Source organism: Acetobacter sp. AC2005 (genome assembly GCF_037901235.1).
Taxonomy (GTDB): Bacteria; Pseudomonadota; Alphaproteobacteria; order Acetobacterales; family Acetobacteraceae; genus Acetobacter; species Acetobacter oryzoeni.
The window spans coordinates 1,024,615-1,255,300 of record NZ_CP149625.1; the positions used below are offsets into that span (position 1 = coordinate 1,024,615).

Below are 230,686 nucleotides of genomic sequence, written 5' to 3' on the forward strand. Positions count from 1 at the left end.
TTTGGTTCCCCATGAAGGGTCAGACAGATCATGATTCAGGCAGCCAGTGTGTTTTCCTCCCTCCAGCCGCGCGCAGGCGTTAAGTGTTGCCCTGCTGTTTGTCGCTCTCTGGTTGGCACATTGTTGCTTTCTGTCGGCCTTTCCACCGCGCATGCTGCTGATACAGGCAACAGTGCCGCTGCTGGGTCTCAAGCTCCGGGGGAAGCACGCCCACAATGGTATACGGGGTCTCTCGTCTCACCTTCTGGTGCGCTTTCCAAATCTGGGGTGTTCGCGTGGGAACCTTACGTCAGTTACAACCTGCCCGTGGGGTACCTGGATGCTAATGGCAACAGCCACCCGCTCCACCCACGCCAGCAATCCGTTTCCAATTTTACGCTGTATAAATATTCCATCACTGATTCCATCAGTATTCAGGTAACCCCTACAATCAGTTACTTGTGGAAGAAGAAAGCAGGCACCAGCAGCGGGCTCAAATTTGGAGATCTGCCTGTTGATTTAATGTGGCGTTATCTGGACGCAGATCCAGCACGCTATATTCCAGCGCTCAGCGTATTTGCCGGGGTTGGTTTTCCCACCGGCAATTATCAAAGGCTGGGCCGGGCTGAAGATGGTGTTGGCTCTGGTGTTTATACGTTCCGCCTAGCCTTTACGGAACAATCCACTTACACGCTGCCGGGTCAGCATGAACTGCGCTTGCGTATGTGGGGCACTTTCCGCCGGGCACTTACAACTGCACATCTACATAATGTGAGCAGTTATGGCACTGAGGTTGGATTCCGCGGCACAGCGCAACCCGGCATGTACGGAGAAAGCGGGTTTTCTCTAGAATTTGGCATCAACCAGAAATGGGTTTTGGCCATGGATCTGGCGCGAGACTGGGCCGATGGATCTCACGTTAAAGGCCGTACGCCTACAAGCGGTAAAATAGAACGGATAGACCGTATCAACAGTTCTTCAGGGGACTGGCTGATAGCCCCTGCTGTTGAATACAACTGGTCCCCCCGTTTTGGGGTTATTGCTGGTGTTTCAACCTATTTTGCCGGCCACAATACCGGGTTTTCGGTTTCACCGCAGGTGGCATTTAATAGTGTGTTTTAACCGTTGCATATTAAAAATAAAAAAGAGCGGAATTGCCTCCGCTCTTTTTTATAACGCTATATCTGGAATACCTGATTACTCAACCAAATCTGGGTGACGGAACTCCATCACCAATTCCAGATTATAATGTGCAGCCAATGCCTCGGTTGCTGTGCGGGAAGAATTATGCACACGGTAGCGACACAGAATTTCTGGCAGATATCCGGGCTCTAACCCTGCATCAATAAACTTCAGCCAGAAATCATAATCTTCCCAGCCTTCTTCAATATGTGAGAAGCCGCCAACCTTTTCCCACGCGCTTTTACGGATAAGCGCCATCACATCCACATAGTTGTTCTTGCGCATGCGTGCGGCATCCCAGATATCGGCATGGCCAATACCTTTGCGATCTCCAAACTCTTCAATCTGGGTATAAACCGCTGGAAATTTACCCTGCAAAAGCGCTGTGTAGATTTTTTCCAGCGCTGTTGGATAAATGGTATTATCGGCATCAATAATAAACACATACTCTGATTGCGCATGTGCAAACGCCATATTGCGCGAAAATGATGGCCCCTGATTCCGCGGGTTGGTCAAACACTGCAGGCTATAAAAACGCTGCTTGTTTTCTTCCATCCATTCAGCAATCACATCAACGGAATCATCTCGCTGGGAGCAGTCATCAACAACCACAATTTCCAGGTCAGCATGCGTTTGGTCTGCAATGCTATCCAAGCACTCTTCAATAACAGAAGCATAATTAAAGTTGGTAACGCAGACCGTAATCAGGTTCTTGGGCTTCCGGGATTTTTTCTTATAGGAAAAAACAACTTCCGGGCTGGGGTCCCATGGCTTGATAACGCTCATTTCACAGTGCTCCACACAGCAGAAATATAGTTTTTGAGATCGATATTCTTGGAGTTGAATATTTTTTCATCTTGCAGCAAATCAAAGATATTCTGCTGAATTCTGGCTGCCTCTTTTTGCCCATCCTCAGTCTGAATCAACCATTCTACCAGATTGGGCATATGCCGCGGCGTTTCAGACAGAAAGTGCTCACCTGCCTTATACAGCGGATGCGGGAAACATTCTTCTGTAACAACGATAGTACCGGAAGCCAGACCCTGCTTGACAATACGATGCCATTCAAAAAAGCAGTTATCATCACGATGAATATTTAACGCTACCTTGGAGTTTTCTGCAACATAGCGTGGAAGCCGCGAAAGAATATCGTAAACACCGGTAGAGGGGATAGGCCCATCTGCCTTACGGTAATACAAGAAACACTGGTAGTTGGAAAAGAAAGCCGCTGAACGTGAAAAGAATTTTTCGCGCTTGCGGGAGGCATTCCCAAAAAAGCTGACATCAATATCACGCTCGGCAATTGGCCGGAATGGCGTAGAACCTGTTTTGGCCTTTTCTGGCAAAATACGGAATAAGGGATGCTTTTTGTCTGCCTCGGAAAGTTTGCAAGCCTCTATTTTAACCGGCGGATCAAAGTGGAAGACCGGAAGCCCGACATCTGAAAAGGATTTGAGATTTTGATAACACAGATCCATCACCCCGGCTGACATAAGGATGTACAGAATGCCACGTGTAAACCAGAGTGTCTGAGGTTGTTCTGTATTAAACATGATGGATTTTCTAATAATCTCATCACGCTTCCAGATTTCATTACCATCCAGAAAGAAGAACTCATGCGGAGCACAGAAAATGCAGAGTTCAGGTGTTTCTTCCTCTGGCGTTTTTTCGGTCAGGACCTTGGCATTCAAACCGGCATCGCACAGATAGTCGCTTAAACACTCGGCCAGTTCCTGAATGAAGGAATTACCTTCGGAATGGTAGAATACCCCAATTGTTTTAGGAAAATTCTTACCATAAACTTTATCTGTAATTTTATAGTTAACGTCGTGCTTACATTCATTACCCAAAAAGCGCACGATTGAACGCTTGGAAAAAATTTCTCTCCCTTCGCCAATACCATACAGCAAAGCATGGCGGGCGGTTGGCATACTGGCGGATGAAACATCACTGTTCATACGCACATAATCTTCTTCATTAAAGAACGGATATTTCTTTAATCGGTTCAATGCATTCGTAATGGAAACATACGAATATTCCTGCAATAGACCTTTTTCAAAGAAAAACAGATGGTCATTATTTCTTATATAATGCGCAAAGGGATTCTCATTCTTCCCGATCACATTTTTATAAAGATTATAATATATTTCTGTATTGAAATTATCATTAGGATTACGGTTTTCATGCACCCCGTAAAGAACATAATGTATAATTGGATCAAGACCAGATTTTTTTACATCTGGATTTTCTTTTAAATAAAATTCAGTATCGAATTTTCCTGAATCAATTATTGATTTTATGTCTTTTTTATTCCAGGCAGTTAAACTTACCATTGCATCTTCCGTTTGAATGCTATCTCTATTTGCAGGTTCTTATACAGAATATAAATTTTTATGTTAGAAAATACAACAGTTAACTATTTCTCTACATGAAAATTATTCTGTTTATCTATGATTTTCTCATTCCCCTCCCTTAATTCATTGCCTAAAAATACTTTCTTTCATGTTGGCGGGTGACTATAAAGATGTTCATTGTGTTGTATGAATTAATTTTTTATAAACTTCCAATGAGGCCTTACGCTCTTACTCATTTCCCTCACTGAACAAGTAATCTCTTCATTACGAATCTAAATAGAATAAGAGCTATCTTGGCGGAGTTCTTTATGTCGGCAACAACAAAAAATAATTCTTCTCTTGCATCTCCGGATTTTCTATTTCCTACAGATCTTCAAAAAACAGAGCGCAAGATCAATCGCATTCTCTTGGTTGGATCATGCTTAACTTCTTTATATCTGGAAGCCTTTAAGGGGTATTATCCAGATATCAATTTTGATTACATCCCTTATAATTTTGTAAGCATTTTACCTGAAGCCCCACCCGTACCAGCAGATCAGTACGATCTACAATATGTACAAATTCCATTACGTACTGTTTTAAGTGACCGTGTGATAGAAGGGTTTAGGCTTAACGACCCAGCGTTTGCAGAAAATATTCTGCACGATGCCTTAAACACGCTAGATGTCATGCTAGATGCGGCACTGCTTTACAACCGCAAACATGGGTTATTAACATTTGTCTCTAACTTTATAGTTCCGCAAATAAGCACAGCCTCCAGCTTGCTCTCACAAGGTACAGAAGTAGACCTTACCTATATGGTCAGGCGCTTGAACATGCATCTGGCCAAAAAAATTTCCAGTTATAAAAATGCCTATGTACTAGACGTTGATTCCGTCGTGTCTTCTTTAGGCAAACGCTATGTGCTGGATGATGTTATTTACTTCCATACTCATGGCGGTTTGTCTTTTCAGGATTGGGATGATTTCGGTGCAATTGAACGCAATGAACCCATTCCTGCACTAGAAACCATTTATCCTATTCACCGAGAAGAATTTATTAAAACCATTTTCCGCCAGATTGTTGCAGCTCATCGTACTGTACATCAAGTAGATCAGGTTAAGGCCGTTATTTTTGATCTGGACAACACCCTATGGCGCGGCCAGATAGCAGAACATTACCGCCCAGAAGTACAACCTTGGCCACGTACCGATGGTTGGCCTGTAGGTTTGTGGGAAACTATCCATACCTTGCGCGCACGCGGTATTCTGGTGGCGATTTGCTCCAAAAATGATGAAGCCTATGTGCGTGAACGGTGGGATGATATTATCAACCCACAGTTTATTAAATTGGAAGATTTTGCCTCTGTTAAAATTAACTGGACGCCCAAACCAGAAAATATTGCTGCCATTTGCCAGGAATTTAACATCAAACCCAAAAGCGTTGTGTTTGTAGATGATAACCCTGTAGAACGCGCTGCTGTTAACACGGCGTTTCCTGAAATTCGTACAATTGGCGGCAACCCGTATCTCACGCGTCGTATTCTTTTATGGTCCCCCGAAACGCAGGTTGCACGCCTGACACAGGAATCAGTCCAACGGGAAACCATGATCCGAGGACAAATTGCCCGTGAAGAAACACGCACCAACCTGAACCGTGAAGAATTTCTGGCATCGTTGGAATGTACGGTCTGCCTCACCTACATCACAGATGCAGAACAACCAGAACTGGCACGTGCCTTAGAACTTACCAACAAGACCAATCAGTTCAACACATCTGGTAAACGTTGGACATTTGAAGAACTCACACGCTTTCTAGCTGAAGGCGGAGAAATTATTGTTGCAACTGTTCAGGACAAATTCACTAAATATGGGTTGGTAAGCGTAATATACCTGCGCAATAATGAAATTGTACAGTTTGTTATGAGCTGCCGTGTTTTGGGCATGGAAGTAGAAAAGAGTATTATTGCTGATGTTGTCAGCCACGTTAGAGAAAAACATGGAGATGTCCGTGTAACGGCATCTATTCATGATCTTCCAGATAATACGCCATGCCGTAACATTTATAAGGATTGTGATTTCCGGGAAGATTGGGTTTCAGAGAATATTCACTATTATATTCTGGATGAAAATAAAGAAGTAGAGTTTCCGTCTCATATAGAAGTTGTTGAAGAAATATAAAAAATATCTTTTATATAATAATAAAAAAGGGCGTATGGTTTAATAACCATACGCCCTTTTTTTAATTTAGCGCATCCTACCGTAGTGGGCGACCTTCCTGAAAACCATAACAGATGTAATGGATAAAAGGCCCCGGCCCAAACCCAGCTACATCTGGATTTACCCGTAAATAGGAAAGGCTATTGAACAGCGCATTCGGGTTTCTACCTTCCTTAGCACCATAATCCAGAAAGTGTTCCAGCGGATCTACACCCGCCTCACGAATATCTGGATATGCATTAAGGTACCACTGGCTATCAAAAAAGATAGCGGCCCGACGTTCTTTTTCAGCTTCTTGTTCCACAATACCCGCCTGAGACTGAAGTGCTAATGCAATTTGTTCTGCCGCCGGAACCTGTGCAGGCTTGGCTACAGGGTCTGCTGCTACCTGTTCTTCAACTTGAGGCACCACTTCTGGTTCATGTGTTTCTGACGCTGTTGGGGCCACAACTTTTTTACGCGCCACTTTCACACGAGAAGAACGAACCTTACTGACAGGCTTTTTTTCACCGGACATCACAACACCCCCTCGTGATCTTCTGCATAGCAAGCTCTTCGATACATAAATGATTTTCTGATAAATCTAATACAAGCATAATTATTTTTCTGTCCAGAAAATACTGACACCCAATCCACTCGTACTATTTTTAATTTCTAAATACGAGTGGAAAAAGATAATTTACAATGTATCCGTAAAATGCATATGAAAAACCCATTCATAAAATATTTACGAATACATGTCATTATTCACCAAGTAGGCGTAGGACCCTTTACAATAACAGCAAGATCATCTGGTCTGATCCATTTACGGAACGCAGCCTGCACTTCTGCTCCAGTGGCTTTGTAATATACTTTTGCCCCACGATCAGCATTATCAAGCGGCAAGCCCAGATCTTCCAAGTAAAGATACTGCGCAGCAATCCGGCCCAAACTGGCTCTGGCAAGAGGCAGGCTCCGCAACAGTGAGGCTTTGGCCAAAGAAAGTTCCTCTGCTGTAGGTGGTGCAGACTGCATGGCCTTCAGATCTTTCATGACAACACTCTGCGCTTTACCAACTTTATCCGGATCAGCACCGTAGTTGACAGTATAGGCCCCGCGCGTACGCCCCCAATCAAAAGAACTGCTTACAGAATAAACATAGCCTGTCTTCACCCGCATATCTCTATACAGACGTGAAGAGAACAGCCCGCCGCCCAGTACCTCATTGCCCAACTGCAGCAGGAAGTGATCAGGATTTTGTGCTGTCAGCCCTAATGTTTCTGCCAGTACAACATCATTCTGCACGCTACTCTTATCAGGCACGGTTGCGCGGGATGTTTTGCTCAGCGGTACAGTCGGCAGATTAACATCAGGTGCTGGTCCTTCTGCTTTCCAGCTACCAAAAGCTTTTTCTAATACAGCCTGTGCTTTTTCTGGTGAGATATCACCCGTTACAACAATAGTTGTCAGATCTGGGCGCCATGCACTTTGGTAATAATGCAGCACATCATCACGGGTTACGCTCATAATAGATTCAGGTGTAGCATCACGCTGTGTCGGATCTGTTTCCGGCAGAATGGCGGCCTTGATAGCTTTATCAAACAGATGCCCAGGAGATACCAGCTCCCCAGCCTGCGCCTGTGCCAACTGTGTGCGTACAACCGTAAAATCTTTTTCTGGGAATGCCGGGTGCAATTCATTTTCTGCAAGCAGCTCCACACCTTTTTCAAAATCAGGCGTAAGAACTTGCAAAGAAAAATTGCCCCCTGCATCTTCCCATGCAGGCACATCATCTAGTGCTTTCTGAAAAGCCAGACGATCATGCTGCATTGTGCCATAGGAGAACAGAGCCTCTGTTAAGCTATGTACACCTTCCTTGCCCTTGGGTTCCTGCAATTCGGGTGTCTGACGAATTTGGCCAGAAAGCTGAATGGTGTGGCTGACATGAGATGGCCAGACAATCAGCTTGATGCCGTTCGATAAGGTGCTGACTGCAGGCAGTGGTGTAGGTTTTGGTTCTTCCAGTTTGGCCAGAGCTTTTTCTGCCCATTGCGGCAGTTTTACTGGTTTATCTGGAGCTGTTGCAAAAGATTCTGCCCCGCCAAAGCCTTTGCCAGAAACGGCCTTGCCGGATGCTTCTGGGGTAAGAATGGCAGACACAGCATGTGCCGGATCAAGCAGCTTTGCGGCCAGATCATTCACTGCCTTTGGTGTGACGGCCTGATAGGCGGCTACCAGATCTCCCGGGCTATCCAGATTCTGAAATGCCAAGGCGTTGGACCAAATAGATGCCAGACCACTTACAGAGTTGGCGGAAAACTGAAGCTGGGCAATTTCTTTTTGCTTGGCAGCTTCAACAAGTTCTGCTGGTACGCCTTCCTTACGAATTTTTTCCAGCACAGCTTTCATGGCATTCATGGGGCCAGAAGCATCTGCACCTTTGGGGAAAGCCGCAAGCGCCAAACCAAAACCCGCTTCTTTTTTAGGGGCATATTCAAACCCTGCGTATAACGCCTTGCCCTGCGGCACCAGATCATACAGCGCACCACGCTGGCTGGAGAGCACGTCTGACAGAATATCCGCCGTTGCGAAATCTGATGAAGAACTGCCTGCCATAGGGAAGGCAAGCGTTGCAAACCCAACAGGATAATCTGTGGAAAGCGTAAGTGTTTTAGCCGGCGGTGCCACCGGAGTTACCTTGTGGCGCTGCGGTAAATCCTTGCGCGGGATATCGGCAAACGTATCCTGCACCAACTGCAAGGTAGAAACCGGGTTAATGTCACCCACAATAACCAGCACGGCATTGTTGGGGCCATACCACTTCTGGTAAAAATCTCTCAGATCAGCGGCCGTGGTTTTATCAAAGGAAGGCCGTGTGCCCAGTGCATCGTGTTCGTAGGGCGTGCCTGCAAACAGAATGCCCTGCAACTGTTCCAGATACCGATATGCCGGGCTGGAAAGATCACGCGCAACTTCCTGCTCAATCGCGCCACGCTCTTTTTCCCAATCCGCTTCAGACAGGGTTAAGCCGTTCATGCGCAGGGCTTCAATTTTCAGCAAAACAGGCAAATCCTGCGCCTGCGCTGTGTAGAAATACTGCGTTACGTCTTCTGTTGTATCTGCATTATAACTGCCGCCCAAGCGCGTACCGATAGCTGCAAGCTGATCCTTATCCAACCCTTTGCTGCCACGGAACATCATATGTTCCAGCGCATGTGCCGTGCCGGGAAAGCCTTCTGGCACTTCTGCCGAGCCAACAAGATAGTTGATTTCCGTTGTGACAACCGGAGCCAACCGGTTAGGGACGATCACAACCTTGAGGCCATTCGGAAGAGTGGCCCGCACAACCTGCGCACTGCTCAGGCTAGGGGGTACAAGAGCAGACGGCATACCCGGTGCGGCGTCCTGAGCATGAGCCAGTATGGGAGAAAGGGCCGTGCCTCCCAACAGGGCCAGCGTTACGGCCAGCAGTGAAAAGTGTTTACGGGCAGCAGACGGCTTGCGGAAAATCATTCAGGTTTCCTGTTCAATGCAGCAACAGATCAAAAAAGGAAAGTTACTGCCCCAATTGCGGCAAAGGCAACTTTTTAACCAAGGCAGAAAGTTTATGCCGCCGGAGTTCAGACCGGGCACGTGCATCTTCTGTCATGTAATTTAACTGGATGGTATAGCGCTGCCCCACAAACTGCTTATGCCCATGCCATGTGGTTGGACCGTTGGGGAAAATCAGCAAGGTGCCATCTACAGGTGGCACTTCCTTGGCGTAATCTTCAATATCATGCGGGCCACGCAAAAGACGCAAACAGCCTTCCTGCCGCTCCCATGCCTCACCGGCCCCCGATGGGTTCAGGTACAGCAAAATGGTTACGCGTTTGGCCAATGAATCTGTGTGGATGCGCCCATCTTTTTCACGCGTACGCCCACGAATGGTGAGCATGGAAGGCGCATGATCGAGATTGAGATGAAATTTTTCCGCAACAATCGCCTTTAAACGCGGGCCTTCCAGTTCTTCCACCAAATGTTGCATAAGAAAAGAAAGCTGCAAGGACTCTGGCGGGAAAGATCCGCCAGACACAATATGCGGCCGATGCGCAAACAAACGCCCCAGATCTTCTGACCGGATAAAATGCGGCACCACCACATGCGGGAAAGGATCTGGCGCAACAGGCGCTTGCTCCAGTGCTGTATAATCCGGCTGGATAAAAGGATCTGACGTTGTCATGCCGTAATGTCCGCACAAATAAGGGTTTGCTCTGCGGACGGTAGAAGGGATAAGCGGCAGAAACAAGGCCTGCCCGAACGCTTACGGTGTTTCGCTATATTTTTGGCCGATACCTGCCGTCTTTCTTTAGGTTAGCGCTTTTTTCGTCTGGCTGCCGGGTCATACCCACCCCCACCTGGCCCCAATGGCCGTGGCACCTTGTCTTTTTTGGGTTTACGGCCACTTGTCTGGGCTTTTCCTGCGGTTGAAGCCGCTACCGGGGGCGGTTCCAACCCAAGCTGCAAGGCTTCCAGCCGCTGAATTTCATCTCGCAGGCGGGCAGCAGTTTCAAACTCCAACTCTGCTGCAGCGGAGCGCATACGCTTTTCCAACCCGGCAATGGCCGCGCCCAAATCCTGCCCCACAAACTCTGCAACGCCGGTATCTTCATCCGGCGCGATGGTGACGTAATCCTGCTCGAACACAGAAGAGACAATATCACTGATATTCTTGCGCACGCTTTGTGGCGTAATGCCGTGCTCTGTGTTCCACGCCATCTGTTTTTCACGCCTACGGGCTGTTTCCTCTACAGCGTATGTTAGGGAATCCGTCATTTTATCCGCATAAAGCAGAACCCGGCCCTCTACATTTCGGGCCGCACGGCCAATGGTCTGAATAAGAGAGGTGCGCGAACGCAAGAACCCTTCCTTATCTGCATCCAGAATAGCAACCAGCGAACATTCTGGAATATCCAAGCCTTCTCGCAGCAAGTTAATACCAATAAGCACATCAAATGCGCCCATGCGCAGGTCTCGGATAATTTCTATCCGTTCCAGCGTATCTACATCGGAATGCAGATATCTTACCCGAATACCGGCTTCGTTCATATAATCGGTTAAATCTTCCGCCATGCGTTTGGTCAGCGTTGTCACCAACACGCGCCCACCCTTGCCAATAGTGGTGCGACATTCTGCCAACAGATCATCTACCTGATGCTCAACAGGCCGGATAATTGTAATGGGGTCCACCAACCCGGTGGGGCGAATAACCTGTTCAGCAAACACGCCGCCTGTGCGTTCCATTTCCCACGGACCCGGCGTAGCACTTACAAAAATGCTTTGTGGGCGAAACTTATCCCACTCCGCAAAATTCAAAGGCCGGTTATCCAGACAGGAAGGAAGCCGAAACCCAAACTCCGCCAGAACGGATTTGCGCGCATGGTCTCCTCGTTCCATGCCACCAATCTGCGGCACGGTTACGTGGCTTTCATCTACAATCAACAGCGCATCTTCAGGCAGATATTCAAACAGGGTTGGTGGTGGGTCACCCGGTTTGCGGCCTGAAAGATAGCGGGAATAGTTTTCGATCCCCTTACACACACCTGTTGTTTCCAGCATTTCCAGATCAAAGGTGGTGCGTTGGTCCAGCCGTTCTGCTTCCAGCAGCTTGCCAGCCTTTGTAAACACATCAAGCTGTTCGCGCAGTTCCTGCTTGATGCCTTTAATGGCCTGATTCAACGTAGGGCGTGGGGTTACGTAATGGCTGTTTGCGTAAATGGTAATTTCCTGCAGATCAGCCGTTTTTTCACCTGTCAGGGGGTCAAACTCTATCAGCCCGTCAACCTCATCTCCAAATAGCGAAACACGCCAGGCTCTATCCTCATTCTGCACGGGAAAGATATCTATTGTTTCACCACGCACGCGGAAAGTGCCTCGCGCAAATGCAGCATCATTCCGACGGTACTGGAGTTCAACAAGACTTTTTATCAGCTTATCCCGGTCTATCTCTCCGCCCAGTTCCAGCTTCACCACCATGCGGGAATAGGTTTCTACAGATCCGATACCGTAAATACAGGAAACAGAGGCTACAATAATGACATCGTTCCGCTCCAGCAGCGCCTGTGTGGCGGCATGGCGCATACGGTCAATCTGTTCGTTTATCTGGCTGTCTTTTTCAATATACGTATCAGAACGTGGCACATAGGCTTCTGGCTGATAGTAATCGTAATAGCTAACAAAGTATTCAACTGCATTATTGGGGAAAAACTGCTTCATTTCCCCATAAAGCTGAGCTGCCAATGTTTTGTTGGGTGCTAAAATAAGCGTAGGCTTTTGCGTGGCCTCAATAATTTTAGCCATGGAAAAGGTTTTACCAGAACCCGTAACCCCCAGCAGAACCTGATCGCGTTCGCCAGCTTCCACCCCTGCCACCAGTTCACTGATAGCTTGCGGCTGATCCCCCGCCGGTTCGTATTCCGATACCACTTCCATACGCTTGAGGCGTGGACGTGGAGCCTGCTTTTCCGGCTCGAACAGAACTGGGGGAAGGCTAGCGGCGCGCTCGCTTAATGAAGGGCGCTTTTTGCCACGTGCCGCAGAGGAAGAAGTTTTGGAAGCCATTGCCCAAACATGGGCTGCCCCAGCGCCTTGCGCAAGATATGAAAGCGCCCAGACCGCGACAAAACCGCCTTAACGCACCACATGGAACAAAATGCGGGACAACGGGGTATGAGAAAGCACAATCACCACCAGCCCCAGCCCAATACCCACACGCCCGCCAATATAGGTGCATGCCTGAGAAAGCTCATCTCGGCTGGCCATATCCATAAACGGATCCAACCCTTTATAATCAGCCAGTGCGCGCATACTCCGATAACGCGAAAGCGCATCTACCCCTAATCCGGCACGGCTAAACTGCTGGGCACTATAGTTATCCAAGTCTTCTTTACGAAATTGAATGGCCCCTGCCCGCTGAGAAACAGATTTAGGACCACGCCCAAACATTTCAAGAAATCTGAGCCTACGGGTAGGAATACCCAAATATTCCGCAGCCTCTACACGCCCCAACACCTGCTGAAGCGGAAACATACAGACTGTCGCCTGCTCAGGCTCAGCCTGATAAGGAGGATGCGGCTCTTTCATAACTTAATAGAGTGCGAAAAAAGCCGCATCTGAGTCAATGCGTATGGGCCACCGCCAGCCTTGCGGCGAGAACAGGGCTGGAGAAGCCAGCCCTGTGCCTGTTACGCCGAATTAGGCCCGCAGTGGAGGAGCCATAAACTCTGGGCCTACCGGATCTTTGATATCCTTGGCCAAGATAGCATCAATGGCTTTCATGTCTTCTGCATCCAGCTTCCAGCCAAAGGCATCATCCACGCCTGCAATCTGTTCTGGCTTACGCGCGCCCCACAACGCAATAGTTGGACCACGATCCAACACCCAGCGGATAGCCAGAGCCAACATGCTTTTGCCGTACTTGTTGGCAATGGCTTTAAGATCTTCCACCGCCTGCAAATACTGCCCAAAACGCGGCTGCTGGAACTTGGGGTCTGTTTTGCGCAGATCATCTCCTTCAAACTTCCGGTCTGCCGTCATGCGGCCAGAAAGCAGGCCACGGCACAGCGGGCCATACGCCAGCACAACCAGATTGTTCTTTTCTGCATACGGCAGAACATCGCGCTCTATTTCACGCTCAAACAGGTTGTATGGCGGCTGCACGGCAGAAACAGGGGCAAACTTGCGGAATTCATCCATCTGCGCAGGTGAGAAATTGCTCAGCCCCAAGGCTTTAACCTTGCCGCTTTTAACCAGATTTTCCAGAGCACGGGCTGTTTCTTCAAACGGCGTGCGCGTATCGGGCCAATGAACCTGATACAGATCAATATAATCTGTGCGCAAACGGCTTAAAGATTTTTCAACTTCTTCTTCAATCCGTGCTGGCCGACTATCCCTGAAAACCTTGCCGTCCTGCCAGTTCAGGCCAACCTTGGTGGCCAGAATAACGCGGCCACGTCGGCCCTCCAAAGCCTTACCAATAACTTCTTCAGAATGCCCAAATCCATAGACTGGTGCTGTATCAATCATATTGATACCAAGCTCCAGAGCTTCATCTATCGTCTTACTGGCGTTTGCATCATCTGCACCACCCCACATGGAACCACCAATGGCCCATGTACCTAGCGCAATGCGAGAAGCAGGTTTGGCTATACCCGGAATGGCAATTGTATCTGCCGACATAAGATGCGCTCCTTGATAGCTGGTTTATATTTTCCGTGCGCAACATCCACACGGTTGTGGCTGTATTTAACACGCATTTTCTGCATTGGGGCAAAGAGAAAAAACAGCCCAATCCCTTTTACGCAGATAAGGGTTGACCAGCATTCATGACCTTCTACACTTCCCGATCATGAAAACATCATGCCATTCCTGCCTCCCCCGCTCCGGTGTTCTTGCTATTGTACGCAGGCAGAATAATTTTTTGCTTGTTCGGCGCGCCAATGCACCAGATGCCGGGTTATGGGGTTTTCCGGGAGGACGGATTGAACCGGGAGAAACAATTTTCCATGCCGCAGAACGTGAATTATTAGAAGAAACATCCTTACCTGCAAAAGCAACTTCTGTAATAGATGCATTTGACAGCTTGCATTATGACACCGATGGAAAACTGGCGTTCCATTACATCATTCTTGCCGTAAGATGTGAGGAGCACGAACACACCCAGAACCCGGTACAGGCTGGTGATGATGCCTTGGAAGCACGCTGGTTTTCCTATCAGGACATCAGCACATTAGGGGCACGTGCCAGCGCACGGCTGCATAGTCTGGCACGTCAGATTCTGAAGATGGAAGATCCCACTCATCTCATCTGACGTGCAGATACCATTCAGGAAATTTCTAAAATTTCCTTTATCGCTTTTACATAATTCTCTTGCGTGTTCTCTGTAGAAATCCGCTTGAGTTCACGCACATGCACTTTTTCCCACATCTGCTTGTCTTCATACAGTCGGACAATGGCATCTGCAAAACCCTGTGCGTCTGAGATACTGGCGCACAGCATATCTTCACCCGGCACCCATCCAACCTGCTCACACAAGATATCCGTTGCTACAATAGGAATACCATGTGCTGCGGCTTCGTGCAGTTTGTAGGGAATGCCCGCGGCATATCGGGTTGGTGCCACAAATACTCGGTGGCTATTATAAACAGGGGTTACATCCTCTACCCGCCCCGTCACCACAACGCGTGGGTTGTTAAGAAGCGGCGTAAGATCAACACGCGGGTTTACATAGCCACAAACTGTAAACTTAACATCCTCTGGCAAACGGCCATCCAATAATGGCAACACCTCTCCGCTAAACCAGGCAAGAGAATCGACATTAGGTGAATCCTGATCGTGCATAGCCCCCAGAAAAAGAATATTCCGACGCTCTTCCCATCCGGGAGACCATGTTGAAGCATTTTGCAAATGCCCAAGAACATGAACATTCGAAAAACCATGCGCATTAAGGATTTTTGAATCCTTGCTGTTCACTGCAATAATTTTTTCAGCCATGAACAGATGTCTGAATTCGTGCTTCAGAAGATCATCTACTGTGTTTTCTGGCGTTTGCCCCCGTAATTCCATTTTACGGTACTCACGCGGGGCCGATACGGCTTCAGTATCAATAATCACCATTGTGCCTGTTAGAGCATCAGCACAATCCATCAGCACTGGAGCCAGACGGTCTGCATTATGCGTGCGTGCAATCCAGATAGCATCGTAATATCCGGCGCGGGATTTAATAAAATCTTCCAGTTCTGGCAGCTCCCTATCCCAGATCACCTCTGTCTGATCGGGAAAAGCCATGCAGATATCTTCCTGAGATTCTGTGGGTCTAAACACCGGATACACCGTTACCTGGCATCCTGCAGCAATCATGCTGCGCACAATATCATTTGAACGCGTAAAGCCTGACCCCAAAAACCGATAGGGTAATCTGTCTTCAATAAATAAAACGCGTTTCTGATCCTGCCTGCTGAAACGGGCCTTTATCAGCATTCTTGGGTTATTCAGGCTTTTCTGGCGCAAATATGCTGTATGCTTACGGCGAAATACATCCTGATTGCGCGCTATCATGGAAGCACCGCTCATAAAACTGGATGTACCGTATTCATAATGCACCACAACCACCGAAGGGTCGTACACAACATCAAACCCGGCTTCATGAATACGCAGGCACAGATCTGTTTCTTCAAAATACGCTGGGGCATAATCTGTATCAAAGCCACCTAGCTGACGCAGCAAAGATGTACGCACCATCAAAAACGCACCGGCGCAATAATCTACGGATCTTACAAAGTTAGCTTCTGGCACATCTGGCCGCTGGTCACGCAGATAACCGCACACAGAACCATCGCGCCAGACAATACTCCCTGCTTCCTGCAACAAGCCATTGGTGCGTACAAGTTTGCCACCCACGGCCCCTATTTTCATTTTGTAGCGTAGCCGTGCCAAGGCATTGCCAATGCCTTCTGGCATCAACTCTGTATCGTTATTCAGATAAAGCGTGAATGGACCATGCACTTTTTCCAATGCGGCATTGCAACCCAACAAGAAACCAACATTGCCTGGAAAACGTACAACATCCAAACCACGCACATAACGTTCAATATGGCGCACACCATCTGTAGAACCAGAGTCCACTACAATAACCTGCATTTGGCCATTATAGTTGGCTCGTAACGATGCCAATGCGCTCATGGTCATGGCAAACAGGTTATGCGCTACAATAATAACGCTTAAATCTGGCACATCGTATGTGAAATCCAATGTCTGATTCAAAAGAACAGGCAACCGAATTTGACACATTTCATGATAGAGCTTTTTGGAAAGAGCTTCGCTTTCCTTCAGCCCTGCCACATCATCTTCTAACCTGCCGTTATGGGCAATATAGTGCGCGAATGCATCTGGGAAATCACCCCGGGTAACTTCCTTTTGCACAACCGCATTACGGTAGTAGCCTTCCAAATCAACATTGGCGCTTGGTTTACGCAGTTCATGCACGCCATAGCGTAAAAAATGTTCATAAAAATTACGGAAGTTTCCGCTTTCAACCGCACCACTTACATCATGGTTAACGCTGCCATAAAACTCTTCCGAAAAGTACGCATTCGGATTGTAATCTGTTGGTGTAGAATTAGACAGATAATGGTGCAGGGCAGAAAGCCAACGCCCTGAATCCAGTTCCTTCCTGACATGTGGGTAGGTTTCCAGATACCATTCAGGGTCAAAATACCAGGACAGACGGTGCCCATATCCCTGCTCAGGTTCCAGATTACGTACGCATTGTGCAAAAGCACCCAAGCCTTCAATACGTGCATGGCCGCTTTTGAGATACGCTGTTGGGTTAAAAAACCATGACCCCGTCAAAAACTGTTCATCACCCACATTCAGGTAATGATCATAAAGATTTCGAAATCCGGCTTCTTCCAATACCGCAGGTTGAAGAGCTGGCTGCTGTTTGAAATAGAATTCACGATCAAAAAGCCAGTGTGGATTATGGGAAGAAGAACCAGTGCGGCAATAATGGTCAAACCCAGATTGCCATTCACCTTTGCTTACGGCATCAGCAACAGCAGGATAACGCCGCAAATACCAATCTTCATCAAAATACGGATTGGGAGAATGGCGGAGCGCAGGCCCCTTTTCCCTATAAAATGCCTCTAATGCCTCTGCACCTTCAATACCCAGAAATTTCAGAACATCTTCATATTTTTCTGCGTACCATGTTGCGTCAAATACGCTCCAATCGATTTTTTTAATATTACCGCTTAAAGACATAGAGATATCCTGACATTTCATTCAGGCACACAGTATAAGATTTATACGTGGTGCTTCAACCGCTACAATACGGCAACGAAGTGACCACGCCTGCAACAATAAAAACCTAACACTTAAACTGTAATATTTAATGGAAAATACGACGCGTTACACGTTCCAGCTTTTTACGCCAGACCATAAAAATCCATAACACGGCAGCAGCATACAGGCCGCCCATTGCCGCCATGGAAACCGGAACCCCCGGCACCAGATACGTAGCTGCATCACAGGGTTTGGAAGGCAGCAAAGGCATGGAAGCCAGACGTTCCGCCATAGTGTGCCCAGATATATGCGGCGCATGGCATGCAGGCAGTGGGCTTGGCCACCATTGCCACTCCACCCCTACATGGCAGATAGAAAGCCCGATATCTGCCACCATAAAAGGTACTGTTAACCACAAAAGCTGCCGTGTCACTTTATCTGGCAACACAGCAGCCACAATGGCTGTACCAAGCAGCAGGCGCCACGGCCAACGCTCCCACAGGCACAACTCGCAGGGCATAATTTGCAAAACATGTTGGGTGTACCACACCACCCCCAGCGCCAATAATGCTGCACCTGCCAAAAATAGCGCCAGTGGCCGAGATGCGTGGCTCCCCCTCATTCAGACCGCACCTCTGCCAATGCCGTAATAAAAGAACGCGCCCAACTGCCAGCCGTAACACGCCAGACATCTGGCTTCAGCCGTTTCCACCGCACCTGTCTTTCTGAAAGAGACATGCTGAGTGATTTATGCAAGGCATCTGCCACTTCATCTGCATCATGCGGGTTTACCAAAAGCGCATCTTCCATTTCTGGCGCAGCACCAGCAAAACGGGAGAGAATAAGCACGCCGGGATCTTCCTCATCCTGAGCAGCGACATATTCCTTGGCAACCAGATTCATACCATCCCGCAAGGGCGTTACCAACGCTGCGCGAGAAAGGCGGAAAAACGGCGCCAGCAACTCACGCGGAACAGGGTGCGTAAGGTAGCGGATAGGAACCCAGTCAAAATCTCCATACGTGCCGTTAATATGGCCCACCACACCATCCAGTTCTTCACGCAGCATCTTGTATTCTGGCACACTACCGCGAGAAACCGGGGTGATCTGAAGGTAAATAACCTTCCCGCGATATTCTGGGTATTTGCGCAAGAACGTTTCATACGCCCGAAAACGCTCTGGCAGCCCCTTGGAATAATCCATACGATCCACGCCGATAATCAACGGCAGACCGCGCAGGCTTTTTTCAAGCTTCTGCACCTCCGGGTTATCCAAACCAGAAGAAGCCTGCTTCTGAAAACTTTCAGGGTCTATTCCAATAGGGAATACACGTGCCTGCGCAGGCACACCCACAACGGAAAAGCCTTCGTTCACATTCCGGGCATCGTCTTCTGTCTGCACACCCATCACATCATAGGCACGCAAAGACCGCATGAGCTTTTCTGCACCCGGCAAGGCCCGCATCAAACTCCATGGTGGAAACGGAATGTGCAGGAAAAAGCCGATACGGCATTTTATGCCTAATTCACGCAGCGCAAGCCCAAGTGGAAATAGATGGTAATCATGCACCCATATCAAATCATCAGATTTCAATAAGGGAGCAAGTTTCTGCGCAAACATGGTGTTTACGGCATGATATGTATGCCTATCCTGCCGACTATAATTCATTAACCCGGCGCGATAATGGCAAAGTGGCCAGAGGATTCCGTTGGAATACCCTTCGTAAAATCCATTATATTCGGATTGGGTGAGATCTACGGTGGCGTAGGTTACATTCTCCACCGTGTCTATGCTAACGCGCCGATCTTCCCCTTCATCATCTGGGATTTGTTGGCCGGACCACCCAAACCAAAGGCATTCCTGCCCTTGCACGGCATCACGCAAGGCAACAGCCAACCCTCCAGCAGGTTGAGCACGGTCGCGCACAGCCGGAACGCGATTGGAAACAATAACAAGACGCCCCATCCCTTATCGGCTCCCGCCTGTAAGGGAGGCCAGCCAGGCCCGAAAAATAGAAGGTGTTGGAAAATCAGATGGAATACGCAGCCCCACGCCCCCCATTCTACGCACAGCGGCTATGGCATCTTCATCCGTTACGTCATCCCCTACAAACACAGGCTTTCTGCCCGTAAAGGGTGGATTTTCCATTAACAGGGAAACGGCATAGCCCTTATCAATTCCGGCAGGGCGAATTTCCCACGCCATTTTGGCCGGCAAAAGCAAGAATGTGCCTTTAGATTGCTTAACCCATTCATCCGCTGCCTTACGCAATGTTTCTGCAGCTTCTGGTGCGGCACGGTAATGCAGAACAAAACCGCCTTCTTTATGCTCTAAGCGTGTGCCCGGCAGTGTTGCCAGCAGATCTCGCGCTTGAGCCAGCCATTCAGGCGGGAGAGTAGGTAATGCTGCGCGTTCAATAGGGCCACCGGGGCGATGCCGAATGGCCACCCCGTGCTCACCCGCAACGGCAAAAGGTACATCGCCCAGAAAATGATCAATCTGATCAATCGGGCGGCCAGAAACAACGGCCAGGGCATCTCCACATGCTTCACGCAGGCGGCGCAGGCTATCAAGAAGCCCGTTTGGCACCACAACAGATTCTGGTGTGGGAGCAATATCAACCAGAGTACCGTCAAAATCGAGCAGAAAGGCAGTTTCATTCAACGGGGGTAGATGGAAACGGAAATCCTGCGCACCGAGAGAACCTAGCACGTTTGCACCTCAATTCTTGTTGTGATGGCCGGCCCTGATGACAAGACTGCTAGGCACTTGCAGCCAGACCACGATATTTTAACACGTTGCCGAACACCCCCTGCTTCGACAACCACCGATCTTACAGACCTGCCGCGCGGAACCGGCACAAAACTGAAACGGTTCCCTACCCAACGCTAATAAACGCCACCGGTTTCTTGTTTGTCTGGTATGGCATCGGGAATATCCGGGTTGCCTGCATGGTTGGAAGATGAATTATCACCCGTAGGTGCTGGGGCTGTGTCCGAACCAGATGTAGGCGGCGCAGCAGGTGCAACAGGCTTAGGCAATGGGGGTAACATAGGCTCTGTATCTGCCCCTTCGCACCGCACCATCCGCACATCGTAAACTGGGCTTTCAAACACGCCTAATGCAGGCTCTGCTGCCAGCATCCAGCCTTGAAAAGTAGCTCCGTTGGGATGTTTATCCTGCAAAGCCAGCCATGCTGCGGCATCGGGCGAAAGTGTAGGGGGACGTTGCAGACAACGTGAGGGCGTAATGTCCAGACTTTTATAATGCGCCGTTGTGCCGACTGGCACAGAAAGAACTTCCACATGGGCATCCAGCCTGTCTAGCACCCTGACAACAGCTGTATTTTTACCTTGCCACGTATCAGGTGCGTAAACTGCCGGAGGTGCCAGAGCAGTACCGGCAGCCTGCGCCAGCATAGGCATTGCAGCCAGAACAACTCCACAGGCCACGGCTTTAGGTGCTGTGCGCCTCATACTGCCTGCCCTCCGTTTTTAGGAGAAGCAAGGCTATCAACCATATCTTTCAAACGCGCCCGCATAAACTGCTCACTCACCCCCATCAGCATGGCATCCTCAAACGCATCGCGCACGATGTCCTGCACTTCCTGCCAGTTTTCTTCCAGAACACGCAGTTTTTCATGGCAGGTTATGGGGTCTCCATCATCCTGTGGCCAGAAGCGTGGCTTTTCCATGCTGTTTGTTTCCCGGCTTCAATCTTGAATTAATGGATTTTTATGTCTGTTTCAGGGCAGATCATTCCCGCCCGTGCCACCACCATTTGCAGGTGCTGCCTTATTGGCACGTGTGAGGGTATCCGTAACCGAGAAAATAAACTTGCTGAGCAACTGCTCCAGACTGATGGAGCCCTGTGTCTGCCCAACTGTTTCACCGGGTTTGAGGGTTTTGTCATCCCCACCGGGGGAGAGGGCAATATACTTGCCACCCAGCAGACTATCACTGGTGATAATGGCTGCCGTATCATCTGAAAGATGAATATCGGGCCGCACAGTGAAGGTGACATGCGCCTTAAAGGTGTGCGGATCTACAGTTTCACGCACCACCTGCCCGACTGTCACGCCTGCCAGCCGCACGTCAGAGCCAATATCCAGCCCGTCTATGTGCGTAAAATCAGCATTAAGCTGGTAACCGGTTGTGTCTGTCTTGCGGCCTTCGCCCACCACTGCAGCCACCAGCATGCCGCCAATAGCCACCAACACAAAAGTGCCTGTAAGCAGTTCTGTAAGACTACGCCGAGATTTTTCTGCCATTGCTGAAGCCATAAGCCGCATCGCACTCCCTGTATTGCCTGTTCGGTTTAGCAGGAAATGCGCAGCAGATCACGCATCAGGTGTCCATGCTTCGTAATCTCCCGTTGCGGGAGGGTGCTGACCAGTGGAATACAGGCTTCCCGGTGGCCTGTAAGCTTGTGCCGTACCTGTCATATTTGGCTTATGGGGAAGCTGCCACGGCTTGCGTTCTTCTGCCGGAATAGGCGCATCCAGCGTGTGGTGCAGCCACCCCCACCATTCTGGCGGCACAGCAGAAGGATCCTCCCCTTTCAGGTAGATCACCCAACGTTCGGGCCGTTCCACCCCACCACCCTGACGGGCCGGGCCTGTTGATTCGTAATAGCAGCGGCCATCGGCATCCTTGCCAACCAGCCGCCCCTTCCGGCGCGTATGCAGCCATGTTCCAAAGTTTGCCATGTTGTGGATGATAGGACTCCGCGCCATGCCCGGTCCATGAAATATGCACGTGTTTCCGATCAACTGCGCTCGAGCAGCCGGTATTGGGGCGGGAAACGCAACCTCACAAAAAGTTATCCCCCATATCCTCATTATGCAGAGTGTTAACTGCCTTTTGGCAGCACGATTCCGGGTTCCGACGCGATAGGCGGAAACGATAAACTACCCGCATGAACGCAACAGCCAGACGCCACTGGAATGGCGTGCTGATGAGCACGCTAGAGGCCGCAGCAGACCCGGACGCTCCTCTTCGCTCCGTTACGCTGCCCGCAGAATGGGATACAGATGCCGCAACGGCATTGGCCCAGCTTGTACCAGGAGATGAAGCGCTGGATCTACCCAGCCTTGCCTCCCGCTGGATTGATGCGCTGGCACCAGATGATGCCACGGCCCGATCTTTGGTGTGGATGCTGCTTACGCGGCAGGCCGCCCCAACAGAAGCCGTATGGCATTGCCGTTTTGACCGCCCGCCGGGCTTTATTGTTAATCTGGCGGCCTTTGTTTCCCCCGGTGAAGGGTTTGCTGCGCGCACGTTTGTTGCGGCTCTGCGGCTGATCTGTTCCGTATTGCGCCATGCCGCCAGCACACTGGCCAGCCAGCGCAATGGGGAACTGCCGCTGCCAGATTTATTTGCACCAGAACAAGCAGAAGCAGCCCCCACTGCACCTGCCGATACGCTTGCCCCCACCCCTTTGGCTGGTGATATTCTGCTAACCAATCTGGACGCATGCCTTGCAGGCGTTGGGCTGGATTATGATAGCGAAGATGGCCGTGCTGCCGCGTGCGCCATAGCTGCGCTGGCCACACTCACTGCCCATGCTGGCCGTGGGCCGGAATCTCTCCCGCTGCCACCAGTGCGCACCGTTCTGCCCGGATTGGGGGAAACCCTGCGCGCTGTCTGGAACGAAGCAGCCGTGGAAACAGAAACGCCTTTAGCCCCGATTGAAACCGGCTTTTCTGCCTCCAACCCGATAGACGGACTTTTGGGGGTAGAAGCCTGCGGGCTGGCTCCGGCTTTTTCCATGTTGCGGCCAGATGGCAAACTTTCCAGAAGCGCTTTGCTGAGGTTGGAAGCACGCGGCTTTACGGTTGAAACCGCTTTAGCTGCGGCGCTGGCAGGGGAAACTGTTTTACCCCAGCCCGGCCCTAACGCGCATTTGGCCATGTATCGCGCTCTGACTGGGTTTGTAGACCGCATGCCCGCACGGCCAGAAGTGCAGAACCAGCCAATCCGCAACAAGCTGGAGCGTGGCATACGCCGCACTTTGCCACCTCGGCACGGCGGTTTTACGCAAAAAACCACTATTGGTGGCCACCGGCTGTTCCTGCGCACGGGGGAATATGAAGATGGCACGCTGGGTGAACTCGCCCTGACCCCCACGCGGGAAAGCGGCATGGTGCGCGGGCTGATGGAAAGCCTGGGTGAAGCCGTGAGCATTGGCCTGCAATACGGCGCCCCGCTGGAAGCCTTTGTGGAAAACTTTGCCTACACCTGTTTTGGCCCGGCTGGCACGGTGGAGGGAGACCCGGTTGCCTCCTACGCTACATCCATGTTGGATTACGCCTTCCGCGCCTTATCAGACACGTATCTGGGTGTGCGGCTGCCAGATGGCCCGCACCAAGATGCACAATCTGACCCCGACCCGCTTCTGCCGCTGGACCTGCCAGAAGCAGATGATACGCCCCCCACCGGGCGCAAGCGCCGTAATCTGCGGCTTGTCTGCTAAAGGCATACGGTCCATTCTGCTGGGCAAGAGGCAAGTTGCTGCTTCTTGCCCAGCTTTTTAACACAAGGAATACAGCGTGATGAGCACTCCTGAATCCCGTCTGGCTGAACTTGGTATCGAACTGCCTACACCTGCTGCACCTGTTGCCAACTATGTAGCCTGCGTTCAAACAGGTTCTCTTCTGGTGGTTTCCGGCCAGTTGCCCCTTAAAGATGGCAAGCTGTTTGCTACCGGCAAGCTGGGTGATGCCGTTTCTGTTGAAACAGCGGTTGAAGCTGCGCGTTACAGCATGATCAATGTGATCGCACAGGTGCGCGCCGCTGTGGGCGATCTTTCCCGCGTGAAACGCGTGGTGCGTCTGGGTGGCTTTATTGCCTGCACGCCAGAGTTCACCTCACACGCAGCCGCCATGAATGGTGCATCTGATCTGGCTGTTGCCGTATTTGGTGATGCCGGGCGCCATGCGCGCTCCACCGTTGGCGTGCCCTCCCTGCCGCTGGATGCCCCGGTTGAAGTAGAAGGGCTGTTCGAAATCGGCTGAGATTGCAGGAAAGACAGACATGGCTGACTGGTCCGTATCTCTGCACAACAGTATCCACGCCATTCCGGCAACGGAGTGGGATGCCTGTGCGGGGGCGGATAACCCATTTGTCAGCCATGCTTTTCTTTCTGCATTAGAAGACAGCGGTTCCGTACGCAAAGAAACAGGCTGGCTGCCACAGCATGTCAGCCTGCACGCGCCAGATGGGCAACTGGCCGCCACTTGCCCTGCCTATATTAAAGGCCATTCATGGGGTGAGTATGTGTTCGACCAAGGGTGGGCGCGTGCCTTTGAAGCAGCTGGGGGGCGCTATTACCCCAAACTGCAAATTGCCGTCCCCTTTACCCCAGCACCGGGCCCGCGCCTTTTAACGCACCCCGATGCACCGGCAGAAACCCAAAAAGTTATGGCGGATGCTCTACGCCAGATCTGCCATGATACGGGCCTTTCCTCCGCCCATGTAACATTCTGCACCGAGCAGGAAAGCAATGTTCTGGCTGAACGAGGGTGGCTCCCGCGCCTTGGCTTACAGTATCACTGGCACAATCAGAATTACGCCTGTTTTGATGATTTTCTGGAAACACTTTCATCACGCAAGCGCAAAGCCATCCGGCGAGAGCGGCGTGATGCCAATGCCGCTGGCCTGAGCTTTCATACCCTGCGCGGGTCAGACATTACGCCGGAAGACTGGCAAGCCTTTTACACATTTTACCAGAACACGATTGATAAAAAATGGGGCAACGCCTACCTGACGCCAGATTTTTTCCCGCTACTTTCTGAACGCCTACAAGACTGCGTTGTGCTGATGACAGCACGGCATGAAGGCACACCCGTTGCCGCTGCCCTCAACCTTTTGGGAAGCGATACATTGTATGGACGCAACTGGGGCTGTGTTGGCAACTGGCCATTTTTGCATTTTGAGCTGTGCTATTATCGCGCCATAGATTTTGCCATTGCCCACGGCCTCAAACGGGTAGAAGCCGGAGCGCAGGGTGAACATAAAATCCAGCGTGGCTATTTGCCTGCTCTCACACATTCTGCCCATTGGCTGGAAAACCCCTCTCTTCGCAATGGTGTTGGGGCTTTCCTTCAGGCAGAACGCCCCGCCATATTGGCGGAAGCCGAGGCCCTTAACGTGCTTTCTCCCTATCGGCAGGGTGAAACATGACCTGAAATTTCTTGCGCATACCGGGCATATACAGGTGAAAACGTTGTCGTTTGGCGTTTTTTTGCGTATGCCCCGGCTTGAAACCCCACACGCTTCTGCATGATCAACTGGCAGCTCCATGACCAACGCATCTTCATCCTCCCTTCCCTCCGATCATCAGGCTTCCCTGATCGATGGCAAAGGCTTTGCCGCCAAAATGCGTCAGCATATCCGTGAGGATGTTCTGGCGTTTCACGAGAAACATGGCGTAACGCCCGGTCTGGCCGTTATTCTTGTTGGAAATGATCCTGCCAGCGAAGTGTATGTGCGCAACAAGGCTGTGCAGACCCATCATGCCGGCATGCGCTCCTTCATGCATATGTTACCCGAAAACACATCGGAAACCGAACTTCTGGCGCTGATAGACCGCCTGAACAAAGACCCCGAAATTCATGGCATTCTGGTGCAGCTTCCCCTGCCAAACGGGCTGGATGGCCGCCGCGTAACCAATGCCATTCTGCCTGAAAAGGATGTGGATGGTCTGGGTGAAATCAACGCTGGCCGTTTGGCTGTGGGCCTACCCTCGCTCATTCCCTGCACGCCGCTGGGCTGCCTGCTACTGCTGCGTGACCAGTTGGGGGATATGAAAGGCCAGCATGCCGTGGTTATCGGGGCTTCCAACCTTGTGGGCAAACCTATGGCCCTGCTGCTGCTGGCAGAAGGCTGCACGGTTTCTATTGCGCATATTCACACGCGCGATACGGCAGCTCTTGCACGGCAAGCCGATATTCTGGTTGTGGCCACGGGTTGCCGTGAACTGGTGCGTGGAGACTGGATTAAACCCGGCGCCACCGTAATTGACGTTGGTATCACCCGCATCAAAACCGATGATGGCAAAACCCGCCTTGTGGGTGACGTTGCGTTTGATGAAGCTGTTAAAGTAGCAGGCCGCATTACGCCTGTTCCCGGTGGTGTTGGCCCCATGACCATTGCCTGCCTGCTGAAAAACACACTCACCGCAGCCAAATTGCAGCTTGAGGGGAGCGCAGAATGAGCCTTTCCCGCCTTTCGGTTGAGCTAATCCCACGTTCTGCTGAGGCTCTGGCAACAGATGTGGCTACAGTTAAAGCCACATTTTCTGTTGCAGATACGCTGAACATTCCTGACCTGATGCGCTTTCCCCTCCGCAGTTGGGATGCCGCGGCACTTGTACGCCCACAGTTTGGAAATGTTATTCCACACATCCGGGCCATAGATATTGCACCAGATGCCCCCCTACCCGGGGCGGACCAACCGGGGTTGGAAGAGATTCTGGTTGTGCATGGTGACCCTCCGGCAGATCTCAGCCACCGCACATACCCCAACAGCACGGAAAGCATTATCCGCCGCTACCGGCGTGAAGCACCGCATCTGAAGGTTTATGCGGCGTTTGACCCCTACCGCCGCGCGCCGTGGAAAGAGCTGGAAGATGTGGCCCGCAAGAAAGAAGCCGGAGCCATTGGTTTTTTCACACAGCCTGTATTTGACCTAAAACTGTTTGACCTGTGCCGGGAATGGATGCAGGGCGAATGCGTGTTCTGGGGGCTTTCCCCCGTTATTGGCCCCAAATCACGCTCTTATTGGGAAACAACAAACCACATTGTTTTCCCGCGTGATTTTTCTCCTACACTGGATGCCAATATCCAGTTTGCACAAACGGTGCTTAAGGAACTGGCGCAGGAAAAAGGCAAGGCCTACCTGATGCCGGTGCGCATCAAGCTGGAACAGTATCTTCCCCACCTGCTGGATGCCGCGGCATAAAAAGTCGTGCCATTGTTTTACATTATTTCCACCAGCCCGATCGTTTTATAGGATCAGCCCATGCCGTTCTATCTTCTCTCTTGGCATGGTGCTCTGGTGGGTTACTCGGGGCTGCGCCTGCACGCGGTTTCCTTTGCGCAATCCTTTATGCGTGGCACAACTCCAGCCACGCTGGATGCGCAATCTGGGGTATTAAACCCCGGTGGAATATTTACCCAAGCAGAAGCGGTCGAAAACTTTGCTGGCCGCCCGCTTGTGTCTCTCCGGGCTGGTAAAGGTTATCTTTCCAGCCGAGAGCAAAATGTATTCGATGTGGTGCCGCTTTGCGCCACGTGGGAACGTTTTCTGCTTTTGCCGTCAGAGTTGCTTTCCATCCTGCGCGATCTTACAGAACAGGAATGGTATCTGGGCACACGTTTTGTTGGACGCGCCACCTGTGCAGAACATCATCTGCAATTGGGTGGCCACAAATGGCCCGCAGAACAACTGCAAGCCACACGCACAAAAGACACCATAACGCTGTGGAGTGAAGCCGCACCAGAAAAGGTTACCTTTACTGTGTGCCCTTCCCATATTTTGTCTGGGCTGATGGAAGATGTGCTGCATCTTCTGCAAACAAACACATTGCGCCCTGCCACAACACCTTGGGCAACGCTGGATGATCTGCGCGAACAGATTCTGCGCTTAAGTGTTACCCCGCGTGATACAGGTACATGCGTGCAATTGGCGCGTTTATGCGCTCTTTTTGGACAATGGGAACTGGCTGACGGCTTTTTAACCCTTGCCCGCCAGCATGACCCACGGCCCGAACTGCAATGGATGGCCGCCATTCTGGCGCTGCGCACTAAAAATTACGATACTGCCGCCACGCTCATGGAGCAGTCTCTTACCACCCGTTATCCTGATCGAGATATCAGCACACTGCTTGCCCCATTGGTGGCACGGCAAAAAGCTGGAGAAAGTGTACTTTTGCTGGTGCCTGGCGTTTTAAGCTGCGTCGGCCTTCCTGCTTTTGAAACACCGTTTGATACGCTGCTGGTGCCTATGCGCCTTGCAGCCAAAAATGGCCCCGATATTCGACGCGTTTATAGCTCTTTGTTTGAGCAGGCTTTCCAGAAACTGGATACAGAAAACCGCCTACGCCTGTTAACAACAGAAGCGCGGTTAAATGGCCTGAGCTGGTGGGAAGAACTAGGCTTGGGCCATACAAGCTGGCTAGCCGGCCTACAGGCCGAAGCGGATGAGCATTACGCCATTGCCCGCAAACTGGCTGTGCAGGATAACATGGCCCCTGCCCCGTATGATCAAGGGGTATTTTCATGGCTCAGCATGCAGGAATGCGGGCGCTTGGCCAGCCGCGCCATACCGGATGTAACGGGTGTGGCAAACTGGCAATGGCACTTCAGCATGCCAGAAGAACAACCTTCCACCTGCTTGGCTTTTGCCTGCACGGGGCAACATTTTGATCTGGTTCCGGGGCTTGTTCTTTCCCTTCTCCATGCGTGCCGGGAAGATCGTTCTGCTGGCAAAATCCAGCTTTGCCTTGGTGTTGCCAACCCAACGGTGGATCAGCTTACCTTTCTTTCCACTGTTTCAGAGTGGTTAGAAAGTCATGCCACAACATTGCGGCTCAGCTTTGGGCACGGAGAAACCAGATCAGATGCCACCGCGCTGGAACCGGCATTACGCTATCTGATCCTGCCCGATATTGCGGCCCAGTTTAGGGTGCCGGTTTTGATAGGGGATTGCGCAGGTTATTTTCCTGCTAATTTTGTAAGCCTGCTGCGGGATATGAAGGCCCATGCAACATATGGCTTTGATCTGACCCAGTTTGATGACAACGGTCAGCAGCAATATGGCACGCCGTGGAGCATGAATACGGCTTTGGCCTATTTTGGCGAAGCCGAACTTGTACCCGCCATTGCCGCTTTTATGAGTGATTATTTGAATACTGTCTGCTCACCCAGCAACCCGTATCATACAGACATGGACCGCTGCGCATTGGCTCAGGTCTTTCGTCGGTTTGTCCGGTCTCGCTGGGCGCAACTTTCCATCCGGTTCTTAAATGATGGTCCGCCCCTTCTGGTTATGCCGCAGCATGAGCAAACAGGGCTTGTGACACCAGATGATGTTTTAAACGATCTGAAAGCCTACACACGCTAGGGACATTCTCCTGAACCTGATAAAAAGGTTCAGGGGAATGAAAACTTAGTCGCGGGAGCCACTACCATATAGAGCTGTCAGGCTGGCAGAAGCCAACTTGTGGTGGTTGACCATAAAACCAACCAATGCCGGGCTGGAATCTTCCTGCACATCCAACGTAGGCACATCCAGCGCATAAACCGTAAAGACATAACGGTGCACGCGCCCCGGCGGAGGGGCAGCCCCACCATAACCCGGCACGCCAAAATCTGTGCGCACCTGCATGGCACCTTTTGGCAGCTTATCCCCGGCCGAACCGGCACCTTCTGGCAGTGCTGTAATAGTAGCGGGAATATTCACCACCACCCAATGCCACCAGCCCGAACCAGTTGGGGCATCGGGGTCATATACCGTTACCACAAAGCTTTTGGTGCCTGCGGGGGCATCTTTCCATTCCAACGCGGGGGAAAGATTCTGCCCGTGCTGCCCCATACCGTTGTAAACCTGTGCCTGCGGCAGTGTATCACCATTTACAAAGGCCGGGCTTGTAAGAACAAATGCCATAAAAGCGGCTCCCGTGCTGTTACCAGTTACGGCTGATCAGCCAGAATTCTTCAGATGTCAGCGTAACGCCTGCTTTGGATTCTGCTGCTGCTTTAGCCAGAGCTTCAATCCGTTCAATCATAATAACCTTACGCTGATGCGCTTCTGTGGTTTCATCGCTGGTTTTCAGCACACCCAAAGAAACTTCAGCGGCCTTGGCAACACGTGCTGCGTCCAGAAGTGCGTAAGACATAAATTGTCACCCTTTAAAATATCTGTGCACCGGAATACCCTCCGGCGTTACTGAAAGGGGAATCTGGTCCCTAAGTGCCCTCTCTTCAACCCCTACAGGCTGCATGCCACCTGCAGAACTGCGCCTTTGCCTCTGGCCTTGGCCCAGCCTATTGCGTAAACGGTGCCATCATGAGCAGTGACCGCACCGAAGATTTTGATTTTCACCTTCCAGAAAGCCTGATCGCGCAGGAACCCGCCCGCCCGCGAGAAGCCGCGCGCCTTCTGGATGCCACACAGCCCGACATGTTTGCTGACAGGCATATCCGTGATCTGCCCTCGCTTCTGAAGCGGGGAGACTTACTGGTTGCAAACAATACGGCCGTTATTCGTGCCCAGCTTCATGGCCTGCGTGGAGAAGCCAAAATTGGCATTACGCTGAACCAGATTCAGCCAGATGGCAGTTGGCACGTGTTGGTGCGCAATGCGCGCAGGCTCAAGGTGGGCGATACTATTGCGTTCCCCGGTGTGCAGGACACAGCCCGCGTGCAGGCGTTAGAACCCGGCGGGGGGGCGGTCCTTCGGTTCAGTGCGGAAGGGGATGCTTTTGATGCGTTTTTGCAAAAAGCAGGCGCATTGGCATTGCCACCCTATATTCATCGCCCGGAAGGACCAACGGCGCAGGATACCAGTGATTACGCCACTATTTTTGAGCGTAACAAAGGGGCCGTGGCCGCACCTACTGCCGGGCTGCATTTTACGCCTGCGCTGCTGAAGGCCATAGATGCCACAGGCGCCCAGCGCTGCACACTTACCCTGCATGTAGGGGCCGGCACCTTTTTGCCTGTGCGTGAAGCCGAAATTTCTGAACACAAAATGCATTCAGAACGCGGCATCATCACCCCGGAAACAGCAGAACGTATCAACGCCACCCGTAAGGCTGGCGGGCGTATTATTGCCATTGGCACCACCAGCCTGCGTCTGCTGGAAACCGCAACAGATGAAAACGGCATTGTGCATCCGTTTGATGGCACAACCTCCATTTTCATTCGGCCCGGCTATCAATTCCGCGCTGTGGATATGCTGCTCACCAATTTCCACCTGCCGCGCTCTACGCTGTTCATGCTGGTTTCCGCCTTTGCAGGGGTTGAGCGTGCCCGGCAGATTTATGCCCATGCCGTTGCCAGCGGTTACCGCTTTTATTCCTACGGCGATGCCTGCCTGCTGCGCTGCGCCCACTCCATCCATGCCCACCACCTCGGAACAGTAGAATGACCCGCTTTAACTGGACGTGTGAAAGCACAGATGGCGCCGCGCGCGCAGGCATGCTGCACACAGCCCACGGCCCTGTGGCCACCCCAACTTTTATGCCGGTTGGCACCGTTGGCACGGTAAAAGCCATGACCATGGATGCCGTGCGCTCCACCGGTGCTGGCATTGTTCTGGGCAATACCTATCACCTCATGCTGCGGCCGGGGGCAGAGCGCATACGCGCCTTGGGTGGCCTGCATAAGTTTATGGATTGGTCTGGCCCGATTCTGACAGATTCAGGGGGCTTTCAGGTTATGTCCCTTGGCGCGCTGCGACGGTTAGATCAGGACGGCGTCACCTTCCGCTCCCATATTGATGGTTCTGAACATCGGCTTACGCCTGAAAGTTCAACAGATATCCAGCACGCGCTGGATGCCACCATCACCATGTGTTTTGATGAATGCCCAGCCCTACCTGCACCGCCGGAAGCCATTGCGGCTTCCATGCGGCTTTCCATGCGCTGGGCTGCGCGTTCCCGTCAGGCTTATGTGCAGCGCGAAGGGTATGGTCAGTTCGGTATTGTGCAAGGCGGCACGGAACCTGAACTGCGGTCGGAAAGCGTAAAGGCGCTCACCGATATCGGGTTTGAAGGCTACGCCATTGGGGGCCTGGCAGTTGGCGAAGGGCAGGAACTGATGTTCGCCACGCTAGACACCACCACCCCCATCATGCCGCAGGACAAGCCGCGCTACCTGATGGGCGTAGGTACCCCAGATGATCTGCTGGGCAGCGTGCAACGCGGCGTGGATATGTTTGACTGCGTGATGCCCACACGCGCAGGCCGCACCGCCCGCGCCTATACCGAGCGCGGTACGCTCAACCTGCGCAATGCACGCCATGCCACAGATGCACGCCCCATTTCTCCGCATTGTGACTGTCTGGCCTGTTCACGCCATAGCCGCGCCTATCTGCACCATTTGTTCCGCGCCAATGAAATTCTCGGCCCCATGCTGCTGACATGGCATAATATTGCCTATTACCAGCGCCTGATGCGCCAGATTCGACAGGCGATTGTTGAAAAACGGTTAGATGCGTTGGCCACCACTTTGCGTGCAGAATGGGCAGCAGAGGATTGGACGGAAGATGAAATGCCACAACCCGCCATTCCGCCCGTTCCCTGAACAAGTGCTTCCATGATTGCACCCGCGGTAAAACTGGCGGAAAAAATACGCATCAAGGCGCTGGAACTGGGGTTTGATGCCATTGGCTTCTGCCCCGCCCATCTGGGCCCGGAGGTGCGTGCGCGGCTGAAAGACTTTTTGGCTGAAGGATATCATGGTGAAATGGGCTGGCTGGCAGACCGCACAGAGCAGCGCAGTCAACCCACCGCTCTATGGCCAGAAGCCCGCAGTGTTATTGCATTGGGCCTGAACTATGCACCGGCAGAGAATCCATTAAACACACTTCAGAATCGCACATGCGGGAATATTTCCGTTTATGCGCGCCACCGTGATTATCACGATGTTGTTAAGGGCATGCTCAAGCATCTGGCACAGTTTGTTGTGCGTGAAGCCCGCATGGTGCTGGATACACCCCCGGATGTGAAAGTATTTGTTGATACAGCCCCCGTGGCAGAAAAGCCTTTGGCCGCACAGGCCGGGCTAGGCTGGCAGGGCAAACACACCAATCTGGTTTCCCGACAACACGGAAGCTGGCTCTTTCTGGGTGAAATCTACACCACGCTGGAACTGCCAACATCTGCCGATTCTGGGGGCAGTTGCGGCAGCTGTACCCGTTGCCTGAATGCATGCCCCACGCAGGCTTTTCCTGCTCCTTATCAAATGGATGCACGCAAGTGCATTTCCTACCTGACCATTGAACATGCAGGCCCTATTCCTGCCCCACTACGCAAAGCCATTGGCACACATATCTATGGGTGCGATGATTGTCTGGCCGTATGCCCATGGAACCGCTTTGCCCAGGCATCTCGCCACATCAAGCTACAACCGCGGCCAGATTTGATAGCGCCAGAACTGGCAGTGCTCAGCCAGCTTGATGATGCCGCTTTTCGCACCATGTTTTCTGGCTCTCCCATCAAACGCATTGGCCGCAACCGGTTTATACGTAATGTGCTGATAGCCATTGGCAATTCCGGCCACCCGGAACTGCTGCCCTACGCACAGTCCTTGCAGCAAGACCCGGATTCTGTGGTGGCGGAAGCCGCAGATTGGGCCACGCAGTGCCTGATGGGAGAGGCAACTTGAGCCGCCATTTACGCAAACGCAGCCTAATTCTGGCAGGCCATGATACCAGCGTGGCACTGGAACCCAGCTTCTGGAACGCGCTGGAAGATATTGCAAACCAGCAGAAACAAACGTTGCCTCAACTGGTTACAAAGGTGGATGCAGCACGTTCTCCCGAGCAATCACTGGCCTCTGCCTTGCGGGTTTATGCGCTGGAATGGCTGACACAACAGCTTGCCACAAGTGCGACTCCCGGCACCTGAAAACAACGCAGAACTGCTGTGCCCGCTTTAACGCATCAGGTTGTTTGGGCAGGCTGCCAGAACGTGATAAACTGCTTTTATGGCGATCTGGGGTAAAATTTTTGGTGGCGTAGCCGGTTTTGCCGTAGGCGGCCCGGTTGGCGCAGCGGTTGGCACAGCACTGGGCCACGCAGCAGATACAGGTGCGATTCTTCAGCCCCCTACAGGCGGTTGGAGCGATAAATGGGCTGCGCGTGCACGGCCAGACCCTAATGGTGCAGCCACCTTTGTGGCCGCCAAGCTGGCTGCTGCCCTTGGCAAGAAGGAACAGCTTTATGGGCTGTCCTGCGTTATTTTAAGCGCCAAGCTGGCCAAGTGCGATGCACCCGTTAACCGGCGTGAAATCAACGCCTTTAAATCTCGTTTTCGCGTGCCTGATGAAAACATGCGTGAAGTTGGCCGCCTGTTTGATATGGCCCGCCAGCGCACGGATGACTACGAGGCTTTTGCGCGCGAACTGGGGCAGGTTTACGCAACAGACAAACGCCCGTTGGAAGACCTGATGGGGATTCTGTTTACAATTGCACGGGCTGATCTGGCTGCGGATGAACCACTGGCTCCAGAGGAAGAGCGCTTTCTCAAGCGCGTGCATGCTCTGTTTGGCCTGAGCCGTGGCGCTTGGGAACGTGCAGCCCATGGGCGGTCTACCCCAGCAATGGCTGAAGATGATGCCTATGCTGTTATGGGGGCCTCGCCTGATCTTTCAAACGAAGAACTGCGCGCTCTCTGGAAAAAGCTGGTGCGGCAATATCACCCGGATATCCTTCTGGCCCGGAATGCCAGCGCCGTTGAAATTGAAGCCGCATCCGTCAAGATTTCACGCATTAATGCTGCGTGGGATATCATCAAGCGTGATCGTGGTCTTTGATTTCAGGATTCTCTTTTCTTTTTGAAGCAAGATAGAAAGTGCGACTTTCTGGCAACAGGTTGCACAAAAATCTCTCACTCCGCTGTCAAAGGTCGCGCACACAGGTCTATTTTACGCCCCTGTTTGTTATGCAAGTAAGCCCTGCCATTGCGCCGCTGGTTTCTCGTGGTAGAGAAAGCGACAGCAATTGGCCTGCATACAGCATGGGCCAGACAGTCGTCACAGAGCAAAGGTAAAGGTGGCAATGATTTCAGGACGGAACGGCTCAAGGCTCCGCCCTCGCGCGCAGGCAAAAAAAAGTCAAACGCGGGAAGGTTCCTCGGCACAGCGCCGTTTTCGTCTGGGCACATTCTGCCTGGCCGCCACTTTGCTGGGCACGGCAGGATGCAGCGCCATTAAGGCACCTGTGCCCAAGGACCCGGATGCTCTGGCCGAATACAAGGCCGCGAACGATCCCTACGAACCGTTGAACCGCAAGATGTTCAACATGACCATGAAGTTCGATAAGTGGGCCCTTCGCCCCATGGCCAAGGCTTACGTATGGGCCGTACCGCGCCCGGTGCGTAATTCTTTGGGCAACCTTGTCAGAACCATGAACGAGCCCTCCGTGTTCTTTAACGATGTAGGGGCCGGCAAACCACGCCGCGCAGGCGATATGTTTGTACGCTGGTGCGTGAACATGACTGTAGGCTTGGGTGGTTTGATTGACGTGGCTAAAATGGCCGGGTTTCCGCACCATGATAACGATGCCGGCATGACATTGGCCAACTGGGGCATTCCCGCAGGGCCTTATCTGTTCCTGCCCATGGGGCCATCTTCTATCCGTGATGGTATTGGCTACGCCATTGACCAAGGCCTTTCTCCATGGGACTATGTGCCACGCGGATACGGGTTGGTCAGCTTCAACTGGGCGTATAACCTGTTTGGGGTGGTTCATGCCCGTTCTGAGCATCTGGATGAGCTTGATGCGCTGGAACGTGATGCGTTGGATCCTTATGCCACCATCCGTAGTGCCTATCAGCAACAGCGCCGGGCGCAGGCCGAAGCCATCAAGAATGATAACCGTGCGACCGTGCCAGACTGGTACCATTAAAAAAAACAGCCAAAAGGGTACACAGACATGAAATTTCTTTCAAGCCGCCGTGTTGTTCTGGGTGCCTTTGCCCTGCTTTGCGCTGGTGGCCTTTTTTCCGCTCCCGCACGCGCTGCGGAAAACGCAAAACAGTTTATTCAGGTGTTTGGCAACCAGCTTGTTGCCATCGTCAACAGCCCTATTCCGTTGGCTGAAAAGAAAGAAAAAGTGCTGCCTTTGGTGCAGAAGAACGTCGATATTGATGGAATCGGTCGTTACTGTCTGGGCCGTTACTGGAAAACCGCTTCTCCAGATCAGCAGCAGCGTTATCTGGGCCTGTTCCATCAGGTTCTGGTTAACGCCATTACAGACAAGCTGGGTGAATACCGCGGCGTAAACTTTACGCTGGGCAATGTTACCAGCACTGGTGCTGGTGAATACGCCGTAGACAGCACGCTGGTGCGCCCACAGCAGCCTGCCGCTGCCATGCAGTGGATTGTAAGCGATACCTCTGGCAGCCCCAAAGTGGTGGACGTTATTGGTGAAGGTGCAAGCCTGCGCCTGACACAGCGGAATGACTATTCATCCTACATCGCGCGCAATGGCGGTAACGTAGGTGCCCTGCTGGATGCCTTGCAGCGCCAGCTGAGCCACCACAACGCACCAGCTAACTAACGCAAACATATTCCAATTTAAAAAGGGGTGTTCCATATGGAACACCCCTTTTTTATGGCTTGGGCCAAACGCTTTCATAAACCAGCATTGTCTGGCCATCTCTCTGAAACGTTTCTTCCACCCGCATCCCAATGCCGCCCAGAATAGTGCGGGATGCCACATTGCTTTCTGCCGCAACGGCAATCACTTTATTAATCCCGGCGTCATGCGCAAAGTTAAGGGCTGCCCCTGCGGCCTCTCGCGCAATGCCACGGCCACTGGCCCACGGAAAAAGTGCAAAACGCAGGGCAAAGCCGCGCCCATCTGGCCGGTCATGAATACCGGTCATCCCTACAAAGCGGCCTTTTTCATGAATAGTAAAAATACCTACCCGATGACAGGCCCAGAAAGCGATATCATCCGCCATTTCCAGTTCCGCCTGCTGGCGGCTGCGCACACCACCAAGCATGCGGCCAAAGGCACCCCCATCTGCCTTCAGGCGCACCATATCTTCCATATCCCGCCAAGTTACGGGCTGAAGCAGTAAGCGCGGGGTTCTGACCGAACGCGAATCCACAATTCACGCCTTGCAGCAAAGAAAAGGCAGGTGCCCTTCCTTTAATTGCACATGCTGCCGGTAATACATGGTGCCTTCATCAAGATAGGAGCCCAGTAAACTCAGGGCTCCTATTAACCTTACTTAGCGCGCAAGAGGTTTGTACTGGATACGGCCAGGTTCTGTAGCCTCCGGGCCCAGACGACGGCGCTTGTCTTCTTCATATGCCTGGAAGTTCCCTTCAAACCATTCCACGTGGGAATCGCCTTCAAAGGCCAGAATATGCGTTGCCAGACGGTCCAGGAACCAGCGATCATGCGAGATCACCACAGCACAACCAGGAAATTCTGCCAGTGCATCTTCCAACGCACGCAGGGTATCTACGTCCAGATCGTTGGTCGGTTCGTCCAACAGGATCACGTTGCTTTCCTGACGGAGCATCTTGGCCAGATGCACACGGTTGCGCTCACCACCAGAAAGCACGCCTACCTTCTTCTGCTGGTCAGACCCTTTGAAGTTAAAGGCCCCAACATAGGCACGTGAAGGCACAGCCCGTTTGCCAAGATAGATCACATCTGTGCCGCCGGAAATTTCTTCCCACACGGTTTTGTCTGCATCGAGATCATCACGAGACTGGTCTACGTAGCCAAGCTTTACGGTTTCACCAATCTTCAGGTCACCCGCATCTGGCTTTTCCTGCCCAATAATCATTTTGAACAGGGTGGATTTACCAGCACCGTTCGGACCAATAACCCCCACAATGCCACCCGGCGGCAGCTTAAAGTTAAGGTTATCAATCAGCAGGCGCTCACCAAAACCCTTGGTTAGGTTTTCGGCTTCAATAACAGTGCCACCAAGGCGTGGGCCGGGTGGAATAACAATGTCTGCCACGCCGCTAACTTTTTCAGCACTGGCAGCCAGCATTTCCTCATATTTGGTAATACGGGCTTTGCTTTTGGTCTGTCGGGCTTTGGGGCTGGCGTTAATCCATTCCTGTTCCGCAGCCAATGCGCGCTGGCGGGCACTTTCTTCCTTTTCTTCCTGAGCCAGGCGCTTACGCTTCTGTTCCAGCCAGGAGGAATAGTTACCCTCGAACGGAATACCGCGGCCACGCTCGATTTCCAGAATCCAGTTGGTCACGTTGTCCAGGAAGTAACGGTCATGGGTAATGACCATCACGGTGCCATCGTAATCCTTAAGCGTGCGTTCAAGCCACGCAACACTTTCAGCATCCAGATGGTTGGTGGGTTCGTCCAATAGCAGCAGGTCGGGCTTTTCCAGCAGCAGGCGGCACAGGGCCACGCGGCGGCGCTCACCACCGGAAAGCTTATCGACCGGGCTATCTGCCGGTGGGCAGCGCAGGGCGTCCAGCGCAATATCCAGCTTGCGGTCCAGCTCCCAGCCATCACCGGCATCAATCTTTTCCTGCAATTCGGCCTGTTCGGCCAGCAGGGCATTCATTTCCTCATCTTCCATGGGTTCGGCAAAGCGGGCGGAAATCTCGTTAAACCGATCTACGGCCTTTTTGAGATCACCAAAGCCCAGAGCCACGTTCTCACCCACGGTCAGCTTGGGGTCTAGCTGCGGTTCCTGCTCCAGATAGCCAACTCGCACGCCTTCTGCGGCCCATGCCTCACCGCCGAATTCCTTGTCGATGCCGGCCATGATTTTCAGCAGGGTGGACTTACCAGCACCGTTCACACCCAGAATGCCAATTTTGGCACCCGGCATGAAGGACAGCGTGATGCCTTTGAACACTTCACGCCCGCCGGGATAGGACTTTGTCAGATCCTTCATGACATAAACGTATTGATAGGATGCCATGATAATGAACTCCCGTAATGCGGATGGGTAAGATAAAACTGGCGGGTGCGACCACATCGGCGCAGCAAGCTGTTATCGCCTGCGCCCGGCAGGACTTGAACCCGCAACCAAGCCGTTATGAGCGGCCCGCTCTAACCAATTGAGCTACGGGCGCGCAGGCGGGTTCCTGATTACGCAACCTGAGCGATTTGGCAAGGGTTTCTGTGCTGAAAACTGCCAGTTGGCATGAAAAACGCATTACTCTTGGCAAGCGGGCATCTGCCAGATAGGGTTTGCCGCCTTTAATTTTTCAGCTCTGGAGCAGTCTTCAATGGACGTTTCAAAACTTTCCCCCGGCAAAGATGTGCCGTTTGATATTAACGTCGTGATCGAAATTCCGCAGGGTTCTTCAGTCAAATACGAAATTGACAAAGAAAGCGGCGCCCTTGTGGTAGACCGTTTTCTGTTCACGCCCATGGCTTACCCCACGGCTTACGGCTTTATCCCCAACACGCTGGCGGCTGATGGCGACCCGACGGACGCTCTGGTGCTGACCCCGCACAATGTTGTGCCCGGCTGCGTGATTCGCGCCCGCCCGATTGGCGTTCTGAAGATGGAAGACGAATCCGGTCAGGACGAAAAAATCATCTGCGTCCCGCACGACAAAGTGCACCCGCAGTTTACCAAAGTGGAAAGCGTGAGCGATCTGCCGGAAATTACCGTGCAGGCCATTGAACACTTCTTCACCCGCTATAAAGACCTCGAAAAAGGCAAATGGGTGAAAGTAACCGGTTGGGGCACCAAGGAAGAAGCAGGCGAGTTCATTGTAAAAGCTCTGGAAGCTGCAAAAGGCAAATAAGCCGCCTTTGCACTCTGCTTACAAAAAAGCTGCGGCGACTTCTGCCCCGCAGCTTTTTTCTTGCCTCATACCCTGCGCAAAAAGAGTTCTTCCAGAAAACGGCTTATCAAGCATGCCCTTCCCCTCCAATATGACGCACGGATATTGGAGAAAACCAGCATGCCCATCACGGGGTCTTCCCTTCCCTCACGTCAGCCTGTTCTCTTTCTCCCTCATGGTGGTGGCCCCTGCTTTTTTATGGATTGGCCCGATACGTGGGACCGGATGGCGGAATATCTCCGCGGTACGCAAAACACCCTGCCCCGCAAACCCGATGCCATTGTGGTGGTTTCTGGCCATTGGGAAGAAGACATCCCCACCGTTACGGCTGCGCCCAATCCACCGCTCATTTATGATTACTATGGCTTTCCGCCACACACCTATCAGTTGCAATACCCGGCACCGGGTAGCCCTGCGCTGGCCAGCACTGTTTGTAGCCTTTTGCATGAAGTTGGCATGCCATGTGCCACAGACGAAGAACGCGGGTTCGACCACGGCGTTTTCATCCCCTTTATGCTGGCGTTTGAAGACGCCGATATTCCGATTGTGGAGCTATCCCTGCTGAAAAGCATGGATCCCGCAGCCCATATTGCCCTTGGAGCTGCTCTGGAACCTCTGCGTGCCCAGAATGTGCTGATTGTTGGTACGGGCATGACCTACCATAACCTACGCCACTTCATGAACGGCTCTCCTGCTACCAATCAGGCTGCACAAGAATTTGATACATGGCTGGCAAAAGCGGTGACCGCCCCACCAGTTGAACGCAATACACAGCTCATACACTGGGCCTCTGCACCCAGTGCACGCGTCTGCCACCCGCGCGAGGAACATTTACTGCCACTTATGGTGGCAGCAGGTGCTGCCGGGCAGGATGAAGGCGTGCGCACGTATAGCGATATAGTTTTGGGTAAAGCGCTATCTGGATTCCGCTTCGGTTAGAGGCGGAAAAAACTTACCGGAAACTTTCTGTTTGCTCAGGAGCTATGCCTCTAAAAGCTCTCGTTTTTGAAGGAACAGCTTATGAGCACCTCTTTCCCGCGCCCTTTCCTGACACTTGTGGGATTAACCTTTGTTCTCTCCACAGCTCAAGCTGCTCCAGCCTTTTCTGCCGTTGAACAGGGAAACTACGCTGTAGATCCCAACCACACACAAGTGGTGTTTTCTGTGCTCCATCTGGGCTTTACCAATTATGCTGGCTTTTTCTCCAACGCATCGGGCACGCTTGCGCTGGATCCTGCCCAGCCAGCCCAATCCCGCCTGAGCGTTTCCATCCCTGTTGGCAGCATCCTGACACCCAGCACCAAACTGACCGAAGAGCTCAAAACATCTGAGTGGTTTGATGTGGCCCGCTACCCCAAGGCTGAATTTGTTTCCTCCAAAATCACACAAACCGGCACAGACACAGCTGATATTGAGGGACAATTCACGCTACATGGCATTACACAGCCGCTCACCCTGCATGCACGCTTTATAGGTGCTGGGCAAAACCCCATGAACAAAACCTATACTGTGGGCTTTCAGGCTACGGGAGAGCTGAAACGCAGTGCCTATGGCATAAAAACCTATGTGCCTCTGGTGGCAGACAAAGTGGAGCTTTCCATTGCTGGGGCATTTGAAAAGGCAAAATAAGCCATTCCTTTCAAAAGAAATTGCCGCTTTTCTGGGCTTGGCGAGAGAAAAATTTCCTGAAATGAATTTTTTTATAAAAACCCTGTTGCCAAACGCGAAAACATCGCTATAAAGCGCGACATACCAACGCACGAAAGCGCGTTGAAACTGCGGGTGTAGCTCAGTTGGTTAGAGCGCCGGCCTGTCACGCCGGAGGTCGCGGGTTCGAGCCCCGTCACTCGCGCCACTTTATTTCCTTAAAAATTTAATTTCTTTTAGGAACACAAAGTGGTGCGGCCTGCTTTTGTCCGGCTGCCAAGCAGCCGGAAGCAAGGCTTTTCAGCTTCAATCACCTAAAGCGCTGGCACCCTGCAGAATAACTGCAACGGCATGCACTGTGGCAGCAATACGCGCAGCTGTTTGCACGGCAGATGCCCCCAACGCTTCGCGCACAATCTTTTCATGGCTGGTTACGCACAGATCACACCCGTTAATCACGGAAACCGCCAGACACCACAGCTCAAAATCAGCTTTTTCTACGCCGGGCTTGGCAATCACGCTCATGCGCAGCTGTGCAGGCATTTTGGAATATTCACCACCCGCCATGTGCACAAAGCGATAGTAAATATTGTTCATGGCCATGATGGCGTTGGCTGATTTAGCCGCCGTCAGTGCTTCGGGGGAAAGTGTTGAAGCAAACTGCGCCACAATGGCTGATGTCACTTCATCATTCCGGGCTGCCAGTGCAGATGCCACAAATGTGCCCGCAAGCTGCTGCGGTGTCAGCGTAACATCATTGGCCAAGGAGCTGAGATTCAGCCGCAGGTCTTTAGCGTAATCGGGAATACGATCCTTGATTGAATCAATGGACATAGCGTTTTCCAGTTTTCAGGTTATTCGGAAAAATCAGACGCATAGCGTCATTACGGTTTTTGCCGCGTAAGCTGCACCACTGTTTGGCACAGATGGTAACCGCATCAGGGCTACCGCCCTCCCCTTCTGGAAGAAGGCAACGGGTGACAAATGCCACCCGCACCGCCTCATCTGGCCCGTAGGCCAGATGAAATTTTCAGGCTCAGACTTTAATAAAGTCGTCACCCTTCTTCCAGTTACATGGGCACAGTTCGTCGCTCTGCAGACCATCCAGAATACGCAGGATTTCCTGAGGGTTACGACCAACGGACAGATCGTTGACAGACACGTGGCGGATCACGCCATGCGGGTCCACAACAAAGGTCGCGCGCAGGGCAACGCCGGCTTCTTTAGCCAGAACGCCTGTGCCTTCTGTCAGCTCACGCTTGATGTCAGCCAGCATCGGGATCGGCAGATCCTTCAGGTCATCATGATGCAGGCGCCAGTTAAGGTGCACGAACTGGCTGTCAATGGACACACCGTACACAACGGCATCACGATCAGCGAAGTCTTTGGCCAGCTTACCGAAAGCCACGATTTCTGTCGGGCAAACGAACGTGAAGTCCATCGGCCAGAAGAATACGATCTTCCACTTACCGGCATCGCTCTTGTCAGAAATCTGAACGAAGTCGCCCTTCAGGCCTTCCGGGCCACCAGGAACGGCGGTCAGATCAAAGCTTGGAAATTTATCGCCAACTGTCAGCATAATCTTGCTCCTTATAGCTTGGCACACGCCATGCAGCACCAACGTGCCACCGGCTGTGGTATCCTGTATGGCGCGGCTTTTTCATTTAAGCCAATGAATATTTTATATCAAAATCATTGAAGTATTCGATGAAATGCCGAAGATTTGCCTCTCAGATACATTGCATCAGGAAATCATGCCGTGCTGCCGCTGCCTTCTGCCCAGCAATTACGCTATCTGATCACCCTTTCAGAACTGCGCCATTTCGGGCGGGCCGCTGCCGCTTGTGCTGTAACGCAATCCACCCTTTCCGCCGGAATTATGGCACTGGAACGCCAGCTTGATGCCCCTTTGCTGGACCGCACCGTAGGCAAGAAAGTGGTGTTCACCCCTTTGGGGCACGAAATTGCCCTCAAAGCCCGGCAGGCACTGGCCGCGCTGGAAGCCGTGCCACAACTGGCCGCCGCAGCCCGCACACCACTGACAGGGCCACTACGAGTCGGCATTATTCCAACCATCGGGCCGTTTCTGATTCCGCAACTTGTGCGTAACCTGCGAGAGCATTTTCCCCGCCTTTTGCTCTCCATTACGGAAGACACCACCGAACATCTGCTAGAAAAACTCTCCCTCGGCCAGTTGGACATACTGGTGCTGGCCATGCCCTGCCTGTGTGATGGCACGGAAACACACCCATTATGGCAAGATCCTTTCCGGGTGATTATGCGGCCTGATCACCCATTTTCTGCCTTATCTGCCGTGCCCGCTTCTCAGCTATCCGAACACAGTATGATCATGATGGAAGATGGGCACTGCCTGCGTGATCAAACTTTGGCCATTTGCCGCCAGAGCCCAAGCCGTAGCGGATCTGAAGGAGAAAGCGACTCCACTTTTACCGCCATGTCTCTCCACTCCATGGCAGAAATGGTGGAACTGGGGTTGGGCATTGCCATCATGCCCGAACTGGCCATTCATGCCGGCATTCTGCAGGGGCGCAACCTTATTGCACGGCCTCTTACCAGTGATCTGGCACGGCGCACCATTGGGCTGGCATGGCGGCCGAGATCTCCCCGCGCGGCAGATTTTCAGACACTCGCCGCAACCTTTGTGGCATTAGCTCCACCCGTATCTACCTCTCGCAAAACAAATAAAGCCGTTAAATTGTAAGAAAATGCGCCCGAAACTGCGAGAAATATTGACTCTAACGCACGCACCCGGTATGTGCCGAGCCAACTTATTTTGTACGTCCATCAGCATCGGCGGAGAAAACGGGCCATGAAAATCAGAAACAGCCTGAAGTCGGCCAAAGTGCGCGATAAAGACTGCCGTGTAGTGCGTCGTCGCGGCCGGGTTTATGTTATCAACAAGAAGAACCCTCGCATGAAAGCTCGTCAGGGCTAATTTCATGCGTCATCCGGCCCTTTTTGGCTGGCTGAACACGCATGTCATGCGTAAAACCCGTTTTTCCGCTTGCCGGAGAAACGGGTTTTTGTTTGTCGGCCTCTGCGCAATACATCTGGGCCTTCCCGCTACGGGATGGGCACAAGCCAGCACGCCACCAGCTACCTCCGCTCCCTTACAAGCAAATACGGCAGCACAGCATCCCAACAGCGTTGCTGAGCAGATCAAACAGCTCTCCACGGCCTTGGCTCATGCCAAAACGCCAGAAGAGGCTCATGACCTACAAGAAAAGCTGGAAGCCCTCCGCTCTGCCAAACTCTCCCCCACCACGCAGCTTCTGGTACGTCGGGCTGAAAAAGACCTGACAACCGATAAGCCAGATGATGCAGTGGAAGACATAGGCGATGCACTGGCCCTGCAACCCGACCAAGCCATTCTGTGGCGCACACGCGCCCAGATGCGCCTTGTAGCTGGAGACCTAAAAGGGGCTATCACCGACATTGGTGAAGCCTTGCAGCGTGATCCACTAGACGTGGAAAGCTGGAGTCTGTTGGCGAGCGTTGAAGAACATCGGAATGATGGCAAAGCCGCCCTGAAGGCATGGCAGAAAGTGCTGGAACTCAGCCCCATGACAGACCGCAACCACAAGCGGCTGGATGCACTGCACATTAAAGCCTACGGGCAACCCACCTGAGCTGGAGGTAGGGCGTTAGGCCTGCTTGTTCTCAATCAGGCTTTTGCGAATTTTGCGGCCCCGCTCAATCCGATCCACAATGTAATCAGAATCTCCCCACCGGATGGCGCGCGCCATAGCCTGTGCATCTTCCATAAACCGGCCCAGCATTTCCAGCAGTGCTTCACGGTTGGAAAGAAAAATATCCCGCCACATAATGGGGTCTGATGCCGCAATGCGCGTAAAATCCCGAAAGCCGGATGCCGCAAAATCCAGCACTTCAGACCGGGTTTCACTCGCCAGATCATCTGCTGTGCCGCAAATGGTAAAGGCCAGCAAATGCGGCAAATGGCTTACAATCGCACAAACACGATCATGATGTGCAGGTGTCATTTCCCGCAAGCGGGCACCGCAACGCTCCCACAAGGTACGCACTTTTTCCAGCGATTCTGTGGTGGTGCAGTCTAACGGCGTAATCAGGCACCAGCGATTCTCAAACAAATCTGCCAGCCCGGCATCTGGGCCAGAAAACTCCGTGCCTGCCATGGGGTGCGTGGGCACATATGGCACATCTGCCCGAAGTGAAGGGCTGATGGCTTCAATAACCGATACCTTGGTCGAACCGACATCCGTTAACACTGCGCCGGGCTTCATGGCCGGAATAACCTGTGCGGCCACTGGCCCCATAGCGCCTACCGGCACGCATAACATCACACAATCTGCCTGTGCGGCTGCGGCTGCGGCATCTGTTGTTACTTCATCCGCAATACCCAGTTCTGCCACACGGGCGCATACATCCGGGCTTTGATCCACCGCTATAAGCCTGCGGGCCAGATTGCCCTCCGCCTGCGCACGCCGCAACACGGAAGACCCAATAAGCCCCGGCCCAATAACAACCAGTGTATCAAAAACAGGTACTGTATCCTCAGCCAAGGTGGGTATCCTTCACCACTGAAGAAGATGGAGGATAAGCGGCCTTGTCCTCATCATTTTTGTCATTACCGCGCAGGCCGTGCATTTCCATGAACTGCCATACCAACAGAACGGGAATGCCGATGATAATTTCACGTCCGCGACGCAGCAGAGAAAGCCCAAGAGACACAGAAGGATCAATGCCAAAAGCATGGCCCAATGCCATGTAGGCCCCTTCCTGCACACCCAAGCTACCGGGCACTAAAAAGCCCAAAGACATGATGGCGCAGGTAACACCTTCCACAGCAATGGCATTGGGGAAGGAAAGATGCGCCCCCAGAAAACGCGCCGTCAGCCACAGCATGGCCGCACTGCCCAGCCACCCCACAAAATGGTACAGCGCAGAGCGGCAGATATGCCACGGGCGGCTCCATGCGGCTTCCATCTGCTCTTGCAGATCATCCGCGCCTTGCGTGAGGTTTTCATGCCATTGAGAAGCAAGGCTGCGGGTAAATGTGCCACCAAATTTGCGGAACAGATTACCACCATGCCGCTGGGTCCAGATAAACCCGGCCGTACCTGCAATCAGAAACACCGCGCCACACACCACGGGCACAACAAACGGGCTGGAACGCTGATGCGCCACCAGAAAAGCAACGGCCAGCAGCACAAAAGCCACCTGCCCCATCACTTCCGTGGTGATATCTACCAGATTGGCGCAAGCCGCCTCTGGCAACGCGACTTCCCGCTTATCGCCTTTATAAAACCCATGTGATGAACACGTGGCCCGAATCCCGATAACAATGCCACCAAGCTGAGAAAAAGGCAGACATGTAGCCGCCGCATCGCGCACCATACGGGCGGACAGCAGCCGGAAATAGCCCAGTTCGGGAAAAGCCGCATGCCAGGCCAGCCCCAGAACGCCATCTACCAGCAACTGGCAGCATACCATTACAAGAAAGCCGCCCAGACCTATACGCATAACAGCATGCAAAACGGAATCGAAACCGCTCCATGCCATTGCTGCCGTAACGGCCACAAGCCCGAGAAAAGTAAGAAAAACCGTAAGCTTCTTCAAGGCCCCAGCTCTGTCTGTCCAGCACACCCAAGGCCCTTTGCCATGTGGTAAAAAGCAACCGGCGCATCAGTGTGTGTGTGTGATTGGTCCGTCCCCTTACACCACCACGGGGTCTGGCGCCACCTCGGACAGCAGGATAAAGAAACAGACCTGCCGTTCGGGATTAACGTCCTTACCACTTTTATTTACGTATCGTACCTCTGGGGGAGCGTATATTCTCATGACTGCCCATACCCTCGTAACCGGCGCAACAGGCTTTGTTGGTTCCGCCGTAGCCCGCACTTTGCTGGAACGGGGGCATTCCCTGCGGCTAATGGTGCGCGACGGCAGCGACAGACGCAATATTGCGGACATTCCTGCCGATCTGGTGGACGGTGACCTTTCGCGCCCCGAAACCTTTGCCCGTGCGGTAGAAGGCTGCCGCTACGTGTTTCATGTTGCGGCTGATTACCGCCTGTGGGTGCCAGACCCCGCCCCCATGATGACGGCAAACGTAGAGGGCACGCGCCAGCTTATGCTTGCCGCACAAGCGGCTGGTGTTGAAAAAATTGTGTATTGCTCCTCTGTCGCAGCATTGGGCCTGATTGGTGATGGCTCCATTGCCGATGAAAACACGCCTGTGCAGGAACATGCCGTTATTGGCATTTACAAGCGCTCCAAATACCGGGCCGAGCAGGAAGTGCTGCAACTGGTGCGCGATCAGGGGCTGCCGGCTGTTATCGTTAACCCCTCCACCCCCGTTGGCCCACGAGACATCAAACCCACCCCCACCGGGCAGATGATTCTGGATTGCGCCGCTGGCCGCATGCCGGCCTATGTGGATACAGGCGTGAACATTGTGCATGTAGATGATGTTGCAGAAGGCCATGCGCTGGCGCTGGAACGCGGCACAATTGGCGAAAAATACATTCTGGGCGGAGAAAACTACCTGCTGGGTGATCTGTTCGCCATGGTTTCAGAAATTGCCCATGTGCCGCCGCCAAAAATCAAACTACCGCAGGAAGTGATCTGGCCTGTAGCTATTGTGTCTGAATGGCTTTCTCGCTCCTTTGGCATCAATCCGCGCGTTACGCGTGAGATGCTGGCCATGTCCCGCAAAAAAATGTTCTTCTCATCTGATAAAGCCAAGCGTGAACTGGGGTATAACCCACGCCCTGCACGCAAGGCGGTAGAAGATGCCATTACCTGGTTCCGCAATAATGGCATGCTGAAATAGGAGAGCTGCGGTGATACTGGCTCTGGCTATTTTATGCGCCATTATCTGGATCGGGCTGATATTTTTTCATGGAAAGTTTTGGCAGGCTGGCCCCATTCTGCGCCCCGCAGAAGCAGGCCGAACGCATATGGACATTGCGCCGGATGTTACGGTGGTTGTGCCTGCCCGAGATGAAGCTGACTCCATCCAACCAGCCCTTTCCTCACTGCTGGCGCAGGATTACGTGGGCCGTCTTTCCGTTATTTTAGTAAATGATCGCAGCACGGATAATACCGGGGGATTGGCGCGTGCATTGCCAGACCCCCATAACCGGCTGACAGTTATAGATGGGGCAGATCCTTCTGCCGGGTGGAGCGGCAAACTATGGGCCGTTGCCCAAGGTGTGGCAGAAGCCGAACGCCAATGCGCAGATGGCAGCGGCTACATGCTGTTTACAGATGCAGACATCCTTCATGCGCCTGCACATGTTTCCACCTTGGTAGCCAAGGCACAAACAGACCGCCTGCACATGGTTTCCGAAATGGTGGAACTTCAGTGCGAAAGCCTTGCCGAGCGCGCTCTGGTGCCAGCCTTTGTCTTCTTTTTTGCCCTGCTTTACCCCTTTGCCAAGGTAAATAACCCCAAGGACAAAACTGCTGGGGCAGCCGGGGGCACCATTTTGCTGCGCCGCGATATGCTCCGCCAGATTGGTGGCATTGAAGCCCTGCGTGGCGCCCTGATAGATGACTGCACATTGGCAAGCTGCGTTAAACAGGCAGGCGGCCATTTGTATCTAGGCCATTCCTGTCTGGCCAAATCTGTGCGCCCCTATCCAACCGCTAGTGATATCTGGCGTATGATTGCGCGCACGGCCTATGTGCAGTTACGCTTTTCCCCTACGCTATTGGTGCTGACAGTATTGGCCATGATTGTGGTGTGGCTTGCCCCTGCGGCACTTGCTCTTCTGGCGCATGGGCCTGCACAATGGGTGGGAGCAGCCACACTTGTGGTTTCTCTTTGCGCCTTTATCCCTACACTTCGGCGCTTTCGCCTTTCGCCCTTATGGGCATTGGCTCTGCCGTTTATCGCACTGTTTTATACAGCCGCCACTATCGGGTCTGCCCTTAACCACCACCGGGGCAAAGGTGTGGTCTGGAAAGACCGTGCTTACACCGAAGCCATCCCCAATGATGGGCGTACGCTGGAGCAAAAAAGCCGGCGTGCCTGAAATATATCTGAAGTTCCCCTCTGGGCAGGGCCGCAGTTAAGGGATAGGCATTCCCGGCAGCCTCATGTAAATCACGGGGCTGCCCTTATCGCGCAATCATATTGAGCCAGGCATGACCAACACAACCAGCGTATGGGGAACAGCAGACGTTTCATCCGGGAAGGGAGCTTCCGATGAAAACTTTCCCGTCGGCTCCCTGCTCATCAGCAAAAGGCTGCGCCCGCATGTGCATGCCTATTATGACTATGCGCGCGTTATTGATGACATTGCAGACAGCGAAGCTCTTGCCCCCGATGACAAGATTACACGCCTGAATGCCATGGAAGAGGTTCTGCTGGGCAAGCGCGAACCTATCAACCGGCCCGATGCCCAGAGTGCGGCCACATTGCGCCGGTCTTTGCTGCAAACACATGTGCCGTTTGAAACAGCAACCGATCTGCTGATTGCCTTCCGTGACGATTCGCGCGGGCATGTCTATCAGACATGGGATGATCTGCTGCAATACTGCCGATATTCCGCCAACCCTGTGGGCCGTTATCTGATCGGCCTGCATGAAGAATCTTCCGCAGCCTTTGTTCCTTCCGATGCACTTTGCACATCATTGCAAATTCTGAACCACCTTCAGGATTGCGCGGGGGACCTCAAACGCCTGAAACGCTGCTATATTCCGGCAGACATGATGCAACGCTGCGGCACATCGCAAGATGATCTGCTAGCGGGCAGCACCTCCCCTGCCATGCGGCGTGTTTTCAACACCATGCTAGATGGCGTGGACGCCCTGAACCAGCAGGCATCCGCCTTAGCGGCCCATATCCATGACCGCAGGTTCCGTATGGAATGTGCCGCTATTGTAGAACTGGCACACTGCCTGACCCGCCGCCTACGGCGTGAAGATCCCTTGGCAGGACGTGTGGCCTTGCGCCGGGCAGACGGCATGCATGCAGCCATTGCGGCCCTGCGGGCATGGGCATGACCTTCCCGAATGGCAGAACTTCTGTAAAAAGAGCCTGACCAAATAACTTTGACAATCGAACAACAAGTGAGAAGCGCGTGACAACCCCAGACATCCAGATGCATGACGAGCCGACCCCCCTTGGGTGTGATCCTGCTGATCTTGCCTGGGTGGAAAGCACAGTCAAACAGGCAGGAACATCCTTTGCCGCTGGCATGCGCATCCTGCCGCCCATGCGCCGTTACGGCATGTATGCCATTTACGCTTTCTGCCGTGTGGTGGACGATATTGCCGACGGGCTCGCCCCATTGGCAGAACGCACGCAGGCGTTGGAAGAGTGGCATAAAAAGATTGCCCACCTGTATCAGGACAGGCTTGAAACCCCACATGAACCGCTAGAACGCGTTCTGCTGGCCGCCATTCCGTTCTTTGCCCTGCAACAGGCGGATTTTGATGCCATCATTGATGGTATGCTGATGGATACCTCTAGCCCAATTGTGGCGCCGGATGAAAAAACGCTGGACCTTTACTGTGACCGCGTGGCCGCAGCTGTTGGCCGTTTGTCTGTGCGTATTTTTGGTGAATGTTCCGATGAAGGCAATAAAGTTGCCTATCATCTGGGCCGCGCCCTGCAACTGACCAATATCCTGCGTGATTTGCCAGAAGATGCAGCACGTGGCCGCCTGTATCTGCCATCCGATCTGCTGGACCGGTTTAACGTGCCGCATGATCCGGTAAAGGCGCTTACCGCCCCCGGCTTGCAGGAAGTTACCAAAATTATCGCAGCCCGCGCGCAAGACCACTTCACCACGGCATTTGCCACCATGAAGCTCTGCCGCCCACGCACCATGTTGCCAGCCCGCATTATGGGCGCCAGCTATGAAACGGTGCTGAAAAACCTGCGCAAACGTGGCTGGGGGCCTGATGTGCTGCGTCAGCTGCCAGAAAGCTCCACCGTGGGTAAGGTTTACGCACTCGCCTGCTCTTATCTTCCCTGATCGCACGACAAGGAAACGGTGATGACAGGCACTTTGCATATTATTGGCGCGGGCATGGCCGGTTTGGCTGCTGCGGTAGAAGCCGCTGGCTCCGGCCCTCGTATTATCGTGCACGAAGCTGGCCGCGCCTGTGGTGGGCGTGCACGCTCTTATATGGATCGTCAACTTGGCTGCCGGATTGATAACGGCAACCACCTGCTGCTTTCTGCCAACAAAACCGTTTTCCGTTACCTGGGGCTTACTGGTGCGCTGGATACCTTAACAGGCCCCCACGCACCGCTTTTCCCCTTTGTTGATCTGGCCGAAGATGCCCGCTGGACATTAAACCTCTCCCGCGGGCGTATGCCGTGGTGGGTATTTCAGCCGCATCGGCGTGTGCCGGATATGCGCCTTCCAGATTTGCGCAGCCTTTACCGGCTGATGAATGCAGATGAAAACGAAACCGTTGCAGATTGCCTGCTACCCGGTGCCCTGGCCCGGCGGCTTTTAGAACCGTTTGCTATTTCGGCCCTCAATACACTTACAGATACCGGAAGTGCCGCATTGCTGGGCGCTGTTATCCGTGAATCCCTTTCCTTGGGTGGGGCAGCCTGTATTCCGTGGTTTGCCAAGGATGGTCTTTCCGAAACCTTGGTAGATCCGGCCCTCAAGCACCTGCAGGATATGAATGTAGAAGTGCGCACCCAAAGCCGTATTACCGGCGTGGAAGAAGCGCGCGGCCGCATTACAACCCTGCATACCCCCGAAGAAGACATTATCTTGGGGCCTGATGATTCCATCATCATGGCTGTGCCCGCCCCTGTGGCGCACACGCTGTTGGCCAACAAGATTGCTGGCATAACTGCCCCAACGGAATTTGAAAGCATTCTGAACCTGCATTTCCGGCTGGATGAGCGCCCCATTCCACAAGGCTCTTTTGCGCAATGTGGATTTATGGGGGTTATTGGTGGGGTAACGGAATGGGTTTTCCTGCGTGAAAATATTCTGTCCGTTACCGTAAGTGCTGCCAACCGCTATGCAGATCAGAATCAGGATGATCTGGCCCGCACCATCTGGCAGGAAGTTTGCCGCGCTTGTGATGCCGTGCTGGAGCAACCCCTCCCGGCCGCACCGGCAGCCCAACGCGTTGTGTGGGAAAAACGCGCAACCTTTGCCGCCACGCCAGAACAAAACCGCCTGCGCTGCGGCCCAGCCACACCTTTGGTAAATCTGGCTCTGGCCGGAGACTGGACAAACACCGGCCTGCCCGCAACCCTTGAAGGGGCCATGCGGTCTGGCGTGCAGGCTGTTCATACTCTGGGCATCAAACACCCACGGTAAACTATCCCTTAAAACGCACTGCGCTCTAAACAGCTTTACGCTTGCAAGCAGAAAGGATTTTCTGACATGGCCGCCGATGGGAGTGCTCTTTCCGAATCACGCCTTTCTTCAGAGGCTCTGGATCGTGCGGTCCTTAGTGCGCATACGGCGCTCAGTCAGGCCCAGCAAGATGATGGGCATTGGGTTTATGAACTGGAAGCCGATGCCACCATTCCTGCTGAATATATCCTGCTCGAACATTTCATGGACAGGATTGACGATGCGCTGGAGCAGAAAATTGCCATCTACCTGCGCCGCATCCAAAGCGAAGAACACGGCGGCTGGCCCCTTTACCACAATGGCAAGTTTGACCTTTCGGCCACTGTAAAAGCCTATTTCGCGCTCAAAGCTGTGGGAGATGATATTAACGCTCCCCATATGCAACGTGCGCGAGAAGCCATTCTGGATCATGGCGGCGCAGAACGCTCAAACGTGTTCACACGCTCCCAGCTTGCTCTGTTTGGGGAAGTGCCGTGGCGTGCAACCCCGGTTATGCCGGTGGAATTGATGCTTCTGCCTGCCAAGGCATTCTTTTCCGTATGGAATATGTCTTACTGGTCGCGCACGGTTATTGCCCCGCTTCTGGTGCTGGCAGCCCTGCGCCCTGTGGCTGCAAACCCGCGCCAGATCCATGTGCGGGAGTTGTTTGTAACGCCACCAGAAAAAGTGCAGGACTGGATCCGCGGCCCTTATCGCTCTGCTTGGGGATATGTTTTTAAAGGGCTAGATAGCGTTTTGCGGCCAGTTGTGCCGTTTATTCCCGAAAAAACACATAAAAAGGCCATTCAAGCCGCCCTTGATTTTATCGAGCCGCGCCTGAATGGCAAAGATGGATTGGGGGCCATTTACCCCGCCATGGCCAACGTGGTGATGATGTATCGGGCCATGGGCGTGCCAGATGAAGACCCACGCGCAAAAACAGCATGGGAAGCCGTGCAGGCCCTTATTGTTGAAAAAGACGATGAAGCTTACTGCCAGCCCTGCGTTTCCCCCATTTGGGATACCGGGCTTTCTGGCCATGCCATGATTGAGGCGGCTTCCGGCCCCAATGGAATTGCACCAGAAAAAACCCTTAGTAAGCTGAAAACAGCCTGTGCATGGCTTCGTAGCAAGCAGATCCTGAACGTGAAGGGAGATTGGGCTGTTCGTAACCCTAATCTGGCTCCCGGCGGATGGGCTTTTCAATACGGAAACGACTATTACCCGGATGTGGATGATACAGCCGTAGTGGGCATGTTGCTGCACCGTGAAGGCGACCCTGCAAACGCTAAAGCCATTGAGCGCGCGCGCACATGGATTGTGGGTATGCAAAGCACAGATGGTGGCTGGGGCGCTTTTGATATCGACAACAACAAGGATGTGCTCAACCACATTCCCTTTGCCGATCATGGCGCCTTGCTGGACCCACCGACAGCAGATGTCACTGCCCGCTGCATTTCCTTCTTAGCCCAGTTGCGCAACCCGGAAGATGAGCCCGTTATCCAGCGCGGGCTGGAGTATCTGCGCAAAGAGCAGGAAAAAGATGGCTCCTGGTTTGGACGATGGGGCACAAACTATATTTACGGCACATGGTCTGCCCTGTGCGCCTTGAATGCTGCTGGCGTTTCTCACGATGACCCAGCCGTGGTGAAAGCCGTGGAATGGCTACGTTCCGTTCAGCGTGCAGATGGTGGCTGGGGTGAAGGATGTGAATCTTATGAAGGCGGCCCGCACGGTACATATGGTGAAAGCCTGCCTTCACAAACCGCATGGGCTGTTCTGGGCCTTATGGCCGCAGGACGCCGGGATGATCCGGCCGTAGCGCGCGGGATCTCATGGTTGGCAGACCAGCAGGATGCTAACGGGGAATGGCACGAAGACCCCTATAATGCTGTTGGCTTCCCCAAAGTGTTTTACCTGCGTTACCACGGCTACAAGCAGTTCTTCCCACTGATGGCGTTAGCCCGATACCGCAACCTTGAAAACAGCAATAGCCGACGCGTTTCCTTTGGGTTCTAAATCAATGACATCATCAGCTTCTGCGCAGCCTTCCCCATCTCGCCCCGGGATCTTGGTGGGGTTAAAAGCGGAAGCACGCCTTATACGTTCTATTTTTCCTCATGCTGCCATTGCAGCTAGTGGCGCCACACATGCCGGAGCAAAGCGGGAGGCTGCCAGATTAGTGGCCAGCGGGGCTGATTGCCTGCTTTCCTTTGGTTTGGCTGCCGGGCTCAACCCCGCATTATCTGCTGGCACCATTGTTATCCCCGAGAAAGTCTCTTGCTGGGGTGCAGATGCCGTGTGCGATGCCACCTTGCGCCATATTTTAGGTGGAGATCAGACCGGTGTGCAGGGCGGTACGTTGCTGCATAGTGATACTGTTGTGATGGATGCAGCCCATAAGGCAGAGCTTTTTGCGCAATCTCACTGCCCTGCATTGGATATGGAAAGTGGTTTTCTTGCCAAAGCAGCAGAAGAAGCTGGTCTACCTTTTGCGGTACTACGGGTTGTGTGCGATCCAGCAGACCGTTCCCTGCCCCCTATTGCAGGATCGGTTCTTTCCCCTGAAGGGGGGCTGCAAATCGGCAAGTTGATATGTGATGTCTTACGCCACCCTACACAGATTGGTGGGCTTATTCACCTTGGGCAGGATGCCGCTCTGGCACGTAAAGCCATGATCTCGTTTCTAACAGCGCAGGCACAAACGCCAGCTTTCAAACGGCTTGCTGGCAGCTGATTCGCTTAGCGCCCATCCATATCGGATACAATTTCATCTGCGTCCTCATCATCTGAGGACGCTTCAAAACTTTCCCAGACATTCTGTGCTACCGGGCGATTGAGAAACACAAACCCAGCCGCTACCATGATAGCGCCTGAAACAGGGAACACCCATCGCAAAGCCAGCATGGCCCAGCTATCTTGCGGGTGGCTATATGCTACCGCCAGCCAGCCGGTAACGCACATCAGCGTAAAACCACCGCCCACTAACAAAGCAATAAGCAGAACGCGCCTGACGTAAGGTGACGCCAAGGCGTTTTTCTGATCGGGATTACTGTTTGAAGGCGCGGGCAAGGAAGTTCTGCGTTTCAAGTGATACGGGCAACGTGGTGTTGGTAAGGGCAACGCCTTTCCACCCGGCACCCAGAGCCGTGTACAAGTTTACCGCATCACGCAGACGCTCCAGCTTGGCAAGCGCCTCCATGTTCTGCGCGTTCAAGGTTGTACGTTCCGTTGTCAGCACTTCCAAAAATCCTACCAGACCAGCACCATAGAGTTTACGCGCGCGCTCACTGGCAGTTGCACTATCTTCTGCGGCTTTATGCAGTTGTTCGGCATATTCAATGTCATCATGCCATGCAGCCATGGCATCTTCCACTTCCTTAAAGCCCTGCAGCACTGTCTGGCGATATGTCAGACGCGCGGCTTCTGCCGCAGCCTGTGCTGCACGAACTTCCGCTGTCATCTTGCCGCCGTGCATCAATGGCATACTGGCCATCAGCAGGAATTGCCAGCTCATCGCGTTTGCCTGAAACGCCTGATACATGGCGGATGCATTGGGGTTAAAGGTGAGCGGCACCACAAAGTGCGGATACAGGTTGGCAACAGCTACGCCAATCTGAGCCGTGGCCACGGCGTATTGCCGCTCTGCCATACGGATATCCGGGCGGTTGGCAATAACGATGGATGGCAATGTAGCAGGAAATTCCGGCACAATTGGCAGAGGCCGCGGTATCTTCAGCTCCTCTTCCAACTCACCCGGCATTTTGCCCAACAACACCGCAATGGCGTGTGTTACCTGGGAAACACGCGTTTTGAGCGGCTCACGCGCAGCAATCTGCGCATCCATTTCTGCCTGTGCCTGTGCAATCTGCAGGGTGTTACCCACACCTTCCAGATACAGCTTGTTGGTTAGGTCCAGCGCATCTTTGGCAACGCGAATGTTATCTGTGGCAATCTTGATCTGCAGCTGTGTCACGCGCAGCAACATATAGTCAGACGCAAGTTCGGACAAAAGCCCCATCAGCAGTGCACGGCGGCCTTCAATATTAGCTTCTACCTGATGTTCATGCGCTTCCACATCACGGCGGATACGCCCGAACATATCCAGCTCCCACGATGCCATCACACCATAGGTGAGCATGGAGGCTTCTGGCCGGTTCTGAGGGTTGCCGGGGCGGATTGGCCAGTTATCGATGTTGATGGAATAGCGCACATCACCACCGCCCATATTGGCATCCATTTGCGGATACCACTGCGCGGCAGACCGATCACGAATAGCCCGCTCAGCCAGAATACGCTGCCCGGCAATTTGTAGGTCATAGTTGCCCTTAATGGCATCCTCAACCAAGCGGGTCAGAATGGGGTCTTTGAACAAAGACCACCACTCTGTCATTTCCTTATTGGTGCGTTCAATTTCTTCAGGTGTAGCCGGATGCTCTTCCTCCGTCTCCTTGAACGCGGCCGGAACCTTCATGCGGTCTGGCTGATAATTTGGCCCTACGGTACAGGCTGACAACAACATGGATGTTGCCAGAAACAGCCCAAGGCGACGACGACCCTTCATGTTCTGTCTCATATCCTGCGCTTACAGATGATCTTGCAGCCAGGTCGTCAACTTTCCGCGGCGGCCTCTGGGTTCAGGGCCTACGCTGACAGTTGCCGTCATGCCTGCCGCCAGCGTGACACTATCGGGCACATGGTCAATGTGAATACGCACAGGAATACGCTGCGCCAGACGCACCCAGGTAAAGATCGGGTTCACATCCTGCAGCCCAAGTTTATCTGGTGTGCCGTTGGTATCATTAATACCGCGCGCAATGCTGACAACGTGGCCTGTAAGAATAGGCTTGTAGCCCATCAGCTTAACGCGGGCTTCATCACCCACGTGCACGCCCCACATCTTTGTTTCTTCGAAATACCCGTAAACCCAGTAGGAGTCGGAATCGATAACGGCCATACGGGCCTGCCCGGCAGACGCGTAATCACCCACTCGCAAGTTCAGGTTAGTGATGTAGCCATTTACCGGAGAATACAGAACCGAACGCTGCAAGTTCAGTTTAGCCACATCCAAGGCAGCACGTGCGGCATCAACAGATGCAATCTGCGTTGCCACATTAGAGTTAAAGACTTCCTGTTCTTCGGCCGACACAATGCCACCCAAGCCCATACGGCGACGGGCATCGTTGCGTTTCAGCTTCAAATCTTCCAAGGCACCGTCAAGCCGGGCCTGTGCCTCACGGATAGCAAGACGGAAACGCACCGGATCGAGCACAAACAGGGGATCGCCCTTATGCACGAACTGGTTATCCACGATGGGAATCTGCACCACGGTGCCGGAAACTTCAGGTGCCACGTCCACAACGTACACACGCACACGGCCATCTCGGGTCCAGGGTGCAATCATATACACGTTCCACAGGGTAATCCCCAGAACGATGGCCAGTGAGACGACCGCAAGGGTCAGAACAACTCGTATCAGGGTGCGCAGAAGGGGCATTGCGGAGACTCAAAAGCCTTTTCGGGTCAGACGTAGAGGATCAGCAGGCAAAGGATACTGACGTATAACGATACTTCAAACAACGCGATATGCCAGAACCAGCCCAGAAGGCCGCTCCACCACAACACGAAGCGAACAAACATTGTAATCGGCAGCGCCGCTAGGGCGTACACGACAATAGGTGCAATAAAAACACCAAAAATATTGAATTCAGCTAGCATGGCACTGTTCTGGAAACTGGCATTACCGCACGCCTCTTTTATCACCACCAACGGTATCCCGGTGGTTTTGGGCGGCTTGCTCAACCCGGTCAAGAACGCCGCAGCATTCTTCCAACTCCTGGCTGGAAACATCTTCCGTCAGGCGGGCTGTCACTTCATCAGCCACGCGGCTGACAAGAGCAGCAACACTGCGCCCTTCTTCCGTAATGCTGACCAATTTGGAGCGGCGATCTTCTTCATCCGTTTCACGCACCACGTAGCCGCGCTTTTCCAACACATCCAAAAGCCGCACAAGTGAAGGGGCTTCCAAAGAGAGGGAGCGGGCCAGATCTGTCTGGCGCATAGGTGTTTTGGAGAAGTTTAGATAATAAATGGGCCGCCATGTGGCGTCTGTCAGGCCAAAGGCCCGCAGATCGGCATCAATCTCCCGCCGCCACACAGCAGCAAGACGCGCCAGCCGATATCCAAAGAAACGGCGGGGCTCATTGGCCATAACGGGATGATGATTCGGTTCCATTCCCTACCCACACTAGTGAGTGTGCAAACAATTTGCACACTCACGAAAGACAGCGCCATCATTTACAGAAAAAATCCTGCGCGCCAATGCAAATTTGGAATGGAACCTATGGTTTCGTCCAGAGTGGACGATTTCAGTCCTTTTTCCGCCGCACAACGTCCCACACTTTGCGGGATCCGCCGCGGCCCATGGCTGTTGCAACGGTTGCCGTTACAGCTGCCATGGTCATGGAGTCGCGCATCATGGTGATGTTGCGGTCACGGGCGATGCGGGCTTCCACTTCCTGAACTGTCAGGTAAGAGCGGCGGCCAAACAGTACACAAACCAGAGCTACAAAGAGATCCAGACCGAATACCGTAAAGGCCGCGCCTACTGGGCCAAAATGCCCCACAAAAACCAGAAGCACCCAAAGGAGCCCATGCCCTGTAATCAGGGCAAATAGTCCAAATACTGCCGCCATTGCCAACAATACGGCCTGCTTGCCGTATCGTATGGCCATCTGTTGCATCAGGTTGGACTGAGCATTCAGGGCGGATTTACCAAGATCAAAGATACGCATGGGCTCCGAGGCTACCTTTGTTCAGATGACGCACAAGCGTCAGCGTGACAGACGCCCAAGGATAAAGCCCACCACGCCAGAAATGGCAATGGACAACCAGGAAGACTGACCACGATTACGCTTAGCAAGATCGCTTTGTGCATGATCGGCCAGTTCGCGCGCATTGGCAACCGCCTGTTCTTTCAGCGTACCGGCTTTATCCCCTGCACGGCCCAGTGCGGGCACCAGATGCTGGGTCACAAGGCGTTCAAGATGCGCTTTTACGGCTTCCAATTCATCCCGTGCCGTGTCGGCTGCGGCTTCGCCTGCTGCTTTTACTTCTTTGATTTTATCTGAAGACATGAAAGAAACCTCCGTTTACCTGCCTGAAATATAGTGCACTTTACTTCTAACCCACGGAAAGGGACATAGTTGCATGCATACCACGCATGGCTCATCCACAGCACTGGCGGTTCACAATCTAGCGTTCTTTCACAACGCACAACCCCTCACGCTTTCTCTACCGGCGGGAAGCTGCACAGCCATACTGGGAATCGGGCAGGACAATGAGGATCTGACCTATCTGGCAGAAACATTGGCCGGCAGACGCCCCTGCACGGTTGAGCAGATAGAAATTAATGGCACACCATATAACTTAGGCACATCAGGCCATAAAAAACTGGCAACAATAGGCCCGCATGCGCCCTTGTTTCCGCATATTTCCGTTTTGGACAATATCCTCCTGCCCCTCCGCGCCAATGGCACACTCCATAAAACGGAGGTCTCACACCGCGGGGCTGAAATACTGGCCCTAACCGGATTGGAAGCCCTGCGCGCCCAACCGGCACGCACACTCAATGCAGAACAGATCTTTCGGACACAGCTCGCCCGTGCCCTGATTACACAGCCTGAGGTTATGGTTCTGAACCAGCCTTTCGAAAAAATGGATCAGCCAACCATCCGCCGTGCGATCACGTTTCTGGACCGGTTACGCCATGCCATAGGATTGAGCATTCTACTGCTTTCACGACAGAAACAGGATTGCATGATGGCGGCAGACCAGATTGGCATTATGCAAAATGGCACCCTGTTACAAATAGGAGATGTTGCCACCCTTCTAAACCGCCCAGCTTGCCTGAGCGTGGCGGAACAGTTTGGCGATGCCAATGTTATCAGCGGCAAGGTACTTCTTATAGAAGATGACATTGCCGAACTACGCCTACCATCAGGCGAGACAGTAGAGGCTGTGGCCGATTACAATCTGGAAGAAAATGACCTTGCCAGCATCTGCATCCTGCCAGACCGTCTTTCTGTTTTATTTCCGCGCTCTGGCGGGTTTGAAATAGAAGACAAAACTGATATTGCCTGCACTCTTGTTTCGGCCCACCACATCGGCCACGCCATTGCCATGCGCTTTCGCACTTTGGATGGAACAGAAATTATAGCCCACCGGCCACTAGTACATTTGCCGCGTGAGCTACGCCCGGGCAACAAAGCCATCTTGGCCTGGCAACCACAGAACGCTATCGCCTTTCCGATGGATGCAAAATAAGGCTAAACTAACCTGCCTTCATCTGGCTGCACTATATGCGCGAGGTTACCCTGTTTTCTTTTTCTTTCCTGCACGGTCGCTCCAGCGGGACTCCGTCACCCCACTCTCAGAAACAAGAGCCTTCTGCTGGGATCATCTCCCGACGGAAAGCCCTGCTAGCTGGGTTGGGCGGCGGTGTAATCTCTCTTGCTCCCCACACGGTTCTGGCACGCTCTGCACGCAAACACGCGGTTGCGCATACAGACGCCGCCCTAAGGGTTCTGACATTCTCGGGCAAGATTTGTGAGACACAGAAAAAAATCCTTTTTGCCGGATACACGCGTCAGACACATCATCGCATCATAACTTCCGGGTGGGACGGATCTCTCACTGCTCTTCAGCAGCAGGAAAAAACCAATCCCAAACATTGGGCTGCCGTCATGATGGAAAATAGCAGCCTGGCGCTAGGTGGCAGCGCAGGCTTGCTTGCCCCCTTACCGGAAGATGCCGCAGAACCTCATTATTCAACCAGCATTGATTATGCCATTGCGTGGGATAGCTCACGTTTTGATACGCCCCCCAACTGGGGTGACTTTTGGGATGTTGCCCGCCACCCGGGGCGCCGCAGTTTACGGCGTGACCCGCGCACAACCTTAGAAATTGCCCTGCTGGCTGATGGTGTACCATCTGAAATGGTGTACCGCACACTCAATACCCAAGACGGGTTAATGCGCGCCTTCCGAAAACTGGATCAGTTGCGCCCTTACATTGTGTGGTGGTCCACCCCGGAAGAAGCCGGACAGATTTTAAAAAGTGGCGGCGCCCTGATGGGACTGGCCCCCACAGGAGAAATGCTGAACACAACCGTAGGAGACACCAAGCGGTTTGGCATATGCTGGCAGCAACGCCTGCAGATACGCTATGGATGGGGGGTGCCTCATAGCTCCGCTTCCACGGCTGCCGCGCTCAGTTTTGTATCATGGCTTGATCAGGCACAGCAGCAACAGGCTTTTTCCAATGCATGGCCATCTCTGCCTTCCATGAGAGATATGGCCGTAGATAACAACTTACGCCACCTGGCGGCTCCGCTTGTTGTTGATGATATCTTTTGGATAAATCACTTAAACATCATTGCAGAACATTTTGAACAATGGGCGCTCCGCAAGTGATCCCTTCTCTCATGCACATCGCGTTGCCTTATTCTTTTTTGTGGGGATTTGTCAGCATAAGTATGACAAGCATATTTCTGATGTTTGTTCTGCTTATTCTGGCATTTGCCACACATGCTGGGCGTATTTTTTATATTTCATTCTTTATGCTGTTTATTCCTACATCAGTTCTGGGTATTTTCCTGCCCGTTATCACTAACGCATCCTATACTCCTTTTTTACAGGGCGCTTTAAGCTTGCCTCTACTTGCCCTCTGGCCACTGGCTAAACTTCAAACCCTACCAGAAGCATGGGGGCCAACAGCGCATGAGCTAGGAGCCAATCGCAGCACCTGCCTACAGCTCATTATCTGGCCTCTTCTTAAAAAACCTTTATTCACAAGCTTTTTTCTCTCCCTCTTTTTTGGCATTGCACAATGACAGAACCTTTTTGGGAAACCACTCCACTTGCAGAAATGAGCACAGAGCAATGGGAAAGCCTATGCGATGGCTGTGGGCGCTGCTGTTTGCATAAACTGCGTGATGATGACACAGAAGAACTGCATTACACGTCTGTTGCATGCCGCCTGCTAGATGTAAAAACCTGCCAATGCACTGACTACGCGCAACGCCACCGCAAAGTGCAAGACTGTATTACCCTGACACCAAAAATGATTCCTGAACTTGATTGGCTGCCACCAGACTGTGCGTATCGCCGCCTTTCAGAAGGTCGAGGCCTGCCACAATGGCACCCATTGCTGACGCATACTGCTGAATCTGTTATCGCTTCCGGTGAATCTGCTGCAGGACGCTGCGTAAGTGAAAGACGTGCAGGTGCACTGGAAGATTACATCGTCAGTTGGCCCGGCCTTCCTGCTGAGGAATCTTAGTAAAAATCCTTACCCAGAAAGGATGTTTTCTTGAATTATAAAGAGAATTCCTCCTGGCCAGACCATGTGATGTTGCAAGGGTATGGTGCTGCAAAAATAATCTGGCGTATTTCAACAAAAGCCAAACGCTGTATCATACGCATTTCTGCAAAAGAACAGGCTGTGCTTGTTACTTTACCAAAAAATTTTCCGCATACACAGGCCTTGGTATTTTTACATAAACAAGCACACTGGATTACAATGCGACTTGAAAAATTAGTACAGACGCCGCGCTTTACAATTGGCTCCAAAATTTCCATTCAAGACAAAGATTATCTCATTTGCCATGCGCCTGATCGCAAAGGAGGTGCATGGCTAGAAAATGAGTGCCTTTTTGTAAGTGGAGATCCCTCTTTTCTTGCCCGCCGGGTAGAAGACTTTCTCAAACAATACGCAACCAAAGTTCTCGCTGAAGAAATACACCAGATGGCCCAAACTGTCGGGCTACACCCTACACGCCTGGATATTCGTGACACATCAAGCCGCTGGGGCAGTTGTTCTTCTTCTGGGCGTATCATGTTGTCTTGGCGGCTCGTAATGGCACCATTTTTTGTACGCCATTATTTGATTGCCCATGAACTAAGCCATCTACAGCATATGAACCATAGTCTCCAATTCTGGAAAATGGTTGACACATTAACCCCTCACAGACAGCAAGCTGAAAGTTGGCTGCGACATTTTGGGGCTATTTTACAGGCTGTTCGATAAACATCCTGTTGCAGTTCTTGCCGACCATGCTAAAACGCTTCCAACTACTTTAGATGCACTCATTGCATCTACGCGAACTTGGCGGAATGGTAGACGCAGGAGACTTAAAATCTCCAGCCCATAAAGGGCGTGCGGGTTCGAGTCCCGCAGTTCGCACCACAGACACCTGAAATAGCACGATTTTTCGGCTGAATGAGGGGTAAAGGCTGTCTTTGCTCCACTGAACTTCCCCACTGCGGAAAGATTTTGTGCTATGTGTCCGAGGTACCACCTACCGCTTCGGTCATATCGTTCCCTCATCCCTGCGAACAGCCTTAAACCGGCGGAAAATATGGTTTTCCCTGAAAACCGGCTACCAGAATGAAGCCCGCAAACGTGCTTCTTTACTTCATACCAGAATCTAGAACTGTTGATGCACGCCCATTCTGTGCTGCCTGAACCGGACGCTTTAAGCAGGCTTGAGGGACTGCGGGATTTGCCGAATATGATTCCACCTTCATTTGCTCAGGAAACGGTGTCAGCACCGATGCCAAAACCACAACAACAAATCAAACCGGCCAAAGCTGCTCCTCTTATGCTGTCGGGTGCTCTGAAACGCTTTGTGTTGGACAGCTAGTTATTCTCTTTCTTTCCTCTTTTTGATCAAGACTACATCACATACACACCGCACATTCTCTCCTCTGGCTTGAGGCACTCAAAGCGTTTGATCAAAATTAAAGACAATCAAGAAAAACATCGGGAATTGCCATCATTGGAGAAGTAAGCGTATCGGGATCTGATTGTTTGCTCAAAACATCATCAAGAGTTCCCGGTGCTATAGTTGATCGATAATGCTCCATGGCACGACGCATGGCTATGTCTGGCACTCTATGAGATCTTCCCAAACCTTCTGCTACTGATCTGGCACTCCAGTCTAGTGCACGAGTAAGCGCTAGCCGTTCCATAAGATACTGTTCATCGGCGTATTTTAGATGAAATAGCCATAGAGCATGATCAAAGATCGATGGTGTATGTGCCGTATGAAGGCCTGACATCCAGTCAGTTGGAACAGAAGAAACGGCGGGTTTAGAAGACCATTTTGACAGGACACCTAGTGGTCTCTGACGCAAAATTGGTAAAGACCAATCAAGTGGCTGAGTGGGAGCACCAGGATCAATTACCTCGCAGCCTACACAGCGACGCGTCCCAGACGTGGTATCCCGTAGCATTGCGGTGAGGCTCGAAAAGAGTTGTGGGTTAGGAACGATAAATTCGTCCGTGTCTGTCGTGATAACCCAGTCATATTCAGAAAGCAGTTTGCGCTGCCAAACTGATAATACCTCGATATAGTCATACTCATCAACTGGGCCACGAGGTAAACGCTCAGTACGTACACCGCCAATGCTGATAGCAGGACTACTGCCATGGTCGAGCACCAGGAGATTTTCACGACCAACTAACTTTTCATAATGCCTTACCCAAAGAGGCAGCATAGTACGCTCTTGATAAGCTTTGGTCATTACAGCTACTCGAGGCATTACTGGTGTCATTATTGTTCAGACTTTCAGAGCAATTACGTTTCGCCAAGCGAGAAATGCTTATAATTTACCTGTAAAACCCGCTTTCTCAATATGATTGCTTCTTTCCAATTCAAGCCATGTCGGATTACACCGATCATTCAGATTACCACGCTAGCCTTTTAACTGCTCCATGGATTTGCCCACACACTCAACCCGCAGTCACCATGTGAAGGACGATTTCGCCTGCCGTTCATGCCTTTCTTTGGTCTGAACATGTCTTTGCCGATCAAAAATCACAGATGGAAATGTTTATACGCACAGCCGGTATCATACGGGCCACCATGAGAATTGGGCTGGCCAACGCGCAAAAGTATCTTCTAGTATCATAGCTCACTCTTTAACTGGAGATGAGCCTTCACAATTGATCTTATCAAACAGTGCTTAATTTTCCAATAACCAAGAATATATCATATATAATTTAAAACACCTTCCACATGAACATGCTTTATATATGTTTTTTACAGAAGATTACCCCACACAAATAAACATCCCAAAAATATTACGGAAATTCTCTGTTTATATACCTAACATTTATATGTTTTTTATGGATATTTATGTTTCTATTGCACAAACACAATTAAATGTTATAATTTTCTCCAACAATTATCTAACAAATTAATGAGCAAAGACCCGTCCTTATGCACACACATGGTTAATGAAATGGAAACATATTTTGCATTTCCAGATCAAACATAGTCAAAAACTCTCTCCCGGTGGCCAAAACATATGAGCAATCAACCAAACACAACAAGTAATTCAACTAATCAGTCGCAAACAACGCAAGCGCCTCCATATCCCACAGCCGCAGCATTGCCTACACAGCAGGCCCCAAAGAATATTCGGTTTGATTTTAATGAAGGATGTCGGGTCCATCTCCCTTTACTGGAAGAAGCTGAAGGTACGTGGCGTATTGAGCTCACAGATCTGGATACCGGAAATATTTTATTTGCACAGGCAGGATTAAACCAAGCTCTCGTACGCTCATCCAAACGTTGGTATGTACGATTTGGCATCACCATTTGGCAGGATTCTACAGCAGAAGACGGAAAAACTACCAGTACGCAGGTTTTCTCCTACGCTTACGATTCAAAAGATAAGCAGGTACTCATCGTATTTCCTGTTGGAACATTGGGAGATACATTGGCATGGATGCCGTATGCAGCACGCTTTGCTGAGGTGCGACAAGCACAAGTGACATGCGCCATGTCCGAACTTCTGATTCCATTATTTAAGAATGCTTACCCTCACATCAATTTTGTGACGCATGATGATGTACGGGCCCAAAAACTAACTGATCAGGCCTACGCAACTTATTATCTAGGCCTCTTTTTTGATGACGCAACGTGTGACTGGCAACCTTCTGACTTCCGCTTGGTCGGGCTCCATAAGACCGCAGCATATATTTTGGGCGTAAACCCCAAAGAGGAGCCCGCAAAAATCAGTTTTTCAGATGAAGGACGCCCCATTAAGGAACCCTATGTCTGTATTGCGGCCCAAGCTTCATCGCAATGCAAATACTGGAACAATCCAACAGGATGGGACGAAGTTATCAAATGGCTTAAAGCCCAGGGATACCGAGTGATCTGCATTGATCAAAAAACCGTACATGGCACTGGCATTGTCTGGAACCACATTCCTTATGGCGCAGAGGACCAAACCGGCAGCCGCCCGCTAACAGAACGAGCGCGCTGGCTAAAACATGCAGACTTTTTTATCGGGTTAGGCTCTGGCTTATCTTGGTTGGCATGGTCAACCGGAACCCCTGTGGTGATGATTGCGGGCTTTAGTCATCCCACAACCGAATTTGAAACGCCTTTCCGTGTCATTAACTGGCACACCTGCAATTCCTGCTGGAATGATCCGAAAGAGCGATTTGATCATCACGATTTTCTGTGGTGTCCGCGGCATGCCAATACACCACGCCAGTTTGAATGTACGCGGCTTATTACGGCCCAGCAGGTCATTGAAACAATAAAACCTCTTGCTCATAAAAGATAAAAATCATGTCTGATATTTCTCAAAATACTACTATTGGTGGCGATAGCAGCAGCACCGAGCAAAATGGCGGAACCGTTATAAATGGTGTGGGCCTTTTTGTAAGCTCAGGAGGCACAGCCAATGGTGTGACTGCTGAAGCGGGAGGATATATACATGTTTACAATAATGGGTCTGCCACCAGCTCGTTAATTTCTGGCGGCACGCTTGAGACTGTTGGAGACGTTTCTTTTACATCAGCAACCGCCGGCGGGAATGTCCTCGTTTCCTCTGGTGGCATAAGCGATAACGATACTATTGGTGTAAATGGGCAGGAAACTGTTTGGGGAACTGCCAATAATCTTACCCTTTCAGGAAGTGGGGCTCACGCCTACCTGAGTGCAGGCGGAAGTGGTGCAAATTGGACCAATAAAGACGGTGGCTGGGTAGGTGTATATGATGGTGCCACGTTAACGAGCATTGGAATTACGGATTCAGGTACATTCGTTGACGTTTCGGGCGGCCAGGTCACGAGCGCTACCGTCACAAGTGGCGGAACCCTTCAGATTGAACGCGGTGTAACAGTTTCTGTTATCAGCGCCATATCGGGCGGAAATATTCAAGTTTCGGGCGGCGGCACAGCACAACAAAGCTTTATTGGCGCCAACAGCAATATGGATGTTTACAGTGGTGGCACCAGTATATCTGCCACCCTGAAAGAACCTGATGCCACGCTGAATCTTTCCGGTGGCACTGCATCAGACACAATTCTTTCTGCTGGTGCCGTAAATGTTTTTACCAGCGCTACACTTACAGATACAACAGTTCAAAGTGGTATTATCAATCTATCTGGCGGCAGTGCTACAGTTGTAAGCGCAACAGATGGCAGTGGCGGCATTATTGTTAATAACGGTGGCAGTTTAACCTCTGCAACGCTAGCAAGCGGGGGGTATGTTCATATTTCTGCGGGTGGTACTGCAACTTCTGATATCGTTTCAAGCGGCGGCACAGAGTATGTAGACAATGGCGGCAGCAGTATTTCTGCTCAAATTTTAACATCAAATGCAAATATCATTGTATCGGGTGGTGGTGTTGCCAGTGGTACTAAAATTATCAGTGGCTATGCAACAGTTTATGATAACGGAGCAATGGCTAATGGCTCCATACAAAGCGGGATCATAACCGTTTTTGGTGGGCGTGTTACCAATATAAATGCTGATAATGGCGGCGGTTTTGATGTTTCTGGCGGCACTGTTTCTGCCCTGCATATCAACACAGGCGGTTTTATAAATCTTTCTGATGGTGGCTCTGCTACGGATATTACCGGCAGCGGAAGCAATCTTGCAGATGGAAATGGGGGGATAAACGTTTTTGGTGGTACACTTACAAGCGCATCTTTTCAGGATGGAAGTACTTTAAGTGCCACAGGCGGAACAATTCAGAACGTTACGTTCAATAGCAATGGTTATGGCTTTGCTTCCAATGCAACTTTAACAAGCACGATAATTAACGCAAATGGCAATTTGGTTGTTTATGATGGTGCCATAACAAACAATACAGTTATAAGCGGCACAAATGCCTTTGAAGCTGTTTCTGCGGGTGGAAGCTCTCTTAATGCCATTATAAGTGATGGAGGTAATGAATACGCCAATGCAGGCGCTACAATTATCAATCCTACTGCTGAAAATGGCGGGGCCATTACCGTTGATGGTCAAGGTATTTTAAGTGATGCAACAATTCAAAAAGGGGCATCACTCAATGTTCAAAATAGCGGCACACTCAGCGGCACCGTAACTCTGCAGAATGGCGGCACAGCATCCATTTACTCCAATGCTGGTGGCACCATTGTTATGGATGGTGATACAAATACCGGCCTGATTATCTCTGGGCTGGCAGAAGGCGGCATTGTCAGCACTGTTATTTCTGGTTTTAACGGCACATCCGGTGGAGATTCAGATGGCATTGTGCTGGACGGCATAAAAGAGGGAGATGTCAAAAACGTAACCTATGATGCCAATGATACTAATAAAGTATGGATTAACCTGAAAAATGGCCACTCCATAGGTTTAACTATTGATGGTGTATCGAAGCACGGTAATGCCCTGGTTGTTGGCGATGATGGCAACCTGATTTATGAGGTCTGCTTCTTGCGTGGAAGTATGATCCGCACGCCTAAAGGAGATGTTGCTGTCGAAAACCTTCTGACTGGTGATGAAGTTATTGCCTATGACAGCAACACCCAACAGAAAATCACACGCCCAGTGGTATGGGTAGGAAAAGCTCAATGCAGCGTTCGCTCTCATCTACCTGATGATGAAGCTGGGTATCCTGTACGTGTGTGCAAAAATGCCATTGCAGATGGCGTACCTTATAAGGATATGCTGATTACTGCCGAACACTGCTTGTTCTTTGATGGTAAATTTGTGCCCGTGCGTATGCTGGTAAATGGAATTTCCATTTTTTACGATAAATCCATCACTTCTTACGATTACTACCACGTGGAAACTGCGCAGCACTCTGTCATAACTGCTGATGGCATGCTGACAGAAAGTTATCTGGATACAGGCAACCGTCGTGTGTTCCATCAGGAAGGAACAGTGATCCCTTTTGGTAGTACTCGTCGTGATTGGGAAAAAGATGCCGCGGCACCTTTATGCGTGGATCGTGCTTTTGTTGAACCCTTGTTCCACAAACTAGCAGCACGCAATAATTTTTCCGAAACGCCCATAACATCTTGTGAACGCACAGATGATCCGTATCTGCATCTCATAACAGACAACGGAACCATGCTCCGCCCTATCCGGCAGGATGGGCAGCGCTACAACTTCATGCTCCCAGCCAATACACATTCCGTACGCATTGTTTCGCGTGCCAACCGTCCAGCAGACGTCATTGGGCCATTTGTAGATGACCGTCGTCTGATGGGTGTTGCTGTGAGCGATGTGCTTTTGCTGTCGGCACAACAACAACATAAAATCACGGCTCACCTTCAGGCCCAAAAACCAGATGGTTGGCATGATACCGATTGGACTGATTGTGCATGGACCAATGGTAACGCTGAACTCCCTTTGGAGGGCTATCTCTCTTCCGGCAATATTGGCACCCTGTCTATCACTCTGCGTGCGGCTGGTCCCTTTTTGATCAATCATCAAAACGTGGATACCAAACGTTCTGCCTGATAAACTGGCGTAATAATTATTTCAAACAGGCTCTACTTTGTATGTGGAGCCTGTTTTTTATTGCGGCATTGCCGCCCATCACCTCTAAAGCAGGCTGCAAAAGCAAAACCTCAAATAAAAAGGCTGCATCTCTTAGCGCGCGGCAGCCTCTTCCGCATAACTGTATTATTTTGGCATCACTCTCCATCCATATTTATGCATATACAGATTTATGTACCAATATATATAGACAAACTGATATCAGGCCCGGCAAAAGAGGCTCACCCCTTTAATTTTACTTTAACCCCGGACCTGCCAGATCTATGCACGATCGTTTCCATACTTTTTGCGCCGCCGGAACGTTTGGCGCCCTTTTGTTGACAACCTCGGCACTGGCTGCAACGCCTGCTTCTACAAACCTGCCTACAGGCAATAAACAAACTGCCATCAAAACAGCCGCACCCAAAAAACAGGCCACCGCGGCCCCTATTGCAGGGATACTGGATGGCTCCAATGGTGAAACCGTGAATGTTCATGGTCACCATGCAGCAGATGGCACCGCCGCCAAATACATGAACAAAATTGTTTATCTTGGTCCATTAGGTAACCGAGATACTCTGGATACACCCTATTCCGTTATGGGTGTTCCGCATGATGTTGTGGTGAACCAGCAGATCCGCAACCTCAATGATATGGCGCAATATCTTCCATCCGTGCAGTTGGAAGTTCGCGGGGACCCCAACACATCTCGCCCTCAATCCCGTGGGTTTGAAGCTGATGTTATCTCCAACTCTCGCCTTGATGGTCTAAACGTTGTTGCCACCACACCTTATGCGGCAGAATGGGTAGATAACCTGCAGGTTCTTAACGGCTTGGCAGGCGCAATGTATGGACCAGAAAACCCAGCCGGTGTTTTTGAATACACTCTTAAACGCCCGACAGATCGGCGTACTGAACGCCTTTCCGTTGGTGTGGATTCCATCGGCACGCCAACTGTGAATGGTGATATTTCTGGGCGTTTAGGCCGAAACGGCTGGTTTGGTTACCGCCTGAACATGCTGCATGCTAATGGCACGGCTTATACACAAGGCAGTATGGTCCGCCGTGAAATGGTTAGCGGTGATTTTGATATCCACCTTGATGACAAGACGGTTATCGAAATTGATGCCAGCCACTACACTTTTGACCAGCGCGGCACTGCGCCCGGGTTTGGCATTCTTGCAACTGGTGTAGGCGGAGATAAGCTTCCTGAAGCGCCGGATCTTAGCAAGCGGCTTGCTCCTGAATGGAGCGGCTACAATATGGAAACCAATACGTTTCTTGCCAAAATCAAGCACCAGATCAACAAGGATTGGAGCTTCACGCTGGGCGGGCTGTACCAGGATGCCGCCAGACAATCCTTTGGCGTAGCAGATACGCTGTGCGATGGCAGTAAAACCTGTGGCGGTCTGAGAGGCAGCGATGGCTGGTTCAGCTCCAAAGCAACAGCCACAACGACGGCGAATGATTTCCGTGTAGGCAGTAACATGGCCTATTTTAACGGACGCGTTCACACTGGCCCCTTGCAGCATGATCTGGTGATTGGCACCAACGGCTACATGATGGGCAATTACAACCCTACAGGAGCTGTAACAAGCGCGCAGAACCTAGGGGTATATAACCTTTACGGCGCCTCCCCCTCCAAGGGCACACAGCCTTATTATCATGGGCGCTATAAATCCAGCAGTGTCACCAGCCAGTCTTTTATTATTGGTGACACCATGCGCATTAACAAACATTGGTCTGTTATGGGCACCCTTGCCTGGAGCTGGATCAATCAGGAAAGTGCGCTTAATTCCAAAACACCTCTGAGAAAAACATTTGATACATCAGCAGCTTTCAGCCCAACAGCCAGCGTGATGTATAAACCAACAGATAACCAGACCATCTATTTCACTTATGGTCGTTCTGTGGAAGCAGGGCCTGTTACCCCTAACAGTGCAAGCTACACCAATACCAACATGGCGCTGCCCATTGCGCATTCCGAAGAATATGAAGTGGGTTATAAACTGCGTTATAAAACAATGCAGTTTAACGTTGCCGGTTTCCGTATGACATCACCTTACGCAATGTATGTTGCTGCACGGAATCCAAACGCTGGCTGCGCGGCCATGACCAACTGCCAGACCTATCAATATGGTGGCACGCAGCGGAACTATGGTGTGGAAGCCCAGATTTCTGGCGAAGTCCTACCTAACCTTTCTGTACTTGCTGGCATGACATGGTTGGATGCAGAATTGGTGCATGCTGCATCTTCCTCGCTCAACAATAAGGAAATTGTTGGCGCGGCACCTTTGCAGGCCAATATGTTGCTGGATTACCGCCTACCAGCTTCCATGGGATCATTCGCATCTGGCTGGGCTTTCAATGCCAATGTTCATTACATGGGCAACCGTGCTGCAAATGTTACCAACACACTCCATACCGGATCCTACACCACGTTGGATCTAGGCACGCGCTATGCCTTCCATGTGGCGCAGTTTCCATGGGTTGTGCGTTTTGGGGTAAGCAACGCCACCAATGAACGCTACTGGGCCTCTGTTTATACAGGCGCGCCAAGTGGTACATCTGGTGCTGCATCCAGCTTGTATGCAGGGTTGCCACGTGTTTATCACTTCACTTTCTCTGCGGAGTTCTGATACTTTTTTCCGCATAAACAAACGCACGGAAAATAGAGCCAACATGCGCGTGACCAATAGGTTGATAACTCCGCTGGTTCTATTTTCCATCTGCATCAGTTTTTTCATATTCAGAAATATAGAAGGCTTTGGCGGCCTGCCTTTTAGCGATGAATCCGGGCACTTTTTAGGTGTTCTCGCCATGCAACATGGTGATCGGCTTTATCGGGACTATATTGATGCGCATGGGCCTCTTGTTTTCATGCTTTCGTGGATACTTGGCCCTGTTGCTGGTGTTTCACACCTCTGGGTTTTCCGGTTTGTTTCTACCTTTATGGCCAGCCTTGCCGGGCTGGCCATTTTTTGTACACCTCTTGTTACTTTTAATTGGCAACGTTATCTGGCCACTGCCCTGTGGCTGGGAAGTATTGCCTCTGTATGGACTGTACAAGGCCTTAACCTGGATAGTTATTGGCCCATTGGTGGTGCATTAACTGTTATCAGTATGGCTACTTTTGTGGTGCCACTGTGCCTTAACAGGCCGGTCTCTATGTCTCAGGCTTTTTGCGGTGGTTTTGCTACAGCGCTTTTACCTTTTGCGGCTTATGCATTTGGCCCACTCGCTCTGTTCTTTTACGTTATTCCGTGTGTGATTGGTGTATTTAGTCATGCAACTTATAGAGAAACTATAAAAGGAGTTACACTGGGAGGCTTTTGCGCCTTTTTGGTAATGACCTTATGGCTCATTCTCTATGGTGATATTGGAGGCATAATTGCTTTCCATATTATCGCCAACCAGAAATGGTACGCGCATTACATACCTTTTGGCGTAGATGCCTTTTTACATGGCATGGAGCTTTCCTTTACGCCCGCTCGCATTATAGAAACCCTGGCTGTCATCACCATCGGTCTTGGTAGTATTCTTCTTGTTTGGAAAAGCACCTATAAGATTTGTGCCCTTCTGGCTCTCTGCGGCCTCATGACACTTCAGATACGAGGCATGGATGGCTTTCAAAATGGGGCTTTCCTTATGGCTGCTTTTGCTTTGGCAAGCTTGATGATCTCAGCCTGTTTAAAAAATCATCCTCATATTTTATCGCTCTTGGCATGCGGCAGCATTGGAGGAATATTTCTATCCTCCCAACACGCCCTTTCCTCCCCTTGGGGGCAAACACTGGAGCAAAGACGCGCCACCGGATGGCGCTTGACGCAAAATGACTCTGTTGATTTTGCCAGAACCATTCGTACCTATACGCGCCCCGATGAACGGATTTTAGCTGTTCCGTATAGTCCTGATGTGTATCTACTGGCCCACCGTTTACCCATAAAGAAATATCATGCGTATCTTCCGTGGGAAGCCGATTACGCCGCCCACCCGTGGCATGGATATGATCGAGATTTATGCGTTGATTTACCTAAAAATAAACCTCCAGCCATTTATTTTGATAGCTGGATTATCTGGGGTGTGCATGACCCCAAAAAGTTCATGTCCTGCGTGGTTGATCTTCTACGCACAGACTATACACCCATGCCTGCGGGATCTTCCGTCTATATCCGTAATGATCGTCTGCCCCACTCCCCATCCTGACACATAAATAATGCCTTATTAAATTTTATACCGGTGTTTTGTTTAACTTTATAAATTCAAAAATAAAAATACTAAAAAGCGTTATTATACAGCCTGTTGGCCTAGAAATAATGATTTAATTTTGGGTAGCCCTCAGTTTATCCTTGCATTCCTTGTGTTTTGCGCACATTGATAGCGCAAGCGGATGCTTTTATCTGAGTCATCGGCGCATGTTGCGTCAGTTTTTCTCCTTAAAAGTTATGATTTCGTGTGTATTTTGTGCACGACCGCTGTTGTAAAAAAGGAGCCTTGTTATGGCAACAGGCACCGTAAAATGGTTTAACCCCACAAAGGGTTTTGGTTTCATTCAGCCGGACAATGGGGGACAGGACGCGTTCGTTCATATCTCTGAGCTTGAGCGCGCCGGTATGCATACCCTTACCGAAGGTCAGCAGGTTTCTTACGAGCTTGAAGCTGGCCGTAACGGCAAGACATCTGCAGTAAGCATTAAAGCAATCTAATTGCTTTAAGCTGCATATGATGCTGTAAAAAGCCGCCCTTTGGGGCGGCTTTTTATTTGCAATTTTGTATTACCCTTTTTCCTTCCAGCCACCGCCCAATGACCGGTAAAGCGTGACCAGATTTTGATATCTGAGTACATCTACCGAAATTTGATTTTGCTGTGCCTGTAAATAAGAACGCTGCGATTCCAGAGTTGTTAAGTAGGAATCTATTCCTGCCTCATAACGCATTTTGGCAAGACGATAAGCATCTCCCGAAGCATTTACCAAGGCATCCACTTCTTTCTGCTCATCCAGATATGCCTTTCTGCCAGCCAGCGCATCGGCTACTTCCCGAAATGCTGTCTGCACTGTTTTTTCATACGTCGTAATTTTGCTATCCCGGCGCGCTTTGGAGGCTTTCAGGTTTCCTGAATTCTGCCCCCATGTCCACAAGGGAATCTGGATGTTCGGGTTAACACCCCAAGTGGTTGCCGCAGATGTAAACAGCTTATGAAACTGCAAGCTGGAAATACCATCACTCGCCGTGAGTGTAATACGCGGGAAAAACGCAGCACGTGCCGCACCAATATCCGCCTGCGCAGACAACAGATCATGTTCAGCCTGCACAATATCCGGCCGACGGTTTAACAGATCCGATGGCAAACCAGCAGGCACATCTGCCAGAACAGTTTGCTGCCCCAAAAGAGAAGGTGGAGGTAAATCTGCAGGAATAGGCGCACCTATCAGCAGGCTGATAAGGTTTTCATCCTGCTCCACTTTTCTTTGAGAATCAGCCAGCAAACCAGCACTTTGCGCAACCTGCGTTTCTGACTGCCGAACAGTCAGTAGATCAGCTTCTCCGTGGTTATATTTATCCTGAATCAGCTGCAATGTGCTTTTCTGGCTGCTTAAGGTATTCTGCGCTAATGCAACAGCCTGCCTGTCACCCAACCATGCGATATAGGCATTAGCAACCTGTGCAATAATACTGATGGTAACACCACGCAGGTTTTCACGCTGGGCAAGTGTTTCTTCCGCTGCCTCCCGGCTCAGGGAACGAATACGGCCAAAGATATCAATTTCGTAAGCCGAAAACCCAATACCGCCCTGATAAAAACGGAACGGATCACGCGCCATACCATTGCTGGTTTTATCGGTATCCAAACCCGGAGCAAAGCTCAAACCCGCAGCATCAGAGGGAGCCTGATACATTGGCCCACCCGTTGCCCCAATGCTGGGGAATAAGCCAGCATGCTGGATATCATAACGCCCTTGGGCTTCTACAATGCTGGCCGCAGCCTGCCTGATATCTCTGTTTTCGCGCAGAGCAATGGTAATCAGCTGTTGCAAACGCGGGTCTATAAAGAAGTCCCGCCAGCCAATATCGGATGCTGCTTTTTGCAGCATGACATTATCTGTGTGCTGATAATCTGCCCATGTTTGTGCAAGCGGCGGCTGTGGCCGCTTGTATTTGGGTATCATGGTGCAGCCACCCAAAAGCCCGACAGACACTGCAAAACATGCAACCTGACGATACAAACGCGACTGACGTGATACGGAAAAATGCGTCATAGTTTTACTCGTGTCCGTCAGAATTCATAATCTGGGCGTGCGGGTCTGTGCGTTCGCTTATGCGCTTCACCTTGAAAAGCCGAAGAACAACCACAAAGAACACAGGCACAAAATAGACAGCCAGCAACGTTGCTGATGCCATGCCCCCCACCACGGCCGTGCCAATGGCAACACGCGCAGCAGACCCAGCACCAGATGCAATAGCCAGTGGAAATACGCCCACCACAAAGGCAATAGATGTCATCAAAATCGGGCGCAAACGTTCACGTGCAGCAGTGAGAACCGACTCTTCCAAGGATTTGCCTTGTTCAAAACCCATTTTGGCAAATTCAACAATCAGAATGGCATTCTTAACTGCCAACCCAACCGTTGTAAGCAGCCCCACCTGGAAATAGACGTCATTCGCCAAGCCACGCATCAACGTGGCAATAATTGCGCCAACAACCCCTAACGGAATAACCAGCAGAACCGCCAGCGGAATAGCCCAACTTTCGTACAACGCTGCCAGACACAACAGAATAACAATCATGGCCAGAGCATAAAGTGGACCTGTAGAAGACCCCGATGCATTCTGCTCGAAAGAGAGACCAGTCCATTCATACCCAATACCTGCGGGCAGCTTTTTCAGGATATTGGTAATTGTTGCCAATGCCTGCCCGGAACTATACCCCTCAGCGGGTTGGCCCAAAATTTCAAAAGCATTGAAGCTATTATAGTTTTCAACCTTCTGCGGGCCAGAAATCCAGTGGGCGCTTACAAAGGCATTTAGCGGCACCAATGTGTTCGTAAAGTTACGGATATACCATTTATCCAGATCCTGCGGCTGCATACGAGAGCTGGCAACACCTTGGATGTATACCTGTTTCACACGGTCATTCCGCGTAAACTGGTTCACGTAAATAGAGCCCAACGCCCCTTCAATAGTGGTATTGATATCATCAATTGTCACACCAAGGGCATTTGCTTTTTCCCGGTCAATATCCAGATGATACTGGCCGGCATCTTCCATGCCATTGGGGCGTACTGCCAGCAGGCTAGGGTCTTGCGCCGCCATACCCAGCACCATATTGCGGGCTTCCAGAAGTTTTTGATGGCCCAAATGCGCACGGTCTTCCAACTCAAGGTCAAAGCCCGTTGCGTTACCCAACTCCAGAACGGCTGGCGGGTTAAAGGCCAGAATCTGCGCTTTGGGGCTCCCCCAGAAATGCATCATAATCCGCATGGCAATTGCAGCAGAAGATTGCGATGCCTTGGGGCGGACAGACCAATCTTTCAAACGGATAAAGAACGCACCAGAGTTCTGGCCCTGCCCGGCAAAGTTAAAGCCGTTTACAGAATAAACAGATTCAACAGAATCAGCTTCCGTCTTCAGAATATAATCTGCAACAGCGTGGTTAATCTCGGCTGTTTTTTCCATCGGGGCATTGGGCGGCATAGTGATCTGCCCAAAAATCAGCCCTTGATCTTCATCCGGCAAAAAGCCGCCAGGCACCCGTAGGAACAAAACCACCACTACGGCTGTAATAAGAACAAAAGCCCCCATTGCCAGCATAAAGTGCCGCAGAAGATAGTTTACACCACCCAGATACCCATTGGTTAACCTTGCAAAGTTACGGTTAAACCACCCTGCCAAACCTTTGGTTTTTTCATGCTGCCCCGGCTTTAGCATAGTGGCGCACAGCGCTGGCGTAAGAACCATAGCCACCAGCACGGAAAGCCACATGGCCGAAACAATAGTAATGGAGAACTGCCGGTAAATAACCCCAACAGACCCAGAAAACGCAGCCATGGGCAGGAACACGGCAGACAGAACCAGCACAATGCCCACAAGCGCGCCCGAAATTTCATCCATGGAAACACGGGCAGCCTCACGCGGGGAAAGCTGCTTTTCCGTCATCACACGCTCAACATTTTCCACCACCACAATGGCATCATCCACCAGCAAACCAACAGCCAGCACCATGGCCAGCATGGTAAGTGTATTGATGGAATAGCCCAGCACATTCAGCAAACCGAACGTACCCAGCAACACAACGGGCACCGCAATGGTGGGAATAAGCGTGGCGCGGAAGTTCTGCAAAAACACCAGCATGACCAAAAAGACCAGACCAATGGCTTCCAGCAGTGTTTCAACCACTTCCTCAATAGAAAGGGTAATAAACGGTTCGGTATCCAGCGGATAAACAGTTTTCAAACCCGGTGGGAAAAACTGTTCCAGCTCATGCAACTGGGCACGCACTGCAGCTTCTGTTGCAATCTGGTTTGCGCCCGGCGCGAGTTTAAGCGCCATGCCCGAAGCCGGCATATTATTATAATAGGAATTGGTATTGTACGTCTGTGGGCCCAGCTCAACCTTGGCAATATCGCGGATACGCACCTGCGAGCCATCAGGCTGCACTTTCAGCAGAATTCTTTCAAACTCTTCTGGCGATGTCAGACGCTGCGGACCAATAATGGTGGCATCCAGCCGGATACCCTTGGTTGCCGGCAAACCGCCAAGTTCACCAGATGAAAGCTGGATGTTCTGGGTTTGAATGGCTGTTTCAACATCTCTTACTGTCAGGCCATAGTTAAACAGCTTGGCCGGATCCATCCAGATGCGCATGGAGTATTCAGAACCAAACAGCGTGTGGTCACCCACGCCGGAAACACGGCTGAGCGGGTCTGAAATATTGGACGCCACGTAATCGGCAATATCGCCACCGTTCATGCTGCCATCGGTGGAGATAAAAGCCACCACGAGCATGAAGTTCTTAACAGCTTTGGTAATGCTCAAACCCTGAGCAGTAACTTCCGTTGGCAGTTTGGGCTGCGCAAGCTGGAGCTTGTTTTGCACCTGCACCTGCGCAATGTCTGGATCTGTTCCCTGCGCAAAGGTCAGGTCAATTTCCATCTGACCAGACGCGTAGGACTGAGCCGAAATATATTCCAGATGATCCAGCCCAAACATCTGCTGCAAGATCGGGCGCACAACGGTATCGTTCACCGTATCAGCCGAAGCACCCGGATACGTTACACTGATGGCAATTTGCGGCGGCGCAATGCTGGGGTACTGGGAAATAGGCAGCCGAAAAATAGACAGCCCCCCAACCAGCATAATAATAAGACTGATCACCCACGCAAAAATTGGCCGATCAATAAAGAAGCGTGAAAGGCTCATGCTGGTTACTGGCTCTTTTGAGAGTTCTGATCTACGGGGCTGGCGGCATTGGCTGCTGGTTGTGGGGCTTCTTCGTGCGGATCAACCTTGGCGCCGGGCATTACTTTTTGTAGCCCTTCCACAACAATGCGTTCGCCTTCCTTCAGCCCAGATGTCACAATCCAATTGGTACCAACGGTTTGCCCTGTCGTGATCTGGCGCAGATCCACCGTGTTATCGGGTTTAACAACCCATACTTGAGGATCACCATGTGTATTCCGTATTACGGCATCCTGCGGCACCATAAGGGCTGCGGGGTCTATCCCTTCATCCAATTGGGCATGCACGTACATACCGGGCAGCAACAGCTTATCTGGGTTGGGCATAATGGCACGTACAATAACAGTGGCCGTAGCCGTATCCACATTCACTTCAGAAAGCGCCATCTGGCCTGTGTGTTCATAGACAGAGCCATCTTCCAGCGTGACCCTTACCGGAACTTTACCATCTTCCTGCCGTTGAATACGTCCTTCTGCCAGTTCACGCTTAAGCCGCAGCAACGTGATGGCCGGTAAATTGACGTCAACATATATAGGGTCCAGCCGCGTGATAATGGCCGTATTGTCTGTCTGGTTTGCTGTTACCAGCGCACCAACGGTTATCAGCGTACGGCTGATCCGGCCAGAAATGGGCGCATACATCTTTGTATAGCCCAGATTCACCTGTGCGCTTTCTACCTGCCCCTGTGCGTTCAGGATACGCCCTTGCGCTTCCTTTTCCGCTGCCACGGCATCATCGTAATCCTGCTGGCTAATGGCATGAGACTGCACAAGCCCGCGATAGCGATTCAGTTTGGCGCGCGCTGTAACTTCGGCTGCCTGGGCTTCTGCCAGTTGCCCACGTGCCGTGTCATACACTGCCTTATAACGTGAAGGATCAATTTGGTACAACTGCTGGCCAACAACAACATCCGCACCTTCACGGAACAGGCGTTTTTCAATAACACCTGTAACCTGGGGGCGAACCTGTGCAATTTCAAAAGCATCCGTACGACCAGGAAGAGTGGTATGTACCGCAACAGGCTGCTTTTTCATAACCTGAATCTGCACACTTTGCGGTGGCATTTCAGGGGTAGATGCCTTCTGATCGCATCCTGACAGCCCTATGAGCACACCCACAACAGCAGCATGGGTTAAACTACTGACTTCCCGCTTCATAAGGGAATCCTTTTAAGAAATTTTGAAATAATCGTTGCTCCAACATTTGCAGATACTGTTTTAAAATAACATCTTACTCACCCTGCACCTGCAAAAAACCATATGTTTTACCTGAACAATGCAAACCATTCAGAATACAATTCAAAGCCGCATAAACAAGATCATTTTAGTCCTGTTTCTTGCATAAATCTGCGGCTTGTCAAACACTATATTCATATCTGGCTTGCCTGAAACGCAACAATGCTACCGGGCTCTAGGAACTTCCGGCATAGCAGTCTGCATCTTGTCATGTCATGATCACTTTTGCGTGATTATATGCCTTTGCACGACAGTACATGCAAGGCTTGAGATGCATTTACATTCGCATTTACGCGAGAATAAATGGTTAAAAACAAAAAGTGTTATAACGCTTGGAATATACCTAAACGTTATAACACAGCACTAAACGGCCAATAAAATATAATCTAACAATACGTTACTGTATAATATTTGGCAGCATTAAAAATCTGACTGTGGTTTGCGCGAAAAGGCCATGAAAAGGCATGTAATAACCGCGATAAACCCAACATAGATGAAAAATATTGTCAGATTATAATAGATAACTGCCACAAGTGAGATAATGGCCCCCAGCAACGCAATTGCAGGCAAAACCGGATACAACGGTGCCCGATAAGGGCGAGACAAAGCAGGCTCTTTCAGACGCAAGCGAAACAGGCTGACCATGCTCAGCAGATACATGGTTAAAGCACCAAACACAGACATAGTTACCAATGTGGCCGTTAAGGACTGCCCATTGATAGAGATAATGTCATCCGAAAAAATTGCTGCAATTCCGATGCTGCCACCAGCCAACGTGGCCGTATAAGGCGTTTTGAAACGTGGATGCAGTTTACCCAATACAGCAGGCAGAAACCCAGCACGTGCCAATGCAAAGATCTGCCGCCCATACCCCATGATGATACCATGCAAAGACGCAACCAGACCAAACAGCCCCAGCCACACCAGCATGTGCAACCATCCGCTATTGCTGCCCACTACGGCCTTCATGGCCTGAGGCAAAGGGTCATTCAGGTTGGCAAGAGTATGCCAATCCCCCACACCGCCAGCAAAAAGCATGACACCAAATGCCAATGAAACAAGGGTAAGCACACCCGCAATATATGCAATAGGGATAGAACGGCGCGGATCTTTTGCTTCTTCTGCAGCCATGGCAACGCCTTCAATGGCCAGAAAGAACCAGATTGCAAATGGAACGGCTGCAAAAATACCGCCCATAGCTTCCCAGCCAAAATGCGGTGCAACACCCCAGCCATTCTGAAGAAAATTGTGCCATGAAAACGCAGGGGCCACGACCCCCATAAACACAAGAAGCTCGATAATAGCTGCAATTGTCACAAACAGTTCAAATGTTGCAGCAATGTGCACCCCCACAATATTCAGTGTCATGAACACCAAATATGCCCCCAATGCCGCAACTTTTGGAGAAAGGTGTGGAAACTGCACATTCAGATACGCACCAATAGCCAACGCAATAGCTGGTGGTGCAAAAATAAATTCCACCAATGTGGCAAGCCCAGCCAACAAACCACCCCAGCGCCCTAATGCCCGAAAACTATAGGCAAATGGCCCACCAGCGTGCGGAATGGCGCAGGTAAGCTCTGTAAAACTAAAGATAAACGCTGTGTACATAACGGCCACAAAAACTGTGGCTACCAAAAACCCTAAAGTTCCAGCCGTGCCCCAGCCATAACTCCAGCCAAAATACTCGCCGGAAATAACCAGACCAACAGCAATACCCCATAAATGGAACGTGCTGAGAGATTTATTGAGATGCGTTGAACCCTCGCCCATGCTTCAGTACATCCTTTTGTATCAGAGAATTATCAAGAAATTTTCGGTGTATTTTCGATTATTCCATTCTCTGGGGAAGAATCTTTCAAACCAATTCCTGTTTCTTTCAAACGCATGGCTTCCTGCATCAACCAGGTAAGTTTATCGGCCGCAGCAGACGTTGAAAGACCATATGAATGAATATTTGACAGACAGTTTCTGGAAGAATCTGGACAGCCCACATAAGGTGCGTATGTCAGATACACTCCCATACTGTCAGCTACACTTAGACCGGGGCGCTCCCCAATCATCATGACAACAATTTTTGCACCCATTTTCTGGGCAATTTCATCACCCAGAGCTACCCGGCTTTGCGTTGCCACAACCAAAGGTGCAATACGCCACCCAACCAACCGCTTGCACATAACCCTATACAGCGGCAGGGCTTCCTTTTGCGTTGCAATAGAAGATAGTCCATCCGCGGCAACAAACACCACATCCCATTGCCCATGAGGCAAAGCCTCAAGGGATGCAGCATTCAGCCTGCGCCCCAGATCTGGACGGCGCAAATACGTTTGCCTATCTTGCGCTTGGCTAGAAACGCAAATCACAGGCACATCTTCCATTTCTGCCTGTAAATGCGCAACATCCAAAGGAATATGCACAGCATCCCGCGCTTTGGAATGAGATTCCTGAAACGCCAAAACATCTTTTGTGCATTGTGCATTTCCTGAACGCTTCAAACCAATTCTGGCCCGCGTGAACTGCCGCAAATCCTGCCAGTCATCACGCTTTCCCAGTGGTGCTGAACCTGTAGAAAGCAGCTTTTTATCTATCATGCCGCACCTACCAACTGCCCTAGTCTGGTTTGTCCCGGTGCAATTTCTTTCATGCGGTTGTACTTGCTATCGTACAGCTCCATTTTTTCCAACCATGCCGCAAATTCTGGAGCAGGTTTTAAACCCAACAAATTGCGCAGTGTCAGAATGTCATGGAACGAAAGGCTTTGATAATTCAGCATCACATCATCAGCACCTGGCACTCCTATCAGAAAGGTAATGCCCGCTGTGCCAAGAAGCACCATCAAATTATCCATATCATCCTGATCGGCTTCAGCATGGTTGGTGTAACAGGCATCACACCCCATTGGCACACCTAACAGCTTGGCACAGAAATGATCTTCCAAACCGGCGCGGATAATCTGCTTTCCATCATACAGATATTCAGGACCAATAAATCCAACAACTGTGTTTACCAGTAAGGGATTATACGCACGGGCCACTGCATAGGCGCGTGCTTCTGCTGTTTGCTGATCCATACCATGATGCGCGTTAGCTGAAAGAGCCGCACCCTGGCCTGTTTCAAAATACATGACATTCTGGCCAACCGTGCCACGCTTAAGCCCTACAGCAGCATCTTGCGCTTCTGCCAGAATAGAAAGATTAATTCCAAACCCTTCATTTGCCTTTTGTGTACCAGCAATAGATTGAAAAACCAGATCTACCGCCCCGCCCTTATTCATGATTTCCAATGTATTGGTCACATGCGTCAGCACACAAGTTTGGGTAGGAATATCATAACGCTGGCGCGCATGATCCAACATGTCCAATAAGGCCATGCCATTTGCAACACTATCTGTAGCCGGGTTAATGCCAATAACGGCATCCCCCATACCATACAGCAGACCATCCAGTGTGGATGCCGCAATGCCTTTAAGATCATCCGTAGGATGATTAGGTTGCAAGCGGGAAGACAAACATCCTTCCAACCCAATGGTATTTCTAAAACCGGTGATTACACGAATTTTGCGTGCAACACTCATTAAGTCCTGATTACGCATCAGCTTGCTAACCGCCGCAGCCATTTCTGGCGTAATGCCCGGAGCAACAGCCGCCAGTGTTGCGGTATCAGCTTCATGCGAGAGCAGCCAATCCCGAAACTGCCCGACTGTCATATGTGCTAGCGGCGCAAAGGCTGCCTTATCATGCGTATCCATAATAAGGCGCGTCACTTCATCTTCCTCATACGGAACGAGAGCAACATCCAAAAAGGTCTGCAACGGAAGATCAGCCAAGGCATAGCGCGCTGCAATGCGCTGCACATCCGACTGTGCCGCAACACCAGCCAACTGGTCCCCAGATCGCTCGGACGATGCTACTGCCAGCAACGTTTTCAGATCATCGAAGCTGTATGTTTCACCCCCCAGAGTGCAACGATACACCATTGAAGGAACTCCTTAGCTACGCGCGAAAGAGATGTGATTCACTTTCTGCATGCATTCAAATCATATCTATTTCGGAATGATATCATAGAGAAATGATTTGCGACTTGACTGCTCGCTACATATTTTTAACATTTCACCACAAAGAAGGCTGCAGATTACACACCTGCTTCAGACAAAGGATTGCAATGTCTCCCCTGCCCGCCTTTTCTGCCTCTGGCGTTATGGCCGCCGCCGCTTCTGGCGCAGAAGGCTTTATTACAAGCCATGGGGGCGATATTGACCGCATTGCTGGCCGCGCGGGGTTAGCTCCGGGCAAGCTAGCCCTGCCCACAGATATGCTGAGCCTGAACGCATATTGCCGCCTGTTTACAGAAGCAGCAAAAGAAACCCAGCACGGCAATTTGGGCCTATGGTTTGGGCAGCAATTTCAACCTCAAACATTGGGGCTGATCGGGTTTGTGGCGCTTCTTTCCCCCACGGTAAAAGACGCCATTCGTAATCTTGCAACGCACTTTATGTATCATCAAAGCTGCACGCACACGCGCCTTGTACGGCAGGGCAACCTATTGCGGCTTGAATACGCCATTACAGATCCAACCATTACAGAACGCCGGCAAGACGCAGAACTCACACTCGGCATGTTCTGCAATGTGCTGCGCTATGCTTTAGGGCCTGCGTGGCACCCAGAAGAAGTGCATTTTGCACATACGCAACCCGAACAAGCGTACGAACATCGAAATGCCTTTCAGGCAAATGTTCATTTTGGCCGCCCCACCAATGCACTTATTTTCCGCGACATTGGTTTGGAACGCGCAATGCCGGATGCGCAACCGCATACGCTGGAAATTGTAAAAGCATCTCTTATCTCACTCGCCCGCAACGGGCACAGCACACCTCATCCGTACATATCTTTTAAAGAGCAGGTTTTGTTAGCACTTGAAGAGATTTTACCGGAAGGTGGACACCTCACCTTATTAGCTGCACGCATGAATATGCCGGCCTGGACTTTGCAAAGGCGTCTTGCTGACCATGGAATATCTTATTCTGATCTCGTGGAAACCACACGCTATAAACAAGCCTGTGCTTTACTGGAAAAGCCAGAATATGACATCAGCCAGATTTCCAGATTATTAGGATATTCAGAAACCAGTGCGTTTAGTAGAGCTTTTCGCAAATGGAGTGGTATTTCTCCACGCACATGGCGCCAGCAATACATGCCAGCGCCATCCAGCATCTAAGATCAAAAAATCTACGTCTCAGATATTATCTATAAAGGCTGTCAAAAATTCCACCATTTGAGAAATGGTCTTTTTGCAGCTTTGTCCATCCACCAAGGCTTGCAACATCAAAGGTTTCTACCTTAGGAAACACCTGCCCATATTCCGCCAATACTGCTGGGTCTACGGGGCGAAAATAATGTTTGGCGCCAATTTTTTGGCCTTCTGGGCTAAACAAAAACTCCAGATACGCTTTGGCAACAGCTTCTGTGCCATGTGCCTTCACATTTTTATCCACCAAAGAAACAGGTGGTTCTGCCAGAATGGTTTGTGAAGGTACAACAATATCAAACTGGTCTGGCCCGATATCACGTGCGGCCATTAATGCTTCGTCTTCCCATGCCAGTAAAACATCACCTAGGTGGCGTTGTACAAAACTGTTTGTTGCACCGCGTGCCCCGGTATCCAAAACTGGAACATGCTTAAACAAGTTTTTCAGATAATCTTTGGCCGCATCTTCCGAACCTTTATTCTGGTGCAATGCCCATCCCCATGCCGCCAGGTAATTCCAACGGGCACCCCCAGAGGTTTTGGGGTTAGGTGTAATAACCTGCACACCATCACGCACAAGATCCGGCCAATCCTTGATGTTTTTCGGATTTCCCTTGCGCACAAGAAAAACAATTGTGCTCGTATATGGTGTGGAATTGTGCGGCAGACGTGTTTGCCAATTCGATGCGATCAAACTTTTCTGCGCAAGCAAATCAATATCATAGGCCAAACCTAATGTGACCACGTCTGCGGGCACACCCTCCAGAACAGAACGCGCCTGTGCACCAGATCCCCCATGCGCTGTTTTGACAGTGACACTGTCTTCTGGATGTGCCTGATGCCAGACATTTGCAAAAGCTTTGTCCACATCAGCATACAACTCACGCGTGGGGTCATAAGAAACATTCAAAAGATTGAAAGAGGCTGCCTGTGCCTGCCCAGCATGCATACCCAAGAAGGCTCCGCCCCCTAAAGCAGCAGCCCCAACAAGCAGGCGACGACGAGAAAGAGAAAAGGCTTTGTTTTTCATGAGTATCAGACCTTCAAAACAGTTTTTCAGAATGCCGCCTGTACGCGGCCAACAACTGCATTTCCATCGCACCCAAACAGATTAACGCCACCAGATACACCCTTGGAACGCGTGACAATAAAGTGTGCGTAATCCAACATCACCTTGATATGCCGGTTAGGATACCAGTTAAACCCACCCTGCCAGACTGTTTGCTGGTTGCCGTTAACACCTTCTCCACCCTGATTTTCCGTGCCGTACAAGTCTGTCACACTCCAGCGCCCACTTACTTCCAGCGCGCCCCAGTGGCCGGTGGCCGGATCAAAGTCATACGTTACACCGGGTGTGGTAAATGCTGCCGTTTTCTCACTATACACTCGGGGAGTTCCCAAAAGTGTATAGTTTGCAGCTACATACCAACCATCAAACCCAAGGGAAGGCAGATGCACAGTTTGGGCCTGATGATCACGCTGTACGCCAATATGGTAGTATTCACCTTTCAGCAAAAAGCGCTTCCAACGTAATGCCAACTGTGGCCCAGCAGCCCAGATTTGCGCAACATCTGTAAGAGCGCCTGATGTTAACAGGCTGGTTTCCCCCAGCGGCACTTCCATATTGTCTGACAATTTCAACTGGCGACCACTACTGTTTTCATTAACCTTGAATACAGAAGTTGCACCGGCACCTACATGCACATCTATGTCTTTTGAAACATAAGGACGACCAGCCGCACGGATAACCGCACCTGTCTGGCTATCAACTATCGTGGTATCCTTGGAACGGTCCCCAAACTTTTGGCCCGTAAAATAAGCTGAAACAAGCCAACGTTTTTCGTAATGCTCACCACCAACACTAAAGCGTGCCACGCCACCAGCAAGATTACGCACCAGATCCACAATGGTGGGACGTTCCAGAAACTCAAAAGCGCCAGAACGCTCTGCACTTTCCTCTTCCATACGCGGCTGGAAGTACCCAACTGTTAGCGTTGTATTCCGCAACCCTGTGTAATTCAGGTTTGCTTCAAACAAGCCTACTGTTCCATCAACACTGCTGGACCCAAAATCTGGTGTGACGTTCACAACCCAATCTTTATACCGCCATGAAAGATAAAGCCGTAGACGACGTGCATTCTGTGTTAAAGAATTGAAATTACCTTTGGTTTCCCCATTGCGTGGGGACATACCAAAAAATCCGCCCACATCTTCCTGAGCTAGCAAGCCAATAGAAAACGCGTAGGCTTTATCATCCGATGCAATGGTTGGACGTCCTTTAGGAAAACCAACCTGAATGCCACCAATATGGACTGTTTCTTCCTTTGCTGAAGCAGCCTTGAATTCAGCCCATGAAGCCACTGGGCCTTCAGGCAAAGCCGGGTGACCTTCCGCCCCGGTGCGGGGGCCATGATGCACAGGATTTGAAGGCTCTTCTGCAAACACAGGCTGAGGTTCCTCTGCCCCAGCGGCCACAAGGTGCGGGTGCGTGGTGCGGGATGCAACCTTGGCATTGTTGCCCTTACTTTGCGCAACATGCTCATATCGTGAAACGCGCATTTGCAGGCGGTGGATTTCACCCTGCATGTCACGCCGCATCATGGCCATTTCACGCCGCAAAGCCGCAACTTCAGCTTCTGATGTTTCTGCATGTAATACGCACGGAAAAAACAGACCTGATATGGCTGTTGTCAGCAAAAAACCAGAGCGAACGGAACCAGTCATTAAGCGCCCCCAACAACCACTTTGGTTGTTTTTAACCCACATGGGAAATACTTGTTGTTTTACTTGAATACGATTTTACGTATATTATTTCGAACCGAGAACTATTTAGCTTGCAGAAGCCCTTCCTGTCAAAACATAAAACACTGTTTGGAAAGGCTTTTATTTCTGCATACGCCCAATAGCTCAGGCAGATTGCTTTAATACACGAAACACCTGTTTTTAGGTGCGCATCCCACCCCGCCCTTGGCTCCCACGCCGGAACACGCATGTAACAGACAAGATTGGATTATCCGTTTGCGTAAATCTGCTGTTATGTAAAGATTTTACGCTTTCATGCGCCGCATAAAAACGACGTGTGGAACGGTCTGCTTCCAAAATAACAGTACCCAAAAAAGTACCATTCACTTCGATAATCTGAGATTCCAGCATTGTAATGCCTCTGGATAAAGAACACACCCAGCCGGCAAACTGATTATCCGGCCAGATCAGGAAAAGAATATAGGCGTATATTCAAACGCCTTTGCAGCACGACATCGAGCCGCCCAGCACATTCGTAAACAAACCGGATACATGCACATCACCCTTTGTGATTCTGCTACGTTGTCACCTGAAAGACATTATGAGCAAACACACAACCACGCAATAATAAACCATCATGAATGGTTATTTTTTTTAACAACAAAAATCTACGCATGTTAATTTTTATTGTTAAATCAATCCTCTAACCAAAAACCCCTGTTCGGAAAAATTTTTATATCAGCAGACATCACCCCTGAGAATCGCGGAAAATTTTTTAACACGTCCATTTTTCGTATTTTTTTATTTCCAGCGATAGGATAGGTTTTAATAACATTCAGCGTAAGGAAAGACTCTCAAAACCCAGCATGGTTTGACCCACAGAGTATGCCGCATGGCATATTCCATCTTCAAAACAAATCATACGTATAACGTGCCGCCACGATGGATTTACCTGCTTGCCTATGTTTTTTCTGCGCCGCCATACTCTGCCCGGCTTTCCACTTACCTTTGGCATCACGCTTTTATGGGTAGGATTGCTTGTTATTCTGCCCTTACTGGCCCTTATCTTACGCCCTTGGCAGGATGGCACGGCTGCCATTTTGCAAACTCTGCATGATACCAGGGTGTTTGCGGCCTTTCGGGTTAGCTTTGGTTGTGCGCTGTTTGCGGCTTTGCTTGATCTGCCTTTAGGCATTCTGTTGGCATGGACATTAGTGCGGCTTCGTCCTCCGGGCTACGAAATCATTAATGCGTGCATTGATCTGCCTTTTGCTATCCCCACAGCCGTAACAGGTATTACGCTTGCCACTTTGTACGGCCCTAATGGCTGGATGGGAAAGCTGCTGGCCCATGCCGGTTTACAAGTCGCCTTTACGCCAACCGGTATTGTCATTGCTCTCATGTTTGTGGGCCTTCCGTTTCTGGTGCGTACCATCGAACCTGTATTGCAAAACTTTCCATCAGAAGTGGAAGAAGCCGCTTTCCTGCTGGGAGCAACACCTTTTCAGAAATTTTACCGCGTCATTCTACCTGCCATTCTGCCTGCAACATTAAGCGGTTTTGGGTTGGCCTTTGCACGCTGCATTGGTGAATATGGCTCTGTTATCTTTATTGCAGGCAATCAGCCTTTCCGCAGTGAAATTGCGCCTCTGCTGATTGTTATGCGCCTGCAGGAATTCGATTATTCTGGTGCCACCACTATTGCTGTCATGCTGCTGCTTACCGCCTTGCTCTGCCTTGGTGGTGTAAGCTTCTTGCGCCAGCGCGCCTCACGCGGGCTGATTATGGAAGAAACAAAATGACAACCGCACGTTTTTCCATAAGCCGCTTTATTCTGTGCGGATGCAGTTACGCTATTGTGCTGCTTATGCTCCTGCTGCCACTTGTGCTTATTTTTACAGAAGCACTGAGGCAAGGGGTACATGCCGCCGTATCTGCCTTGCTGGAACCCGATGCTCTGGCCGCCATTCGGTTGACTGCATTTGTGACCGTCATTGTCACCATAACAAACACGCTGGGTGGTATTGCAGCCGCATGGTGCCTGACAAAATATTCTTTTGCAGGCAAACGTTTTCTCATTATGCTCATAGAACTGCCTATCAGCGTATCTCCCGTCATTGCTGGCCTGATATGGCTTTTGCTGTTTGGGCAGGAAGGCTGGTGGGGCAACTGGTTAACCACCCATAATATGCAAATTGCCTTTGCTGTGCCCGGCATCGTGCTGGCCACCCTGTTTGTTACCTTCCCTTACGTCACGCGCACACTTATGCCCTATATGGAACAGCAGGGCCGCGATGCAGAAGAAGCAGCATTTTTGCTGGGTGCAAATTTCTGGCAAACATTGTGGCAAGTTACTCTGCCAGATGCTCGGTGGGCACTCCTCTCTGGCATTCTGCTCACCACTGCCCGCGCCATTGGTGAATTTGGTGCCGTTTCTGTTGTTTCAGGCCATATTCCGGGTGTGACAGAAACGATGCCACTGCATATCGAGACCCTTTACAATGGATACCAAACAGTAGCTGCCTTCAGCATGGCCGCACTTCTTGCCCTATGTGCCATGAGCACAGTTCTGCTTCGCACACTATTTGAGCATTCTTTTAGGAAACAGCCTTCATGAGCGTTAACCTGCACTCTTTTACACAATATGCTCCTGGTTCCTCCCGCAAGATTTTGGACAATATCAATCTGACAGTTGAAGACGGTGCCTTTATTGCGTTGGTTGGCCCTTCGGGTGCAGGCAAAACATCTTTGCTGCGTGCTATTGGTGGCCTTTCCCCAGTCTATGAAGGGCAGTTGCTGATTGATGGTCTCCCCATTGGTCATGCAGATTTGCCAAAACGTAAAACTGGCTTTGTATTCCAGAACTATGCGCTGTTCAGGCATATGAGTGTAGCGCGCAATATTTCCTTTGGGCTGGATGTTCTACCGCGCAAACAGCGCCCGGATCGCACAGCTATTGCCGCCCGCGTGCAGGATCTGCTTGAGCTTATTCAGCTTCCGCATTTAGCAGATGCCCGCCCGGATCAACTTTCGGGCGGGCAGCGGCAACGTGTTGCCTTGGCGCGTGCCCTTGCAACAGAACCCAAGCTGCTTTTGTTGGATGAACCATTTGGAGCGTTGGACCCAATTGTACGCCGTACCATCCGCCGCTGGTTGCGAGAGCTCCATGACAAGTTGGGCCTTACAACCATTCTGGTTACGCACGACCATGAGGAAGCTCTGGATATTGCTGACAGGCTGGTAGTCATGCAGGATGGCCGTATTGTGCAGGATGCTGATGCCAATACGCTCAACACATCTCCGCAAACACCGTTTGTTATGCAATTTTTGGGTGAGACACTCGAATTTGCGGGGGAAATACAGAATGGGCAGTTTATCCCGGAAGATACTGATGCCCTGCCATTTCCGGTAAGTGAAAAGAACGGCAAAACAACCGTATTTATCCGTCCTTGCGATGTGCAATTTATACGCGGCAAAGGAGCGGCTCATATCCTTTCTCGCAGCCGCAACCCCAACGGGTTGTATCATTATGCCGTGCAGACCACGCAAAAAGCGCTTGATATTACAACACCAATGCCAGCAGAAATTTCCGAAGGTGAACAATTTGGGTTGGACATTTCACACGGCAAAATCTTCTCAAATCTTCCGTAGGATAAAGCTCTGCCCATAAGCCGGATTGACAGCACAGATTTTATATGTTGCGTTAAAATAACGGTTGATATGCAAGAACTTAGATAACCTTTTGCATTTCTGTATAAATTGATTCTGTATTTTCAATTTATTGTGAAAATACAGAATTTCTATCTGCACGGAATGTTTGTATGCCCGACAAAACCTCCTCTCCGCACACAAAACCAGCACATACGGCAGAAGGTTATCATCGCGCCCTCAATAAACGGCAGATCCAGATGATCTCCATTGGTGGCGCTATTGGCACGGGTTTGTTTTTGGGTGCGGGTGGACGCCTGCAAGCCGTGGGGCCCTCGTTAGCGCTGATCTATCTGGTGTGTGGGATTTTCTGTTTTCTCATGCTGCGCGCTTTGGGTGAGCTGGTCATGTATCGCCCCACCAGTGGCAGCTTTGTTTCCTACACTCTGGAATTTCTAGGCCCCAAGGCATCTTACATTGCTGGCGCCATGTCTTTCTTCAACTGGGCCATGACGGGCATTGTCGATATTACCGCTGTAGCGCTTTACATGCATTTCTGGGGCACATTTGCGCACATGCCCCAATGGGTATTTGCCATGCTGGCGCTTTTGCTCATAACCGGCATGAACCTGATTGGCGTAAAATGGTTTGGGGAGATGGAGTTCTGGTTTTCCCTCATCAAAATTGTCGCGCTGGTTCTCTTTCTCATTATCGGAAGTGCCATTTTGGGCCTACGCGTGCCCATAGATCACCATGAAACAGGATTGAACCTGATTACACAGCATGGTGGCCTGTTCCCTCATGGCATTTTACCGGCGCTGGCACTCACCCAAGGGGTTATTTTTGCCTATTCAGGCATAGAAATGATCGGCACCGCTGCTGGTGAATGTCAGGACGTGCGCACCGTTCTGCCCACTGCCATCAATAACGTGATGTGGCGCATTGCCATTTTTTATGTTGGCACGGTTACCTTGCTGGTTCTTCTGCTGCCTTGGTCTGCCTATCAGGCAGGCACCAGCCCATTTGTGACATTTTTCTCCCATCTGGGTATATCGGGCGTGGATTCCATTATGAACATTGTAGTGCTTACAGCAGCACTCTCCAGCCTGAACTCTGGTTTATATTCTACAGGCCGTGTTTTACGCGCATTGGCTTTAAATGGCTCTGCCCCGCGCTACCTGACGCATATGAGCAAACAGTCCGTTCCTTCTGCTGCCATTCTTACAACCGTTGGCATTTACCTTGTTGGCGTTTTTCTGAACTACTTACTGCCTTCGCAAATCTTTGAAATTGTTCTCAATCTGGCTTCTCTGGGAATTATCAGCACTTGGTGCTTTATTTTGCTCAGCCAGATCAAGCTGCGCCAAGCCATTAATGCAGGCCGCATAGCACCTACCGGGTTTGCCATGCCGGGTGCACCATTTACATCTTGGGCAACCATTTTGTTCTTTTGCAGCATCATTGTGCTCATGGCGTTTGATTACCCGACAGGATCATTCTCTGTGGCCTGTATTCCCATTCTGGCCATCATCCTGTTTGTTGGCTGGAAAACCTTCAGCCACAAGCCCATTCACCTTGTTCCCCCCACACAATCTTCCATCACGCTAACCGATGATTTACTCGGAACATCAGACACCCCAAACAAGCAGGGCTAACCATCGCACCCAACTTATTCTTATAGTGCAACCTGTCTTGCAGGCTTTCTTCTTGAGATGAAACGGGCATCACCGTAATATATCCGCGACTGAAAGCGTGGTATTTTCCCCGCGAACGATGCAATATTTATAGTAAGGTGGCCGTAAATGGAGTGGACCGAAGAAATTATCGCCCAGCTCAAGGCATTATGGGCGGAAGGTCTTTCAACGGCAGAAATTGGTAGGCGTCTTTCCATCACCAAAAATGCGGTTGTCGGAAAGGCGCATCGTTTGGGATTGCCAGCACGGCCATCCCCCATTCGGCGTAATGCCAAGCCCAAAACAGCAGAAAAAGCCGAAGCTCCTGCAGCTACCTCTTCTGCTGCGGCACAAACGGCAACTCCTGTACAACCTGCAAAACAGGCCGAAGCAGCGCCCGTGGGTGAAACAGAAAAACACCAACCTACGCCATCTGCTCCTGCACGTTCTACGCCACCGGAAGCCGCACCGGCTCCTGCTGTGGAAGAAAAAGTCGCAAAAAAAGAAAAACCCGCGGCTTCAAGCAAAAGCAAACCCAAGGCACCTTTGCGCAGCATTTCTGATCCGGAACCACAAAAACGCCGCGGCCCATCTTGCTGCTGGCCAATCGGTGACCCTGGCACGCCGGGCTTCCACTTTTGTGGTGCCACCCCGATACCGGGCAAACCATATTGTGAGGAACATGCGCAGATTGCCTATGTAAGGCTGCGCGACAGGCGCGATAACGTCGCCTAAATCTATATCTTCTAAAATAATATAAACCCCATCCCCTGAGGGCCTTATAAAGTAGGCCTTCAGGGGCAAGTCAGGGGCGTTATACTCAGCCTTCGGCTGCTGCTGGCTTTTCTGGCGCCGGCGCTGCTGATGAAGAAGGCTTGGAAGCAGAATCACCGCTCAGCATTTCCAGCTGACCTGTAATCTGGCCACCATCTTCAACCTTCAGGCGATGACAGGCTGCCTTGCCAAGCAAACGGCCACTGCCCTGCAGTGTCAAGCTACCACGCGCCGTGAGCGTACCATCAACGGTACCAGCAATTTCTGCATTTTCCACTTCCACACCACCGCGGAACAGGCCACCGGGCTTAACCACCAGTTCCTTGGCTGTAATCATGCTGGATTCAACCGTGCCTTCAACCACAAGACGTTCTGCGTCCTGCACGGTTCCCTGCACGCTAATGCCACGCCCCACCACCAAAGTGCGTTGTTCCGGCTCATCTTTTTTAGGCTGCTGAGGTTGCTGCGGCATACCGCGCGCTGCAGCCGCACCAGGAAACGGCGGCATACCTGCACCGGAAGGAAGAGGGGAACCGGAAGGAAGAGGCGCACGACCCATGGATGAGGTCTCCTTTACTGTATCTGTATCTGGGCGGGGCGCAGGTTTTGCTGGCGTTCCCGCTGGATTAGAAGAAAAAATGGAACCAAACCCGCCAGCGGAACGCTGCGCGCCCGCCTGACTGGCGGAACCAGACTGCTCAGATGGCCGATTATCTTCGGGCTTACGTCTTTTAAACAAGAAAATCCCCCGCCTTGCTGGCTGTTCACTCTTGGACAGGCCCCACTACTCAGGCACCCGTCCGCATCAAACCGTCTCGCCATGTGCTCATTTTCTTATACAGCCAGGCGGTTCTGCGGCAAGCATTCCATAAGCCCTAGTGTTGCCCTTTTTATGGCAGCACTGTAGCGAAACAGCTGGTATGTGAAATTTTTCAGGAAAATCTGCCGCTATCATGACTGTTTCAGATGTAAAATATGACATCCTCGGCATTGGTAATGCCATTACGGATATTCTTGCCCGTGTAGAACCTGCCTTTCTGCAAAAACAAGGCCTGACCCCAGGTAGCATGACGCTGATTGATGCAGACCAGGCCGACACATTGCAGGCCCTTTTGGCCCCAGAACAGATTATGGGCGGTGGTTCTGTGGCAAATAGCTGCGTTGTGGCTGCTCAGTTTGGCGCACGCGTTGCTTACCTAGGTAAAGTTGCGCGAGATGATGCGGGCAAACAGTTTACCGAAGATATGCGCGGCAATGGTATTACTTTCCCATCTGCGCCGTTGAACACACAGGTTTTTGATAACCTGCCAACAGCACGTTGCATTGTTATGGTAACACCAGACGGGCAGCGTACAATGGCAACCTATCTGGGCGCGTGCACCTGCTTTACGCCAGAAGACGTGCTGCCAGACATGATTGCAGACTCCAGCATTGTGTATCTGGAAGGCTATCTGTTTGACCCACCGCATGCGCAGGAAGCCTTCCGCCGTGCAGCTGCGCTGGCACATGCGGCTGGGCGCAAAGTGGCTCTTTCCCTTTCAGACCCATTCTGCGTTGGCCGCCACCGTCAGGCCTTTTTGGATCTGGTGAAAGGCCATGTAGACATCCTTTTTGCAAATGAGGATGAAATCTGCGCTCTGTACGAAACAGAAAACTTTGATGTTGCCGCGCGCCATACCGCGCAGGACACTACCTTTGCTGCGCTTACACGTTCTAGCTTGGGCAGTGTTGTGCTGCACGATGGACAAATGACCAAGGTTGCCCCTGTGCCCACTCAGGTTGTGGATACAACAGGCGCTGGAGATGCCTACGCCGCTGGCTTTATGGCGGGCCTGACATCTGGCCGAACATTACCAGAATGTGGCCGCCTAGCTTCAGTCGCGGCATCTGAAATTATCTCGCATTACGGCGCACGCCCACTTTCTAACCTGTGGGAAGAAATGGGCTTCTAAGCCTGATAGCTTTGTGCCTTCCGTTTTTATTTAAACAGAAGGCACATCCGTATTTTGTGGAATAGCCACAACACGACCAGACTTTACGCAGAGGGCAATTTTTCCCTCACACAAAGCCTGAGCTGTTTCACCAAACACCTTGCGCCGCCACCCAGCCAGCACAGCATGAGGCTGAGAAGGATCAAGCGCCAAAGCATCCAGATCATCTGCAGATGCCACCAAGCGCGGAGCGACATCGTGCTTTTCACAGCAAGATGTTAAAAGCACCTTCAACAATGCCACCAACGATGCTGAAGGCCTTGGTGTATCTTTGCTTTTGCTGCGTGGAGAACGCGGAAGTTCCGAGTCTGGCAAAGCCTGTGCCTGCTTGATAGCCTGCAACAAAGCTTGCCCCGTACGCCCTTCTGCCAACCCACGAGAAACACCGCGAACACGCGTTAAAGCTTCAGTTGTTGCTGGCGTCGTTGCTGCAATTTCCAGCAGGCTTTCGTCTTTCACCAGTCGTTGGCGCGGAACATTCACGCGCTGAGCTTCACGCTCACGCAAGGCGGCAATGGCACGCAACACTGCCAGCATACGCCGGTTATTGGTGCGTGCACGTAAACGCTCCCACTGTTTTTCCGGGTCTGGGCGAAATGTGGCAGGGTCTTCCAGCTCGGCCATTTCTGCCGCCACCCAATCCAAACGCTTTTCCTGCTCCAGTTTTTTAACAAGCCGCTCATAAACCAGCCGCAGCCACGTTACATCGCCCGCAGCATATGTCAGCTGGGCCGGGGACAATGGCCGCACAGACCAATCTGTAAAGCGATGGCTTTTATCAATCATATGTCCGGTTAAGGAGCCAACCAGACTGTCATACCCAACCTGATCTCCAAACCCTGCAACCATCGCGGCAACTTGCGTATCAAAAAGCGGAGTCGGCAAGGCATCAAACAGGTGCAGAAAAATTTCCAGATCTTGCCGGGCTGCGTGAAATACCTTCAGCACTGCCGTATCTGCAAAGAGATTTTTCAGCGGGGTCAGATCAATACCTTCAGCCAGCGCATCTATCAGCACGACATCATGAACCGCACCAATCTGAACCAGACAGAGTTCTGGCCAGTATGTTTGCTCCCGCATAAACTCCGTATCAACCGTTACGAAGCTTTCATTATGAAAGGGTGCAAGAGCCGCCTCTAACTCCTGAGTAGAGGAAATAAGGCGCGCGGGAGGGAATGCAGGGGTTGCTGATCTGGCCATGTTTTTCTTCATACATCCAGACCGTTAGAAAAAGAAGTGACCAAACGTTACACGTGAAACTTGACGAAAAAGCCAAGGCACGGAACATCTGCAAAAAACCACATGTGCAGGAAAACAAAATGACCCCAGCCGATGATGGCCGCGACCAGTTAACCCAGCTTGGAAAGCAGGTTGCTGCCCCGCAAAGCCCAGAAGAAGCCATTCTGGAGCGTGTGCCCGCCCCTTACCCAGATAAACACTATCTTGTGCGCTTCACCGCACCAGAGTTTACATCGCTTTGCCCCATTACCGGCCAGCCGGACTTTGCACACATTGTTATTGATTATGTGCCGGATAAATGGATTGTAGAGAGCAAATCACTGAAGCTGTACCTCACCAGCTTCCGTAACCATGGCGCTTTTCATGAAGCTTGCTCAATCCAGATTGCAAATACCCTTGTTGAAAGGCTAGCACCACGCTGGCTGAGAATTGGTGCTTACTGGTACCCCCGCGGCGGTATTCCGATTGATGTATTCTGGCAAACGGGTGAACCACCTGCTGGCGTATGGGTGCCTGCACAAGATGTGCCCACCTATCGTGGTCGCGGCTAATTAGGCATAAAAAAAGCCACCATATTAGGTGGCTTTTTTTAGAACATTCGCAACAACCTCAGCTAGCGGGAGAGCCTGCCTCGATTTCAGCACGCACAGCCTGAATCTGATCCTGCAGCACACTCAAACGGGTTGTATCCGTTTTATCTGCCTGATCCCAAGCTTCAGACAACGCTTCCAGCTGAGCTGTTGCATTATCAATAGAAATTTCGCTTACCGGCACAGCCTTGTCAGCCAATACGGTGCAGCGTGTGGGGGTAATGTCTGCAAAGCCACCGCCAACAAAGTAGCGATCCTTCACTGTATCCCCGTCATACAGGGCAACAACACCACCACGCAGAAGAAGCATCATGGGTGCCCGTTCTGGCATGGCGGCAATATCACCTTCCATGCCAGGCAGAACAGCCATATCTACTTCACGCGACACCAGAACCTTTTCAGGACTGATTATCTCAATCTGGATCGGCATGAATGCGCTCCTTCCCGAAGTCGGTTATTAAACCGACTCTCTCATTTTTTCTGCTTTGGCAACAACGTCTTCGATAGAACCTACCATGTAGAAGGCAGCTTCTGGCAGATCGTCATACTCACCAGCGCAGATGGCTTTAAAGGAACGCACGGTATCGGCAACAGAAACCAGCTTACCCGGTGCACCCGTAAACACTTCTGCCACATGGAACGGCTGAGACAGGAAGCGCTGGATACGACGGGCACGTGCCACAATCAGCTTATCGTCTTCAGACAGTTCATCCATACCCAGAATGGCGATGATGTCCTGCAGAGATTTGTAGGTCTGCAAAATACGCTGCACTTCACAGGCCACATCATAATGTTCCTGACCAACAATCTGCGGGTCCAGAGCACGAGATGTGGAATCCAGCGGATCCACGGCAGGATAAATACCCATTTCTGCAATTGAACGGTTAAGAACCGTGGTTGCATCCAAGTGGGCAAAAGTTGCGGCAGGTGCAGGGTCAGTCAAGTCATCGGCTGGCACGTACACGGCCTGCACAGATGTAATGGAGCCCTTTTTGGTGGATGTAATACGTTCCTGCAGGGCACCCATTTCCGTAGCCAGCGTAGGCTGATAACCCACGGCGGAAGGAATACGACCCAGCAGAGCGGACACTTCCGAACCAGCCTGCGTAAAGCGGAAAATGTTATCAACGAAGAACAGAACGTCCTGATTTTCTTCGTCACGGAAGTATTCAGCCAGCGTCAGACCCGTCAGAGCAACGCGCGCACGTGCACCCGGCGGTTCGTTCATCTGCCCGAACACAAGCGCCACTTTGGAGCCTTCGGTAGAACCGTTTTCACCCAGTTTGATAACGCCAGCGTCCTGCATTTCGTAATACAGGTCGTTCCCTTCACGGGTACGTTCACCAACACCAGCAAACACAGACACACCACCGTGCGCCTTTGCAATGTTGTTGATCAGTTCCTGAATAATAACGGTTTTGCCCACACCGGCACCACCAAACAGGCCGATCTTACCACCTTTAAGGTAGGGGCAAAGCAAATCAACAACCTTAATGCCGGTCATCAGAATTTCTGATGCGGCGGCCTGATCTTCAAAAGCAGGTGCCTGACGGTGAATAGGAGCACGACGTGAGGTCGGGATCGGACCTTTTTCGTCAATCGGCTCGCCAATAACGTTCAGGATACGGCCGAGTGTTTCCGGGCCAACCGGCACAGAAATCTGTGCGCCTGTATCAGCCACTTCTGCACCACGGACCAAACCGTCTGTGCTGTCCATGGCAATGCAGCGCACTTCGTGCTCACCAATTTCCTGCGCAACTTCCAGCACCAGTGTCTGATCACCCAGCTTGACGTGCAAGGCATTCAGAATTTTAGGCAGTTCACCTTCGAACTGCACGTCAACAACCGGGCCCTTAATCTCGGTAATGCGGCCAACTGCATTGGTCTTCGTGGCCGCAGGGGCCTGGGTCTGGGTTGTGGTATCCGACATGGGTCAGCTCCTGCGGGGCAAACGAGCGGGCTCAGACAGCCTGTGCGCCCGAAATGATTTCGATCAGTTCGTTAGTAATGTTTGTCTGGCGGGTTCTGTTATAAACCTTGCTCAGACTATCAATGGAACGCCCAGCATTACGCGTTGCGTTATCCATTGCCGTCATACGGGCACCGTTTTCGCCCGCTGCGGTTTCAAGCAGCGAAGCATAAATCTGAACTTGCAGATTACGCGGCAGCAGCATTTCCAGCAGCGTTGCTTCATCTGGTTCAAATTCATACAGAGCCACATCATTAGATGCCGCAGCAGGTTTTTCTTCTGCCTCATCCATAACCATGGGCACCAGCTGCTGACATGTCGGCACCTGTGTCATCGCGTTTTTAAACTTGTTGAACACAAGGGAGCAGACATCAATCTCTCCTGCTTCCAGCAGGGTGTTGATTTTTTCACCCAGATTGCTGGCAGCAGAAAAAGGTACTTCCTTACCGCTAACGCCGATAACCTTATCAATGATAAGATCAGCATAATCACGAGAAAAGAAGTTGAATGCACGGCGGCCAACAGGCAGCAACTTGACCGTTTTACCTTCAGACTGAAGGCGACGGATTGTTTGCACTGTCAAGCGATGCACATTGGAGTTAAAACCGCCACAAAGCCCGCGGTCACTGGTCAACGGCACCAACAGATGCACCTTATCCTGACCTGTGCCTGCCAAAAGGCGCGGACCACCGTCCTCACCTTTTGTAGCAGCAGCAAGCTCACCTAGCATACGACGCATGGCCGCTGCGTAGGGACGTGCGGCTTCCGCACTGGCCTGAGCCCGCCGCAGCTTGGCAGCCGCCACCATTTTCATGGCGCTCGTGATCTTCCGTGTCGATTTGATACTTCCGATACGCGCGCGGAGTTCCTTCAGGGAAGCCATTGGACGATTCTACCCTCTTAGCCGGCAAAGTTGCGGTTGAAGGTTGTCAGGTATTCTGTCAGGCGTGCTTCCAGATCTTTGGAAAGAGCCTTTTCCTTTTTAATGGTATCCAGAATATCTTTACCTGCGCTGCGCACATCGTTCAGCAGCGCACGTTCCCAACTCACAACCTTATCGACAGCAATACCATCAACAAAACCACGGGTGCCGGCAAAGAGCACAACAACCTGTTCTTCAACGGTAAGCGGAGAAGACTGGCTTTGTTTCAGCAGCTCAACCAGACGGGCACCACGTGCCAGCATCTTCTGAGTTGCCGGATCAAGGTCAGATGCAAACTGAGAGAACGCAGCCATTTCACGATACTGCGCCAGTTCCAGCTTAATCTTACCTGCAACCTGCTTCATGGCTTTGATCTGTGCAGCAGAACCCACACGAGACACAGAACCACCCACGTTCACCGCAGGGCGAATACCGCGATAGAACAGGTCGGTTTCAAGGAAGATCTGACCATCTGTAATGGAAATAACGTTTGTCGGAATATAGGCAGAAACGTCACCAGCCTGCGTTTCAATAACAGGCAGAGCCGTGAGCGAACCTGCGCCATATTCATCAGACATCTTCGCAGCGCGTTCCAGCAAACGAGAATGCAGGAAGAACACGTCACCCGGATAAGCTTCACGGCCTGGCGGACGACGCAGCAGCAGGGACATCTGACGATAAGCCACAGCCTGCTTAGAAAGATCATCGTAGCAGATCAGGGCATGCATACCGTTGTCGCGGAAGTATTCACCCATCGCGCAAGCGGCATAAGGGGCCAGATACTGCAGCGGAGCCGGATCAGATGCGGTGGCAGCAACGACGATGGAATATTTCATCGCGCCTTTTTCTTCCAGCAGACGCACAAGCTGCGCAACTGTGGAACGCTTCTGGCCGATAGCAACGTAAATGCAGTAAAGTGACTTCTTGTCGTCACCTTCATCATTCACGGTTTTTTGGGCAAGAATGGTATCTGTCAGAATGGTGGTTTTACCGGTCTGACGGTCACCAATCACCAGTTCACGCTGACCACGGCCAACCGGCACGAGGGCGTCAATGGCTTTAATACCGGTCTGCATCGGCTCATGCACGGACTGACGGGGCATAATGCCAGGCGCTTTAACTTCAGCGCGGCGCAGCTCAACGTCTGCCAGCGGGCCTTTACCGTCAATCGGGTTACCCAGACCGTCAACAACGCGACCAAGCAGTCCCTTACCAACGGGAACGCTCACCACCATGCCGGAACGGGTAACAGTGTCACCTTCACGGATGTTGGTGTCATCACCGAAAATAACGATACCGACGTTATCGCTTTCCAGGTTCAGGGCCATGCCCTTCTGACCGGCGGTCGGAAAGTCCACCAGCTCGCCTGACATTACATTCTGCAGGCCGAACACACGGGCAATACCGTCTCCGACAGACAGAACCGTGCCGGTTTCGACAACATCAGATTCCTTATCGAACGAGGCAATCTGCTGCTTGAGGATATCCGAAATCTCTGCGGGACGGATTTCCATCACGCGGCTCCCTTCATGGCGTAATGCAAACGAAACAGGCGAGTCTTAAGGCTGGCGTCATAAAGCTTTGCCCCCACCCGCACGACCAAACCGCCGAGGAGGGAGGAATCGACACGCTCGCGAATATTGATACGGGAGTATCCGGCTTCCGCCAGCCGTGCCTGCACTTGGGCACGTTGCTCAGGCGTAAGCGGATAAGCGCTGGCAACTTCTGCCACCACTTCACCCCGGCGGGAAACGGCCAGCGCATCAAGCGCAGCCAGAATCCGGCGCAAAACAGGTAGGCGGCGGTTATCAGCCACAACGCCCACAAAATTACGAAGAGTCTGCCCGAACCCCTGCGCCTCAAGCACAGCCAAAACGGCTTTGCGAGATACAAGAATATCAAGACGCCTGTCTTCCAGGACCGTGCGCAAAGGCGCACTTTCATCAATCAGGCGCGCAAGAGCGGCACCTTCATCAAGCACTGCATCCAACTGGCGCTGTTCGGCTGCAAGATCATAAAGCGCCGTTGCATAACGGCCTTCAAGACCATTGGAAGCAAAAGCAACCGGTTGTGCTGTCGTTACGCCCGAGGCCACCACTCTTTTGGTTCTTTCCTTCTGTGCGCGCCGGCATTCCACACTAACAAACTCTGACGGTGCCGCGGCTTATCCGTTAAAGGTTTTACAGCACGCAACCATCGGCGCGGCCTCTAGCATGCTCATCAGCCCCACGCAACATCCCTGACGCGCCATTTTTGTTTCCACACCCGTTTGTGCCACCCAAAGCGCGCAAAAACAGGCCATAAATCACCACAAACCACGAAACAGAAAAAGACGCCAGACACGTAATAAAAAACTCACTCGCCAACATCCACGATGATGGGAGAGAAATTTTTGATCAGCCAAATTTTCAGGAAGGAAGATGGAGCGGACAGAGGGAATCGAACCCTCCTCAGTAGCTTGGAAGGCTACTGCATTACCACTATGCTATGCCCGCATACTCCATGTGCTTTTGCCAGTAACTGCAAAGGCGACATTTTGCAAGTTTGAAGATAAAAATTTTAACCATCCGCCAAAAAAGGGCAGACATTTGTTGTTTGCCTCTTGACTTTAAGCCCGCAACATATTTTCTTCCGCCACCTGCAAAGGCTGCTGTTAAGTGGCTGGTCAGGCTGACGGTTATCCGTTATAGCATTGATCCAGCTACGGCAGACAGGCTGTAGGGGTGTAGCTCAATTGGCTAGAGCGCCGGTCTCCAAAACCGGAGGTTGTGGGTTCGAGACCCTCCACCCCTGCCAGGTTTAAGATTGCAGGTTCTGCGCCGTAGTTTCCGCCTTGTTTTTCTAAGTTTCAACGCGGAAATCCTGTGCGGAATGTGTGGTGTATTCAGGACTGCCGCCGGAAAACATCCGGTTTTCGTGCAGTGTAGAAAGGGTGGTTCGTGTCGTTCAGTCCCGGTAAGTTCCTGCATGATGTGCGTGCCGAGGCGGAACGGGTCACATGGCCCACCCGCCGTGCTACCTTGGTAACCACGGGCGCCGTTCTGGCCATGGCAGGCATGGCATCCATTTTCTTCTTTTTTGTTGACCAGCTGATCGGTCTCGGTGTGCGTCAACTTTTCGGGCTGGGAGGCTAACGACATGGCCAAACGCTGGTATGTGGTTCACGTCTATTCGGGCTTCGAAAAGAAAATTGCCCAGCACATCCGTGAAGAAGCGGAACAGAAGGGCCTGAGCGACCATATTGATGAAATTCTGGTGCCTTCTGAGGAAGTCATTGAAGTGCGTCGTGGCCAGAAGGTAAATACGGAACGCAAGTTCTTCCCCGGCTACGTGCTTGTCAAAATGGAAATGACTGACGAGACATGGCATCTGGTGAAGGATACCCCAAAGGTTACGGGTTTTCTGGGAACCAGAAACCGCCCTACCCCTATTTCTGCTGCTGAAGCTGAACGCATTATCAAGCAGACAGAAGAAGGTGTGCAGCATCCTCGCTCTGCCGTCTCGTTTGAGGTTGGCGAGCAGATTCGCGTGGCAGATGGTCCGTTCACATCCTTTAACGGTGTGATTGAGGAAGTGGACGAAGAAAAAGGCCGCTTGAAAGTCAGCGTCTCTATTTTCGGGCGTTCTACACCGGTGGATCTGGAATACAATCAGGTGGAAAAGCTGTAAAATCAGCTTTTTTATCCGAAAGAACTCAAGGCGGCCTTAGTGCCGCCTTTTTTATTGCCTTAACCCAGACTTGCTGTTTGCGCTCTTTCTTTCTGCACAAAAAACCGCTGTAATCTTGCCCTTGGCCTCACAATTCATGGAGTTATCATGCCATCTGCTTCCACGCCCCAACTGCGAGGAATGGCCCTTCTTAATAATGCGCACCTGAACAAGGGCACGGCGTTTACCGAGGAAGAGCGCCGCCTTTATGGGCTGGAAGGATTGTTGCCCACACAGGTTGAAAACCTAGACAGGCAGGTAGAACGCATCCACCGCCACCTTGAGGCCAAACCCAGCAATCTGGAACGCTATATTTATCTGAGCGGCCTGCGCGATCAGAACGAAACCCTCTTTTACAAAGTTCTGATGTCTAACCCGGCCCGATTCGTGCCGATTGTATATGCGCCCACACTGGCCGCCGTATGCCAGCAATTCAGTCATATCTATCGCCGTCCCCGTGGTATGTATATCAGCTTGGATATGCGTGGCCGTATTAAGGATGTGCTGCACAACTGGCCGATGGAAAATGTCCGCTTCATGTGTGTGACCACAGGCGGCCGTATTCTTGGGCTGGGTGATATTGGCGTAAACGGTATGGGTATCCCCATTGGCAAGCTGGATCTTTATACAGCCTGCGGCGCAGTGCCCCCCGATTCGCTTTTGCCTGTGCAGCTTGATATTGGCACCACAAACAGCGCTTTAAGAGCTGACCCTCTGTATCTGGGGCTGCGGCGTGAACCTCCCCCGTTAGAAGAACTCGATTCTTTTGTAGAAGAATTTATTGAGGCCGTGCAGGAAGTCTTCCCGCAAAGCTGTATCCATTTTGAGGATTGGAAGGGCACGGATGCCCTACGCTACCTCAAAAAATATCATGACCGCGTGCTGTGCTATAACGATGATATCCAAGGCACGGCTGCTGTTACCTTAGCTGGCCTGATTACCGCACTGAAAATCAAGAACGAATCGCTGACCCAGCAACGTTTCTTGTTCCTAGGGGCGGGTTCCTCCGGCATTGGTACTGCCGATATGCTGGTTTCCGCCTTGAAACAGGAAGGGTTATCTGAGCAGGAAGCCATTGACCGCATTACGTTAATGGATGTGAACGGTCTTTTAGAAACCTCACGCACTGATCTGCTGCCCGAACAGGAACGGTTCGCCAAGAATCTCCCGCCATCACGTGATCTGCTGGGCATGATCAAAACTGTTAAACCCACAGTGCTGATTGGTGTTTCCACCGCTGGCGGCTCTTTCACCCAAGATGTGGTGGAAGAAATGAGCAAGCTGAACGAACGCCCCATTATTTTTCCGCTCTCTCTGCCGCAGAAAAATGGGGAATGCACGGCTGAGCAGGCCTATGAATGGTCTAAAGGACGTGCACTTTTTGCTGCAGGCCTACAGTACCCAGAAGTGACGTATAATGACCGCACGTTCTATCCGGGGCAGGCCAATAACTTCTACATCTTCCCCGCTTTGGGGCTGGCTGTGTATGCTACCTGCCCCAAGCTGATTACAGATGAAATGGTAATTGAAGCCGCACAGGCTCTGGCGGATCAGGTAGATCCGGCAGCGCGTGAACGGGGCCGGTTGTTCCCGCCACAAAGCGATATTCTGGAAGTGTCCATCACCTCCGCCACACGTATTGCTGAGTTTATTTTTGATAAAAACGCCGCGACGGTGGAACGCCCCAAAGACATTCGGGCTTGGATTGAAAATCTGACCTACAAACCACGCTATACAGACTACCACTACAGTTGCATTTTGTGTCGTGAGTGAGCGCGGATAGCACTGGCCTGATGCGTTCGTCGAAAGACGGACCATCTGAGGATGTGAGAGACGGGTAGTCTGCGTTGTGCAAGTTTTACGACGAGGCGCCTGATCTCCTGAATGGACCAGCGGACAAGGACTGTCGTGTTCTGAGTTGTGTTTTTTTCGGTTTCAGTGAGTTTGCCTGGTAACGGACACTGGCCATGACGGCATAGGCCAGCATGACCAGAGAGACATGCCGATGCCAACCATGCCAGGAGCGGGTCTCGTTATGATCAAGACCAAATTCGTTTTTGGCCGTCTCGAACCCTTCTTCGATCCTCCAGCGCGTCCCTTCAACGTTCACCAGTTCCTGCGTGGTTGTCCCTTTCGGGCTCCAGGTCGTAAAATAGGCAAGGTCCCCGTCAGCGATGTTTCGGCGGATCAACAGGCCACGTGTCCATGGTCCGGCTATAGGGCAGTCAAATTCTTCAGCATCCAGATCAGCAAGCGGAAGATACGCCCAGTCATAAAGTCGCTCACCTTTTGTGCCGTGCCCCGCTGACAGACGACGCCAGGCCTGGTCTGGCAGTCCTGCTGCAATATCTTTCGCCTCTCCGGCAATCAGCGGTTCCGTTGCCCATGATCCGAACCAGTGATTGCCCTTGACCCCAAGCACATATCCAATTCCTGCCCGGCGAAGCGTGCGTTCTACGTCGCCCACGCCATACACGCTGTCTGCTGCAACCCAGCGGAACGGCACACCGGCCTCAATACTTCGCTCAATCATCATCGAGGCTAACGCCGGTTTGGTTGCAAACACCACGTCATCGGGAACGTGGGCCCGCTTCAGACGCTCAGGCTTTGATGTCCAGTCTTTCGGGAGATACAGGGCGCGGTCAATAAAGGCATGCCCCCGTTCCGAAACATAAGCGCCAAACACACCAATCTGGCAGTTCGTGATCTTGCCGGCAGATCCCGTATACTGCCGCCCCACACCGCAGGACGCCTGACCCTTCTTCAGAAAACCGGTCTCATCAATGACCAGCACGCCCTCTTCAGTGCCCAGATGCTCAATCACATAATCCCTGACGACGTCACGAAGGGCATCGGCATCCCAGTGCCCGCGTCCCAGAAGCGCCTGCTGCCGCCATGGACCAGGATCTCCTGCGGCTTCCGCTCGCATCCATCCCGTCTTGCGTGGTTCATTGCCAATCAAAACATCAAGAAAAGCACAGGCCGAATCTACGACACGTTTTTGCGTGAACAGCGGCGCCATCCGATCCTTGGCGGACCGAAGCGAGCGCGCCCATAATTCCAGCGTCTCTTCAACAGACGTACCGCCACTCATCATATCCTGAATCATGGTTACCCATAGATTCAGAACTCAACACAAAATGCAACTGTAGTGCTACGGCGTGTCGTCAGTTAAGCCCTGAGTGTGGCACGTGAGGGTTGTAGTTTGTGTCTGCGTGTGCTGACTGTTTTCCCGTTTTTTGGAGGAGACAGAGAGATGCGGCGCTATAGTTTACGCGATGACCAGTGGGAGCGGATAAAGGATCTTCTTCCCGGTCGAGAAGGCTATGTCGGCGGCACTGCGGCGGACAACCGTCTGTTCGTGGAGGCGGTGCTGTATCGCTATCGCGCGGGCATTCCATGGCGCGACCTTCCTGCCCGTTTCGGGGACTGGAAAAACGTGCACCGGCGTCTGCGCCGCTGGTGTGAAAGCGGCGTCATCGAACGGATATTTCGTTATCTGGCCGCTGATCACGACAACGAATACATGATGATCGACAGCACAATTGTCCGGGCGCATCAGCATAGTGCAGGAGCTCTCAAAAAAGGGGTACGGATCAGGCCATCGGACGATCACGAGGCGGGTTGACTACAAAGATCCATGCCATCTGCGACGCTCTGGGCAATCCGGTGGAACTCGGCATCACACCGGGACAGGATGCCGATATCACCCAGGCGGAACCGCTTCTGGAAAACATCGACCCGGAGGCTTTCCTTGCTGACAAGGCGTATGACGCGGACAGGTTGATCGATCGGCTGATACAGCGCGGGATTACCCCGGTCATCCCGCCAAAACGCAGCAGAACGACACGACGGAAAACCGATTTTTCTCTCTACCGCGAACGGAACCTTGTTGAGAGGTTCTTCAATAAACTCAAGCAGTTTCGCGCTATCGCAACCCGCTACGATAAACTGAAATCGACCTTCCTCGCAGCCGTGCAGTTCGCCTCAATCATCATCCTGCTTAACTGACGACACGCTGTAACCCTAAAAAAAAGGCTGAAGGTCATTTGCTCCTTCAGCCTTTTTTATTTCCGTGGTTAGTGCTGCACAGCAAATCCAAACACATTGGCATAAAAAGCCAATTCTTCTGCAAAGGCCGCGCGAATAGTCGCTTCCTTGCGGAAGCCATGCCCTTCCCCTTCAAATTCTCGTAAAGTCACCGGCGTTCCCACGGCTTTCAAAGCTTTGGCCATGGAATATGCCTGTTCTGGCGGTACAACTTTATCGTCCATTCCCTGCAATAGCAGCACGGGGGCGCGAATCTGATCCGCAACGGAAATTGGAGAGCGCTGCAGATAAAGAGCCTCAGATTCTGGCCACGGGCCAATCAAACCATCCAGATAGCGTGCTTCAAATTTATGCGTTTCCTGCGCCAAAGCGCGCAAATCAGTTACGCCATACAGGCTCACACCTGCCGCGAAGATATCTGAAACAGCCAACGCTACCAGCACAGTCATACCTCCTGCACTAGAACCCCGGATGGCAATACGATTCGGGTCTACACGCCCCGATTCTACAACGGCACGGCAAGCAGACAGACAATCTGCCACATCCACCACACCCCATTGGCCTTTAAGACGATTCCGCCATGCACGACCGAATCCGGTAGAACCACCATAATTCACATCCAGCACAGCAAACCCGCGAGACGTCCACCACTGGATTTTAAACGACAAACCTTCCTGCGCCCGTGCAGTAGGCCCCCCATGAACCTGCACAATCATGGGAGGACGCTCCCCCTTTGGCACACACACATGGCGGTTGGTTGGCGGATAAAAGAAGGCATGCCCCATCAAGCCCTCTTCCCCATCCACTGAAAAACAAATCGATTCGGGTATAGAAATGTCTGCAACAGCTAGTTGTTCGGTTGATGCGCGCTGCAAAATAATCTCTGCACCTTTCTCAGGCGTGCCCACCACAACAGAAGGCAGAGCATCTGGTGGCGCTTGCAACCAGGCAAAACGGCCATCGGCCAGAGGAACAGGGCATTGGTCCGGTTTGGCATGGAAGATGCGATACTCAGATGCACCGTCCTGTTTTATCCAACATGTTGCTTGGCCCTGCGTAACGGCCAGAACCAGACAGCCACCATTTTTGAGCAATTGATAGCTACTCTGCCCAAACACCCATGCTGGCTGCCCTACTTCCCCTTCTGGAGCAGGATAACGGGATAAGGTCGGGCTTTTTTCCTGCCAATTCACGTTCCATATCGTCCAACTTCCTGAACGATCAGACAAAACAAGCAATTGCCCATCAGATGTCCAGCGCGGCTCTATAAGCGATTCGCTTATTTGTTCGCCCGCAAGCACACGAGCATCTTCAATACCGCAGATGTCACCCGAAGCATTTCTCTGAACACGGGCAAGGCACAGGCGCGTGGCATCCCACGGCATGTTGGGATGATCCCACTCAACCCATACCAACAATGTTCCATCTGGTGACAAAACCGGAGCGGCATAAAAATCTGCTCCAGCTTTCAACACCGTACCGGCTTTGTTGCCTTGAGGGTGCAATGCCACCAGTGCCGTTTTAGCCTCACCCGCTTCTCGGTGATCTTCCCGCACGGCCAGCACTGTTTCGGAACTTACGTCAAACCGCAGATCAGCAAACCGAAGCCCTGCCTCTCCAGCCACAAAAACTGCCGCGGTATCTTCTTCCCTGCGCAGCCACACGCTTCCTGTACGTTTATCAGAATACGCAATGCAGCCTCTTTTTACAGCATAAGCGCCACCGCCATACTCATGCACACGGGTTGCCACATCTGTATCTGGCTCCAGTGCTTCAGAGGCACCTTCTTCCTGCGTCCAACGCATCAGCACAGAGCGGCCTGCCTCTGCGGGCCGTCGTTCCAGCCAGAAAACCGTATTTTCTACAGCCCGAACCTCGGAAAAAGACAGTGTCTTTCCTGCCACCAGATCCGGCGTAACAGGGGAAGGCCATGTGCCACACGGCATTGGCGTGACAGAAGAAGAAAGAGGAGGTGTGTTATTCATGCTGGTATTTTTTACCATTCTGGCAGTTGCATCCAGAAAAACATGCACCCGGACACCGCACGTGTTAAGCATTGCAGCATACGCTCTTACGCAGAATGCTTGACACAACAGAACCTGAACGGTTTCTGCCGTGAGCAATCTCGTGCTCTGTCTAAATTGGATGTTCTGTTCTGTTACACTCTTTGCACAATTTCTTTTCGGTAGATTACCTGAGCAGCCTTTTCGCCCAATACGGTTATGGGGTGGTAGGGGTTGTGGTAATGCTAGAAAGCATGGGCTTTCCGCTGCCTGCAGAAAGCCTGCTTATTACCGGAGCGCTGTTTTGTGCCACAACGCACAAGCTGCATATTGAGGGCGTAGCGCTGGCCGGTGTGCTGGGTGCCATTATGGGCGACAATTTCGGCTATCTAATTGGCCATCTTGTTGGGCTGCGGATGTTGCAGAAATATGGCCCAAAAATTGGCCTGACATCTCAGCGCCTTTTGTTAGGACGCTATGTTTTTCTCAAACACGGTGGCCCGGTTGTATTTTTTGGACGGTTTATTGCCGTACTGCGTATGTTTGTAGCCTTGCTGGCCGGAGCGAACCATATGCCGTGGCATACGTTTTTATTCCATAACGCGCTTGGCGGCATATTCTGGGCCGGTGGTTACACGCTGATTGCCTACCTGCTGGGGAACGAGATCCTTCGGCTTTCCGGGCCGCTAGCTATCGCCTTTGGGGCAGTGGCCTGTATTGTCATCGGGTCTTTGTTCATATTCATCAAGCGCAATGAAAAACGTCTGACGGAGGAAGCCATGAAAGCAGCCGAGCAGGATGAATGCTTGAAAGTTCTTCCCTCATGACAGGGCGCAGAGCATGGCGCGTTAACCACAGCCAGCCTGATCTGAAAGGGCAGGTTGCCCTTGTAACCGGTGGCAATAGCGGGCTGGGTTTTCAGGTTGCTTTAGGGCTTGCCCACAGGGGAGCACGTTTATTGCTGCCCGTAAGACACGCAGAGCGTGGGCGTGAAGCCATATCCCGCATCAAAGCAGAATGCCCAACGGCACAGATTATTCCTTTACCGCTGGATCTTTCTTCGCTCCAGTCTGTCGCGGAATGTGCTGCGGCTGCCACAAAATACACAGACCGGCTGCATCTGCTGGTGAACAACGCGGGCGTTATGGCCCCGACACGCCGCAAGGAAACCAAAAACGGCTTTGAGCTTCAGTTCGGCGTGAATCATCTGGGGCATTTTGCCCTGACAGCCCATTTGCGGCATTTGCTGGAAAACGCTCCAGGCGGCGGGGTTGTTGTGAGTGTGGCCAGTTTGGCAGCCTGCAAGGGCCATATTCAGTTTGATGATCTGCAATCCCGCTATCGCTACAGCCCTTTTGGGGCATATCAGCAAAGCAAGCTCGCCAATCTGCTTTTTGCTATGGAACTGGCGCGCCGGGCGGGTGAACAGGGATGGAATGTGCACGCACGCGCAGCACATCCCGGTTGGGCCAGCACATCCATTATTGCCAATGGGCAGGCTGCTAGTCTGCCCGCGCCCCTTGGTCGTATTGAGCAATTTCTAGGCGGCATGATTCTACGCGTTATGGGGCAATCCGCCGCGCATGGGGCTGAGCCCATTTTATACGCGGCACTGTCCCCCACCGCCCGAGATGGGGATTATTACGGCCCGCAAGGACATCATGAACGCCGCGGACCACCCGGACCAGCCCATATTCCTCCTACGGCGCGCAAAGGCAGCACTGCCGCACGCCTATGGGATGTTTCTGAAAGACTGACCGGCACAAGCTGGTAATATCTTATAATAAAGGTGGTGTCTCATAAACCAGACACCACCCTTTATTGTATTCAGAAGCGAGTCGAACGGCGTGTACGGCTCTGCTGCCGTAATACGCTTTCAATCCAGTCATTCAGCCTGCGTGTTGTGTCTTCTGCTTCTTCCCGATCTGGGTAAATTTCAGGAAAGCGTAGCGCCAGCCAACGCCATGCTACCAAACGCTTGTGCCGTTTTTCAGCACGTTCCAGTTCTTCACGCCCTGCCCGCTCACTTGGAGGCAAACGGCCAGTTCCCGGCGGAAGCACACGCCGCCCTGCGGCATGGTCTGCGGCCCAACCTACCAGACGGCGGATTCCATTATCTCGGTCATCCACCGGGCACATGGCGTAAGACCAGCGCGTTGTCAGATCCAGCCCTTCCACCCCTTCCAAGGCAGAAGCAATGGCAAAAGCCTGCTCCATATCTGACAACCGATAATTCGGATCATCCTTACGCAGCACGGCACGATGAATACGTGAAAGAACACCGTACAGACTTTGAGAGCCAATTTCTGCTGCCACAGCTTTTACGATATCGGCATCAGGCTGCACGTATGGCCGCAAATCATCAGGCTGTTCGGGGTCTGCTTCCAACTGCCGACGAATAAAGGTTGGGCTGCCTGCACCAGCAAGAACAGCAACAACGCCGGTTTCGTGCTTGCCAAAACGGCCTGCACGCCCGCCAATCTGCTTTACTTCCTGCACGGTCAGATCCCGCGTCTGGCGGCCATCATATTTTTTCAGGGCTGCAAACACCACGCGCTTGATGGAAAGGTTAAGCCCCATGCCAATGGCATCTGTGGCCACCAGAATATCGGCTTCTCCATCATTAAAACGCTGGGCTTCTGCACGCCGCACCTCCGGGCTTAACGCCCCATACACCACGGCCACACGCTTGCCGTGCTGAAGCAGGGCTGCGCGTAAATCCAGAACCTCCCGGCGGGAAAACGCAATCAACGCATCCCCTGCCCCCAGATCCGCCAGCCGCACAGGGTGCGATGCTGCGCGCAGCGGACTTTTGCGTTCCAGAGAAATTTCATCCAGTGGATCTCCGCACAATTCGGCAATACGCCGCACCATGGGAATACAATCTGGCGCGCCCAATACATATAAGTGGCGTGCAGGTGCACCCATAATGGCGGCTGTCCACGCGGCACCACGGTCTGTATCAAACAGCATCTGGGCTTCATCAATAACAGCCACATCTACAGGGCTGTAAAACGGGCACATTTCCACCGTTGCAGCCAGATGCTTGCTGCCCGGCACCACAATCCGTTCTTCACCCGTAGAAAGAGAGGCCTCGACACCTCTGGAAGCCAGTGCTTCACGAAATTCATGCGCCAGCAACCGCAACGGAGCCAAAGCCAAGCCGCTTTCAGCCTGTGCCAGTGCATTCAGGGCCGTATAGGATTTGCCGCTATTGGTTGGCCCCGTAACAAGGGTAATCTGTCTGTTAAGCGCGCGGGCAGTACGAAAATGCGCGGCATATCGGTCTAACGCAGCCACACGGGCAATAACGGAGTTGGCAACCTTGCGGCCCATATCCGGTGCCGTTTTAGGGCCGCCAAATTCTGCCCCGCGGCCATTGTCTTTCCGCCATTCACCCAGCTTGCCACGCAAAGCCACCAATGCGGCGGGGTCAAACTCCCACTTCTCCCGCCCGCCGGATTCGCGCACCTTTCTGGCAACTGGCAGACGATTCTCTGCAATCCAGCGCAAGGCCTCACGTTGGGAGCAACGCAGCAGGCGCGGTACTTCTGCAAACGGAACAAGACTTTCTTCCCACTCTCGCAGTTGCGCTTCTTCCTTGTCGCGCTTCTGGCGGGCTGTCTGTTCTATTTTGCTGGCGGTCTGCTGCCTGCGGGCTTCCTCCCGCCGGGCTGTTTCAAGAAACGGATCTCCCTCTGGCAAACCAAACGCCACGGCAATAGCCATAAGCAGCAGATCTGTCTGATCGGGGGAAAGCACACGCCCTGTATCCACCAGATCAGCCTGCACTGTTTCAAACACAGCCCGAGGTGTTGCAGCATATCCACGCAGGCGAGACTCGGCCACAGGTGCTAGCGCGCGCTCTAGCTCCTGATCACCAGCCTGCGGGTCTGTAATACCGGAAACAGCTTCTTCTATTTCTTCCCGGCTGATCCAGATACGCCCGCTGCGGCGTGTTTTATCCAGCAAGCGGGAAATCCAACGCTTGCGCCGCACCTGGCACAAAACCTGAAGGTAGGTTTCATCCGGCACCTCATGGGCGCCGGGCTCAAGATTACGGGCAAGGCGGCGGAGAACTTCGTGTTCTTCCTTCGCCTCTGGGGCAATAGTGGTGCGGGCTACAGCGCAGGCAAGGGCCTGACGGGCTGGAGAAGCAGAGCTGTCTGACGTCATGCTTTCTCTCTTGCGTCATCCTGCGGGCCGGAACAATGCCTTGGCGGCATACTTCATGCAAAATAAATCAGAAACCTGCCTTGCCCCTACAGCCCGATTTGGCCATTGTGGCGCCCCCAACCTACCCAGCAGACAGAAGCGGCAGGCGGTTTTCAGCCAGTTACGTGTTGCGCGAACACGTTGTGTGATGAATTTACACTGGCATTAGACGCCTCACCCTTCTAAAAACGCCGCCAGCAAGAAATTCACGGTGCTTTTGTATCTACTACGCAAAGGCACATTGTTCTGATCTGCTACAAGCGGAGTACATAGCGGTCCATGTCTGAAACCATGCTTGAAAACGATATCCTGCCACGGATGTCTGCCTCTGAAGTGCCCAGCGGCCTGCTGCCTGTTGATGGACAGGAAGGCGTGTGGCATCTGGCCCCGCCTACAAAAGAATACGGGCACCTTTACCCTGCCAAGGTTCTGACCGTTCATCACTGGACGGACCGCCTGTTCAGCTTCACCACCACCCGTGACCCCGGCCTGCGCTTTGAAAACGGCCAGTTTGCCATGATCGGGATTGAAGTAGACGGCAAGCCCCTGCTGCGTGCCTATTCCATTGCATCCCCCAACTATGCGGATGAAATGGAATTTCTTTCCATTGCTGTGCCCAACGGCCCGCTAACATCCCGCCTGCGCCACGTAAAAGTGGGTGATACGGTGCTGATCGGCCGCAAACCAACCGGCACGCTGTTGCTGGATAACCTGCGCCCCGGCCGTAACCTGTATTTCCTGTCCACCGGCACAGGGCTGGCCCCGTTCATGAGCCTGATCAAGGATCCGGAATGCTACGAACGGTATGACCACGTTATTCTGACACACACCGTGCGTCTGTCTGGCGAACTGGCATATTCCAACCATATCCGCCACGAACTGCCGGAACACGAGTTCCTTGGTGAAGAAATCAAGGAAAAGCTGCTGTATTACCCAGCCGTTACGCGTGAAGACTTTGCCGTAACAGAACGCATCACCAAGCTGATTGAATCGGGCAAGATCTTCAAGGATCTGAACATTCCTGAGCTTGATCCCGAACATGATCGCGTCATGATCTGCGGTTCTCCGGAAATGCTGGCTGATACGGAAGCCCTGCTGCGTGCGCGTGGGTTTGATGAAGGCAACATGTCCACCCCGGGCGCATACGTGGTGGAAAAAGCGTTTGCCGAACGATAAGGCACGCGTTTTTATGCCCAACACCGCCGCTTAAGACACATTATTAAAGGAGCACGCCCCATGAGCTATGATTTTGATCTTCTGGTTATTGGGGCGGGCTCCGGCGGCGTACGGTGCGCGCGCATTGCGGCCAGCCACGGTGCGCGTGTTGCCATTGCAGAAAGCCGACACTGGGGCGGTACCTGTGTGAATTTGGGCTGTGTGCCCAAAAAGCTTATGGTACAGGCCAGTGAATACGGTGATATGGTAGATGACAGCCACGGATTTGGCTGGACCTCTACCCGCGGCACGCATGACTGGGGCAAGCTGATGGCCGCCAAGGATCGGGAAATTACCCGCCTGAACGGCATTTATGTCTCCATGCTGGAAAAAGCCGGCATTACGCTCCTTACCGGCCATGCCAGATTTGTAGATGGGCACACTGTCCGCATTGAACCTTCCCCCCTTGCGCCGGATGAAGCCCCCCGCACCATTACGGCAGAACGCATTGTTATTGCCACCGGTTCCACACCCGTAAAACCAGATATCCCCGGCGCAGAACTGGCCATTACATCAGATGAGGCCTTTCACCTGCCGCAACGGCCAGAACGGGTGGTTATTATTGGCAGCGGGTATATCGGGCTAGAGTTTGCCGGTATCTTTGCAGGCTTGGGTTCCAAGGTAGATCTGGTCTATCGGCGTGATTTGCCCTTGCGCGGTTTTGATGAGGAAATGCGCAGCGCCATGGCAGAAGCCATTGATGCACGCGGCATTACCCAGCACCGCCACGCCTGTTCCACCGCCATTGCCAAAGAGGGCGCAGACCTTGTGGTAACGCTGGATAATGGCCAGCGCCTGCACACAGATTGCGTATTTATGGCAACGGGCCGACGCCCTAAAATTGATGCGTTGGGGCTGGAAAATACAGCCATTACCACCGCAGATAATGGGCGCATCAAGGTGGATATGAATAGTGAGACAGCCCAGCCGGGCGTTTACGCCATTGGGGATGTTACAGACCGTATCAACCTTACCCCTGTTGCTATTGCAGAAGGCCATAATCTGGCTGACCGCCTGTTTGGCAAAGGGCCTGCCCGCCAATGGTGCTATGCCACAACCCCCAAGGCTGTTTTCTTCTCCCCTCCGCTGGCAACCGTTGGGCTGACAGAGGAAGAAGCCGCCCGCAATGGCGTGGTAGACATTTATTTCACACGCTTTACCCCCATGCGGCACACTCTGACCGGCCGCACACGTAAAACAGTGATGAAGCTGGTTGTTGACCAAAAAAGCCAGAAGGTTGTGGGCGTACATATTCTGGGGGATGACGCACCAGAAATGCTTCAGGGTGTTGCCATTGCTGTAACGGCTGAACTGACAAAAGCAGATTTTGACCGCACAATCGGTATTCACCCCACATCGGCTGAAGAGCTGGTGACCATGCGTACCCGCACGCGGGAAACTCCAAAAGCTGAAGGATAATTCCCTATGGCACCTTCTGCCCCTTTTATTGGCGACCAGCGCGGCCCCTTTGATCTGGCATTAAAAGGTGGTTCCGTTGTGCTGCCTGATGGCACAGTGGAAACCACTGTTTACGTGAAAGATGGCACCATTGCCGCCATTGGCGGGCAGGCTGATGCCGCCCGCACCATAGACTGCACAGGCCTGACCATTCTGCCGGGCGTTATAGATACGCAGGTTCATTTCCGTGAACCGGGTGCAGAGGAAAACGAAAACCTCGAATCCGGTAGTCGTGCTGCTGTGCTGGGTGGGGTAACGGGTGTGTTTGAAATGCCCAACACTAAACCCACCACCTCTACGCCAGAAGCGGTGGCAGACAAGCTGGCACGCGCAAAAGGCCGCATGTGGTGTGAACACGCCTTTTACGTAGGCGCTACGGTTGATAACGCCGACCAATGCGGTGAACTGGAAAAACTACCGGGCACTGCTGGCATCAAGGTGTTTATGGGCTCTTCCACCGGCAGTCTGCTGGTTTCGGAAGACAGTATGCTGGAACGCGTGCTGAAATCTGGTCAGCGCCGCGTGGCCATTCATGCCGAAGATGAAACCCGCCTGAAAGAACGCATGGCGGAACGGATTGAAGGAGATCCTTCATCCCACCCCGTTTGGCGGGATGATGAAACAGCCCTGCGTGCCACCACACGTGTGCTGCATCTGGCCCGCAAAACCGGGCGACGCGTGCATGTGCTGCACATCACCACCCCTGCAGAACTGGCTCTCATTGCCCAGCACCGCGACGTGGCAAGCTGTGAACTCACCCCCCAGCATCTGACACTGGCGGGGGAAGAAGCCTATCCCCGCCTCGGCACCTTTGCGCAGATGAATCCGCCAATCCGTTCTGGTGCACATCGTGATGGCCTGTGGCATTGGGTATCCCAAGGCTTGCCAGATGTGATTGGGTCTGACCATGCGCCCCATAGCAAGGAAGCCAAAGGCCGCACCTATCCGGCCTCTCCCTCTGGTATGCCGGGCGTGCAAACGCTTCTGCCCCTGATGCTCAACCATGTTGCGCACCATCGGCTCACACTGCGCCGCTTGGTGGATTTAACATCCGCTGGCCCACAGCGCCTGTTTGGCTTGGTGCGTAAAGGCCGCATTGCCGTTGGGTATGATGCAGACTTCACGATTGTGGATCTGAAAGCCCAGTGGACGATCAAGGAAGAATGGTTGGCCTCACGCTGCGGGTGGTCTCCTTTTACAGGAAACACCATTACTGGCCGCCCTGTTGGCACCATTATCCGTGGTCATCAGGTGATGTGGGAAGGCACATTGGCAGACAAAGCCATTGGTGAGCCTTTCCGTTTTGATGCCACAGACAGGCCTGCAGGCTAAACCTCCGGCGCTGCCATTCAGCGCATAGCAAAAACCCCTTCCACCGTATTGGTGGAAGGGGTTTTGTTTTTATGGCGCTATACGTTTGTAAAAATCAGGGAAAGCTGGACCGTTTATAGGGGTAACGGTCAACCATCATCCGCAAAGGCGCAAACTCCTTGTTGGAAAATGACCTGTAATGCACCTGTGAGCCATCCGGGTTTTCAACAAACACGGTAGAGTTCCAATCTGCGGCACTGATACCTGTCCAAAGTGTAAGCACCAGTGCTTCCTTGCCTTGGGCGTCGTTCAGCACCATGCGGGCATCGCCCGATGATGGCGGCGTACGTGTTAACGGCCCCCAGCCACCTTTGTTATCCTTAAACCAGTCATTCACCGCTTTTACTTCATCTGGGCTGAGAGCACGTGTGCGGTGCATGGGGCCAACATCCAAAGTGCCGCTGGCCACTTGCGGAAAGGAAACCGGCTTCAGGTTAGGTAGCGCCACTTTCCAGATCAGCGCTGCCGTACTGAGCGTAAAAATAAAAAAGCCAATAATAAAAGCCGTCTCTTTCCGCATTATCTGTATCTTTCTCTTACCCGCGCACCGCTGCAATAACGCGGGCTACTTCTTCATCAGTCAGTTCCGGGTGGATTGGCAGCGCCAAAATCCGCTGTGCCAGATCTTCAGAAACAGGCAGCGCCGTACCATCATGATGATCACGGTAGGCTGGCTGTTTATGCAGCGGCAGCGGATAGTAAATGGCTGAAGGCACACCTTGCTCTTTCAGGCGGGCCTGCATCTGCTCACGCTCGGCACTGTTTTTCAGCAATACGGAATAAATGGCCCATGCGCTCTGGCTGTCTGGCACGCGCGCGGGCACCTGCACCACATCTTTCAGACCTGCATCGTACTGGCAGGCAATTTCCTCACGCCGCGTCAGTTCTCGTGCAAAATCATCCAGCTTGGCCAGCAACACAGCGGCTTGCAGGGTATCCAACCGCCCATTCATACCGGTGCGCAAAACCTCATACCGGGTTGTGCCTTCACCATGCGTACGCAGGGAACGATAAAGAGCAGCGCGTTCCGGGTCATCCGTGAGAATGGCGCCGCCATCTCCGTACCCACCCAAAGGCTTGGACGGAAAGAAGGAGAGCGTTGTTGCTGTGGCTTCCCGCCCCAAGGGCGCATCATTCAGCTTTGCCCCAAAGGACTGTGCGCAATCTGCCAACAGAAAAAGGTCTTCTTCCTGCGCAATGGCGCGCAAATCTGCCCACGGTGCAGGCTGGCCGAACAGATCCACCCCAACAATGGCGCGGGGCTTCAGTTTACCTGCTTCTCGCACAGCACGAATACGGCTGCGCAGATGCTCTGGGTCAATCTGGAAAGTGTTTGGGTCAACATCTACAAAAACGGGCGTGGCACCCAAAACCAAAGGCACTTCTGCCGTGGCGGTATAGGTAAACGCTGGCAGGAACACAGCATCACCCCGACCAATCTGCTCCCCCATCATCACAATCTGCAAAGCATCTGTGCCGGAGGAAACACCCACGCATTCCTGCGCACCACACCACTGGGCCAAACGCTGTTCCAGTTCCTGAACTTCTGGCCCCATTACAAAGCGACAATGCGCCAGAACAGCCTCCAGCCGCTGCCGCAATGCGGGCTCCAGCCGTTTTTGCTGGGCTGCGAGATCAAGAAAAGCGATAGGCCTGTTTTGTGAACTGTTCATAATGCCACCTGCTCATTGCCATCGGCCTGCGCCTGTCCGCTGTGTACAACACCCGCAGCCATAGCACCAGACGCCGCAGATTCCGGCGCCAGGGCACGCACCTCTCCCGCTGGGTTATGATCGAATTCCGGCACCAGCAATGCCAGAATACGCAAAGCAGCCTGCACATCACCTTCTCGCGCATAGGCCGTAATCTGATCCACCGCCTGGCGTATCTGCTCCAGATCCACCAACCGAGGTGTGGCCATCAGCAAGCCGGGTTCATCGGTTGGCACCGGGGCTTCCCGACCGTGAAACAGTTCTTCATACAGTTTTTCACCAGGCCGCAGACCCGTGAAACGGATGGTTACATCTTCATCAGGGCGCAAACCGGCCATATGGATCATCTGCCGGGCCAGATCTACAATACGGACGGGTTCGCCCATATCCAGCACAAAAATACCACCGTGCCGCAGCAGGTCATCAGTGCCAGAACCATCGGTATGGCGCATGCCGCGCACGCTGGCTTGCAGCACTAACCCCACAGCTTCAGGCACTGTCATAAAATACCGGCGCATTTCCGGGTGTGTGACTGTAAGTGGGCCACCGCGTTCTAGCTGCCGGCGGAACAGAGGAACCACAGAACCGGTAGACCCCAGCACATTGCCAAAGCGCACGGTAACACACCGCATGGCATCAGGCTTACCCGATGCACGGGCACGTACATCCAGCGCCTGACAGTACATTTCTGCCGCACGCTTGGATGCGCCCATCAGACTGGAAGGATTTACCGCCTTATCTGTTGAAATCACCACCATGGCCTGCGCTCCGTGGCGGGATGCCGTATCCGCCACAACGCGCGTACCATGCACATTGGTTAGCAACCCTTCTGCCGGGTTTGCCTCTACAATTGGCACATGCTTCAGGGCAGCAGCGTGAAACACCAGTTCTGGACGGAAACGGGCCATCACCTCATCTAGCCGGGCTTCATCTCGCACATCGGCCACAACCACTTCACGCGGCACATGGGGGGCACAATCTGCCAGTTCTACATCTATCTGCCACAGTTCAAACTCACCATGGTCGAGCAGGATAAGGCGTTCAGGGCCTAACAGAGCAATCTGCCGCACCAGTTCTGAACCAATGGTGCCACCGGCCCCCGTAACCAGAACTGTGTGGTTACCCACGAGCCGCTCCATGCCTTCCCGGTCCAATGGTACTTGCGGGCGATTGAGCAGATCTTCCAACGGCACAGGGCGCAACTGCACACGTTCTGCTGGGGTAAGATCTGTTAAAGCGGGTGTGCGTAATACCGAGATACCATGCACAGCCGCAGCATCCAGAACATTTGTCAGGGCACGACCACGGAAAGAAGGATCTGTCACCACCAAGGATTCGGGCAGTACGTTGTTTTTTGCCAGCCGGTCTAAAATAGCACCAATATCTTCTACATGCCCAAGAATGGGCACGTTATGGATGCGCCGACCTGCTTGATGCGTGCCCAAAGCCACAAGCCCGACAACACGAATCCCGGCTTCCGGGTTACGCTCCAACGCACGCAAATACAGATCAGCAACTGTATCTGCCCCTATCAACACCACACGCCGCAAATTGGCGCGGCGGAGGGCTATTCTGTGCGCCAAGCGGTACCCAACACGCAGCCCGCCCAACATCACCAGCAGAACCAGCGCATAAATAATGGGAAAGGTCAGACTGGGTAGCGGAAAGCCCACAGCCACAAGCCCGCACGAAAACAGTACGGAACTGGCAATAGAGGCCCCGGCAATACCCAAAAGATCTGAAACGCCCGAAAACCGCCAGTACTGTTGCGGCATACGAAATGGCACCCCGCTGACAAGCAGCGTGATAGCCCCTCCGGCCAGAAACCAGAGTGGATGCAGCAACCCATCTTGCGGGGCTGCCAACCACCGTGCCAGAGGTGCTGCCAAGGCTGCCAATACGCCATCCAACAGGATATTTACGGCTATCCTGTTTACAGGGCGCAGGCGCGGATTACGGTGCAGGGGCTGAGAGTGTTGTGATGCCATTATCTTGCACCTATAGCGTAGCACCTGCCATCCTAGAAGCGGCTCAACCGGACGACTGTCTTTTCATGTCTTTTTCTTTTTCCTGTGTGGCAATTTTTTGCCTGTTAGGTGCCTGCATTCTTTCAGCCTGCCTTGTGCGAGGTATGATCGGGCTTGCCGTTATGGATACACCGGGGCACCGCAGCGCCCATGATACGCCTACACCCAAAGGGGGCGGCATAGGCGTAATGCTTGCTTTTGCAAGTGTTTTGCCGGTTCTTATGTATGTTACTGGCCAGCCACTTTTTTCTTTCTCAGCCTGCGCGTTGGCTGCTGCCACCTTGTTGCTGTGCGCTGTTTCGTGGCTGGATGATATTTACCAATGGTCTCCGGCTATTAAATTTGCAGCGCAATGTGCCGCAGCCTGCATAATTGTAGCTGGAGGCATTACTCTGCCTTGGCCCACACCGGTTATTGGGGCTGCTCTTTCCATATTGTGGCTGATATTTATCACCAATGCCGTCAACTTTATGGATGGGTTAAACGGGCTGATTTCTGGCTGTTTATGTGTTGCAGCACTATGTCTGGCCGGAGCTGCTACTTATCTGGGCGTGCCGGCCTTACGCTGGCCTGCATTGCTCATGGCTTGTTGTCTGGCAGGTTTTCTACCTTTCAATTTCCCCAATGCGCGTATTTTTCTGGGTGATGTAGGAAGCCAAGGGTGTGGCTTATTAGCTGGAGCTGCCGCTCTGTATATCGCGGCACATTCTCCACTGCCCTCTGGATGGGTTGTTGGGCCTGCACTGCTGTTTCCGTTGATTTATGATGTTATTTTTACGCTTATTCGCCGCAAATTGGCCGGGCATTCCTTGGTGCAAGCACATCGTGGGCACTTATATCAGGTGTTACACCGGAGCGGCATATATGCTCCTGCCCTTTCCATTATGGAATGGGCCTTCACGCTTTGGGGTATGATGGTAAGCTGTTTTGTAGCCCCCATGCCGGTTGTGGCAGGAAGTATAACGGCTTTTATACTTGTGTGTGTGCCCCAACTTGTATGGACAGGCTTTGCCATTTTACGCACGCGCCAACACCCTGTTGGCGCGTGGTAAATATAGCTTTATTTTTCCAACGTCAGGGTCAAACCCTGTGCAGAACCGGCAAGCCGGGCACCCTGAGAAATGGTTTCGATCTTGATGCGCACACCGTTCTTGTTTTCCAGAACAGCACCGCCCAAGCCTTGGCCCAGTGTTGCTTCGCCATGAGCAGCACCATAGGTGCCATTAAAATCTGACAAACGATGCAGATTATAAACGGTGCCTTTACCTTCAATTTTGGAATAGCCAACGGCAGCAATTGTGCCACCGGTAATGGAAAACTTATAAGTTTTTCCGCCGTAACGCAGCCTGCCACCACCCCATGTATAGCCTACACCAATATCGGCTGATCTTGCCGTAATGGTAACCGTAGCTGTGGGCGAGCCCATAGCATCTTCAGCATGGGCAACAGGAATAAAACTAGCTGATGCCGCAAGCGCTGCTGCAGCAAAAAATGAAGAAAATCGCATGAAACGTTCCTTTCTTCTTGTTGGTCAGGCTGAAAAATCAGCCTGCTGCTTTAATATATAAAACAGCAGGCTTTTCAGAAAACCGTGAAGAAAAAACGTTTACTGTCTACAAAAGTTTCAAACTGGACGAAGCAGCTAGAACTCAGGCAGCCATCACACGGCGCACACGACGGGCGGCGGGTTCACGCTCTGCAGAACGCTGGGCCTTGCGGGCTGCGTTTTCTACAGTTTCACCCATAATGGTGCGAATTTCCTTCAGGTAAGCAGCACCTTTAGGTGTACGCTGCACCAGCACGGAACGACGATCCAGCGGATCAACCTTACGGCGTGCCAGATCCAGTTCACTCAGCCGGTCCAGAGCACGTGTAATGGCGGGCTTGGAAACATTCAGGCTGGCAGCCAAACCACGTACGGTATGGCCGGTTTCATCCAGATAGCACGTCAAAAACACTGCCAGTTGGCGAGCGGATAAATCTGGAGCATCTCCACGCACCAAAGACACAATCGTATCGCGCAGAGTTTTGGCCAGATCCTCTGTTTTTTCTGCTGCCTGAGGCATAAGCTTCACTTTCCTTTTGCTGCACGCTTCTCCCGATCTCTCAGGATAAAGCGACATGTTCCCGCTTCCTGTTACGGAACGAATCCCCTTGGGATTTCATATAGGAGGCGAAACGACTCTTTTAAAGTATTAATGAAAACATATTGTCTCTTCTTTTATGACACCTTTGTGGCAGCGGCATTTTGTTCTTCACAAAAAAGGTTCGTAATAGCTTTAAAAATGGCCCGAACCCCAGGAGAATCCCCACCTTTTGGCCGTCCTGGGCGAGAGCTGTCATTCCAGGCATAACTGTCGATATGCACCCAGCGCTGATCTGGATTTACAAATCGTTCAAGAAATAATCCGGCAGTAATCGCGCCTGCCATAGGTCTTGATGAAATATTACTAATATCTGCAACAGAACTTCCTAGCCATTCCTTATACCCTTGCCACAAAGGCAAGCGCCACATGGGGTCTGCTTCCTGCTGCCCGGCTTCCAAAAATGCCGTGGCAACAGCTTCATCATTACACAACAAGGCGGGTAAATCTGGCCCCAGCGCTACACGCGCAGCCCCTGTTAGGGTTGCAACATCTAACAACAGATCAGGTTTCTGTTCCCCAGCTTCGTGCAGCAAATCACACAAAACCAGACGGCCTTCTGCATCTGTATTGCCAATTTCCACTGTAAGGCCAGAACGGCTGCGCACCACATCCAACGGGCGCATGGCATGGCCGGACACACTGTTTTCCACACACCCCAGCCGCACTTCCAACCTTACGGGCAAATCCTGCGTCATAATCAGGCGGGCAAGAGCCAAAACAGTTGCCGCCCCACCCATATCCTTTTTCATACGTAGCATGCCGCTGGAGGGCTTGAGATCGTAACCCCCACTATCAAAGCACACGCCCTTACCCACCAAAGAAATCAGCGGTGCTTTTTTATCTGCCGTGCTGCCCTGCCACTGCGCCACCACCACGCGTGGGCCGCGGTCTGATCCATTCCCCACATGCGCCAGTAAAGGATAGGCTTTATCCAGCGCAGCACCCTTTATAACGTCCACATGGGCACCAAATTCCTTGAGCACCGTTTTGGCTGCACGTGCCAGATCTGATGGTCCCAACAAATTGGCGGGCGTATTGATCAGATCACGCGCAAGCCAGATGGAACGCGCCATTTCCGATGCCACGCTTGCACGTTCCTGCGCCGTAACCACCAAGCGTGTTGTGGGTTTTTTAGCGGATGCAGATTTCAGCCCATACTGATACGCCCCAAGGCAGAAACCCAAAATGACATCATGCCGCGCAATGTCATCCGGCGCTTCTACCCGCCAATCTCCTGCGGGCAGGTCTTGTGCCAGCGCCCCGAAAACAAATGGGTCCACCACACCTTGTTCGGGCACTCCAAATAATGCTGTTGGCACCCCATTTGTATCTGGCACCATTACCAGCTGGCCCGGACGCGCCTTAAAGCCGCAACTTTCTGCAAAAGCTGCTGCCTGCTCCCCTATCCATGAGCCCAAAACTGCCTGATCCGAAGGGCGAACAGCATGAACAGTACGCACCTTGCTTCCTCGGCGGGACACAACCAGACAATCGGCTTCACGAACAGGCATGACATTTCTCCCTTCGCTTTCAGGCAAATGGCCTGTCAGCATATTTCGGTCTGTAAGGATAATGGCATCTGATGGCTTGCTTTTCCACACGCAGCAGCAGACGATGTTTGCATGATGGTTTCTTCCCGCCGTATGGCTGCTGCCGCTCATCACGCATCTATGCCGGACGATGCTCCCGTGCGGGCCATTCTGGGCCCCACCAACACCGGAAAAACACATCTGGCGCTAGAACGGATGCTGGCCCATTCCTCTGGTATGATCGGCTTTCCGCTGCGGCTGCTGGCGCGTGAAAACTACGAACGCATGGTCAAGCTTAAGGGCGTGCGCTCTGTTGGGCTGATTACGGGTGAAGAAAAAATCATCCCACCACAGGCACGCTGGTTTTCCTGCACGGTAGAGGCCATGCCATCTGACCGTAAGGTGGAATTTGTAGCCGTAGATGAAATTCAACTGTGTGCGGACCCGGAACGCGGCCATGTTTTTACAGACCGGCTTTTGAATGCGCGCGGGCAGTCTGAAACGCTCTTTCTGGGCGCAGAAACCATCGCGCCGCTGCTGAAAACCCTGATCCGCGACATAGAAATAGACACACGCCCGCGCCTTTCTAACCTGACATATACAGGGCACATGCGCCTCTCACGCCTGCCAGCGCGCACGGCCATTGTGGCTTTTTCCATGGCCGAAGTGTACGCCATTGCAGAACTTATCCGCCGCAAACGCGGGGGATGTGCTGTGGTGATGGGGCAGCTTTCCCCACGTACCCGCAATGCGCAGGTAGCTCTCTACCAAAACCGGGAAGTGGATTATCTGGTAGCAACCGATGCCATTGGCATGGGGTTGAATATGGATATTCGGCACATTGCCTTTGCCAATATCTGCAAGTTTGATGGTTACAGAAACCGGCTGCTTACCCCAGCAGAAGCCGCACAAATTGCAGGCCGCGCAGGCCGCGGCACGCAGGACGGTACTTTTGGCACAACTGGGGAATGTCCTGCCTTTCCCGAAGGAATGGTGGAGGCCATAGAAACCCACCATTTTGAACCGCTACCGTTTTTGTGGTGGCGTAACAGCAAGCTCAATTTTACGTCTCCCAGCACACTTTATGCCAGCTTGTGCCAAAAGCCCCCTGACCGCTGCCTGAAATCTGCCGCTCCAGCATCTGATCTCTTGGCACTCTCTGCGCTGATGCAGAATGCCACAGTGCAAAAACTGGCCCACACACCTGCGCGCACTCAGCTATTGTGGGAGGTGTGCCAGATTCCAGATTTTCGCAAACTGGGAGAAGACAGCCACATCCGGTTGTGTGAGCAAATTTTCATTCTTCTTGCCCAAAAAGGGCACCTACCTTCTGCTTGGATGAAATCTCGCCTTGCCAATTTGGAGCAATTGGAAGGGGATATTGATGTTCTGATGCAGCGCCTTATGGGCATTCGCACGTGGTCTTACGTTTCTGCCAGACCGGATTGGGTGGAAAACGCTGCACATTGGCGTAACCATACCCTAAGGCTGGAAGATGCTCTTTCTGATGTATTACATGAACGTCTGACAACGCGCTTTGTAGATAAACGCGCGGCAAGCTTGGCACGACGCCTAGAAGAAGCAGACACCACCCCTTTGCTTTCGGCCATTACGCGGACGGGAGAAGTAAGTGTAGAAGGGCATGCTGTAGGCCATATGCGGGGCTTTAGCTTTATACCAGACCCCGAAGCTGCGCAGTCTGACCAGAAATTGATTCTTAAAGCAGCGCGCAGAGCAGCACGTAACCAGATTCCCCATCGTGTTGCGCAGTTCCTACAGGCACCAGACACCGAAATAACGCTGAACCTGCAAAGTGGCTCACTCAATTGGCAGGAAGATACGATTGCGCGTTTGCAAGCCGGGGCAGATGTGCTGCACCCAGTTATTGAAGTGCGCGAGGCAGAATTTCTGGAACCCGGTCAGAAAGAAAAAATCCGGCAACGGCTGGCTACCTTTGTGAACGCATACATCCACAAAGAGCTGGCACCGCTCTTTCGGGCAGAAAAAGCAGTTGCAGAGCAACCGTTAGTCCGCGGCATGGTGCATATGCTGGTAGAAAGCGGTGGCGTAGCGGAGGTGCCGCACCTTTCCACCCTGCCAGCATCTGCCAGACACATACTGAAGCGCCTTCAGATCACCCAGCAAAAAAATACGGTGTTCTGTAGTAAAATGATGCGCCCTGGTGCCATGGCTTTGCGCGCGCTTTTGCTCAGCCTGCACTCTGGCATTGTATTGCCAGAACTTCCACGCTCAGGTGCCGTTTCTGCGCCTTTACCCGCCAATCTAACAGCGGCTCAAAAATCTCTGCTTATGCAACTTGGGTGGATTATTTCCGAAGGCACCTTAATCCGACTCGATATTGCTGCTGCGCTGTATGCAGAATCTGTTTCCCTGATTGCACACGGATCACGGCAGATTCCGAATTTCTTTGCCTCTCGGTTAGGGGTGAAAAAGGCTATTCTTCCGGGCATTTTGCGCAGCCTTGGGTTACATGTGCAAAAACCCCAGATTTTACCGGATACACACGCAGGACCACCTGCCCCTTTTCTAATTATCCCCCGGAAAACTGTAAAAAATCGGAAACACTCAAAAAAGCGTACAGGGAAAGTTCCGCCAGAAAAATATAACCACAACAGCCCCTTTGCTGTGCTGGCAACGCTTCGGCAACACCCCTAACCCTAGCTCTGCTGTAAAAAGAAAGCTGCCCTCCTTACACAGGCGGGTTGCCATTAGGCCAAAAGCGCCTCATATCTGCGCCATCCTTGGTGGCAGGCTTCTATATAACGGTACTGCCATCTGACCCCACGCGGTGAGAGCCCCTCCTCCACCGCCAGATATTTTCGGAGATGGCAATGACCTACGTGGTCACTGAAAACTGCATCCGCTGCAAATTCATGGACTGTGTGGAAGTCTGCCCCGTTGACTGCTTCTACGCTGGTGAAAACTTTCTGGTCATCAACCCAGATGAATGCATTGACTGCGGCGTGTGTGAGCCTGAATGCCCCGCCGAAGCCATTTTCCCTGATAGCGACGACCGTGCAGCAGCGTGGGCAGAAATCAACGCAAAATACGCCACCCAGTGGCCAAACATTACACGCAAGGGCACGCCCCCGGCCGATGCGGAAGAATGGAAAGACAAGCCTAACAAAACAGAGCTGCTTTCCCCCAATCCGCAGAAAGACTGAAAACCCTTATTTACTTGGGTTTGAAAGAATGGTGTCGGCCTTAGGCTGGCACCATTTTTTTTATGGCCAGAACCTAACACGTACGCTTCCGCTTGGTGGATGTTCCACACTTCATTCAAAGCCCATATCGCGGCAGAGAACAGTGGATACCAGTTGCCTTGCATAGGTCCGCCAAAAAGACATAGCCCATAAAAAAGCCCCTGTAGCCATTATAGCTACAGGGGCTTTTTTCAGCTTGCTTTCCCACCGCCACTTAACGTGGCGGTAGAAACCTCACCATATTAGCGGGACATCATGTGCAGCGCGGTGTTGTTCATAATGAACACCGAACCAACAATCAGGATGGCCACGAAAGCAACGGTGAAAACAAAGCACATGTTGTTCCAGCGCTGTTCGGAGTCTCCGCCCATGTGCAGGAAGTAGTGCAGATGCACCAGAACCTGAACCAGAGCGAGAGCTGAAATAGCAGCCAGAGTGCCGGCTGGCGAAAGGCTATGGCTCATCACCACGCCAAACGACAGGACCGTCAGGACAACGGCAAGAACAAACCCGATAATGTAAGAAGATACGCTACCGTGGCTCTCGCCTGAGGAGGATGTATGCGGATTGCTCATCAGATCATGCTCGCCAGATAGACATAGGTGAAAACGCAGATCCAGACGATATCCAGGAAGTGCCAGAACAGGCTCAGGCAGGTGAGCTTATTCATCATACGTTCCGGAATTTCAGTCGTACCCATCAGCTGAGCGATCAGGGTAACAATCCAGATCAGACCACACGTGACATGCAGACCGTGAGTAGACACCAGCGTAAAGAACGCAGACAGGAATGCACTGCGATCCGGACCGGCGCCTTCTGCGATCATGTGCGCAAATTCACGCAGTTCCAGCCCCACAAAGCCAAGGCCAAGCAGGAAGGTAACGCCAAGCCAAAGGATAACCTTGGAAACCTGGCTCTTATGGGCGGCAATCATGCCGAACCCATAAGTGATGGACGAAACCAGCAGGAGGGCTGTTTCCAGCCCAAGCCCACCGAATTCGAACAGTTCGTGGCCGGTTGGGCCACCGTTAAACTGGTTACGCAGAACTGCAAACACGGCAAAAAGCGTGCCGAAGATAATGCAGTCCGTCATCAGATAGACCCAGAACCCGAACACCACCGGAGATTCGTGGTGATGTTCGTCGTGGCCTGCGGTCTGAACAGTTGTGTTCTGTGCCATGTTATTCAGCTGCCTGTGCCATCAGTTTACGGGTGTGCTCGTTTTCAATCCGGGCAACCTCTTCGGCAGGGATATAGTAGTCAATATCCTTATCAGCGCTGCGGGCAATTACCGAACCGATAACACCAACAAGGCCAATAGCAGCCAGCCACCAGATGTACCAAACCGCAGCAAAACCGAAGATCAGGGCAAAGATACCACAAGCCAGACCCAAAGAGGTGTTCTTGGGCATGTGGATTGCTTCGTACTGAGCACCAGCCTGACGGGTATCAATACCATTTTCCTTATCATGCATGAACGCATCGAGTTCGTGCACATGAGGAACAATAGCAAAGTTATAAACCGGCGGCGGAGAAGACGTGGACCATTCCAGCGTACGGCCATTCCATGGGTCACCGGTCACGTCGCGGTTCTGCGGCAGGTTACGGTCACGGATGGAAACATACAGCTGTGTAAGCTGGCAAGCGATACCAAGCATAACCAGAACTGCACCAACTTCAGCAACCAGCAGCCACGGATGCCATGCCGGGTTGTCGTAGTGGTTCAGACGACGGGTCATGCCTTCGAAACCGACGATGTAGAGCGGTACGAATGCGCAATAGAAGCCAACAAACCAGAACCAGAAAGCGCGCTTGCCCCAGGTTTCATTCAGTTTGAAGCCCATCACCTTCGGGAACCAGAAGTTCATGCCGCAGATGTAACCGAAATACACACCACCAATAATGGTGTTATGGAAGTGAGCAATCAGGAACAGGGAGTTATGCAGAACGAAGTCAGCACCCGGGATAGCCAGCATAACGCCGGTCATACCACCGATGGTGAAGGTGATCATGAAGCCAACAGCCCAGTACATGCAGGCATGGAACTGGATGCGGCCCTTATACATGGTGAACAGCCAGTTAAACAGCTTAACACCAGTAGGAATGGAGATGATCATGGTCGCGATACCGAAGAAGGCATTCACGTCCGGACCAGCGCCCATTGTGAAGAAGTGGTGAACCCACACAAGGAAGGACAGAACCATGATGGAGCAGGTTGCGTAAACCATGGTGCTGTAACCAAACAGCGGCTTGCCGGAAAATGCAGGAACAACTTCCGAAAACACACCGAAGGCAGGGATAACAAGAATATAAACTTCTGGATGGCCCCAAGCCCAAATCAGGTTGAGGTACAACATCTGGTTACCCCCACCATCATTGGTGAAGAAGTGCATCCCGAAGTAACGATCCAGACCCAGCAGAGCAACTGCAACCGTCAGAACAGGGAAGGCCACCATGATCAGGATGGAAGCACAGAAAGCTGTCCAGGTGAAAACAGGCATTTTCATCCAGGTCATGCCCGGAGCGCGCATCTTCACGATGGTTACAAAGAAGTTCACACCGGTCAGCAGCGTGCCAACACCGGAAATCTGAACGGCCCAGATGTAGTAATCAACACCAACGCCAGGGCTGAACTGATTTTCGGACAGTGGCGGGTATGCCAGCCAGCCGCACTGCGAGAATTCACCAATGAACAGAGAAACGTTCACCAGGATAAACGCAACAGCCGTCATCCAGAAGCTCAGGTTGTTCAGGAACGGGAAGGCAACGTCACGCGCACCAATCTGCAGAGGCACGATGAAGTTGAACAGACCGGTCATGAACGCCATGGCCAGGAAGAAGATCATGATCGTTCCGTGAGCGGAGAAGATCTGATCGTAATGGTGTGGTGGTAGATAGCCTGGGTTACCTGCATACGCCAGCGCGAGCTGAGTACGCATCATGATAGCGTCAGCAAAACCACGGAAAAGAGCGACCAGTGCCAGGATGATGTACATCACGGCTAGACGCTTGTGATCAACAGAAGTGAACCACTCTTTCCAGAGGTAGCCCCACTTACCGTAATACGTAATAAGTCCCAGTACCGCGACACCGACAATGACAACGCCGATGAACGTCCCTACCAGGATCGGCACATCCAACGGGATGGCCGAGAGCGATAGTCTCCCTAGCATAGATCCTATTCCTTCATATTCATGTCGGACATCGCAGACTGCTGCACCTGGATCATCTTGCCAGTGCTTTTGTCCATGACCATGCCATTGTTGTACTTGGCAACGATCGTGTTGAACATGCCGGGTTCAACATGCGCGAAATACTCGACGGGGTTCGCTTCGCTTGGGGCAGCAAGTTTCGGATAGGTCTGGCTATCCAGCTGCTCGGAAGAAGACTTCACCTTTTCAACCCAGGCATTGAATTCATCACCGCTCACAGCAAGCGTGTGGAATTTCATGTCAGAAAAGCCACGGCCACTGTAGTTGGCAGATTCACCCAGATAGTCGCCTGGTTCGCTCGCCAGCAGATGAAGCTGGGTCTGCATGCCTGCCATTGCATAGATCATGGAACCAAGACGCGGGATGAAGAAGGAGTTCATCACGGAATCAGATGTGATGTTGAAGTCAATCGGGGTGTTGACCGGAATGGCCAGCTGATTGACCGTTGCAATACCCTGTTCTGGGTAGATGAACAGCCATTTCCAGTCCAGAGCCACCACTTCAACGTGCAGAGGCTTGGTATTAGCTTCTGCTTCAAGTGGCTTATACGGGTCCAGAGAATGACAGGTCTGATAGGTAATCACTGCCAGGAAGAGGATAATCAGGGAAGGCACGCCCCAAATAATCACTTCAATTTTGTTGGAGTGGCACCACTTCGGCAGATACTCGGCGCTCGTGTTAGACTGGCGATACTGCCAGGCAAACAGAAGCGTCAGCAGGATGGTCGGAATCACAACAATCAGCATTGCGACTGTGGAGGTGGCAATTAGGGTTTTAACCCCTTCACCCACCGGGCCTTTCGGGTCGAGAACATCAAGTTCACACCCGGCAAGCAGCAATGCTGACGATAGGCCGCCCAATCGCGCCACTCTCGCCAGTAACTTGTTTTTCATCGCACGCCTCTTGGTTCTGACATCAAATTAGCCTCACTAAGACTCTTTGTTCTGCTGCCATAGAAGCCTGACAACAGCAAGAAAAACCGCGTTTCAACACGTCCCCCCTACCACTAACACATGCCAGACCGTTATTTCCCTCATAAACAGAGGGAACACGGCACATCATGCCGGTGACAAAATGAACGGAGTGCGAAAACACCTTGTCGGCACTTTATTCCTAAAGCGCAGATTCTCAAATGTCGGAAAAGTTCCATCAGCCTTTCGTCATAATCAGGTTAGCTGATATGGCGCTGCGGCATGGGTACGCTGGTGCGATAAAAACAGGGGCAAACAACTTCACGAAATATTACAAAATATTTCATTATATCCTATCGAAATACAATTTCGCTTTCGATTTCATGCCATTACATGAAAAAAACTTATCTCACATTTTCGTTACAAAATCTTGAATCACAATAACGGCCTGTTTTAGTACGCATTCCAGACAAACATGCCGCCATTCATCCAGAGCATACCTTCCCATACAAAAAACCCAGCCCTCTGAGAGGCTGGGTTTTCTTTTCCAAGATGCCGACAAAGCCAGTAGCCTATGCCGACTCCTTATATAAATTAGTCGTTGGAGTTTCTTGCGCCCATAAACTGCAGAAGAAACTGGAAAAGGTTGATGAAGTTCAGATACAGGCTTAACGCATCATATACGCTACGCTTGGCTGTCATTTCCGGGCCTTCATATGCAGCAAGCTGCGGATAGGTGACCCGGATACGCTGTGCATCAAACGCACTGAACGCTGTGAAGATGAAAACGCCGACAATGCTGTACACATAGTACAAAGCCGGGCTCTTCAGGAACAGGTTCACCAAACCAGCAATCAGCAGCCCAAAAAGCCCCATCATCAGGAAAGAGCTGAAGCGCAACAGGTTGGCTTTGGTGACATATCCCCACAAAGATGTTGCGGCGAACATGCAGGCCGTTACCAGAAAAACCCGAACAATGGATGTATCTGTATAAATAACGAAGATATTGGCCATACTGGCGCCCATGGCAGCGCAGAACGCCCAGAACAGTGCTTGCGCACCCTGTAGGGAAAGCCTGTTCAAACCAAAGGACATCACCAGCACAAACGCCAATGGTGAAAGCATGGCAACGTCACCCAACAATGTTGGGCGTGGCACCAAGCCACCCGGCACTTGCACCACCTGAAAAAACAGATGGCTCAAACTTGTGTTGGCAATAACATATGCCACTATACCGGTAAGCAGCAGGCCAGATGCCATCCAGTTATAAACGCGTAGCATATAGGCCCGCAGCCCAGCATCCAGATTGGCTGCCTGCGCATTCCAGTCTGTGGGCGTAGCGGGGGATCGGTAGTCGTGACTAAACGACATGGTGTTTAACTCTCCTTGTCCGGACAGGCCGGCTTTGCTTAATACTTGTGGCTGCCCTGCCCTGTCGTCAAGGGTTACAAAGAATCAGGTCAAAAACAGGGCGTTTTATTCCCGCCTGATTGTTATCTCTTAATATAACGCATTCCCCCACAAATCGGCTCTCACAAGCCAAGGAATAAAGTACCAGTATGTTTCTGATTGCCGGGATCCGCCTACCCGTCCCCATGTTGGAGTTCTTCCAGCAGATTCAGACCTTCTTTCCCAACCGGGAATGGGAGCCTGAACCCTTCCTCTTTCTGCCTCTGGTGGTTGTGGGAGAAACCTCTGACCCAGACATCATGGAGAATCTGGATGCGGGTCTGCTTTCTATCCAAACATCAACACCGGCAACACTTGTTCATGCTGGGTTAGACGTTGTGCAGCAAGGTGAACGAATCATTCTTACGGCCAAGATTCTGTCGGCTGTGTGTGATCACCTTTCCGTGAAAATCAGGCGTCAGGCTCAACACGCAGGCCTGAAGGTGAAGCGCACCTGCCACCCACTCAGCGTGCCACTCGCCACGATCTCAACAGTTCCCCCAGAAGACGTCCACAACTGGTTGCGTATCCACCATAGCCTGCGTGCACCAGAAGAGGAGGTTTATGAATTCACCCTGTTCAGTTCTTGGAAAAATCGTGAAACGACAGATATGGAACTTCTGGCTGATTATGCGTTTACATCAGGTTGCATCGCACCCTCATTCTTGTTATAACAAGAATTGTAAGCGCCTTTCATAACCTGATTGTGAGCATAATTTCCTGCTCTACAGGCCTGTAAGCACGGGAAATTATCCCGCAGAATGGAAGCTGCTATTCCTTCCCCGTGATTGACAGACAGCGTTCCCCTTGGCTGTTGTGTGAGAAACCGGCCTGCCGGCTATCTTTTTCCTCACCGTATATAATAGTCGAGGACATGAACGCATGACCCGCCCCGCCTCCGCCAAGAGACGTTCACTGCTAGGAATTCTCGCGGCCGGAACAATCTGTGCCGCTGCTTTGCCTTACGCGGCAGTCCCTGCCCGCGCTGACGGTCAGGGTAATACGGGGGAAGCGATCATCCATGCAGATGATCACCCCGAAAACTGGCTTTCTTATGGTCGCACCTACAGCGAACAGCGCTATAGCCCGCTTGATCAGATCAACCGCTCCAACGTGGGTGATCTTAAGCTGGCTTGGTACTACACGCTGGATACCAACCGCGGTCAGGAAGCAACCCCGCTGGTTGTAGATGGCATTATGTATGCCACAACCAACTGGTCCAAAATGGAAGCGCTGGACGCTGCCACAGGTAAGCTGCTTTGGCAGTATGACCCCAAAGTGCCAGGCAACATTGCTGACAAAGGCTGCTGTGATACGGTTAACCGTGGTGCAGGCTATTGGAACGGCAAGGTTTTCTGGGGCACGTTTGATGGCCGTCTGGTTGCTGCCGATGCAAAAACCGGTAAAAAGGTTTGGGAAGTTAACACCATCCCAGCCGATGCCTCTCTGGGCAAGCAGCGCTCCTACACAGTGGATGGCGCGGTACGCGTAGCAAAAGGCCTGGTGCTGATTGGTAACGGTGGTGCCGAGTTTGGTGCCCGTGGCTTTGTTTCTGCATTTGATGCCGAAACCGGCAAGCTGAAATGGCGCTTCTACACCGTTCCGAACAACAAGAACGAACCTGACCACGCTGCATCAGATAATATTCTGATGAACAAAGCCTACAAAACCTGGGGCCCCAAAGGCGCTTGGGTACGCCAGGGTGGCGGCGGCACCGTATGGGATTCTCTGGTTTATGATCCGGTCAGTGATCTGATCTATCTGGCTGTTGGTAACGGGTCACCCTGGAACTATAAGTATCGTTCCGAAGGCATTGGCTCCAACCTGTTCCTGGGTAGCATTGTCGCACTGAAGCCTGAAACCGGTGAATATGTCTGGCACTTCCAGGCAACTCCGATGGATCAGTGGGATTACACCTCGGTTCAGCAGATCATGACACTGGATATGCCAGTGAATGGCGAAATGCGCCACGTGATCGTGCATGCACCTAAAAACGGCTTCTTCTACGTTCTGGATGCCAAGACTGGTGAGTTCCTGTCCGGCAAAAACTACGTTTACCAGAACTGGGCTAATGGTCTGGACCCTCTGACAGGTCGCCCGATCTATAATCCAGATGGTCTGTACACCCTGAACGGCAAGTTCTGGTACGGCATCCCCGGCCCACTGGGTGCGCATAACTTTATGGCTATGGCCTACAGCCCAAAAACGCACCTGGTCTATATCCCGGCTCACCAGATTCCGTTCGGTTATAAAAACCAGGTTGGTGGCTTTAAGCCTCACCCGGATTCCTGGAACGTTGGTCTGGATATGACCAAGAACGGTCTGCCTGATACCCCAGAAGCCCGTACAGCCTACATCAAGGATCTGCACGGCTGGCTGCTGGCATGGGATCCGGTCAAGATGGAAACCGTCTGGAAAATTGACCACAAAGGTCCGTGGAACGGCGGCGTTCTGGCAACCGGCGGTGATCTTCTGTTCCAGGGCTTGGCCAATGGTGAATTCCACGCCTATGACGCCACGAACGGTAGTGATCTTTACAAGTTTGACGCACAGAGCGGCATTATCGCTCCGCCTATGACCTATAGCGTCAACGGCAAGCAGTATGTTGCTGTTGAAGTGGGCTGGGGCGGCATCTACCCCATTTCCATGGGTGGCGTGGGCCGTACTTCTGGCTGGACAGTTAACCACTCCTACATCGCTGCGTTCTCTCTGGATGGCAAAGCTAAGCTGCCAGCTCTGAACAACCGCGGCTTCCTGCCTGTAAAACCACCTGCACAGTATGACCAGAAGGTCGTTGATAACGGTTACTTCCAGTATCAGACCTACTGCCAGACCTGTCATGGTGATAACGGCGAAGGTGCAGGCATGCTGCCTGATCTGCGTTGGGCCGGTGCTATCCGCCACCAGGATGCCTTCTACAATGTGGTTGGTCGCGGTGCGCTGACGGCTTACGGGATGGATCGCTTTGACACCAGCATGACGCCGGATGAAATTGAAGCTATCCGTCAGTATCTGATCAAACGAGCAAACGACACGTATCAGCGTGAAGTGGATGCTCGGAAGAATGACAAGAATATTCCCGAAAACCCGACACTTGGCATTAACCCCTAATGCCTAGGCAGAGTTACGACGTCATTCAGCACACAGGCGATAAGTGGTAAAAATGATGATTAACAGGCTAAAAGCTGCCCTGGGGGCAGTCGCTGTCGGGCTTCTTGCGGGAACGTCCCTGGCGCATGCACAGAACGCTGATGAAGATCTGATCAAGAAGGGCGAGTATGTTGCGCGCCTAGGGGACTGTGTGGCTTGCCACACATCCCTGAACGGTCAGAAATATGCTGGTGGTCTTTCTATCAAGACCCCCATCGGCACAATTTACTCCACCAACATCACGCCAGACCCTACGTACGGGATTGGCACCTACACATTTAAAGAGTTTGATGAAGCCGTGCGCCATGGCGTGCGTAAGGATGGTGCTACGCTGTATCCGGCAATGCCCTACCCATCCTTCGCCCGTATGACGCAGGATGACATGAAGGCTCTGTACGCATACTTCATGCATGGCGTGCAGCCGATTGCTCAGAAAAATCATCCAACTGATATTTCTTGGCCGATGTCCATGCGTTGGCCGCTGTCCATCTGGCGCTCTGTATTTGCTCCGGCTCCCAAGGACTTCACACCGGCTCCCGGCACGGATGCTGAAATTGCACGTGGTGAATACCTTGTAACCGGCCCTGGCCACTGTGGTGCGTGCCATACACCGCGCGGCTTTGGTATGCAGGAAAAAGCTCTGGATGCATCTGGCGGGCCAGACTTCCTTGGCGGCGGTGGCGTAATCGACAACTGGATTGCCCCAAGCCTGCGTAACGATCCGGTTCTGGGCCTTGGCCGCTGGTCTGATGAAGACCTGTTCCTGTTCCTGAAATCCGGTCGTACCGATCACTCCGCGGCCTTTGGTGGCATGGCAGACGTGGTTGGCTGGAGCACCCAGTACTTCACCGATGCAGATCTGCACGCCATGGTGAAATACATTAAATCCCTGCCGCCGGTTCCGCCTGCACGTGGTGATTACAGCTACGATGCTTCTACGGCTCAGATGCTGGATTCCAACAACATCTCCGGCAATGCTGGTGCAAAAACATATGTGGATCAGTGCGCAATCTGCCATCGTAACGATGGTGGTGGTGTAGCCCGTATGTTCCCGCCGCTGGCTGGTAACCCGGTTGTTGTTTCCGATAACCCGACATCTGTTGCTCACATTGTGGTTGATGGTGGCGTTCTGCCTCCTACCAACTGGGCGCCTTCTGCCGTGGCCATGCCGGATTACAAAAACATCCTGTCTGACCAGCAGATTGCAGATGTTGTAAACTTCATCCGTTCTGCATGGGGTAACCGCGCACCGGCTAACACAACAGCAGCAGATATCCAGAAACTCCGTCTGGATCATACGCCGCTGCCAACACCGGGTTGGGCTAATGCAACTGAAGAATCCGCTACATGGGGTCTCTTCATGCCGCAGCCTTACGGCGCTGGCTGGACCTTCGCACCGCAGACACATGCTGGTGTGGATGAAGCACAGTAAAGCTTCTGCCTAAATAACTGGCCTCTTTCATGGGGCTGGTTAAAAAGCGCTGTAGTGGTAACACTACAGCGCTTTTTTTATGTTGTTTGCATTGTGAGTGAGCAGATCATCCCCACATGTTTGAACAACATGAGTCAGACCCAGACAAAATTAGAATTGTACACACCACATTCTGCAGAAAGCAGTGATGTGGAAACACAACTGAACTGTCTGGTGCAGAAAATCAGAAAATGCACGGCTTGCGCACATAAGCTGCCATTAGGCCCACGGCCTGTTTTGCATGTTTCCCCCCATGCACGTTTACTTATTGCCGGACAGGCACCGGGCACACGCGTACATGAAACCGGGGTTTCTTTTAACGATGCTTCGGGAGATCGCCTGCGAGGTTGGCTTGGTATGAGCCGAGACGTTTTTTATGATTCCAACCGCGTAGCCATTTTACCTATGGCGCTTTGTTATCCGGGCGTGTTGCCTAAGGGGGGCGATCGTCCACCCCCACCGGAATGTGCCAGCTTATGGCGCGAACGTATTCTGGCTTTACTGCCAAACCTGCGCCTAACCCTTTTGGTTGGATCCTACGCTCAGAATTATGTTTTGGGAAAAGGCAAAGTATATGAGCGGACAGAGCATTTTCAGGATTTTCTCCCGCAATATTTTCCCTTGCCGCACCCATCATGGCGCACCGGAGCATGGGAGCGTAAAACCCCCATGTTTCAGGAAAAAATCATTCCAGCTCTTCGGCACGAAGTGGCTCGAGCACTGGCTGATTAAACAGAACTAGAGCACCAAAAGCAGGCGCACGTCATTCACATTCGTTAACGTTGGGCCTGTTTTGACAAGGTCATCCAATTTTTCAAAAAAGCTGTAACTATCATGCCGTGCCAGAAAATCCTCGGCCGCTACATTGTTTTGCAAGCCGCGTTCTAATGTATCCGGGGTAAATATGGCGCCTGCAGCATCTTCCGTACCATCAATGCCATCACTATCCCCCGCCAAACCCCATATACCTGCCTGCCCATGTAAAGCGACGGCACAGGAAAGCAGAAACTCTGTATTACGCCCGCCCTTTCCTGGTTTTGTACCTGCACGAATACTCACGGTTGTTTCCCCGCCGCTCAGCAAAACAGCCGGAGCACGCACAGGCACAGCATGCGCCTGAACAGAACGCGCAATACCACTCATCATCACACCCATAACGCAGCTTTCCCCTTCCAGAGCATCTCCTAAAATCAAAGGAGTAACGCCTGCTTTGCGCGCCACCTCTGCTGCTGCCTGTAGTGCCATAAAAGGGGTTGCTATCATTTCAACCCGATTGTCTGCGTTGACAGAATGCTGAGCAGAAAATGCAGTGGTGTTTTTCTCCAGAACATGACGAACAGATGCAGGCACGTCTAAATTGTATTTATCAAGAATACGCAAAGCATCTTGAGGTGTTGTGGCATCTGGCACGGTAGGGCCACTGGCAATAATTGCCGGGTCATCTCCGGGTACATCACTAATAACAAGTGTCACCACTTGCGCAGGTGCGGCTGCTAAAGCCAGCTTACCACCTTTAATAGCTGACAAATGCTTACGCACTATATTCATTTCAGAAATTGCCGCACCAGAATGTAAAAGCTGGCGGCCAATATTCTGCTTTTCTGCCAGAGTGATGCCCTCTACCGGCAAAGCCAGTAGCGCAGACCCTCCGCCTGAAATCAGGGCAATAACAAGATCATCTGATCCCAACCCTTGAACGGCCCGCAAGATATCATGTGCAGCCTGTTCGCTCCGCGCATCTGGCACGGGATGTGAAGCTTCCAGAATTGTAATATGGCGCGTTGGAACAGCATGCTCATCCCGCGTAACCACAACACCCTGCAAAGGCACATCTGGCCACGCAGCTTCCAGCGCGGCCGCCATAGCGGCAGAGGCCTTGCCTGCCCCCACAACAATGCAGCGGCCTTTGGGTTTTTCCGGCAAATATTCTGCCAACACCTTAAATGGATCTGCTGCAGCAACCGCTGCATCAAACATGCTGCGCAACAGGATACGGGCTTGCTCATCCTGTTCTATTTTGATGTCTGACTGCGCCAATGAAACATTCTCCTGCAATGCTTTACCCTAATATCAGAACCTGTTTATGGCCCATCTGGTTTAGGTAAATGCTTTATCCAGATATGGAGAAGACGCATCAAAGAACGCTCGGTTCTCTGCCAATTCTGTTTCTATCACGCGCAGGCTGGCCAATGCCCGCAACATTTCTTCACGAACTGAAAGATTTGCTTCGGTTTCTTCGCAGTTTAACAAATACTCTACAGCTATATGTGTTGCGCGCGCAGTCCGGCCATATTGACCGCCATATCGGCCTGTAAAACGCTGCATGCGTTCCATCATAACTTCTACGGCTTTTTGTGCTTCTGGCGGCAGAATATTCTTTGCCAGAACGGTACGTAACCGCAGCACGTTCAATGCTATGGTCATGCTAGACAGCACGCCGCTTAAATACCGTTCCAAGACATAGGTATTCCCATCATCCGTTGCCATGGTGGAAAGGCGCACAAAACCATCTACACTGCGCCCGATAATTTCCGTTACCGCAGGTGGTCTGCGCTGCCCTGCCAAACGGCGCAAGCCACGCAGAATGTTCACACGCATATCCCACCGCAAACCATCTGGATCATACGGCAGAAACACCCGGTACATCCACATGCAGAACATCATGGCCAACAATAGCGGCATGGCGGTGTTGAAATACATAATTTCATCCATCCGGCCCTGATTGATTGGCCCCACCAGAATAGGCAGAAACAGATTATAGGCCACAGCCGCAAGCACTAGCGGAGGCCACGCAAAGGCTAACCCACCAATCAACATGGGCACAGCCAGACACATGGCCATCATTTCATAAATTGTCGGCTGGGCCATCACCCACAGATCAAGCAGTGCGCTCATGCCAATGACACATACAGTGCCATGCAGGAACGCCTGTGTGGCAAGAGCAGGCTGCTCCAAAGTAGAGAACAGCGCACACACAATGCCCACAAACATAATGAATGTAAGGCCGTCAGGCCACGCGGTGGTAATCCATATAACACCAGCCAGAAAGATGGTGACGGAAGCCCGCAAGCTATTGGTAAACGCCATCCGCCAGTCTCGGTAAGACTTCATGGGGTAGCGGAAGTGATCATGCGGTTGCGGATTGCGGCTCATTTCAAACTGTTCAATGGCCAGATACAATTCTTCCAACATGGTATCGAGCTTATGCAACAGTTGCCCTTGCCGGGTGAGCACTTCCTCCTGATTCACATCCATTGGGGGATGCGTGGCGGCTTCCATTTCTTTTTCCAGGCAACTCGCGGCCAGTTGTCGGCAGGTTGCCCGTAAAGACGTGAGATCCCGTAAAACCGGCTCAATAGGCTGATCATTATCCAGCCGGTCTGGCAGAGCCTGCAAAAAAGTGCTCACTTGCCGGGCTGTATCCTGATACTCCGCCCCCTGACTATGCGGCACCTCCAGCAACGCGCCCAAATCCAACCCGCGTGACAGCAACACTGTAATGGCTGCCAGAGCAGCTCGGGCGTGGTCACCCTCGTGCTGGTGCTTCCCCATTTCAATTTCAGCAAACTCGACTTGATCGCTCAGAGCGATAAGAGTGGAGAACACCCCGGGCGAATTTGCCACCGCGCGCCTATCGCCCTGTAACAAGCGCAAAATGGCGGGCACCGCGCCTTTAAGGGCCTGCACAAAGTTGGTTGCCAGCCGTGTTCTGGCCCGCAGCCCCAACTGATACTGAAATAGGGAAGAAATTGTGGTTTCCACCACAATACCAAGCGTAATGTAGGTGGCACGCGCCATTGCGATCTGAAAAATATGATCGGGCGCTACTATGCCGTCCAGCGCAATAATAACGTATGTAAAACCCGATGCCCGCATACCATGGATACGGTAATTGGTCATAGCCGCGGGGCCGGGCAACAACGTGCCTATAAAACAGAAAGTGCCAATCCCTACAGCCACAAAAAAGATATAGAGCAGTGGTGATTGCGGCATACTGGCCACCAGCACGATGGCGCATATTGTGCCCACCACCATGCCGAACATATGCCAGCGCGCCTTGGCAATGGATTTACCGCGCGTGCCCTGCGCCACCATCCATACGGTAAGAGCAGCCCATTGCGGGCTCCCCAATTCCCACCACAAGGCAATGCCAAGAGCGATTAAGGATGAAATGGTGGTGCGAAGCGCATACCCAAAAGAAAGCAGATTGGGCGCAAACAGCCAGCGCAAGTGGTCAAGCTTGCGTGGTGGACCGCCACCAACAAGCGCCTGCCGGACAATAATAGAGACCGACCGCCAAAGCTGCCCCAAGGAAAGCGTCATGCTTTTCACGCGGCCAAACCTGAGGTGCTAATGGGGAAACAACGTGCCATACATCTTCTCTTACCCCAACATGGCAGAAAAGCGTATTCACACCTCATATGTTCTGTTCTGCACCCAGATGTGCAAACAGAACATATGAATATTGAAAAGTGCTTATTCTTCGTAAGTTAATAAAGTGGAAACTGGTGCATCCACTTTATTACGGCCACCCAGGCTGGTTAGCTCTACCATAACAGAAGCGCCTACCACGTTGGCTCCTGCCTTGCGCAGCAGTGCTACAGAAGCGGCCAAGGTGCCACCGGTTGCCAGCAGATCATCCATAACCACAACGCGCTGGCCGGGCTGAATGGCATCTGCCTGAATTTCCAGCGTATCGCTGCCGTATTCCAGATCATAGGTGTGGGAAATGGTTGCACCCGGCAGCTTGCCACACTTACGCAGCATCAGCAGCCCACATCCCAAGCGATCTGCCAGCGGTGCAGCTGTTAAAAACCCGCGGGATTCAACGGCTGCCAGCAAGTCTGGCTTAAGCGGCGCCACCTGCCGCGCCAAACGCCCCATGGCCAGCTGCCACGCATCCGGATTCCGCATAAGAGTGGAAATATCGTAAAATAGAATGCCCGGTTTAGGAAAATCGGGAACGTGCCGGATAAAGCGCTTGAGGTCGATTTCCTCATGTGCCGTCATGGCCTTAATAATCCTTCCTGCGTGCCAGCCCAAGGCTGACCCTCTGTTACTTCTGCCTTGTATCCTGCCAAAAAGAAGAACACGTTCGGGCAATCCGGCGCCCGCTCTATCCTGCATGCGCCGGTTCTGCAAGGTATGGCGGCTTTTCCCTTATGGTCTGCTTATGCCCCGGTACGTGCACTCAGTGCTGCTGTTACCACTTCCATCAAGCCATCCCGGCGGAAGGGTTTGGCCAACAGCCGCGCGTTTGCCACACCACCTTCTGGCAGTTTGGAATCCGCTGTGAGATCCCCCGACATATAAACCACAGCCAGTTCAGGATACCGTTCCACCAACACGCGTGAAAGGGTTAAACCATCCAACGGGCCGGGAAGCTGGATATCCGTTACCAGCAGATCAAGAGGCCCTTCCGCAGCCGCAGCCACATCAAACGCCTGTTCACCATCGCCAGCCTCCAACACGCGGTGGCCCGCCATGCTCAGAATGGTCACGACAATATCGCGAATAGCTGCGTCATCTTCCACCACCAGCACCTGCAAAGCCTGTGATGGCGCTGGTTTGCTTATTTTAGGCAGCGCGGTCGGCTGCAAAACCTGCGCAGCGGAAAGAGCTGTCGCCTTGGGCAACCACAAGGAAACCTCCGTCCCACTTCCGCTGCCAGTTGCCACCACAACGCGCCCCTTTACCTGTTGAGAAAAAGCCAGAACCATGGCCATGCCAAGCCCTGTACCTGCACCCTCTCGCTTGGTGGTGAAAAACGGTTCAAACAGATGGTCCAACACCTCACGCGTCATACCGCTGCCGCTATCAATCACGTCCAGCCGCACCCAATCTCCGGCGGGAAGCGGAGTCGGATCGGACACCACGCGCATGTTGCGGCCTTCCTCAACAGGCAGGCTCATCAGATCTGCGTTCACGGAGAACGTCACATTCCGGGCGGCAATGCGCAGCCGACCACCAGAGGGCATGGCATCTCGCGCATTGATAGCCAGATTGAGCACCGCACTTTCAAGCTGTGCCGGGTCTGCCCGCACGGGCCATACGCCCGAAACATCTGCACATTCCACCACAATTCTGGGGCCAATCACGCGCGCCAACAGCCCATCGAGCAGGGAAAACAGATCGGCCAGATCAAAGCAGTCTGGCACGCCAGTTTGCTGCCTGCGCATAAAGGAAAGAAGCTGGCTTGTAAGAGCTTCAGACCTATGCCCCGCATGCGTTGCGGCAGACAGATATTCCTGCCGCTGCTCTACCTGATCTGGCAGATCGTGCTCCGCTGCAAGCTCCAGATTTCCCAAGATAACGGTCAGAAGGTTTTTGAAATCGTGGGCAATGCCTGCAGTAAACTGCCCCAGCGCGCGCAGCTTTTGCGCCTCACCCAATGCGCGCTCACTGCGCAAACGCATGGTAATATCTGCAGCTGTCAGCACAAAGCCACGCCGTTCTGCTGCTCCGTCTGGGGCAAAAAACAATGTGCGGCACAGTTCCAGATCTGCGCCGTTAATGCCCTTGCATTCCACCACTACAGGCGGTGCGGGCTGCCCTTTGGCCAAGCTGGTTTCAACATGCTCCAATGGCTCAAGCAGCGGCACACCATCTACTACCAGCACTGCGCTTAAATCATTGTAAGACAGGCCAGGTTTGAAAAAACTCTTTTCCAGCCCCAGCGCCACAGCCAATTGTTCGTTCCAATGCCATAAGTGGCCATCGGCACCAAATACGGCCACGCCAAGGCTCAAACTGTCCAGCGTTGCCCGCAAACGCAAAGCCAAATCACGCGATGAAGCCTCGGCCCGTGCCGCTGCCAAGGAAGAACGATCCAGCACCCAGCCTGCTGAAACAAGGCTGAAAACACCAGTCAGAATCCCCAGCAACGCCAAACGGCGCTGCCAGCTTGTGTTGCGCAGCATATTGGCAACACGGTCTGCCTGATCAAGCGTGCTGGCCCGGCTGAGAATGGAAAGGTTCTGATCCAGATCCGCCAGAAGTTGCGCTCCTCCGGCGGGCGTACCCTCTGGTGAATGGGGCCATGCACTTATGGTTTCAAGCTGCTGCCACACGCTTTGCAGTGGTTCTACGCGGCCACCGCCTTCACGCAGTTGCACTACACGAAAGGATTCGAACCCACGCCGTGCATCAGAAAGCTGCTGAATGGCCTGCACATAACAACTGCCATCCTGCGGCTTATGTTCGGCCATCCATGCATAATGGCATATGCGGGCATCACTGGTAGCGTGGTGCAACCCGCGCAAGTAATTGCCTGCCGCGGTGCTCTGACGGTCCAGATTACCATGCCGGGCCATTTCATTGCCCAGCTCAATCCCCATTGTACCAAAAGTTACAATCAGCAGCCCGGCGCCAATAAGCGCCAGAACGTGGGCCCGTCTTGCTGGATGCCGTGGCATGTTATGCACGCTCCCTTCCCTCACCCCATCTTTTCATCTGGACTGGGCCGCAGCCCTGTCGCCGTCAAGAGCAGAGCGGGCATAACCGCTTTTTGTACAATTTTTAGTTCACATTCTGTCGATTAGGCCGCAGCAGCCCCATCAGGAACATCAGAATAGCACCACAACACATGCATCCTGCCATAGGAATTGCAGACACAGCCGGAAATTGGCCAACCACAACGCCCGCCACAGCACCCAGCACATATTGCAGCGTGCCAGCCAGAGCCGAGGCCGCCCCGGCAAGAGAGGGATGGTCTGCTAAAGCCCCCATCATGGCATTGGGGAAAATAATACCAGTAGGTGCAAGGGCCAGTAACATGGCCGCAATAACCAACCACACCTCATATGGCTGCCATGCCGGAGGTGCGTACCACGCGCTCCACAAACTGACTGCTACCAGCAGAATCCCTCCGGTAACGGAAAGGCAGATCGCGCCCATAAGCAGCTTGCCGGAATCAATACGCCCCACCAGCAGCCCGTTCACTTGGGAAGCCCCGATCATGAACACCGCAAAAAAGCCGAACAGCATGGAAAAATGCAGCGGTGAGAAATGAAACAGCTGCACAAACACAAACGGAGCTGCCGTAAGATAGCTGAAAGACATGAAGGTGGAAAAAGCCGTTATCAGCGCATGGCTGGCAAAGGCCCGATCCCGGATGAGGGTGACGTAACGTGTCACAAGCGTGAAGGGAGATAGTGCAACCCGCCGATCATACGGAAGGGTTTCTGGCAGCACGAACAGAATAAGCGCCACGCATATCGCGCCATAGGCAGCAGAAGCCCAAAAGATAATCCGCCAGGACACAAACTCTACAACCAGACCACCCAGCATAGGGGCCAAAATAGGCACAACCCCCATGACCATGACCAACTGAGACATCATGCGTGCCCCGGCATTACGGTCTGGCACCATATCGCGCACACAGGCCGTGGGAATAACCAGGCTGGCCGATGCCCCAACGGATGCCACAAACCGCGCAATGGAAAACGTGGTGATATCTGGCGCAAATGCACATACGGCAGAAGCCACGGCATACAGGGCATTGCCTATAAGCATGGGGCTACGGCGCCCAAACCTATCTGATAAAGGGCCAACCGTAATCTGCCCGATAGCCAACCCCACAAACCAGATGGACAGTGTAAACTGCACATTGCCCGCACTTGTATGGAAGGTCTGCTCCATGGCCGGAAAAGCAGGCAGATAGATATCTGTCGAAATAGGTCCAACGGCTGTCAGGAACCCTAAAAGCACAGGTACCCACATGGGGATGCGCCCACCAATAAAAGACGTTCCGGCATCCCGCACAGCAGAGGGAGAAGCCATAAGCAGCACTCCAAAAACAAACAAAAACAGAAGGAAAAAGAAAAATGTCTGGCAAAAACAGCGCTAACAGCTCTGCGGGCCAGCGCCTTACTATTTTACAAGAGGGTTAGAATGAGCCCTTAGTTCCTGACACCTCAGAAACAGCCAGACCATATACGGATCAGGAAACCTGCCGGGCTATACGTGCATGCCGCCATAACCACACCCCAATGGCGCCAGACAGCACAAACAACGCGCCACCAGCGGCATACTGCCAGAAAGTACCTACCTGAACCCCCGCCCCCAACAAAACGGCAACAAGGTTCTGCGGGATACCGCCCAAAAGGGTTGCTGTAAAAAACGGCAGCACATCCATACCTGAAATGCCCCCCAAAAGGTTCAGCAGTAATGCGGACCCCACGGGCAGCAGCCGCAAGGTAAGGATACTAGAAAACGGCTGACGTGTCAGAAATGCGTCCATTTGGGCAAAACGTTGCCCCAATTTCTGCCGCGCCCATGCACGCCCGCCCCATCTGGCCCAGAAAAATCCGGCCAAGCACCCCAATGTGGAGGCTATGGTGATAAGTGCAAGGCCTTCCCACAATCCATAAGCCAATCCGGCGGCAAATCCGGCCACTTGGCGTGGCAGCCCAAACCCGCACCACAAAACAGCACCAGATAGAAACACCATGCGGCCCCATACGCCTTGGCGCAGTACATCCGTACCATGCAGCATGCTATGAAGAGCTGGCACATGCCGCAACCCAACCGCCCCCACCACCAATACAAGCAGCATGAGCAGTGGACGCAAAAGCGATACAGAGGACCGAGAGGGAGGACGAATATGCTGTTCCATCCAGCCTAGCGGTACCATCTTCTTGCAGCAGCCCGCAAGCTGGCTGTAAACCCGATACAGAAATTTAACCCACAGCGCCAAAGGCTGCCATGCCCACCTCATCATCCCCCCAGACAGACATGACACCCGCCCATCGCAAGCTCATTTCAGGCTGGCTGTTTCTGCTTTGCTTCATGCTGCTGGGCATGATCGCCATTGGCGGCGTAACGCGCCTGACGGGTTCTGGCCTTTCCATTATGGACTGGCAGCCCGTAAGCGGCTTTATTCCGCCCCTTTCCCACGCTGAGTGGGAAAGGTTGTTCGCGCTTTATAAAACCATTCCACAATATCACCTTCAGCATGAAGGATTTGGGCTGGAGGGGTTCCAGAAAATTTTCTGGGCGGAATGGATTCACCGCTTCTGGGGCCGTCTGATGGGGCTGGTGCTTCTGCTGCCCCTGATCTGGTTTGTTGTGAGGGGCATGATTACGCGCCGGCTGGCCCTGCGCTTGTTCATCTTTTTTATTCTGGGTGCGCTACAGGGTGCCATTGGGTGGTTTATGGTGGCTTCTGGCTTCCGCCCCAACAGCACGGCGGTGGAACCTGTACGTCTGGTGCTACACTTGAGTGCAGCCCTGCTACTGTATGGCGCTATTTTGTGGACGGCATTTTCTATCCGCTGGCCTACGCCAGAAAGCCATGGTTCATCTTCAGCCGCACGTTTGGCTAAGCGGTTGGCTTGCTTCACCATCGTGCTGCTGTGCACCACCATTATTGCCGGTGGATTTACAGCTGGCACACATGCAGGGTTCCTGTTCAACACCTTCCCGCTGATGGATGGGCATCTGATCCCGACTGATTATGCCCAGCTTTCCCCTTTCTGGATGAACTGGTTCATCAACAAAGCGGCTGTGCAGTTTGACCATCGCCTTCTGGCCACTCTTACAGCCCTGAGTATTGGCGCTGTGCTTCTTGTTGGCCTGAAAGCAACGGATCTGGGGTCTAAAGCTCATAACGCCTTCATTCTTCTAGGATGGGCTGTGGTTATTCAGTACGCGCTTGGCGTAACCACCCTGCTGTTGGTGGTGCCTGTGTGGGCTGGTGCTGTGCACCAAACATTCGCTGCCGTATTGCTGGGCGTTATGCTGTATGTGCTGCATTGCCTGCGCGGCACCAAGGCTGTGGCCTGAGAGAGCCTTTAAGAACGTTTTAGTGTTGCGTTTGAAAAACTGGACGGTATGGTGCTGCGCATGAATTCCGAGTGGTTCACGTCCGATTCCCTGCAGGCCCGCAAATTAGCGGGCGCGGGCGGCGTGGCCCTCCGTCTGGATCTTCTCCTTCGACTAATCTGCCCCTGAGCGAGCCAGGTGGCCCAGCGCTGCCACGCCCAGGGGAGAACGAAAAGAGCGCCCGTGCATAAACGGGCAGAATATGGCACAGCCCCTCTATTCTTGTTCCAGACCAGACTTTTTCAGGAAGAATTCCATGTCTGCTGATACCACCAGCTTCAATCATCCGTCCTTTGGCCGCATGACGCCAGACCGCGTGATTGTGTTTGACACCACCCTGCGTGATGGCGAGCAATCTCCCGGTTTTTCCATGAACCTGGCAGAAAAACTCCGTATGGCGGAAGCGCTGGCCAATCTGGGTGTGGACGTGATTGAAGCGGGCTTCCCCGTTGCTTCCAAAGGTGATTTCGAATCCGTTAACGAAATTGCCAAAAATACAAAGGGTTCCGTTATCTGCGCACTGGCACGTAGTGGTGGCGCCAAGGATATTGCTGCTGCGGGTGAGGCTCTGGCCCCGGCAGAACGCAAGCGTATCCACAACTTTATTTCCACCTCTCCGCTGCACATGAAATACAAGCTGCGGATGGAGCCAGAAACTGTTCTGGAACTGATTACATCTGGCAATGCTGCAGCCCGCAATCTGACAGATGATGTGGAATGGTCTGCTGAAGATGGCTCCCGCACAGAACCGGATTTTCTGTGCCGCTGCGTAGAAGCCGCCATTAAGGCTGGCGCCACCACCATCAACATTCCCGATACGGTTGGTTACGCCACACCGGAAGACATGGAAAAAATCTTTTCCATGCTGCGCCAGCGTGTGCCGGGTGCAGATCAGGTGATTTTCTCTGCCCATAACCACAATGATCTGGGTCTGGCTGTTGCCAATACGCTGGCTTCTATCCGTGGTGGTGCGCGGCAGGTGGAATGCACCATCAATGGTATTGGCGAACGTGCAGGGAATGCCGCGCTGGAAGAAATTGTGATGGCGCTGCGCACACGGCATGACCAATACCCCTTCACGACCGGCATCCATACAGAAGGCCTGCTGAAGGTTTCTCGTATGCTGGCCACCATCACCAGCTTTGATGTGCAGCCTAACAAGGCCATTGTGGGCCGTAACGCCTTTGCGCATGAAAGTGGCATCCATCAGGATGGCGTGCTGAAAAATGCCGCCACTTATGAAATCATGACCCCTGAAAGCGTGGGTTGGACCCGTTCTTCCCTGGTTATGGGCAAGCATTCCGGGCGCGCTGCCTTCCGCGATAAGCTGAAGGTGCTGGGTTATGAAGGCATGGATGAAACACGCCTGAACGAAGCCTTTGCCCGCTTTAAGGATCTGGCTGACCGTAAAAAGGTTGTGTACGATGATGACATCATCGCGCTGGTGGATGATGAAGCCCGTGACCACGACCGCATCCGTTTTGGTGCGCTGAGCCTGAAATCCATTTCTGGCCAGCCTTCTGAAGTTGATCTGGAACTGAGCGTGGATGGCAAGGCCATTGAAGCCAAAGCTACAGGCAATGGCCCTGTGGATGCTGCGTTTAATGCCCTGCGCAAGGCTTTCCCGCATGAAGCGCGTCTCGCCCTGTTCTCTGTAGGTGCTGTAACGGAAGGCACGGATGCACAGGCCCGCACAACCGTGCGTCTGGAAGAAGCCGGCAAAATGGTAGACGGTCAGGGTGCAGATGCAGATACAGTTGTTTCTGCCGTACGCGCTTATGTGCATGCACTGAACAAGCTGCTGGTTAAACGTGCACGGACAGAACCAGAAGCCCTGACAGTCTGAAAAAACTTTTCAGACCCTCCTGCAAAACCGGGCAGACAGACCTTACCTTGAGATTATATGTCAGTTTCTTGACGGAAGGTCTTGTCTGCCTCGTTACGCACCGGTAATTCCTGCTCACATATTTCCAAAGCAGCAGGGGCAAGTTAGCGTGCCCGGCTTTCTCGTCCTCTGTTGTATGGTGCCCGCTTCAACCAGGAGTCCTGGATGTTTTCTCGTCTGCTCGGTCTCATGTCTGCCGACATGGCTATTGACCTGGGTACTGCCAACACCCTTGTTTACGTAAAAGGACGGGGTATCGTTCTGAACGAACCGTCTGTTGTGGCTATTGCAGATATACGAGGAAAAAAGCAGCTTCTTGCCGTGGGCGAAGAAGCCAAGCAGATGGTTGGCCGTACACCGGGTAATATTACGGCCATTCGTCCTATGCGTGATGGCGTGATAGCTGATTTTGAAGTGGCGGAAGAAATGATCAAACATTTCATTCGCAAGGTTCATAATCGCCGCGCCTTTGCCAGCCCCCAGATTATTGTATGTGTGCCCTCAGGCTCCACTGCTGTGGAACGCCGCGCCATTCAGGAAAGCGCAGAAAGTGCCGGAGCGCGGCGCGTATTCCTGATTGAAGAACCCATGGCAGCTGCCATAGGTGCTGGTCTGCCGGTTACAGAACCTTCAGGCAGCATGATTGTAGATATTGGCGGCGGCACCACAGAAGTGGCCGTTATCTCCCTCGGCGGTATTGTGTATGCACGTTCCGTACGCGTAGGCGGAGATAAAATGGATGAAGCCATTATCTCCTATATTCGTCGCACCCACAGCTTGTTGATTGGTGAAAGCTCGGCAGAGCGTATCAAAATCAGCCTTGGCTCCGCCATGATGCCGGATGAACCGTATGAAAACGGCCCGTGGCAAGATGTTAAAGGGCGTGATTTGATTAACGGTGTCCCGCGTGAAGTGCAGGTTTCACAAGCCCAAATTGCGGAAAGCCTTATGGAGCCCGTAAGCCAGATTGTGGATGCCGTAACAACTGCGCTGGAAAACACCCCACCAGAACTTGCTGCCGATATTGTTGATAAAGGCATTGTTCTTACCGGCGGTGGCGCGTTGCTCTACCGGCTAAGCGATGTACTTCGTCTTGCAACAGGCCTGCCAGTTACAGTAGCTGAAGATGCACTTTCCTGCGTAGCTTTGGGCACAGGCCGTGCCTTAGAAGAAATGAAACGTCTGCGCAACGTGCTGACAACAATGTATTAACCCAAGGCACCAGCTATCTGGCTGTAATCCGGCGCCAGAATGCAAACGGGCATGCCTTCCGCTTTCCTTCCCTCTAATTGGGGTTCCCGGCTTTCATGATCCCGGTTTCCATCCAGGTAAGACAAGCTCTTGGCAAACTGGTTTTGCCAGTGCTGCTGCTATTGTCTGTTGGGATTATTATTGCTGGGCAAGCCGATAGAAGGCTGGCTGATACGGCCCGCATGTATGTAGCAGATGCCTTAGCCCCTTTGTGGGGGCTTATTGCTCATACGCAAACAGATGTCAGCCACCTTGTGCAGGGCGTAAAAGACGCCCGGCACTTGGCGGAAGAAAACGCCAAGCTCCAAACCGAAAACGCCAAGTTGCGCCGTTGGTATGATGTGGCTGTCTCCCTCGCGCGGGAAAATGATAACCTGAAAACAGAGTTGCACTGGGTGCCAGAACCTACCCCGGCCTTTGTAACAGGCCGGGTGGTGGCAGATAGTGGCGGCATGTATGCCCGTGCTGTGTTGCTTGTAGCTGGCACCACCAGTGGTGTGCATGTTGGCAATGTGGCTTTGGCAACAAATGGTCTGGCAGGACGGGTTACCGAAGTTGGCCCTCATGCAGCACGCGTCTTGTTAATAACCGATATTGCCAGCCGCCTCCCCATTGAGCTGGAATCCAGCCATGCCACGGCCATAATGGCAGGCGACAACTCCCCCATGCCAAGGTTGATGTATTACCCGCAGGATTCACGCCCCATTGAAGGGGAGCGTGTTGTGACCAGTGATCAGGCGGGCGCCTTCCCCATGGGGCTGCCTATTGGCACGGTACATTATCTGCACCCCGGACAACCGGTTGTGCAGCCCTTTGTGCAACTGGATAAATTGACCATGCTACGCGTGTTCGATTTTGGACAATCTGAAATTGAACCACCTGATGCCCCGGGCCACGTGCCACTTACCCGCCCGCATCGGCCATTAGCACTGCCGTTCAAGACACTTCTGGGACAAGGGCAGGAAGGGTAACCTGATGTCCGATCCCTCACCCCCATCATGGGACCCAGATCTTGAACCGCGCCTAACACTTGGCCAGAAGCTGGACCGCACAGCGCGCCATCTACTGCCATCGGCTTTTATTGTTCTGGTTATTATCTTTTTTTCGGCTCCCCTTGCCATTCCCGGTTCTGCCGAACTGCTTTCCGCCATTGTTATTGGCTCGGTATTTTTCTGGTCTGTTTGGCGGCCTACGGGCATGCCCGCTCTGGCACCGTTCTTGCTTGGCCTATTTATGGATCTGGTTGGCTTTACACCTTTGGGCGTCAGCTCATTTATTCTGCTTCTGGTGTACGGAATCAGCACCTATGCCCGGTTTGGGCTCATGCGCATGAATTTTTTAGTAGTATGGTTCCTTTATGGTCTGATAGGTGGGGCCGCTTCTTTCCTGCAATGGGCGTTGGCATGTTTGTTCCGGCTGCACGGCCTTGATCCGGCGCCTGCCTTTTTTGAAGCACTGCTGTGCATAGGGGTTTATCCGTTGCTTTCCGCCACCTTCTCATGGTTCCTGCATATTCTGGATGAAAAGGAATCCGCATGAACAGGCATGAAAGCTTCTTATGTGGCTGAAGCGGCGCAAGAAAGAAAACCGGCGTTTTCTACCTGTTCGTGAACAGAAAGACCCCGCCCGTGGCGTTTTTACACGCCGGGCGCTGCTGTTTATGGCTGTCCAGACTGTGGCCTTGGGGGAGCTAGGCCGCCGCCTATATAAAATCCAGATAGAAGATGGCGACCATTATGCCCGCATGGCTGCCAAAAACCGTATCAGCAAGCGCCTTCTGGCCCCGCCGCGCGGGCGTATTGTAGATCGCTACGGCGTTGCCCTTGCCAATAACAAGGAAAACTGGCGCGCCCTTTTAATGCCCGAAGAAACCACAGATGTGACGGGCACGATTGAACGGTTTTCCAGCATTATTCCGCTAGATGAACGTGACCGCACACGAATCGCGCGTGAAATGCGGCATCAGCGACGCTTCGTACCCGTCATGCTGCGCGATTTTCTCTCATGGGATGAAATGGCGCGCATTGAACTCAACGCGCCCTCTCTCCCCGGTGTGTTGATTGATGTGGGCACACGCCGCGTTTACCCGGAAGGCGAATTGCTTGCCCACATTATCGGCTATGTCGCCCCGCCTAATGAGAAAGATGTGGCCCGCTCTGCCTTGCTGGCTCTGCCGGGTATGCGCGTAGGCCGCGCAGGTATTGAGCAAAGTCAGGATGACAATCTACGCGGCACAGCTGGATCTGTGGAAATGGAGGTCAACGCCGTTGGGCGTGTGATGTCTGAACTAAACCGCGAAGAAGGCGTGCCAGGTGAAGAAATCAGCCTGACCATAGATCGCGCGCTCCAGCAAAAAGTGCTGAACGCCATAGGAGATCAAACAGCCTCTGCCGTGGTGATGGACTGCCAGAATGGCGAAGTACTTGCCATGGTCAGCACGCCTTCGTTTGATCCCTCGCTGTTTGATAGCGGTGTAAGCCACGCGCAGTGGATTGAGTGGACAAACAATCAGCGCACGCCCCTTATCAACAAAGCCGTGGCGGGGGTGTATCCACCGGGCTCTACTTTCAAACCTGCCGTGGCAATGGCGGCTTTGGAATCTGGCCTTGTTTCCCCCACAGATCGTTTTTTCTGTCCCGGTCACCTAGATGTAGGTGGCACACGTTTTCACTGCTGGTCTCGATGGGGCCATGGGTCTGTTGATCTGCATCTGGCGCTTAAATATTCCTGCGACGTTTATTTTTACGAGGTCGCACGCCGTATCGGTATGGAACGCATTGCAGCCACGGCACATAAATTCGGCCTTGGTACGCAGTTGGATATTGAGCTGCCCCACACCCGCACCGGCCTGATTCCTACTCCGGCATGGCGGCAGGCTCACCACCATCACTGGAATGGTGGGGATACAATTGTAAGCGGCATTGGGCAGGGGTTTGTACAGGTTACGCCACTACAACTGGCTACCTATACAGCCCGTATTGCCTCTGGCCGGGCTGTACAGCCCCATCTTGTACGTGCCATTAACGGAGAAATTGGCAAGCAAGTACAACCAGACCACTGGCCCACCCTTGATATGCCAGACAGATATTTGGCAGCCCTGCGTTCTGGCATGTTTGCCGTTATTAACGAACCCCATGGAACAGCCCCCAAGGCACGGTTAGACCTACCCGGCATTACCATGGCTGGCAAAACGGGTTCGGCACAGGTGCGGCGTGTTTCCCGCGCATTGCGTGAAAGCGGGCATTTTAACTCCGCCAATCTGCCGTGGGAGTATCGGCCACATGCATTGTTTATCTGCTTTGCCCCATATGATTCCCCACGTTATGCCGTTTCTGTTGTGATCGAACACGGAAACGCAGGCGCTGATGCAGCAGCCCCGCTGGCTCGTACCATCATGCGCGATACTTTGCTGCGTGACCCGGTAACACACACCACACCGCCGCCAGAAAGTGTAGCTGATGCAAGCAGTCTGGTAAGTGATCCATGAAGTTTCATAAACGGCTGCTCAGAGCAGAACCCAGCTTCCGCCTTATGTCTAAGCTATGGCGTATCAGTTGGCTTTACATTCTGCTGATCTGCACATTGGCTGGCGTTGGTTACGTTACGCTCTATTCTGCCGGAGGTGGCACACCCTACCCGTTTGCCGCCCCGCAAGCTGCACGCTTTGCTGTGGGCTTGGTGATGATGATTACCATCGCCATGCTGCCGCCGCGTATGCTTATTCATGCAGCAGCACCCATGTATGTGCTCTCACTCATACTGCTGGTAGCGGTGTTGCGCATGGGTCATGTGGGTAAAGGCGCAGAACGTTGGTTGATTATAGGGGGGTTGCAGGTTCAACCCTCGGAATTCGCCAAAATTGCGTTGGTTTTGGCACTTTCTGCATGGTTTTCCCGCATCAGCTATGCCCGAATGGGCAACCCTTTGTGGTTAATACCGCCAGCTCTTATCGTGCTTGTACCTGTTGGCCTTGTTCTCAAGGAACCTAACCTTGGCACGGCAGTCATTATTGGGGGTATTGGGGCATCGCTATTTTTTGCTGCCGGAATGCGCCTTTGGCAAATTGTGCTGCTTTTGCTTCCCGTGCCTTCGCTTATCAAGTTTGCATACAACCATCTGCATGATTACCAACGTGCGCGCATCACCACCTTTTTGCACCCTGAAAATGATCCGCTGGGAGCAGGCTACAATATTATCCAGTCTAAAATTGCACTTGGTTCTGGCGGTATGTGGGGGCAGGGTTACCTGCATGGATCACAGGGGCAATTAAACTTCCTGCCCGAAAAACAGACAGACTTCATTTTCACAATGATTGCCGAAGAATGGGGCTTTGTAGGCGCTGCTGCTGTTATCGGGTTGCTGCTCATGATCATTCTGGGCGGCATGATCATGGCTATCCGGTGCCGTAATCGCTTTGGGCGCCTTATTGCCCTTGGCATCAGCATGAACTTCTTTTTTTACTGCTTAGTAAATCTTTCCATGGTGATGGGGGCTATCCCTGTGGGCGGTGTGCCTTTGCCATTGGTCTCTTACGGTGGCTCTGCCATGCTGAATGTTATGCTGGGGTTCGGGCTGCTACTTTCTACTTGGGTTCATCGTGATTCTATCGATGATGAAGACGAAGAAGACGCCAACAAAGAGCGTATCTGATACTTCTGTTCCCGTAAGTTCCTTCCTTATAAAAAAGGCCGCTCTGATATTGAGAGCGGCCTTTTTTAAATTATTTTACGGTCGTGATTATTTAGCACTAGCAGGCTGCGTTACACGCAAGATCCAAAGCTGTGCAATATCATGCGCACCGTTGTCTCCTTCAACACTACGCAGAGCAGCCAGAGCCTGATCCTTATGGCCAGCATAAAGCTCTGCCAGCCCCAAATGCAGGCGTGCGATATTCACGTCACTTACGCCCTTGCTGATAGCCTGCTGCATAAGTTGCAGACCTTTATCAGCCTGCCCGAAAGTAACGTAATTGTACCCAACCGTCAGCAAATCATCCCCATTGCTGGCGGAAGTAGCTGCCTGTTCATCTGCTGCAATAGAAGCCTTTTTGGAAGCGACAGCCTTTTCAACCATGGCCTTCAAACGGGCCTGACGTGGCGCTTCTGCCCCCTGCCCCAGCACACCCGATTGATAGCCCTGGTTCATCAGGTCTAGCGCCAGTTGCGGCGTGTTCTGCTGCACGGCAATTTCCGTCATATCCATAAAGTCACGCGCTTGGGAAACATCCCCAACGGCCAAACGGATACGATAAACATCCAGTTGCAAGGATGCCGGAATTTTGGTGTTTACAACCAGTTCATGCAGCAAAAGCGCCCAGTATTCCTTTTTGGGGTAATAGGTTGCCAGCAAAACATACGCGTGGGTTGTGGCCGCAGAATCTTTTAGAGCCGTCGCACTGGCCGCAAGCATTTGCAGTTCAGATTCGGTAGGAGTTTTACCAGCCTTTATGGTGGCATCAGCCTGCTGCTTCACCACCTTGATGGTGTTGGGGTAATCCTTCTGCAGATAGTAGGATTGCGCCAACAACGTTTCCATTTGGGGGTCAGACCCGGCAGCTTTTAGGTAACGCTGAATATTGGCAATAGCTTTGGGGTAATCCTTGGCTGTATAAGCCATGGTTGCCTCAGACTTCAGCATCTGATTTTTCATGGCCTGTGGCGTGCGCGGGGAAGCAATCAGCTTATCATAAGCCGCTGTTGCGGCAGAAAGATTACCAGCCTGCGTGGCCACGGCTGCGCGCATCTGCGCAATGGTATAATCTTCGTAATCTGTTTTGCCTTTTACGGCATCCGCAGCGTTTACTGCATCCATTGCCTTGGCATAATTATGTGTTGCCAGAGCAGACTGCGCGGCTTCCAGTTCTGTCCCAACCTGTTGGCCGAGTTCATCTGCCGCATGTGCAACGGGCTGCATAACAACCCATGCTGTTGTTGCACAAAAAAGGGTACGTAAAAAACGAGAAGCCATTCTCAAAAATCCTCACTTACCGTCAGCGAACTGTTCCTGTCCGACGATTCCGAGTTTTGTGACGCCGAGGCGCTGTGCGTCGGCCATGACGTGGATGACGGTTTTGTAGTCAGCCAGACGGTTGGGCTGGAGGTGGAACTCCGGGCGGGAAGCCTCTGGCCCGCTGGCGATCTCACGCAGATGCGCCTGCAGATCGGCCTCGCCATTGATGGGCTGGCCATTCCAGGTCAGCGAGTTGTCAAAGTCCACAACCAGTGTCACCACAGGTGTTTCTTCCGTGCTGGGCGGCGGGTTGCCCTGCGGCAGATCAATCGAGACCGCCTGCGTCTGCAACGGGATGGTGATGATCAGCATGATCAGCAACACCAGCATCACGTCAATCAGCGGCGTGGTGTTGATATCAACAATGCCTTCATCTTCCGTTGTGCTCTCAGAGCCAACATTCATGCCCATGGCCTGTGCTCTCCCCCACAAGATGGGGTGGCGTGCTGCGCCACCCGCCCCTGCCTATTTCGGCTTTTCCGTAATGAAATCGATATGGCTGATGCCCGCTTCCTGACACGTCGCCACCAGACGGCCCACACTCTCATAGCGTGTGGTCACATCTCCGCGGATCTGGATCTGCGGCTGGGGCTTCTGCACCGCCGCCTTCTCCAGCCGGGCCAGAAGATCGGCCCGGTCCCTGATCGGCGTTTCATCCCAGAAGGTCTGACCATCCGCCGTGACTGCCAGAACCACATTGCTCAGCTTGGTCTGGGTTGGCTGGTTCATGTCCTTGGGCAGCTGCACCTTCACGGTATGTGTCGCCACCGGAATGGTGATCAGAAAGATGATCAGCAGCACCAGCATCACATCCACAAGCGGTGTGGTGTTGATGGCGGAGACGACGTCGTCTTCCCCGCCGCTATCGCCAACCTGCATGCCCATAAGCGTTCTCCTTGCCTTGACCTGACCCGTTGATTAGCCGACGCGGTTGGAAACCGTGGCCGTGGTGGGGGAGTTGTCCGGGCGCACCACAATCTGATCCACTGCCCCATGACGCACGCCACCGATGAGGATGGACTGCAGGTCAGCGGCAAAGTCACGCACCAGGTCCATGGCCGTCTTGTTACGGCGCACCAGCAGGTTGTAGCCCAGAACGGCCGGCACCGCGGTGGCCAGACCAATGGCCGTCATGATCAGGGATTCACCCACGGGACCTGCCACCTTGTCGATGGAAGCCTGACCGGCAATGCCGATGGCTGTCAGCGCGTGGTAGATCCCCCACACCGTGCCGAACAGACCGATGAACGGAGAGGTGGAACCCACGGTGCCCAGAAAGGCCAGACCCTTTTGCAGGCTGTTCTGGATGTTGTTGACCGCGCGCTGGATGGACATGCCCGTCCAGCTATGCAGGTCAATGCTTTCCTGCATCGTGCCTTCATGGTGTTCGGCAGCCACAATACCGGTATCGGCGATGTAGCGGAACGGAGAGGTAGAAGTGAGTGCGGAAGCACCTTCCTGAATGCTGTGCTTGGTCCAGAAGCTTTTGGTGGCTTCCTTGGCGGCGGCGAACAGGCGGGCCTGCTCGATGAACTTGGTGATCATGATATACCATGTGCCCAGGGACATGGTGAGCATGATCAGCAGCACGCCGCGGGCAATGATATCGCCATTGGACCACAGAGCACCCAGACCGTAGGGGTTGGCTTCTTCCTTGGTGTCTGCTGCCGCAGGTGGCGCCTGTTCAGCCGGGGCGCTGGCAGCAGGTGCAGGCGCTTCTGGCGCCGCAGGGGCTGGGGCTGCATCCGGTGTGGCGGCAGGTGCCGGTGCGGAAGATGGCGCCGCATCAGGAGCCGGGGCCGTGGCTGCGGGTGCTGCAGGAGCGGCATCCTGCGCAAAAGCCGCAACTGGGGCTGCAGTGCTCATCAGCAGCGCCAGAGCCGGAGCCGCAAGACCTGACACAAAAGAACGGGGCAGTCTGGTCATCTTCCTCATAATCCTCATCATCAGGGCCCGATCCGCTACCCTGTTACGCAAACAGATCGGGCAATCCATATTTGTACTACTGGCCAGTATGAAAACTGACCCCGTTTTAGTCATCCAACCTAAATCGGATGACATAGACCTTGTGCAGTTCCTTCACCGGTGCGCCATTGCGCGTGGCCGGACGATAACGGGCCTTGTGCACGTAATCCAACGCAGACTGGGCAAAGGCCTGACCACCAGAGACCGACTGCACATGGCAGTTACTGGTCATGCCGGAAGCTTCCACATCGCAAATCAAAGTCACGCGGCCTTCGATGTTGTCTTCCTCCATTTCTGGGGGATAGACCGGCTGCACGTTATTTAGCGGTGCAGAACCAGCAGACGTATCTGGTGCATCTGTTGTGCCATCTCCGGCTGCTGCCGCACTGCTTGGCGCAGATGTTGCCGGCGGCGCTGCTGCCGTTTTGGTCTGCGGCGGTGTTGGGTGCTTAGGGGGCGCCTTGGCCACATGCTTGATGGGCGGCTTGGGCGGCGGCGGCACCTTGATCTTGGGCGGCGGAATGTACGGCGGCGGCGGCACAGCCATAACCGGCGGCGGGGGTGGGGGTGGCGGCGGTGGAGGAGGTGGCGGCGGGGGTGGCAACATAACTGTTTTGATAGGCGGATGTGTAACAGGAACACTTGCCGTGGTTCCCATACCGTACATCAGCCCCAGCACGCCCATAAGATGCAGCGCGACAACCACCAACAGGGCAACAACACTGACAACAGCCCCTACCCGGAACGTATATTTCACCGAGCCCGGCTGTTGCTCGTAGTCATTCATATTTGCACGTCCTCCTTTGTCACCCTGCATCGCAACGGATGCTATCGTCTTACCCTTGATACACAGGGCGTTACCGGAGCCTGTTTACCTTGGTATGACAATAGCAGATTGCTGTTCTGCCATACAGGTAACCTTTCCCGACTTTCGATTGGGCAATCTGAGAGGCTTTCTGTCAAGAATGTTCTGTTAATTTCACATTTTCTTTCACAAAGACAATCTGTTCTGGCGTAGGAACAAAATCGCTCTAACACTGAATTTTCTAAGATTTATCAGCGTTTTTCTGTTTCATGATGCCCGTTCTCACAACAAAAAAGCAGGCCCAAAATGGAACCTGCTTTTTTGTATTTTTGTTTCGATTTGGGAATAAACTCTTACTGGGCTGAAGCACTCGCCTCAGATCGCGTCGCCCCTACCCGCATGGCAAGCGCGGCCGCCATAAAGGCATCCAGATCACCATCCAGCACTGCATCCGGGTTGCCGGTTTCTACCCCTGTACGCAAATCCTTTACCATCTGGTAAGGCGCAAGCACGTAAGAGCGGATCTGATGCCCCCAGCCGATATCCGTTTTGGCAGCTTCTGCCGCTGCAGCCTCGGCTTCGCGCTTCTGCAACTCTGCCTCGTACAAACGTGCACGCAGCATCTGCATGGCCGTTGCACGGTTACGGTGCTGAGAACGGTCTGTCTGACAGGCCACAACAATGCCTGTGGGCATATGCGTAATACGGATAGCGGAATCCGTTTTGTTAACGTGCTGCCCACCAGCACCAGATGCCCTAAAGGTATCTACCTTCAGATCTGCGTCATTGATTTCGATTTCAATGGAATCATCAATAACGGGATACACCCAAACAGATGCAAAGGACGTCTGGCGGCGCGCTGCGGCATCAAACGGTGAAATACGCACTAGGCGATGCACACCCGCTTCTGTTTTCAGCCAGCCATAGGCATTGGGGCCGGAAACAAGAATGGTAGCAGATTTCAGGCCCGCCTGTTCCCCTTCCGAGCTTTCCATCAGCGTGACCTTGTAGCCATGCGCCTCTGCCCAGCGGGTGTACATACGCAGCAGCATTTCTGTCCAATCCTGCGCTTCCGTACCCCCGGCACCTGCGTTCACTTCCAGGTAGCAGTCATTGCTGTCTGCTTCCCCAGAAAGCAGGCTTTCTGTTTCACGCCGTTTGGCTTCTTCCGCCAGATCACGCAGCGTGGCCATACCTTCGGCCACTAAATCTGCATCTCCTTCAGCTTCTGCCAGTTCAATCAGTTCGCTGGTGTCGCGCACATTGGTTTCAAGCGCTTCCACACCTTCAATCTGATTGGCCAGAAGGGTGCGCTCACGCATCATTTTTTGCGCAGCGTCTGAATCATTCCACAGATCGGGATCTTCTGCCCGATTATTCAGTTCAGCGAGTCTTTCCTGGGCGACATCCCAGTTAAAGATGCCTCCTCAGCAGTGCCACTGACTGCTTGATCTGGTCGTTAAGGGCTTCAGTCTCGGCAGACATCAGGCCGATTCTCCATATTTTTCTATCATGTCAAAAAAGACAATGTGGTGTTGGCCCTCAATAAAGGCCACCCATACCAATGTCACCCCCGGCTGGTGCAGAAGGTGCTGCAGAACCAGACGAACCACCATTACCGGAAGGAGCATGCTCTCCAGATTGGCCGCCTCCAGACCCTTCAGCAGCCATATCACTTTCAGAATCAGGCATGTTTTCAGCACCTGTATCTGCGGCTGTCAGTTCCTGTGGGTTTACGTTGCTTGAAAGGTTTGCGCTCAGCCCCGGCACCTGCCCTTCCTTAAAGGCATCTATGGCCACGCCCCTGCCCGTATCATACTGCACAAGTGTAATGCCCGCGGGAGGTACAAAATCCTGCCGTGGATAACCATCCAAGGCGGTTTTCATCACCTTGTTCCACAAGGGGCCAGCAATGGCGCCCCCGGTTTCGTTTTTACCGAGGGACTGAGGGGTATCAAACCCGATCCACACGACAGTTACGATATCTGGAGTGTATCCAGCAAACCACGCATCATTAAAGTTCTGGCTGGTACCGGTTTTGCCCGCAATCGGCACATCTATACCCGTTCCAGCTCGCACACCTGTGCCGCGCCGGATAACATCCTGCAACATGGTGGTAATCTGGAACGCACTTTGGGCGGATGCCACTTGCTGCCGGCTATCATGCAAGGCAGGCACATCATTCTGCCCCGGCATGACAATGGGCTGCTCTACAGAAGCCGGTGCAGGTGCCGGTTTTCCTGCATCTGCGGGTTTCTGATCCGATGGTGCATCGGGGAACACGGCATCAGCCGCTGGTTGGTCTGCTGCTTGCCCACCATTGGTGTTCGTATCAGGTTGTGCGGAAGCTGTGGTCAACGCCAGCCCCTCCGGCCGCCAGATAACGTGGCCTTCACGGTCCTGCACATCGTCCACCAGTGTTGGCGTCACCTTACGCCCACCTGCCGCAAGCGAGGCATAGGCTCCGGCTTCCTTCAGCACTGTGGTTTCCACGGCCCCTAATGCTGCGGGGAGCACATGCGGCATGGAATCCACCAACCCAAGGTTGGTTGCCACATCCGCCACGGTTTTCATGCCCAGATGGGCCGCCAAGCGAATGGTAACCAGATTGCGCGATTCACGCAGGGCATCATGCAGAGTGGTGGGGCCCCAAAAATCTTTTTCATAGTTATTGGGGTGCCATGCTCCGTAAGAAACAGGAGAATCATCAAACTTCTGGGAAGGGGAAATCCCCTGCTCCATAGCATCCAGATAAACAAATGGCTTGAAAGAAGACCCCGGCTGACGCAGCGCCTGTGTTGCGCGATCAAACTGCGAAGCCTGAAAAGACCACCCACCCACAAGAGCCAGAACCCGGCCCGTACGTGCATTCATGGTTACAATGGCGCCTTCCACCACAGGCACCTGCATGAGGGCAACGTGCCCACCTTCGGCCTGCGGTTGCACCATCACCACATCACCGGCACGCAATGGCTTAAAGCGTCGTGCCCATGCCATATCCTTGGCCTGTACGATACCTGTACGAGGCTCGCCTCCACTTTGAGACGCATTGTTCCGCCGCACGACGCTTCCTTCAAGCCAGCCCACTTGCCCCTTTGCATCCAGCACAACAGCCAAACGCCACTGGTCAAGCATACCCGCAGGCACCGGAACACCCTGTAAAGCCTGTACCCATTCTGCTGTAGCGGAGGATGACCCGATATCGGAAAGATGATGCACTGGCCCACGCCAGCCACGATGTGCCCGATCATACGCCATCAGCCCTTGGCGCAAAATATCCTGAGCATTGCGCTGGAGCGGCAGATCCAAACTGGTGTGAACATCCAACCCGCCCTGCATGGTCACGTCTTGGCCGTAACGCTCCATCAGTTCACGGCGCACTTCTTCCGCAAACCATTCTGCACCCGGTGCCGGGCCGGGGCGCGTAAAGCTGCGGGTGGTCAACGGCTGGGCTTCTGCTACACGCGCGGCATCATGCGTAATGGCCCCAATATCGGCCATACGTTCCAGCACCCAGTTTCTGCGCCCTCGAGCTGCATCGGGGAAGCGTACAGGGTTATAATTAGTGGGAGATTTAGGCAGCGCCGCTAAAAATGCGGCCTCTGCATCATCCAGTTGATCAAGCGGCTTGTTGAAATAGGTCTGGGATGCTGCGGCAATACCATATGCGCCGCTGCCCAGATAAATTTCGTTCAGGTAGATTTCCAGAATCTTGTCTTTGGGCAGAACCTGCTCCACCCGCATGGCCAAAAAGGCTTCCTTAGCCTTACGCCGGAAAGATACCGCGTTGCTGCCCAGCAGCATGATACGCGCCACCTGCTGCGTAATGGTGGATGCCCCAATAGGCCGCTTGCCTTTGCCGCGCGTTAAATCCGTAAGGCCAGCACGCGCAATGGCAACTGGGTCCACCCCTTTGTGTGTCCAGAATTTCTGGTCTTCTGCCGCCACAAATGCATTTTTGACCTTATCGGGCACGGCACTAATAGGCACAAAAATACGCCGCTCATTCGCCAGTTCGGCAATAAGCTGATCATCTCCGGCATAAAGGCGGCTCATGACTGGCGGCTGGTAGGAGCGCAAGCCCTCTACCGTAGGCAGATCCGCCACAATCCCTTCGTATTGGGACCACAGCAGAACCACAGCACCCGTGGTGCCAACCAACGCCAACGCAGCCGTTGCCCCAAGCACCTTCCGCCATTGGCGAAAGAGCGGGCGGCGTAGATCGGGCCTGCGATTTTGCGGAGACCTGCCCTGAGAATGGCTGGAAGATGAACCCTGATCACCAGAAGACGGAGCGCTTGTCATACAGGCCCTTTACCATTCTCACACATAATCGTCTGCCCTGTTTGCGCATTGTAATAAAAATCATGGCCGAATTCCGACCACATCTACAAACAGTGCTAACCCAGCATGTCACCCAGCAGGCGGGCTGTATAATCCACTACCGGCACAATACGCCCATAATTGATACGGGTGGGGCCGATAACCCCGATAGCCCCTACTATCCGGTTCGCCTCATTACGGGCAGGCGCCATAACAACAGACATACCTGTAGCCCCAAACAACCCGCTTTCTGCACCAATAAAAATGCGCACCCCTTCAGAGTTCTCTACCAACTCCAACAGGCGCAACATGGTTTCCTGCGCTTCCAGCCGGTCAAACAGTGTTTGAATGGCCAGCAGCCTGTCCTGCCCATCTACATCGGCCAATAAACGAGATTGCCCGCGCACAATCAGGGTGCCCCCCAGCCCGTCTCCGCCACCATCCCAAATGGCAAGGCCGCTTTCTACCACCTCTGCTGTAAGACCATTCAGAATACTTCGGTCTTCCGTCATTTCAGAGCTTACGCGCGTGCGTAAATCTGGCAGAGATGCCCCCATGGCCCGTGCATTCAGGTAATTTGCAGCCTCCACCAAGGCGGAAGGCGGCATACCGGGCGGTGTTTCGATAACACGGTTTTCAACATGCCCATCCGCACCCACCAGAATAACCAGTGCGCGATTGCTGCCTAATGCCACAAACTCAATGTGCTTGATGCCACCATCCCCTTTGGGCGCTACCACCAACCCGGCAGCATCGGACATGCCCGCCAAAAGAGATGAAGCCTCTGTAAGCGTATCTTGCAGTGAGCGCCCTTTGGCCTCCAGCGATTGGCCGATGACCCGCTGATCTTCTTCCGAGAGCGCGCCAAACTGCAACAGGCCATCTACAAACAGCCGCAACCCTTTTTCTGTAGGCAACCGCCCGGCAGATGTATGGGGGGAAAACAGCAACCCGGCTTCTGTAAGGGATGCCATGATATTGCGTATTGTGGCCGGAGAAAGCGGCAGCCCAAGCCTGTGAGACACCGTGCGGGAGCCAACGGGTTCCCCGCTCGCTACATATTCTTCCACCACTTCACGCAGAATAGCCGCAGACCGCGCATTCAACCCCGGAGGCAGAGCAGCTTTTACTGGCAGCAAACCACGCTTCATGACACAAGGGCTCCTTCGCATATCCATAAATCCCGGATAGCCTTTATATACCTTATTCGTGCAGTTTTACTGCCGACAAAAGCGCACCATACGCGCCAGACATCTTATTTTACCAAGGAGCTTTCCATGCGCCCTTCAGGCCGCCAGCCAGACCAGATGCGCCCCATTACCATTGAAACAGGCTTTGCCCACCACGCTGAAGGCTCTGCCCTTATTCGCGTTGGCGGCACGGAAGTACTGTGCACTGCCAGCGTAGAAAACCGCGTGCCGCCTTTTTTGCGTGGCAAAGGTACAGGCTGGGTTACGGCAGAATACGGCATGCTGCCCCGCGCCACCCACACACGCGGCAACCGCGAAGCTGCCAAGGGCAAACAGTCTGGCCGCACGCAGGAAATCCAGCGCCTTATTGGCCGCTCCCTCCGCGCCGTCACAGATCTGGACGCTCTGGGTGAAATGAGCATTACGCTGGATTGTGATGTGCTGAACGCTGATGGCGGTACACGCTGCGCTTCCATTACAGGCGCATGGGTAGCGTTGCGTCTGGCCCTTGGCAAACTGGTCGCCACCAATGTGTTGCCACGCCTACCGCTGCGCGGGCAGGTTGCTGCCGTTTCCTGCGGGCTGACAACTGAAGGCGCTGTGCTGGATCTGGATTACGTGGAAGATAGCTCTGCTTCTGCTGATACCAACTTTGTACTGACAGCAGACCGTCGCATTGTGGAAATTCAGGGCACAGCAGAAAGCGCACCATTTACGGAAGATGCGTTTGACAACCTGTTTGCACTTGCACGCAAGGGTGTAACCGAGCTGTTTGAAGCCCAGATGGCTGCCGTGGAAGCTGCAGAAAAAAAGCGCGCATGAACGCTATAAAACTGGAACGTGGCAGCACCCTTGTGCTTGCCACGCACAATGCTGGCAAGCTGGCAGAATTTGCCACTCTGCTGGCTGATTTTGGCATCAAGGTTGTTTCTGCTGGTGAGTTAAACTTGCCAGAGCCAGAAGAAACGGCAACCACTTTTGCAGGCAATGCCGCCATTAAGGCCTTAGCCGCCGCCAAAGCTGCCAACCTGCCCGCACTAGCCGATGATTCTGGGCTATGTGTGGCCGCACTGGATGGCGCACCCGGCATTTATTCTGCGCGCTGGGCTGGCCCGAACAAAGATTTTGCTGGGGCCATGGCGCGTATTGAAAAAGAAATTGGGCAAGGCAAACGCAACGCATGGTTTATTTGCGTGCTGTGTCTGGCTTTGCCTGATGGCCGTACAGAAAGCTTTGAAGGCCGCATAGATGGCCAGATTGTTTGGCCACCACGAGGCACACAGGGCCACGGATATGATCCGATTTTTGCCCCCGAAGGCGAAGCCCGCACATTTGCTGAAATGGCTGATGCAGAAAAAAACGCCATCAGCCACCGCGCCCGCGCCTTTGAGGCCTTTAAAAACGCGTGCCTGAGCTAAAAGCCTAACTACCTACACACTAACCACCTGCCGGTTCTGCGGAACTGACAGGTGGCCCCTGAATGGGGAAGCGAATGAGCAAATAAGGTGGTTGGCGCTCATCCTTACCATCATGAAAGCCCGCAAGACGGTTCCACTGCCCCAGTGTGCAATACACATGGGTGTGCGTGCAAAAAATACCGTCTGGAGAAAGAATCCGCGGGTCATGCACCATGAGTTCCATGGAACCATCCGTATTGCGGCGAAAAATGGCATCATGCTCAAAATTGGTGGTGTAAATGCGCCCTTGAGCATCTGTTGCCAGACCATCCGCCACACCTTTTTCTCCTTCATCCTTTACGGCGGCAGCCAACGCACTTTCTGAGACTGACATATCTGACAATACGGCCGTAGGCAGGCTGTACAAGCGGCGACTGGTAAGAGGGGAATAAAATACGCGGCTGGAATCCGGGCTTAAGGTGATGCCATCCACCCCGCCAGTCACAAATTTGGGTTTTTGCGCGGGATCGTATTTAAGCGGTAATCCTTCCACCACAGCCATAAAACCAGCCTCTGCCTGTGTGGAGGAATGTTTCCCCAATACGCGCCGTTGCTGACCTGTAGCGATATCTACCACCACCAAAGCCGGACTGTGGCCGAAGGAACTATCGGTTACGTAAACGGTTCCTTCCGCCCCATGTGTAAGGTCCACCCGCAAATCATTCATATGGCTGTCAGGCAACAAAGCTGGAGCTTTTAGAGCGATAGAACGCACCAACTTATTGGCAGCAGGATCAAAGCAGACAATTTTTGCGGCACCCGGCTGCAAAGGTAATCCGGCCAATTTGCCATCATCAATCGCCCAGATAAAACCGCGCGTGTCCTGTGTCATACCGTGAATGGAAAGCAAGCGTTCTGCCGGAGGGGCATCTGATGGCATGCTCAGTGCAGCACTTGGCCACGGAACAAGATGGCCATTCACCAATTCCGCCAGCGTGGCCCCTTTATGGTTAATGGCATGCCGTGGAAAGCCTACAAAAACACGACCATTATCCGTCACCACAATGCCCGATGGCCCCGGCCCATAAAACTCCGCCACAATCTCGAATGACCCGGCAGATTCGTAACCCTGATCCCCATGCACCCCGGTTTGCACAATAGCGCTTGGAGTAGCACACACAGATTTGGCGAGCGCCAAACCCACCCCTGCACCACCAGCCACAAGCAGATGCCGCCGCGCCAGTTTGGAGCTACGTGTGGGGCTAAACGGCTTCTGATTCAGCGTTATGTTCCGGCGCACCATTCCGTTGTGTCTCCAGTTCTTGGGTGAATCTGAAACACAGTGTGGCACAGATTGGCAGATATCCGGGTGTTTTCTGCCCAGCCCTTTCATCACAACACAGCGCAACACAAAAAAATGGCGCCGGAAACCGACGCCATTTTCTTAAAACGTAATGCTCAAAAAACATAAAGGAGCAGTCAGACCGCCCCTTTATGGCTGAACAATTAGTCTTCGCCGTCTGTGTTACGACGACGGATAGCTGCACCCAGGATATCACCCAGGGAAGCGCCGCTATCAGCAGAACCGTATTCGTTGATGGCCTGCTTGTCTTCTTCCACTTCACGACCCTTGATGGTCAGGGCCAGCTTGCGGGCTGCACGATCAACAGAGATGATCTTCGCATCCACGCGTTCGCCAACTGCAAAGCGTTCCGGACGCTGTTCTGCCTTATCACGGGCCAGTTCAGCGCGACGGATGAAGCCGGTCAGAACGTCATCAACCTTCACTTCGATACCGTTGGTCTGAACAGCGGTCACGGTGCAGGTTACGATGGAGCCCTTCTGAACGCTGGCAAGCGCATCGGCTGCCGGATCTTCCTGAAGCTGCTTGATGCCCAGAGAGATACGTTCTTTTTCCACATCCACGTCCAGAACCTTGGCTTTGACAACCTGGCCCTTTTCGTAGTGCTTCATGGCTTCTTCGCCCGGTTCGTCCCAAGACAGGTCGGACATGTGAACCATGCCGTCGATGTCTGCAGACAGACCGATGAACAGGCCGAACTCGGTGATGTTGCGGATTTCGCCTTCTACGGTGGAGCCAACTTTGTGCTCTTCCGCGAACTGCTCCCACGGGTTGCGCTGAACCTGCTTGAGGCCCAGAGAAATGCGGCGCTTGGCGCTGTCCACATCCAGAACCATCACGTCCACTTCCTGAGAAGTAGCGACGATCTTGCCCGGATGGACGTTCTTTTTCGTCCAGGACATTTCGGACACGTGCACCAGACCTTCAACACCCGGTTCCAGCTCAACAAATGCGCCGTAATCGGTGATGTTGGTCACGCGGCCCGTGAAGCGTGCACCCGGCGGGTACTTCAGGGCAACATTTTCCCACGGATCAGCTTCAAGCTGCTTCATGCCAAGGGAGATACGCTGCGTTTCCGGGTTGAAGCGGATAACCTGCACGCGCACCGGCTGGCCGATCTGCAGAGCTTCGGACGGATGGTTGATGCGCTTCCAAGCAATGTCGGTCACATGCAGCAGGCCGTCAACGCCGCCCAGATCAACGAACGCACCGTAATCGGTGATGTTCTTGACCACGCCATCCAGAATCATGCCTTCCGTCAGGCCCTGGATCAGTTCGCTGCGCTGTTCAGCACGCGTTTCTTCCAGAACGGCACGACGGGACACAACGATGTTGCCACGAGCGCGATCCATCTTCAGAATCTGGAACGGCTGGGGCACACCCATCAGCGGGCTAACATCACGCACAGGGCGGATATCTACCTGGCTGCCGGGCAGGAACGCCATGGCGCCACCCAGATCAACCGTGAAGCCACCCTTCACACGGCCATAAATGGTGCCGTTGACGCGGTGATTGGCTTCGAAAGCCTTTTCCAGGCTTGTCCAAGCTTCTTCACGACGTGCCTTTTCACGGGAAAGCACAATGCTGCCATCGCGGTCTTCATACCGTTCAACATACAGTTCAACGATATCGCCGGGCTTAACTTCCGGCTTTACACCCTGTGGTGCAAATTCACGCAGAGCAACGCGGCCTTCGCTTTTCAGGCCGACATCAACGATAGCGTAATCATCGGTCAGACGAACAACGCGGCCACGAACAACGGAGCCATCAAAGCCCGTGTCCCGGCCAAGGGTTTCGTCCAGAAGGGTTGCAAAATCTTCACCGCGGAAATGGTCCGCAGTCTGGGTTGTGGCTGAAGCCATGTTTAACTGTTAACCTTGGGCCTGCCTGCAATGGGCAAGCAAGCTATTCCTGCGCCCCGCATTATGCGGCACGGCTTACTTGGCATGTCTATAGGGGCCATCCCCTGTAGCCTTTTTGCCAAGCCTCAAATCAAAATAAAAACAAACCTGCCTGATACGCAGTGTTTGATCATGCACAGACACTGTGTACAGGCCGCTTGTCAATACAAACCACCCGTGCACAGCCTGAAAACCGCCAGAAAAACGGCATTGCGTTACCACTCTAACACAATTCCGCAGAATTTTTATTCTGAGATTCCAGCGAGTCGTTCTCTTACAATCTGCAATGCTTTTGCCAAAACGGCATCTGCTTCCAGTTCATCTGTTTCAATCACATATGCGTCATCCGCCACAAGCATGGGGGCAGATGCACGCCCGGCATCTGCATCATCTCGCGCACGTAGGGACTCTTCCAGTTCTGCTATACGCGTTGGTGCATCAGGGGCATTGCGGTCTCCACCAAGCTGTAAGAAGCGGCGCAAAGCCCGTGTGCTGGGGGATGCTGTAATAAACAGCTTTACGTCTGCATCCGGAAAAATAGCGGTGCCAATATCGCGCCCATCCAGCACGGCCCCTTTTTCCTGCGCGAACCGGCGCTGCGTTTCCACCAAAGCAGCGCGCACTTCTGGCTGTGCCGCCACCTTGCTAGCAGCCTGTGCCGCTACGGGTGTGCGTAAATCTGGTCTTTCCAAATCGGTGGGCAGCAAACGGGAGGCAAATTCCTGCGCAGGAGAAGCCGGATCCTGCCCAGCATCCAACGCCAAGCGCCCAACAGCACGGTAGAGCAAACCTGTATCCAGATACGGCAGATGCAAAGCTTCTGCCAACCTGCGCGCCAACGTGCCTTTACCTGCGGCGGCTGGGCCATCCACTGCGATAACTGGGCCGCCTCGTGTCATGCTACAAACCCCGCGCCAATGCTGTTCATCAGATCCAGATACTGCGGAAAGCTGGTTTCGATAAAAGAGGTATCATCAATTTCCACAGGTTTTTCAGCCACAAGGCCCATAACAGAAGCGCTCATAGCCAGACGATGATCCATGTGAGTTTCCACCTTGCCGCCGCCGGGGATATGACCTGCCGTGCCGTACACAATCATATCATTCCCTTCCACAGCGGTGCGAACGCCGTTGTTTTCCAGCAGCGCTACGGTTGCAGCTAAACGGTCGCTCTCCTTCACCCGCAGTTCTTCAACCCCGCAAAAGCGTGAAACGCCAGATGCGTAAGCTGCGGCAACTGCCAGCACCGGATATTCATCAATCATGGAAGGTGCACGTTCTGGTGGCACTTCCACGCCCTTGAGAGCAGACGCACGCACACGCAAATCCCCTACAGGTTCTCCGCCTTCTGTGCGTGCATTCAGGATTTCAAGCTGCGCACCCATTTCCTGCAATGTAGTAAACAACCCGGTGCGCAATGGGTTGAGCCCCACCCCAAAAATGGTGATGTCAGACCCAGCCACCAGCAGCGCCGCAACAAGTGGGAAAGCTGCGGATGAGGGATCACCCGGCACGGCAACATCACGCGCCACAAGGTTGGGGCGCCCCTGCAAACGAATGATTCGGCCACCATCTGGCGTTTTTTCTACAGAAACTTCTGCCCCAAAATGGCGCAACATGTTTTCTGTGTGATCACGCGTAGCAACCGGCTCTTCTACGCGCGTTTCTCCAACTGCATTCAACCCGGCCAGCAATACGGCAGATTTAACCTGCGCAGAGGCAACGGGAAGGCGATAATCCAGCGGCTTGGGGTCTGCCAAACCACGAATGGCCATGGGTAGACGGCCACCCTCACGCGCAAGGAATGTGGCACCTGTTCCGGCCAGCGGGTCCATAACGCGCTTCATGGGCCTGCGGCGGAGGCTTGCATCCCCTGTCATCACAGATGTCATGCCATGGCTGGCCAAAATGCCAGACAACAAACGGGCGGCTGTGCCTGAATTGCCCATATCCAGCACGTTATCGGGCTCTTTAAGCTGCCCAACACCCGGCCCGCTTACGCGCCACTGGCCCGGCCCTTCCTGCACGGCATCTGCCCCCAAAGCACGCATGGCTGCGGCTGTGCACAGCACATCCTCGCCTTCCAACAGGCCAGAAATATGCGTGGTGCCCTTGGCAAGGGATGCAAACATAAGGGCACGATGGCTGATAGACTTATCTCCCGGCACGCGGATGGAGCCAGAAAGAGGAGCTTGAGCGCGAGAAACCCGTAACGGGCGGGTGGAAGATGTGGTCTGCTGTGTCATACCTTGTTCATTCCGGCGTGTGGGGCGGCAAGTCAATCCGCCAGAAACCATAAAAACTGCTTTCTGCTGCCAGAAAATGCATTTGTTCTGCAAGTCGGGTTTGACAGGACACAAAACACAATGGCATTTGGCGTCGCCTTATAGTCTGGTTCGATTCCATCTCGCGTTGCGGGAAGGTATCAGCCTTCTTTCCGGGGCATCTGTGCCCCCCAATCTGACTGCTCAGGATCGACAGGTAGCAAGATGTCTCAGCCCGATCTCGGCACCAAACGCGTCTGCGTCTCCTGCGGTGCCCATTTTTATGATCTCAACCGCACTCCAGCCGTATGCCCCAAATGTGGCACGGAACAGCCCCCACTGGTGCCCCGTTTGCGCCGGAGTTCTGACACCCTGTCCAACACCCCGGCAACAGCGGCACCCGCCAAGAAACCCAGCGAAGACGACATTGATCTGGATACAGATGCAGATACAGATGCCGATGACGTGCTGGAAGATACTGCCGATCTGGATGACGATGATGATGATGACATCAGCTCTGATATTGATGTCAGCACCGATTCGGATGAACACGATTCCTGATCTGCTGCCATAAACACGGCAAAGAAAAAGCCCGCCAGAAGGCGGGCTTTTTTTATGAAGATCTCATCAAATTTTTACGCAGGTGTTGAACGTCTTTCTATTTCCACACCAACGGCTTCGATTTCTTCAAAAACATCCAGCTTTTCAATTCGTACCCGCACCACTTTCACGCGGTTATCCGCCAGCACACCGGCAGCAATACGTTCTGCCAGCGTTTCCACCAGCCTGACATGCCCCTCCGCCACAATCTGACGCACCAGCACGACCACCTGCTCGTAGGAAACGGTACGGCTCAGATCATCCGCACCAATTTCCAGATCTGTGCGGTCATCCACCCCGAATGAAACGGATACGCGAATACGCTGCGACACCCCCTGTTCGTGCGGAAAAACGCCAATATTGGCATCCAGAATCATGTTACGGATAAACAGGCGGCGCAAAGGCGGCTGATCCGCCCACGGAGCAAAAACAGCCATTTTCTATTCTTCCAATACAGCACCGGCAGGCAACGCCGGAGACCATTGTAAATGCTGCCCACCATCCAGCGCCAGCATCTGCCCTGTTACAGAGGGTAAAGCCAACAGCGCCAGTGCGGCGCGCGCAACTTCCTGAGGCGATGTGCCATGCCCCAAAGGCACAGAGGCACATTGCCGGGCAAACTGTTCTTCTGTCTGCCGCGTACTTGGCAGCGCCGGCCCGGGCCCTATGGCGTTCACACGTATACCTTTAGGGGCCAGAGCCAGAGCCATTGTTTGTGTTAACGTCCACAAAGCGCTTTTAGACACAGTATAGCTGACAAAATGCGGTGTAAGAGACCACACGCGCTCATCCAGCATATTCAACACCATACCTTGCGCCGTTTCTGGTAGCGCCTTGGCAAAATGCTGCATCAGCACAAATGGGGCACGCAGGTTGGGTTTTAGGTGCGCCATCCAGCTTTCTCGCGTGGCATTATGCCATTCATCCCGCTCAAACGTAGAGGCATTGTTGACCAGCACACCCAGCGGCCCACCCAAGGCAGCCGACGCCTGTTCGACCAGAGGTTCCACCCCTTCTTCGCGCGCCAGATCTGCTTGCAACAGGCAGCTTTTCTGCCCGCATGCGTTAATGGCGGCTGCAGTTTCCTGCGCATCTTCCTGGCCTGAGCGATAGTGAATTGCCACATCAAAGCCAGCCTGAGCCAACCCCAAAGCTATGGCTCGTCCAAGCCGAGCCCCTCCGCCCGTCACTAACGCACGACGGGGAATGGCCGCCGAAATGGGAAAACCATCCTGTGGCATCGTATCAGCCTCCTTTATCGTCATGCTGGGCGCCGGGCACCCAGTGCTGCGGCCAGAGTACCATCATCCAGCACATCCAGCGCCCCGCCCATGGGCACGCCTTGCGCAACACGGCTGACAGTTACACCACCATAAGGCGCAAGCTGATCCATCAGCCAATGCATGGTGGTGGCACCTTCCACCGTTGCACCTAGTGCCAGAATAATTTCGCGCACCGTGCCTTTGTTCAGCTTTTCAAACAGCGGGGCTACGTCCAGATCTTCTGGCCCAATTCCCGCCAATGGAGACAGTGTGCCACCTAGAACCTGATACACACCACGGTGCACACCTGCCCGCTCCAGCGCCCACAGATCACCCACTGTTTCCACAACACAGATCAAGCCCTGATCTCGCAAAGGATCAGAGCAGATATGGCATGGATCTATCGTATCCAGATTACCGCAGGATGAGCAGGTTTTTATGGCATTGCCTGCCCGCTCCATTGCGTGCGCCAAAGGCGCAAGCCGGGTTTGCGGCTCCTTGAGCAAATACAGCGCAACCCTGCGCGCAGAACGCGGGCCAAACCCCGGCAACCGGCCCAAAAGCCGGATAAGCTGCTCTATTTCCTGCCCACCCATACCGGACAATTCTGTTACTCGTTCTGCTGTATCAGAACGGTAGTTTCATGCCGGGTGGCAGGTTCAGACCACCAGTCACTTTCTGCATTTCTTCAGCTGCTTTTTCATCCAGCTTTTTGCGCGCATCCGCACAGGCGGCCACGATCAGATCCTGCAGCATTTCCATTTCTTCCGGATCAGCCAGTTTGGGATCAATTTTAATGGAGCGCATGTCCCCTTTGCCACTCAGCACAACCTGCACCATGCCTGCGCCGGCTGAACCTTCAATGTTCATGGCTTCCAGCGTGCTTTGCATTGCTTCCATTTTGGACTGCATCTGCGTAGCCTGCTTCATCAATGAGGCAAGATTTTTCATCAACTATCCCTTTATTCTCAAAACTGCCCTGTCTTTGGCAGCCTGTTGCTATATGTCACACCACACAGCCTGAGGGGCGTGCATTACCTGCTCACCGGAGTCAGTCTGGAGACATGCCCGGATCATAGGGCCGTTCATCATCATCCAGAAACTCTGCATCCAGCGGTGCAAAAAGCAGCTCGGGCACAGGTTCTTCTGGCGGTAGGCCGTAATCATCCAAACCGTGATCGCGCACTTCGCCCAATTCCGCATCCGGGAAAAACTTGAGAATGGCTTTTACCAGTGGATGCGCTTCAGCTTCCTTACGCCGAAACTGGATGATCTCAGCACCTTGCGCATCTAGCGTGGGTTCGCCTTCTTCTTCCGAAAGGCCGACCCGCCAAGACATACCCGTGGCACGGTCCAATACTTTGCGCAGTTCTTGCGCAGCGCCTGCAGGCACGTGCTGTTCAAACCGCAACACAATATGCCCCGGCGCAAAGGACACCAGATGAGCGGCATGCCGAAGCTGCCCGTGCAGGATGGCTTCTTTCTGGTCCTTCACCAAAGCCACGGCTTCTCGCCATGTACGCGGATGAGGGAGAGTTTGCGGCTCAACAGATGGCGTAGGCGCCGGAGCAGCCACTGGCACGGCAGCAGAAATGCTTTGCCCACCACTCACCATACGCAACGGCGGCGGCTGATGCCCCGCAGAAACAGATGGTGCTGGCACAGCAGAAGTGCCCCCAGCAGTTGGCATTCCAGAACTTGCACCCATACTTGGCGCAGTTCCCCCCTGCCCTGCCGAACTCCCTGCTCCAGAAAGTCGTTTTATTAAATCTTCTGGAGATGGCAGGTCCGCCACATAACAGAGGCGAATGAGCACCATATCCGCGGCAGCTCGCCTATCAGATGCAGCTTCTACTTCCTGCATCCCTTTTACCAGCATCTGCCATGCCCGCATAAGCACCGGCACTGTAAAAGTATCCGCCATATGCGTGCCGCGCACACGCTCGGCTTCTGGCATATCTGCCGAATCGCGCAGACTGGGCACAGCGCGCAAGCGGGAAACCGTGTGCACCAGCTCAAGCATATCCCCCAGCACAAGGCCGGGGTCTGCGCCGCGTGCGTATGCGGCATCCAGCAACGCCAAAGCCTGCTCTGGCTTACCTGTCAGTACGGCTTCCAGCAGATCGAACACCACTTCCCGATCTGCCAGACCCAGCATGTCACTGATAACCGTGGCGCCAATAACGCCATCTGCATCAGTCTGTCCTGTACCCTGCGCTATGGCCTGATCCAGCAAGGAAAGCCCATCACGCACCGAGCCATCAGCCGCCCGCGCCACCAATGCCAGTGCATCTGGTGACAGGCGCACATGTTCTTTTTCTGCAATGCGGGAAAAGAGCCCCACCAGTTCAGATTGCGGAACACGACGCAAATCAAACCGCTGGCAGCGTGAGAGCACCGTTACCGGCACCTTCCGCAGTTCTGTAGTGGCAAAGATAAACGTAACTTGTGCTGGTGGCTCTTCCAGCGTTTTGAGCAGCGCATTGAAGGCATTGCGAGAAAGCATATGCACTTCGTCAATAATAAAGACCTTCATGCGCCCCTGCATGGGGCGGAAGCGCGTGGCCTCTATTATCTCGCGCACATCATCCACGCCGGTGCGGGAGGCGGCATCCATTTCCAGCACATCAGGGTGCCGGTCATTTAGAATAGCCACACAGTTGGCGCACACACCGCATGGATCTGCCGTTGGGCCACCTTTGCCATCCGGCCCAATACAATTAAGAGCGCGCGCGATAATACGGGCCGTAGTGGTTTTACCCACCCCACGCACACCAGTAAGCATAAACGCATGTGCCACCCGCCCAAGCGCAAATGCATTACGCAGCGTGCGCACCATGGCTTCCTGGCCAATCAGATCATCAAATGTGGTCGGACGATATTTACGGGCCAACACCCGGTAAGGTGATGCTGCCTGATCCTGCTGCGTTGCGGGAAGCTGTTCTGGCGCCTGCTGGGCGGGCTCATCACCAAACAGACCGGGGCCTTCCATTTCAGGATTGGGGAGTCCCTCATCCTGAGGAAGCTGCGCGTCTGTTTTGTCGCTCATGCCTTGCCCGAAGAAAAAGTTCACGCCTTGTTTTATATGCGAAACACGTGCCGCATTGGCGGAAAATAACGGGTGGAAAGCCGAACAATGACCCGGACGAAACTTACCATGGCTGCTTCCTTCCGGATCTGACCGGGTTGGCAAGGTATCCGTCCACTGCCGACTTTCCGCTTTTTACATAACACTAAACGGGTGCACATGCCAACCCTGTGTAATAGCCACCAAAGCCCGTTGCTTTACCTTCTGGCCATGAACAGGCTAAAAACAGAGCACCCCAGAAGCACAGACCTGTGTATTAAGAGAGTTTTGCGCGTGTTTTTATTCCGCCCTTCCACTCCGCTTTTTCGGCCACTTGCTTTGGCATCCCTCTTTTTTATGGGCTCTTTTGCTGCATCAGCAGTTGCGCGCGCAGATGATGATCCGCCGCCCCGTACAAACGTGCCCAATGTGCAACTGCAAAAAGAGCTGGCTGTCCTACACTTTAAACCAGAAGCAGCCAGCCCGGCCTGTATTGATGCCCTGAAAGAATTGCACAAAACACAGGATATGCTCAAAGCTGAAGAAGCCCGGTCCCATGATCAGGATCTGGCTATTGCGGAGGATGTGCTGGAATCCGATTTTGAAAACTCCATAGAAATGTGCGCCCCAGATGTGCAGCGCCTGTGCGAAGCACCCAACCCTTCCGCTGAACTGGCACATACCTGCGAGAAAATTGACAGCCTGCCTGATTCTGCAAACTGATTTTTCTTTAAACCCAGAAAGGCTTGGCCCTGCATGCACAATCGCACCTTCTGGCGCGCTGTTTCTTGCCCGGCCGGGCCTTATGGTTGGCTACCCCTTATTCTGGTTGCAATATTATTTTTTATAATCGGCTTTGTAACTTGGTTAAACGGCCCGCTGATATCCTTTGTAAAAATTGCATTTTCTCTTGATGACATAAGTGCATTTTTAGTTCCTTTCGTTTTTTATATTTCCTACTTTTTATTCGCTATTCCAGCCGGTAAAATTGTAACAAAACAAGGCCTGCGGCAAAGCCTAATATATGCCCTAAGCATTATGACAGCAGGCATGATTGTTACAGGCCAGTTTATGAAAGCGGCATCCTACCCCGGCACATTATGCGGCTTTTTAATTCTGGGTAGCGGATTGGCGCTACTGCAGGTTGCGGTAAACCCTTATATAAGCTTTTTAGGGCCAATTGATCGCGCTGCACAACGCATTGCAATTATGGGTATTTGCAACAAAGTTGGTGGCATTTTAGCGCCTGTTGCTTTGGCGGCTTTCGCTATGCCGCATATCGAAAGCTTACAGTCCTCTTATAGAAATCCGGCTTTACAGCAACAATTCATTTCCGCACTTTACTGGCCTTATATAGGCATGGCTGCACTTTTGGCTCTGACCACTTTATATATAAAGTTTTCAAGTTTACCGGATATAAAAACGCCCCTTTCAAACGATAAAGAATGTAACACCCCAATAAAATTCAATCCCACCTTGTGGTTCGGTGTTATTGCCATGTTTCTTTACGTGGGCGTAGAAGTTCTGGCAGGCGATGCTATTGGCACCTATGCATCTGGGTTTCATATTCCATTAAATATCTCCAGCCTTTTCACATCAGCCACTCTTGTGTGTATGCTTTGTGGGTATCTGGCAGGGTTGATATGTGTGCCGCGCTTTCTATCTCAAGAGCGCGCTCTTTTGCTCTCCTGTTTTGCAGGCTCCACCCTAAGCGTTTTGGCATATATGGCACACGGATACGCTTCTGTTGCATGTATTGCGTTTCTTGGATTTTCAAATGCCATGATATTTCCATCTCTTTTTCCAACTGTTTTAAACTCCACTCAAAATAAAACCTCTTTTGTATCTGCGTTGCTGGTTATGGCATATTGTGGGGGTGGCATTGTGCCGCAATGCTTTGTGTGGCTAAAATCCATTATAGGATTTCAGGCAGCATTTTCAGTATTATCTTGCGCATGCTATTTTGTAATTTCTTTATTTATCCTATTTTTTTCAAAAAAATCTCACACCACAACCCTCTGATGGCTTTCTAATATGACCGAACTTTCTGGAAATCTTGTGCTCCCCAATACGATTGTAAGCGGAAGCATAAATTTTGAAACCACAATTCAGAATATTACCCCAACCAAGCATGAAACAGACCGCTACATCCTCCCGGGCTTTATTGACGGTCACATCCATGGGGGTGACGGTGCAGATACAATGGATGGTGTAAAAGCCATTCACACACTCAGCCAGTTTCATGCCCGACATGGCACGACAACATTGTTGCCTACAACAATTACCAGCCCGTGGCCTGATGTTATCAGCACGTTGCAGGCTATTGCTGAAGTTACCGGGCAGCAGATTCCCGATGGTCCCATGATACATGGCGCACATCTGGAGGGGCCTTTTGTAAGCCCACATAAACTTGGTGCCCAACCGCCTTTTAATATCGCGCCAACACCAGATAAAGTTTCAGAAGTTCTTTCCTTAAACTGTGTGCGTGTGGTGACATTGGCGCCAGAGTTGCCACATGCACAAACCGCCATGGAAAGTTTTGCCAAAGCGGGCATACGTGTGAGCCTTGGCCATACAGTTGCCAGTTATGAACAAGCCCATCAGGCTATTTGCCATATTTGCAAAGCTGGTGGCGTAGCTGGTGGCACGCATCTCTTTAACGCCATGCCTCCCATTGAAAGCCGACGGCCCGGCCCCGTCACTGCCCTTATGTGCAGCGATGCCTATGCTGAGATGATTTTTGATACACACCATATTCATCCAGCAACATTCCAGTTGGCGCAACGCGTTATGCCGGATCGGCTTGTTTTTGTAACCGATGCCATGCGTGCTGCTGGTTTGCCAGATGGCCCAAGCCAACTTGGCGGGCAGGCCGTGATTGTAGAAAACGGCACAGCACGCTTGCCAAATGGTAGCCTTGCAGGAAGTGTGCTGACACTTGATGTCGCACTACGTAATGCCGTGCACACCGGAACACCATTGCACGAAGCTGTAGCGCTATTAACACGCAATCCGGCAAACTATCTGGGCCTGCATGACCGCGGCACACTGGAAACCGGAAAACGTGCTGATTTTGTTGTAATGGATTCTAACCTGCATGTGCAGGAAGTATGGGTAGGTGGCCAGCGCATTCATTAAAAAACGGGAAGAGTTTTTGTTTTTCTTCCCGTCTTAACATGCCCGATTTACTCTGAAAGTTGCAGAACGCTTTCTACACCTTTGCGCGTACCAAGCACTGCAGCTTTTTCTTTTACTGTCAGCTTGTGCTCAACTTCAGAAACCGTGTGAGATTCAGAAAGTTTTACCAAGCCAACCAACTGATCTGCATTGATAGGATCACCAGCTTTACGTTCTGGTGGCAGCATGGCCATATGTGCCTGCGCCAGCCCTACATCTGCACGCAAAGCGCGCAAAGCATCTTCTGGAAGGTCTGGAGCTTCATCACTTTCGCGGTCCTGTTCAACTTTTTTTAGAACATCCGGCATATTGGTTTCTTCTGGCACCAGAAGGAGGCCTGCCTTACGAAAATCCAAGCCCACGTTACGGCTGCTGGTAAAAGCTACCAGAGGAATGGAAAAAACCAGGCCCAACAAAACAGGCGTCATCCAGAAAAATAGTGACGGGGAAACAACCCATGCCCCAGCGCCCAACAATAAGCCGAAAATGGTAAAACGCCCATATTGGCGGACAATATCCATAAACGGCACGCCGCCATCATCTCGCCGCTGCGCATTCCAACCGGAATCATGACCTGTGAGAATGGAGAATACGCCAAGCGTTTGAATCAACATGGCTATTGGGGCAATCAAGCCACCAATCAGCGTTTCCACCAATATGGAACCTGCTGCACGTATGGCGCCACCACACCCTTTGCAATTTTCTCTATCCAGCAATAGCGCGATATAAGCGAGAAGTTTTGGTGCTAACAGCACAATCATGGTGCCAATAAACACGTACTTCGCCTGCACGGGGTCAACATGTGGCCAGTGCGGGTAAAGAAGTTTTGTTTCACCAAAATATTCAGGCCGTTCAAAATGCGCCTGAAGGGAAATGAGAATACCAGTTAGCAAAAACACAAGCCACAAAGGGGATGTTACATAAGCCCCAATGCCCACAATCATGTGCATCCGGCTAACCCAATGCAGCCCCTTTGTTGGCAGAACCTTGACGTGCTGAAGGTTGCCTTGGCACCAACGCCTATCACGAATAGCAACATCGGTAAGAGAAGGCGGGCTTTCCTCATAAGAACCATCAAGCGCTGGCACCATATGTATGGCCCAGCCCCCACGGCGCATCAGAGCAGCTTCTACAAAGTCATGGCTCAGAATATGCCCACCAAAAGGTGGTTTGCCCGGCACATGTGGCATACCCGCCTGTTCAGCAAAAGCGCGTGTGCGGATAATGGCATTATGGCCCCAGTAATTTCCTTCGGAGCCATGCCACCATGCAATACCGTACGCAATAACTGGCCCATACACGCGGCCCGCAAACTGTTGCAAACGCGCAAAAAGCGTTGTGCCACCAGTAATAACTGGAAGTGTCTGTATTAGCCCTACGCCGGGGTTACGCTCCATGGCGGCGGCCATACGCACAAGCGTAGCGCCAGACATAACGGAGTCTGCATCCAGCGTAACCATATGGTCATACGCTCCGCCAAAGCGGCGCACCCATTCCCCTAGGTTACCTGCCTTACGTTCCACATTGTTATGGCGGCGGCGATAAAAGATATGATCATATCCGCCAGTTTCTTCACGCAGTGCCAGAAATGCAGCTTCTTCCTCTACCCATACATCCGGGTTTGTTGTGTCCGACAAAATAAAGAAATCGAACGCAGCCAGTTCTCCTGTTTCCTGCAAACTGGCGTAAATGGCTTTCAACCCCGCCATAACGCGACGAGGGGGCTCGTTATACGTAGGCAGCAAAACAGCGTTCCGCCGTGTGAGCTGAGGCAGAGGACCAGATTTGCTAATCCCCAGTCCAAGCCCACCATGTGCAACCAGAGAACAGAACCCGGCAACCGAAGATGTAAATGCCAGCGCAATCCACATAAACAAAGCAATAAACAACAGCAGCATGATCACACCCAAGGTGGAAACACCTGCCTCATCCATCACTTTATGTGTGCGCCATGCGCCATAAGCCGTCAGCAGCAAAGCTGATCCAATAACAGCCAACCGACGCAGCACAATATTCCGTGGAGAGGTTACAGGCGTGCGGCCACGCCCAGCCATATTAGGTGCAGCATGAAAATTCTGCACCGGCATATCCAGCGGAGATTCTGAAGGAAGAGCACGAAACATTTGTGTAGAATCCGGCATGTTTACGGCGTCCATCGGTACAGCCACTGTTCAGATACTGGCCCGGCATCTGTTTCCAGCGCGCAGCTTAGATCTGCCACCTTGGCATCACCCGGCACAAACTCAAATGTCGTGCGCCACCCGTTGATTTCCGGGTTTGGCTCTACAACAACGTTGCGAATTGTACCCGCAGATGCCTGAGGTGAAACATGAAAATGCGTGTCCTTTGGCAGATGCTCAAAAGGTGCACCCACAAAATCTATGGCAAAAAAGCGGGCAGTTTTATCATCCACTACAGCGCCAACACGTGTGGCACCAATACGCGCCAGTGGCGTGGGGAAAGGTGCATCCCACCCCCAGTACATACGGTAGGTAAAGCTGTATTCCTTGCCAGCCTGCAAAGGTTCCTTTGGCCGCCAGAAGGCAACAATATTATCGTTCACTTCATTTGGTGTAGGAATTTCAACCAGATCTACCCAACCGGAACCCCAATCTCCAATAGGCTCAATCCACAAGGAAGGGCGCTTTTCATAATGCAAGGCCAGATCTTCATAATCATGAAAAGAACGCCGGCGCTGCATCAACCCGAAACCGCGCGGAGAAGTATCGGAAAATGTTGAAAACTGGAGATCAAGCGGATTACGCAATGGGCGATACAGCTGTTGGTCTGCACCTGTCCACATTTGCAGGGCTTCGCTATCATGTGCAGCGGGGCGCCAATCATCAATGTGGTTGCGATCGTTCCCATCAAAATAGAACATGCCCGTAAGTGGCGCGATGCCAGATTGTTCTATTTTGGTACGTGGAAATAATGTGGACTGCACATCAAACACCGTACTTTCACCCGGGCGGATGGTAAAACGAAAAGCCCCTGTAAGAGACGGACTATCCAACAGTGCATGAATAACAACAGATTGCACACCAGGCTCAGGTTTTTCCAACCAGAACGCACGGAAAAGAGCAAACTCCTCCCCTTTAGGGTCCCCCGTGCCATCAGCAAAACCACGTGCAGAAAGCCCGTAAATCTGGTCTTTCCCTACTGCACGGAAATATGACGCACCAAGGAAAACACAGAACTCTTCCATCACGCCAGGGATGTTAATAGGGGCACGTAAGCGCAAGCCTGCAAAACCCAGATTATCATCCACCCGCAAAGAAGAATCTGCATACGTAAACAAATCTGGCGAGTAAGGAACCGGCGCCGCCTGCCCATTTTGCACTTCGTAAATTTCAATCCGCGGTTTGTATAAAAAACCACGCGGATAAAACTCCACATCAAAGCCCAAATTATCACCAGCCCATAAAGCGCGGTCTGCACGGTAGGCAATACTGCGGAACTGATCAAAATTCAGATTTGAAAGCGCCTTTGGCAGGGTCTGATCTGGTGCCTTGTAAGCCCCGTTGGCCAACCTGCGAGCAATCTGCGCAACTGTGTTATCATCAAATGCACCCGTGGCATTTGCCAGCCCTTCGGCATGAGCCCGCCCAATGGCACCTCCTACCAGCGAAGCCAGGGTGGCACCTGCCCCTGCCTTGATTACATCACGTCGCTGCACATTTGCTGACACGTCTGTCTCCCGCTCTTTTGCTAAATTTTATGGGATGGTTTTTTCATTGTTCTGAATAGACCCATCTCATTCTGGTGAGGTTTTTTGTGGGCACGCAGACAATAAATTTTCCAGTTCCGTTATATCGGAACGCGCTGCCTGTGCAGCCTTCTCTTCAATCTGACGGTACAATGTGACAACAGTTTTACCTGTAGGGGTAAGAAAAGCCCCACCACCACCACCGGGCCGCGTAATAACCAAAGGTTCCTTAAAAAGCTGGTTCAGATTATCTACCAACAACCATGTCCGGCGGTAAGACATACCCATGGCACGCCCTGCCGCTGAAATGGAACCTGTTTCTTCCAACTTTTCCAGAAGATGTATCTTGCCGTGCCCCAGCGCAGGTTTGCCATCTGCATCCAGCCGCAATGTCAGTTTTACTCGTGCCGTCATGCCTACCCACTTTTCCAGTTATCAGCCTTTGAGTTGAATAACTGTATAAGGAAAAAACGGAAATTCTATATGACTCACAGCGCAGATACCACTTGGCGTTCCATGACACCAGATGATCTTACCGGTGTTATGACATTAACTGCCTGCATTCACCCTGATTACATGGAAGATTGGGCCGTTTTTGAAGAACGCCTGAAACTTGCACCCGATGGCTGCTTTTCTCTTGTGCGAGATAAAGAAGTGCTTGGCTATCTTATAAGCCACCCATGGCAAGGCCTTATTTCCCCGCCATTAAATACATTACTACATACCCTGCCTGATAAAGCAGACAGTTGGTATATTCATGATCTTGCTCTTTCCCCCGCAGTTAGAGGGCAAGGATTTGCACAACAAGCCTTATTACTGGCGGAGGATGCTGCGCGCAGGCATAATCTGCATATTCTTTTACTTACATCCACCTGCCACGCCATTAGCTTTTGGCAAAAAGCAGGCTTTACAGATGCCCCAACCCATAAAGCAGAACAGGCGGTGCTGGCATCTTATGATGCACAAGCCCGCCTGCTTCAACGCCCTATAGACTAGAAGAAAGTTCAGTCGCCTTCATGGTGTTCTGGCGCCACCATCATAGCCTCGGCAACAACACCGGCATGTTCACGCACACGGCGTTCAATATCAGCGGCCATTTCTGGATGATCACGCAGGAACTGCTTGGCGTTTTCACGCCCCTGCCCAATGCGCTGACTATCGTATGAGAACCAAGCCCCGGATTTTTCAACAACACCGGCTTTTACACCAAGGTCGATCAGTTCACCCACCTTGCTGATACCTTCACCGTACATGATATCGAATTCCACCTGACGGAAAGGCGGCGCCATTTTGTTTTTGACAACCTTTACGCGCGTCTGGTTACCCGTAACCTCATCCTTGTCCTTGATTGACCCGATGCGGCGAATATCCATACGCACAGAGGAATAGAACTTCAGGGCGTTACCACCCGTGGTTGTTTCCGGGTTCCCAAACATCACCCCAATTTTTAGACGAATCTGGTTCAGGAAGATCATCAGGGTATTGGAACGCGCCACCGTGCCCGTCAGCTTACGCAGCGCCTGGCTCATCAAACGTGCATGAAGGCCAACATGGCTATCGCCCATATCCCCTTCCAGTTCTGCACGCGGCACCAATGCGGCAACACTATCCACAACCAGAACATCAATAGCGCCGGATCTTACAAGTGTATCTGCAATTTCCAGCGCCTGTTCACCGGCATCTGGCTGGCTGATCAGCAGGTTATCTACGTCCACGCCCAGTTTTTTTGCATAACCGGGGTCTAACGCATGCTCGGCATCAATAAAGGCACATGTTCCGCCACGTTTTTGCGCTTCTGCAATGGCATGCAGTGCAAGCGTGGTTTTACCAGAGCTTTCTGGCCCGTAAATTTCTACCACACGCCCACGGGGCAACCCACCAATTCCGAGCGCAATATCCAACCCAAGGGAACCCGTAGGAATAACATCTGCCTCTACTTTGGGCCGCTGCCCCAAACGCATGACAGAACCTTTGCCAAAAGCACGTTCAATCTGTCCTAGCGCGCCTTCGAGAGCCTTTGCCTTATCCATTTTTACCATTCCCTTCCTGTGGGCCGGACTGCCAGATGTTGTAAGGCCCCTGAATGTGCATAACGCACCATGCACGAAAGATTATGCGTTTAATTCCTGCCATAAAGCCCCTGCGGCAGCAACGAATGTACCGGGAACCGCTTTATGGAAACTTTTTGTTAATGTTGCGATCTCTAACTGTTCTATTAAGAACAAATTGGCAACTTTTCAAGATGACAGCATGAGATTAAGCTGCCATCTTTTAAGATTCTGAAAATTATCAGCTCTTTTTTCCATGATCGGAAGAAAGAGCCAACCCAAACCCTCTGGGGTCAGTCCAACCAAAGCATTTGCTGCCATCACCCGGCAAACCGGCAGGGCAGGACACAAAATTGGCACGACCTACACCGTTGGTAACCTGTGGCCGACTACCCGCTATTGCAGCCTGCAACGCAACCGCGGCCGTATCTGCCGCGACATTTTGCCCAGATGCCGTGGCCGCAGCCTGAAACTGGTTGCCACGATGCGCAATAGCAACAGGTAGAAGCGGCAGAGGTTTCCGCACCGGTGAAGCCCCCAGCATAATGCCTGTAGAACCAGCAATACGCCCCGTACCAAACAGATTGTTCATGGTGAATGCGCAGCCAACGGATTCTCCCTGCCTATCCGTCACCACAAAAGATGTAGAAGCAGGCAAGGCTGGCAAAACAGACCCAGCAGGAATATGGCCAGAGTTCAGAAGAGCCTGTGCATCTGCAATACTGGTGGCCGCCCCTTTTGCGCCCTGCCGGGCACGCCAACCAGATACAGCCGTTTCAGCCCTTACACGGCCACCATTCTGCCCCACATTAGAAAGGTACGCGGCAGCCATGCCAAACCCACCATCTGCAGGCGGTGGCAGAAAACTGATATCAACACCATCAACACGTGCTGTAAGCGGCTGGGCTGCCACGGGAACAGCCGCGCGCAAATCCAACGTTGTCAGCCCGGCGCCAGCAGCGCGCGCAGCATCTGCAAATGTCTGGCCCAGCGCACCAGCATAAAGATCGCCCACACCAGCAATGCGCATCCGCTCCAGTGCACCAGCCAGACGCGTTTGCACCATTACGTCATCCGCCACCAGCACATTACCGTTGGCATTACCAAAAATGGCGCGGGTTCTTTCATCTGCCAGCAAGGGAGCCTGAACAGCAGCAAGGTCAGATGCCAACAGCCCGCCTACCGGCACCCCGCGGGATGCCAGATTACGGGCAGGCAACAGCAGATCAGCAAAGTCTACACTGCCGTAGCGCAGCTGCATCAAATACAGGCCACGGGCCAGCATGGGCACAGAGGCAGGGCGATCTGCCCCGGCATCATTCAACCCAGCTCTGGGCAAAAACACAAAAGCTTGCCCCGCACTATCACCCGGCTTCCATGCCAGACAGGCACCACCGCCGCCCAAAGATGCGCGGGAAGGCAGCGTGACAGAAAGAGCCAGCCCAAGGGCGGCCGCAGCATCTGCCGCATTGCCCCCTTTAGCCAGAACATCGCGCCCCACCAAAACGGCCTGCGGTTCATCCGCCACAACCTCTCCCACAAACCCGGTTTCCACAGGCTGTGCGATATGGCTGCCAGAACTACAGGCCGGCAGAACAGAGGTAAGAGCAAGAGCCAAAGCCCCCGCACGCTTGCGAGAACCAGAAAGCACGGTTTTAAACCGCGTAAAACGGGGGATAATAGAACGGGCGGCCACGCCTTGCTTTCTCCACTACTGGGCCCGTCCGGCGGGCAGTCGTCTGGATGGTATCTGTCTGGATTAACCTGCTTTACGGCGGGCAGCAACAGCCCAACCTTGCCGTAATGACCGCACGTGCCATACCATTCCAGTTTATGGACAAGGACACCATGCAGAATCTGAAATCTTTCTTCCGCCTTACAGCGGGTGCTGGCGCACTGGCCGCCGCCCTGTTTTGTGCGGACTCCGCGCCATTACGTGCAGCAGATAGCAGCTTTACACCTGCCCAGCGTGCCGAAATTGTAAACATCATGCGCAACGCCCTGAAAACCGACCCCTCCATTCTGTCGGATGCGATTGCCTCCCTGCAAAACCAAGCCGCGGCGCAGAAAAATGCCTCTGCGCTCGATCTGGTTCGCCGCAACAAACCGCTTTTTGGTGGAAGCTCTACTGATGTAGTGTTGGGGAACCCACAAGGCACCCTGAATGTAGTGGAGTTTTATGACCCGCGCTGCCCTTACTGCCGCAAGGTGCTGGATGATCTGGATGCACTTGTTGCCGCAGAACCAGACCTGAGACTGGTGGAAAAGGTTATTCCTGTTCTGGGGCCAAACAGTACATTAGATGCACAAGCCATTATGGCCGCTGGCATGCAGGGCAAATACATTCCGTTCCAGAAAATCCTGATGGCGGATTCTTCTGCCCCGGGGATGGATCGAATCCGGAATGCAGCACGTCAGGCAGGGCTGGATACAGACAAGTTGGTGAAGGATATGAAAAGCTCAGCCGTCACCACAGCACTGGCAAAAAATGTTGCCTTGGCCCGCTCCATCAATCTGGAAGGAACACCCACCTTCATTATTGGGGATCAGGCTATTATCCCCGGTGCGGTTTCTTTATCTGAACTTAAAGCTGCCGTGGATAAGCTGAAAAGCAACCACTAACCCTCTATTACGGCGGGTGTAGGCTTTCGCCCTCCCCGCCGTAATGGTTTTTCTTACGCGGCCGAACAGGCTGCCTGACGTGCTGGCATAATGCCTTCTTCACGCAGCAACACACCCAGCGCGTTAATCAGATCATCCATCATCTCATCTGTGTGGAACGGCCCCGGCGTAAGGCGCAGGCGCTCCGTACCCTGCGGTACGGTCGGATAATTGATGGGTGTTGCGTAGTGCCCATATTCGGTCAGCAAGCGGCGGCAAATACGTTTGCAACGCTCTGCATCTCCAATGGGAATGGGCACAATATGGCTGGGTGTCATGGTAAATGGCACACCGGCAGCCCGCAGGCGGTGGCGGAACGTGTTCACGCGCTCAAAAATGGATTCGCGCCGCCAGTTTTCCGCACGTACCTTGCGCACACTGGCAAGTGCTCCGGCCACAACCGGTGGCGGCAGAGCTGTGGTGAAGATAAAGCCAGAAGCTGTAGAGCGCAGGAAATCTACAATTTCAGCAGAAGCCGTAATGTAACCGCCATGCACGCCAAAGCCTTTGGCCAGTGTACCTTCGATAATATCAACCTGATCGGCCACACCATCGCGCTGGGAAACACCGCCGCCTTCCTGACCGTACAGGCCCACGGCATGCACTTCATCCAGATAGGTCAAGGCGTTGTATTTACGGGCAAGCGCACAGGTTCCGGCAATATCGGAAATATCACCGTCCATGGAATAAACGCTCTCAAACGCAATCAGCTTGGGAGCATCTTTTGGCGCTGCTGCCAGTTTTTCTTCCAGATCTTTCAGGTCATTATGTTCGTAAATGACTGTCTGAGACCCACGTGCACCCTTGATGCCTGCAATCATGGATGCATGATTCAGCCGGTCTGAAAAACAGATCCATCCTGGCATGGATGTCAGAATAGTTTGCAAGCTAGCCTGGTTGGAAACGTAGCCAGAAATAAACAGTAGCCCAGCTTCCTTACCGTGCAAGGAAGCCAGTTCTGCCTCCAACTGGGTATGCAGCGGGCTTGTGCCTGCAATATTACGCGTACCACCTGCGCCTGCGCCATGTTCCCGAATGGCGGCGATAGCAGCGTCCTGCACCTCCGGCACAACGCCCATACCCAGATAGTCATTGGTTGACCATACAATAACTTCGCGCCCTTGCGGCAGGTCACGCACAGCCTCTTCATACAAAGGAAAACGCTCTGCCTGACGGGCCAATGGCGTAAAGGTTCTGTAACGCCCCTGATGTTTGATCTGATCCAGCGCCTGATGGCAGTGATCATAAAAAGGATGGCGGGCGTTTTTTATCGCTCCCACGCTAACTTTCTCCTCGCTTCTCGTCAGAAACGGTCGGGGCATGGCGCGTACCCATCGGCCGTCTGGCCTGTGTGTTCACACGTTTGTGTATATAATGCTGCTTTACCGCACATACACCCGCACAACCGGTTTCGTCACGGAAGAATCCGGCATAGCGGACATTTCCACCTGCGCTTCCGATGCTCCGGCGTTAATGATTTCCTGCAACACAGCCCGGCCATCACCCTGCACCAAGTTCATCAGGGAAGATTGTTCCGCATCTGCATTGGCCTGTGGCGGCACCAGACATCTGACAACAAACAGAACATCGGGTTTGCGGCTAAGGGCAAGACGCGTGATCTGATCAACCGGTCCTTCCCACTGTGATGCAGGGGTGCCTGCTGCCAGTTCAATCAACGGCGGCACAGGCGGCGGGCCCGGCGGCGGCGGCGGAATATACGGCTTGGGTGCCACACCTGCGTTCGGGTTGAAGGTTTTTTGATCAACCAGCTTGCAGCCTGTCATGCCAACCAGCACGCACCCCGCAACAACAACACGGAGAAAAGACCCTTTTTCTATCACTCGGGAAACGGGCAGCATAACAGGACAGTTCTCCACCAGAACGTGTAATGGCAATTCAACATGGCTTCACAGAGCCATTTCTGTTTCTTTCGCGCTCTCCTGCACCCGGTGCAAGCCCTTTGGGCCTTTTCGTACCCTTTTCAGCAGCAAAAATTCGTTCCACACTCTCTTTTCAATGGCACAGGCCACACTCACAGAGCATTCATTCGCCCCTTCTGCTGCAACCTTACCTGCGCAGGATAGCGTTGTGCTGCGCCTATATGCAGCAGCCCGTTTAATGCTTGGTAAAGCCAGAAATTCTGCGCATCTGGCGTTGCTGCAAACACTTTGCCTGCCTGTTACAGCGCTATGGTGCCGCGTGTTGCGCTTTGATCCTGCACACCCAGATTGGCCTGATCGGGACAGGTTTGTTGTCCCTTCCGCCACCCTGCACCCCTTATTACAGGCCATGCTGCACCTCAGCGGCACTTATGGGTTTTCCGAGTCCCCTTTAGAATATGGCATGCATCCGGGTGTAGAAACTGCCCCCGGCCCTGCTGGCCAAGGCATTGCGGCTGCAGCTGGTATGGCACTTGCAGAACACCTGCTGGCAAAGCGCTATGGGCGTTCATTAGTAAACCATCGCACATGGGTGCTGGCACGTGATGGAGATTTGGCCACTGGCGTTGCCATGGAAGCTGCTCAGCTTGCCGGGCGTTTTGGCCTGACTCAGCTTGCTGTTCTCGTCAGTCCCACGCCCGGAGCAGATAGAACCGAGTTCTCAAACTCTCTGGCGCGCTTTAGCGCATCCGGATGGAGCATCCGCAAAGTAGATGCATCACAATTAAGCGCCATTAACGGCGCTCTGGCAGCCACATTACGGGCTAAAAAACCAACGCTTATTGCCTGCATGCCGCCTGAAAGCCCACAAACTTTTCGCCCTCAACCATACCTCTCCCCAGAAGAGGAACTGACAGGCCCGTGGAGCCCAACGGCCCGACGCGGCGCCACTGCATACCGTTCATGGCTAAAGCGGCTGGCCAGACACCGCCAACGTACGGCTTTTGAGCGTGAAACAACCAATACCTTGCCCAGCTTGCTCATGGAGGACTGGAGCCGACTGTACCGCCGCGCCATGCAGCCCACACATCAGGCTTCTACCCAGCAAGCTGCCATTACCAGCCTGCATACGCTTTCTGCCCTTTTGCCAGAACTGACGGTTCTAACCGCAACATCTGCATTGCCACGAACCACTGCTGCTGCGCATATCCAACCAGACTGGCCGTGCAATATTCAGGAACATGGCATGGCCGGAATGTTAAATGGTATGGCCTTGCATGGCGGCATTTTGCCCTGTGGTATAGCCAGCATGATTACAGTGGACCGGATGCGTGCAGCGTTACGTATGGCCGCCCTGATGCGCCAAAAAATTATCTATCTTTTAACAGATGATGGACTGGCCCTCAGCCACGATGGTGCAAGCTGGCAACCTGTAGAACAACTTGCCAGCCTGCGCGCCATGCCCCATCTGGCCGTTTTTCGCCCAGCAAATGCACAGGAAGCTTTTGCCTGTTGGAAAGCCGCCATCCGCTGGCAATCTGGCCCGGCAGTTATCATGCTCTGCCCCAACCCGCCCGAACATTCCCATGCTGTGCCCATGCAAGGTTCTGCTGCCCGTGGGGGCTACATGCTGCATGGCAGCGCCACACGGCAGGTTACCCTTATGGCATCTGGCCCAGAGGTGAGTATTGCTTTGGAAACAGAACAGCTTTTGCGGCAACACGGCATACAGGCCGCTGTTGTTTCCATTCCCTGTTGGGAAGTGTTTTCTAACCAGCCGGAAGCTTACAAAACTGCCATTCTGGGCACAGGCACACTGCGTGTGGGTATTGAGGCAGCTTCGGGCTTTGGGTGGGAACGCTGGTTGGGTAGCCAAGGATTTTTCGTTGGTATGGATGATTTTGGCGTATCCGCACCTGCCAACGCGGTGTATGAACGTTTTGGCATTACTGCCGGAGCGATTTGTGCGCGGGTTCTAAAACACTTGCGTGCATCCGGCGCCATAGAAGAAAGGTTTCTTCAGGCGCCATCACCTACCTCCCGTTAGCTAGAGCGGGAGCCGTTGTAACAATAAGAAGATCGTACAAGATCACAGAACGACAGAACGGAGAAAGAAAACCATGGCAGTCAAAATCGCTATCAATGGCTTCGGACGCATCGGCCGCCTTGTGCTGCGCGGCATTATTGAAAGCGGCCGCACCGATGTTGTGCCGGTAGCTATCAATGATCTGGGCAGCGTAGAAGCCAATGCCCATCTGTTAAGCTATGACAGCGTACATGGTCGCCTGCCTGCCGATATCCGAGTAGATGGCAACAAAATTATTGTCACTGCCAATGGCCGCACATGGGACCCGATTACCGTTTCTGCGGAACGTGATCCCTCCAAGGTTCCCTTTCAGGGCGTTGATGTGGCCATGGAATGCACAGGCCTGTTTACCTCCAAGGAAAAAGCGCAGCCACTGCTTACAGCTGGCGCACGTAAGGTGATTATTTCCGCACCAGCTACAGATGTGGATGCCACCATTGTTTACGGTGTGAACCAGGATGTGCTGACACCGGACATGACCGTGATTTCCAACGCATCCTGCACCACCAACTGCCTGGCCCCAATGGCCAAGGTGCTGGAAGATGCGTTCGGGATTGAACGTGGCTACATGGTCACCATTCATTCCTACACAGGCGATCAGCGCACGGTAGACACACTGCACAAGGATCTGCGCCGCGCCCGCGCTGCTGGCCTGAACATGATCCCGACCTCCACTGGCGCAGCCCGCGCTGTTGGTCTGGTTCTGCCGCAGCTTAAAGGTAAGCTGGATGGTACAGCCATTCGTGTTCCTACCGCCAATGTTTCCATCGTTTCTCTGGACTTTGTGCCCAAAAACGCACCAGCTTCAGTTGAAGACGTTAACAACGCCATCAAAGCTGTTGTCGACTCCGGCAAGATGAAAAACGCTCTGGCGTATTCTGATGCACCGCTCGTCAGTTCTGATTTCAACCATGCACTGGCATCTTCAACATTCGATGCCACACAGACAGCATTGGTAGATGGCGGCAAACTTGTTCGTGTCTGCTCTTGGTACGATAACGAATGGGGCTTCTCCAACCGCATGTCTGATACAGCAGCTCTGTTCGGAAGCCTGTAATGGCAGAACTTCCTTTCAGCACGCTGGATACGCTTGACCCCAAGGGCAAACGTATTCTGCTGCGTGTAGACCTGAACGTACCCATGAAGGACGGGAAGGTTACAGACGAAACACGTATTGAACGTGTTGTGCCCACCATTCGCGAACTGGCGGAAAAAGGTGGCCGGGTTATCCTGCTCAGCCATTTTGACCGGCCAAAAGGCAAAGTGGTGCCGGATATGTCGCTCCAGCCCATTGCTACGGCTTTGGCCACAGCTTTGGGGCGGCCTGTCAGCTTTGCGCATGATTGCATTGGCCCGGATGCCGAAGCCGCTGCGCGCTCCATGCAGGATGGAGACATCCTGCTGCTGGAAAACACACGCTTTCAGCCGGGTGAAGAAAAGAACGATGCAGGTTTGTCCGCAGCCCTCGCCAGCCTTGGCGATGTGTATGTGAACGATGCCTTTTCTGCCGCGCATCGTGCCCATGCTTCTACCGCTGGCGTTGCAGCCCATCTGCCATCTTATGGTGGCCGATTGATGCAGGCAGAGCTGGAAGCCCTTTATGCTGCGCTGGAAAACCCGGAGCGGCCTGTTGGGGCTATTGTGGGCGGCGCAAAAATTTCCACCAAACTTCAGCTGCTTGAAAACATGCTGGCAAAGGTGGACATGCTGGCTATTGGTGGCGCCATGGCCAACACGTTTCTGGCAGCCAAGGGCCTGCAGGTTGGCAAATCCCTGATCGAAAAAGACATGCTGGATACAGCACGCACGATTATGGAACAGGCCAAAGCCAAAAACTGCGATCTGATCCTTCCGGTAGATGTTGTGATTTCGGAAGACTTTATTGCAGGAGCACCCACACAGGTTGTGTCTGTAACGGCTATTCCTGATGGCTGGATGGCGCTGGACGTTGGCCCAGAAACCGTAAAGCTGCTGCAAAGCAAACTTGCTGGTTTGAAAACGCTGGTCTGGAACGGGCCTTTGGGCGTGTTTGAACTGCCACCGTTTGATGAAGGCACCAATGCTGTTGCTCAGGCTGCTGCCCAGCTCACGCAGGAAGGCAAACTGAAAACCGTAGCTGGCGGCGGGGATACTGTTTCCGCCCTCCGTCATGCCGGTGTGCTGCATAAGATGTCTTATGTATCCACCGCAGGTGGGGCTTTTCTGGAATGGCTGGAAGGGAAAGTACTTCCCGGCTTGACCGCTATCAGCACGACACTGGAAAAAACTCTGCCGATCTAAGCGAGAGTTTATAGGGTTTTAGAATACCCATTTGTTCTAAAATCCAGTCTTGCAAAACCACTTCAGATTTTGTGTCTGGAGTGGTTTTTTTTATGCTGCGCCTTCAGCTTTCAACTGCGGGCGTGGGTGCCCATACATTTGCATCAACCCAACACCAGCCATAACAATACACCCACCAATAAGGGTGCGCAGATTTGGCACTTCTCTCACCAACACAAATGCCAGCAGAAGTGTTGTGGGAGAAAGCAAATACAGCAAGCCAGAAGAACGGGCGACACCCACCTGCCCGACCACATGCGCCCAAGCGCCATACCCCAAAATGGACGGGAACACCCCCAGCACCCCAACCAATGCCCAAGCTTGCCAACCATTATGCGTATGTATGGCACTGGGAAGCCACGGCAAAAGCAAACCCGCGCCAATTAGCAAAATATAGGCGGTGGTCACCAACGCTCCGTAGCGCGTTACCAAAGGCCGTTGAAGCAGATAGTATGTTGCAGAGCATAAAGCTGCTGCCAGCATAACCGTGGTGCCAGAGCCGAAACCAAGGCCCCCGGGTTGGCCGCTCCCAATAATCACCACACCGGTAAAACTGATGAGAGAACCTAGCCACCCCCACACAGTCAGTCGTTCGTTCAAGAACAGAACGGCGGCAATGGCAGCTAAAAAAGGGGCTGTATTCAACAACAGGCTGGCTGCACCAGCAGAAACTGTCTGTTCACCCGTATTGAAAAGAATATTGTAAAGCGCAATGCCAATGCCGCCACATGCCAAAAAACGTGGGATATCTTTTAACCGCGGTAATGTTGGGCGCTTTACACACAACCAGCACACAACAAGGCATGCAGCCACCATATAACGAGCAGCAGCTAACGGAACAGGCGCAAAAAAAGGAAGTGCCAACCGCACAACAGGATACGCACATGCCCAAGAAAGCAGTACAGCCACAACGGCCAGAACAGGCACAGGTTTATGAGGCACCATGCAGCATCAGGCCTTGCAATTAAAAAGGATCATGGGAACCATGATTTATTCGCGCCGCAAAACCTGATCTGTCAGAAAAGAAGACAGCTTATTGGCTACAAACTCTTCTTTTAAAGCGTGCTCATCATATTCATTCCGCACCCATTCAAGAAAAGGCATGCGGCCTTCTCCCTCCGCCTGATAATGCAGAAAAAACGCATCCAGAATACCTGTGCGAGAGCTTCGGAAATGCCCGTATTTCCAAGACAGTTCCTTAAGCGCCTGTTGGGCAGATCCACCTTCAAACAGCACAACTAAGCCAGATGCCAAGCCAGCACGGTCTGCGCCAGATTTACAATGCATCAACATTGGAAAATCCAGCTTTTGGTACATATCCGCAAAACGCAGAATTCTGTCCTTATGGGGCGCACCACGGCTTTCAAACGCCATATCTACATGGTGCAAACCAAGGCCGCGCGCCGCATTGCGAGAAAGCGCATCAGACCCACATTTTCTATGCCCACGTAAGTTCACCAGCGTACGCAAGCCCAACCGTTCCATGGCTCTTTTCAAGCGCGCTGGGGTAGGATGGTTACACCGATATACTTTGCCCGGAATAACCGCGTGAAAGTTGGTCCACATCAGGCGGAAAATGGCATGATCTACAAACAGGCTGTCAGTCCAGGCCCGCGCACGGCCAGATGATGAAGAAAGATGGCCGTCAAACACGAAAAACCTCACTACCAAACAGATCGTCTTCTAGCAGGTTTCATGTTCCACCTTCCTCAGTTGCAGTCAATGCAGGAGGAAGGGAAGATGAAGTATCTTCGCTCAGGCAACAAAAAACCCGGCAGGGCAAAGCCATACCGGGTTTTTGTAAATCCACTGACTGGAAAGACGAAAAATCAGACTTTCCGTTCCAGTTGCAGTTCCTTGATACGCCCAATGGCCTTGGCCGGGTTCAGACCCTTCGGGCATGTCTGGGTGCAGTTCATGATCGTACGGCACGCATACAGCTTAAAGGTATCTTCCAACCCATCCAGACGGTCACCCGTATGTTCATCGCGGCTATCGGCAATCCAGCGATAAGCAGCCAGAAGAACAGCTGGGCCTAGATACTTGTCACCATTCCACCAATAGGATGGGCAGGACGTTGTGCAGCAGAAGCACAGAATGCATTCCCACATTCCGTCCAGCTTAGCGCGTTCCTCAATGCTCTGCTTCCGTTCAGAATCTGGCGGAGGAGCACTGTCTGCCTGCATCCAAGGCTGGATGGAACGCAACTGCGCATAAGCACCATCCAGATTAGACACCAGATCTTTTACAATAGGCATATGCGGCAGCGGATAGATGCGTACATCGCCCTTGATGTCCTTGATGGGTTTCAGGCACGCAAGCGTGTTTTCCCCATCAATGTTCATGGCGCAGGACCCACAAATCCCTTCACGGCAAGAGCGCCGGAATGTCAGTGTAGGGTCTATTTCGTTCTTGATATGGATGATGGCATCCAGCACCATTGGCCCGATGGTATCCAGATCAAGTTCGTAGCTATCAATAACCGGGTTTTTGTCATCATCCGGGGTCCAACGATAAATCCGGAATGTTCTGACATTTTTTGCCCCGGCTGGAGCGGGAAAGGTTTTACCTTTCCCGATCGTGCTGTTGCGCGGCAGTCTGAGTTCAACCATGTTCGCCTCCCTTTATCGCCCGTTCGTTCCGATAACTCAGTAAACGCGCTTCTTGGGTGGGAAGACCTGCACATCATCGGTCAGAGTCTTCATATGCACCGGACGGTAGGTCAGCTTCACGCCGCCTTTGTCATCCAGCCACGATACGGAATGCTTGAGCCATTCCTTGTCATCACGGTTAGGATAATCATCCCGCGCGTGTGCCCCACGGCTTTCATGCCGCGCAAGGCCGCTTTCCAGCGTGACAGTGGCATTTGCCAGCAGGTTTTCAAACTCCAGCGCTTCCATCAGATCGCTGTTCCAGATCAGAGAGGAATCTGCCACAGAGATATCGCTCACGCCGGTCCAGATATCGCGAATTTTGTCCACGCCTTCCTGCAGGCTTTCCTGCGTACGGAACACAGCAGCATGTGTTTGCATATCGCGCTGCAAACGCTCACGCAGGGCAGAAACCTTGGTGCCACCTTTGGCGTAACGCAGCCGGTCCAGCCGATCCAGAGCAGCTTCACCCGCACCAGCAGGCAACGGACGGGTAAAGTCTGTTGGCTTCACCACTTCTGCAGCACGGCGGGCCGCAGCACGACCAAACACAATCAGATCCAGCAGAGAGTTTGTGCCCAGACGGTTAGCACCATGCACAGACACACAAGCCGCTTCACCCACAGCCATCAAGCCCGGCACAACTGCATCCGGGTTATCCGGGGTTGGGCGCACCACTTCGCCATGAATATTGGTGGGAATACCACCCATATTATAATGCACGGTTGGCAGAACCGGCACGGGTTCCTTGGTCACGTCCACACCGGCAAAAATACGTGCCGTTTCAATAATACCTGGCAGACGCTGGTGCAGAAGATCAGACCCAAGATGCTCAAGGTGCATCATGATATGGTCTTTTTTCGGACCACAGCCACGGCCTTCCTTGATCTCGATTGTCATGGCGCGGGAAACCACGTCACGCGAGGCCAGATCTTTGGCTGTTGGCGCATAACGCTCCATAAAGCGTTCGCCTTCGGAGTTGGTCAGATAACCACCTTCACCACGGCAGCCTTCTGTCAGCAGGCAACCTGCCGGATAGATGCCAGTGGGGTGGAACTGCACAAACTCCATATCCTGCGTAGGAATACCCGCACGCATGGCCATACCGTTACCATCACCCGTACAGGTATGGGCAGAGGTGCAGGACTGATACGCACGGCCATAACCGCCGGTGGCCAGCACAACCATCTTGGCGTTGAAACGATGGATTGTGCCATCATCCTGGCACCAGGCCATTACGCCGCGGCATTCACCTTCCTCATCCATGATGAGGTCGATGGCAAAATATTCGACAAAAAATTCAACATTGTGCTTCAGGCACTGCTGATACAGCGTGTGCAGAATGGCATGGCCGGTACGGTCAGCCGCAGCGCAGGCACGTGGCACAGGCGCCTTGCCGTAATCGCTCATATGCCCACCGAAGGGGCGCTGATAGATCTTGCCATCTTCCGTGCGGGAGAACGGCACACCAAAGTGTTCCAGTTCACGCACAGCAGGCACGGCCTCACGGCACATAAATTCAATGGCGTCCTGATCGCCCAGCCAGTCAGACCCCTTTACGGTGTCATACATATGCCAGCGCCAGTTATCTTCGGCCATGTTACCCAGAGAAGCCCCGATGCCCCCCTGTGCGGCCACGGTGTGGCTACGTGTTGGAAAAACCTTGGTAACGCATGCGGTGCTTAGCCCTGCGGCGCCCATTCCCAACGTTGCACGCAGGCCCGAACCACCTGCTCCCACAACCACAACATCATAAGCGTGATCAACAATTCGGTAAGCTCCCCGTGACGGAGAGGTATTGGCGTTCATCGTGACGGCGCTCCCATTGCGTTCGGCCTGTCAGTCTTTTCAGGTTCGTGCCACAGCGCTTCAGGCTTTGGGGCGCTGGCGGCACAGGCTCTTGATTCTATAAGGCGGTGGCCCGGCTTATTTGGCGGTGCTGCCGCGCACAAACAGCTTGATAACGGCAATTACGCCCAGCAGCCCCAACAGGGAGGTGCCGATTTTAACAAGCAGGCGGGTAGGCAGATGCGCCTTGCCGTGCACGTAATCATCCACAATGACCTGAAGCCCAAGTTGAGCATGGTAGAAAGTGGAAATGATCAGGGCGATCAGCATGGTTGCGTTTACGGGCTTGCTGCCCCACTTCACCACTTCTGCATGATCTGCACCGCCGAGGCGGAACATCTGCACCACAAACCACGTTGAAAGTGGAAGCAGGGAAGCTGCCGTTACACGTTCGGCCCACCAGTGGCCTACACCGGAATGCCCGGCCCCAAGCCCGCGTGCCCGCCCAAGCTGGGAGCGCATGACTTCAATATGAGGAGCAGAAGCATTCATGTCAGGATACCTTTCCTGCTTTGGCGCGGCTGCGTTTGCGACAAATAGAAACAGCCAGAAGGCCTGCTGCCAGAACAGTGCTGACACCAGCGGTAACACCCACGGCTACCGGGCCATCCTTGTTAACTTCCTTTTTGTCGTACCGGTAACCGCTATCCCAGATCAGATGGCGGATACCGCCAACCGTGTGGTACACAACGGATGCAAGCCACCCCAGCAGCACAAGCTGCCCAAGCGGGTTGCCTGTTACCTTGCGCGCCGTGGCAAAGGCCTTTGGCCCCTTGGCCGCGGCCCCAAGCCAGAACACACCCAGTGCTGCACCTGCTGTTGCGATAACGCCCGTAATACGGTTCATGATGGAAAGAACCATGGAAAGGCGATAACGGTAGACCTGTAAATGCGGCGACATGGGCCGCTGAATAAGTCTGCCGTCACTTCGGCTCCCTACATAGAGGGCCTTGCGGATATCCTGCATTGTCTGCCTCGTACCCCGTCTCTATCCCGTAGCGCCGGCTGGATCCGGCGTTTGCATCGTTTTTGTCCTACGCCCCACCCCTCTGGCCGGTCAATTCAACAGACCAACACGAGGCCGAGAGGGGCGGGATTCTCACTCAACCGTGTCTGGGCAGGAGATCGAGAGCAATCATGGTTTCGGCAATCTGCACCGCGTTCAAAGCCGCACCTTTCCGCAGATTATCGGACACACACCAAAACGCGAGACCATTGGGAACAGTTGGATCGACACGAAGGCGTGAAACGTAGGTTGCGTCTTCGCCCACCGAGTCAATCGGAGTCACGTAGCCGCCATCTTCACGCTTATCCAGCACCACAACGCCTTCTGCTTCACGCAGGGCTTCGTAGGCACGCTTGATGTCAACAGGTTCCTCAAACTCAGCCACAACAGATTCAGAGTGACCAATAAACACGGGCACACGCACGCAGGTGGCAATTACATCTACATCCGGGTCGAGAATTTTCTTTGTCTCGACTCGCATCTTCCATTCTTCTTTGGTCGCGCCGTCATCCATAAACACATCGATCTGCGGAATGCAGTTAAAGGCGATCTGCTTCTGGAACTGCTCAATCTTCGGCGGGTCATTCACAAAGGTGCCGCGTGTCTGGGCGAACAGTTCATCCATCCCATCCTTACCTGCACCGGAAACGGCCTGATAGGTGGACACCACAACCCGCTTGAGGGTGAACAGATCATGCAGTGGCTTAAGTGCCACCACCATCTGAATGGTAGAGCAGTTGGGGTTGGCAATAATGTTGCGCTTGATCTGCTTAAGGGCGTTCGGGTTTACTTCTGGCACCACCAACGGCACATCCGGGTCCATACGGAAGTGCGAGGTATTGTCGATCACCACACAACCTGCTTTGGCAGCAATGGGTGCATATTTTGCAGACACGGAGCCACCGGGGGAAAACAGCCCAACGTCCCATCCCGTGAAATCAAATGTTTCAAGGTTCTTTACTTTCAGAACCTGATCTCCGAACGAAACTTCCCGCCCGGCAGAACGCGGCGAGGCCAGAGCCACAATTTCATCAACCGGAAATTCACGCTCCGCCAGTGTTTTGAGGATTTCACGCCCCACGGCTCCAGTCGCGCCTACAACAGCAACCCGATATCCCATAATCCACCTGCTTTTGATCGTATATATATGTAGGCCATATATATGGCCTGATGGCGGCAGACCCTAGACCATTACGCAACCAAATGGAATTGCCCGCCACGGGCAGCTGCCCCGGTGGGCACACGCCCCGCCACTTTTCCTGCTTTCCTCAAGCCTTGCTATCCACCCAAAATCGAAACCCGCTGCCATGATCAACCGTTCATGCCCATGACACGCGAGCAAGGGGTGTGCCCACTTAAACAAAATTACAATAAATTACTTGAACACTATGACTATATTTTTTGATGCACATCATTGCAGCACCCCTACGCACCGTAGTGTCATAACTTTTGTGCCTCAGGCAGGATGCAAAACCCTGTTCTGACCTTTGCCCAACTTTTACAACAGAGTTTGGAACAGACCGTGACACTTAAAATTGCAATTCTGAAGGAAACGGCAGCCGATGAAAGACGGGTTGCCATGATTCCATCAGTGGCCCAGCGCATTGCCAAACTTGGAGCCTCCTTGGTTCTGGAACAGGGTGGGGGAGCTGCTGCCACTTATACGGATGCAGCATACACACAAGCTGGTGTCACCACAGAAGCGGATCAGCAGAAACTTCTGGAGGATGCTGATATTGTGCTGGCTGTGCAGCCGCCCAGTGTGGAAACGGTAAAAAAAATGAAGCCCGGCAGCCTGCTGGTGTCTTTCATTTACGCCAAAACGGAGCCTGACCTGGTAAAGGCTTTGCGGGATGGCAAGATCACTACATTTGCCATGGAGCTTATTCCGCGCATCAGCCGGGCACAGGCTATGGATGCACTTTCCAGCCAAGCGGCTTTGGCCGGGTATTACGCACCTCTGCTGGGCTGCGTACACATGCAGAAAATCCTGCCCATGATGACAACAGCCGTTGGCTCACTCCGGGCCGCGCGTGTGTTGGTAATGGGTTTGGGTGTTGCCGGGTTGCAGGCTTTGGCAACAGCGCATCGGCTTGGCGCTGTTTGCGAAGGTTATGATGTGCGCCCCGAAACCAAGGAAGAAGCGGAATCCGTTGGTGCGCGCTTTGTAGATACGGGTGTAGATGCTCGGGGCGCAGGCGGGTACGCACGTGAACTGACACCAGAAGAAAAAACAAAAGTGCGTGCTGCACTCAGCCAACATATTGCGCAGGCTGATCTGATTATCACCACGGCAGCGGTCCCCGGCAAACACGCACCACGCCTGATTGATGCAGACCAGTTGGCCGCCATGAAAGAAGGGGCTGTTGTGGTGGATATGGGAGCACCCAATGGCGGAAACTGCGAAGGCACAAAAGCCGGAGAAATTATTAAAGTTGGGCCAGTCACATTGGTAGGTCCCACTAACCTGCCATCCTGCCTGGCAGCTCAGGCAAGTGAGCTTTATGCCAAGAATATCTATAACCTTTTAGAACAGGTCGTGCATGACGGCGTACTGAAACCTGATTTTACGGATGATGTCATCAAAGGCACCACCCTTACGCATGATGGTGCAATAACCAATGATGCCATCAAACAATTTATCGAAAGCGCTCCTGCGGAGAAAGTATCATGATTACCGCAACATCCATGACCTTTATTATCGCTTTATACATTTTCATGCTGGCAGCCTTTACCGGCTATGTGGTGATCAGCCGCGTACCATCCATCCTGCATACACCCCTGATGTCTGGCTCCAACTTCATCCACGGTATTGTGGTTGTTGGTGCGCTAGATGCGTTGTTTAACGCAACCAGCATTTACGGACAGATTATTGGTTTTATTGGGGTTTTTCTAGGAGCAGGCAACGTGATGGGGGGCTACGTGGTAACAGACCGCATGCTTGCCATGTTCCGGCCCAGCCAAAAACCGGCACCAGCCAAAAAGGAACAGCAATAAATGTTTATTGAATACATTGTGGGCCTAAGCGGCCTTATTGCTGCCGGCCTGTTTATTTACGGGCTGAAAGCCATGTCATCCCCTGTTACGGCTGTATCTGGCATTGTAACAGCCGGTTACGGTATGATCTTTGTTATTGCAGCAACTTTTCTAAATTTATTTAACGTAACTGAGGCCGCCAAACCGCACCTTCTGGTAAATGTAGTACTGGCTGTATTGGCTCTGGTTCTGGGTTGCGCATGGGCTGGCTGGCGTGGCCGTACCGTGCAAATGACAGCCATGCCACAGATGGTTGCAATTTTTAACGGTATGGGCGGTGGTTCTGCAGCATGCTTGGCCGCTGTAGAACTTTTAAGCGATGACCCAACATCTCCACTACACCTTACCATTACCGTTTTGGGTGCGCTTATCGGGTGTATTTCGCTTACTGGTTCCATTATCGCATGGGCCAAGCTGGACGGCCGGATGAAAAAGCCGGTGCGCTTTGGTGGTCAGCGTATTTTCAATGCCGGGGTGTTTCTTGTTGCTCTGGTGTTGGGCGCACTTACGGTCATGCAGTATGCCACCCCAATGGGAGAACTCCCGCGGGATCTGTTCTTCCTGACGGCTCTGCTGTTTGGTGTGTGCATGACACTGCCTATCGGTGGTGCCGATATGCCCGTTGTTATTTCGCTCTACAACGCATTTACCGGGTTGGCTGTTGGGCTTGAAGGGTATGTGATGAACAACCCCGCCCTGATGATTGCAGGTATGGTTGTAGGCTCTGCCGGCACATTGCTGACTGTGCTGATGGCCAAGGCCATGAACCGCTCACTCACCAACGTGTTGTTCAGCAACTTTGGTGATAGCACCAGCAGCGCCAAAGGCCCGCAGGGTGAAATGAAATCTGTTGATCCAGCAGATGCGGCCACTACCATGCGTTATGCATCCAGCGTGATCATTATTCCCGGTTACGGGCTGGCCGTGGCACAGGCACAGCAGAAACTTTACGAGTTTGTCAAGATTCTTGTTGCCGATGGTGTGGATGTTAAGTTTGCCATCCACCCCGTTGCTGGCCGTATGCCAGGGCATATGAACGTTCTACTGGCCGAGGCTGGTGTACCATATGACATGATTTATGACATGGATGACATAAATGATAGTTTCGCCACAACAGATGTTGCACTGGTTATTGGCGCCAACGATGTGGTGAACCCGGAAGCCCTGACCGATAAATCCTCCCCCATCTATGGCATGCCTATTTTGAATGCTTACAAAGCACATCAGGTGTTTGTCATTAAACGTGGTACGGGCGTGGGGTATTCCGGCGTGCAGAACCCTCTCTTCTTCCAGAAGAACTGCACAATGGTATTTGGAGATGCACAGGCTGTGCTTTCCAAAATGGTTGAAGCTGTCAAAAGTCTTGGCGGCTCCTGAGCATGACAAGGGCGAGGCTTATTCCTCGCCCTTTTTTATTTCTCATATCTGTTTGTAAAATAAAGGAAGCATATCATGTCCGGAAAAATGAAAGCCGCTGTGGTTCATGAATTTGGCAAACCACTGACCATTGAAGAACTGGACATTCCCACCATTAAACCTACCCAGATTTTGGTTAAAATGATTGCCTGCGGCGTGTGTCATACAGATTTGCATGCCGCCAGCGGAGACTGGCCCAAAAAACCACATCTGCCCTTCATTCCTGGCCATGAAGGTGTTGGCACGGTTGTGCAGGTTGGCAGCGAGGTAGATTGGGTAAAGGAAGGTGATGTTGTGGGTGTGCCCTGGCTGTATTCTGCCTGCGGCCATTGCGAACATTGCCTGGCAGGGTGGGAAACCCTTTGCCCGAAGCAGGAAGAAACTGGCTATTCCGTAAACGGCTGCTTTGCCGAATATGTGGTGGCAGACCCTAACTACATTGCTCATCTCCCCAAAGGCGTAGATCCCGTAAAAGTTGCCCCCGTACTGTGCGCCGGCCTGACCGTTTATAAAGGCCTGAAAATGACAGATACGCGCGCAGGGAACTGGGTTGCCATTTCTGGCGTTGGGGGGTTAGGCCAAATGGCCGTGCAGTACGCCGTAGCAATGGGGCTGAATGTTGTGGCGGTAGATATTGATGATGAAAAACTGGCAACCGCCAAAAAGCTTGGTGCAACGTACACCGTTAATGCCAGAAATACAGACCCGGCAGCATTTATGCAGGAAAAAGTTGGGGGCGTACACGGTGGATTGATCACCGCTGTTTCCACCAAAGCATTTTCTCAGGCTATGGGTTATGTGCGGGCAGGGGGCACTTTGGTGCTAAATGGCCTGCCGCCGGGTGATTTCCCAATTTCTATCTTTGACATGGTCATGAATGCCATTACCATTCGCGGTTCCATAGTAGGCACACGGCTGGACATGATTGAAGCTCTTTCCTTCTTTGCGGAAGGGAAGGTAACATCTGTCACCACAACGGATCGGATTGATAACATCAACGCAATTTTTGATGCGCTCAAGAACGGTCGGGTGGAAGGCCGCGTGGTTCTGGACTTCCGCAACTGAGCAACTCCTAATCTCAGAAACAAAAGAAGGGTTATTCTGATGGCTTATGCAACAATCAATCCCTTCACCGAAGAGCAGGTGAAGACATTCCCCACCGCCACAGATGCGGAAATTGAAACAGCGGTTGGCAAGGCTGATGCCGCTTTCCAGAAATGGAAAAACTTCTCCCACGCAGATCGTGCACGCATTCTGCAGAAAGCAGCTGACCTGCTGCGCGAAAATCTGGATGAGTATTCCAAGCTGCTGACCCTTGAAATGGGTAAGCGTTTTGCTGAAGCTCAGGCAGAAACGGAACTGTCCGCTGCTATTTTCGAATACTACGCCAAGAACGCTGAAAAGCTGCTGCAGCCGCAGGACCTGCCCGTAGCAGACCCGCAGGAAGGCCGCGCCAAACTGGTGTACGAACCGCAGGGAATCATTGTTGCGATCGAACCTTGGAACTTCCCGTTCTATCAGGTTGCCCGCATTATCTCCCCTCAGCTTTCCGCCGGTAACACCGTTATCCTGAAGCACGCTTCCAACGTGCCGCAGTGTGCTGCTGCCATGGAAAAACTGATGCTGGATGCCGGGCTGCCAGAAGGTGGCTTTATCAACCTGTATCCGTCCCACGCACAGCTTGCCACGGTTATTCAGGACCCACGCGTACGCGGCGTTGCCCTTACAGGTTCTGAAGGTGCAGGTGCCAAAATTGCTGCTACAGCCGGTGGCGCACTTAAAAAGTGCATCATGGAACTGGGTGGCTCTGATGCGCTGATCGTGCTGAACGATGCAGACATTGAAAAAGCCGCCAAATGGGCTGTTTTTGGCCGCCACTGGAACGGCGGGCAGGTGTGCGTTAACGCCAAGCGCATGATTGTGGAAGACGGTGTTTACGACAAGTTTGTAGAACTGTACCGCAAAGGCGTGAGCGCCCTGCGTATGGGTGATCCGATGGACCCCAACACCACCATGCCGCCGCTTTCTTCCCGCGGTGCTGTGGAAGACCTGAAAAAGCAGGTTTCTGAAGCTGTGGCACACGGTGCAAAAGCAGAAGAAGTTCCGCTGGAAATGCCCAACAAAGGCTGTTTCTTCCGCCCTGTTATTCTGACAGATCTGGATGAAAGCAACCCGGCACGCCGTTGGGAATTCTTTGGCCCGGTTACCATGCTGTTCCGCGCAAAAGACGCAGACCATGCTGTGGAAATCGCTAACGATTCCCCATACGGCCTGGGCGGTTCCATCTTCTCTCAGAACGAAGAAAAAGCAGCTGAACTGGCCCGCAAGATGGACACCGGCATGGTGTACATCAACCACCCAACAATGGTAAAAGCTGATCTGCCGTTTGGTGGTGTGAAGCGTTCTGGCTTTGGCCGTGAACTGATTGACCTTGGCCTGAAAGAATTCGTCAACACCAAGTTGATCGATATCGTGGACATTGACGCACCGTTCTAATAGGCGCGCTTCAACCCAACAAAAAAGGCGGAGGGAAATTTCCCTCCGCCTTTTTTATACCGTGTAACGGCAAATTTTTTTAATTACTGCGGCACAACCTGTGCAAAAGCCCAATCCAGCCAAGGCAGTAGGGCACGCACATCTGCCGCTTCTACCGTAGCACCACCCCAGATACGCAGGCCCGCAGGGGCATCACGGTAACTGGCCAGATCAAACCCAATGCCTTCTTCGGCCAGAATGGTCAGCATCTTTTTAACTGTTTTGGTCTGCTCTTCGCGCTCAAGAGCCAAGAACCACGGGGCAACAATACGTAGGCAAATTGCTGTTGAGGAACGCTCTTCACGCTTCTGGGCCAAAAACTCTACCCAGTCCGTTTTTTCCACCCACATGGTCACTTCTGCCAGATTGGCTTGGCTACGTGCTTTCAGCCCTTCCAAACCACCGGCACCTTCAGCCCATTTCAGGCTGTCCAGCGCATCTTCTACGCACAGCATGGAAGGTGTGTTGATGGTATCACCCCGGAAGATACCTTCAATCAGACCATTCTTGTTCGTCATACGGAAGATTTTAGGCAGTGGACGTGGAGCCTGAAAACTTTCCAACCGCTGCACAGCCTTGGGGGAAAGGGCGATCATGCCGTGGGCGGCTTCACCCCCCAAAGCTTTCTGCCAAGACCATGTCACCACATCCAGCCGGTCCCACGGCAAATCCATTGCGAACGCGGCAGAAGTGGCATCACAGATCACCAGCCCATCATGCTGCGCTGGAATGGCATCTGCTGAAGGAATACGTACACCAGAGGTGGTGCCATTCCATGCCAGCACCACATCGTGGTTCCAATCAACCTGCGTCATATCAGGCAGGCTGCCATATTCGGCTTTCAAAACCCGTGTGTTTTCCAGCTTAAGCTGGGTAACAATATCTTGCGCCCATAGTGCTGAAAAACTTTCAAACGCCAGCACATCTACCGGGCGTTCCCCCAACATGGACCACAAGGCCATTTCCACCGCACCGGTATCAGAAGCAGGCACGATACCTACGCGCCAACCTTCTGGCACACCCAGAATGACGCAGGAGCGGTCTATAACTTCTTTCAGCCGTGCACGCCCTTCTGCAGAGCGATGCGAACGCCCTACCAACGCATTTGCCAGCGCCGATACATTCCAACCCGGCCGCTTTGCGCACGGGCCAGAAGAAAAGCATGGATTAAGGGGACGGCTGGCCGGACGAGGAAGAACGGATAAGGAAGCGGCTGTCATAACCTTGGCCAGAATAGGGGGAGAAGAAATCTGGTGCGAGAGAGGGGACTCGAACCCCTAAGCCCTTTCGGGCGGTCGATTTTGAGTCGACTACGTCTACCAATTCCGTCACTCTCGCAGCGTGGCCCTTTTCCTACCAGCAAATTGCCGCCGGGAAAAGAGGCATGCATGCTTTATCGGCACACTCTTTTTGTACCATCAGAGGCAATATAGGTGCCTGTCTGGGTATCAAAGCATGCATTTTGCACACAAGAATTGCCAGAAGAAAGTGGCTGCGGGTAATTTTGCACACCCATCGCCATATTTTCACGCGCAGCTGTTCCGCACAGCGGTGTGTTCAACGGTGCAGAAGGGTCATTCGTCAAATGGCTGTCATTCGTTGCAGATGGCTCGGTTGTCAGGCCCGGCGCAAAGCTTTGTGGCGGAATACGATGCCCCTGCTGAGGCGCACACCCTGCCAGTAGCCCTCCCGCCAGACACAGGCTGACAACACCAACAGAAAAACGGATGGACATGCGCTTTCTTCTTTCCTGACAGCGCGGACCGCTCCGCCCGCGTGGTTTGTATTGGCCGATCATAAACCTGATTGGCATTGCAGCTCAACTCAGCCTGTTACAGTTCCAGCACGCCTTGCTTTGGCTGGTGTGTGCCATCACCAATCACAGCCGGGCGGGCACCATCACCAAATGTCAGTTCTACGCGTTCGCCATCACGTAATTGTCCAGCACTGGTCACTGGCCGCCCCTCCGCCGTAACAAGCGCATATCCACGGGCCAACACAGCGCGAGGAGAAACGGCTTCCAACTGCCCGGCAATGCCTGCAAGAGCTGTCCGTCTTTCCCGCACCAAGGCTTGTAATGGAGCTGGAGATATCCGTAGGCGGCCCAGCTGGGCATCCTGCCTTTGGAATGTATGTGCCATGTTGGCTTGCAACATGTTCTCCAGCACAGCCAAACGGGTGCGCCGCCCTGCCAATAAGGTTTCAACCGCAGGCATATGGCGTTCAACTGCAACCAGATCTGCTTTCCGCCGCTGCACCAAAGCGGGCAGGGCAACATCTAGCCTACGGCCTCTATCATCCAGCTGCATGCGTGCTGTCTGCAACAGGCTAGGCAGATCCGGCATGGCAGAAGATGCACGATCCAGCCTTAATCGTGCGGTTTGCAGCAGGCGAGAAAGCGCACCCAGTGCTCGTGCGTTACGGTGTTCTATATCTGCCAGAAGTTCCGTGCGCACTGGCACGGCCATTTCTGCAGCGGCTGTGGGTGTTGGCGCACGCCTGTCTGATGCAAAATCAATCAGGGTTGTATCTGTTTCATGCCCTACGGCAGAAATCAGCGGAATGGTACACGCAGCTGCTGCTCGTACTACGGCTTCATCATTAAAAGCCATCAGGTCTTCTAGTGATCCACCGCCACGCGCCACAATCAGCACATCTGGCCGAGGCACTGCACCTTGGCCATCAAGCTGAGAAAACCCATCAATAGCCGCGGCAATACGGGCGGCTGCGCCTTCCCCCTGCACGGGCACGGGCCAGACAATCACAGGCCGCGGAAAACGCCTTTGCAAGGTTGTGCAGATATCATGCAGCACAGCACCTTGAGGTGATGTTACCACCCCGATCACGCGCGGCAAAAGTGGAATGGCTTTTTTACGAGCTGTATCAAACAGCCCTTCTTCTGCCAGCCTGATGCGCAGGCGCTCAATACGGGCCAGTAAAGCGCCTTCGCCCGCATATTCCATCCGCTCTACAACAAGCTGATAGCTGGAACGCTCACCATATGCCGAGATCTTACCGGTGGCGATAATCTCCACCCCGTTTTCTGGCGCCAGACCAAGGCGGGACACCGAACCTCGCCATACCACACCAGAAATTTTGCCCCGCTCATCCTTGAGCGAAAAATACACATGGCCGGAGGGGTAGCGTTTAAGTTCCGTAATTTCGCCACGCACGCGCACGCGACTGAACGTGCCCTCCAGCGTGCGCCGGATAGCCCCCGAAATTTCTGAAACGGTAAATTCCGGCACATTGTTGCTGGCCGATGGAATGTCAAACTGTTCGGTCATGCGGCTAACCTATGCTACAGACGCTCGCCCTGAAAAGAGCAGAACATCAAGATGCAGGAGAAAACAATGCGGGTACTTCTGGTTGGATCTGGCGGCAGGGAGCATGCGCTAGCCGCAACACTTGCCCGTTCTCCGGAACTTTCAGCCCTGTTTATCGCACCCGGCAACCCCGGCACAGCAGAAGTTGGGGTAAATGTGCCCATTGGTGCACAGGATGTTCCTGCACTTGTGCAGTTTGCTCTGGAACAAAAAGTCGATCTGGTTATTCCCGGCCCGGAAGCCCCATTGGTGGCAGGGCTGGCCGATGCCTGCGCCCGCGCCAAACTGGCCTGTGCCGGCCCCACGCAGGCTGCTGCCCGGCTTGAAGGCAGCAAAAGCTTTACCAAGGAAATCTGCTACGCCGCCAACATTCCCACAGCGCAGGCAGAACGGTTTACAGACGTAAACGCCGCCTTGACCTATGTGCGTGAAAAAGGTGCGCCCATTGTTATCAAGGCCGATGGTCTGGCAGCCGGAAAAGGCGTTGTGGTGGCCACCACACTGGCTGAAGCCGAAAGCGCTGTGCAAGACATGATGGCTGGTGGATCACTTGGTAATGCAGGCCGCTGCGTGGTGATTGAAGATTGCCTTGTAGGTGAAGAAGTCTCTCTTTTTGCATTCTGCGCAGGTGAGACAGCAACGCTGATTGGCGCTGCCCAAGACCACAAACGCATTGGAGATGGAGATACCGGCCCCAATACCGGCGGAATGGGCGCGGTTTCTCCGCCAAAAGGTTTTGGTCGGGCTGAACAGGAAGCTGCGCTTGATCTGCTGGTACGCCCCATGCTGAAGGAGATGGTGCGCCGTGGCACGCCTTTCCGTGGTGTTATTTTTGCCGGCCTGATGCTGACAGATAGTGGCCCGCAGCTGATAGAATACAACGTAAGATTTGGTGACCCGGAAGCCGAAGCATTGTTGCCACGCCTTACTTCTGATCTTCTTCCGGCTCTCAAGGCTCTTGCAGAAGATCGGCTGGATACCGCACCTGTCACATTTTCAGATCAAGCATCCGTTTGCGTTGTGATGGCAGCGCGCGGCTATCCTGGTGCGCCTGAAAAAGGTGCTGTTATTTCTGGTGTTGAAGATGCCAACAAACTGCCTGATGTGCAGGTCTTTCAGGCTGGCACCAAGCTAAATGCGGCAGGGGAACTTGTTGTAGCCGGAGGACGCGTACTGGTTGTTTGCGCCTTGGGAGACACCGTGAAACAGGCGCAGGAACGCGCTTACGAAGGCGTTAAGGCTATTTCATGGGATGGCGCAACATGGCGCACAGATATCGGTAACCGCGCCCTTTAAACAGCTTTAAATAACAGCCCTTGGCCATACAGACCGGCTTCTGTTTGGCTAAGGGCTTGTTGTTTAGCAGGCTCGCCCCAAAACCAAGGCATCTGAGCCATCTTCATAATACTTTTTGCGCAAACCCAATTTTTCAAAACCCTGTTTTTCATAAAGGGTTCTGGCAGATTGATTATTTACCGAAACTTCCAAAAACAGGGTTTGTGCCCCTTTGTGTTGCGCAACCTGAGCACACCATGCCAACAACTGTTGGGCCAAACCGCGTTTTCTATACTCTGGTAATACACAAACTGTTAGAATCTCTGCTTCATCCACCACACTTCGTAACATGATAAAGCCGGCAGGGTGATCTTTCACCATCACAATACCTGCGTGCACACCTGGAGATGACAGCAAAGCCGTTATGGCTGTTTGATCCCACTGGGCACCTGTATTGAAGCATTGCGTATGCATGCCGGCCAATAGCTGTGCATGTGCAATACTTGCTTCCTGCACATGCACGGTCAAACTGGTTGGGCCCGTAAGCCATCTACCGGCAATTTGGCTTCTGGCGGATCTACATACAGCGGAACAGGATCTCGCGGAGGGAGCTTTCCCCTGTGACGCTTTAATGCCGCACCGGCAATTTGCTCTGGCGTTGGCACGCATAGTGGACTGTGAAGAGCATGTGAGAAAGAAAGAGCCTCACTGGCATCACCTGCCACCAGCCAACTGCCTTCTGGTGCCTGCCAATGAGCTATCATAACTGCGCGCACATGCTGAGCATCTTCAACAAACACCCGGCCACGCCGCGCCGGTGTAACCACTAGCCACCCTTGTAACTCTGGATGATGCTGCAATTCTGCATTCAATGCAGGAGCCAAAGCTTCAGCCCGCGTTACGCCCACCAAGGGGCACCCAGCACCCAGCGCAAACCCTGCAGCCACAGCGCAAGATGCGCGCAGGCCAGTAAAAGACCCAGGGCCGACAACTACAGCTACAAGATCTGGTTGTATGCCAGTTCCTGCACCCCAGCCTGTTTTTTGTAAAACTGCATCGGCAAGAAGGTTAATGCTCTCTGCTGCCTGCTTACCTGCCACTACCTCTGCACTCAGCACAGAAAGCTTATCACCTTCAGCCAGAACGCAAGCGGCCATCCCGCAAGCAGACTCTCCTGCTGGGCTACCATCCAGAACCAGAATACGCTGCACCATCATGGAATCACGCAACAGGCTTCTTCAAACGCCAAACGTGGGGCACGTGGGAGCTGATTTTCAAAATCTCCATACCCAAGGCACAGTAGAAAGTTTGCACGCCAGCCTTGTTCAGCCAGAAAAGCATCTTCCACCAAAGCCTGATCGAACCCGGAAATTGGCAGAGCATCGAGCCCAAGGGCACGAGCTGCCATAATCATATAAGCCCCTTGCAGCGTACCGTTCCGAAAGGCGGTTTCCTCTGCCAACCCAACGTCTGATGCAAACCATGAACGCAGGTTTTCCTGCGGGCACAAACGCGGCAACTGCTCAAAAAACAACGGATCATGCGCAACAATGGCAATAACAGGCGCCCCCATTACCCGATTGACGTTGCCCTCAGACAAAGCAGGACGCAACCGCTCACGCCCATCTGAACCGGTAATGAAAACAAACCGGGCTGGGCTGCAATTACCGGATGTAGGCCCCATTTTTGTGAGATCATAAAGCTGGCGCAGCAAATCTTCTTCGACTGTGCGAGTTGTCCAGCGGAGGGGCGTACGCGCCTTTCTGAAAAGGAGATCCAGCCCGTTTTCATCCAGCATATGTATCTTGCCCTGTCTTGCGTCTATCATTGAAAGGGCAGGCATAAAAAACACCTGCCTGCTTTCTATGCCACGCTTTGGTGCGCGACAAAAGCAGACAGGTGCGGCACTTAGTCTACTTGTTCGACAGAAACCACTTCTGGCACGTAATGGCGCAGCATGTTTTCTACGCCATGTTTAAGCGTTGCGCGGGAAGATGGGCACCCAGAACACGCGCCCTGCATGGTCAAGCGCACGATGCCATTGCGATAACCACGGAAAACAATATCCCCGCCATCACCTGCTACGGCTGGACGTACACGTGTATCCAGTAGCTCCTTAATCTGCGTAACAATTTCTTCGTCTTCGGGGGCAATGGCATCTTCTGTAACAGCTACGCCTTCTGCCACGACAGGGTGCCCGGCCACAAAATGATCCATGAGAGTGGACAGAATTTGAGGACGCAGTTCTTCCCAATCTTCGGAATCTGCTTTTGTTACAGAAACAAAGTCGTTCCCCAAAAATACGCGGGAAACACCGGGAAGAGCAAACAGAGCTTCCGCCAAAGGAGAACGGCCAGCTACGGCATCGGCATCAATAAAATCAATGGTGCCAGCGTCCCCCATAACGGCCTTCCCGGGCAGAAATTTGAGCGTAGCAGGATTGGGTGTGCCTTCGGTTTCTATAAACATGACCAGTTGAGCCTGAGTAATGAGGAAAGAGAACTTGTTACCTTTCAGTTGGCATTAGAATGCGTACGAAACAAGTCCTGTATTCAAAGAAAAACGGTTCTTCTTAGGTGAATTCGCTTTGAATAATCAACTTTCCTTAATTTTACATGGCAGAATGTTTGCCTTGCTCTTTGGCAAATCTGCCATGCAGTTATGAAGCAGAAGGTAACCCAATTTAAAGCAGACCTTAACTGCGTAATGATTGCTCTTGCTGCAGCTTCTTCCTTAACGCTGGATCATGGGCATAAATGTACAGACCTTTGACTGCCCTTGTCATAAGCACATTGATGGCATTGAGCATGATCTGCTCCTTCACCTGCTCTGGTTGGGCCAAGCCATCCTTACCTGCAAAAGCAGCACCATCTTCATAACGTGTGGGGTCCAGGCGCAAGCAATCTGCTTGTGCATCATATGTAACAGATGGCCCCAGAATGAGCCCTACATAATTCAGATCAAACCCCTGCACGGTATAAACAGATCCAACTTCATTGATTGTATCGGGACGTTCTGCCCACGGCAGTTTTTCATCTGGCTTTGAGAGATCCCACCGCAGGTGGAAACGTCCTTCATCAATAAAGTGCTCTTTGCCATCCAATCTGTAAGGATAATCATAAGTCGCAACGATACGTGACAATCCGCACTGGTTATTTTTCTGTTTGATTAACTCGTACATTTCTTGAGCATCATCAAAACATCTAAAATCAAAATCCTGCTTTTTTGGGAAGAGTGTCACTTTTTTTGAACAGAAATTTTTTATCCATTCCAAAACATCCGTATTTGCATGCATACGAAACTGATCTGTCAGATAAAAGGTTTTTACCGGAAACCCACTTACAATTTCCGAAAGTGTATTTTTATTCCAATAGCTTTTAAACTTCAAAACCTGTTTTTCATCAAAAACAAGGATAACAATCCTGGCAAGCTTTATAATCTCTTCAAGATGATTGTTTTGGTTAAATCTATTGTATTTATCAGGACGCGTTAAAAGAAGATGTGCTTCATCAATTAGCACAACATCAGCTCTCTTTTTTAATTTATTCATTTTATTGATAAATGTTGTTGGGCGCTCAAAATCCTTTTTCCTGATATACAGAAAGTCTTCTGATATATTTGTATACAGCTTCATCATTTCAGGATGATTCACAATAAGGTAGTTTTCCTTTCCAGAAAAACAGCCTTCATCCTGAGAGCTTCTGGACATGCGCTGCAAATCATTAAATATAGAATTTATAACAAGGCTTTTTCCTGTTCCGGCATCACCTTCAATAACAAAAATAGCGTGTTCATCATTTTGGTGGGCTTTGCAAAACTCAAGAATATCTTGTTTTAACAAAGTCTGTGTGGGCGATAATTTTTGAAAGGGTGAAAGCTTCTTTCTTGCATTATTATCTTCAATAACTTCGTTCTGAAAAGCAGACATATCTTTTTCCTTACCTCATAAAAAAAGCCTTTCTTGAAAACAAGAAAGGCTTTTCCAAAAACATTCTTAGATTTAATCCTTAACGCAGGATACCTGTGTGACCAATGCAATACCGGCCCGGCTGCGGCCACACAGTGAGACCATGAGGCTCTGCACCGACAGGGATTTTGATCATGGAACCATCATCGGTGTTGATTTTGTAAACAACATCATCAAACCGGCCTGACAGCCATAGGCTTTTACCATCTGCACTTACATTCCCCATATCTGGGCTACCGCCACCGGGAATAGGCCAATCAGCTACAATCTTATTGGTTGCAAAATCAATAACTGTAACACCACCCGCCTTACTGTGCGGCTTACCATGAATTTTATGAGAACCACGGTTGGCAACATACATTTTTGTACCATCACGGCTGGGGTACAAACCGTGCGTACCTACACCTGTATGAATAAAACCTGTTTCCTTAAATGTATCGCCATCTACAAGGAAAATACCGTCTGCCATCATATCAGCAACGTAAAAGGTTTTTCCGTTTGGAGAAATCAGAATATCCTGCGGCATGCCACCACTGGAAAGAGCAAGGTAGCCCAAAACTTTTTTGTTTACTGTGTCAACTTTTACAAGGTGGCCACCAAATTCACATGTGAAAATGGCATAGCGTCCATCAATTGAAAAATCTGCATGGTTCACGCCCTTACATTGCGGAACTTCAACAGATTCCTGCAAAGCCATTGTATGCGGATCACGAAAATCCAGCCGTTTGCGGGCTTCTGCGACCACAATGGCTGATTTGCCATCTGGCGTAAAATACATATTGTAAGGATCATCCACCTGCACAGCAGGGCCGGGCTTGGCTGTACGGGGGTCTATTGGCGTCAGGCTACCGTTTGTAGTGCCTTCGGCATTGTTAGTGACCCATAATGTCCGCAAATCCCACGAAGGCACAACGTGTTGCGGGCTTTTACCAACAGGAAAACGATCCACGACTTTTGATGTCGCAGGGTCAATCACCGAAACATCATTGGAACGCAGGTTTGGCACATAAACACGTGCCGGATCTTGTGCCACTTCCGGTGAGATATTTCCCGCCCGTGTTTCACTATAAAGGTTATTTGGATCAATAACGGGAGGCATGCCCGGAATTGTTTCAATTTTTGTAGCTGAAGTTGCTGCATTTTGCGGAACAGGCGTAGAAACTGGTGCCGTTGCAGGTGCAGGAACTTCGGCTACTGGCTGCTGCACCGATGGGGCAGGTTGCGTAGCATCTTGGGCAAATGCCGCTGCTCCAGTGCTCATCACCGCAGCTAAAGCCGTTGCCGCTATCAAATAGGCTTTGGAAGCCATTACACTATACCTCATTATCTCTGGCACCATGATTTATCTATTATATCAGGTTCGATTTATCATGGTGCCCTAATAAGGTCTATTCTAATCTTTTTTAAGTAGAGAACCTATGTTCTATTCTGTAAAATAACTTACACTTATTTATTTCGTGCATCGTTAATAGCAGAAACTGCCGCAGTAATCTGCATATTAACCCCGACCAGCCCTAAACTGGCCGATGCTTTGCGCGGGTCCCCTCCATAAATACCTTGCGCGCTGGATGGCGGACCAGATTTTTGTAACGCATCCAGCCTTACCATTGTTGGATCAATAGCCAGCATCAGCGATGTGTCACTTATATCTGCGTGCATACCAACATCTTTTGCATATCCATGCTGGCTGAGCCATTGAGTATACTGATGCGGTATAACACTATAATATTGCTTTACATAAAGAGCCTGCGCCTGTGTGCCAGACCATTCCTTATTTAGTTGCGTGGCAACTTTATCCAAAGATTTCTGATACCCACCATGATCGCCTATAAAAACGATTAGACGAAACCCCTGAACCTGAAAACTTTTTGCAGCAGATGCGATCAATTTTTCAAAAACATCTGTCGGGACAGTAATGGTTCCCGGAAACTTCATATGCGAAGTGCGGGGAGATATCCCTCCTTCTGGAACATATGAAACAACCGGTGCTACAAGGGTTTTTCCAGATTTCTCCGCTATTCTTTGCGCTATTTCCATTACACGCGTGTTATGCTTGCCAACCGCAATATAAGGCCCACTCTGTTCTGTTCCTCCAACAGGAATAATAAGAGTTGTTATTCCACAGGAAATATCAGACTGGATTTCTGTCCATGTCTGTTTTTCAAACAGAACAGAAGAGGGAATGGCAGAACACGATGTTTCTGCCATTGCGCTATAAGTTTCTGCTCCGTTTGCAAATAGAGCAGAAAACCCAATACCAGCCAAAACTAAAAACTGCTTTTTCATTATTTTTTCACTAACAGCGGGGCAAGAAAGCGGCCTGTGTAACTTTCCGGACATGCAGCAATATCTTCTGGCGTGCCTTCGGCAACAATCTGCCCGCCGCCATCACCTCCTTCAGGGCCAACGTCTATAATCCAGTCTGCCGTTTTAATAACTTCAAGGTTATGTTCGATCACCACAACTGTGTTTCCCTGATCAACAAGGGCATGCAAAACCTCCAGAAGTTTTCTCACGTCTTCTGTATGTAGGCCTGTTGTTGGTTCATCAAGAATATACAGGGTACGCCCCGTTGCCCTACGCGCCAGTTCCTTGGAAAGTTTAACGCGCTGTGCTTCGCCACCAGAAAGAGTGGTCGCCTGCTGGCCCAAAGCAACGTATCCCAAACCAACTTTTTGCAGAATGGCCAACCTATCGCGAATACGAGACTGAGCCGAAAAATAGGGTAGGGCTTCATCCACACTCATGGCCAACACATCTGCAATGGATTTGCCACGGAACTTGATATCAAGTGTTTCACGGTTATAGCGCTGCCCTTTACAGGCATCGCACGTTACAAACACATCTGGCAGAAAGTGCATTTCAATTTTGATAACACCATCACCCTGACATGCTTCACAACGCCCACCTTTCACATTGAAGGAAAAGCGGCCGGGTTTGTAACCCCTTGCTTTACTTTCTGGCAGTTCTGCAAACCAGTCTCTTATCGGTGTAAAAAGATCTGTGTAGGTTGCTGGGTTGGAACGTGGCGTACGCCCGATAGGGGATTGGTCAATATCAATAATCTTGTCTAACAGTTCCATCCCCTTGATACGCTTATAAGGCTCTGGCGATGTACCTGCTCCCATCAACTGGCGAGAAAGTGCTTTATAGAGCGTATCAATAACCAGAGTGGATTTTCCACTACCAGATACACCGGTGACACAGGTAAATGTACCAAGCGGGAAACGGGCCGTTACGTTTTTCAGATTATGCCCGGTAGCACCTTCAACAGTTAGAACTTTCTTTTTATTTATCTTCCGCCGTTCAGCGGGAACCTCAATCTTCTTGCGGCCGGAAAGATAAGCACCTGTTAAACTATCGGGCGATTTGGCAACCTGCGCTGGCGTACCTTGGGCAACAACAGTACCCCCATTTACACCTGCACCTGGCCCCATATCTACAAGCCAGTCTGCACTTCTGATCGCATCTTCATCATGTTCAACAACAATCAGTGTATTTCCAAGGTTTTTCAAACGCTGCAACGTGCCAAGTAGACGCTCATTGTCGCGCTGATGCAGACCAATAGAGGGCTCATCCAGAACATATAAAACACCTGTCAGACCAGAACCAATCTGACTGGCAAGGCGAATACGCTGGCTTTCCCCCCCAGAAAGTGTTGCTGAACTTCTTGAAAGAGTGAGATATTCCAACCCTACGTCATCAAGAAACTTCAAACGTTCCAGAATCTCACGCAGAATACGGCGTGCAATTTCGGCCCTTTGCGGCGTAAGCGTTGGTAAAACCGTATCAAACCAGTCCAGAGCTTGCCCTATAGGTAAATCCGTAGCTTGCGCAATATTTTTCCCTGCCACACGCACAGAAAGAGCCTCTGGGCGCAACCGTGCACCTTCACACACATGGCAAGATTTTTCTGACTGATATCTGGAAAGTTCTTCTCTTACCCACATACTTTCTGTGGTACGTAAGCGTTTTTCCAGGCTTTTAATCACGCCTTCAAATGGTTTGGAAACAACGTAGCTTTTCCTGCCATCTTTATAGGTGAAATCTACATTTTCTGGAGTGCCATAAAGAATACCGTTTTGTACATTTTCTGAAAGATCTTTCCATGGTGTGTCCATGCTTACAGAAAAATGCTGTGCCAAACTTTCCAGCGTCTGCTCCAGCAATGGAGATTTTGCATCTTTCCAGGGCGCTATAGCACCTTTTGCAAGGCTTAATGTTTCATCTGGCACAACAAGATGTGGATTGAAGTAGGTTTCCACCCCGATACCGTCACATGCCGGACAAGCACCTTGAGGTGCATTAAAGGAAAAAAGCCGCGGTTCAATTTCTTCCAGTGTAAACCCACTTACCGGGCAAGAGAAATGTGATGAAAAAACAAGTTTTTCTGTTTCCTTGCTTTCATCTTTAGAAACCTCTTCAGCATACACAATACCATCAGAAAGTTCTAAAGCGGTCTCCAAGCTATCTGCAAGACGTGTTTCAAGCCCTTCCTTGACCACAACACGGTCCACCACAACTTCTACAGTATGGCGTAACTTGCGGTTCAGGCTTGGAACATCATCAATCTCATAAAGTGTTCCATCCACTTTTACGCGTGTAAAACCTTTGCGTTGAAGCTCTGCCAGTTCCTTCCGGTATTCTCCCTTTCTGTCACGAATAACAGGGGAAAGAAGCATCAGGCGTGTACCCTCCGGCAACGCCATAATACGGTCAACCATTTGGGTAACTGTTTGCGCTTCAATCGGCAGGCCGGTAACAGGAGAATACGGCACACCCGCCCGCGCCCATAACAGACGCATGTAATCATAAATTTCCGTAACAGTACCAACTGTGGAACGCGGATTTTTAGATGTTGTTTTCTGCTCAATAGAAATGGCAGGGGAAAGACCTTCAATGGAATCTACATCTGGCTTACCCATCAATTCCAAAAACTGACGTGCATAGGCAGAAAGGCTTTCCACATAACGGCGCTGCCCTTCAGCGTAGATTGTATCAAACGCCAAGGAAGATTTGCCGGACCCGGAAAGCCCTGTCATGACTGTCAGCTTATCCCGTGGAATATCAATATCCACGTTTTTGAGATTATGAACCCGTGCGCCGCGCACCCGGATACTTTGCTGACCGGAAAAATCTGATTTTTTCATGTAAGAAATCTGCCGCCGTTCCTGTTTTGTCCTAGTATGCCGCCTAAGGCCACCTTCATGCAATGCGTGATAAGGCGACGGCAGCCATTGTCTTTAATCTGATATGGGCAAGCCATGCCCTAATTGCCATTGCGCATCATGCTCTGATTGACCATCTAGAACATATAAACAGATAAAAGCCGGCCAGAAGGATATTATCCATACTGACCGCAGCATTGGATTAAGGATACAAGAACATATGGAACACCTTCTCGGCCAGCCGCAATCTGCTACACAAAACGGCGCAACATCCCCTCAGAATACGGCACCTGTAATTACAGACGGGTCTCAGGCCACATTCATGCAGGATGTGATTGAAGCAAGCCGTTCTGTTCCTGTTCTTGTTGATTTCTGGGCAGACTGGTGCGGCCCCTGCAAACAGCTTGCTCCGGTGCTGGAAAAGGTGGTGACAGCAGCGCGCGGCAAAGTGCGCTTGGTTAAAATTGATATCGAAGCAAACCGTGCACTGGCAGGGCAGCTTGCTCAGGTTGGCTTGCCGTTACAGTCCATTCCACTGGTTGCAGCCTTCTGGAAAGGGCAGATTCTGGATCTGTTCCAAGGCGCTTTGCCGGAAAGCGAAATCAAGAAGTTTGTCGAAAACATTCTAAAAAGCAGTGGTGGTGGCATTCTGCCCGCAACAGAACAACTGCGTGAAGCAGATGTGGCGCTGGAAACAGAAATGCCAGCCCGTGCGGCAGAACTGTATTCCTCCGTTATTGGAGAAGAGCCAGAAAACCCACGTGCATGGGCAGGGCTTATCCGCGCCATGTTGACATTGGATGATGAAGATGCCGCCGTTGCCGCTCTAGCAGACGTACCCGCCAAAATTACCGATAGCCCGGAAGTAGCTGGCGCACGTGCTGCGCTGGATCTGAAAAAGGAAGGACGCAAGGCAGCGGAAGAAATGGAAAGCATTCGTGCACGCCTTGCTGCCAACCCGGAAGATTTTGAAGCACGCTGCGAACTGGCAACAGCCCTGAATGCCGCCGGAAAACGGGAAGATGCCGCAAACGAGCTACTGCATATCATCAAGGTAGACCGGAATTGGAAAGACGGCGCAGCCAAACAGCAGTTGCTACGTTTTTTTGAAGCATGGGGAAATGAAGAGCCCGCAACAGCAATTGCGCGCCGCCGCCTGTCTTCCATGCTGTTTTCATGAGGATGTAAAACTTTTTGGCTGCCGTATTTTTTCAAGATGAAGATGATATTCCCCGGCGCATTCCCAAGCTGGGGGATATCACTTTGGCCGATATCCCTCCAGAAATCGGCCTATTCCCGTTAAGCGGTGTTGTTCTTCTACCTCGTGGAAGACTACCGCTTAACGTGTTTGAACCGCGCTATATCGCATTGGTGGAAGATGCACTGGCAACACAGCGCCTGATAGGAATGATCCAGCCGCGCTGGCGGGAAGAAGAAGATGAAGATAACGGCGCTCCACCACTGTATCCAATAGGCTGCCTTGGCCGGATTGTTTCCTTTACCGAGCGATCAGACGGCACCTATGCCATTACACTTGCAGGTCTCACCCGTTTTCGGCTCCTGCGTGAAACAGAGGAAACGCGTGGGTATCGGCAAGCTCGGATAGATGTTTCTACCTTTGCAGGGGATCTGAACGAAATTCCGTCTGCTCCGTTTGACCGGGAAAAGCTTCTGGGCTCCATGCGGCGTTACTTCCAGAAAAAGGGGCTACAGGCCCGTTGGTCTCTGCTGGAACAGATGGATGATGATATCCTGCTGGTCACATTGCCCATGATCTGTCCTTTCCCTCCGGCAGAAAAACAGGCATTGCTTGATGCCGAAGATCTAACTGACCGTGTGCGGGTGCTACAAACACTGCTAGACCTGTCTGGTCCGGAACAGGAAGGCCCACCTTCCTGAACCTTTTACTGAGGAACAGAGAACTGATGTCTGACACACCTCCACTTGATTCCCGGCTTCTTTCGGTGCTTGTGTGCCCTGTCACCAAAGGGCCTCTGACTTACAATACTGAAACAAACGAACTGATCAGCAAGAAGGCTGGTCTTGCCTTTCCGATCCGGGATGGTATCCCCATCATGCTGCCAGATGAAGCACGCCGCCTGGAAAGCTGAACCCACAGCTTTCTCTCTTTCTCCTTTACAATGAACCCGTCCATGCTTCTGGCGAAAAAAACAGGCACCCTGATCGGAAACCTTCTTTTGGTCTCTCCACTGCTGGTGGCATGTCACGGGCCTATTGAAGGGGACAACATTGATGTGCCCCCTGAGCGGCCGGGGCGCTTTCTACCTGAAGCTGCTCCAGCGGAAGCCAAGGCAGCCGAACAGGAAGAAAGCCTGCGCGAAGCCCAAGCCGCGCGTGAGGGCAAGCCTGAGCAAGTTCAGCCACCCAAACCCGAAGAACGTTACGAAACACTGCCCGATGCAGGTTCTGGGGCTGCGGGATCAATGGAAACAGAAGACGGGCATACCGTTACCCCACAAACCCAAGCTATTTACGGCAAACCGGCCGACAGATCTCCGGGCCATTAACGCCGGAGGGTCCTGCCGCGCTTATTAGCCCTCATGTTCTGCTTGGTCTGTATGCCTACGGCGCAGGATATTGGCACACACCATACCGATCACACCTGTCATCATGCCAATAGCCGTTGGAATAGCACCCCCTCCGGGCAAAATACCCACCAGAACACTGCTTAAAGAGCCAAGACTAAATTGCATTGTACCCAGTAAGGCAGAGGCACTACCAGCCTGATGTGCATGGCGTGAAAACGCCATAACGGTGCCATTCGGCCCAATAAAACCCAATGCACCAGTAATGCAGGTGATCAGCCCACATGTCAGCCACGGATGGGCTAGGCCTGCTAAACCTGAATAGGCCACCATCACAAAAACTCCGCCCATAATCAAAGCCCAGACAATGGCAGCCTCCAGCAAAGCTGGCATGGCAAACCTATGCACAAGCCTGCCGTTAATTTGTGTTCCCAAAATAAAGGCAGCGGCATTCATGCCAAAAAACATACCAAAAGCTGTGGGAGAAAAATGAAGCACCTGTTCAAACAGAACCGGCGCGCTTCCCAAATAGGCGAACATCACAAAAGTGGAAAAAGTTGTGATAAGGGCATTAGAAAGAAAAACAGGCTCTCGCAGAATAGTGCGATACCGCGTGAAAATTTCAAATGGGGCCAATCGCATCCGGTATGAGGGGGAAAGCGTATCTGGCAGCATACATATAATGCCAATCATCCCCAGAACGGCGTATAAGGTGCCACTCCAGAATATCCACCGCCAGTTTCCAAATTCCAGCACAAGGCTCCCCATACTAGGGGCCAGCACAGGCATGACACCAAACACAAGCGTAAGCTGCGCCATAATATGCGCACCTTTTTTGCCGGTTGCGACATCCCTTACAATGGCACGCGGAATAACTGCACTGGCAGATCCACCAAAAGCACCAATAAACCGCATGATGCAGAATAGGTGATAATCCCGCACCACGGCACACATGGCAGATGCAATAGCAAAAACGGCAAGCCCTATAACCAGAGGAATCTTGCGCCCAAATCTGTCTGACAGCGGACCTTGAGAGAATTGGCCAAAAGCCAGCCCTAAAAACCACGCTCCCAGCGTAAACTGAGCAGAACCTGCACCTCCACCCAAATCCCGCTCAACATCAGGAAAAGCCGGAAGGTACATATCTGTCGCAAGGGGGCCTATTGCCGTAACGAGCCCCAAAAGCAGAATAAGCCGTAGCGGCAGCCCTTTTTTAAAAAGGGCAGGGTGGGTGGAAGATGTTGTCATGATATCAGGCACCGAAAAAGAACGTTCTGTTCTTTCTCTTGATCTGCATCATTTGTCTATGAATGCAGACACAACGCATCAATGCTTTAGGCATAAAAAAAGCTGCCAGAGTGTCTGGCAGCTTTTTTGTAGAAGCTTACTTGCTTTCGGTTGCTGCCGGCGGCGGGGCCGGAGGTGCACCGTTTCCGCACATGGGCGGCATCTGGGGTTCAGGGCGTTCAGCAATCTGCTTCAGCTGTTTCTTGGTCAGAATATCATGAACCTGCGTTTCAACCTGCAGGCGCTGTGTTGCGCGCTCGGTCTGCATCGTGCTGATCTGCTGTTCAATCTGCTGCAGCTTAGCCTGATCAACCGGACCGGGAGTTGTCAGCACTTCACGTTCCTGCTGATGCAGGCTGTGAATCTGTTCCATGTCCGCTTTCGGGTCAGAAGGCTTGTTTGCGTCAAAAATAGCTTTCAGCTTTTTCTTCTGGGCGGAGGTCAGTTTAATGCCGTCCAGTTTCAGGATCGGGCCACCCATACCGTGATGATGCATCGGGCCACAGCCCGGACCACCCGGAGGAGGAGCACCAACAGCCGGAGTGGCTTCCTGAGCATGTGCAAAAGAAACTGCTGATGTCATCATTCCCAGCGTCAGCGCTGTGGCCATCAAAACTTTTTTCATCAGATTCGCCTTATAAAATCTTTACCGTAACAAAGTGCATAAACACCTTGTCTGCTTTCTGACTAATGACAAAGGCTTGTGTCTGAAAAAAGGCATAATTTTAAAAGAAAAATGTTTTGTGTCTGCTTCTACGCAAAAACAAGAACAAAGCCTTGCCTGCTGTACGTATAAAAAGGATGCCTTAATTCTAAGGCGACCGTTTGCGATTACCGCCTTACTGCGGCACATTAACTGTATGACCCGTATTTTTGTTGATTCTGACGCATGCCCCGTAAAAAACGAAGTGTATCGTGTGGCCAGTCGTTACAATATGCACGTTTTCATTGTCTCAAACAGAATGATTATGGTGCCTGAATCATCTCTGATTGAACGCATAGTTGTAGATGCTGGGCCAGATGTAGCAGATGATTGGATTGCTGAGCGCGTATCAGACGGAGATATCGTGATTACAGCAGATATTCCGCTGGCTGCGCGATGTGTTGAAAAAGGTGCTTACGTTCTTGAACCTAAAGGGCGAATTCTGGATGGTGATGCCATTGGCATGGCACTGGCAGTGCGCAATCTGATGACAGATTTGCGTTCAGCCGGAGTTATGACGCCAGGCGGAAGCGCGTTTGGAAAAGCAGATCGATCCCGCTTTCTCTCCGCTCTTGATACGCTGGTGATCAAGGCACGCAAACCCCGTTTACGCCCACTGACATTGCCGAACGAGTGAGCAACTTAAAATACAGTTAGATACGAACATCCGTATCTCACTATGCTTCATAGTAGGCAAGTGATGTGCACAAGCACAAAATGACTAGCTGAAGAATACGATCTATTATTTTTTGGAGGTTTTGGTAAGAACT

205 protein-coding genes, 7 tRNA genes, 1 other RNA gene and 1 pseudogene (2 of these 214 running past the window's edge) are annotated in these 230,686 nt (G+C 52.4%); 97 read left to right on the top strand and 117 right to left on the bottom strand.

Going from position 1 to position 230,686, the window contains the following annotated elements:
• A pseudogene (locus QQM41_RS05050) lies at positions 1-34 on the top strand (amino acid permease) (its annotated part extends 806 nt beyond the left edge of the window); the annotation flags it as partial.
• The gene (locus QQM41_RS05055; protein WP_087651693.1) at positions 31-1,101 is read left to right on the top strand and encodes a hypothetical protein; all 1,071 of its coding nucleotides are present in this window, start codon (positions 31-33) and stop codon (positions 1,099-1,101) included. The pseudogene QQM41_RS05050 and the gene QQM41_RS05055, both read left to right, overlap by 4 nt.
• 75 nt (positions 1,102-1,176) lie before the next feature.
• Here QQM41_RS05055 and QQM41_RS05060 read toward each other — a convergent pair whose 3' ends face one another.
• Both QQM41_RS05060 and QQM41_RS05065 read right to left on the bottom strand, forming a co-directional pair.
• Positions 1,177-1,947 carry a glycosyltransferase family A protein gene (locus QQM41_RS05060; protein ID WP_339077907.1) on the bottom strand — a complete coding sequence of 257 codons (771 nt, stop codon included), beginning with the start codon at positions 1,945-1,947 and terminating at the stop codon, positions 1,177-1,179.
• Positions 1,944-3,494 (bottom strand): hypothetical protein, encoded by a 1,551-nt coding sequence (locus QQM41_RS05065; protein WP_339077908.1) that lies wholly within the window; start codon positions 3,492-3,494, stop codon positions 1,944-1,946. Before QQM41_RS05065 ends, QQM41_RS05060 begins: the two co-directional genes overlap by 4 nt.
• Positions 3,495-3,823: 329 nt before the next feature.
• Here QQM41_RS05065 and QQM41_RS05070 point away from each other — a divergent pair, with 329 nt between their 5' ends.
• Positions 3,824-5,674 (top strand): HAD-IIIC family phosphatase, encoded by a 1,851-nt coding sequence (locus QQM41_RS05070; RefSeq protein WP_339077909.1) that lies wholly within the window; start codon positions 3,824-3,826, stop codon positions 5,672-5,674.
• A gap of 76 nt (positions 5,675-5,750) precedes the next feature.
• Here QQM41_RS05070 and QQM41_RS05075 read toward each other — a convergent pair whose 3' ends face one another.
• The 6 genes from QQM41_RS05075 to QQM41_RS05100 all read right to left on the bottom strand — a co-directional run bounded on the left by QQM41_RS05075 (position 5,751) and on the right by QQM41_RS05100 (position 13,909).
• Positions 5,751-6,230, bottom strand: coding sequence for a hypothetical protein (locus QQM41_RS05075; protein ID WP_339077910.1), 480 nt, complete (start codon positions 6,228-6,230; stop codon positions 5,751-5,753).
• Positions 6,231-6,460: 230 nt separating this feature from the next.
• Positions 6,461-9,205: a pitrilysin family protein gene (locus QQM41_RS05080; protein ID WP_339077911.1), complete on the bottom strand. Its 2,745-nt coding sequence runs from the start codon at positions 9,203-9,205 to the stop codon at positions 6,461-6,463.
• 43 nt (positions 9,206-9,248) lie between these two features.
• A complete protein-coding gene (locus tag QQM41_RS05085; RefSeq protein ID WP_339077912.1) occupies positions 9,249-9,914 on the bottom strand; it encodes a 2OG-Fe(II) oxygenase in 666 nt (221 codons plus the stop codon).
• A 131-nt stretch (positions 9,915-10,045) separates the two neighbouring features.
• Positions 10,046-12,292: an excinuclease ABC subunit UvrB gene (uvrB, locus tag QQM41_RS05090; protein ID WP_050819083.1), complete on the bottom strand. Its 2,247-nt coding sequence runs from the start codon at positions 12,290-12,292 to the stop codon at positions 10,046-10,048.
• Positions 12,293-12,361: 69 nt separating this feature from the next.
• Positions 12,362-12,814 carry a hypothetical protein gene (locus QQM41_RS05095; protein ID WP_339077913.1) on the bottom strand — a complete coding sequence of 151 codons (453 nt, stop codon included), beginning with the start codon at positions 12,812-12,814 and terminating at the stop codon, positions 12,362-12,364.
• Positions 12,815-12,925: 111 nt separating this feature from the next.
• Positions 12,926-13,909 carry an aldo/keto reductase gene (locus QQM41_RS05100; protein ID WP_003624799.1) on the bottom strand — a complete coding sequence of 328 codons (984 nt, stop codon included), beginning with the start codon at positions 13,907-13,909 and terminating at the stop codon, positions 12,926-12,928.
• 133 nt (positions 13,910-14,042) lie between these two features.
• Here QQM41_RS05100 and QQM41_RS05105 point away from each other — a divergent pair, with 133 nt between their 5' ends.
• Entirely contained in the window at positions 14,043-14,540 is a 498-nt protein-coding gene (locus QQM41_RS05105; RefSeq protein ID WP_208729230.1) for an NUDIX hydrolase, read from the top strand.
• Positions 14,541-14,554: 14 nt separating this feature from the next.
• On the opposite strand, the gene QQM41_RS05110 is transcribed toward QQM41_RS05105, so the two are convergent.
• From QQM41_RS05110 to QQM41_RS05145, 8 genes are all read right to left on the bottom strand, one after another.
• Positions 14,555-17,512: a glycosyltransferase gene (locus tag QQM41_RS05110; protein ID WP_339077914.1), complete on the bottom strand. Its 2,958-nt coding sequence runs from the start codon at positions 17,510-17,512 to the stop codon at positions 14,555-14,557.
• A gap of 106 nt (positions 17,513-17,618) precedes the next feature.
• Positions 17,619-18,134: a disulfide bond formation protein B gene (locus QQM41_RS05115; protein ID WP_339077915.1), complete on the bottom strand. Its 516-nt coding sequence runs from the start codon at positions 18,132-18,134 to the stop codon at positions 17,619-17,621.
• Positions 18,131-19,477, bottom strand: coding sequence for a trehalose-6-phosphate synthase (locus tag QQM41_RS05120; RefSeq protein WP_050819078.1), 1,347 nt, complete (start codon positions 19,475-19,477; stop codon positions 18,131-18,133). The genes QQM41_RS05115 and QQM41_RS05120 overlap by 4 nt, the downstream gene beginning before the upstream one ends.
• Before the next feature lie 3 nt (positions 19,478-19,480).
• On the bottom strand, positions 19,481-20,224 hold the full coding sequence (gene otsB / locus QQM41_RS05125) for a trehalose-phosphatase (protein WP_339077916.1): 744 nt from the start codon (positions 20,222-20,224) through the stop codon (positions 19,481-19,483).
• Positions 20,225-20,400: 176 nt separating this feature from the next.
• Entirely contained in the window at positions 20,401-20,988 is a 588-nt protein-coding gene (locus QQM41_RS05130; RefSeq protein ID WP_339077917.1) for a DUF2155 domain-containing protein, read from the bottom strand.
• Positions 20,985-21,206, bottom strand: coding sequence for a hypothetical protein (locus QQM41_RS05135; RefSeq protein WP_050819075.1), 222 nt, complete (start codon positions 21,204-21,206; stop codon positions 20,985-20,987). Before QQM41_RS05135 ends, QQM41_RS05130 begins: the two co-directional genes overlap by 4 nt.
• A gap of 51 nt (positions 21,207-21,257) precedes the next feature.
• Positions 21,258-21,803, bottom strand: a complete 546-nt coding sequence (gene mlaD, locus QQM41_RS05140; RefSeq protein WP_003624817.1) for an outer membrane lipid asymmetry maintenance protein MlaD — start codon at positions 21,801-21,803, stop codon at positions 21,258-21,260.
• A 48-nt stretch (positions 21,804-21,851) separates the two neighbouring features.
• Positions 21,852-22,220 carry an NADH:ubiquinone oxidoreductase subunit NDUFA12 gene (locus QQM41_RS05145; RefSeq protein WP_128106172.1) on the bottom strand — a complete coding sequence of 123 codons (369 nt, stop codon included), beginning with the start codon at positions 22,218-22,220 and terminating at the stop codon, positions 21,852-21,854.
• Between the two features lie 209 nt (positions 22,221-22,429).
• On the opposite strand from QQM41_RS05145, the gene QQM41_RS05150 reads away from it, so the two are divergent.
• From QQM41_RS05150 to QQM41_RS05175, 6 genes are all read left to right on the top strand, one after another.
• On the top strand, positions 22,430-23,986 hold the full coding sequence (locus QQM41_RS05150) for a vitamin B12-dependent ribonucleotide reductase (protein ID WP_339077918.1): 1,557 nt from the start codon (positions 22,430-22,432) through the stop codon (positions 23,984-23,986).
• Positions 23,987-24,062: 76 nt separating this feature from the next.
• Positions 24,063-24,527: a RidA family protein gene (locus tag QQM41_RS05155; RefSeq protein ID WP_003624824.1), complete on the top strand. Its 465-nt coding sequence runs from the start codon at positions 24,063-24,065 to the stop codon at positions 24,525-24,527.
• A gap of 19 nt (positions 24,528-24,546) precedes the next feature.
• Positions 24,547-25,695 carry a GNAT family N-acetyltransferase gene (locus QQM41_RS05160; RefSeq protein ID WP_339077919.1) on the top strand — a complete coding sequence of 383 codons (1,149 nt, stop codon included), beginning with the start codon at positions 24,547-24,549 and terminating at the stop codon, positions 25,693-25,695.
• 118 nt (positions 25,696-25,813) lie between these two features.
• Positions 25,814-26,728, top strand: a complete 915-nt coding sequence (locus tag QQM41_RS05165; protein ID WP_339077920.1) for a bifunctional methylenetetrahydrofolate dehydrogenase/methenyltetrahydrofolate cyclohydrolase — start codon at positions 25,814-25,816, stop codon at positions 26,726-26,728.
• The gene (locus tag QQM41_RS05170) at positions 26,725-27,474 is read left to right on the top strand and encodes a methylenetetrahydrofolate reductase (protein WP_339077921.1); all 750 of its coding nucleotides are present in this window, start codon (positions 26,725-26,727) and stop codon (positions 27,472-27,474) included. Before QQM41_RS05165 ends, QQM41_RS05170 begins: the two co-directional genes overlap by 4 nt.
• A gap of 60 nt (positions 27,475-27,534) precedes the next feature.
• Positions 27,535-29,637: a hypothetical protein gene (locus tag QQM41_RS05175; RefSeq protein WP_339077922.1), complete on the top strand. Its 2,103-nt coding sequence runs from the start codon at positions 27,535-27,537 to the stop codon at positions 29,635-29,637.
• Positions 29,638-29,682: 45 nt separating this feature from the next.
• Here QQM41_RS05175 and QQM41_RS05180 read toward each other — a convergent pair whose 3' ends face one another.
• Positions 29,683-30,180 (bottom strand): kinase inhibitor, encoded by a 498-nt coding sequence (locus tag QQM41_RS05180; protein ID WP_003624834.1) that lies wholly within the window; start codon positions 30,178-30,180, stop codon positions 29,683-29,685.
• Between the two features lie 19 nt (positions 30,181-30,199).
• On the bottom strand, positions 30,200-30,412 hold the full coding sequence (locus QQM41_RS05185; RefSeq protein WP_003624836.1) for a hypothetical protein: 213 nt from the start codon (positions 30,410-30,412) through the stop codon (positions 30,200-30,202).
• A 170-nt stretch (positions 30,413-30,582) separates the two neighbouring features.
• Between QQM41_RS05185 and queA the strand changes: the two genes are divergently transcribed.
• From queA to QQM41_RS05220, 7 genes are all read left to right on the top strand, one after another.
• Entirely contained in the window at positions 30,583-31,665 is a 1,083-nt protein-coding gene (gene queA, locus QQM41_RS05190; protein WP_339078061.1) for a tRNA preQ1(34) S-adenosylmethionine ribosyltransferase-isomerase QueA, read from the top strand.
• Positions 31,662-32,822 carry a tRNA guanosine(34) transglycosylase Tgt gene (gene tgt / locus QQM41_RS05195; protein ID WP_339077923.1) on the top strand — a complete coding sequence of 387 codons (1,161 nt, stop codon included), beginning with the start codon at positions 31,662-31,664 and terminating at the stop codon, positions 32,820-32,822. The genes queA and tgt overlap by 4 nt, the downstream gene beginning before the upstream one ends.
• Before the next feature lie 12 nt (positions 32,823-32,834).
• The gene (queG, locus tag QQM41_RS05200; RefSeq protein ID WP_339077924.1) at positions 32,835-33,905 is read left to right on the top strand and encodes a tRNA epoxyqueuosine(34) reductase QueG; all 1,071 of its coding nucleotides are present in this window, start codon (positions 32,835-32,837) and stop codon (positions 33,903-33,905) included.
• Entirely contained in the window at positions 33,902-34,147 is a 246-nt protein-coding gene (locus QQM41_RS05205) for a ribbon-helix-helix domain-containing protein (RefSeq protein ID WP_339077925.1), read from the top strand. The genes queG and QQM41_RS05205 overlap by 4 nt, the downstream gene beginning before the upstream one ends.
• Positions 34,148-34,226: 79 nt before the next feature.
• The gene (locus QQM41_RS05210; protein WP_003624849.1) at positions 34,227-35,054 is read left to right on the top strand and encodes a TerB family tellurite resistance protein; all 828 of its coding nucleotides are present in this window, start codon (positions 34,227-34,229) and stop codon (positions 35,052-35,054) included.
• Between the two features lie 244 nt (positions 35,055-35,298).
• Positions 35,299-36,147: a VacJ family lipoprotein gene (locus tag QQM41_RS05215; RefSeq protein ID WP_080986737.1), complete on the top strand. Its 849-nt coding sequence runs from the start codon at positions 35,299-35,301 to the stop codon at positions 36,145-36,147.
• 27 nt (positions 36,148-36,174) lie between these two features.
• Positions 36,175-36,801 carry a phospholipid-binding protein MlaC gene (locus QQM41_RS05220; RefSeq protein WP_050819061.1) on the top strand — a complete coding sequence of 209 codons (627 nt, stop codon included), beginning with the start codon at positions 36,175-36,177 and terminating at the stop codon, positions 36,799-36,801.
• A gap of 52 nt (positions 36,802-36,853) precedes the next feature.
• Here the strand turns inward: QQM41_RS05220 and QQM41_RS05225 are convergent, their stop codons facing one another.
• The 3 genes from QQM41_RS05225 to QQM41_RS05235 form a co-directional block, all read right to left on the bottom strand.
• Positions 36,854-37,357 carry a GNAT family N-acetyltransferase gene (locus tag QQM41_RS05225; protein WP_339077926.1) on the bottom strand — a complete coding sequence of 168 codons (504 nt, stop codon included), beginning with the start codon at positions 37,355-37,357 and terminating at the stop codon, positions 36,854-36,856.
• Between the two features lie 123 nt (positions 37,358-37,480).
• Entirely contained in the window at positions 37,481-39,160 is a 1,680-nt protein-coding gene (ettA, locus tag QQM41_RS05230) for an energy-dependent translational throttle protein EttA (protein ID WP_128104798.1), read from the bottom strand.
• A gap of 80 nt (positions 39,161-39,240) precedes the next feature.
• Positions 39,241-39,314: transfer RNA gene (locus tag QQM41_RS05235), tRNA-Ile, on the bottom strand.
• Between the two features lie 156 nt (positions 39,315-39,470).
• Between QQM41_RS05235 and ppa the strand changes: the two genes are divergently transcribed.
• From ppa to QQM41_RS05255, 4 genes are all read left to right on the top strand, one after another.
• Positions 39,471-39,998 carry an inorganic diphosphatase gene (gene ppa, locus QQM41_RS05240; protein WP_003625653.1) on the top strand — a complete coding sequence of 176 codons (528 nt, stop codon included), beginning with the start codon at positions 39,471-39,473 and terminating at the stop codon, positions 39,996-39,998.
• 159 nt (positions 39,999-40,157) lie between these two features.
• On the top strand, positions 40,158-40,976 hold the full coding sequence (locus tag QQM41_RS05245) for a class III extradiol ring-cleavage dioxygenase (RefSeq protein ID WP_339077927.1): 819 nt from the start codon (positions 40,158-40,160) through the stop codon (positions 40,974-40,976).
• An 81-nt stretch (positions 40,977-41,057) separates the two neighbouring features.
• Positions 41,058-41,666 carry a YceI family protein gene (locus QQM41_RS05250; protein ID WP_050819058.1) on the top strand — a complete coding sequence of 203 codons (609 nt, stop codon included), beginning with the start codon at positions 41,058-41,060 and terminating at the stop codon, positions 41,664-41,666.
• A gap of 149 nt (positions 41,667-41,815) precedes the next feature.
• Positions 41,816-41,892: transfer RNA gene (locus QQM41_RS05255), tRNA-Asp, on the top strand.
• A gap of 98 nt (positions 41,893-41,990) precedes the next feature.
• Here QQM41_RS05255 and QQM41_RS05260 read toward each other — a convergent pair.
• Both QQM41_RS05260 and QQM41_RS05265 read right to left on the bottom strand, forming a co-directional pair.
• The gene (locus QQM41_RS05260) at positions 41,991-42,518 is read right to left on the bottom strand and encodes a carboxymuconolactone decarboxylase family protein (RefSeq protein WP_050819057.1); all 528 of its coding nucleotides are present in this window, start codon (positions 42,516-42,518) and stop codon (positions 41,991-41,993) included.
• 202 nt (positions 42,519-42,720) lie between these two features.
• Positions 42,721-43,263 carry a peroxiredoxin gene (locus QQM41_RS05265; RefSeq protein WP_012812366.1) on the bottom strand — a complete coding sequence of 181 codons (543 nt, stop codon included), beginning with the start codon at positions 43,261-43,263 and terminating at the stop codon, positions 42,721-42,723.
• 180 nt (positions 43,264-43,443) lie between these two features.
• Between QQM41_RS05265 and QQM41_RS05270 the strand changes: the two genes are divergently transcribed.
• The 3 genes from QQM41_RS05270 (at position 43,444) to QQM41_RS05280 (ending at position 45,334) form a co-directional block, all read left to right on the top strand.
• The gene (locus QQM41_RS05270; RefSeq protein WP_339077928.1) at positions 43,444-44,406 is read left to right on the top strand and encodes a hydrogen peroxide-inducible genes activator; all 963 of its coding nucleotides are present in this window, start codon (positions 43,444-43,446) and stop codon (positions 44,404-44,406) included.
• A gap of 108 nt (positions 44,407-44,514) precedes the next feature.
• Entirely contained in the window at positions 44,515-44,640 is a 126-nt protein-coding gene (ykgO, locus tag QQM41_RS05275) for a type B 50S ribosomal protein L36 (RefSeq protein WP_003625637.1), read from the top strand.
• A gap of 4 nt (positions 44,641-44,644) precedes the next feature.
• Positions 44,645-45,334 carry a tetratricopeptide repeat protein gene (locus QQM41_RS05280; RefSeq protein WP_339077929.1) on the top strand — a complete coding sequence of 230 codons (690 nt, stop codon included), beginning with the start codon at positions 44,645-44,647 and terminating at the stop codon, positions 45,332-45,334.
• 15 nt (positions 45,335-45,349) lie between these two features.
• Here QQM41_RS05280 and QQM41_RS05285 read toward each other — a convergent pair whose 3' ends face one another.
• Together QQM41_RS05285 and QQM41_RS05290 are read right to left on the bottom strand one after the other, a co-directional pair.
• Entirely contained in the window at positions 45,350-46,246 is an 897-nt protein-coding gene (locus QQM41_RS05285; RefSeq protein ID WP_339077930.1) for a prephenate/arogenate dehydrogenase family protein, read from the bottom strand.
• Entirely contained in the window at positions 46,239-47,330 is a 1,092-nt protein-coding gene (locus QQM41_RS05290; protein ID WP_339077931.1) for a lysylphosphatidylglycerol synthase domain-containing protein, read from the bottom strand. Before QQM41_RS05290 ends, QQM41_RS05285 begins: the two co-directional genes overlap by 8 nt.
• Positions 47,331-47,523: 193 nt before the next feature.
• Between QQM41_RS05290 and hpnA the strand changes: the two genes are divergently transcribed.
• The 7 genes from hpnA (at position 47,524) to QQM41_RS05325 (ending at position 55,751) form a co-directional block, all read left to right on the top strand.
• Positions 47,524-48,519, top strand: a complete 996-nt coding sequence (gene hpnA, locus QQM41_RS05295) for a hopanoid-associated sugar epimerase (protein ID WP_050819052.1) — start codon at positions 47,524-47,526, stop codon at positions 48,517-48,519.
• A gap of 10 nt (positions 48,520-48,529) precedes the next feature.
• Entirely contained in the window at positions 48,530-49,726 is a 1,197-nt protein-coding gene (locus tag QQM41_RS05300) for a glycosyltransferase (protein WP_339077932.1), read from the top strand.
• 112 nt (positions 49,727-49,838) lie between these two features.
• Complete coding sequence (gene hpnC / locus QQM41_RS05305; protein WP_339077933.1) at positions 49,839-50,699, top strand: squalene synthase HpnC; 861 nt, start codon at positions 49,839-49,841, stop codon at positions 50,697-50,699.
• Between the two features lie 98 nt (positions 50,700-50,797).
• Positions 50,798-51,676: a presqualene diphosphate synthase HpnD gene (gene hpnD / locus QQM41_RS05310; protein ID WP_128106171.1), complete on the top strand. Its 879-nt coding sequence runs from the start codon at positions 50,798-50,800 to the stop codon at positions 51,674-51,676.
• Between the two features lie 21 nt (positions 51,677-51,697).
• The gene (gene hpnE, locus QQM41_RS05315; RefSeq protein WP_339077934.1) at positions 51,698-52,996 is read left to right on the top strand and encodes a hydroxysqualene dehydroxylase HpnE; all 1,299 of its coding nucleotides are present in this window, start codon (positions 51,698-51,700) and stop codon (positions 52,994-52,996) included.
• A 66-nt stretch (positions 52,997-53,062) separates the two neighbouring features.
• Positions 53,063-55,033 carry a squalene--hopene cyclase gene (shc, locus tag QQM41_RS05320; RefSeq protein WP_339077935.1) on the top strand — a complete coding sequence of 657 codons (1,971 nt, stop codon included), beginning with the start codon at positions 53,063-53,065 and terminating at the stop codon, positions 55,031-55,033.
• Positions 55,034-55,037: 4 nt separating this feature from the next.
• Positions 55,038-55,751: a hypothetical protein gene (locus tag QQM41_RS05325; protein ID WP_339077936.1), complete on the top strand. Its 714-nt coding sequence runs from the start codon at positions 55,038-55,040 to the stop codon at positions 55,749-55,751.
• Positions 55,752-55,756: 5 nt separating this feature from the next.
• Here the strand turns inward: QQM41_RS05325 and QQM41_RS05330 are convergent, their stop codons facing one another.
• The 7 genes from QQM41_RS05330 to QQM41_RS05360 form a co-directional block, all read right to left on the bottom strand.
• Positions 55,757-56,086: a hypothetical protein gene (locus QQM41_RS05330; protein ID WP_230844609.1), complete on the bottom strand. Its 330-nt coding sequence runs from the start codon at positions 56,084-56,086 to the stop codon at positions 55,757-55,759.
• Positions 56,064-57,590, bottom strand: a complete 1,527-nt coding sequence (locus QQM41_RS05335) for an efflux transporter outer membrane subunit (protein WP_050819045.1) — start codon at positions 57,588-57,590, stop codon at positions 56,064-56,066. The genes QQM41_RS05330 and QQM41_RS05335 overlap by 23 nt, the downstream gene beginning before the upstream one ends.
• Before the next feature lie 9 nt (positions 57,591-57,599).
• Entirely contained in the window at positions 57,600-58,511 is a 912-nt protein-coding gene (locus QQM41_RS05340; RefSeq protein ID WP_003625609.1) for an HlyD family secretion protein, read from the bottom strand.
• 26 nt (positions 58,512-58,537) lie between these two features.
• Complete coding sequence (locus QQM41_RS05345) at positions 58,538-58,732, bottom strand: DUF1656 domain-containing protein (protein ID WP_019088863.1); 195 nt, start codon at positions 58,730-58,732, stop codon at positions 58,538-58,540.
• 22 nt (positions 58,733-58,754) lie between these two features.
• On the bottom strand, positions 58,755-59,249 hold the full coding sequence (locus QQM41_RS05350; protein WP_050819044.1) for a MarR family winged helix-turn-helix transcriptional regulator: 495 nt from the start codon (positions 59,247-59,249) through the stop codon (positions 58,755-58,757).
• A 133-nt stretch (positions 59,250-59,382) separates the two neighbouring features.
• The gene (locus tag QQM41_RS05355) at positions 59,383-59,808 is read right to left on the bottom strand and encodes a phage holin family protein (protein ID WP_003629184.1); all 426 of its coding nucleotides are present in this window, start codon (positions 59,806-59,808) and stop codon (positions 59,383-59,385) included.
• Between the two features lie 39 nt (positions 59,809-59,847).
• A complete protein-coding gene (locus QQM41_RS05360; RefSeq protein WP_003625602.1) occupies positions 59,848-60,150 on the bottom strand; it encodes a hypothetical protein in 303 nt (100 codons plus the stop codon).
• Positions 60,151-60,223: 73 nt separating this feature from the next.
• On the opposite strand from QQM41_RS05360, the gene QQM41_RS05365 reads away from it, so the two are divergent.
• The 7 genes from QQM41_RS05365 to QQM41_RS05395 all read left to right on the top strand — a co-directional run bounded on the left by QQM41_RS05365 (position 60,224) and on the right by QQM41_RS05395 (position 64,506).
• On the top strand, positions 60,224-61,339 hold the full coding sequence (locus QQM41_RS05365; RefSeq protein WP_339077937.1) for an ATP-binding cassette domain-containing protein: 1,116 nt from the start codon (positions 60,224-60,226) through the stop codon (positions 61,337-61,339).
• 35 nt (positions 61,340-61,374) lie between these two features.
• On the top strand, positions 61,375-62,487 hold the full coding sequence (locus QQM41_RS05370) for an extracellular solute-binding protein (RefSeq protein ID WP_339077938.1): 1,113 nt from the start codon (positions 61,375-61,377) through the stop codon (positions 62,485-62,487).
• Positions 62,469-62,906 carry a spermidine/putrescine ABC transporter permease gene (locus QQM41_RS05375; protein ID WP_339077939.1) on the top strand — a complete coding sequence of 146 codons (438 nt, stop codon included), beginning with the start codon at positions 62,469-62,471 and terminating at the stop codon, positions 62,904-62,906. The genes QQM41_RS05370 and QQM41_RS05375 overlap by 19 nt, the downstream gene beginning before the upstream one ends.
• The gene (locus QQM41_RS05380; RefSeq protein ID WP_339077940.1) at positions 62,903-63,355 is read left to right on the top strand and encodes a YcgN family cysteine cluster protein; all 453 of its coding nucleotides are present in this window, start codon (positions 62,903-62,905) and stop codon (positions 63,353-63,355) included. The genes QQM41_RS05375 and QQM41_RS05380 overlap by 4 nt, the downstream gene beginning before the upstream one ends.
• A gap of 69 nt (positions 63,356-63,424) precedes the next feature.
• Complete coding sequence (locus QQM41_RS05385) at positions 63,425-64,102, top strand: YgjP-like metallopeptidase domain-containing protein (protein ID WP_339078062.1); 678 nt, start codon at positions 63,425-63,427, stop codon at positions 64,100-64,102.
• 72 nt (positions 64,103-64,174) lie between these two features.
• Positions 64,175-64,261: transfer RNA gene (locus QQM41_RS05390), tRNA-Leu, on the top strand.
• Between the two features lie 89 nt (positions 64,262-64,350).
• The gene (locus tag QQM41_RS05395; protein ID WP_339077941.1) at positions 64,351-64,506 is read left to right on the top strand and encodes a DUF6538 domain-containing protein; all 156 of its coding nucleotides are present in this window, start codon (positions 64,351-64,353) and stop codon (positions 64,504-64,506) included.
• Between the two features lie 309 nt (positions 64,507-64,815).
• On the opposite strand, the gene QQM41_RS05400 is transcribed toward QQM41_RS05395, so the two are convergent.
• Positions 64,816-65,601, bottom strand: coding sequence for a glycosyltransferase family 2 protein (locus tag QQM41_RS05400; protein WP_339077942.1), 786 nt, complete (start codon positions 65,599-65,601; stop codon positions 64,816-64,818).
• 786 nt (positions 65,602-66,387) lie between these two features.
• Here QQM41_RS05400 and QQM41_RS05405 point away from each other — a divergent pair.
• The 5 genes from QQM41_RS05405 to QQM41_RS05425 all read left to right on the top strand — a co-directional run bounded on the left by QQM41_RS05405 (position 66,388) and on the right by QQM41_RS05425 (position 75,538).
• Positions 66,388-67,659, top strand: coding sequence for an autotransporter strand-loop-strand O-heptosyltransferase (locus tag QQM41_RS05405; RefSeq protein ID WP_339077943.1), 1,272 nt, complete (start codon positions 66,388-66,390; stop codon positions 67,657-67,659).
• 5 nt (positions 67,660-67,664) lie between these two features.
• Positions 67,665-70,814 (top strand): Hint domain-containing protein, encoded by a 3,150-nt coding sequence (locus QQM41_RS05410; RefSeq protein ID WP_339077944.1) that lies wholly within the window; start codon positions 67,665-67,667, stop codon positions 70,812-70,814.
• Between the two features lie 302 nt (positions 70,815-71,116).
• A complete protein-coding gene (locus QQM41_RS05415) occupies positions 71,117-73,471 on the top strand; it encodes a TonB-dependent siderophore receptor (RefSeq protein ID WP_050819034.1) in 2,355 nt (784 codons plus the stop codon).
• A 43-nt stretch (positions 73,472-73,514) separates the two neighbouring features.
• Positions 73,515-75,038, top strand: a complete 1,524-nt coding sequence (locus QQM41_RS05420) for a hypothetical protein (protein WP_339077945.1) — start codon at positions 73,515-73,517, stop codon at positions 75,036-75,038.
• A 293-nt stretch (positions 75,039-75,331) separates the two neighbouring features.
• Positions 75,332-75,538 (top strand): cold-shock protein, encoded by a 207-nt coding sequence (locus tag QQM41_RS05425; RefSeq protein WP_003623691.1) that lies wholly within the window; start codon positions 75,332-75,334, stop codon positions 75,536-75,538.
• Positions 75,539-75,607: 69 nt separating this feature from the next.
• Here QQM41_RS05425 and QQM41_RS05430 read toward each other — a convergent pair whose 3' ends face one another.
• The 6 genes from QQM41_RS05430 to QQM41_RS05455 all read right to left on the bottom strand — a co-directional run bounded on the left by QQM41_RS05430 (position 75,608) and on the right by QQM41_RS05455 (position 85,502).
• Complete coding sequence (locus QQM41_RS05430; RefSeq protein ID WP_339077946.1) at positions 75,608-77,092, bottom strand: efflux transporter outer membrane subunit; 1,485 nt, start codon at positions 77,090-77,092, stop codon at positions 75,608-75,610.
• A 4-nt stretch (positions 77,093-77,096) separates the two neighbouring features.
• Positions 77,097-80,252, bottom strand: coding sequence for an efflux RND transporter permease subunit (locus QQM41_RS05435; protein ID WP_050819031.1), 3,156 nt, complete (start codon positions 80,250-80,252; stop codon positions 77,097-77,099).
• A gap of 5 nt (positions 80,253-80,257) precedes the next feature.
• Positions 80,258-81,448: an efflux RND transporter periplasmic adaptor subunit gene (locus QQM41_RS05440; RefSeq protein WP_128104779.1), complete on the bottom strand. Its 1,191-nt coding sequence runs from the start codon at positions 81,446-81,448 to the stop codon at positions 80,258-80,260.
• 498 nt (positions 81,449-81,946) lie between these two features.
• Entirely contained in the window at positions 81,947-83,299 is a 1,353-nt protein-coding gene (gene eat, locus QQM41_RS05445) for an ethanolamine permease (protein ID WP_339077947.1), read from the bottom strand.
• 32 nt (positions 83,300-83,331) lie between these two features.
• Positions 83,332-84,117 (bottom strand): ethanolamine ammonia-lyase subunit EutC, encoded by a 786-nt coding sequence (gene eutC / locus QQM41_RS05450; protein ID WP_339077948.1) that lies wholly within the window; start codon positions 84,115-84,117, stop codon positions 83,332-83,334.
• A complete protein-coding gene (locus QQM41_RS05455) occupies positions 84,114-85,502 on the bottom strand; it encodes an ethanolamine ammonia-lyase subunit EutB (RefSeq protein ID WP_339077949.1) in 1,389 nt (462 codons plus the stop codon). The genes eutC and QQM41_RS05455 overlap by 4 nt, the downstream gene beginning before the upstream one ends.
• A gap of 92 nt (positions 85,503-85,594) precedes the next feature.
• On the opposite strand from QQM41_RS05455, the gene QQM41_RS05460 reads away from it, so the two are divergent.
• Positions 85,595-86,740 (top strand): AraC family transcriptional regulator, encoded by a 1,146-nt coding sequence (locus tag QQM41_RS05460; protein WP_339077950.1) that lies wholly within the window; start codon positions 85,595-85,597, stop codon positions 86,738-86,740.
• 25 nt (positions 86,741-86,765) lie between these two features.
• Here the strand turns inward: QQM41_RS05460 and QQM41_RS05465 are convergent, their stop codons facing one another.
• The 3 genes from QQM41_RS05465 to QQM41_RS05475 all read right to left on the bottom strand — a co-directional run bounded on the left by QQM41_RS05465 (position 86,766) and on the right by QQM41_RS05475 (position 89,923).
• Entirely contained in the window at positions 86,766-87,800 is a 1,035-nt protein-coding gene (locus tag QQM41_RS05465) for a sulfate ABC transporter substrate-binding protein (RefSeq protein WP_339077951.1), read from the bottom strand.
• A gap of 26 nt (positions 87,801-87,826) precedes the next feature.
• On the bottom strand, positions 87,827-89,494 hold the full coding sequence (locus QQM41_RS05470) for a porin (RefSeq protein WP_339077952.1): 1,668 nt from the start codon (positions 89,492-89,494) through the stop codon (positions 87,827-87,829).
• Between the two features lie 219 nt (positions 89,495-89,713).
• Positions 89,714-89,923, bottom strand: coding sequence for a hypothetical protein (locus QQM41_RS05475; protein ID WP_128104772.1), 210 nt, complete (start codon positions 89,921-89,923; stop codon positions 89,714-89,716).
• Between the two features lie 551 nt (positions 89,924-90,474).
• Between QQM41_RS05475 and cysT the strand changes: the two genes are divergently transcribed.
• The 5 genes from cysT (at position 90,475) to QQM41_RS05500 (ending at position 95,568) form a co-directional block, all read left to right on the top strand.
• On the top strand, positions 90,475-91,314 hold the full coding sequence (cysT, locus tag QQM41_RS05480; protein ID WP_339078063.1) for a sulfate ABC transporter permease subunit CysT: 840 nt from the start codon (positions 90,475-90,477) through the stop codon (positions 91,312-91,314).
• Positions 91,311-92,129, top strand: coding sequence for a sulfate ABC transporter permease subunit (locus QQM41_RS05485; protein ID WP_339077953.1), 819 nt, complete (start codon positions 91,311-91,313; stop codon positions 92,127-92,129). Before cysT ends, QQM41_RS05485 begins: the two co-directional genes overlap by 4 nt.
• Complete coding sequence (locus QQM41_RS05490) at positions 92,126-93,163, top strand: sulfate/molybdate ABC transporter ATP-binding protein (protein WP_339077954.1); 1,038 nt, start codon at positions 92,126-92,128, stop codon at positions 93,161-93,163. The genes QQM41_RS05485 and QQM41_RS05490 overlap by 4 nt, the downstream gene beginning before the upstream one ends.
• A gap of 170 nt (positions 93,164-93,333) precedes the next feature.
• Positions 93,334-94,815 (top strand): amino acid permease, encoded by a 1,482-nt coding sequence (locus QQM41_RS05495; RefSeq protein WP_339077955.1) that lies wholly within the window; start codon positions 93,334-93,336, stop codon positions 94,813-94,815.
• Between the two features lie 147 nt (positions 94,816-94,962).
• Positions 94,963-95,568, top strand: a complete 606-nt coding sequence (locus QQM41_RS05500; RefSeq protein ID WP_128104769.1) for a GcrA family cell cycle regulator — start codon at positions 94,963-94,965, stop codon at positions 95,566-95,568.
• Between the two features lie 85 nt (positions 95,569-95,653).
• Here QQM41_RS05500 and QQM41_RS05505 read toward each other — a convergent pair whose 3' ends face one another.
• A complete protein-coding gene (locus tag QQM41_RS05505) occupies positions 95,654-96,346 on the bottom strand; it encodes a polymer-forming cytoskeletal protein (RefSeq protein WP_408874575.1) in 693 nt (230 codons plus the stop codon).
• 214 nt (positions 96,347-96,560) lie between these two features.
• On the opposite strand from QQM41_RS05505, the gene QQM41_RS05510 reads away from it, so the two are divergent.
• On the top strand, positions 96,561-97,559 hold the full coding sequence (locus tag QQM41_RS05510; protein ID WP_128104767.1) for an adenosine kinase: 999 nt from the start codon (positions 96,561-96,563) through the stop codon (positions 97,557-97,559).
• A gap of 30 nt (positions 97,560-97,589) precedes the next feature.
• Here QQM41_RS05510 and rnd read toward each other — a convergent pair whose 3' ends face one another.
• Positions 97,590-98,798, bottom strand: coding sequence for a ribonuclease D (rnd, locus tag QQM41_RS05515; RefSeq protein WP_339077956.1), 1,209 nt, complete (start codon positions 98,796-98,798; stop codon positions 97,590-97,592).
• 119 nt (positions 98,799-98,917) lie between these two features.
• On the opposite strand from rnd, the gene queF reads away from it, so the two are divergent.
• Complete coding sequence (gene queF / locus QQM41_RS05520; protein WP_035362188.1) at positions 98,918-99,388, top strand: preQ(1) synthase; 471 nt, start codon at positions 98,918-98,920, stop codon at positions 99,386-99,388.
• Positions 99,389-99,446: 58 nt separating this feature from the next.
• On the opposite strand, the gene atpC is transcribed toward queF, so the two are convergent.
• From atpC to QQM41_RS05550, 6 genes are all read right to left on the bottom strand, one after another.
• Complete coding sequence (gene atpC, locus QQM41_RS05525) at positions 99,447-99,857, bottom strand: ATP synthase F1 subunit epsilon (protein WP_339077957.1); 411 nt, start codon at positions 99,855-99,857, stop codon at positions 99,447-99,449.
• A gap of 27 nt (positions 99,858-99,884) precedes the next feature.
• Complete coding sequence (gene atpD / locus QQM41_RS05530) at positions 99,885-101,357, bottom strand: F0F1 ATP synthase subunit beta (RefSeq protein ID WP_050819015.1); 1,473 nt, start codon at positions 101,355-101,357, stop codon at positions 99,885-99,887.
• A gap of 31 nt (positions 101,358-101,388) precedes the next feature.
• Positions 101,389-102,279: a F0F1 ATP synthase subunit gamma gene (locus tag QQM41_RS05535; RefSeq protein ID WP_035365852.1), complete on the bottom strand. Its 891-nt coding sequence runs from the start codon at positions 102,277-102,279 to the stop codon at positions 101,389-101,391.
• Between the two features lie 17 nt (positions 102,280-102,296).
• Positions 102,297-103,832, bottom strand: a complete 1,536-nt coding sequence (gene atpA, locus QQM41_RS05540) for a F0F1 ATP synthase subunit alpha (RefSeq protein WP_050819014.1) — start codon at positions 103,830-103,832, stop codon at positions 102,297-102,299.
• A complete protein-coding gene (atpH, locus tag QQM41_RS05545; protein WP_012812312.1) occupies positions 103,832-104,455 on the bottom strand; it encodes an ATP synthase F1 subunit delta in 624 nt (207 codons plus the stop codon). Before atpH ends, atpA begins: the two co-directional genes overlap by 1 nt.
• Before the next feature lie 284 nt (positions 104,456-104,739).
• Positions 104,740-104,813 (bottom strand) — tRNA-Gly (locus QQM41_RS05550).
• Between the two features lie 224 nt (positions 104,814-105,037).
• On the opposite strand from QQM41_RS05550, the gene QQM41_RS05555 reads away from it, so the two are divergent.
• From QQM41_RS05555 to QQM41_RS05570, 4 genes are all read left to right on the top strand, one after another.
• Positions 105,038-105,114: transfer RNA gene (locus QQM41_RS05555), tRNA-Trp, on the top strand.
• 143 nt (positions 105,115-105,257) lie between these two features.
• A complete protein-coding gene (gene secE / locus QQM41_RS05560) occupies positions 105,258-105,452 on the top strand; it encodes a preprotein translocase subunit SecE (protein WP_003629800.1) in 195 nt (64 codons plus the stop codon).
• A gap of 4 nt (positions 105,453-105,456) precedes the next feature.
• Positions 105,457-105,987, top strand: a complete 531-nt coding sequence (gene nusG, locus QQM41_RS05565; protein WP_003629802.1) for a transcription termination/antitermination protein NusG — start codon at positions 105,457-105,459, stop codon at positions 105,985-105,987.
• A 147-nt stretch (positions 105,988-106,134) separates the two neighbouring features.
• On the top strand, positions 106,135-107,799 hold the full coding sequence (locus QQM41_RS05570; protein WP_339077958.1) for an NAD-dependent malic enzyme: 1,665 nt from the start codon (positions 106,135-106,137) through the stop codon (positions 107,797-107,799).
• 85 nt (positions 107,800-107,884) lie between these two features.
• On the opposite strand, the gene QQM41_RS05575 is transcribed toward QQM41_RS05570, so the two are convergent.
• Complete coding sequence (locus QQM41_RS05575) at positions 107,885-109,135, bottom strand: IS701-like element IS1452 family transposase (RefSeq protein WP_012812328.1); 1,251 nt, start codon at positions 109,133-109,135, stop codon at positions 107,885-107,887.
• 147 nt (positions 109,136-109,282) lie between these two features.
• Between QQM41_RS05575 and QQM41_RS05580 the strand changes: the two genes are divergently transcribed.
• Positions 109,283-110,037 (top strand): IS5 family transposase gene (locus tag QQM41_RS05580; RefSeq protein ID WP_088365012.1). Its coding sequence is split into 2 segments (ribosomal slippage): positions 109,283-109,613 and positions 109,613-110,037, totalling 756 coding nucleotides; the frame shifts between segments, so codons are not numbered across the junction.
• A gap of 68 nt (positions 110,038-110,105) precedes the next feature.
• Here the strand turns inward: QQM41_RS05580 and QQM41_RS05585 are convergent.
• Positions 110,106-112,133, bottom strand: coding sequence for a S9 family peptidase (locus QQM41_RS05585; RefSeq protein WP_339077959.1), 2,028 nt, complete (start codon positions 112,131-112,133; stop codon positions 110,106-110,108).
• Between the two features lie 110 nt (positions 112,134-112,243).
• On the opposite strand from QQM41_RS05585, the gene QQM41_RS05590 reads away from it, so the two are divergent.
• Positions 112,244-112,906 carry a DedA family protein gene (locus tag QQM41_RS05590; protein ID WP_339077960.1) on the top strand — a complete coding sequence of 221 codons (663 nt, stop codon included), beginning with the start codon at positions 112,244-112,246 and terminating at the stop codon, positions 112,904-112,906.
• Positions 112,903-113,853: an SDR family oxidoreductase gene (locus QQM41_RS05595; protein WP_050819009.1), complete on the top strand. Its 951-nt coding sequence runs from the start codon at positions 112,903-112,905 to the stop codon at positions 113,851-113,853. The genes QQM41_RS05590 and QQM41_RS05595 overlap by 4 nt, the downstream gene beginning before the upstream one ends.
• 53 nt (positions 113,854-113,906) lie before the next feature.
• Here QQM41_RS05595 and QQM41_RS05600 read toward each other — a convergent pair whose 3' ends face one another.
• Positions 113,907-116,255: a helicase-related protein gene (locus QQM41_RS05600; protein ID WP_339077961.1), complete on the bottom strand. Its 2,349-nt coding sequence runs from the start codon at positions 116,253-116,255 to the stop codon at positions 113,907-113,909.
• Positions 116,256-116,573: 318 nt separating this feature from the next.
• Here QQM41_RS05600 and QQM41_RS05605 point away from each other — a divergent pair, with 318 nt between their 5' ends.
• From QQM41_RS05605 to QQM41_RS05615, 3 genes are read left to right on the top strand one after another with little or no spacing between them, the layout of a single operon-like run.
• Complete coding sequence (locus QQM41_RS05605) at positions 116,574-117,470, top strand: ferredoxin--NADP reductase (RefSeq protein ID WP_050819007.1); 897 nt, start codon at positions 116,574-116,576, stop codon at positions 117,468-117,470.
• 60 nt (positions 117,471-117,530) lie between these two features.
• Entirely contained in the window at positions 117,531-118,928 is a 1,398-nt protein-coding gene (gorA, locus tag QQM41_RS05610) for a glutathione-disulfide reductase (RefSeq protein WP_128104760.1), read from the top strand.
• A gap of 6 nt (positions 118,929-118,934) precedes the next feature.
• Positions 118,935-120,299, top strand: a complete 1,365-nt coding sequence (locus QQM41_RS05615) for a dihydroorotase (protein ID WP_339077962.1) — start codon at positions 118,935-118,937, stop codon at positions 120,297-120,299.
• Positions 120,300-120,393: 94 nt separating this feature from the next.
• Here QQM41_RS05615 and QQM41_RS05620 read toward each other — a convergent pair whose 3' ends face one another.
• The 3 genes from QQM41_RS05620 to QQM41_RS05630 are packed head-to-tail and all read right to left on the bottom strand — an operon-like array spanning position 120,394 to position 124,038.
• Positions 120,394-120,858 (bottom strand): hypothetical protein, encoded by a 465-nt coding sequence (locus QQM41_RS05620; RefSeq protein WP_003629813.1) that lies wholly within the window; start codon positions 120,856-120,858, stop codon positions 120,394-120,396.
• Positions 120,859-120,874: 16 nt separating this feature from the next.
• Entirely contained in the window at positions 120,875-122,011 is a 1,137-nt protein-coding gene (locus tag QQM41_RS05625) for a DegT/DnrJ/EryC1/StrS family aminotransferase (RefSeq protein ID WP_339077963.1), read from the bottom strand.
• Positions 122,008-124,038 (bottom strand): nucleoside-diphosphate sugar epimerase/dehydratase, encoded by a 2,031-nt coding sequence (locus QQM41_RS05630; protein WP_050819003.1) that lies wholly within the window; start codon positions 124,036-124,038, stop codon positions 122,008-122,010. Before QQM41_RS05630 ends, QQM41_RS05625 begins: the two co-directional genes overlap by 4 nt.
• On the opposite strand from QQM41_RS05630, the gene QQM41_RS05635 reads away from it, so the two are divergent.
• Complete coding sequence (locus tag QQM41_RS05635) at positions 124,032-125,129, top strand: UDP-phosphate alpha-N-acetylglucosaminephosphotransferase (RefSeq protein ID WP_339078065.1); 1,098 nt, start codon at positions 124,032-124,034, stop codon at positions 125,127-125,129. The genes QQM41_RS05630 and QQM41_RS05635 overlap by 7 nt on opposite strands.
• An 8-nt stretch (positions 125,130-125,137) precedes the next feature.
• On the opposite strand, the gene QQM41_RS05640 is transcribed toward QQM41_RS05635, so the two are convergent.
• From QQM41_RS05640 to QQM41_RS05650, 3 genes are all read right to left on the bottom strand, one after another.
• Positions 125,138-125,584, bottom strand: a complete 447-nt coding sequence (locus QQM41_RS05640; RefSeq protein WP_003629818.1) for a hypothetical protein — start codon at positions 125,582-125,584, stop codon at positions 125,138-125,140.
• 142 nt (positions 125,585-125,726) lie between these two features.
• Entirely contained in the window at positions 125,727-126,200 is a 474-nt protein-coding gene (locus QQM41_RS05645; protein ID WP_339077964.1) for a MarR family transcriptional regulator, read from the bottom strand.
• 98 nt (positions 126,201-126,298) lie between these two features.
• Positions 126,299-127,885: a leucyl aminopeptidase family protein gene (locus QQM41_RS05650; RefSeq protein WP_339077965.1), complete on the bottom strand. Its 1,587-nt coding sequence runs from the start codon at positions 127,883-127,885 to the stop codon at positions 126,299-126,301.
• Positions 127,886-127,894: 9 nt separating this feature from the next.
• On the opposite strand from QQM41_RS05650, the gene QQM41_RS05655 reads away from it, so the two are divergent.
• Positions 127,895-130,429 carry a helicase-related protein gene (locus QQM41_RS05655; RefSeq protein ID WP_339078066.1) on the top strand — a complete coding sequence of 845 codons (2,535 nt, stop codon included), beginning with the start codon at positions 127,895-127,897 and terminating at the stop codon, positions 130,427-130,429.
• 176 nt (positions 130,430-130,605) lie between these two features.
• The gene (gene fdxA / locus QQM41_RS05660) at positions 130,606-130,938 is read left to right on the top strand and encodes a ferredoxin FdxA (protein ID WP_012812302.1); all 333 of its coding nucleotides are present in this window, start codon (positions 130,606-130,608) and stop codon (positions 130,936-130,938) included.
• A gap of 281 nt (positions 130,939-131,219) precedes the next feature.
• Here the strand turns inward: fdxA and cyoD are convergent, their stop codons facing one another.
• From cyoD to QQM41_RS05685, 5 genes are all read right to left on the bottom strand, one after another.
• Positions 131,220-131,552, bottom strand: coding sequence for a cytochrome o ubiquinol oxidase subunit IV (cyoD, locus tag QQM41_RS05665; protein WP_050819001.1), 333 nt, complete (start codon positions 131,550-131,552; stop codon positions 131,220-131,222).
• On the bottom strand, positions 131,552-132,157 hold the full coding sequence (gene cyoC, locus QQM41_RS05670; RefSeq protein WP_003629826.1) for a cytochrome o ubiquinol oxidase subunit III: 606 nt from the start codon (positions 132,155-132,157) through the stop codon (positions 131,552-131,554). The genes cyoD and cyoC overlap by 1 nt, the downstream gene beginning before the upstream one ends.
• Position 132,158: 1 nt before the next feature.
• Entirely contained in the window at positions 132,159-134,150 is a 1,992-nt protein-coding gene (gene cyoB / locus QQM41_RS05675; protein ID WP_087651677.1) for a cytochrome o ubiquinol oxidase subunit I, read from the bottom strand.
• A 5-nt stretch (positions 134,151-134,155) separates the two neighbouring features.
• A complete protein-coding gene (gene cyoA / locus QQM41_RS05680; protein ID WP_006116679.1) occupies positions 134,156-135,082 on the bottom strand; it encodes a ubiquinol oxidase subunit II in 927 nt (308 codons plus the stop codon).
• 612 nt (positions 135,083-135,694) lie between these two features.
• Complete coding sequence (locus QQM41_RS05685; RefSeq protein ID WP_003629831.1) at positions 135,695-136,471, bottom strand: Bax inhibitor-1/YccA family protein; 777 nt, start codon at positions 136,469-136,471, stop codon at positions 135,695-135,697.
• A 188-nt stretch (positions 136,472-136,659) separates the two neighbouring features.
• Between QQM41_RS05685 and QQM41_RS05690 the strand changes: the two genes are divergently transcribed.
• From QQM41_RS05690 to QQM41_RS05705, 4 genes are all read left to right on the top strand, one after another.
• Positions 136,660-137,223, top strand: a complete 564-nt coding sequence (locus QQM41_RS05690) for a hypothetical protein (RefSeq protein WP_339077966.1) — start codon at positions 136,660-136,662, stop codon at positions 137,221-137,223.
• 208 nt (positions 137,224-137,431) lie between these two features.
• Positions 137,432-139,660, top strand: coding sequence for a PQQ-dependent dehydrogenase, methanol/ethanol family (locus tag QQM41_RS05695; protein ID WP_050818997.1), 2,229 nt, complete (start codon positions 137,432-137,434; stop codon positions 139,658-139,660).
• A gap of 52 nt (positions 139,661-139,712) precedes the next feature.
• A complete protein-coding gene (locus QQM41_RS05700) occupies positions 139,713-141,131 on the top strand; it encodes a cytochrome c (RefSeq protein ID WP_050818996.1) in 1,419 nt (472 codons plus the stop codon).
• A gap of 129 nt (positions 141,132-141,260) precedes the next feature.
• On the top strand, positions 141,261-141,902 hold the full coding sequence (locus QQM41_RS05705) for a uracil-DNA glycosylase family protein (protein WP_339077967.1): 642 nt from the start codon (positions 141,261-141,263) through the stop codon (positions 141,900-141,902).
• A 6-nt stretch (positions 141,903-141,908) separates the two neighbouring features.
• Here QQM41_RS05705 and QQM41_RS05710 read toward each other — a convergent pair whose 3' ends face one another.
• The 6 genes from QQM41_RS05710 to QQM41_RS05735 form a co-directional block, all read right to left on the bottom strand.
• On the bottom strand, positions 141,909-143,147 hold the full coding sequence (locus tag QQM41_RS05710; RefSeq protein ID WP_339078068.1) for a glycerate kinase: 1,239 nt from the start codon (positions 143,145-143,147) through the stop codon (positions 141,909-141,911).
• Positions 143,148-143,267: 120 nt separating this feature from the next.
• Entirely contained in the window at positions 143,268-145,502 is a 2,235-nt protein-coding gene (locus tag QQM41_RS05715) for an FUSC family protein (RefSeq protein ID WP_050818995.1), read from the bottom strand.
• Positions 145,503-145,646: 144 nt separating this feature from the next.
• A complete protein-coding gene (locus QQM41_RS05720; protein ID WP_050818994.1) occupies positions 145,647-146,180 on the bottom strand; it encodes an adenine phosphoribosyltransferase in 534 nt (177 codons plus the stop codon).
• Positions 146,181-146,341: 161 nt separating this feature from the next.
• Positions 146,342-148,585 carry an ATP-binding protein gene (locus tag QQM41_RS05725; RefSeq protein ID WP_087651676.1) on the bottom strand — a complete coding sequence of 748 codons (2,244 nt, stop codon included), beginning with the start codon at positions 148,583-148,585 and terminating at the stop codon, positions 146,342-146,344.
• Between the two features lie 103 nt (positions 148,586-148,688).
• Entirely contained in the window at positions 148,689-149,951 is a 1,263-nt protein-coding gene (locus QQM41_RS05730) for a multidrug effflux MFS transporter (protein ID WP_339077968.1), read from the bottom strand.
• 160 nt (positions 149,952-150,111) lie between these two features.
• Positions 150,112-150,891 carry a TVP38/TMEM64 family protein gene (locus QQM41_RS05735; RefSeq protein ID WP_003629844.1) on the bottom strand — a complete coding sequence of 260 codons (780 nt, stop codon included), beginning with the start codon at positions 150,889-150,891 and terminating at the stop codon, positions 150,112-150,114.
• A 14-nt stretch (positions 150,892-150,905) separates the two neighbouring features.
• Here QQM41_RS05735 and QQM41_RS05740 point away from each other — a divergent pair, with 14 nt between their 5' ends.
• From QQM41_RS05740 to rodA, 7 genes are all read left to right on the top strand, one after another.
• A complete protein-coding gene (locus QQM41_RS05740; RefSeq protein WP_339078069.1) occupies positions 150,906-151,955 on the top strand; it encodes a COX15/CtaA family protein in 1,050 nt (349 codons plus the stop codon).
• 295 nt (positions 151,956-152,250) lie between these two features.
• Positions 152,251-153,840: a 2-isopropylmalate synthase gene (locus tag QQM41_RS05745; RefSeq protein WP_339077969.1), complete on the top strand. Its 1,590-nt coding sequence runs from the start codon at positions 152,251-152,253 to the stop codon at positions 153,838-153,840.
• 204 nt (positions 153,841-154,044) lie between these two features.
• Positions 154,045-155,091, top strand: a complete 1,047-nt coding sequence (locus QQM41_RS05750) for a rod shape-determining protein (protein ID WP_003629847.1) — start codon at positions 154,045-154,047, stop codon at positions 155,089-155,091.
• A gap of 95 nt (positions 155,092-155,186) precedes the next feature.
• Positions 155,187-156,101: a rod shape-determining protein MreC gene (mreC, locus tag QQM41_RS05755; RefSeq protein ID WP_003629848.1), complete on the top strand. Its 915-nt coding sequence runs from the start codon at positions 155,187-155,189 to the stop codon at positions 156,099-156,101.
• A gap of 4 nt (positions 156,102-156,105) precedes the next feature.
• The gene (locus QQM41_RS05760; protein WP_003629849.1) at positions 156,106-156,669 is read left to right on the top strand and encodes a hypothetical protein; all 564 of its coding nucleotides are present in this window, start codon (positions 156,106-156,108) and stop codon (positions 156,667-156,669) included.
• Between the two features lie 19 nt (positions 156,670-156,688).
• Positions 156,689-158,617: a penicillin-binding protein 2 gene (mrdA, locus tag QQM41_RS05765; protein WP_003629851.1), complete on the top strand. Its 1,929-nt coding sequence runs from the start codon at positions 156,689-156,691 to the stop codon at positions 158,615-158,617.
• Positions 158,614-159,780 (top strand): rod shape-determining protein RodA, encoded by a 1,167-nt coding sequence (gene rodA, locus QQM41_RS05770; protein WP_339077970.1) that lies wholly within the window; start codon positions 158,614-158,616, stop codon positions 159,778-159,780. The genes mrdA and rodA overlap by 4 nt, the downstream gene beginning before the upstream one ends.
• An 87-nt stretch (positions 159,781-159,867) precedes the next feature.
• On the opposite strand, the gene QQM41_RS05775 is transcribed toward rodA, so the two are convergent.
• The 8 genes from QQM41_RS05775 to hrcA all read right to left on the bottom strand — a co-directional run bounded on the left by QQM41_RS05775 (position 159,868) and on the right by hrcA (position 169,410).
• Positions 159,868-161,097, bottom strand: a complete 1,230-nt coding sequence (locus QQM41_RS05775) for a tetratricopeptide repeat protein (RefSeq protein ID WP_339077971.1) — start codon at positions 161,095-161,097, stop codon at positions 159,868-159,870.
• Positions 161,098-161,109: 12 nt separating this feature from the next.
• A complete protein-coding gene (locus QQM41_RS05780; RefSeq protein WP_012812288.1) occupies positions 161,110-161,550 on the bottom strand; it encodes a biopolymer transporter ExbD in 441 nt (146 codons plus the stop codon).
• A gap of 54 nt (positions 161,551-161,604) precedes the next feature.
• Positions 161,605-162,024 (bottom strand): biopolymer transporter ExbD, encoded by a 420-nt coding sequence (locus QQM41_RS05785; RefSeq protein ID WP_128104741.1) that lies wholly within the window; start codon positions 162,022-162,024, stop codon positions 161,605-161,607.
• A gap of 33 nt (positions 162,025-162,057) precedes the next feature.
• Positions 162,058-163,065 (bottom strand): MotA/TolQ/ExbB proton channel family protein, encoded by a 1,008-nt coding sequence (locus QQM41_RS05790; protein WP_339077972.1) that lies wholly within the window; start codon positions 163,063-163,065, stop codon positions 162,058-162,060.
• A gap of 106 nt (positions 163,066-163,171) precedes the next feature.
• Positions 163,172-163,921 (bottom strand): energy transducer TonB, encoded by a 750-nt coding sequence (locus tag QQM41_RS05795; protein ID WP_012812286.1) that lies wholly within the window; start codon positions 163,919-163,921, stop codon positions 163,172-163,174.
• A 341-nt stretch (positions 163,922-164,262) separates the two neighbouring features.
• Positions 164,263-165,394, bottom strand: a protein-coding gene (prfB, locus tag QQM41_RS05800; RefSeq protein WP_124296306.1) for a peptide chain release factor 2 whose coding sequence is annotated in 2 segments (ribosomal slippage) — positions 164,263-165,324 and positions 165,326-165,394 — 1,131 coding nt in all. Because the reading frame shifts where the segments join, the coding sequence is not laid out codon by codon here.
• A 57-nt stretch (positions 165,395-165,451) separates the two neighbouring features.
• The gene (locus QQM41_RS05805) at positions 165,452-168,214 is read right to left on the bottom strand and encodes a PBP1A family penicillin-binding protein (RefSeq protein ID WP_339077973.1); all 2,763 of its coding nucleotides are present in this window, start codon (positions 168,212-168,214) and stop codon (positions 165,452-165,454) included.
• Positions 168,215-168,309: 95 nt separating this feature from the next.
• On the bottom strand, positions 168,310-169,410 hold the full coding sequence (gene hrcA / locus QQM41_RS05810; protein WP_012812285.1) for a heat-inducible transcriptional repressor HrcA: 1,101 nt from the start codon (positions 169,408-169,410) through the stop codon (positions 168,310-168,312).
• 99 nt (positions 169,411-169,509) lie between these two features.
• Here hrcA and rph point away from each other — a divergent pair, with 99 nt between their 5' ends.
• The gene (gene rph, locus QQM41_RS05815; protein ID WP_050818987.1) at positions 169,510-170,244 is read left to right on the top strand and encodes a ribonuclease PH; all 735 of its coding nucleotides are present in this window, start codon (positions 169,510-169,512) and stop codon (positions 170,242-170,244) included.
• Entirely contained in the window at positions 170,241-170,840 is a 600-nt protein-coding gene (gene rdgB / locus QQM41_RS05820; protein WP_050818986.1) for an RdgB/HAM1 family non-canonical purine NTP pyrophosphatase, read from the top strand. Before rph ends, rdgB begins: the two co-directional genes overlap by 4 nt.
• Positions 170,841-170,859: 19 nt before the next feature.
• On the opposite strand, the gene QQM41_RS05825 is transcribed toward rdgB, so the two are convergent.
• The 4 genes from QQM41_RS05825 to aroA form a co-directional block, all read right to left on the bottom strand.
• Positions 170,860-172,212, bottom strand: a complete 1,353-nt coding sequence (locus tag QQM41_RS05825) for an L-dopachrome tautomerase-related protein (RefSeq protein ID WP_339078070.1) — start codon at positions 172,210-172,212, stop codon at positions 170,860-170,862.
• Between the two features lie 113 nt (positions 172,213-172,325).
• Positions 172,326-174,044, bottom strand: coding sequence for a 30S ribosomal protein S1 (gene rpsA, locus QQM41_RS05830; protein ID WP_042786349.1), 1,719 nt, complete (start codon positions 174,042-174,044; stop codon positions 172,326-172,328).
• A 284-nt stretch (positions 174,045-174,328) separates the two neighbouring features.
• Complete coding sequence (cmk, locus tag QQM41_RS05835) at positions 174,329-174,982, bottom strand: (d)CMP kinase (RefSeq protein ID WP_339077974.1); 654 nt, start codon at positions 174,980-174,982, stop codon at positions 174,329-174,331.
• Positions 174,979-176,379, bottom strand: a complete 1,401-nt coding sequence (gene aroA, locus QQM41_RS05840) for a 3-phosphoshikimate 1-carboxyvinyltransferase (RefSeq protein ID WP_208729215.1) — start codon at positions 176,377-176,379, stop codon at positions 174,979-174,981. Before aroA ends, cmk begins: the two co-directional genes overlap by 4 nt.
• A gap of 192 nt (positions 176,380-176,571) precedes the next feature.
• On the opposite strand from aroA, the gene QQM41_RS05845 reads away from it, so the two are divergent.
• Positions 176,572-176,907: a TIGR02300 family protein gene (locus QQM41_RS05845; RefSeq protein ID WP_050818983.1), complete on the top strand. Its 336-nt coding sequence runs from the start codon at positions 176,572-176,574 to the stop codon at positions 176,905-176,907.
• Between the two features lie 74 nt (positions 176,908-176,981).
• Here the strand turns inward: QQM41_RS05845 and folB are convergent, their stop codons facing one another.
• The 6 genes from folB to ffs all read right to left on the bottom strand — a co-directional run bounded on the left by folB (position 176,982) and on the right by ffs (position 181,426).
• Positions 176,982-177,383, bottom strand: a complete 402-nt coding sequence (folB, locus tag QQM41_RS05850) for a dihydroneopterin aldolase (protein ID WP_003624885.1) — start codon at positions 177,381-177,383, stop codon at positions 176,982-176,984.
• Positions 177,384-177,386: 3 nt separating this feature from the next.
• Complete coding sequence (locus QQM41_RS05855) at positions 177,387-178,187, bottom strand: SDR family oxidoreductase (protein WP_339077975.1); 801 nt, start codon at positions 178,185-178,187, stop codon at positions 177,387-177,389.
• A gap of 20 nt (positions 178,188-178,207) precedes the next feature.
• Complete coding sequence (recR, locus tag QQM41_RS05860) at positions 178,208-178,804, bottom strand: recombination mediator RecR (protein ID WP_003624888.1); 597 nt, start codon at positions 178,802-178,804, stop codon at positions 178,208-178,210.
• A gap of 31 nt (positions 178,805-178,835) precedes the next feature.
• Positions 178,836-179,159, bottom strand: coding sequence for a YbaB/EbfC family nucleoid-associated protein (locus QQM41_RS05865; protein WP_003624890.1), 324 nt, complete (start codon positions 179,157-179,159; stop codon positions 178,836-178,838).
• A 100-nt stretch (positions 179,160-179,259) separates the two neighbouring features.
• The gene (locus QQM41_RS05870) at positions 179,260-181,257 is read right to left on the bottom strand and encodes a DNA polymerase III subunit gamma/tau (RefSeq protein ID WP_339077976.1); all 1,998 of its coding nucleotides are present in this window, start codon (positions 181,255-181,257) and stop codon (positions 179,260-179,262) included.
• Positions 181,258-181,328: 71 nt separating this feature from the next.
• Positions 181,329-181,426, bottom strand: an RNA gene (ffs, locus tag QQM41_RS05875) — signal recognition particle sRNA small type.
• Positions 181,427-181,455: 29 nt separating this feature from the next.
• Between ffs and QQM41_RS05880 the strand changes: the two genes are divergently transcribed.
• The 3 genes from QQM41_RS05880 to nagA are packed head-to-tail and all read left to right on the top strand — an operon-like array spanning position 181,456 to position 184,413.
• Complete coding sequence (locus QQM41_RS05880) at positions 181,456-181,998, top strand: hypothetical protein (protein ID WP_050818980.1); 543 nt, start codon at positions 181,456-181,458, stop codon at positions 181,996-181,998.
• A gap of 33 nt (positions 181,999-182,031) precedes the next feature.
• Entirely contained in the window at positions 182,032-183,297 is a 1,266-nt protein-coding gene (gluP, locus tag QQM41_RS05885; protein WP_339077977.1) for a glucose/galactose MFS transporter, read from the top strand.
• Between the two features lie 12 nt (positions 183,298-183,309).
• Positions 183,310-184,413 (top strand): N-acetylglucosamine-6-phosphate deacetylase, encoded by a 1,104-nt coding sequence (gene nagA, locus QQM41_RS05890; protein ID WP_339077978.1) that lies wholly within the window; start codon positions 183,310-183,312, stop codon positions 184,411-184,413.
• A gap of 47 nt (positions 184,414-184,460) precedes the next feature.
• On the opposite strand, the gene mdoH is transcribed toward nagA, so the two are convergent.
• The 3 genes from mdoH to QQM41_RS05905 all read right to left on the bottom strand — a co-directional run bounded on the left by mdoH (position 184,461) and on the right by QQM41_RS05905 (position 188,572).
• Positions 184,461-186,593: a glucans biosynthesis glucosyltransferase MdoH gene (gene mdoH, locus QQM41_RS05895; RefSeq protein ID WP_196332602.1), complete on the bottom strand. Its 2,133-nt coding sequence runs from the start codon at positions 186,591-186,593 to the stop codon at positions 184,461-184,463.
• A gap of 2 nt (positions 186,594-186,595) precedes the next feature.
• Positions 186,596-188,140: a glucan biosynthesis protein G gene (locus QQM41_RS05900; protein WP_339077979.1), complete on the bottom strand. Its 1,545-nt coding sequence runs from the start codon at positions 188,138-188,140 to the stop codon at positions 186,596-186,598.
• Positions 188,141-188,206: 66 nt separating this feature from the next.
• Positions 188,207-188,572, bottom strand: coding sequence for a winged helix-turn-helix domain-containing protein (locus QQM41_RS05905; RefSeq protein WP_087651664.1), 366 nt, complete (start codon positions 188,570-188,572; stop codon positions 188,207-188,209).
• 69 nt (positions 188,573-188,641) lie between these two features.
• Here QQM41_RS05905 and QQM41_RS05910 point away from each other — a divergent pair, with 69 nt between their 5' ends.
• Positions 188,642-189,154, top strand: a complete 513-nt coding sequence (locus QQM41_RS05910) for a GNAT family N-acetyltransferase (RefSeq protein ID WP_339077980.1) — start codon at positions 188,642-188,644, stop codon at positions 189,152-189,154.
• Positions 189,155-189,162: 8 nt separating this feature from the next.
• On the opposite strand, the gene recA is transcribed toward QQM41_RS05910, so the two are convergent.
• Both recA and QQM41_RS05920 read right to left on the bottom strand, forming a co-directional pair.
• Entirely contained in the window at positions 189,163-190,188 is a 1,026-nt protein-coding gene (gene recA, locus QQM41_RS05915) for a recombinase RecA (protein WP_280114343.1), read from the bottom strand.
• Positions 190,189-190,447: 259 nt separating this feature from the next.
• Positions 190,448-191,902, bottom strand: coding sequence for a gamma-glutamyltransferase (locus tag QQM41_RS05920; RefSeq protein ID WP_050818972.1), 1,455 nt, complete (start codon positions 191,900-191,902; stop codon positions 190,448-190,450).
• Positions 191,903-191,949: 47 nt separating this feature from the next.
• Between QQM41_RS05920 and QQM41_RS05925 the strand changes: the two genes are divergently transcribed.
• The gene (locus tag QQM41_RS05925; RefSeq protein WP_339077981.1) at positions 191,950-192,828 is read left to right on the top strand and encodes a DsbA family protein; all 879 of its coding nucleotides are present in this window, start codon (positions 191,950-191,952) and stop codon (positions 192,826-192,828) included.
• A gap of 53 nt (positions 192,829-192,881) precedes the next feature.
• Here QQM41_RS05925 and hemA read toward each other — a convergent pair whose 3' ends face one another.
• Positions 192,882-194,189, bottom strand: a complete 1,308-nt coding sequence (gene hemA, locus QQM41_RS05930; RefSeq protein WP_050923475.1) for a 5-aminolevulinate synthase — start codon at positions 194,187-194,189, stop codon at positions 192,882-192,884.
• Between the two features lie 60 nt (positions 194,190-194,249).
• Positions 194,250-194,726, bottom strand: a complete 477-nt coding sequence (locus QQM41_RS05935) for a hypothetical protein (protein WP_050818969.1) — start codon at positions 194,724-194,726, stop codon at positions 194,250-194,252.
• A gap of 157 nt (positions 194,727-194,883) precedes the next feature.
• Between QQM41_RS05935 and QQM41_RS05940 the strand changes: the two genes are divergently transcribed.
• The 3 genes from QQM41_RS05940 (at position 194,884) to QQM41_RS05950 (ending at position 199,113) form a co-directional block, all read left to right on the top strand.
• Entirely contained in the window at positions 194,884-196,794 is a 1,911-nt protein-coding gene (locus tag QQM41_RS05940) for a transketolase-like TK C-terminal-containing protein (RefSeq protein ID WP_339077982.1), read from the top strand.
• A 73-nt stretch (positions 196,795-196,867) separates the two neighbouring features.
• On the top strand, positions 196,868-197,890 hold the full coding sequence (gene gap, locus QQM41_RS05945) for a type I glyceraldehyde-3-phosphate dehydrogenase (protein ID WP_003624920.1): 1,023 nt from the start codon (positions 196,868-196,870) through the stop codon (positions 197,888-197,890).
• The gene (locus tag QQM41_RS05950) at positions 197,890-199,113 is read left to right on the top strand and encodes a phosphoglycerate kinase (RefSeq protein ID WP_339077983.1); all 1,224 of its coding nucleotides are present in this window, start codon (positions 197,890-197,892) and stop codon (positions 199,111-199,113) included. Before gap ends, QQM41_RS05950 begins: the two co-directional genes overlap by 1 nt.
• Before the next feature lie 90 nt (positions 199,114-199,203).
• Here QQM41_RS05950 and QQM41_RS05955 read toward each other — a convergent pair whose 3' ends face one another.
• The 7 genes from QQM41_RS05955 to QQM41_RS05985 all read right to left on the bottom strand — a co-directional run bounded on the left by QQM41_RS05955 (position 199,204) and on the right by QQM41_RS05985 (position 205,777).
• Positions 199,204-200,097, bottom strand: a complete 894-nt coding sequence (locus tag QQM41_RS05955; protein ID WP_339077984.1) for a DMT family transporter — start codon at positions 200,095-200,097, stop codon at positions 199,204-199,206.
• Positions 200,098-200,142: 45 nt separating this feature from the next.
• Complete coding sequence (locus QQM41_RS05960; RefSeq protein ID WP_003624925.1) at positions 200,143-200,805, bottom strand: tyrosine-protein phosphatase; 663 nt, start codon at positions 200,803-200,805, stop codon at positions 200,143-200,145.
• Positions 200,806-200,981: 176 nt separating this feature from the next.
• A complete protein-coding gene (locus tag QQM41_RS05965; protein WP_003624930.1) occupies positions 200,982-201,764 on the bottom strand; it encodes a succinate dehydrogenase iron-sulfur subunit in 783 nt (260 codons plus the stop codon).
• A 36-nt stretch (positions 201,765-201,800) separates the two neighbouring features.
• A complete protein-coding gene (sdhA, locus tag QQM41_RS05970) occupies positions 201,801-203,612 on the bottom strand; it encodes a succinate dehydrogenase flavoprotein subunit (RefSeq protein ID WP_050818965.1) in 1,812 nt (603 codons plus the stop codon).
• A 117-nt stretch (positions 203,613-203,729) separates the two neighbouring features.
• Positions 203,730-204,143, bottom strand: a complete 414-nt coding sequence (sdhD, locus tag QQM41_RS05975) for a succinate dehydrogenase, hydrophobic membrane anchor protein (RefSeq protein WP_050818964.1) — start codon at positions 204,141-204,143, stop codon at positions 203,730-203,732.
• Position 204,144: 1 nt separating this feature from the next.
• Positions 204,145-204,618 (bottom strand): succinate dehydrogenase, cytochrome b556 subunit, encoded by a 474-nt coding sequence (gene sdhC / locus QQM41_RS05980; protein WP_050818963.1) that lies wholly within the window; start codon positions 204,616-204,618, stop codon positions 204,145-204,147.
• Between the two features lie 136 nt (positions 204,619-204,754).
• Complete coding sequence (locus QQM41_RS05985) at positions 204,755-205,777, bottom strand: aspartate-semialdehyde dehydrogenase (protein WP_087651661.1); 1,023 nt, start codon at positions 205,775-205,777, stop codon at positions 204,755-204,757.
• A gap of 402 nt (positions 205,778-206,179) precedes the next feature.
• Between QQM41_RS05985 and QQM41_RS05990 the strand changes: the two genes are divergently transcribed.
• The 5 genes from QQM41_RS05990 to QQM41_RS06010 all read left to right on the top strand — a co-directional run bounded on the left by QQM41_RS05990 (position 206,180) and on the right by QQM41_RS06010 (position 211,605).
• Complete coding sequence (locus tag QQM41_RS05990) at positions 206,180-207,331, top strand: NAD(P) transhydrogenase subunit alpha (protein WP_339077985.1); 1,152 nt, start codon at positions 206,180-206,182, stop codon at positions 207,329-207,331.
• Positions 207,328-207,654, top strand: a complete 327-nt coding sequence (locus tag QQM41_RS05995) for an NAD(P) transhydrogenase subunit alpha (RefSeq protein ID WP_128104722.1) — start codon at positions 207,328-207,330, stop codon at positions 207,652-207,654. The genes QQM41_RS05990 and QQM41_RS05995 overlap by 4 nt, the downstream gene beginning before the upstream one ends.
• On the top strand, positions 207,655-209,070 hold the full coding sequence (locus QQM41_RS06000) for an NAD(P)(+) transhydrogenase (Re/Si-specific) subunit beta (protein ID WP_050818960.1): 1,416 nt from the start codon (positions 207,655-207,657) through the stop codon (positions 209,068-209,070).
• A gap of 75 nt (positions 209,071-209,145) precedes the next feature.
• Positions 209,146-210,174 carry an alcohol dehydrogenase AdhP gene (gene adhP / locus QQM41_RS06005; protein WP_050818959.1) on the top strand — a complete coding sequence of 343 codons (1,029 nt, stop codon included), beginning with the start codon at positions 209,146-209,148 and terminating at the stop codon, positions 210,172-210,174.
• Positions 210,175-210,213: 39 nt separating this feature from the next.
• Positions 210,214-211,605, top strand: a complete 1,392-nt coding sequence (locus QQM41_RS06010; RefSeq protein WP_339077986.1) for an NAD-dependent succinate-semialdehyde dehydrogenase — start codon at positions 210,214-210,216, stop codon at positions 211,603-211,605.
• Positions 211,606-211,688: 83 nt separating this feature from the next.
• Here the strand turns inward: QQM41_RS06010 and QQM41_RS06015 are convergent, their stop codons facing one another.
• The 4 genes from QQM41_RS06015 to xseA form a co-directional block, all read right to left on the bottom strand.
• The gene (locus QQM41_RS06015) at positions 211,689-212,864 is read right to left on the bottom strand and encodes a phosphoserine transaminase (protein ID WP_339077987.1); all 1,176 of its coding nucleotides are present in this window, start codon (positions 212,862-212,864) and stop codon (positions 211,689-211,691) included.
• A 31-nt stretch (positions 212,865-212,895) separates the two neighbouring features.
• Positions 212,896-212,982: transfer RNA gene (locus QQM41_RS06020), tRNA-Leu, on the bottom strand.
• A 55-nt stretch (positions 212,983-213,037) separates the two neighbouring features.
• Positions 213,038-213,379, bottom strand: coding sequence for a hypothetical protein (locus QQM41_RS06025; RefSeq protein WP_003623232.1), 342 nt, complete (start codon positions 213,377-213,379; stop codon positions 213,038-213,040).
• A 97-nt stretch (positions 213,380-213,476) separates the two neighbouring features.
• The gene (xseA, locus tag QQM41_RS06030) at positions 213,477-214,931 is read right to left on the bottom strand and encodes an exodeoxyribonuclease VII large subunit (protein WP_339077988.1); all 1,455 of its coding nucleotides are present in this window, start codon (positions 214,929-214,931) and stop codon (positions 213,477-213,479) included.
• Between the two features lie 51 nt (positions 214,932-214,982).
• Here xseA and purD point away from each other — a divergent pair, with 51 nt between their 5' ends.
• The gene (gene purD / locus QQM41_RS06035) at positions 214,983-216,266 is read left to right on the top strand and encodes a phosphoribosylamine--glycine ligase (protein ID WP_339077989.1); all 1,284 of its coding nucleotides are present in this window, start codon (positions 214,983-214,985) and stop codon (positions 216,264-216,266) included.
• A 63-nt stretch (positions 216,267-216,329) separates the two neighbouring features.
• Here the strand turns inward: purD and rimI are convergent, their stop codons facing one another.
• The 8 genes from rimI to uvrA all read right to left on the bottom strand — a co-directional run bounded on the left by rimI (position 216,330) and on the right by uvrA (position 225,362).
• A complete protein-coding gene (gene rimI / locus QQM41_RS06040; protein WP_339078071.1) occupies positions 216,330-216,767 on the bottom strand; it encodes a ribosomal protein S18-alanine N-acetyltransferase in 438 nt (145 codons plus the stop codon).
• Positions 216,768-216,769: 2 nt separating this feature from the next.
• A complete protein-coding gene (gene tsaB / locus QQM41_RS06045; RefSeq protein WP_339078072.1) occupies positions 216,770-217,462 on the bottom strand; it encodes a tRNA (adenosine(37)-N6)-threonylcarbamoyltransferase complex dimerization subunit type 1 TsaB in 693 nt (230 codons plus the stop codon).
• On the bottom strand, positions 217,459-218,088 hold the full coding sequence (locus QQM41_RS06050) for a malonic semialdehyde reductase (RefSeq protein WP_339077990.1): 630 nt from the start codon (positions 218,086-218,088) through the stop codon (positions 217,459-217,461). The genes tsaB and QQM41_RS06050 overlap by 4 nt, the downstream gene beginning before the upstream one ends.
• A 65-nt stretch (positions 218,089-218,153) precedes the next feature.
• Positions 218,154-218,714 carry a NifU family protein gene (locus tag QQM41_RS06055; RefSeq protein ID WP_339077991.1) on the bottom strand — a complete coding sequence of 187 codons (561 nt, stop codon included), beginning with the start codon at positions 218,712-218,714 and terminating at the stop codon, positions 218,154-218,156.
• A 226-nt stretch (positions 218,715-218,940) separates the two neighbouring features.
• Positions 218,941-220,173, bottom strand: coding sequence for a DUF2075 domain-containing protein (locus QQM41_RS06060; RefSeq protein ID WP_339077992.1), 1,233 nt, complete (start codon positions 220,171-220,173; stop codon positions 218,941-218,943).
• A 79-nt stretch (positions 220,174-220,252) separates the two neighbouring features.
• On the bottom strand, positions 220,253-221,551 hold the full coding sequence (locus QQM41_RS06065; protein WP_339077993.1) for a YncE family protein: 1,299 nt from the start codon (positions 221,549-221,551) through the stop codon (positions 220,253-220,255).
• A 107-nt stretch (positions 221,552-221,658) separates the two neighbouring features.
• Entirely contained in the window at positions 221,659-222,498 is an 840-nt protein-coding gene (locus QQM41_RS06070) for a creatininase family protein (RefSeq protein WP_339077994.1), read from the bottom strand.
• On the bottom strand, positions 222,498-225,362 hold the full coding sequence (uvrA, locus tag QQM41_RS06075) for an excinuclease ABC subunit UvrA (RefSeq protein ID WP_339077995.1): 2,865 nt from the start codon (positions 225,360-225,362) through the stop codon (positions 222,498-222,500). Before uvrA ends, QQM41_RS06070 begins: the two co-directional genes overlap by 1 nt.
• Before the next feature lie 238 nt (positions 225,363-225,600).
• On the opposite strand from uvrA, the gene QQM41_RS06080 reads away from it, so the two are divergent.
• Genes QQM41_RS06080 through QQM41_RS06095 form a run of 4 tightly spaced genes read left to right on the top strand, consistent with a single transcriptional unit; the run spans position 225,601 to position 227,908 of the window.
• Positions 225,601-226,560, top strand: a complete 960-nt coding sequence (locus tag QQM41_RS06080) for a tetratricopeptide repeat protein (protein WP_339077996.1) — start codon at positions 225,601-225,603, stop codon at positions 226,558-226,560.
• A gap of 14 nt (positions 226,561-226,574) precedes the next feature.
• Positions 226,575-227,279, top strand: a complete 705-nt coding sequence (locus QQM41_RS06085) for an LON peptidase substrate-binding domain-containing protein (RefSeq protein WP_050818944.1) — start codon at positions 226,575-226,577, stop codon at positions 227,277-227,279.
• A gap of 26 nt (positions 227,280-227,305) precedes the next feature.
• Entirely contained in the window at positions 227,306-227,491 is a 186-nt protein-coding gene (locus QQM41_RS06090; RefSeq protein WP_339077997.1) for a Trm112 family protein, read from the top strand.
• Positions 227,492-227,521: 30 nt separating this feature from the next.
• Entirely contained in the window at positions 227,522-227,908 is a 387-nt protein-coding gene (locus QQM41_RS06095; protein ID WP_128104710.1) for a hypothetical protein, read from the top strand.
• 24 nt (positions 227,909-227,932) lie between these two features.
• Here QQM41_RS06095 and QQM41_RS06100 read toward each other — a convergent pair whose 3' ends face one another.
• The gene (locus tag QQM41_RS06100) at positions 227,933-229,174 is read right to left on the bottom strand and encodes a multidrug effflux MFS transporter (protein WP_339077998.1); all 1,242 of its coding nucleotides are present in this window, start codon (positions 229,172-229,174) and stop codon (positions 227,933-227,935) included.
• 136 nt (positions 229,175-229,310) lie between these two features.
• Positions 229,311-229,838, bottom strand: a complete 528-nt coding sequence (locus QQM41_RS06105; protein ID WP_050818941.1) for a Spy/CpxP family protein refolding chaperone — start codon at positions 229,836-229,838, stop codon at positions 229,311-229,313.
• 235 nt (positions 229,839-230,073) lie between these two features.
• Here QQM41_RS06105 and QQM41_RS06110 point away from each other — a divergent pair, with 235 nt between their 5' ends.
• Positions 230,074-230,553, top strand: coding sequence for a YaiI/YqxD family protein (locus QQM41_RS06110; protein ID WP_339077999.1), 480 nt, complete (start codon positions 230,074-230,076; stop codon positions 230,551-230,553).
• A 132-nt stretch (positions 230,554-230,685) separates the two neighbouring features.
• Here the strand turns inward: QQM41_RS06110 and QQM41_RS06115 are convergent.
• Position 230,686: transfer RNA gene (locus QQM41_RS06115), tRNA-Ala, on the bottom strand (it continues 75 nt past the right edge of the window).

Bases quoted from the DNA above. Each gene is read 5' to 3' on its own strand.
- QQM41_RS05845 (WP_050818983.1), top strand. From the start codon at position 176,572: ATGTCTCAGCCCGATCTCGGCACCAAACGCGTCTGCGTCTCCTGCGGT.
- QQM41_RS06070 (WP_339077994.1), bottom strand. From the start codon at position 222,498: ATGAAAAAGCAGTTTTTAGTTTTGGCTGGTATTGGGTTTTCTGCTCTA.
- QQM41_RS05220 (WP_050819061.1), top strand. From the start codon at position 36,175: ATGAAATTTCTTTCAAGCCGCCGTGTTGTTCTGGGTGCCTTTGCCCTG.
- QQM41_RS05175 (WP_339077922.1), top strand. From the start codon at position 27,535: ATGCCGTTCTATCTTCTCTCTTGGCATGGTGCTCTGGTGGGTTACTCG.
- atpD (WP_050819015.1), bottom strand. From the start codon at position 101,357: ATGTCGGATACCACAACCCAGACCCAGGCCCCTGCGGCCACGAAGACC.
- QQM41_RS05750 (WP_003629847.1), top strand. From the start codon at position 154,045: ATGTTTTCTCGTCTGCTCGGTCTCATGTCTGCCGACATGGCTATTGAC.
- queA (WP_339078061.1), top strand. From the start codon at position 30,583: ATGAGCAGTGACCGCACCGAAGATTTTGATTTTCACCTTCCAGAAAGC.
- QQM41_RS05620 (WP_003629813.1), bottom strand. From the start codon at position 120,858: ATGCGGAAAGAGACGGCTTTTATTATTGGCTTTTTTATTTTTACGCTC.
- QQM41_RS05805 (WP_339077973.1), bottom strand. From the start codon at position 168,214: ATGACAAGCGCTCCGTCTTCTGGTGATCAGGGTTCATCTTCCAGCCAT.
- QQM41_RS05775 (WP_339077971.1), bottom strand. From the start codon at position 161,097: ATGGCTTCTCGTTTTTTACGTACCCTTTTTTGTGCAACAACAGCATGG.
- QQM41_RS06060 (WP_339077992.1), bottom strand. From the start codon at position 220,173: ATGTCTGCTTTTCAGAACGAAGTTATTGAAGATAATAATGCAAGAAAG.
- QQM41_RS05985 (WP_087651661.1), bottom strand. From the start codon at position 205,777: ATGGGATATCGGGTTGCTGTTGTAGGCGCGACTGGAGCCGTGGGGCGT.
- QQM41_RS05695 (WP_050818997.1), top strand. From the start codon at position 137,432: ATGACCCGCCCCGCCTCCGCCAAGAGACGTTCACTGCTAGGAATTCTC.
- QQM41_RS05340 (WP_003625609.1), bottom strand. From the start codon at position 58,511: ATGCCCCTTCTGCGCACCCTGATACGAGTTGTTCTGACCCTTGCGGTC.
- QQM41_RS05500 (WP_128104769.1), top strand. From the start codon at position 94,963: ATGGAGTGGACCGAAGAAATTATCGCCCAGCTCAAGGCATTATGGGCG.
- tsaB (WP_339078072.1), bottom strand. From the start codon at position 217,462: ATGATGGTGCAGCGTATTCTGGTTCTGGATGGTAGCCCAGCAGGAGAG.
- QQM41_RS05625 (WP_339077963.1), bottom strand. From the start codon at position 122,011: ATGAACAGTTCACAAAACAGGCCTATCGCTTTTCTTGATCTCGCAGCC.
- QQM41_RS05410 (WP_339077944.1), top strand. From the start codon at position 67,665: ATGTCTGATATTTCTCAAAATACTACTATTGGTGGCGATAGCAGCAGC.
- QQM41_RS05095 (WP_339077913.1), bottom strand. From the start codon at position 12,814: ATGAAAGAGCCGCATCCTCCTTATCAGGCTGAGCCTGAGCAGGCGACA.
- nusG (WP_003629802.1), top strand. From the start codon at position 105,457: ATGGCCAAACGCTGGTATGTGGTTCACGTCTATTCGGGCTTCGAAAAG.
- QQM41_RS05575 (WP_012812328.1), bottom strand. From the start codon at position 109,135: ATGATTCAGGATATGATGAGTGGCGGTACGTCTGTTGAAGAGACGCTG.
- QQM41_RS05435 (WP_050819031.1), bottom strand. From the start codon at position 80,252: ATGAGCCTTTCACGCTTCTTTATTGATCGGCCAATTTTTGCGTGGGTG.
- cyoA (WP_006116679.1), bottom strand. From the start codon at position 135,082: ATGAAAAACAAGTTACTGGCGAGAGTGGCGCGATTGGGCGGCCTATCG.
- sdhA (WP_050818965.1), bottom strand. From the start codon at position 203,612: ATGAACGCCAATACCTCTCCGTCACGGGGAGCTTACCGAATTGTTGAT.
- xseA (WP_339077988.1), bottom strand. From the start codon at position 214,931: ATGACCGAACAGTTTGACATTCCATCGGCCAGCAACAATGTGCCGGAA.
- QQM41_RS05935 (WP_050818969.1), bottom strand. From the start codon at position 194,726: ATGCTGCCCGTTTCCCGAGTGATAGAAAAAGGGTCTTTTCTCCGTGTT.
- QQM41_RS05385 (WP_339078062.1), top strand. From the start codon at position 63,425: ATGTTGCAAGGGTATGGTGCTGCAAAAATAATCTGGCGTATTTCAACA.
- QQM41_RS05880 (WP_050818980.1), top strand. From the start codon at position 181,456: ATGCCAACCCTGTGTAATAGCCACCAAAGCCCGTTGCTTTACCTTCTG.
- QQM41_RS06105 (WP_050818941.1), bottom strand. From the start codon at position 229,838: ATGAAAAAAGTTTTGATGGCCACAGCGCTGACGCTGGGAATGATGACA.
- rodA (WP_339077970.1), top strand. From the start codon at position 158,614: ATGAAGTTTCATAAACGGCTGCTCAGAGCAGAACCCAGCTTCCGCCTT.
- QQM41_RS06080 (WP_339077996.1), top strand. From the start codon at position 225,601: ATGGAACACCTTCTCGGCCAGCCGCAATCTGCTACACAAAACGGCGCA.
- QQM41_RS05795 (WP_012812286.1), bottom strand. From the start codon at position 163,921: ATGCAGGGTGACAAAGGAGGACGTGCAAATATGAATGACTACGAGCAA.
- QQM41_RS05375 (WP_339077939.1), top strand. From the start codon at position 62,469: ATGGGCGCTCCGCAAGTGATCCCTTCTCTCATGCACATCGCGTTGCCT.
- QQM41_RS05605 (WP_050819007.1), top strand. From the start codon at position 116,574: ATGTCTGAAACCATGCTTGAAAACGATATCCTGCCACGGATGTCTGCC.
- QQM41_RS05260 (WP_050819057.1), bottom strand. From the start codon at position 42,518: ATGTCCATTGATTCAATCAAGGATCGTATTCCCGATTACGCTAAAGAC.
- QQM41_RS05910 (WP_339077980.1), top strand. From the start codon at position 188,642: ATGACTCACAGCGCAGATACCACTTGGCGTTCCATGACACCAGATGAT.
- QQM41_RS05460 (WP_339077950.1), top strand. From the start codon at position 85,595: ATGATTTGCGACTTGACTGCTCGCTACATATTTTTAACATTTCACCAC.
- hpnA (WP_050819052.1), top strand. From the start codon at position 47,524: ATGACTGCCCATACCCTCGTAACCGGCGCAACAGGCTTTGTTGGTTCC.
- QQM41_RS06065 (WP_339077993.1), bottom strand. From the start codon at position 221,551: ATGGTGCCAGAGATAATGAGGTATAGTGTAATGGCTTCCAAAGCCTAT.
- QQM41_RS05465 (WP_339077951.1), bottom strand. From the start codon at position 87,800: ATGAAAAACAAAGCCTTTTCTCTTTCTCGTCGTCGCCTGCTTGTTGGG.
- QQM41_RS06090 (WP_339077997.1), top strand. From the start codon at position 227,306: ATGTCTGACACACCTCCACTTGATTCCCGGCTTCTTTCGGTGCTTGTG.
- rdgB (WP_050818986.1), top strand. From the start codon at position 170,241: ATGAACGCTATAAAACTGGAACGTGGCAGCACCCTTGTGCTTGCCACG.
- mlaD (WP_003624817.1), bottom strand. From the start codon at position 21,803: ATGCGGCTTATGGCTTCAGCAATGGCAGAAAAATCTCGGCGTAGTCTT.
- QQM41_RS05350 (WP_050819044.1), bottom strand. From the start codon at position 59,249: ATGGAACCGAATCATCATCCCGTTATGGCCAATGAGCCCCGCCGTTTC.
- QQM41_RS05415 (WP_050819034.1), top strand. From the start codon at position 71,117: ATGCACGATCGTTTCCATACTTTTTGCGCCGCCGGAACGTTTGGCGCC.
- QQM41_RS06100 (WP_339077998.1), bottom strand. From the start codon at position 229,174: ATGACAACATCTTCCACCCACCCTGCCCTTTTTAAAAAAGGGCTGCCG.
- QQM41_RS06055 (WP_339077991.1), bottom strand. From the start codon at position 218,714: ATGTTTATAGAAACCGAAGGCACACCCAATCCTGCTACGCTCAAATTT.
- hpnC (WP_339077933.1), top strand. From the start codon at position 49,839: ATGACCAACACAACCAGCGTATGGGGAACAGCAGACGTTTCATCCGGG.
- QQM41_RS05185 (WP_003624836.1), bottom strand. From the start codon at position 30,412: ATGTCTTACGCACTTCTGGACGCAGCACGTGTTGCCAAGGCCGCTGAA.
- QQM41_RS05405 (WP_339077943.1), top strand. From the start codon at position 66,388: ATGAGCAATCAACCAAACACAACAAGTAATTCAACTAATCAGTCGCAA.
- QQM41_RS05955 (WP_339077984.1), bottom strand. From the start codon at position 200,097: ATGGTGCCTCATAAACCTGTGCCTGTTCTGGCCGTTGTGGCTGTACTG.
- QQM41_RS05180 (WP_003624834.1), bottom strand. From the start codon at position 30,180: ATGGCATTTGTTCTTACAAGCCCGGCCTTTGTAAATGGTGATACACTG.
- QQM41_RS05940 (WP_339077982.1), top strand. From the start codon at position 194,884: ATGGCACAGGCCACACTCACAGAGCATTCATTCGCCCCTTCTGCTGCA.
- QQM41_RS05600 (WP_339077961.1), bottom strand. From the start codon at position 116,255: ATGACGTCAGACAGCTCTGCTTCTCCAGCCCGTCAGGCCCTTGCCTGC.
- QQM41_RS06010 (WP_339077986.1), top strand. From the start codon at position 210,214: ATGGCTTATGCAACAATCAATCCCTTCACCGAAGAGCAGGTGAAGACA.
- gorA (WP_128104760.1), top strand. From the start codon at position 117,531: ATGAGCTATGATTTTGATCTTCTGGTTATTGGGGCGGGCTCCGGCGGC.
- QQM41_RS05950 (WP_339077983.1), top strand. From the start codon at position 197,890: ATGGCAGAACTTCCTTTCAGCACGCTGGATACGCTTGACCCCAAGGGC.
- QQM41_RS05615 (WP_339077962.1), top strand. From the start codon at position 118,935: ATGGCACCTTCTGCCCCTTTTATTGGCGACCAGCGCGGCCCCTTTGAT.
- QQM41_RS05690 (WP_339077966.1), top strand. From the start codon at position 136,660: ATGTTTCTGATTGCCGGGATCCGCCTACCCGTCCCCATGTTGGAGTTC.
- gluP (WP_339077977.1), top strand. From the start codon at position 182,032: ATGCACAATCGCACCTTCTGGCGCGCTGTTTCTTGCCCGGCCGGGCCT.
- QQM41_RS05735 (WP_003629844.1), bottom strand. From the start codon at position 150,891: ATGATGAGGTGGGCATGGCAGCCTTTGGCGCTGTGGGTTAAATTTCTG.
- QQM41_RS05420 (WP_339077945.1), top strand. From the start codon at position 73,515: ATGCGCGTGACCAATAGGTTGATAACTCCGCTGGTTCTATTTTCCATC.
- nagA (WP_339077978.1), top strand. From the start codon at position 183,310: ATGACCGAACTTTCTGGAAATCTTGTGCTCCCCAATACGATTGTAAGC.
- QQM41_RS05705 (WP_339077967.1), top strand. From the start codon at position 141,261: ATGAGTCAGACCCAGACAAAATTAGAATTGTACACACCACATTCTGCA.
- queF (WP_035362188.1), top strand. From the start codon at position 98,918: ATGACCCCAGCCGATGATGGCCGCGACCAGTTAACCCAGCTTGGAAAG.
- eutC (WP_339077948.1), bottom strand. From the start codon at position 84,117: ATGATAGATAAAAAGCTGCTTTCTACAGGTTCAGCACCACTGGGAAAG.
- QQM41_RS05075 (WP_339077910.1), bottom strand. From the start codon at position 6,230: ATGTCCGGTGAAAAAAAGCCTGTCAGTAAGGTTCGTTCTTCTCGTGTG.
- QQM41_RS05325 (WP_339077936.1), top strand. From the start codon at position 55,038: ATGACATCATCAGCTTCTGCGCAGCCTTCCCCATCTCGCCCCGGGATC.
- hpnE (WP_339077934.1), top strand. From the start codon at position 51,698: ATGACAGGCACTTTGCATATTATTGGCGCGGGCATGGCCGGTTTGGCT.
- QQM41_RS05055 (WP_087651693.1), top strand. From the start codon at position 31: ATGATTCAGGCAGCCAGTGTGTTTTCCTCCCTCCAGCCGCGCGCAGGC.
- QQM41_RS05870 (WP_339077976.1), bottom strand. From the start codon at position 181,257: ATGAGCGACAAAACAGACGCGCAGCTTCCTCAGGATGAGGGACTCCCC.
- QQM41_RS05425 (WP_003623691.1), top strand. From the start codon at position 75,332: ATGGCAACAGGCACCGTAAAATGGTTTAACCCCACAAAGGGTTTTGGT.
- QQM41_RS05365 (WP_339077937.1), top strand. From the start codon at position 60,224: ATGCATACCACGCATGGCTCATCCACAGCACTGGCGGTTCACAATCTA.
- QQM41_RS05630 (WP_050819003.1), bottom strand. From the start codon at position 124,038: ATGGCATCACAACACTCTCAGCCCCTGCACCGTAATCCGCGCCTGCGC.
- QQM41_RS05160 (WP_339077919.1), top strand. From the start codon at position 24,547: ATGGCTGACTGGTCCGTATCTCTGCACAACAGTATCCACGCCATTCCG.
- QQM41_RS05535 (WP_035365852.1), bottom strand. From the start codon at position 102,279: ATGGCTTCCCTGAAGGAACTCCGCGCGCGTATCGGAAGTATCAAATCG.
- QQM41_RS05825 (WP_339078070.1), bottom strand. From the start codon at position 172,212: ATGAAAGGGCTGGGCAGAAAACACCCGGATATCTGCCAATCTGTGCCA.
- QQM41_RS05100 (WP_003624799.1), bottom strand. From the start codon at position 13,909: ATGTCGGCAGATACAATTGCCATTCCGGGTATAGCCAAACCTGCTTCT.
- QQM41_RS05585 (WP_339077959.1), bottom strand. From the start codon at position 112,133: ATGCTTAACACGTGCGGTGTCCGGGTGCATGTTTTTCTGGATGCAACT.
- QQM41_RS05745 (WP_339077969.1), top strand. From the start codon at position 152,251: ATGTCTGCTGATACCACCAGCTTCAATCATCCGTCCTTTGGCCGCATG.
- cysT (WP_339078063.1), top strand. From the start codon at position 90,475: ATGTTTTTTCTGCGCCGCCATACTCTGCCCGGCTTTCCACTTACCTTT.
- QQM41_RS05345 (WP_019088863.1), bottom strand. From the start codon at position 58,732: ATGCTAGCTGAATTCAATATTTTTGGTGTTTTTATTGCACCTATTGTC.
- QQM41_RS05485 (WP_339077953.1), top strand. From the start codon at position 91,311: ATGACAACCGCACGTTTTTCCATAAGCCGCTTTATTCTGTGCGGATGC.
- fdxA (WP_012812302.1), top strand. From the start codon at position 130,606: ATGACCTACGTGGTCACTGAAAACTGCATCCGCTGCAAATTCATGGAC.
- QQM41_RS05865 (WP_003624890.1), bottom strand. From the start codon at position 179,159: ATGAAAAATCTTGCCTCATTGATGAAGCAGGCTACGCAGATGCAGTCC.
- recR (WP_003624888.1), bottom strand. From the start codon at position 178,804: ATGGGTGGGCAGGAAATAGAGCAGCTTATCCGGCTTTTGGGCCGGTTG.
- QQM41_RS05150 (WP_339077918.1), top strand. From the start codon at position 22,430: ATGAACGCAACAGCCAGACGCCACTGGAATGGCGTGCTGATGAGCACG.
- QQM41_RS05495 (WP_339077955.1), top strand. From the start codon at position 93,334: ATGCCCGACAAAACCTCCTCTCCGCACACAAAACCAGCACATACGGCA.
- QQM41_RS06000 (WP_050818960.1), top strand. From the start codon at position 207,655: ATGTTTATTGAATACATTGTGGGCCTAAGCGGCCTTATTGCTGCCGGC.
- QQM41_RS05440 (WP_128104779.1), bottom strand. From the start codon at position 81,448: ATGAAGCGGGAAGTCAGTAGTTTAACCCATGCTGCTGTTGTGGGTGTG.
- uvrA (WP_339077995.1), bottom strand. From the start codon at position 225,362: ATGAAAAAATCAGATTTTTCCGGTCAGCAAAGTATCCGGGTGCGCGGC.
- QQM41_RS06015 (WP_339077987.1), bottom strand. From the start codon at position 212,864: ATGACAGCCGCTTCCTTATCCGTTCTTCCTCGTCCGGCCAGCCGTCCC.
- QQM41_RS05685 (WP_003629831.1), bottom strand. From the start codon at position 136,471: ATGTCGTTTAGTCACGACTACCGATCCCCCGCTACGCCCACAGACTGG.
- QQM41_RS05720 (WP_050818994.1), bottom strand. From the start codon at position 146,180: ATGACGGCACATGAGGAAATCGACCTCAAGCGCTTTATCCGGCACGTT.
- recA (WP_280114343.1), bottom strand. From the start codon at position 190,188: ATGGATAAGGCAAAGGCTCTCGAAGGCGCGCTAGGACAGATTGAACGT.
- QQM41_RS05640 (WP_003629818.1), bottom strand. From the start codon at position 125,584: ATGCGATTTTCTTCATTTTTTGCTGCAGCAGCGCTTGCGGCATCAGCT.
- QQM41_RS05760 (WP_003629849.1), top strand. From the start codon at position 156,106: ATGTCCGATCCCTCACCCCCATCATGGGACCCAGATCTTGAACCGCGC.
- cyoD (WP_050819001.1), bottom strand. From the start codon at position 131,552: ATGAGCAATCCGCATACATCCTCCTCAGGCGAGAGCCACGGTAGCGTA.
- QQM41_RS05570 (WP_339077958.1), top strand. From the start codon at position 106,135: ATGCCATCTGCTTCCACGCCCCAACTGCGAGGAATGGCCCTTCTTAAT.
- mreC (WP_003629848.1), top strand. From the start codon at position 155,187: ATGATCCCGGTTTCCATCCAGGTAAGACAAGCTCTTGGCAAACTGGTT.
- QQM41_RS05700 (WP_050818996.1), top strand. From the start codon at position 139,713: ATGATGATTAACAGGCTAAAAGCTGCCCTGGGGGCAGTCGCTGTCGGG.
- QQM41_RS05215 (WP_080986737.1), top strand. From the start codon at position 35,299: ATGATTTCAGGACGGAACGGCTCAAGGCTCCGCCCTCGCGCGCAGGCA.
- QQM41_RS05455 (WP_339077949.1), bottom strand. From the start codon at position 85,502: ATGGTGTATCGTTGCACTCTGGGGGGTGAAACATACAGCTTCGATGAT.
- QQM41_RS05110 (WP_339077914.1), bottom strand. From the start codon at position 17,512: ATGAAATGTCAGGATATCTCTATGTCTTTAAGCGGTAATATTAAAAAA.
- cyoC (WP_003629826.1), bottom strand. From the start codon at position 132,157: ATGGCACAGAACACAACTGTTCAGACCGCAGGCCACGACGAACATCAC.
- QQM41_RS06095 (WP_128104710.1), top strand. From the start codon at position 227,522: ATGAACCCGTCCATGCTTCTGGCGAAAAAAACAGGCACCCTGATCGGA.
- shc (WP_339077935.1), top strand. From the start codon at position 53,063: ATGGCCGCCGATGGGAGTGCTCTTTCCGAATCACGCCTTTCTTCAGAG.
- QQM41_RS05080 (WP_339077911.1), bottom strand. From the start codon at position 9,205: ATGATTTTCCGCAAGCCGTCTGCTGCCCGTAAACACTTTTCACTGCTG.
- QQM41_RS05785 (WP_128104741.1), bottom strand. From the start codon at position 162,024: ATGGGCATGCAGGTTGGCGATAGCGGCGGGGAAGACGACGTCGTCTCC.
- cyoB (WP_087651677.1), bottom strand. From the start codon at position 134,150: ATGCTAGGGAGACTATCGCTCTCGGCCATCCCGTTGGATGTGCCGATC.
- QQM41_RS05335 (WP_050819045.1), bottom strand. From the start codon at position 57,590: ATGAGACAGAACATGAAGGGTCGTCGTCGCCTTGGGCTGTTTCTGGCA.
- QQM41_RS05060 (WP_339077907.1), bottom strand. From the start codon at position 1,947: ATGAGCGTTATCAAGCCATGGGACCCCAGCCCGGAAGTTGTTTTTTCC.
- ppa (WP_003625653.1), top strand. From the start codon at position 39,471: ATGGACGTTTCAAAACTTTCCCCCGGCAAAGATGTGCCGTTTGATATT.
- QQM41_RS05120 (WP_050819078.1), bottom strand. From the start codon at position 19,477: ATGGGGCGTCTTGTTATTGTTTCCAATCGCGTTCCGGCTGTGCGCGAC.
- QQM41_RS05710 (WP_339078068.1), bottom strand. From the start codon at position 143,147: ATGTTTGATGCAGCGGTTGCTGCAGCAGATCCATTTAAGGTGTTGGCA.
- QQM41_RS05360 (WP_003625602.1), bottom strand. From the start codon at position 60,150: ATGTCTTCAGATAAAATCAAAGAAGTAAAAGCAGCAGGCGAAGCCGCA.
- hpnD (WP_128106171.1), top strand. From the start codon at position 50,798: ATGCATGACGAGCCGACCCCCCTTGGGTGTGATCCTGCTGATCTTGCC.
- ettA (WP_128104798.1), bottom strand. From the start codon at position 39,160: ATGGCATCCTATCAATACGTTTATGTCATGAAGGATCTGACAAAGTCC.
- QQM41_RS05490 (WP_339077954.1), top strand. From the start codon at position 92,126: ATGAGCGTTAACCTGCACTCTTTTACACAATATGCTCCTGGTTCCTCC.
- QQM41_RS05245 (WP_339077927.1), top strand. From the start codon at position 40,158: ATGCCCATCACGGGGTCTTCCCTTCCCTCACGTCAGCCTGTTCTCTTT.
- QQM41_RS05355 (WP_003629184.1), bottom strand. From the start codon at position 59,808: ATGCGTATCTTTGATCTTGGTAAATCCGCCCTGAATGCTCAGTCCAAC.
- QQM41_RS05925 (WP_339077981.1), top strand. From the start codon at position 191,950: ATGGTATCTGTCTGGATTAACCTGCTTTACGGCGGGCAGCAACAGCCC.
- eat (WP_339077947.1), bottom strand. From the start codon at position 83,299: ATGGGCGAGGGTTCAACGCATCTCAATAAATCTCTCAGCACGTTCCAT.
- QQM41_RS05430 (WP_339077946.1), bottom strand. From the start codon at position 77,092: ATGACGCATTTTTCCGTATCACGTCAGTCGCGTTTGTATCGTCAGGTT.
- QQM41_RS05740 (WP_339078069.1), top strand. From the start codon at position 150,906: ATGACACCCGCCCATCGCAAGCTCATTTCAGGCTGGCTGTTTCTGCTT.
- folB (WP_003624885.1), bottom strand. From the start codon at position 177,383: ATGGCTGTTTTTGCTCCGTGGGCGGATCAGCCGCCTTTGCGCCGCCTG.
- purD (WP_339077989.1), top strand. From the start codon at position 214,983: ATGCAGGAGAAAACAATGCGGGTACTTCTGGTTGGATCTGGCGGCAGG.
- rnd (WP_339077956.1), bottom strand. From the start codon at position 98,798: ATGGCCAGATCAGCAACCCCTGCATTCCCTCCCGCGCGCCTTATTTCC.
- sdhC (WP_050818963.1), bottom strand. From the start codon at position 204,618: ATGCAGGATATCCGCAAGGCCCTCTATGTAGGGAGCCGAAGTGACGGC.
- tgt (WP_339077923.1), top strand. From the start codon at position 31,662: ATGACCCGCTTTAACTGGACGTGTGAAAGCACAGATGGCGCCGCGCGC.
- QQM41_RS06025 (WP_003623232.1), bottom strand. From the start codon at position 213,379: ATGTCCATCCGTTTTTCTGTTGGTGTTGTCAGCCTGTGTCTGGCGGGA.
- QQM41_RS05475 (WP_128104772.1), bottom strand. From the start codon at position 89,923: ATGCTGGAATCTCAGATTATCGAAGTGAATGGTACTTTTTTGGGTACT.
- QQM41_RS05965 (WP_003624930.1), bottom strand. From the start codon at position 201,764: ATGGTTGAACTCAGACTGCCGCGCAACAGCACGATCGGGAAAGGTAAA.
- QQM41_RS05635 (WP_339078065.1), top strand. From the start codon at position 124,032: ATGCCATTATCTTGCACCTATAGCGTAGCACCTGCCATCCTAGAAGCG.
- atpA (WP_050819014.1), bottom strand. From the start codon at position 103,832: ATGGAAATCCGTCCCGCAGAGATTTCGGATATCCTCAAGCAGCAGATT.
- adhP (WP_050818959.1), top strand. From the start codon at position 209,146: ATGTCCGGAAAAATGAAAGCCGCTGTGGTTCATGAATTTGGCAAACCA.
- QQM41_RS05370 (WP_339077938.1), top strand. From the start codon at position 61,375: ATGCGCGAGGTTACCCTGTTTTCTTTTTCTTTCCTGCACGGTCGCTCC.
- QQM41_RS05170 (WP_339077921.1), top strand. From the start codon at position 26,725: ATGAGCCTTTCCCGCCTTTCGGTTGAGCTAATCCCACGTTCTGCTGAG.
- QQM41_RS05145 (WP_128106172.1), bottom strand. From the start codon at position 22,220: ATGGCAAACTTTGGAACATGGCTGCATACGCGCCGGAAGGGGCGGCTG.
- QQM41_RS05135 (WP_050819075.1), bottom strand. From the start codon at position 21,206: ATGGAAAAGCCACGCTTCTGGCCACAGGATGATGGAGACCCCATAACC.
- QQM41_RS05280 (WP_339077929.1), top strand. From the start codon at position 44,645: ATGCGTCATCCGGCCCTTTTTGGCTGGCTGAACACGCATGTCATGCGT.
- rph (WP_050818987.1), top strand. From the start codon at position 169,510: ATGCGCCCTTCAGGCCGCCAGCCAGACCAGATGCGCCCCATTACCATT.
- QQM41_RS05905 (WP_087651664.1), bottom strand. From the start codon at position 188,572: ATGACGGCACGAGTAAAACTGACATTGCGGCTGGATGCAGATGGCAAA.
- hemA (WP_050923475.1), bottom strand. From the start codon at position 194,189: ATGCCCCGACCGTTTCTGACGAGAAGCGAGGAGAAAGTTAGCGTGGGA.
- rpsA (WP_042786349.1), bottom strand. From the start codon at position 174,044: ATGGCTTCAGCCACAACCCAGACTGCGGACCATTTCCGCGGTGAAGAT.
- QQM41_RS05210 (WP_003624849.1), top strand. From the start codon at position 34,227: ATGGCGATCTGGGGTAAAATTTTTGGTGGCGTAGCCGGTTTTGCCGTA.
- QQM41_RS05265 (WP_012812366.1), bottom strand. From the start codon at position 43,263: ATGCTGACAGTTGGCGATAAATTTCCAAGCTTTGATCTGACCGCCGTT.
- QQM41_RS05790 (WP_339077972.1), bottom strand. From the start codon at position 163,065: ATGACCAGACTGCCCCGTTCTTTTGTGTCAGGTCTTGCGGCTCCGGCT.
- QQM41_RS05780 (WP_012812288.1), bottom strand. From the start codon at position 161,550: ATGGGCATGAATGTTGGCTCTGAGAGCACAACGGAAGATGAAGGCATT.
- QQM41_RS05595 (WP_050819009.1), top strand. From the start codon at position 112,903: ATGACAGGGCGCAGAGCATGGCGCGTTAACCACAGCCAGCCTGATCTG.
- QQM41_RS05085 (WP_339077912.1), bottom strand. From the start codon at position 9,914: ATGACAACGTCAGATCCTTTTATCCAGCCGGATTATACAGCACTGGAG.
- QQM41_RS05725 (WP_087651676.1), bottom strand. From the start codon at position 148,585: ATGCCACGGCATCCAGCAAGACGGGCCCACGTTCTGGCGCTTATTGGC.
- QQM41_RS05065 (WP_339077908.1), bottom strand. From the start codon at position 3,494: ATGGTAAGTTTAACTGCCTGGAATAAAAAAGACATAAAATCAATAATT.
- QQM41_RS05995 (WP_128104722.1), top strand. From the start codon at position 207,328: ATGATTACCGCAACATCCATGACCTTTATTATCGCTTTATACATTTTC.
- gap (WP_003624920.1), top strand. From the start codon at position 196,868: ATGGCAGTCAAAATCGCTATCAATGGCTTCGGACGCATCGGCCGCCTT.
- sdhD (WP_050818964.1), bottom strand. From the start codon at position 204,143: ATGAATGCTTCTGCTCCTCATATTGAAGTCATGCGCTCCCAGCTTGGG.
- uvrB (WP_050819083.1), bottom strand. From the start codon at position 12,292: ATGGCTTCCAAAACTTCTTCCTCTGCGGCACGTGGCAAAAAGCGCCCT.
- QQM41_RS05250 (WP_050819058.1), top strand. From the start codon at position 41,058: ATGAGCACCTCTTTCCCGCGCCCTTTCCTGACACTTGTGGGATTAACC.
- QQM41_RS05470 (WP_339077952.1), bottom strand. From the start codon at position 89,494: ATGACTGGTTCCGTTCGCTCTGGTTTTTTGCTGACAACAGCCATATCA.
- atpC (WP_339077957.1), bottom strand. From the start codon at position 99,857: ATGCCGATCCAGATTGAGATAATCAGTCCTGAAAAGGTTCTGGTGTCG.
- QQM41_RS05115 (WP_339077915.1), bottom strand. From the start codon at position 18,134: ATGAGGGGGAGCCACGCATCTCGGCCACTGGCGCTATTTTTGGCAGGT.
- QQM41_RS05510 (WP_128104767.1), top strand. From the start codon at position 96,561: ATGACTGTTTCAGATGTAAAATATGACATCCTCGGCATTGGTAATGCC.
- queG (WP_339077924.1), top strand. From the start codon at position 32,835: ATGATTGCACCCGCGGTAAAACTGGCGGAAAAAATACGCATCAAGGCG.
- QQM41_RS05655 (WP_339078066.1), top strand. From the start codon at position 127,895: ATGCCGGACGATGCTCCCGTGCGGGCCATTCTGGGCCCCACCAACACC.
- mrdA (WP_003629851.1), top strand. From the start codon at position 156,689: ATGTGGCTGAAGCGGCGCAAGAAAGAAAACCGGCGTTTTCTACCTGTT.
- mdoH (WP_196332602.1), bottom strand. From the start codon at position 186,593: ATGCCGGATTCTACACAAATGTTTCGTGCTCTTCCTTCAGAATCTCCG.
- QQM41_RS05645 (WP_339077964.1), bottom strand. From the start codon at position 126,200: ATGTCGCTTTATCCTGAGAGATCGGGAGAAGCGTGCAGCAAAAGGAAA.
- QQM41_RS06050 (WP_339077990.1), bottom strand. From the start codon at position 218,088: ATGCCTGCCCTTTCAATGATAGACGCAAGACAGGGCAAGATACATATG.
- ykgO (WP_003625637.1), top strand. From the start codon at position 44,515: ATGAAAATCAGAAACAGCCTGAAGTCGGCCAAAGTGCGCGATAAAGAC.
- QQM41_RS05855 (WP_339077975.1), bottom strand. From the start codon at position 178,187: ATGCCACAGGATGGTTTTCCCATTTCGGCGGCCATTCCCCGTCGTGCG.
- QQM41_RS05130 (WP_339077917.1), bottom strand. From the start codon at position 20,988: ATGAGGCGCACAGCACCTAAAGCCGTGGCCTGTGGAGTTGTTCTGGCT.
- QQM41_RS06110 (WP_339077999.1), top strand. From the start codon at position 230,074: ATGACCCGTATTTTTGTTGATTCTGACGCATGCCCCGTAAAAAACGAA.
- QQM41_RS05400 (WP_339077942.1), bottom strand. From the start codon at position 65,601: ATGACCAAAGCTTATCAAGAGCGTACTATGCTGCCTCTTTGGGTAAGG.
- QQM41_RS05070 (WP_339077909.1), top strand. From the start codon at position 3,824: ATGTCGGCAACAACAAAAAATAATTCTTCTCTTGCATCTCCGGATTTT.
- cmk (WP_339077974.1), bottom strand. From the start codon at position 174,982: ATGACACGAGGCGGCCCAGTTATCGCAGTGGATGGCCCAGCCGCCGCA.
- QQM41_RS05165 (WP_339077920.1), top strand. From the start codon at position 25,814: ATGACCAACGCATCTTCATCCTCCCTTCCCTCCGATCATCAGGCTTCC.
- QQM41_RS05650 (WP_339077965.1), bottom strand. From the start codon at position 127,885: ATGAGCGGCAGCAGCCATACGGCGGGAAGAAACCATCATGCAAACATC.
- QQM41_RS05380 (WP_339077940.1), top strand. From the start codon at position 62,903: ATGACAGAACCTTTTTGGGAAACCACTCCACTTGCAGAAATGAGCACA.
- hrcA (WP_012812285.1), bottom strand. From the start codon at position 169,410: ATGGATATGCGAAGGAGCCCTTGTGTCATGAAGCGTGGTTTGCTGCCA.
- QQM41_RS05730 (WP_339077968.1), bottom strand. From the start codon at position 149,951: ATGGCTTCTCCCTCTGCTGTGCGGGATGCCGGAACGTCTTTTATTGGT.
- aroA (WP_208729215.1), bottom strand. From the start codon at position 176,379: ATGGTTTCTGGCGGATTGACTTGCCGCCCCACACGCCGGAATGAACAA.